Genomic DNA, 230,686 nt, shown 5'->3' on the forward strand with positions numbered 1-230,686 from the left:
CTACAGTCCCCGTCAGACTACAGGGCACCGATGGGCAGGTGCCCACCACCACCGGGGTGGTGTTGACGGCTGTACACCCACTGCCGTTGGTGATGGTCACACTGTAAGTGCCACTGTTGATCGCCGTGGCGTTAGCCAGCGTTGGATTCTGTTGGGTACTGCTGTAGCCATTGGGACCTTTCCACTGATAGGAAGTGCCTCCCGAAGCACTTAGCTGAATGCTGACGGCACTGCCACTGCACACCGTTTGCGAGGAAATCTGAGCCACCGGCAATCCTTGCACGATAACGTTCACAATAGCGGTGCCACTACAATTTGGCCCGGTCACAGTAAGTGTATAACTACCGTTATGCGTTAATTGAGCGTTGGAAATAACGGGATTCTGAAGGGAAGAGGTAAAGCTATTCGGTCCCTTCCAGCTATAGCTATTGAATCCACTGGTGGAGGTTAGACTTACCAGATCACCCACACAAACCGAAGCAGGTAATACCCCAGCAGTCGGATTACAGATACAGGCTTTGATCTCGACCGGCTGTGTAATGGTTTGATTGCTGCAACCATCCGCGCTAAATACCGCCAGCGTATAACTCCCTGTGTGGCTTAACTGCGCATTATTCACCACTATCAGTTGCCCGGTTTCGTAGAACCCGTTGGGGCCAGTCCAAATGTATTGATACGGTTGGGATGCTCCACTGACCGTAGCCGACAAGCTAAAGCTCCCGCCTATGCAGGCACTACTACTGACCGATGTCGCAATAAGTGGTTTGGGCAGAATTTTCAAACTGGTTATGGCCGTTCCTGAACACGTTGCGGCACCAGTGATGACCACGGTATAACTACCGGTATTGGCACTGGTAGCATTCGGAATGGTTGGGTTTTGCACTGAACTTGTAAATCCATTCGGCCCAAACCATTTGTAGATTGTTCCACCATCTGTTGCAGAAAGTGTAACCGTCCCTCCTTCACAAACCGGCGAGTTACAGGTTGCGATTGGTAGTGTGCCCACCAAGGCGGTTGTACTGGACAACGCCGTGCAGTTGTTGGCATCCGTTATTTTCACGGTGTACACGCCAGCATTTGCCGTTGTCGCTACGGGAATAATCTGGTTTTGACCGGTTTTACTAAATCCATTTGGGCCCGTCCAGGTATATAGATACGGTCCGGTGCCTCCCTGGGCAGTAGCATTCAAAGTCAAGGGACTGGCTTCGCAGGTTGGATTGGCCGTCGCATTAGCAATAATTTGACACGCAGGACCCGGGATAACTTCAATAGCACAACAGCCACCCACCGGGCAGCTTCCAAACATTCCAGAAAATGAATACGTACCAGGCGATTTTATAACTAATGTGCTGCCATTGGCAACCGCCTGATTGATCGGAAATTGATTCTGACCGTTTCGGGTCCATTCAACACTGGTTAACAGAATGGGGATCGTGACGGTGAACTCATCCCCCTCATACCACAAAAGTGGAACTGAAAAGCAGACCATCGCCAGGTCATCCTCCGCCAAATCATGGTTACCAGGAACCGAATTGGGATCTGTCCCTTGCATGGCCGTTACTTCTGCGGTATTAAACCAAACACCCCTTTCCAGAACTTTAGCCTTTAATTCCAATACAACGGAATCACCGGCAGCAATTGAACCAATGGTCCAGCCGCCCGTTGCGGGTGTAAATGCGTTAGCACCCTTCAATACGGTATGAGTAGAATATTGGGCACCAGCGGAAATTTCATCTTTCACGACAACTCCATTGGCGGCCGCATTGCCATCGTTGCCGACCACTACCGTGTACGAGACAATCTCATTCAGCGCGGGCTTGGAATTATTTATTTTCTTGTGAACGTACAGATTGGGATTTTGGGCAACCGCTATGGCGCCACTGCATACTACTAAAACCAGCGTTTGCCAAAACCGGCGGGATACTATACCTGCATTGGTTTTATATTGTTTAAGCAAGCAATCAATTGCCAGTGCGTAACCTTTTTTGACTTCCTTTGGAAGGTACGAATACCGCGAAGCAGCACTCCCCTGGACATTTAACCTATTCATAAAGGGATGTGGAGTCAATTGACACTTGTCAGCTTGCACTGGAGAGAGCGATGGAGTCGGTGTTAGTTGAATTACGCTAACATCCCCCCTACGGCTTTGGCTACGTGGATTTGTAGTCTGCCGAATTCTATATATACGCAAAGTAGATGTTTTTTTCATCTGATGACCTTTTAATTCTGTTCGACCTCTTTCACCAGCAAACAGTGTATACCTTATTTCAGACTTATCAATACGATAAAAGTCACTTCAATGCCGAAGGATTTGCGTCAAATACTAGCGCCATCCGGGTAACTGATACATTTTCAACCCACTTGGTCGGCTTTTGTCGTTCCGCTGCCTAATTCATTTGGGCTCGAGCTTGCGACGACAAGCGCAGCATTATTATTGTATACACAAACAATAGCTAAAATTATGCCACACGTTGCAGCCCATGAGAAACTAAAGGGGGCTAAACGCAAAAAACCCTGCCGCGGCAGGGTTTTTTGTATAAATCTTAATTTTAAATTAGAAATCGTAGCCTAATGTCAGGTAGGCAATGGGTTTTCCAACCACATTATTTTCGACCCCCCAGGCATAATCAAACTTAACGTAGTAGCCGAAGAGCATCGTCCGGGCTCCGGCTCCATAGCCCAGCAGGAAGGGGTTCTTAAAATTAGTTACAGTAGCCTGAAAAGGATCACCAGCGCCACCAACAACCTCCGTATTCAGGCTGTTCTGACGGCTAAATGGTCCTTTCCCCGCCCAGGCCGTTCCAATATCGCTAAAGGCGACTAACTGGAAGTTCCGGAGGAAATTGGAAGTGACCGGCCCGCGATGTAAAAACCGGATTACCGGCAACCGAAGTTCAGCATTTCCCAACATATAGCTGGTACCCGTCAGTTTACCCAAACGGAAGCCCCGCAGTGGAGCAGCCAGATCCAGGAAGAACACATCGCGATTGTCCCGATTGGGCGACAGCAGCAATGGATTGTTTGCTTTAGGATCTTTTATACCCTCCGAAATACCAATCCAGTTTTCCATCCCGCCCAATGTGCTCTTTTTGGGGGCCGGACCAGCCGAATGACTTCCTGAGAACCGCAGTGCCAGTGTTATATCGCGATGAATTTTCTGATAATGCCGCAAATCAAGGGAAATACGGTCAAAACTACCCGCACCCCGGCGAACGCCACTTTCAATCTTTTCGGTTAAACCAATGTAATTTTCATAGCGGATTTTGAAACGGGTTCCCTCAATCATGTTCATCCCGTTAAGGGTCGTGTTATCAAACACGTATTCCGCTTTGGCTCCGGTATAATCTGACGAACTGCCACCTACCTGGAGCAAATCCAGATACCGGGTTACGATATAAAAGGGCGCCACCGTAAACCGGCTGTTTACCGATATGGGATATGATGCCGAAACCGTTACTTTGTTAAACCGGTATTTCTGGTATTGGCCCGCATCGGAAAAAATGGTTTTCCGGTCAAACCGGGCACTGTAGTCAATCCGATTAACCAGTTTATGGTACTCGGTGAAGAGATCGCTGTTTTTCAGGTTCGTCGTAATAAACAAACCGGCCCGAATGATGTGATTCTCCAGCAAGTCATTCATCGTTAGCGACTGAAAATAACCAAAGCCCCGAATTGGGTCGATACGCCAGTCGGAACTGGCATCACTGGCTACAAACAAACCCTGGTACTTGTAAGGCCCCCGAATCGTAACATTCTCCCGGCGACGGGACCGTGGTAGCGCAACCGAAGCCGTTGTATTCAGAGTGCGCCGTTGCTTCACTTCAATCGACTTGGCCACATCACTATCGAACTGATAATTTTCCGTGTCGACTTCACCCGGTCCTAATTTCAACGAAGAAGCGGCAGTGGAATCAACAACCGGAGCCTGAGCCGAATTGGCCGAGCTGGTACTGGCGGTCGTCGGTTTGGTAGCGGCAATGGCTTTTGGTACTTCCTGAACCGCGGCCCGGCGCGTAAGTGGCAATTGGAGCGACTGACTCAAATTTACTCTCGAACGAAAGCCAATTACCTCGCTCCCATTTTTCAACTGGCTATACACCATGGCACCCGACGTTGGATTGAGGTCATACCGACGGATGTTCTGGGGAAAACCGGTAACAAATTCTCTCGATTTGGTTTCAACATCCAGACGGGCAAGGTTACGCACCCCGGTTGCATCGTCGAGGTAATAGACCGTGCTTTCAGTAGCCGCTACCGGTCGCATCGCTACACTGAGCGAGTCTGTCAACCGGCTCACTACTTCAACACGGGGCGACCCATCGTGCAGAAACAGGCTGAGTTGATTGCGGATGGATTTGTAATTTCCTTTATCGACACCCATTGAATCGATATGCCGGTTGGAAGAAAATACAATTTGCCGCGTGCGACCCACAAACTGCGGATACAAATCATCGTATAAATCATTCGTCAGTTGCTGTGCGGTGCCCCGGCCAATACTGAACAGATACAAATCATTCTGCCCCCGGCGGTCGGCGCTGAATACTACGCTCGCTCCATCGTCGGATGCATCCATATCGATCACCTGACCAACGCCCCGAACCACGATCCGCTGCTTCAGTTTTGGTTTCTTATCCAGATCACTGTATATATAGAGGTATGTCTGCCCTTTTTCTTCGGTCAATACCAGCAAATTATCACGTTGCCACGTAACTAATGGACTGGCTGGCTTCACAGGTGATTCGTCCTGTTTGTAGCCTCCTTTTCGAATTACATGCTTCTTTTGCGTCTGGGTATTGACAATCGTTACCTCAAATTTTCCCCTCCAGGCGGTTGCGTAGGCATAATGGCTTTGATCGGGGCTTAATTTCAGGCTGGTTAATTGGGAAGGTTCCTTCAGACTCGAAACCGTCAGCTGGAACGTGTCCTCCCCCGGTTTATAACCATCGATTACCGGTTTTGCCATCGACGCGTAATACTCCCGCCACTCGCGCAGGAACCGGGAGTAGGGAACGCCCAGCGTACTGGCAATGCTGTTCTGCTCGTTCCGAATGATTCGGGTAAGATTGAGGATGTTGGAAATATTATCTTTCCCGTAGCGTTCCGCAATGTAGTTCCAGATGGAATGGCCTACATACATGGCTTCATCACCGACCAGCGTAGATGGTTTACGGATGGGGCGCGTTAAAGCAACATCGCGCATGTAGTCGTCCAGTTCAACACTCCAGCCATCGGCAATGTACGAGGCAATACCCGGCATATACCATTCCGGCAATGAAAGCAGCAATGAGCTTTGCAGGGCGTCTTTCAAACTGCCGCCATACAACATATCATACACAAAAAGCAGCGAAACTTCCCGAATCAATTGCTTGCGGAAACTAATCTGGTCGCCCGTAAAAGCGAGTTCCAGCCGTGATTTTGCCAGACTAAGTTCTTTGTAATTCGTACCACTGGGCGCACTCAAACCGATGTTGCTCTGGGCGAGTTCCTGAGGAGAGTTGTAGATAAAGACTTTAATACGGTTATACGGCGTATAACCCAAAATCTCCGTGATCCGGTCAAAATCGGTTTCGGCATATTGCGCCGTCAGATTGGCAATCTGGTTCCCTTCCTGGTAAAAATAGATTTCAAAGTTGGAGGTTTTAATCACCTTCCAATCGAATTTCCGGTATTGGATGCGGTTTCTTCCAAACTGCTCCTGTGAAGGGTAATTCTGGGCTACCGCTCCACGCAGTACCAGCAACAATCCGGCTATACACAGTATAAATCGCTTACTCATAAATGACGCTACTTTTATGCTTTGTTTTAGGGCTACCGATCTGCCCGGTTTTACCAACCAGCGTGAAGCCTTATTCACCATTTTTTCCACTGTAATATAACGAAAAGCTACGCTCAATATTCACCTCCGGGTCTAATTCTTTCCGGCCTTCTAAAAAGTCGACGAATTGGCCGGCAAAAAACGGCGCCAGGGATACCCCCTTGGTACCCAATCCATTGAAAATTCCCACTGCCGGAAAAGCCGGATGAATTCCGATCAGGGGCCGCCGGTCTTTCGTTGCCGGACGGATACCGACCCGCTGCCCGACGATCTGGTAAGGTACCTTCAGCAATCCCTGTAACTTCTGTTCTAAAAACGCTTTTCCATCCTCTGTTGTTTGCCAGTCGATGTCGTGCCAGGTATAAGTAGCCCCGATCCGATAACGGTTTGATTCAACGGGCATTATGAACACTCCTTGATTAACGATATTGGTAACCGGATAATTGTTCATTGTAACATCCAATAACTGTCCTTTTACCGGATTGTAAGGTAACCAGTCAAATAGCGGATTTTGATTAGCGTGCGGTCCTTCGCAACAAATCAGGTGATGAAACGACTGTTCCCGCCACAAAACGCCTTCCGCCCTGATTTCAAGTTCGTTATAATTAAAATCAGCTTCGATGTATTGGTTGCTTTGCTGAAAAAAAGCCCGGATTGCGTTTAAAAAAACCGGTACGTCGACCCAACCGGACCGGGTTACTTCCAGTCCGCCATAGGGATTGTGTACATACGGCCGATATTGGTGATCATCAACCGTTTCAGCGATATACTGGCTAATGGACGAGTCGGCCGTTTGAGCCAGATAGGTGTTTTGTTCTTCAACCGAACGGTAAGGGCGGTAAATGTTGGTAAAATGCAGGAAATGAGCGTCTAATTCCTGCTCGACTTCGCCGTAAAAAGTCTTTAGAAAAGGAAATAACTGATCGGCTTTCCAAGTGCGAACGAGTTTCTTACCGGTCAGCGGATTGAAAATTCCCGCAGCAGCCAGCGAGGCCGAAGGGCGTTGGGGCGAATTGACCAGAAGGACCTTTTTACCACGTCGATGCAGCGTCCACGCCAATACAGAACCGGCAATCCCCTGTCCGACAATTAAATAATCGGCGGTCATGTATCCAGAGGTTTGAAGTGCCCTTTTCGGTGAAGTCTGGAAATTTTTTCGTCCGCCAGCTGAACCACCCATTCGATCTGTTCGTCGAGGGTTATGTAGGATGTATCCAGTTCAATGGCATCCTCGGCTTTGCGAAGCGGTCCTTCGCTCCGATGGCTGTCGATGTAATCTCTTTTTAACAGGTTTTCGAGGATCGTATCCAAGCCCACCATTTCGCCCCGTTGCAGCAACTCAATTTGCCGGCGTTGCGCCCGAATGGTCGGATCGGCCGTCATAAATATCTTCAACTCAGCGTCTGGAAATACCTTTGTTCCGATGTCCCGCCCGTCCATAACAACTCCCCGTCTGCGCCCCAGTTTCTGCTGCTGGGCCACCATCGCATACCGGACATCGGGAATCGCGCTCACCTCACTGACAATATTGGAAATGTACATTTTCCGAATTTCTTCCTCAATATTCAACCCATTCAAACAGGTCTCGTTGCGACCGGTTTTTGGATTAAAATTGAAGCTAATATGAACGAGCTGGAGTGCATCCTGAACGGCTTTGGGGTTGGTCAGGGCAACATGGTTCTGAAGAAAATACAAACTCACGGCCCGGTACATGGCACCCGTGTCGATATAGGCATACCCCATCCGGGCAGCAACCTGCTTGGCCGTCGTACTTTTTCCACAACTGGAATAGCCGTCGATGGCAATTACGATTTTTGGCATGAGTGCAAAGAAACAACTTTCCGGGGAACCCTACTGCTTTCCGGCCATGGAAATACTTCCCTGCCGGGCCACAAATTCTTCGCGGAGCAGGGCAAATATGTGTTCGTCGAGGTACTGATTATTTTTAATGGCGGCTTTTTTCAATATGGCTTCGGCCCGAAAACCGGCCTGCTCCAATACCCGCATCGATACCTTGTTGCCTTCCAACACACAACCAAACAAGCGGTTGACCTGAAAATTGACAAAAATATAATTGACCATTGCCGGCAGAACCTCGGTCATTATGCCCTGCCCCCAGTGGGCCTCCCCCAGCCAGTAACCGATCTCGGCGTTATGCCGGTAAATGTCTTCTTTGATGGTGAAACCGACGTTCCCAACCGCTTTTCCGCCAATATCGATCGCTAAATTGACCGGCTGCTGGTAGGAACGGTTCATCCGTATCCAGGAGCTGGCATCGCGTACGGTATAAGGATGTGGAAAAAAATCCCGGACACGGTCCCAGATCTTTCGGTTGTTGGCCTGCTCTGATAACGAAAATTCGTCGCCATCGCGCCATGACCGCAGAGTGCAGGTATCTAGATAAATGGTTGCCACGTTACTGCCCGTTTTTGGCCAATATACGGTTTTTACAACATGGCCTTTCACTTTTTGGTTATGAATTTTGCAACAACACTACCGAAAGGCTCCGGGCTCCGTGGGCACCAATGACCAAAGCCTGCTCAATATCAGCGGTTTTCGACGGTCCGGCAATGAAAACACCAAAGCCCGACTCGCCCACGTTCAGCCGCTCGTAGGCGTCGTGCATGTTCGGAACCAGATCGGCGGTATTCACTAGCAAAACCAGGTGCTGACAGATAAATGGCAAAACGCGATGGCCGGTTTGCTCCTCCGGCACCCAGATGGCCGAGTTCTCGGCCACTCCGAAAACACCCTGGATAATCGCCAGATCCACAGTTTCCAACTGGTGCGGATCAACGACGTCCCAGTCCGTGGTGGCCAGGTGGTTCAGAGCCGGAACTTTACTCACCACGCGGGGTAAGTCGCTGTAGGTTTGTCGGATATACGTCTCCGCTTCTTCATAATTGGCGACCAGAACCGGTGTTCCGCCAATGAAGCGAAGAATTTCCGAAAACTTGGCGACCAAATCCGGATAGTCGGACTGGAACGTGGCCGTCTCCGGCAAGGGCTGCAACTCGGGCTTGTTTTGCTTGACAGCAGAAAGAATTCGTTCGCGACTCGTCATTATTTCTTATCTCTATTCACGTACCACTCCCGGAAACTCTCCTTGGGTGGTTCCGGCATTTCACGTTGTTTAAACCACGGATTCAAGGGATTAGATACCGAAAATGGTACCAGCCGCATCATGGTCCGACCGGCTTTTCCGGAAAAACGAAACAGTTTCGGGCTCGATAACACGCTCGCCATCAGCTTCATACCCTGCTTTTTGGTAGTATCTACGTAGCCCTCGGCCACCAGAACCTGCCGCCATTTGTAAAGCTGATCGTGAATGTCAATCTTGACCGGACAGACGTTCGAACAGGAACCGCAAAGCGTTGAGGCAAAGGGCAAATCGGCATTTTTTCGCATGTCCAGATTCGGGGCCAGAATCGATCCGATTGGCCCGGCGACCGCATTGTGGTAGCTGTGACCGCCACTCCGGCGATACACCGGACAGGTGTTCATGCAGGCTCCGCACCGAATGCACTTGAGCGAATTCCGGAAATCCGGGCGCCCCAGTTGCGTGGTCCGGCCGTTGTCCACAATGATGATGTGCATCGTCTGGCCGGGCCGTGGCCGGTGGAAATGGCTCGAATACGTCGTAATGGGCTGACCGGTGGCACTGCGGGCCAGAAGCCGCAGAAAGACGCCGGTGTGCCGGGCTTTCGGAATGATTTTTTCGATGCCCATACTGGCGATGTGCACATCGGCCAGGTGCGCGCCCATATCGGCGTTGCCTTCGTTGGTGCAAACCACAAAACCGCCCGTTTCGGCAATGGCGAAATTGACACCGGTGAGGGCGGCCCGGCGGGTCAGGAATTTTTCGCGCAGGTGCTGACGAGCGGCTTCGGCCAGGTATTTCGGATCAGACGCTCCTTTTTCCGTTCCCAGGTGCTCGTGAAATAATTCCCCGATTTCTTCCTTTTTCTTGTGAATACAGGGCATCACAATATGACTGGGCGGTTCGCCAGCGAGCTGAACAACGCGTTCGCCCAAATCGGTATCGACCACATCGACGCCTTGTTCGATCAAAAAATCGTTCAGATGGCACTCTTCCGTCAGCATCGACTTGCTTTTGACCATCTGGGTTGCCCCGGTTTCGCGCAAAATCTGAAGTACGATCTCATTGTGCTCCCGACCATCGGCAGCCCAGTGAACTTTTACCCCATTCTTGATGGCATTCGCTTCAAATTCAAGGAGGTATTCGTCCAGATTAGATAAGGCATTGTGCTTGATCCGGGATGCGGCTTCACGCAGGGCTTCCCATTCCGGGATTTGAAAAACGGCTTTGTCCCGCTTCTCGCGGACAAACCAGAGGGTTTTATCGTGCCAGGTCGTACGGTCAACGTCCTCGGTAAATACTTCGGCGGCTTCGGAGTGATTCATCAGTTTAGAGGTCACGGGCTTTTATTCGAACGGGTTTGCCGTCCCGGGCAATGACCGTTCTTCGTCGTTTCGTTTTGCCTGTTCAATAACGCGCTGAACAGCCCGGCGCATACCATCCAGAAGCCTTTCCTTTTCCGGTATGGTTAAAATTTTACCTATTTGGGTTAATCTTCACCCAGATTTTTTATTAACAAATTAAGCGTCATCTCTACTACAGATTCAACATTTTGTTCAGGCAAATGGTTGATGCGATTCAACATTATTCTTCCAACTTCAATTTAGAGGGTGTTTAAAAAAAGCCGGAGGCCTTTTCTGTTACTAGTCAACAATACCTCCACTTAGCTTATCGCTCCGGAGGAGCGGCCTGAACGTGTTTTTAGCCCGCTCCTCCGGAGCTTGTGGACATTGGACGGCAGGAGGACTAGTAACAGACCGCCCTTCCAGGGCTTTCAGGATAATTCAAACCGGTTTTTAGTATTTACAAACTCCCGACAATTCAGTACTTCCGACAGAATGGTGTAAGCCGCCGTTGTTTTCCGGCCCCATTGCATCCTGCTACCCTATACAGATTTGACATCTGGTTTAATCCGTTTCTTCCAGTTGAAAGATCTCTTCTACGGTTTTCTCAAAGACCTGCGCCAGTTTCAACGCCAGAACCGTGGAAGGCACGTACCGACCGGTTTCAATCGAATTGATCGTTTGCCGACTGACCCCAATCTGCCCGGCCAGATCCGCCTGTGACAAATCCTTTTCAGCGCGTGCCACTTTAATACGGTTTTTCATAAGGCCATCAAAACCGTCCGTTCGTTCCGGCGAATGGCGAGCCGGAACCGAATGATGAACATGAGCAAAACCGTAAACATGTTATAAATCATGACATTCAGGAAAAGACCGCCGTGAACTAGGATGATCAGAGCGCCCAAAACGATATAATTCACATACACCGCCCATTGCAACGCTTCCAACCGCAACCGGCTAATCATTTCATCTTCTACTTTCTCTTTCGAAAAAGCCACAAACAGCAACCCGATGATGATGCCGATGGCGGCTAGTTCATCCGTTAAATTGAGGGTGTTATGGTGACTGGTCAGAAAACTGCCGCCATCCGTCATCCACCAGAAAAGCCGGTATAAAAATCCGGTATCCGCTTTTGGCGCATCCAATAAAATGGTCAAAAAATCAAGCCTGAATTCCTCGTACATTCCCGCCAGACCGAGGATGGCGGATGGAACAAATAAAATCCAGCCAATCAGCCGGTAACGATTCGGGAATAACCAGTGTGTTTTCATAGTTATATCAAATTAAGTTGACCAAATGTAAAACTAGCTTTACATATTGTCAAGATACGTATACAACTATTTTTTCAGCGGTTAGCCCTGATTCAGGATTTCAGCAATGTGCATTACTTTCACCGGCAGCTTGTTCCGACGCACAATGCCTTCCAGGTGCATCAGACACGACATGTCGCCACCGGTCAGAACTTCCGCGCCGTTGCGAATGTGATCCTCAACCCGGTCGATTCCCATTCGGGCCGAAACCGCTTCTTCGAACACACAAAACGTTCCGCCAAAACCGCAGCATTCGTCTTTTCGATCGAGGCTGATCAACTCCAGTTCATCGACCATGTTCAGGAGCTTTTCCGGTTTGGAATACGGAGCCGCCACCAGTTCCGACATCTGGGAAAGGTGCAGGCCGCGTTGTCCGTGGCAACTCTGGTGCAGACCCACTTTGTGCGGAAACCGGCCCGGCAACTGATCTACTTTCAGGACATCCGTCAAAAACTCGGTCAGCTCGTACATGTGGCTGCGAATTTGAACGGCATCTCCCTCGCGCTTGTCCGAATGCAGGTGTTGTTTAATGTGAAGCGCACAACTCCCTGATGGACAGACAATAGCATCGTAATTGTCGCCAAAATTATTGACAAACAATTCATTGCAATCGTGGGCCAGGTTCTCAAAACCCGAATTGGCCATCGGTTGTCCGCAACAGGTCTGGTTGAGCGGATACGTAACCGAACACCCCAGTTTTTCCAACAGTTGCAGCGTCGCAATGCCAACTTTTGGATAAAACTGGTCTACGTAGCACGGCAAGAAAAGGGCAACTTTCATCTTTTGTGAGTAGTTTACGTCAGGCCGTTCAACGATGGCAGCAGCGGTTCTTCACCCCTGACGACCACCCATTACCGCCCAATTTTTTGGGGCTTTCGGAAGCGATACGTTGCCAAAACCGGCAGATGGTCCGAAAATTTGGGCACATTCAAAACCCGGTATCGAACCAGTTCCAGTTCGCTTTGCTTCAGACTCAGGATATAATCGATCCGCGCTCCGGTGCCAACCAGCGTCGACGTATGCGAATCTTTTCCGGCATCCACCCAGCGTTCCATTAGCTTTTCAATTTCCGGATCATCGGGATCGGTGTTGAAATCACCGCACCAGAACACGGGCTGAATGCTGTTTTCCAGCGTCTTATCAATGAATGCCAATTGCAGGTTTCGGTTCAACGTCGATTGATGGTCGAGGTGTGAATTGCAAAACCGGACTGTTTTCTCATTTGGCAACTCAATATAGGCACACTGCAAAATCCGTTGTTCCGTTTTATCCGGATTTGGCAACATCATCTTCTGACTGGCAATGATAGGATACTTGGACAAGATAGCTGTCCCGTACTTACCTCCTTGAAAATCGATAGCTGCCCCATACAGCGGATACATCGACGTGAGCCGGGAAAGCTGGCCCAGATGATCCTGTTTCCGGCTTCGGGTTGTCACACTATCCACTTCCTGCAAGGCAATCACGTCGGGACTGTATTCCCGGATTAGCCGACCAATTTGAACAATGGTATTGTGTTCCAGTGCATTAGCGCCGTGATGGATGTTGTAGGTCAGCACGGTAAGGGTCGATTGCGCAGTTGCTTTCTGCAAAAATCCACCGAGCATCGCGGCAAGAAATACACAAATTCGCATACATTCGTACAGTTGGTTTTCGCCAAAAATACGCACAAATCCCGTTCCTGACAGCTTCCGGTCTGCCCTGGTGCTTTAAAGCTTGAAAATGTTATCCAGCAACATCCATTTTTCGCCCGGTTTTGCCATCGGCAGCGCCTGCTGGTACGTCCACATCAACGTCTCCCACTCCTGCACGTTCGGGTTGCTGGCATCCATTTCGGCCTTTTTTTCGAAAGAAAAAGAAGCGTCGGTTTCCATGATCATAAACAGACGGTTACCAATTCGGTAGATTTCCATTTCCGTAATTCCCGCCGACCGGATGCTCTCCTCAATTTCGGGCCGGAGTTTCTCGTGGTATTTCTCGTATTCGGCAATCAAAGCCGGATCATCTTTCAGGTCAAGGGCAAAACAGTGGCGCATAGTTTTAATTGTGAATGTGTGAATGAGTAATTGAGTGAATAGATCGAAGTTCGCGCTTTTTAATTCACTCAATCACTCATTCACACATTCACTCAATGATTTGAGGTTTATACCCCCGCCAGCCGTAATAGGCGACGACTAGAAAGCACAGGAGGGGGACGATGTAGGCTACTTTGATGTTGCTTTGGTCGGAAATGTAGCCCATCAAAACGGGAAATAGCGCGCCCCCCGCAATGGCCATCACGAGCAGGGACGAACCCAGTTCCGTATCCTCCTCCAGTTTGTTGATGCCCAGCGAAAAGATGGTGGCAAACATGATCGACTCGAAAAAGGGCACCGCAAAGATCGCCCAGACCGCAATCTGGGAGCGCATGGTCATGGCGACCAGTAACAGCAGCACACTGATCAGTGAATAGATCGTCAGCAGGCGGTTGGCGGGAATGAAACGCATGAGGTACGTTCCGATGAAACGACCAATGAGAAAGCCCAGCATCGCCCAACCCAGCCATTCAGCGGCCGTTTTTTCGGGTACATCGCTGGAAAATTTGGCAAACCGGATGAAAAAACTCGTGACGCAAACCTGGGCTCCCACGTAGAAAAACTGGGCAATAACACCCCACCGCAAATGCCGGTGCCGAAAAACACTCCCCAGCGTCGACGGCGCTTTCTTTTCACTTTCGCTGATGTCCGGCAATTTCGTAAACATAAACAATGCGGCCACCGCCAGAACAACGGCGCCAATCACCACATACGGCATTTTCACCTGATCGGCTTCGTATTGCAGATAGCTGTTGAGTTGCGCCGGCGACATTGCCGTAAATTCGGCCTCCGAGTGTTCAATACCGCTCAGGATCACCCGACCGCCCACGACCGGTGCCAGAAAAGCGCCCAGGCCGTTGAACGACTGGCTAAAATTCAGCCGTGTCGTAGCCGTGGCCGGATCACCCAGAATGGTTACGTAGGGATTCGCGGCCGTTTCCAGAAACGCACAACCCGACGCAATGATGAACAAAGCCGCCAGAAAAAAACCGTACATCCGCGTGTCGGCGGCCGGAACAAACAGGAAAGCACCCGCTGCGTACATCAGCAATCCGGCAATTATTCCGCGCTGGTAGCCGTATTTCTTCATCACATACCCCGCCGGAAGCGCCATAATAAAGTACCCCAGATAAACCGCCGAATCAATCAAAGCCGACTGTAAGTCAGTCAATTGGCAGGCTTTCTTGAGGTGGGGAATCAGAATGGGTTCCAGATTGTGGACAAACGCCCAGAGAAAAAACAAACTTGTCACCAGCGCAAACGCCAGCGTATACCCGCGCATTGAACCGGTGGTTTTGGCAGTAGTGGAAGTGGGAACGGATGCCATCGATGGTTTAGGAAGTTAAGGATTCAGGGGTGGGAATGGTGTCGACCGGCTAGGTCAGCGCACGGTCTAAATGCACGTATCCGCCGTCCACGTAGATCAGCTGGCCCGTCGTGTGGCTGGATTTGTCAGACAACAGAAACACCACCATGTTGGCAATTTCCTCCGGTGTCGTCATCCGTTTTTCCAGCGGTATTTTAGACACGATGCTGTCCAGTTTTTCCTGCGGATTGTCGAATGTTTTGATCCAGTTTTCGTACAAAGGCGTCCACGACTCGGCCACCACGACGGCATTCACCCGGATGCTGTACGGCAGCAATTCAACCGCCCATTCGCGCGTCAACGCATTGCGGCCTCCGTTGGCTGCGGCATAGGCCGAGGTGTTTCCCTGCCCGGTTTCAGCGGTTTTCGACGTGATGTTTACAATCGCGCCTTTGGATTCTTTCAAAGCGGGCAAAGCATGGTGCGCCATCAGGTAATAATGAACCATGTTTTTGTGCAGTGATTGCATAAACCGCTCGTAATCACCTTTTTCCAGCCCTACCCCATCGTTGACACCGGCATTATTGACTAATCCGTCGATGCGTCCGAACCGGGCCAGGGTTTGCTCAACGGCTTTTTTACATTCGTCAGGCTGCGTCAGCTCGGCGGCAATTTGAAACGCTTTTCCGCCGGTTGCCGTAATGGCGTCAACGGTTCGCTGGTTGTCGGCTTCGTTGCGCCCAATGATTACCGGCGTGGCTCCTTCGGCGGCCAGCACGGTCGAGATGCCCTCGCCAATGCCCTTTGCCCCGCCCGTAACGATGATTATTTTGTCTTGTAGGTTCAGGTTCATACAGGTACCCACGGACTTTAGTCCGTGAGTTTTTAAATTAGTGAATACTAAACGGGAACGCCCGCCGGTCCGTGGGTACTTACAACGAATAAAACTTCACCGCATTACCGCCAAACACCTTCTGGCGGACTTCCTCGCCCCACGGTTTTACGTAGTCTTCGACGATGGCTTTCATCTGTTCGTATTCCGCAGCGACCAGGCAAACGGGCCAGTCGGAGCCGAAAGCCAGACGGTCGGGGCCGAAATGTTCGAAAACGACATCGAGATACGGGCGAAAATCGTCCGGTTTCCAGGTTTGCCAATCGGCTTCCGTCACCATCCCCGACACCTTGCAGGACACGTTCGGATTCTTGGCAATTTCGGCCATATAATTCGACCAGGTGGTGATCTTCTGATCCCTGATATACGGTTTGGCCAGGTGATCGATGATGAACGGAACTTCCGGAATGGTGCGAACCAGATGCAGGGCGGCTTTCAGTTGACTGGGATAAATCAGGATGTCGTAAGTCCAGTCAAAAGCGGCCAATTGCCGGACACCGCGAATGAATTCCGGACGCATCATGAAATCGTCCGGTTCGCCCTGCACGACGTGCCGAAATCCTTTCAACTCTTCAAACTGCGAGAAAAACTCCAGCCGTTCGTACAGATTTTCCGCCCGCAGATCGACCCAGCCCACAACGCCTTTGATGAAGTCGTAGGCTTCGGATAGCTGTAGCAAAAACAGCGTTTCGGCTTCGGACTGATCCGCCTGAACGGCCACACAGCCATCGATGCCGTTCTGTTTCAAAACCGGTTCCAGGTCGGCGGGTAAAAAGTCCCGCCGAATCCGTTGCATGTCTTCCGTTATCCAACCATCCCGTTCCGGATCATAAAACCAGAAATGCTGGTGCGCATCGATTAACATCAGAGTTAAGAGTTAAAAATTAAAAGTAGTTTTAAACTGACGGCTTCTGAGCACTTATCTGAATTGCTGCTAAGATGCGAATAAGTTCCTCACAATCATTTAACATAGATCATGACATCTGATCGGTGAAATAATCAGTGGCATACAACAACCGAAGCCAATACCGAGTTTCTCCTGCTTCTTTGTAAGAAATACCCACTTTAGCACTAAACTCTTTCCTTGAATAACCTCCTGTGGCTTCTTCAAGATTTGCAGCGATCGAAATACCACTTTTTAGCAATTGTTCCGCAATCTTAGAAGGCACTTTATTCAGAATCAACTACTTATACAGGTTAACAATTCGTACGGCGAATGCGAATGCTTTCGTCTGAACAATACTGTCTTTCGGATCTGCCATTATGAGCCATACTTATAATTTTTAACCGCCCGGGCGGCCCCGTTTTAATTCTTAACTATAAGAAACGGCGGTTTGCTTTTGCGTTCCCAGGCCTTCGATTCCCAGTTCAACGACGTCGCCGGGTTTGAGAAACCGTTGCGGTTTGAGGCCCATGCCGACGCCGGATGGTGTTCCGGTCGAAATGACATCGCCGGGGAGCAGGGTCATGAACTGGCTGATGTAGCTGACGAGCGTTGGTACATCGAAAATCATGTCGTCGGTATTCGAATCCTGTAGTGATTCGCCGTTGACGCGCAGCCAGAGGCCCAGTTTATTCGGATTGGGCACCTCGTCTTTGGTCACCATAAACGGTCCCAGGGGGGCAAACGTATCGGCACTTTTGCCTTTTACCCACTGCCCACCGCGCTCGAGTTGAAACGCCCGCTCGCTGTAGTCGTTGTGAACGGCATAACCCGCGATGTAGTCGAAGGCGTCTTCTTTGGAAACGTACGTGGCTTTTTTACCGATAATGATTGCCAATTCCACCTCCCAGTCCGTTTTTTCGGACTTCTTCGGAATCATGACGTTGTCATCGGGTCCCACCAACGCCGTGGTCGACTTGAAAAAAAGAATGGGTTCGGCCGGAACCGGCGCGTTGGTTTCAGCGGCATGTTTGGCGTAGTTCAGTCCCACGCAGACAATCTTGGAAGGTCGTTTGATACAAGACGCCCGCCGAACACTTCCGGAAACACCCGGACAGCCTGAAGCGTTGGTTTCCAGCCAGGTAGCCAGTTTTTCCAGGCCGTTGGTCGCGAAGAAATTTTCGTCGTAATCTTGTCCGAAAGCGGATACATCCAGACTGGCACCCGAAGGCAGCATAACACCGGGGCGCTCGTTGTCCGGTGGGCCAAAGCGAAATAGTTTCATTATGAAGGGTTTACTTTTTGATACTAAAGGGAAAAACCGGGGAATTATAACGGTGGGCGCAAAAATAAAGCGTAAGCGCCGGATTGTAACAGTCGCGGTGAAATCTTATTCTAATAGGTACGCAAAAGATAAATTACGCCCTCCACGGCGTGCAGGAATACTGGATTGTCGACGTCGAACACGAAACCGTCGAACAGTATTTGCTCGACGGTAACGCGTTTGAGTTGTCTCAGAAATTAAAAGATGGCAGTCTGGAATCCGAGGTGATTAGCGGTTTTCGGGTGGCGATCAGAGAAATCTTCAGCCAACCCTGACCCGCTGGCTTACTGCCCCACGTCTTCCCGATTTTCCAGCTTCCAGTTGTTGTCGAAAAAACCGGCTTTCCGGACTCCTTTGATGCCGTCTTTCGCCATCTCCAGGCCGAAAATCATAAAATCCGGAAAACCGCTGCCGGCGGCAAAGTACTGATTGGCATCGGCGACTTTCAGGCCCGGCATTCCGGTTCCGGTTACCACGGCGACGGAAGCAACCGGGCTATCCGATCGGGGCCAGCTAAAATAGGCACTGATCTCGTCGCCGGTATACCGCTCATTTCCAATGGTTAACACATTTCGGCTCACCTGAATCGGGCAGTCCTTCAGCAATTTATTCCAGGCGTTGTTTGTGCTGGCATTTCCAAAAAGCACCACGCCCCGGTCGGCAAATTGACTGGGGTTGAATTCCTTATCCGCGATTATATCCACGGCTCCGTTGCCCCGGTAATACCAGGTTTCGGCGTCATACCGGGCTTTGTTGTAGGCCCATTCGTTTTCGGCCGCCGTTCCGGAAGTGCCATACACAAAAACCATCCGATGATTGAAAGGCTCTTTAAAGGTTCCATTTCGGTGGGCACCTTTTTGAGTTAGAGCCGGTTTGGTGCTGATTTCCCACGGGCCATTTTTAGCCACAAACAGCTTTTCAGCCGGATTTTTCACCTGATACAAAATCGTTTTTAAACTGTCCAGCGTAATCGCTACGGTTTCCCCCGCGGCAAAATCGGCCAGACTCAACGAAAGCAGGCCAACGTTTTCGGTTTTCCCGGAAATCGTTCTGGCTTTCTTGTCGCGTTTCAGCTGAAGGCGACTGTACTGCAACGGATGTTGCTGCTGCTCAACGGATACCCAACGCATCGTTGACGAAATGGCGGGATTTGCCGTCGTAAAGTCGATGACATTGACCGCGCTGTCGGCGGCAATGCGGTGCCATTTAAAATAGTCGAAAACCGGTTTCCAGTCGACGCTTTCATTTCCGTACCAATGCGAACCGCCGGGGTATTCGTAGTGCGTAAAATCGGGATGAAACGTACCGAGCAATTTGCGCATCTGGCGGGCATATTCCACCGAAACCGTGCGGTCGGCATCGCCGTGTAAAATGTAAACGCCCAGCGGTTTGTAGTTGCCCGCCAGCGCCAGAACGTTGCTGGGATTGCTGGTGCGCAGCAACATTTTTTCCAGCGCCGTGCCGCCTTCTTCCGGTATTTTTCCGTCGTGGGACCCATAACCGGCCAGCGTCGGATAGCCCGCGCAGGGCGCAATAGCGGCCCAATTACCAGGAAAAGTGGCCCCCAGATACCAGGTGCCGTGTCCGCCCATCGAGTGTCCGGTGAGGTAAATCCGCTGCGGATCGGGTTTGAACTGTTTTTTTGCAATGTCAAGGACTTCCAGCGCGTCCAGTCGTCCCCAGTCTTCCCAGTTAAATCCGCGGGGCCGCCGGTTGGTGGGTGCCACCAAAACGCCCCAGTCTTTCGGCTGATAGGCCCGCGCCTGCCCAATTGCTTCCACCCCGGCACCGTGTACGGACAAAAACAAAGCCGGAGCCTGTCCATCCGGTTTGGTTTGGGGTGCCACGCCAAAGTACTGAACACTGCCGTCGATGGCGCTGATGAACGTTTGACTGTAGTGTTCGCCCGGCCCGGCCACACTCAGGGTTACTTCTTTCTGATCGATAACCTTCCCGGATTGCAGCAAATCAAGCCCGACTTTTCCGTCTTCTTTGTTGGAAACGCCCGAGCCATCCATCCGAAATCCCACCTTGCGGGTTGTCATAGCCGGTACAACCGGCAAGTCGGTCGTGAGTTCTTTACCAGACAGGCGGGTTTTTAGTTTCAGGCCCGTTAACGCTTTTTGGGTCGTGTTGACCACTACCACCGCTCCCCATAGCGGCTCGGTCTGATGGCCCAAAACGACACTCGGCAAAGTCGGGTCTTCGATCTTTAGCGATACCGGTTTTTCCGGAAAAACCAGTTTGGCCGTCAATCCCTGGAAACGTGAAAACTGGGAAGTACGGAGGTAAATTTCGTTCGTCCCTTTCCGAAGCGCCACCGGAACGGCAAGCCAGCCAAGCGCATAAGGATCGCCCGCGTGAGGAGCGCCGTTGACATACACCATGTTATGGCCGGTTGCGTGCAGGACGGCTACCTGGTCGCGGTCGGCCTGATAGGTTAAATACAGGTAGCCGTTGTTGAACGAGCGGCCCCGGAATTTGCCTTCTTTATCCGGTGTCACGGCCTGCCAGCGCAGCGAATCGGTGGGGCTGGCCGTCAGTCCCTGTCCTTCGGCCGGTTTTTTCAAATCGCCACGGTATAAATGATACGCCAGCAGGTCGGTATACAAAGCTTCACGTCCGTATTGATGACAGGGGCCAATTGCCAGACCTTGAGGAAACGTATAAATTCCCTGCGCACGGGTATGGAAAACCGTAGCAAGGGCAACAAGCACACTAAAAAGAATCCGATTTTTCATTTGAAAAAAGTCTATGCGATACGACTACCCAATTTTAAAAACCCAAACCGGTTTCCCGGCCAGTTGCTGACGAAGCTTTTCCGGCACGCTTACTTCCATCGTATTTCCTACTTTTTTCCATTTCAACACCTGTTTCGTGCCCAAAATAGTCACGGTTTCTTTTGATACGGTAGACGTCAGGGGTAACGTAATGGCTGCGGGCAAAACCGTTTCGGTTTCCGTTGGCAAATATGAAGCATAGCGGGTTTTGCCGTTCGTTGTGAATGCCCACTGATTCTGGCGGTAGGGTGCCAGCGGTTTGGTTCCATAAATCGACTCGCCATTGACACTCATCCACGCCCCAATTTCGGCCAGCCGGGTATAGGCTTCTTCGTGCCATTCGCCGTCGGGACCGGGGGCGATGTTCAGCAACATGTTGCCATTTTTGGCGACAATATCGACCAGCATTTGAACCAGCTTACGGGCCGGTTTAAAGTTTTCTTTCGGAATATACGACCAGCTATCGCCCATGGTCAGACAGCTTTCCCACGGAATCGGCATGTAGTGATCGGGAATTTGCTGCTCGGGCGTTACATAATTTTCGAATTCGCCCGAAACCGTGCGGTCGACGACGAGCAAACCGGGCTGGTTTTGCCGGCCCATCCCCGCAATCCGGCCCATGTCGATGTCCTGGCTGTAGGGAATCGTCCGCTGCCAGCTTACCGTCGAGTCGATTGTGCTGGCCGGGCGCACCCAACCGCCGTCCAGCCACAGAATATCCACTTTCCCATAACCGGTCATCAACTCCTGAATCTGGTTGTATGAAAAGTCGCTGAACTTCTTCCAGAGCTCGGGGTATTTTTTAGGGTCGTAACTCACGTTGCGGTCTTTGGGCGGAAAATACGGCCACCAATAGGATTCGGTATTCCAGTCGGGTTTGGAAAAATAGGTTCCCACCATAAAGCCTTCGTGCCGAAATGCCCCCAGAATTTCTTTGGTGACGTTGCTGCGCGGATTCGACGCGAAGGGCGATTTGGTGCTGGTGATTTTGTAGTCGGTTTGCTTCGTATCGAACATGCAAAACCCGTCGTGGTGCTTGGTTGTAAAGATCATGTATTTCATCCCGGCGGCTTTGGCGGCTGTGGCCCAGCGCTCGGGGTTGAAGCGGGTCGGGTTGAACGTGGTTTGCAGATTTTCGTAGGCCTTTTTGTACCCATACCAATTGCCCGATTCCGGCCCGCGTCGCACACACCAGCCTTCGTCTTCCGGGCAAAGCGACCACGATTCGACCACGCCCCACTGGCTGTAGGTTCCCCAGTGCATGAGCAAGCCGAACTTGATATCCTGCCACTGGTTCAATTTCTTCTTAACCAAACTGTCTTTCGGCCAGACGTACTTACTGTGATTTTGTTCAGAATGCTGCTGGGCAAGAACCGGCCCGGAGGCCATGCAGGCAATTACAAATCCGATGAAGAGGTATTTCATTATGAATTAATTAGGTTGTATGAAAAAAGGTATTGACTAAAGCTGCCTGTTGGAAGACGCCAAAATTTATCCGGGCGCGAACGACTTTTGCAAAGCTAAAATGAATTTTCCGGCGAGGTACGGCATCAGGGCGGTTTTACCTGATGCCTTAACTGGCTTAGGGCTGTCAACGGATCGACCGGGCATCTCCGGGGGCAATTCTACCCTGCTCCCGTCTGATATCTCCGGTTTACCCATCGGTGCCAACCCCTGCATGGCTTTCAGAAGCCGGTTTTTGGACGCAAGGTCCAATGGTTACGCCATCGTTAAATTATTAATTGCCAAGGTCCAATTTTGGGCTCTGCAAAGGTAAAAATTAAAAAATTTTAAAAATAATCGCCTGCTCAATACATTTATTACCTAATAAAAACATTATTTTGACAAAAAATCCGAAATTAATTGCTGGTTCAATCCCCAATCACCTAATAACTTATTGCCATAACAATTAATCTGAACATTGCCTATGACGTAACCATGTACATCATCCTCTCCCAAGTACAAGTAATACTTTCCGATTTTAAGGCTTTGAGCATCTTTTCAGATGTATGGAGCTTGCTTTGCAAAATTTTCTTATCCTCAAACAATCAAAAATTATGAAAAGAAAGCAAGAAGTAAAATGTCCGTTATGGATAAAACTTACTTTTTATCAACTTGTCGTTTTTACGGCCTCCATTAGCGTATCGGTTGCCTCACCCACGATTTCAAAGAACAAGTTAAAACCTGGGGTAAGGTCCGAAGTCAATGCAAAATCAGTGACTGGTAAGGTAAGCGACAGCAAAGGAGAGGCAATTCCGGGCTCTACGGTCGTTTTAAAAGGAAGCGACGTGGGTACTACCACCGGAGCAGATGGCCGGTTTTCGATCCAGGTTCCGAATGATGCGTCCGTTTTGGTATTTTCATCAATCGGCTTTACGACGAAAGAGGTGACGGTGGGATCACAAAGTGTCATAAATGTGGTACTGGAAGCCTCCACTGCTCTTCTGGAAGAGGTAGTAGTAACGGCCCTGGGTGTACAGAGAGAAAAGAAAGCGCTGACCTACGCCACGCAGCAGATTGGGGGCGACGAATTGCGCCGGGCCCAAAACACCAACTTTGTGGATGCCCTTAATGGCAAGGCAGCGGGTATCGACATCAAAGTAAGTAGCTCCGGTGCCGGTGGTTCTACCAGAGCTGTCCTGCGGGGAAACAAATCGTTGCAGGGCTCTAGTGAGGCTCTTTATGTGATCGATGGTATTCCGATGGCCAATAACAAAGGCGGGCAACCCGGTTCGTATGGTGGAACCGACGGTGGAGATGGTCTTTCAGCCATTAACCCCGCCGATATCGAAAGCATCAGCATATTGAGAGGAGCCAATGCTTCGATTCTGTATGGTAGTCAGGGGGCTAATGGTGTCATCCTGATTACAACCAAAAAAGGCAAAGAAGGCAAAGTATCTGTTGACTTCAATTCCAGCGCGGTTGTCGAACGAGTATCCGGTCTTCCCAAATTTCAATACCGGTATGGAACCGTGGGTGGCGATTATAGCTGGACGCCTGTCGGTACAACGGTTGTTAAATCGGACAATTATCAGAAAGATTATATTAAAGATTTCTTTCAGACGGGTGCTACCTATAACAACACCTTGGGAATCACGGGCGGGAACGGAAAAACAAATGTTTATTTTTCCTACGCCAACATTTCTTCGAAGGGGGTATTACCAACAAACACCTACACGAAACATAACTTTTCGTTCCGGCAAAGTACCAAACTGCTAAAGGACAAGATTACCGTAAGTTCCGGTATAATCTTATCCTCTGAAGTGTCCAAAAACCGCCCGGGTGCGGGGTATTATAACAACCCCCTGACTGGTTTGTATCTATTCGCCAGAGATCGCGACTTCAATAGCTACAAAAATAATTACGCCGTGTTCAATCCCGACCGGAATATGGACAAAATGAACTGGTATTCGACGGAAGAGAAGCAAAACAATCCGTACTGGGAAATAAACAAAGACCCGAAACTGCAGACGAACAAACGCATCATTGCCAATGCAAAGCTCTCCTATGAGATCGCCGAGAATCTTAGATTTGAGGTAAGGGGTAACATTGATTATAACAATGTTTTGGACGATAAGCGCTACGCGGCCGGTGGTAACTCGGTCAGCGTTAGCCCGAACGGCACCTGGTCTTACAATAAGTACACCGATCAGTCCCTCTACACAGACGGTATTCTTACTTATACGAAGAACTTTGGCAATATCAGTTTGAATGCACTGGCCGGACTTAGCTATCAGAAAAACACCTTTTACGATGGACTGAGTGTGGGTAACGGTACGGTTGCGCTGCAATATCCCAACGTATTTACGTTTGCGAACATGCCCTATAACGTGATTTTCAGTAACGATGGACGTTATAGCAATACCATCAAGCAGGGGGCATTTGCCAACTTGTCTCTTGGGTTCAAGGACTTCCTGTTTTTGGATCTGGCGGGACGGAATGACTGGGCTTCTACCCTGGCGCTTACCGGTAACCAGTCTTATTTTTACCCTTCGGTTGGTGGATCTGCGGTCATTAGCCAGATGCTGAATTTACCTCAGGCCATTTCATTCCTAAAAGTAAGGGCTTCCTTCTCACAAACGGCGAACGAAGTACCTTACAATGTGGTCAATCCGCAGAACAGCATCGGTGGTGCCGGTGGGCCAACGGGCATCGGTGGTATCAACCGGAACACGCAGGTACCGTTTACCAACTTGAAGCCTGAAAAAATCGTAGCCAACGAGTACGGTATTGAAGCCAAGTTTTTGAAAGGACGTCTGGGCGCTGACTTTACGTTATACAACGGCGTGAGTACCAATCAGTTCCTTTCCCTGGCGGCACCTTCGGGATCGGGCTATACGACCTATTATGTGAATGCGGGAAAAATCACGAACAAAGGATTTGAGCTAACCTTGACTGCCGAGCCGTTCCGCACCAATCGTTTTAGCTGGAATACTTCGGTCAATGCGTCCCAGAACAAAAACAAGATTGTTGAATTGATTCCTTCGAATCCAACCTATCAGGTGGGTGGTGATAATGAAGGTTTTGCCTCGATCATCAAAGCAGGTGGTTCTTTCAACGATGTGTACATTTATAAGTTCAACCGCAATGATGCCGGACAGATCATTCTGGACAAAAATGGGGTTCCAACCAAAGCCGCTACGCAGACCATCGTAGGCAATGTGAATCCCAAGCTCATCCTGGGATGGACCAACAACCTGAGTTACGGCAACTTCTTCGCCAGTGCACTGGTTAACGGAAAATTCGGTGGCGTTGCCTTCTCTAAAACCGAGGCATTCCTGGATTCGTATGGCGTAAGTGAACGCAGCGCGGAGGCAAGAGATGCCGGTACGGTCGCCATAAACGCCGTGACACCCGAAGGGCTGGCGGTTACGTCTATTGCCCCATACACCTACTATTCGGCCATCGGTGACCGGAACAAGATCATGGAACCGTATGTGTTTTCAAGAACCAATGTCAGGTTAGGACAGTTTGTATTGGGCTATAACTTCAAATCCAAAGGTACAAACCCGATTTTCAAAGATGCCTCGGTGTCTTTCATTGGTCGGAATTTATTCTTCTTCTACAAAAAAGCACCTTTCGATCCTGAACAGGCGATGAGTACCAATAACTCCCTGCAATCCACGGACGTGTTTGGTATGCCATCCACCCGATCGTATGGATTAAACCTGAAGCTTTCATTCTAAAACATCAAAATCACTACCATGAAACGAATACTTATCGCACTGGTATCCCTGATTGCGTTCGCGGCCTGTACCGACGAGTTTGTCGAGATAAACCAGAACCCCAATCAAATTTCGGATGAGTTGCTCAAGCAGGATTTTAACCTCGTAGGCTCTCCTTTTTCCAACATGATCTTCAATTTGAACGGCCACCAGGTCGAAGAAGATCTCTGCTCTGACAACTGGATGGGGTACATGGGTACGCCTACCGATTTTGTTGGAAATGTGAATAACACAACCTACTATATACGCTGGAACTCCTTTTGGGGACGGGAATATGGCAGTGTCATGTCGCCAGCCAAACAGGTGATCAAACTGGCAGCCGACAACAAGCTGCCCCTGTTTGCTACCTGGGCAAAGTTGATCCGCATTTATGCGATGTCCAAATTGACCGCCGTACACGGGCCGATCATTTATTCTCAATACGGTACCACCGCGAACTCGATTCTGTACGACAAGGAAGCCGATCTGTATCCGCTTTTCTTTAAGCAACTCGACTCGATCCAGACCGATTTTGCTGCGAACAAAGCGTACACCGGGTTTAAGAAATTTGACCCCACAGCCTACGGTGGCGATATTAACAAGTGGATGAAAGTGGTCAATTCGTTGCGCCTGAGATTGGCGATGCGGATTTCAAAAGTGGATCCGGCAATGGCCAAAACCCAGGGAGAAAAAGCGTTGAGTGATGCGGGGGGGTTAATCACTTCCAATGCCGACAATTTCATCAACTCCTTGAACGGAAACAAGATACCGGTGGCTCAGATTTGTTATGAGTGGGATGATACCCGGATGGGCGCACCCATGGAATCTTTTTTGGTCGGCTTAAATGACGGCCGGATTTCCAAGTATTTTGCCCCCATCACGAATGCCGCCTTGTATGCCGATCACCCCACGGTGCCCTACAAAGGTATCCGGAACGGAGCTTACATTAAAGCAAAAGCCGATCGCGTCCCTTTCTCAAAAGTCAACGAGAGCTTCCAGACGGTTCAGACCCGGCGGAATATTACCGCATCGGAAGTGGCTTTTCTTAAAGCAGAAGCCGGACTTAGAGGCTGGGCCGGGGCTGGTGATCCAAAAGCCAACTACGAAGAGGGTATCAAGTTGTCCTTTGCCGATTGGGGTGCGGGTGGCGTCGACGCCTACCTGGCCGATAAAACCAGCAAGCCTGCTAATTATGTAGATCCACTGGACGCCCGTAATAATTTTACCGCCATTTCAACGGTAACCGTAGCCTGGAACGAGGGCGATTCGAACGAATTAAAACTGGAGAAGATCATTACCCAGAAATATATCAATACCTTCACCAATACGCTGGAAGCCTGGGTGGATTACAGAAGAACGGGCTACCCCAAAATTCCAGTCGCTGCCAAGAACGACAGTAATGCGGATTGGGGTGTTATTCCTGCCGGTGAATCGATCAAAAGAATGCCGTTTGTAAACGCAGAAAGAACCGGCAATACCGCTGCCGTGACTGATGCTGTGACCAAAATGGGAGCCGGGGCAAAAGATGATATTGCCACGCGCCTGTGGTGGGATACGGGTAAAGCATCGAACTTCTAAGATCAAAACTGACAATTCTTTTTTTGAAAATCGGGATGGCAACCAGCCATTCCGATTTTTTTATTTGGGGCATCTGGACAAACGAGTGTGCCGGAATCAGGCGAGCGATCACCGGTTTGGGACTGCGGTTCTCCCCCATCTGACGGATGAGCGGGCAATTTACGGTCGGGATGTGAACCCGGGAAAACGGGCAGCATAACCCCGCCGTTGAACCGCTGACTCTCCTCAAAACAAACTAGGAATAGTTTGTCTTTCAGCCGTATTTTGCATCCTGATCCCGTAAATAAACTTGCTAATGCCTTCTCTTAAAACCGGTCTGGTGATCTTCATAGCCCTCTGGGCCGCTTCGTTTTCTTTCGTTGACACAAAAACCGCTTCGGGCCATTTGGGCACTGCCGCAGCGAGCCGAATAGATTCCGTTACTGCCGGCCGGCAGTTAGCTTTGCAGTATTGCGGAAATTGCCACCTGTTTCCTGAACCGGCGTTGCTGGACAAAAAAACCTGGACCACGGGCGTCCTCCCGAATATGGCCCGGCGGCTGGGCATCAAGTTACCCGGACAGGATACGTTGAAACCGCTCTCTCCTGACGAAGAGAAAATCGTTCGTACTTTAGCTATTTACCCCGAAACCGCGCTGCTTTCCAGGGATGAGTGGGATGCAATCGTACGGTATTACGAAAGTACCGCGCCCGCAGAGCCGTTGCCGCAAAAACCGGGTCTGCCCGTAACCCCGAAACTTCCGGTTTTCCAGATTAGAGAACTTTCGTTTGGTGATAAACCGGTGCCGCAAACGACCTTGTTGAAGTACGACAAAAATACCGCCCAGCTTTATGTAGGCGACGCCCAGAATGCCCTGTATGTCCTCGACGGCCGGTTACAATCGGGCGACGGCACCCTGAAAGATACCTGGTGGATCGATACGCCACCGACCGATATTGACTTTCCTAAACATGCGGCTCCCCGGCTGCTCACCATCGGCATTTTCAGTCCGTCCGACCAGCAAGTGGGCCGGCTCATGACGCTCGAACGATCGGCCAAAGCCGGTTCTTCTCCTATCAATATCCGGGACTTGCCCCGACCCGTGCAGTTTGCCACCGGCGATTTGAACGGCGACGGAAAGGACGATGCGGTTATTTGCGGATTTGGCAACAACGCCGGAAAACTGTTCTGGTACGACGGTTTCGAGCCGACCAAAGAGCATGTGCTGAAGGCATTACCCGGCGCGCGAAGAGTTGAAATTGCCGATTTCAACCACGACCAAAAGCCCGACATCATGGTGTTGATGGCCCAGGCGCGGGAAGAAGTCGCCCTGTTTTACAACCTGGGCAATGGCAAATTCAGGGAGAAAACCGTGTTGCGTTTCGCCCCCGTGTTTGGGTCCAGCTATTTCGAACTCGCTGATTTTAACAAAGACGGTTTTCAGGATATTCTGCTGGCCAATGGCGACAATTGGGATTATTCGTCCGTCAACAAAAATTACCACGGGGTTCGGATTTATCTGAACGACCGCAAAGACAACTTCCGGGAAGCCTGGTTTTATCCGCTCTACGGGGCCAGCAAAGCCGTTGCCCGGGACTTCGACCGGGATGGCGATCTGGACATTGCCGCTACCTCTTTCTATTCCGATCTGGCCCAGCCCGAGCAGGGTTTTGTGTATTTGTCCAACGAGGGCCGGATGAACTTCAAACCATACAGCGCCCCGGAAGGCGCTCACGGAAAATGGCTCACGATGGAAGCCGCCGACTTTGATAAAGACGGCGATGTCGATCTAGTATTGGGTTCCTATTTCCACACCGTTGGCGAAATGACCCAGTTGATTTTTAAAGGAATTACGTCCTTTCCGCAATTGCTGGTGCTGGAAAATCAGGGGAAATAGGTGGCCCTATATCAACAAAAAGAGGCAGACCAGACGGTTTGCCTCTTTTTGTAACTATCAGTCAAAATACCTGATTTTATTTCAAGCCAGGGCTTATTTCACATCCCAGAACAGCTTGGTTTTCAGGTTATCCGTTGCTTTTATGGCCGCATAATTGGCGGCATTGTAGGTAATTTCATTGCCCGGAATCGTCCATTTCACCGGTGGCAAGGTCTGGTTGTTGGCGTTGTCAACCTGGAAACTCAGAACCGGCAGGTCCAAACGACGCAGATCGGCCCAGTTTTCGTAGGGCTGAACCACGTTGTAGTGCAACCATTTCTGGGTAGCGATCAGGTTCAGTTTCTGAGCGTTGGTGGTGGCTTTCGCCCAGTTTACACCATCACCCGCAAGGTAGGCAGCCACGGAAGCTGGCGTTGCCGCCGTCGGAATCGTCGAGCCCGTGATACCGGTGGCGTTGGTCAGCGACAGAATCTTGTTGTAGAATTCCACCGACTGCGAAATGGCCGTTTCGTAAGCGGTTTTGGCCGACGCATCGTTGCCCGTCCGCAGGTAATATTCCGCTTTGATCAGGTTCATCTGCGCAGCGTTAATAATCACACCGGGGAAAAACTGGTTGTGGCTCGTGGTATACCGGTTGTAAATCGCCAGTTGGCCCGCATTGTACTGAGCCGTTTGAACGGCTTCGCTCGCCAGAGGGTCGATGCCGATAAACTTACCGGCCGCATTTAGTCCCGGTTCAAACAGGATCGGCAAACGCGGGTCCTTGTTGGTATTCATGTGGTCGATCATCGCCTTGCCTGCCGTATTTCCGTACCAGCCGTCCGACGCCAAACCGCCCTGGAACCCTTTCGAGTTGATGTCGGTGTTGATGTCGAAAACGTTGATCTGGATGTTCTGCGCGTTGGTTTCCACAATCGGGAAGGTAGCGGCATTGCCCAGAATCTCGGCAATCTCGGTGTTGGAGCGCGTTTTCATGCTTTCCACATCCGACACGCGGTTGAGCATCCGCAACCGCAGCGAGTTGGCATAGCGTTTCCAGGCCGTAATATCGCCTTTGTTCAGGAAATCCTGCGTCTGAAACGATTTCTGATACCCGGCATTCAGCGTAATGGTGTTCAACTCGGTGGCAATCTTCTTCAGATCATCCAGCATAAAAGCATAAATTCCTTCAGCCGTATCGAATTTTGCCAGTGAGGCCGCATACTCTCCGCCGTTGGTGCTCAACTTTCCGGCTTCCGTGAACGGAATCGCGCCGTAAACATCCACCATCCGCTGCGTGTGGTCATAGACATAAATGGCAGCCGCCAGCATGAAAATTTTCCGGTCGGCCTGCTGATCAGCCGGTTTGGACGCATAAATCTTCTGCAGTTCACGGTACTGCGCAAGCATGTCGTAGTAGCTGAACCACACGTTTTCTACCCCCGCCGAACCCGGAACGTAAAGACCGGATTGGTTGAGCCGGCCAATCGCCTGAGTATACGGATTCATCGAGAGCCGCAGAGTCGTAAAATAGTGGGTGTAGCCCGGAAGCACATACTCCCGATTGGCATACAATACGCCGGTAAATTGTTTTTCAACGGTCGACTCGGCAATTTTGGCCGGATCGGGATAGGCTTCGGCAAACTCGGACTCCTTACAGGATACGGTTCCCAGCAAAAGCCCGGCTATAAAAAGTATGGCTATTTTTTTCATTTCAGAATTTCGTTAAGATTAGAAACTGGCGCGAAGCATGACACCCATGGTCCGGAACGATGGGTTGTTCCCGGCGTTGTTGATGTTGTCCGACCATCTGGTACTGGCGTTGGTCTGTTCAGCATCCAGGTCCTTGATGGTCCGGTAGAAGAAGAACAAGTTACGGCCAAATACCGACAGCGTCAGGTTCTGGGTTCCGATTCGGCGGGTCAGGTTAGCCGGAATCCGGTAGCCCAGGGAAATTTCCCGCATTTTGATGTAGGAGTTTTCTTTCACGAACAACTCATACCGGGCATTGCCGTATTGTGGTCCACCCCAGTTATAGGTCGCATTGTAATAAACCGCCTGCGAAACCACATTGGTATTGGCTTCCCCGTTGGCCAGTACACCCTGCATCAGCATTCCGTCGTTGTAAACCACCTCGCCTTTAGGTCCGGCAGCAGCCGCGGTCTGAATACCCTTGCCATTGGCATCGATGTAATAGCTGAGTCCACCGTGTTCTTTATCCATCGCGTTCAGGCTTTCCTTCGTCAAACCGCGGGAGGTCAACCAGTTGATCCCCGTCGGCATGATGTAACCGCCAAACCGGAAATCCGCTACCAGGTCCAGGCTAAATCCTTTGTAATTCACGGTGTTGATTAAACCACCCGTCAGTTTAGGCATGGCATTACCGGCCTTGATCCAGTTGACGCCATCCAGTTGATACAAACCGTTGGTGCCGACAACAGGCTGACCGTTGGCATCTTTCAGGATTCCGTGGACGTAAATATCACCCATCGGTTGACCCACTACGGAGCGCAATTGAGCCGCATTACCGTCATAATCCGCATGGATCAGTTCCGTCGAGCTATTGGCCAGTTTTTCAACCTTGTTGCTGTTTTTCGCCAGGTTCAACGTAATGTCCCAGTTCAAGCCATTGTAGCCCGTGCTTTTGATCGGCGTCGCGTTCAGGGCCAGTTCCAGACCCTGGTTGCGCAGCGTACCGATGTTGGCCAGAACCGACCGGGCACCCGAGCTGGCGGCAATCGTCAGCGGCAGAATCTGATCGACGATCTGGGCGTTGTAATACGACAGGTCAAATCCGATCCGGTCTCTCAGGAACCGGGCTTCCAGACCAAATTCAAATTCACGCTTCTGCTCGGGACGGATTTTGTCGTTCCCGTAGGAACTGCTGATCGTCGTGTAGAGTACCGAACTTCCGCCGGTTTGCTGCAGACTCAGGTTGCCCTGGTTGTAGGCGTTGTTGGCACTGTAGATCGGTGGGTAGTTCCCCACAATTCCGTACGATGCCCGCAGTTTTCCATAGCTAACCACCGTGGGTAGTTTCAGGAAGTCACTGAAAACCAGACCCGAGTTAATGGAAGGATACGTAAAGGCGTTGTTGCCGGTGATCAAGGTAGACGTCCGGTCTCTGCGGATGGTTCCTTCCACAAAGAAGAACCCTTTGTAATCAAAATTCAGGGTTCCCAGGTACGCATCCCGGACGTACCGCTCGCGGGTATTAATACCGCCAGCCGTATTTACCGAAGACGCAACGTCGAAGAAATTCTCCGTACTCAATCCGCCGTTGGTTGAACGGCCGACAAACGTATTCAACTGCTTGTTAGCTGTATACCCCGCCATGGCGGTCAGGCTCATGTCCTGATTCAGCTTTTGGGTATAGGTCAGCAGCAGGTCTCCGTAAACGTTGTTGTACAGCTTATTGGTCATGGAAAACGATCCCGAGTACCCAAAAGCCAGCGGAATAGAGCTCCGTTGTTTGTCTTCCAGCCGTTCCGACGTGATGTCGGTTCCGATCCGGCCGCGCAGCTTCAGGTTATCCAGAATGTCGTAGTGCTGCGTAACGGCCGCGATCACGCGGTTGCTATATTCATCGTACGTATTGGCCCGGGTGCTCCACACGTAATCCCCAATATCTGATTTGAAACCGTTCCGGATGATGTTCTCATTCGGCGTCAAACTCTGGTTGGTTCCGGTTACGAACTTGTAGCCCTGGCTGGTTTGGTACTTGTTGAAATACCAGTCGGCCGATTCGAAGCGGTTCATCATCCCCGTAAAGTTGTTGATCATGCGATCCACTTTGTAGGGGCGGTTGTGCGTGTATTGATTGATGTAGTTCACCATCAAATCTGTCCGGAACTTTTTGTTGAGGCTAAAGCTCGTGTTCAGGTTCATGATGTTCTTGCTATTCTTCGCATTGTAGCTGATCATTCCGTTGTCCTGCCGGGTGTAGGAAAACCGCAGGTTGGAATTATCCGTTGCCTTGGAAATCGACAGGTTGATGTTGGAACTGCTGGCGTTCTGGAACAAATCCGCGTAGCTGTTTTTGGAAGGCGAATACGGCCGGATCACGCCGTCGAATGCCATCACCGGTTGTCCGTCGAACTTGGGTCCGAAATTGACCGTGGCACCCAGCAATCCGCGGGTATCACCCTTGCCATCGCCATTGGTGTCGTAGGAGACAAATCCATTAGCGTCTTGTCCGCCATTCGCGTAGTTCAGCATGTAACCCGGACCCCGAACATCCTGATACCGGGGCAGATACGCAATTTTGTCGACGCTGTAACTGGCGTTAAAATCAACTCCCAGTCCTTTTTTCCCTTTTCCGGTTTTGGTCGTCACCAGCAAGACGCCGTTCACGGCTTCTGAACCGTAGAGGGCAGCCGCCGAAGCACCTTTCAAAATCGAGATGTTTTCAATATCGGCCGGGTTCAAATCCAGCAGACCGTTCCCGCGAATGCGCTGATCACCCCAATAATCCGTGTTCCGAACTTCACCGTTCCGAATCGGAATACCGTCCATCACGATCAAAGGCTGGGTATTGCCGGTAATGGAAGCAAAACCGCGCACACTGATGCTGACCGCGCTGGTGGCACCACCCGGCGTTGCGTTGATGACCACACCGGGCGCTTTTCCGTACAAGGCCGTAGCGAAGTTAGGAGAAGCGGTTTTAACCAAAGCGTCGTTCTTGACCACCGCCGTTGCATACCCCAGGGCCCGTTGCTCCTTGGCAACACCCAAGGCCGTAACGACCACTTCGTTGAGCATGGAGGCATCTTCTTCCAGCAAAACGTCCACCACGGAGCGGTTTGCGATGGCGACCTCTTTCGACTTATAGCCGATGAAGGAAAAAACCAGCGTTCCGTTTTTACTGGCGGAAACACTGTACTGGCCACTGGCATCCGAAGTGGTACCTGCGGATGTGCCTTTCACCACAATGGATACGCCCGGCAAAGGCTGACCATCGTTTGCCGTAACCTTGCCCGAAATCGTCTGAGCGAAGGCGGGTACACTTACTATCAGGCACGTGATAATAAGCATAAGTAGATTTTTTGCCATAGAAACAATAAGTGAAGTTGGTGTACGAGAAATTTAATACAAGATTAATAAATTATTTTAAAATATAACCGTACGATAAACAAAATATTACAAAACCCGTTAACCCATTTTTCAAGAATACACCGTAAACCTTTGGTAATGAACTATGAATAAAAATATTGCTGGCACAAACAATTTAAAAAATCACCCCATACACAAAGTATCTGAAGGAATTGCGGCTCGCTTCTAGCCTGATTTTTCGGCAATGGAATCAGTAAGTCAACTTCATCAGGCTACTATTTGCAGTCCCCGTTCACATGGATAAACCAAAAGAGGCAAGAAAGTCAGGCGAACTACCCGGAGGATAGCCGTGTCTCTTTCTTGCCTCTTTATTCTCCCTTCAATTATTCAATCGTACAAAACCGCCGTCGATGGGGTAATCGCACCCGGTATTGAAACCGGCTTCATCCGAACAGAGGTATAACGCCAGCGCGGCAATTTCCACCGGTTTTGCCATGCGGCCAATGGGTTGCGTAGCCGCCAGTTTGGCAAACATCTCGGCTTCTTTTCCGGGGTAGGTTTTAGCAATGAACCCATCCACAAACGGCGTATGGACCCGGGCGGGCGAAATGCAATTGCACCGGATATTGTGTTTTAGATAATCTTTTGCCACCGAAAGCGTCATCGATACCACCGCGCCTTTGGTCATCGAATAGGCAAACCGGTCCGGAATTCCGACGGTTGCGGCAATCGACGCCATGTTCAGCACAACACCCCCGCCGTTGGCTTTCAGGTGCGGTATTGTTGCATAGAGGCAATTGTAAGCGCCTTTGACATTGACCGTAAAAACCCGGTCGAAATCGGCTTCCGTGGTGGTTTCAACGGTTCCAATGTGCGAAATACCGGCGTTGTTCACCAGAATATTGATGGCTCCACCCGCGGCAATCCGGTCAATCACCTCGACAACCTGCGCCTGATTCGACACGTCGACGGCATGGGCGTGGGCCCGGCCCCCGCTGGTATTGATCTCCTCGGCCACCTGCCGGGCCAGATCCGCATTCAATTCCAGAATATGAACCAGCGCCCCCGCCTGCGCAAACGTCTGCGAGATGGCCAGCCCAATTCCGCTGGCGCCACCCGTGATGATGGCAACTTTATCGTTTAAGCTAAACATATGTTTTGATTGAGCGATTGAGCGATTAAGTAATTGAGTGAAAAAACACTGGATTTCCAGCCCTCTATTCACTCAATCACTCATTCACTCATTCAAAATTAATTTAAAGAGATACGCCCCGTTTCCAGGGAATGAAATCGTCCTGACCCAGTTGCTGGGCTTTGGTTTTAACTTCGCCACTGGCGAGCCGGATGACGTACTCGAGCAGTTCTTCGGCATTTTGCTCAATGGTTTCTTCACCCTCGATGATCGGGCCGCTGTCAAAATCAATAACATCCGGCATCCGGCGGAGCAGGGCGGTATTGGTCGAAATTTTAACCACGGGGCAAATCGGATTTCCCGTTGGCGTTCCCAGACCCGTCGTAAACAGGATGATGTTGGTGCCGGAACCGGCCATACCGGTGGTCGCTTCGACGTCATTGCCGGGCGTACACAACAGATTCAAACCGGGAACGGTGGCGGGTTCGGTATAATTCAGGACATCCGCAACGGGCGCAGTACCGCCTTTTTTGGCCGCCCCGGCCGATTTGATCGCATCCGTAATTAAACCGTCGCGGATGTTTCCCGGCGACGGATTCATGTCAAAACCGGAACCAACGGCTTCCGCTTTGGCCGAATAATCCTGCATGAGGTGGATGAATTTCAGCGCTTTCTCGTCCGAAACCGATCGGTTGATCAATTCCTGCTCCACCCCATTCAGTTCCGGAAACTCCGCCAGAACGGTTTTGGCACCGAGCGTAACCAGGATGTCGGACAGGTGACCGATGGCCGGATTGGCCGAAAGTCCCGAGAAACCATCCGAACCACCGCATTTTAAACCGATGGTCAAACTGCTGAGGGGCGCGGGTTTCCGTTCGAGCTTATTGGCTTCGATCAACCCCAGGAACGTTTCGCGAATGGCATTGGTCAGCATGGCGTATTCGGTGCCGTCCTGCTGTTCAAAAATCAGCATCGGTTTGTTGAATTTCGGGTTGCGTCTCCGAACTTCGTCAACCAGCATCGAGGTCTGCGTGTGCTGACAACCCAGGCTCAATACCGTGACACCGGCCACGTTGGGATTGTTGATAAAACCGGCAAACAGGCCGCACAGGGCTTCGGAATCCTGGCGCGTTCCTCCGCAACCCATTTCGTGGGTCAGAAATTTGATGCCGTCAATGTTACTAAACGGCCGTTTTACCTGGGGTTCATCGAGCGTCCGAACCATCGACGGGTCCAGAAACGCTTCCATTTTGTGAACCCGGTCAATTTCCCCGACTTTATACAGCTGGAGCATTTCGTGCACCTGCTCCCGGTAAATCTCCGACTGCGCGTATCCCAATTCCCGCTCGAACGCGTCTTTCAAAATCAGGATATTGCGGTTTTCACAAAAAACCAGCGGAACCACCAACCAGTAGTTAGCGGTTCCGACCATGCCGTCGGCCCGGTGGTAGCCCATGAACGTGCGGTTGTGCCAGGCCGACACATCGGGCTGATGCCAGGTATAGGGTTGTTTTTTCTCGATACCATACTGATCCGCATCGTGTTTCAGGTTGAATGTCGTAATCGGTTCGCCCCGTTTGATAGGTTGCGTGGCCTTTCCAACCAAAACGCCGTACATAATAACCGAGTCGCCGGTTTGCAGATCTTCGGTTACAAATTTATGCTTCACCCCAACGCCAATCGGCAGGTTGTAGGTTTGGCCCTCAAAATCAACCTGTTCGCCCGGCTGAAAATTCTGCAGAGCCACAATTACATTATCGGCGGGGTGTACTTTTAAAAGTTTATGCTGCATAGTTATGAGTGTAGGAATAACTTCCGCGGACGGATGAATCAGAATCCGGGTTTATTTCAAGAGACAAAAGTCTGTGAATTATCACTAATATTGAAATAAAAAAATCAAGATTCTTCCCTATTCATGCAAGTTTCCGGCAATCTCCTTAATCTTTTTGACCGCACCATCCGTTTCAGCCAGCTGACCATCGAGCAAGGCCGGATTCATCAAATCGACGAGTTAGGTCCCGAACGTCCCGCGGAACCGTATGTATTACCCGGTTTTGTGGATGCCCACGTCCACATTGAAAGCTCACTGCTCACACCCGCCCAGTTTGCCCGGCTGGCCGTGGTTCATGGCACGGTGGCGACGGTTTCGGACCCGCACGAAATCGGGAACGTCCTTGGAATCGCTGGTGTGGAATACATGATTACCGACGGGAAACGGGTCCCGTTTAAATTCTGCTTTGGTGCCCCCTCGTGCGTACCGGCCACCACCTTCGAAACGGCCGGAGCCGCCATTACCGTTCGCGATGTCCGCCGACTGTTGGGAATGAAAGAGATTGGGTATCTCGCCGAGATGATGAACTTCCCGGGCGTTCTGCATCAGGACCCGGACGTACTGGCTAAAATTGCGCTGGCCAGGGCGTTCAACAAGCCCATCGACGGACACGCCCCCGGTTTACGGGGCAACGATGCCCAACGCTACATCGATGCCGGAATGACCACTGATCACGAGTGTTTTACCTATGAGGAAGGGCTCGACAAAGTGCAGCGGGGCATGCATATTCTGATCCGCGAGGGAAGCGCGGCCAAGAATTTCGAGGCCCTGATTCCGCTGCTGAGTGACTTCCCCGAAAAAATCATGTTTTGTTCTGACGACAAACACCCCGACAGTTTGACCGGGGGCCATATCAATCAGCTGGTCAAACGGGCGCTGGCGCACGGACATGATCTGTTTAACGCCCTTCGGGCGGCTTGTCTGAATCCGGTATTGCATTACCGTCTGCCGGTGGGTTTGCTGCGGGAGGGCGATCCGGCCGACTTTATCGTCGTTGGCGATCTAACGGAATGGACGGTTCTTCAAACCTATATCAATGGCGATCTGGTGGCCGGGAACGGTATTTCGAAGCTGCCTGATTTGCGCAGTGAACACGTCAACCGGTTCGAGTGCGAGCCGAAAAAACCGGAGTATTTTGAAGTCGTTGCCGGTATTGCTGATCTGGATCAGCAGCCGGGGCACCTTCAAGTCATCGAAGCGCTTGACGGGCAATTGATTACGAACAATCTGTTGCTCCCTCCGACCATCGTAAACAACCGGGTCGTGGCCGATGTCGCACGGGATATCCTGAAAATAACCGTCGTCAACCGCTACCAGGATGCGGCCCCTGCGCTGGCCTTCATCAAAAATTTTGGGTTTAAAAAAGGCGCTATTGCCTCGTCTGTCGGCCATGATTCCCACAATATCATTGCCGTTGGCTGCGATGACGAAAGCATTTGCCAGGCGGTCAATCTGGTCATCGAAGCCCGTGGCGGTTTGAGCGCAGTTGCCAGTCCGGCGAATTACCATTTGCTTCCGCTTCCTATTGCCGGTTTGATGACCGATACGGACGGCTATGCGGTGGCTGAAAAGTATACCGCCATCGACCGGTTTGTGAAAGACCAATTGGGCAGCCCACTGGCTTCTCCATTCATGACCTTGTCTTTCATGGCCTTACTGGTGATTCCTTCCTTAAAACTGAGTGACCGCGGGTTGTTCGACGGCGAAAATTTCCGGTTTACATCACCCCTGACGCTCGTATAATACTAGCCGTATGCAAGCATAACAAAATAAAAATAATCCTATTTATACAAGTTTTTGTAAAAAAATGCGCCGACTTTTTTTATTACCAAGTTTTGTTAATAAGTTTACATTCTATACATAAGGTACTTTCTTTCGACCCATCCTAAACCATTATTATGCCTCGCTACCGCACCCCGTCCGGTATAGACGAAGAGCAACTCTGGGATCAGTTCCGGAGTGGCGATGAAGTAGCTTTTGCCCGGCTTTACAAAGAATATGTACAGGTGCTGTATCACTACTGCGCTCATTTCACCGCCGACCGGGCCCTCATCAAAGATTGTATTCATGACTTGTTTGTCGAATTGTGGAAACACCGGCAAACCATCGGTCAGACTACTTCGGTGCGGTTTTATCTGATGGCCTCCATCAAGCGAAAGCTGGTTCGCCATCTGAACGCCGAGATGAAATTTAGCAGTCAGGACGATGTTGAAAACGATCGGGAATGGTTACCCGGCTGTGCTCCGTCCTACGAATCGACGCTGATTTCGTTCGAAGAAGACGACCACGTCAACTCCTGCGTGGCGAAAGCCATTGAAAAACTTCCCCGCCGTCAGCGTGAGGCCGTTTATCTGCGGTATTATCAGAATCTGAGCAACGAAGAAATTTCGTCGCTGATGAAGATCAATATCCAGTCGGTCTACAACCTGATCTTCGGCGCATTGACGAATCTCAAAAAGTACATTTCGCCCGAAAAAGTGGTTCTGTAACGGACAGCGGCACCGCATCGGGGTTTTAACTATTGGTTGCCGTTTGAAGTTTAGCAGGTAAGGTTGTCTACCTTTGTAGCCTTACCCGATACATTTCAAACGGCAAATTCTCTATGAACCCCATTACCACGCCCCTACCCGAACGGATGCGCCCCCGCACCCTCGATGATGTCATTGGCCAGCGCAAACTGATCGGGCCGGGCAGTGCACTACGCCGGGCTGTCGAAGCCAACCGCATACCGTCCATGATTTTGTGGGGTCCGCCGGGCGTGGGCAAAACCACACTCGCCCAACTCATTGCGGAGGCCACCAAACGTCCCTTTTATAGCTTAAGTGCCGTTAGTTCAGGCGTTAAAGAGGTGCGTGACGTACTGAGCCGTCCCTCGGGGCTGTTTCCTCCAATTGTTTTCATCGACGAAATTCACCGCTTCAACAAAAACCAGCAGGACGCGCTGCTCGGGGCCGTCGAAAAAGGAACGATTACGCTCATTGGGGCGACTACCGAAAATCCATCGTTCGAGGTTAACTCGGCCTTGTTGTCGCGTTGTCAGGTATACGTTCTCGAATCGCTCGGCGTTGATGAGCTAAAACAACTCGTCGATAATGCCCTGCTGAAAGACAGTTATCTCAAAGAAAAACAGATTACGGTCGCATCCTACGATGCGCTGATGCGGCTTTCGGGGGGTGACGGCCGGAAGCTCCTGAACTTGCTGGAGTTGGTGGTTACATCCCGGCCTGACAATCAGGCGATGACCATCGACGATGAACTGGTGACAACCGTTGCCCAGCACCAGATTGCCCGGTACGACAAATCCGGCGAGCAGCACTATGACATCATCTCGGCGTTCATCAAATCCCTGCGCGGCAGTGATCCCAACGCGGCTTTGTACTGGATGGCCCGGATGCTCGTAGCGGGTGAAGACCCCGTATTCATTGCCCGGCGCATGCTGATTCTGGCGTCGGAAGACATCGGCAATGCCAACCCGACGGCCATCATCATGGCCACCAACGCCCTGCAGGCGGTTAAAGTCATCGGTTATCCGGAATGCCGGATTGTCTTGTCGCAGGTAGCGGTTTATCTGGCGACCTCACCCAAAAGCAACGCCAGTTATGTGGCCATCAACGAAGCATTGGCTTTGGCCGAACGGACTTCCGACCAACCCGTACCGCTGCACTTGCGGAATGCGCCCACAAAGCTGATGAAACAGATTGGGTATGGCAAAAACTACCAGTATGCGCACGATTTTGAGGGAAATTTTGTGCCCCAAAACTTTTTGCCTGACGAACTGAAAGGAACAAAATTGTATGAGCCGGGGCAGAATGCGCGTGAAAACGAAATTCGCAAGCAGTTGCAACGCTGGTGGGGTGATTGGTACGACTATTGAGTCAGCGAACGGCTGGATCGGCGAAAAAAAAGCGGTTCACGGCCGTTTTCAGCATTATAACTGTGAATGGAACGGAGCAGAACGATGAGGAGAACCACATCAAACAATTGCCAGGTTTGACGCGTAAATATTTCATCGACGATTCTTACGTTTACTTTAACGATACCAAATAAGGCCCAAAGCCATTTATAAAAATAACGCGGGTTGTCACTTTGGGCTTCCCGAATGAAAAGAAAGACAAATCCCAAACAAAAAACGACGCCGGCCACCTGGTAAATTTTGAAAGGCCAGACCGGACTTACAACGAAGAATATCAGTATGGCACTCATTCCAAAAATCAGCCATTCTCCAATCGTTGGCTTGCGGAGGAAGAGTCCCCAAACACGTTTCTTTTTCATTCTTCCAGTTGGTGAGATAAACGCCCACATTCTTTTTGAATGTAATAACATGAAATTGGAGCATATCAATCTACTATTTTAGCGAATGGAACTAAATGGTTACATCACTTTTGCCCTGAATGCGGGTTTAGGCAGAATTAAGCTCTCCTAATAGCGGCTTCCGCTGCCTCCACCGCCAAAGTCACCGCCCCCAAATTGCATCCCTCCCGGGGGTCCTAAATTCCCGGAAGCGGCCTGCGTGGTGGATATTATCCCGGCATTGCCTGCCAATTCGGTTGGCGAATCCTCATCGGGTCGATCGGTAAAACCATTTCTTGGTACACGCAGATAGCGAATCAGGTAACCGGCCCCCAAAATGAGCAGAAAACCATTGATTACCAGATAAGTTTCCAGCGAAAACATCGGATGAAAATAACGCCAGGTAGCCAGTGCCAGTCCCCATCCTATGGCGCTCATGATCAACAACGGTCGTTCTTTCTGCCGAAACCCCAGGTAAAACAACGCCATTGGAACAACCATCGTTAATGTCCAGAAAAAACCGGCCCACGCAATCTCGGGCGCTTCGGCTGGCCGCTTGTCCATCATCCAGAAATTCAGTTCGCGCACGGCAAAGTAGTTGCAACTGACCAGTAACAGACTCAGCGACAGCCATTCCAGCAAAACAAAATTGTCCCGCCAGTAGATCAGTTCGTCCCGGTTTTCAACCAATCGTGCCAGCGCATACAGTCCGGTCGACACGCCCATAAGCACAAACGGCAGGAGTTGTGTCCCAAATGAAAACTCCAGTATATAGTCAAAAATGGCCGTTACAAGCGTTCCGAATGCCGCCAGTGTCAGGAGCAAATCGCTGTAATACCAGACACCCAGCAGAACAATAGGCAGTATGATCAGACAATAGTGCCAGAGTGGCCAGTGATCCGGAAACATTCCAACGATGCCCACGGTTACCAGCGCAATGGCCGCGATAACCAGCGCATTGTCGGTGCCGGAGCGATAGTGCTTTCGGCTATTGATCAGGTGACCCGCCAGCAGGCCAACCGCAATGCCAAAACCGATATTGAAGAAATGATAAAAAGTCTCATTATCAAACAGTTTGGATAGTAGGGTGGCCAACAGAAAATAGCTTCCACTCACGGCTACGATTGAAAATACGAACAAACCGACTTCGATAAATCCGTTGGATTCATGAAATCCAACCGGAAACTTTTCGCGGATCTCCTGCATTTTCCCGTCGTCCAGCAAACCCTGCCGCTGCCAGCGTGCAACCTGTTCTAACAGGTATTTATTGCGAACCCAGGTCTCGTTATACGCTTTCATCCGTTCGTTCTTTTCTCGTTTCGATACAGCCCTCAGACTTTCCGGTGGGCCGATAAATAAGCGGTGATGCCAATACCGGTCACAATCCAGTACAGATAGGTAGCTTCGTCGCGCAGCTGTAAATAATGAAAAACCAGATAGGTTGCGCCAATATATCCGTAAAAGGTGCTCATCAACACAAAAAGAAACGAGTGTTCGCGTCGCGCATACCAGTCAAAACTGATACAAGCTACTGCCAGGGAAACGGCAAACACGGGGTGATATTCTTTAAAATTGAACAAGCCCGCAACCAGAGCGACCAGCACAAGATTGCCTGCGAAAGTCAATATGGTACTGGTGAAATGCGGTTTAATCCGTCGGCGGTCCAGAACCAGCGCAGCGACCACGAGTAAAATGCCCAGGGCCAAGGCCGAGAGCAGTACGTTCATGTCTTTCAGATTCCCTTTAAAGTAAAACTCCAACGGCCGGACCGTCACGCCAATCCACGATAGTAAGGCGGTTAGCCCCATGGCCAGCACACCCCGATGATCGAACAGGTAGGCGAGTGTCAGAAACAGGATGGCCGGCAGAAAAGTTACCAGACCATACCGGGTTCCGAAAATGGTATATTGATACTGAAGGTAGCCTTCCAGAGTCAGAAAAAGCAGGCAGCCCAGCAGCAGTGCATAATCGCCGAACGACGAACGGCTGTAGGAACGGTCCGTTGTAAAAGGGCCTTTATACCGGCTGGCAAAGGCAAAACAGGCGGCACACAGCACCGCCAAAGCCAAAATGAGCAGGTTATGACCGATCTGGTCGATGTATCGGTAGATGAGCCAACCGGTTCCCGTCGTAAACAACAGAATTCCGACATACAGCAACGATCGTAATTCCCAGTGTACTGAAAACAGTTTTTTATCTTCAACCGATTGGATAACAGCGCGTTGTTTCCCGTCGAGCAAGTGTTGATCAGCCAGTTCCTGCAATACCCTTTTCGGGGACATATTAGTCAAAAATAGTGTTACTGTTTATAACGGTAAAGATGTAGAAATGGATTGAAAAAAGAGCGGAAAGGAAAGTGCGCAAAAGCAATTGAAACTCCTTTTTCCCCTCTCCTACTGAAAAACTATGGCAACAAAACCGCAACCGGTTGAATTACCTCCGAAATATTACCTGGATTATTTCCGTTACCTGACCGGTTTTGTCGGTCGCCTGTATGGTCATTTACTAATTGAATCCGAACGGGAATTCATTCGTCGCTTTGAAGCGCTAACCGAGGATGCCCAGTGCCTGTATGTACGGTTTAGCAACCGCAGAGGCACTTTTTTTCGGGTTCAAAAATTGCAGTACAAGGAAATCGATGACCTGCCGGCAGCCGTGGGCGAACTACTCATCCACGGTTTTATCGAGCGGTTGAATCCACACCATGAGCTGCTGGGCGACGAAGTTCTGAACACGTTTACCAAACCCGAATTGCTGGAACTGCTGCCCCTGGAACCGGAAGAACTGAAACCGCTGGGCAAGGCGAAGAAAGAAAACATTGTGCGGTATAGTTTGCACGAACTGGATTTCGCACGGATCGTTGAAAGCCTGACCCGGTATGAGACGGTGGTGAAGCCCAATTTTGATGCCGAAGTGATGATGCTGAAATACCTCTTTTTTGGCAATCGTTCCGGCGATATGAGCGAGTTCGTGATCCGCGATTTGGGTATGGTAACTTTTGAACGGTATGACGAATCAAAGCTGACAGCCCGGTTTGCAAATCGCAAGGAAGTGGAAGACAAACTGTTGATTTCGCTCACCAATGAGGAATTTCACGAGTTGAGGGATTCGGTGACGCCACCCGAAGATGTGTTCAACTGGTTTATGAACTGGGATGAGTCCCGGCCTGAACTCAGCGAAATTGCCAAACCGGGGTATGCGAAACTGGTGGCGCACGTCGGCGGTTTTCTGGAACGGCAGAAAATGCCGGAACAGGCTATGCAGGTCTATAACCTGACCGACCGTGTTCCGGCCCGCGAACGACGCGCGCGCTTGTTGTTCCGATCGGGCCTGACGGAGGAAGCCCTGGCACTTTGCGATGAAATGGCGCTGAACCCACAGAACGCCGATGAGCGGTATTTTGCCAATGATTTTCGGGAGAAAATTCTGAGTGCAGGAGAGAAAAAACGCAGCCGGAAAGCAACTACCCGGTTTTTGTCGGATGCCGAAAGTGTCGGTATCCCGGCCATCTACCGGCACCACGTCGAAGCGGGGGTGATGAATCACTTTCTGGAAACCGGCTGGGATGCGGCTTTTACCGAAAATTATCCGTGGCGCGGGCTGTTTGGACTGGTCTTCTGGGACATCATTTACGACGCCAATGTGCAAGCCATCCACCATCCGCTGCAACGAACTCCGTCGGATTTCTACCTGCCCGATTTCTACGTAAAACGGGAAGATCTGTTAAAAAAACGCCTGGTAGAGTTGAAGACGCGCGAGGACTGGAAGAAACACATTGAAACGGTTTTCTTCGAAAAATACGGGATCACCAACGTGCTGGTCGACTGGAACGAGGAGCTGCTGAGTCTGAATCTTCAGATGGTCGATCTGCTGGAACCCGCGCAACTGGGGCTGGTTATGCTCGAAATATCGCGAAATCTGCGCGAAAACACGCGCGGTTTTCCGGATTTGCTCGTCTGGAACGAGCAGGGTGAGTATGAGTTCATTGAAGTAAAATCGCCCACCGATCACCTGGGCGCGCAGCAATTGCACTGGCTGGAGTTTTTCCAGCTCATTGGCGTCCGATCGCGGGTGTTACGGGTGATCTGGACCGCTTAGGAGTTAAATAGTTAAGAATGAAGAGTTAAGCGTTGGCTGACGCAAGTTGTTCTTCATTTTTAACTCTTCACTCTTAACTAATTAACTCTTCACTCCTTAACTCCTTCCAGCTCTTAGGAAAACCGGAAACCGCACTTCCCGTTCGTCGTTTCCCCACGCGGTTTTGAGCTGATCGGCCACCCACAAAACCGGATCATTTCCGTGCTGGCGGATGTATTTCTGCACACTCGACCAGGTTCGGAGGTAATTCAGGAAGCGATCCAGATCCCAGTTTCGCCGGATCGTGAAGTCCCGGTATTCGATCTGGTCGAATGGGAAGGGAATCCGGGCGTAGTGGTCTTCGACGTGTTTTCGGTTATCATCCCAGTAAGGACCGACGATGTTGTCGTAGAAATGGTAGAAAACCGGATCAGTTACCGGATCGATCTGCGCCATTCCATACCCCCATTCGGCCAGAATACCGCCCGGTTTTAACACCCGCCGGGCCTCCTGATGAAACGTATCGGTGTCGAACCAGTGCAAAGCCTGGGCGACGGTTATCAAATCAAAACAGTGGTCAGGAAAAGGCGTTTGCTCGGCGGGGCAAACCGTATACGTGATGTTGGGCTTCTGAACGGCTTGTTTCAGTTGCTGTTCACTGATGTCAGTGGCGGTTACGTCCTCAAAATAAGCCGATAACGCACTGGCAACCTGACCGTTGCCCGTAGCACAATCCCAGGCTGTCGTGCGGGTAGTCACCAGAGGTACCAGGAAATCATACAATTCGGAAGGATAATCGATGCGGTAGTGCGCATATAGATCTGCATGGCCTGAAAAGCGGTCGATGGTTGCCATTCGTACTGTTGTTTTGTTATTTTTGCCTAATTATCGTTCGTCTCGGTTAAACTTTAGACAAAGTACCGTGTCTAAACCAAGATATTTGTCGAAAAAGCCGGTAGAGTGTTGGCGTATATTAGCATTGCCGTATAACTTTGGTGGCCCAATAACGGTTGTTTATCTTAACTCATTAAGCTTTTAATCGAATTTACATGAAAAAAACGTTTGGAATGCTCATTGCGGTCGCACTGACCGCAGTTATTTTCGTCGGCAAGGCTCAAGCGCAGACCGTAATACCGGAGGATGTGAAAGCCTTACTTCAGAAAAATATCTGTCTGGCTTGTCATAACCCGGACACCCGTTTGGTTGGGCCCCCTTACAAAGAGGTTGCAAAGAAAAAATATACGGACGCGCAGATTGTTGAGCTGATTTATGAGCCAAAACCCGAACACTGGCCGGGTTATCCGCCGATGGCAGCGTTGAAAAACGTACCGAAAGACGAAGCGCTGAAGATTGCGGCCTGGATTAATTCATTGGATGGTGGTTCGAAAAAAGCACCCGCCAAAAAACCGGCTACCAAGAAGAAGGCGTAATAATTACTATCGTAAACAACGAAATCCCCGCTTTTGGCGGGGATTTCGTTGTTTACAGGGTTTTGTTTTCAGTTGCTTCGAGGACTATTTTAAGAGAAACGTCAGCGTAGTTTCCAGAAATATGGAAACCGGGTAGCTTTACCTGATCAAAACTAGCTTTGCCATTTGAGACCTACCGCTACTGCCCTTGTTTCCTTTCGTGGATTCGCAAAAAACGGGGCCTAAAACCCTTCATCGACCGGTGGCTCATTGTCACTGAAAATCCGCTGCCGGACGGCTTCGTATAACACGACCCCCGTAGCCACCGACACGTTCAGGGATTCGACCTGTCCCACCAGCGGAATGCGGGCGTGGTGGTCGGCCAGGCGCAGTAGCTCGTCCGAAATTCCGTCGTCTTCCGACCCCATGATGATGGCTGTCGGGCCCGACATGTCAATTTCGTAGAGGTAATTATCGGTTTTCTCAGTACAGGCAACGATTTTGATGCCCGACTCTTTCATGTATTTCAGGGTTTCTTCCAGATTGACTTCGCGGCAAACCGGCAAATGACTCAAGGCGCCCGACGAGGTTTTCATGGCATCGGAGTTGATCAGGGCCGCGCCCCGCGCCGGAATGACAATACCCTGAGCACCAGCGCATTCGGCCGTCCGGGCAATGGCACCAAAGTTACGTACATCCGTGATCCGGTCGAGCACCAGCAAGAGGGGCACCTGTCCTTTTTCGTAGACACCAACGATCACATTCGAGAGTTTGGCGTAAAAAATCGACGACACGAAGCAGATCGCCCCCTGGTGGTTTTTCCGCGTAATCCGCTCCAGTTTTTCAACCGGTACCCGCTGAATGGTTACACGCCGTTCAAAAGCGAGTTGCTGAATCTCGGGAAAACTGCCTTCTTTGACCAGATAAAGCCGGTCGATGTCTTTCCCCGAACGCAGAATTTCGGTGACCGACTGAATGCCAAACACCATCTCATCGCTGGCGTACTGTTTGGGCTTTTTAGTATGATACGTGTTTACTCGCGAATTGCTCCGGTTCTCCATGCTTCGACTACGGGATACCAGACGGGTTGATATTCGACATATCGCACCAGTTCATAGTGATCCTCAACAAATTGATTAGGTTTTCGATTAAAGGTAAAATTAATTTCCGACACATTGGCCCGCTGGTTATACACCCACACTTCCCGATCGCGGCTACGCTGAACGCGATCGGGTGGCCCCAGCACGATGTAGATCATGCCTTTGTCGGTTTTCCAGCCTTCTTTGTAGGTGGTAAAAAGCCGGTTTGCTTCCTCTACCCGTCCGTAATAGGCCCGAATTGCCCCTTTTGCCAGATTTTGATCACCGGCCATCAAGGTCAGCCAATACCGGTCGAGCGCCTTTTTGAAATCCGCAGCGGTATTCAGGCTGTTGATTTCGGTGCTGGTACTAACGTACATAATGGGCTTGATCAGTTTTTCGGGCCGGGTTAGTTTCGGAAACCGATGATCGGCTACCACCAGACCCAGCCCATAGGCATCGGCGGTATCTTCCAAAAAATAATACAGTCCTTCTTCGGGCAGCGAAAACGGCTGATTCGTCATAACCGTCATGGCCGTATCGACACCCAGGACTTTGGGGGCCGGGCGTGGTGTGGTGTTCATCGGCGACTGGGCCGGATCGAAATCGTGCCGATACCGGTACAGATGCAGCGATTTTGAAACCGCACCTTCAACATCCCGAATGATAATGGTGTCACCGGCATTCACAAAGTGCTGTTGTTGAGGCAGTTTTGATTTGGGATTGAAAAGAGCAAAGCGATCACTCAGTTTGACGGCCTTAAACCGGATGGGCAGATCGTTCAATACTTTCCGCCCGCTACTGATCTCGGTAACTTCGGCCAGCATAACCCCATTGATCGCGTTGGCGGGCTTTTTGACGTCAAAAAATATCGTCAATACATCCCCGGCTTCGGGAGACGTCTCCCGGACAACCGACTCGGCGGTGAGCGGAACGTTTCCGTAGGCTAACCGCTCCCGGCTGTTATAATCCGGATAAACAACGTAGTTGAGCATAAACCGGGATGTAAAGTCTTCCACCGTGGCCGGTTCGTTGCCTTTCCGAACCATCAGGTTCATATACACCCTGACCGTAGAAGAATCTTTTCCCAGAAAGCGTCCTTTCGTAGACACCACCCGCCAGCCAGCCGGCGTTGGCTGAGCCGCCGGTTGCGAAGGCGCCGGAGCTGACCGGGGAGCCGATTGGTCGGCAGTTCGCTCGGTTTGTCTGGACTTTATTTCGGCTTGTTTGCTGCGCTTCCCGGAAGCGCAGGCACCCAGTAAAGCCGCACAGAGTAAGATAATTGCTATTCTCATACTGATAGAATTCTGTTCTCAATTAAAACGAACAAAACGCTCAATCCCGTCAATTCCAATTCGTTTTTTCAAAGCTTCTACAAATGAAGTAACTTTACCGAAAAAGAACTATGATGAAAGTGATTATTATGGGGGCCATGATCGATACATTACTAGTTACCAACCGGTTGAGGAAGGATATAATTCATTCAGGCTTCTAATATTCTTTTCACCGTAACCATCGTTCAGGGAACAATATGTATAAAACGACTGAAATTACCTCTGCCGAAATTGCATCCGACAATCCTGTTCATCAGCGGTTGTTGTTTCCGTATGTCGAAGCCGCCAAACTGGTCCGTGGCAAGGTGCTGGAAATCGGATGCGGCTGGGGACGCGGACTCGAACTGCTCACGCAGACGGCGGATCAGTATACAGGTATCGATAAAAACGATGAATTGATTCAATCACTTCGTCAGGAATATCCCCAGGCTACCTTTATTCAGGCCAACATTCCACCGTTGAGTGGTTTGGCCGACAATAGCTTCGATTTCATTGTTACGTTTCAGGTAATCGAACACATTCAGAATGACGATCTATTTGTGAAGGAAGCCTTTCGGGTGCTGAAACCCGGCGGAACGCTGCTGCTGACGACGGTCAATCGTCTGTTTTCGTTAACCCGCAATCCGTGGCATGTGCGGGAATATACGGCGGACGAATTAAAGAAATTGCTGTTGCGGTATTTTCCAAAGGTCGACACGCGGGGTATTCATGGCAACGGAAAAGTGATGGCGTATTACGAGCAGAACAAGAAATCCGTTGAACGAATCACACGGTATGACGTTCTGAATCTGCAACACCGGCTGCCCCGCTGGATGCTTCAGGTACCGTATGATTTACTCAACCGACTGAACCGGAACAAGCTGCTGGAGCAGGACGGCCTGGCCGCCGAAATTCAGCATACGGATTACGTAGTGACCAATACGCCCGCCGAAAGTCTGGACTTCTTTTATCTGGCGAAGAAATAATCCGGTTTTATTCCCGCTTACTACCGACCAGCCCGTCTTGTTTTACTCCGGAGGAGTACCCTGTTAATAGCCAAACAGGGCCAGCAAAACCGATTTTTGGCTATTAACAGGGTACTCCTCCGGAGTAAAACAAAACTGGTATTTGGTGGATCGTGGCAAAACCAGGGCAGAGATCTCACTCCTTACCCGCCCGGTTGGCCTGCTTGATGGCCTGTCCAATTTCATCCCACTGCTCCGACGTGACATCTTCCAGGTGATTGAATTCACCAGCCGATAACACCTCCCCCCCGTCGATGGTGATGCATGCGCCGGTGACGTAAGCCGAATAATCGGACAATAAATAAGCGGCAACGTTGGCCAGTTCCTGGTGCTCGCCCACGCGTTTGAGCGGAATGCGACTGATGGGGTCCATCATCTTGACCAGCGGCTCGGGAAAAAGGCGGTCCCAGGCGCCTTTGGTAGGAAAAGGGCCGGGCGCAATAGCATTCAGCCGAATACCGTATTTCGCCCACTCGGCGGCCAGTGATTTAACCAGAATCAGAGCTCCTCCTTTTGCCACTGCCGACGGCACGACGTAACCAGAACCCGTTGTGGCATAAGTGGTTGAGATATTTAAAACCGTACCCGGAATCTTGTTTTCGATCCAGTATTTACCCACTGCCAGCGTGAAGTAATACGTTCCCCGCAACACAATATCGACCACTACATCGAAGGCTTTATACGATAGTCGCTCGGTCGGACTGATAAAATTTCCCGCCGAGTTATTCAGAAGCGCGTCAATCCGACCGAAACGTTCGACGGTTTGGGCAATGACCAGCTCAATTTCCTGCGGATTGCGGACGTCACAGGCCAGTGGCAGGACCTGACCGCCGGTTTCGTTCATCAGCTCGGCAGCTGCGGCTTCCAGCACCGGCAATTTACGGCTGCAAATCACGATATGGGCGCCCAGTTGCAAAAAATACCGGGCCATCGATTTCCCGAGCCCCGTGCCGCCACCGGTAACAATAATTGTTTTATCTTTCAACGCGCCTTCGCGAAGCATGCCTTCCGCTTTTATCATAACAAGTCGATCTTTTTTAGTCCAGAGTTGTGGTTAAGGTACAAAGTTGCATTATTACGCTACAAACCATACACCTTCACCCGAAACTATTCATTAATTTCGTATCTAAATCACATTCCTATGCATCCGGAAACACTCGCGATTTATCAAAGCCGTATAGCCGACGCAAACGCCGGGGCTGTTGCTCCGCCCCTATCGCTCAGCACCACCTTTGAACGCGATGCTGACGGAACCTTCCCGCACGGACACATTTACGGACGCACCAGTAATCCGAATCGGGATGCCCTCGAAGCGGCTCTTGCCCAACTCGAAGGCGGCTTTGCCGGTCTGGCATTCAGTTCAGGACAAGCCGCAACGATGACGCTGCTGCTGGCCTTGCGGCCGGGCGATCACGTCATTCTCGGTGATGATGCGTATCACGGAACACCGGCTTTGCTCGAAGAGCTTTTTCACCCGTGGGGGCTGACGTATACCCGGGTCGATTTTACGGACCTGGAAGCAATTCGTAGTTCCATTCACGAAAACACGCGCCTGATCTGGATCGAGACGCCCTCCAATCCGCTGCTTAAAATTGCGGATATTCAGGCTATTGCAGACATGGCGCATCAAGCCGGGGCGTGGTGTGCCTGTGATAACACCTGGGCGACACCGATTTTGCAACGCCCTCTCGATCTGGGCTGCGATGTGGTAATGCATTCGACCACCAAGTACATCGGAGGCCACAGTGATGTGCTGAGTGGAGCGTTGATTTTTAAAGAAGACGGTGATTTTTACCAGCAGGTTCGGCGGTATCAAACCCTGGGTGGTGCCGTTGCGGCCCCGTTCGATTGCTGGATGCTGTTGCGGGGTATTAAAACCCTCACAACCCGGATCAGGGCGCAGTCGGCGACGGCTTTAAAACTGGCGGAATTTCTGAACCAGCACCCGGCGGTTGAAGCCGTCCACTATCCGGGACTGGAAAACCACCCGGGCCACGCCATTGCGCAGCAACAGATGGCGATGTTCGGGGCCATGTTGTCCGTTCAAATCCGCGGAAGAGCGGAAGCGGCCAGGGCAGTTGCAGGACGGGTACAGCTTTTCATCCGCGCAACGAGCCTCGGCGGAATCGAGAGCCTGATCGAACACCGGGCGTCCGTAGAAGGCCCCAACTCCACTACACCGCAAAACCTGCTGCGAATTTCGGTGGGTCTGGAACACGCGGACGATTTAATAGCCGATTTAGAGCAGGCCTTATCGCCAGCCAGCCATTAAATCACGACCAGGCGGTTTTTCAGCTGCGTCAAACTTTCACTAAGCGCCCAAAGCTGCGTGGCATTGTACTTACTTTGAGCGGCTGCGCTGGGCGTTTTGGGTTTGCATTTCGCAAAATACAAGCCCGTAACTTTTTCTACCTCCGGCGAGGAAGCCAGGTAAATACTGGTTTCGGCTCCTTTTTCCGGGCTGATGAAGAAGGGGCGCATCAGGTTAAATACAAATCCCTGAAGATTGCTATAATTCTGCCCGAAGTTGGTTTTAACAACGCCCGGGTGCAGGCAATTCGAGGTAATGCCGTCGTCGGCCAGACGGTCGGCTAGCTCTTTGGAAAACAAAATATTACAGAGTTTGGAGGCCCCGTAGGCTTTCATGCCGTCGTACTTCCGGGGTTTGGCCAGTTCATCCATTTTAAAACCGCCATCCCAGCGATGCGCTTCTGAAGACACCGTTACAATCCGCGCATTCGTGCCTTTTCGGAGCAGGTTTAGCAGCATATTGGTCAGCAGAAAAGGTCCGAGGTGGTTGGTGGCAAAGCTCAATTCAATGCCTTCGGGCGAATACTGTTCCTTTTCAATGTATAACCCGGCATTATTCACCAGCACATCGAGCCGGTCGTAGCGGTCGGTGATTTCGCGGGCCGCCTGAAGTACCGACGACTGGCTGGCGATATCGCACCAGACCAGATCGACATGACCCGTTTTGCTGACACTTTTGATCTCCTGACGAACGGGCCGGGCTTTTTCCAGGTTGCGGGCCAGCATGATGATATCAAAACCTTTTTTGGCTAATTCTAAAGCCGTTATTCGACCAATTCCGGAATTGGCGCCCGTAATGAGGCAAGTGCGCGATGGATTCATACGATTCGTTTATTAAACCGTAACGATCTGAGGAAGGGAGAAGTTTTGAAAGAGTGCCGGAGACCAGGCAATACTAACGCGTGAACGCTGAATAATGAAACCGTCGTTCTTCGCTACGCAGCGTTCACGATTCTTAAGGATTATTTCACGGCTTCCTGCTCACGCTTGAATAATTCAACCAGCGTATCGACCACGTAGTCCACTTCTTCCACGGTATTGTATTTGCTGAATGAAAACCGGATGGCGCCCCGGTCGGGATCATTGTGGGGAAGCGCCGACAGAACGTGGGAGCCGAGGTTGGAGCCGCTGGTGCAGGCGCTGCCGCCCGAAGCCGAAATTCCGGCGATATCCAGGTTAAACAACAGCATATCGCTCATTTCGGAAGAAGGCAGACTCACGTTCAAAACCGTATACAAACTAGCGGGAAGGCTGGCCGAAAGCCCATTGAACGAAACGCCTTCGAGCCGTTCGCGGAGTTGGTCGATCATCCGGCTTTTCAAACTTTCGATATACCGGCGGTGGCTTTCCATTTCGGTGTAAGCAATTTCCAGCGCTTTGGCCAGCCCCACAATACCGTACACGTTTTCCGTTCCCCCGCGCATGTTGCGCTCCTGTGAACCGCCGTGAATAAACGGGTGAATGGGGCCTCGTCCGGATTTGGTATTGGCGTTTACATACAGAAAACCAACCCCCTTCGGACCGTGAAATTTGTGAGCAGACCCAACGATGAAATCGACCGGAAGTTTTTGTAAATCATGGCGATAGTGGCCCATCGTCTGCACTGTATCGGAATGAAACACGGCTTTGTATTCCCGACACAGTGTACCGACGGTTTCCAGATCGAGGAGGTTACCGATTTCATTGTTGCCGTGCATCAGCGACACGAGCGTGTTCGGATTAGCGCGGAGTAATTCGGCCAGATGGGCCAGATCGATGCGGCCATTTTCGTCGACATCAACCAGGCTCAACTTTACAATACCGTGTTTATCAAGATGTTCCAGCGTATGAAGAACAGCATGGTGTTCGAGCGGAGACGTGATGGCGTGCGTCAGTCCGTAGGTTTCGATGGAACTACGGATGGCGGTATTATCAGCTTCGGTGCCGCCGGATGTGAAGAAGATTTCCGCCGGAGACGTATTGAGCAGCGTGGCCACGGTTTTCCGGGCCCGCTCGATGGCCGTACGAACTTTTCGTCCGTGCGAATGAATCGAAGAAGGATTTCCGAATTCCTCGGTCATCAGAGGAAGCATGGCTTCCAGCACCTCCGGGTCGAGTCGGGTGGTGGCTGCATTGTCAAAGTAAGCGCGCATGAGATGTCGTGTAATACCCGGCAAAGGTACTAAATTATCAATCGACACGCCCGGTTTGTTCCCTTCGTGCTGATTATAACTTGGCCGCAATCACCTCTTTAATGTCCGAAATGATTTTATTGGCTAAATAATCCGCCGTCGAAAGCGTGTCCGACTCGGAGTAAATCCGGATGATGGGTTCGGTATTGGACTTCCGCAGATGAACCCATTCTTTATCGAATTCGATCTTCACACCGTCGATGGTATTGATCGGATTTCTGGCGTATTTGGTCTTGATCCGATCCAGAACCGCGTCGACGTCGATGTCGGGGGTTAGTTCAATTTTATTTTTGGAGATGTAATAGTTGGGGTAGGTCCGGCGCAACATGGATACGGATTTGCCAAATTTGGCCAGGTGCGTCAGGAACAGAGCAATGCCAACCAGCGCATCGCGGCCCAGGTGCAAATCCGGATAAATAATACCGCCGTTGCCTTCGCCACCGATCACCGCATCGACTTTCTTCATCATTTCTACGACATTGACTTCACCCACGGCGGAAGCCGAATGTTTACCACCGTATTTCTGGGTGACATCGCGCAGGGCCACCGTCGACGACAGATTCGAAACCGTATTGCCCGGTTTTTCGTCGGCAGCCCGGTTTTTCAGAACGTAATCGGCAACGGCCACCAGCGTATATTCTTCACCAAAGGGCGAGCCGTCTTCACAGATCAGCGCCAGTCGGTCGACATCCGGATCAACCACGATGCCCAGGTCGTATTCATTTTTCTCGATTTCGACAATGATATCACGCAGATTTTCGGGTAGCGGTTCCGGGTTGTGCGCAAACTGGCCCGTCGGTTCGCAATGCAACCGATGAATCGATTCTACGCCCAGGGCTTCCAGCAGCATCGGCACAACAATCCCGCCGGTTGAGTTCACGGCATCGACGATCAGTTTAAATTTCCGGGCGGCAATGGCTTCTTTATCGACCAGCGGCAGAGCCAGAATGGCGTCAATGTGTTTTTGCAGCCAGGAATCGTCCGTTCGATAACTTCCCAGCTTCTTCACCTCAACAAAATCAAACGATTCCGACTCGGCCAGAGCCAGCACGTCGGCGCCGTTTTCTTCGGAAATAAATTCACCTTTTTCGTTCAGTAACTTGAGCGCATTCCACTGGATCGGGTTGTGACTGGCCGTCAGGATAATACCACCAGCTGCTTTCTCGCCCACGACGGCCAGTTCAACCGTCGGCGTAGTCGATAAACCCAGATCAATCACGCTCAGCCCCACGCCCTGCAACGTGGCGGCCACTAATTTTGAAACCATTTCGCCCGACAACCGGCCGTCCCGTCCGATCACGATCGTGCGATTATCGGGATGCCGTTGCCGAATCCATTGTCCATAGGCGGCCGCAAACTTCACTACATCCAAGGGTGTAAGGCCATCGCCACTACGCCCACCAATTGTTCCGCGAATACCGGAAATCGACTTAATTAATGCCACGTTGAAAAAATTAAAATACGGGATGGCTTGACTGTCAGGCCGTTCTGGTTATTAACCGGTGAAGATGAGTAGACCGCTGATCGTGCTGACCACCTGGTTACCCCGTTCAACTGGTAAAAACCGGTTCACCCATTTGAAGCCATTGAAACAAATATAGTTCCTTTTTTCTATCCGCTCCCTATTCGCTTCCGGTTATCGAAAGCGTTACAGTCATCGCCGAACGGGCTTGCCCCCGAAATGTTCCGGCCAGGGGTGCCAGCCGATCATGAAAAAAAGAAGCACCCAGAAAAATGTGATTGTTGACCACAACGGTGCCTTCCGTGGGGTCGAAACCGCGCCAGCCCGCACCGGGCAGGTAAACCTCCGCCCAGGCATGGAGTTCGTGTTCCTGCTGCGGATCACCGTAGAGATAACCACTCACAAACCGGGCGGCCAGGCCAAGGCTCCGGCATGCCGCAATGTACAAAACCGCATAATCGCGGCACGATCCTTTGCGTGAAATCAGGGTCAGTTCGGCCGAGGTTGCCGGACCAACATCCCGCGTTTCGTACACGTAATTGTTGCAAATCGTCGTACAGAGATGCGACAGAAAAGGGACGGTTTGCCATTTGGCTTCCGACGCAATCTGACGGGCATATTGCTCGACGAGCGTCGTTACCGCGGTGCGTTCCAGATACGGTTCCAGCAGTTTGCGGTCGGCGTCGGAATAATTGAACGGTATTCGCTGGGTTTCAAAGGGGAACAGAAAAAAATCGTAAGCATTGTAGAGGGCCGACTCAATTTCCATTTCGGCCCGAACCACCAGCGACTCGGTTTGGCTGGTAAAATAGATAACCTGCTGCGTGTTGCCTTCGATGTCGACATTGCTGACCAGCTTACTGGGCTGTGGGTCAATTTGCAGCACATAGTCGTTCAATCGTTGGTGCGGATAAATTTTGGGGTATAAATACAGCGTGTGCGGGTCCAGAGATACCGCTGCTGAATAGTCATACCGGAGTTCATGCTTGACCCGAAGTTTCATTGATGCGTGGAGAAGTTTAACTCAAGTGACTTTTCGAATTTAAAGTATTTTGTTAAATATGGGATTCATCCAGGCCGTGGGCAGTTTGCGGACGGAATTGTTCAGTAAAGCGCTCCACTGGTTGGACACGCCCTCCATGTCATCCTTTTCAAGTCGGTGCTCGATCAGGTGAAAGCTATCTTTTGAATAGACCACCACATCGAGTGGATAATCAACGTCGTTGGCGCTGACCCGGGTGGCGTCGAAAGCCAGAAAACCCATTTTCAGGGCGTCCTGCAAGGAGGATTCGTACGTCAGATTCCGATACAACAGCGGTTTTCCATAGCCCGAATTGCCAATGATTTTAAACGGCGAACCCTGGTCGACCTCCACCCAGTTTCCCTCCGGATAGAGCAGAAAGAGTTTGTGTTCCTCATCTTCTTCCAGTTGGCCGCCCACAATGGCGTTGAGGTTAAAGTGCATGCCTGCGGCTTCCAGGGCGGCTTTATCCTCAATGGCCACCCGCCTGACCTGCTCGCCAAATGCGTTAACGGCTTTGTACAACTTGTTGAACGAACGGTCCTTCTCGCCAATCACTTCCCTGAAATAGGTAATGGCTTTGTCGCGAACGGAGCGTAAACCGGAGGTCATGATGAACAGGGAATGATTTTCCAGTTCGTGAACCGAAATCTTACGATTACTCGAAACTTCGGAGCCGGAAGTAAGCCGGGTGTCGGCAATGGCGACTAAGCCGGAGGCAACTTTGATACCTAAACAATACGTCATTGAATCAGTAAACTACAAGCTATGGCGAATGGCAAATATACACGTTTCCGAAATTTGCCCCCCGATTTATACCGGTTTTTGCAAAAACAACTCATTTTTGTTTCGACGGTGTCATGAATCGAAGAAAAAATTGACACTCTACTTAAAATTAGTACACTATAAAAAAGGGTTTGTTACTTGCAGAGTCGATTGAATACCGGGTTATTTACCAACCGGCAGGTACCGAAACATTCCCCTTAAAACGAGTTGAAGTATGAAAAAAGAATCGCTCACCGACGCGCCCAAGTATCGGTTCTGGAAGCAGCAAGCCGAAACCAACGGTCTGGAAATCAACAACATTGAAGAGTTCTACGTCCGCAGACGCCACAATGGCGAGGTGCTTTTTGCGATGCTGGAAGTGGACGCCAACACGCCGGAGGGCGACAAAATACCGCCCGCGCTGTTTCTGAAGGGCCACGCGGCTTCGGTGCTGGTTTGCCTGATCGATCAGGAAACGAAAGAAAAATACGTGGTTCTGGTGCGGCAACGGCGGATTTGCGACGGCTCCCACACCTACGAGCATCCGGCGGGCATGGTCGATGCGGATGATGATCCGGTGGAAGTGGCCGCCCGGGAAGTGGGCGAAGAAATCGGGCTGACCGTGAAACCGGCCGAATTGACCAAGCTCAACAACCGGCTTTGGTTTCCCAGCACCGGCACCAGCGACGAAGCCATGCATTATTTTTTTGTCGAACGCGAACTGCCGCGCGCCCAGATCATGGATTTTCACCACAAAGACAGGGGCGTTGCCTCCGAATTTGAGCGCATCACGACTGCTGTTACTACCCTTCCGGAAGCGCATAAACTGATTACGAACGTCAACGGGCTGTTAATTCACTTTCTTTATCTGCAGGCGGTGGGTGATTATGAAACCATGAAGTTGCTGTAAGTGAGGGAGAAAGCCGAAAAATAAATATAAAAAGTGCGGTATCGGAAACCTGATCAAGAAAAAAGAAAAAGCCGGGCTTGTGAAAAAGGGGTAACAATCACTATATTTGCAACCCGAAACGGGCAACACGCCCGCGAATGGACCCGTAGTTCAATGGATAGAATTTCGGTTTCCGGTACCGAAGATAGGGGTTCGAATCCCTTCGGGTTCACGAAATGCCTTCTACAGCAATGTAGAGGGCATTTTCATTTATCGGGGTCAAGTTTGGGGTCAACCTTGGGCAATTTGTCCCAGGCATTCTTTACAACCCGCACTTTATCTTCACCCCGAATCGTGCGGTAAATCATGGTGGTCGAGATCGATCCGTGCCCCATTAAGTCAGCCACGTCGGTAATATCTACTTTTAGTTCGAGCATGAGCATGGCGAACGTGTGGCGGCCAGAGTGTGACGAAAGTTTTTCCCAAAGCTCGTATTCCTCGTCGAATCGCTGGCCCGATCGGTAGACGACTTTAACGAACTTCCGATTTAAACCGGCCCGGCGGGAAAAGTCTTTAATAGCTTCATTATAATTCTGCTGGGCTATCAATGGCAAGTGGCCATCATATTTGTTGAGGATCGCCAGCGCGCGCTCTGACATCGGCAATAAATTGGATTTTCGGCCCTTCTCCTGAACGATGCGAAGTACCTGCGTAATTTCCTCATCGTCGTTCATCAGCTCTTTTAGATTACTAGGTCGGACATGCTCCAGATCTCCCCAGCGAAGGCCGCAGTAGCATTGAAAGAGAAAGACGTCGCGCTGCCGTTCGAGCCCTGGCGGTAACTGGACATTTTGCAACTGGACAATTTCGGTCCATTTCAAAGCCTCCCGCTGGTTCAGTGGCCGGTAAGATGGGAAATCTTCAAAATCATTCGGAACCTGAATCCCGCACTTTCTGGCGTACTTCATTACGCATCTGATTTTCTTCAACGGGTTGAAGGCACTTTCGTCCGTCACACCAGTCGCCTGCATGTACTGAACGAATTTAAGCGCAAAGGGCAGCGTGATGTCCTTAAAATCAGCATCGGGGGCAAACTTCATTAAATGGTCCAAAACCGGTTTGAATGCCCGCAGGTAGCCATCTGATTTCAAACCCTTGTGATCGATCGCAAAGCGTGGCCAGAACTCGTACAATGTAGTTGTCCTTACCGGTTCGGGTTCCGGATCAGGCTCCTCCACAGGTGCCGGCTTCGGAGCCAGGTTCAACTCATCGATACGGATTCTCTCAATTTCAGCCTGCACCTGGGCCTCAGTGGGGATGCCGACGAACGCATCGAAAAAATCGTGCAGGCAATCGGAGTACGTATCGAGTATCCGGTTTACCTTCCGGTTTTTTGTCTGGAGCTTTTTGCGGTCCTTTTTCTTGCCGGTCGTCGGATCTTTAATCGATTCCGTCAGTTCGATGGTATCGTCAGGCTTCACAACCTGACCCGATGAAAAACGTATTTTACGTTGATTCCAGCAGACACGGAAATGAATCTGGCAAAAGCCCTCCTGATCCATCCGGTCACGCCGGATGTAGCGGGTAATTTCCATAATTCATAGTTTTATAATCGGCCGTCGATAATGCGTTCTATTTTCCAGATATTACGAATCTCCGATCGGGGCACGGATAGTTTGCCACCATCCGGGTTATCGCTGTGTAAAACGAGTAATTCGTTATCCATTAGCGTATTGTCCTTGATGCGCTTAATAACGAACTGGTCGCCAAACTCAACCCCGAAAATGCCGCTGCTCTGATAGTCCCAGGTAGAGGGATCAAGCCGGTAAGCCAATACTTTGTACCCGGCCTCCAGACGTGGCTCCATGCTATCCCCGTCGACGACGACAACCATATATTTACTGGTCTCCTCAGCACGTCTCTTTACATCAACAATCCGGGCCAATCGCTCCAGATATTCTTTCGGAACGTCGACGCGCTCCTCCTGCCCCTGCCCTTCATGGTAACTGGTAAAGTTAAACCCTGCTCTAAATTTTACCGGGAGTAACATCAACGAAATGTAATCATCTGGCGACTCCTGGGGTGAATAATACGGCTTCATGGATGGCCCAACGAAGCGGCTTGAATCTGGGTTATCGGTCGATGGTGCTCCAACAATTTGTTCGTAAGAAACTCCTAATGCATCAGTAATGCTATTCCAGGTTCGGTCTTGTAGCTTCTCGTTTTGGATGTACATGGTCACTGTGGCTTTGTTTTTATTAATCATTCTCGCTAGTTCAGTCTGCTTTATATTTCGCTCATCCAAATATTTCTTCAAAGCCTGCCCTTCGTGCACCGGGCCGGTGTTGGTTGCGGTGGCAGCACCTGGGCGCTCACCTGCCGGGAGCCAGTCGTATCGGCCCGTATACTTGCCGATCCGGTACATGGTTGCCTTGGTGATCGTCTGACGGCCATTCAGCATTTTATTCAGAAAAGGGTTATCGAGCCCGACCATCGCGGCAAAGGTCTGTTGATTTCCGTCGGCCAGGGTAACAATCAATTTATTGATGAAGTCGCGCCAGGCAGCCTGCTCACGCTGATAATCGTGGGGGTTGGGTACATTACGAACGATCGACGATGCAGCGATCGTAACGGACTCAGGAAGGTCTATAGAGTTGTCCAGCCATTTCTCCGGTGGCCATCCGGTTAACGTAAATAGGTTTGTCAATACGTCCGCTTTGGGGGTTGCTTGGCCTGATTCGATTCGTTTCAAGGTAGGTGGCGTAGTGCCTAACAGAGTAGCTAATTGATTCATTGACGTGACGGGTCCGCGTTGTCTAAGTTCAGAGATTTTTTGTCCAATATTCACGGCTTTGTCAATCGTTTATAATTTTTAAACTTTTTACGCCGTGTAGCACGAAGTTTATAAAAATATCTTATACTTTTACGAAACCGATGCTGAACGGTTCAATAATTTAATAAACGGTTTATAAATCTGTTTAAAAAAAATGGTCACTGAAGAAAAAACAATACAGCCGGTGCCGGTTTCCGGTCCCGGTTTTCAACGCATGATCGCGGAAATTGACCGGTATGGACGCCGGAATGTAGCGGCACATGCCGGGCTATCGTACCAGACCGTTTGTAATTACATCTGGAGCCAACCTACCTCATTAACAACGCGTTCGGATATTGCAAAGGGATTGTTTGCAGCCGCCAAAGCCGACCTGCTGAAGAAAAAAGGAGAGCTACTGGAAGGCGTTGAAACGTTGCAGTCCTTAGTCGATGCAATCCGGGAAGAATTAGGAGAAGATTTTTTAAAAGAATTACAAACCAATGAGCTGCCAACGGTAAAAGTTCAAGAACTCAGTTCGCAGGAGTAAGGAATTTGTTTGATATTTTTTTATAATGTTGCTTGTAAGTTGTTTATAAAGTATTAACTTTGAAACAACAAACAAACATTTTGACACTATGAAAACCTTAACGATTTACCAAATGCTCGCAGCCGAACAAGTTACCGAATTGGATAACTACCTGCAAGCTACGGTATACGGAGCGAATTGCGAAGTACACGACATTCTGCCGGATGGTACGGTACGGGTCAACATCTCTTACGAAGGCCGGTACCTGACGAGTGAAACTGAACTGGTGACAATCGAAAGTAAACTCGATTGGACCGTTGATCAGGTCGCTCAAGCCGTTCAGGCCGAAGTAGACGCCATCACGGAGGGAGTCGCTGAACCCCTCGAGTATTAATCACCGGGCCGGGAGCCCGGCCTTTCTTTTACTCATTATGCCTACGATTGAACAGGAACTGGCCGAGATCAAGAAACTAACCAAGCTCTCGGCTGTACGGCAAAAACTACTTTTTGATGTCGAGGACGTAGCCTTTTTAACTGGCTTCTCTGAAGAAACCGTTTACCGCTGGATTCGCACCGGTCGGGCGGTGGGCAAAAAGACGGTTTACCTGAAACCTGCCCAAGGGATCGCCGATCGAGGGCACCGCATTTTCCCCGATGAACTAGAATTTTTCCTTTCTCACTTCCCGCCAGCGCGGGCCTAACTCCTTTCACTCATGTCTTTCAAAACGTTATTTCCCGACAATGCAGACGGGATTACCCAACTGCGCGTTCTCAACGCCTGCGTCGCTGCGGCTTCTGCTGAACTGACGATCTGGCAGGGTATGGCGAAGATCGAAAGCGTTACCGATCGCCGGATCAAGTTCAGCATCGATCAGGTTTACGCCCTTCTATCCGGTCTCTACATTTCTACGATTCTCTACACGTTGCAGGAACTGGAAGAAGATTATGGATTCATCACCGGTGCCAGTGAAGGCTTTGAATTTTTGCGGCTTACCCCGAAGCTGTTTAAAATGAGTCAACCACTTCCCGCCCTTGACGCCTTAGCCGCATGAAGTACGCCCGGCTCGTGTGCCGATTCTCCCAGTGGGTGGATCGGCACGATTCCAAAGTCCTCATTTTCTATTTCGTCACCCTATTTATTTTCCTGCTATGCATGCGGAAGTAAGACCAGACCAGACCCGCCGTGCGGGTTTCAACGCCGGGATCGACCGGGCTATTCAAATCCTCGCTCAGCGAAAAATCGGATTGTATAACGGTGGCCGGACGCTCGTCGGGCTTGAGATTGAAATGTCGATCAAAGAACTCAAAGAAGCCAAACTGCCATGAAAGAAGCTGTATACAAAGCCCTGCTCGTCGCCCTGGTGGGTCTAACAATCTTCATTGTCCTGATCTGCCTTACCCTCCACCTGGAGGCTTACCGTACCCACCGAACCCAGGATCTGCCGATGTGGACTGTGCTGCTGTTTCTGGCAGTCGGTGCGCTTATCGTGTGGCCACATTTCAAACGTGACTAAATGGATTTCACAACGATTTACCACCCGGTCCGGAAGCAGTTCGGATTAAGCTGTAACGAGTACTGTGTTGCCGATATGATCTTCTGGCTCTCCAGTAATCCGGAGGCTCCCGTACCGGGGTGGTGCAATGCTTCGAATGGCTACCTGGCCGAGCACATGGTACTCACCAGGCAGTCGATAATTACGATTACGCAGAAGTTGGAATCGCTGGGGCTGATCGAAAAAAACGGGGATTTGAAACGTACTTCTAAGATCTGGTATAAGGCTGTAACAGGGTGTAAAGAAAGTTTACAGGGTGTAAAGAAAGTTGACACCCCTACCCTGTCAAGAAAGTTTACACCCTGTCAAAAAAGTTTACAGGAAGGTGTAAAGAAACTTGACACAGATATATATATAGATATACAAAAAGAAGAAGTAGTAGACGTAGTAGTTGAAACGGGCGAAGTGAAAATTGAACCGCTCGAAACAAAAACGACAGCAATCCCCCCCGTTGCGGCCACCCCCCCAGACGATCTGATCGAAGTACTGACCCAGCACGAACAAAATCTGAAAAACAATTCAGAGTTCGTTCGCGGCACCGCCAGAGCACTTGGCGTAAAAACTGCCGATGGCCAGTACGATATCGAAAGAATCAGGACGCTTATCGGTCGATTCTTCGCCGAGCAAATCGTTGCCGAAAACCAACGGGCACGTGTCTGGAGCGAAGCTAAACGGCACTGCTACTCCTGGATCAGGATTCAAATCGAAAAACAACCTAGTCCCAATGAACGATCTAATCAAAGCCGGTTCGAGCCTTCCGGCAAAGCAAACCCCCGCCCTGCCAAACGGCTTGCAATTGTCACCGACGAGCAACTCCTTGCTCGAATGCAGGAACGGGAAAAAGGTGGCTGAAGCGACCGTTAGCGAGCTTAATAAACTAATCGGTGGCATTGTCGCCCTGCTCGGTATTAAGATCACCGATGAGGACGTGGCTGCGCACGAAGATACAGTGATCACCGTGATCGGCTGGATCAAACGTCGTTACGCCACCTGGACACTCGATGAAATCCGACTGGCCTACGAACTGGCGGTTGACCGGAAGCTCGACGTCGAACCGTTCAGGGCCATAGATCCGAATTATTTCAGTGATGTGATGGCGGCATTTGGTCGGTTTCGGGCCAACGACGATGCACTCCAGCGCGTATACCGGAATCAGTTACTGATTTCCGATCGGCCCGAACCAACCCCGGAACAGATCAACGCATTCATGGAGTCGGAACTTCAAAATGCCATCAATCAGGTTTGGGCGGGTGAGGAATATCCGGATCTGGGAAACGGCCTTTATGACTGGCTGGACAAAAAAGGACGGATTCCTTTCACCCCGGCCCAGAAATGGGCCTACGTCGAACAGGCTGAACCGCTCGTCCGGGCGAAGATTGCTGCCGAAGTCGCCACCGCTCCGGATCAGTGGAGCCAGCGCAATCTGAAGGCGCTGCTTAACGCCAGCATTCAGAATAATACCGACCTGGCCAGCCGGGTCCGCTCCTACGCCAAATACCTGGCACTTAACGATTATCTCAAAACGCTGTAATCATGCAACAACCAAACCTGTTTCACAACACGTCCGACCTGACCGGTCAGGACCTGAAGGAAGTAACCGCACAGGCCCAGAGCCAAACGCAGGCGGTTTTAAACTTTTTCAAAAAGTACCCTGGCATGTTGTTCATGCCCAGCGAGGTGCATCAAAAAATGGTCAACCTGAAGCTGATCAACTGGCGGACGCCGATCCAGTCGATTCGCCGGGCACTGACGTATCTGACCCGCCGTGGTGACCTGATCAAGACCCCGCGCAAAAAAGCAGGCTCGTTCGGTGCCCGGCATCCGGAGTACTGCTGGACGCTTAACCAACCTGCCCAATGATTGATCCCCCATTTTTAACCCGTGCCGCAGCGGATAAAATTCTCAACAAACGCCCGGTAAAACGTAAACCGGTATCTCAGGAATCCGGCCTTCAGATCGCCTGCGTGCGATGGTTTCGAATGCAATACCGGGACTATTCAAAGCTCCTGTTTGCCATCCCCAACGGAGGTCACAGAAACAAGGCTGTAGCCACTAAACTCAAAGCTGAAGGTGTTCTGGCGGGTGTGCCTGATCTACTGTTAGCGGTGCCGTCTGGACGCTTCTGTGGCCTGTTCATCGAGATGAAGGTCCGCTATCAGGATGGATCAAAGAACTACGCCAGCCCCGAACAAAAAGAAGTAATGGCTGGCCTTCACAAGCAAGGGTACCAGGTGGCCACCTGCTACGACCTGACCGAGTTTATCCTAACCATCAACGAGTATTTAATCCCCTGATCCCATGTGGCACATTAGCACCATCGAATACGGCATTACCGACGAGAAGGGTAATTACAAGGCCGTCAGTGAGAAGTTCCTCCAGTATGGCGTCACTTACGGCGATGTTGAAGCGCAGCTCGTCGACATGCTCAGAGGCCGGGTAGGAACCTGGGAAACTCCAGCCATCACCCGGTTCAAGAAACGGCCCGAGGTGATCTTCAACAGCAGCCAGAACCCGATCTATAAAGTCAAGGCTGAGTATGATTCCGGTGATGATAAAAAGCAATCGGTCGTCCTGTTCGTGCCTGCCGAAAGTATCGCTGACGCCGAAGCCCAGGTACGCTACTACTACCGGACGGCCTTGACCGATTACACGCCTGTTGAAGCGACCCGGACCAAACTAAAAGGGATTTACGACCCTAAAAATGAGATCTGGGTAGGTGATTTCAGGAACCGGATGGAAGCCCTGAAGGATGCCGGTAAGACCACCGCCCCCGCCAAAAAGAAGGTGAAGGAACCGACATTATTCGATAATTAATTCACGCTTAACTACAAACAAACATGCCAGAAGAATTTGGAAACGGATCACCACTTGGGCCAGGCAAGGTAATGTTAGTCTTTGAAAATGGGGAACCCGAGGATCCCATTGAAACGAAGGTCTATTGCAACCTGACCGGCATCCGATCGCTAGCCGATGATTACCTCGAAGAGGCCATATTAGAGGCCTTCCGCAAACACAGTTACAAACTCACAGACTTAATCAATAACCTTTAATTCCATGACGCATTCATTGATCGTACCATCCGGCCTGCTCCGGAAAGCCCTCCAGTACATCGGCGGAGTAGTTGCCAAAAACCCAATCGTCCCCGTTCTCGAAAATGCCAAAGTTGAGGTGGACGGACGCAATATGAAGCTGACCGGCTCGAACCTGTTTATGATTTTATCGACCACGATCGAAGTCGAGGCCTCCGGTGAATTTATTTTTTTAATGCCGTTGAAGAAAATGAATGATCTGCTGGCGTTGCTCCCGGAGCAACCGCTGACCATTTCGACGAATGAGTTTTTCGGCATCAACATTTCTGCCGAAAGTGGCAAGTACAAGCTCTCCGGTGAGAACCCGATTGACTTCCCGAAAACGCCACCGATCGCAGCGATGGATTGCCGGGTGCTGGATTCTACGGATCGGGAGGTGTTGGTCAACTCGATCGAAAATTCGCTTTATGCGGTTAATACGGATGATTTACGACCAGCTATGTGTACGGTTTGCCTGCGACTTCGGCACGATGGTATTGTAATTTGTTCCACCAACGGCCACCAGTTGAGCCACACGTCGCTTTGGGCGCTGGATGCCCTCTCGGTCGATAAACAGACCGACGTACTGCTGCATCGTCAGTTTGCTAATATCCTGGTTAAACTTCACAAGGAAGCCGAGGAAAACGAACCTCTGCACTTCTCCTTCAACCAGAACCGGATCGAAGCCCGGATTGGGAACAGGACGGCATCGGCAAAAGTCGTAGACGAACGGTTCCCGGACTTTGAAAATGCGATTCCAAAGAATAACCCGATCGTAGTTAAGTTAGACCGTAAACGGCTGATGGGTACCCTGCGCCGGATTCTTTTGATGGCCAACCAGGCGACTCACCAGGTGCGGCTTGATTTTGGATCGCTCTCGAATCTGACGGTTTCAGCGCAGGATCTGGACTATAGCAACGAAGGCAGCGAGGAGATAAAAGTAGAGGAGTATGAGGGCGAGGCAATTAGTATCGGGTTCAATGCTAAGATGCTGGTAGAATGTCTGGATCATGCCACCAGTGACACAATCAGCCTGGAACTGTCGGCACCTAACCGGGCCATGCTCGGCTACGATGAGGATCGGGATCACTTCTTTCTTCAAATGCCAACCATGCTCGCAACCTACGCTTAACCCATCAACCCCACCCACCGGGTCAAAGGTGGGCACCCTTTTTATGAAGCTAAAATATTTCACTCCGGAAGACTTTAAGAAAACCAAAAGCTCGGTTCGTCGGCCGACGTTCACAATTACTAAAAACGCCTTGCTGGTACTGAATAAAGAACTGGTCGCCCAATTGAAAGTAGTCGAGGGCGACACGGTCATCCTCGGCCAGGACGAGAAATTGCAGAAAGACTGGTTTATCGGCAAGTCAGAGGTTGGTTTTAAACTGAAGAAGACAACCGGCGATGCATTAGGGTTCAGTTGTAAGGAATTTGCGGAGTTGCTCCGCGGTCAATTTCCCAAAATCCCCCCTCCAATTCGCGTGCCAGTTAGCCCCCATCAGACCGAAAATGAGGGAAATATTATCTATGCCTTATTAACAAAAGCCAATGACTAAAATTTCAAAGACCAAAGCAAAAATCGACATCTACGATACTGGTCGAGTGTTTTTCGAGAATACTACTTTAACTACGATGCAGATCCTGACCGCGCTCGATGTGTTGCGCGAAGCCATGCGTCAGACACTCGTCGGGAAGGAAACCGAGCCTACTCCGGAGCTGGCCAAACGGATGGGCGAGCATACCTTGAAAGGCCGTTATGAATTTTACGCTGTAGCCAAAACCGAACCAATCAATGAGGAATCTTCTGCTGATCCCGCTTCTCCTACTGATTCTGTCGGGTTGCCTGACGGAAAAGAGAATACGCCGGAATGCCCACCAGTTGACGGACACGACCTACGTGACGAAGACGGTAACGGTAACGATTCCGAAAGATTCAGCGATCGTCCGGACGGTGACGGACACGACGCGGATCTTCCTGACGGAGCGTCAGGGCCGGGCAACGGTGACGCTGATCAGGACGCCAACCGAAACCTCGGCGAAGGCGGTTTGTGATACAATCATCCGGGAGGTCAGGGTAACGGTGCCCTGTCCTCCCGAGCTTCAGATCGGAGTCAATGCATGGTGGCGTGTGGCGGCTCTGGTGCTGGGTGGCCTGCTGATCATCTCAGGGATGTCGCTGGCAATGTTTGTGGCTGGTGCCAGGTACGCCCAGCGGAACCCGAAAAAATAGTAAAACAATCCCGGTCAATCAACTACCATTTCCCGCACCTTGAATAATTGACCGGGTTGTTTTCCTCAAGTGAGAATCAGGAAGTTGCAAAAAGTCACAATCTTTTTAATCCACGTTTTATGAACAGCAGCTTTTGGACAATTGCAATGGTGGACACTTAACCGGGCTATAGGAGCAAAATACACAGCAATCACCCTGTTTCGGTTTCAGAACCACTTGACAATTGGTGCACTGATAAAAATACATACAAGCATCTTCTGGCATAGTTTCGATCTTCTGGAAATCACATTCGGGACAAGTGAGAGTTGCTTCTGTGACAATGGCCATGTTTAATAAAAATGATTTGTTAATGCAAAATTACAAGTTTCCGAATGAGAACAACTCACATTCTAAAAACATGGATCGTTCCTTTTTCCGAAGTATGGAATGATAGAAAACGGTTTGAAATCCGCGTTAACGACCGGGATTTTAAAACTGATGATTACCTGACGCTGGTTGAATATGACCGTCAATGGGAGCAAACGACCGGCAGAATGATCCAGGCGAAAGTCACCTGTATCTATGGTGCAGGTGAATGGGGTATACCAGAAAATACCGTCGTAATGGGAATTGATATTCTGTCAAAATCAGACAAGATAGACCGTAAATAAATCGTCCACTTTATGAACTCAACCAATGACCAAATGCTGTCGACGAAAATGGCTGTTTTCTGGCTGGTCCATTTTGTTATCATCGCCATTATCATCTACTACTTTTAGACCCCTCCAAAATGGATAAAATATTCAACCTCGATTATCAGTATAGCCTCTACCTGGAACGGATCGCGCTGAAGGAGGAACAAATGTCACCGGTCCAGCGGATCGAAACGAAGCGCGCTTTTATGGGTGCAATAGGTCAGATTCTGCTTTTGTTCCGGGATGACATTCCTGCCCTTCCGGATGACCAGGCCGTCGCCGTTATGGAAGACCTGTTCCAACAAACCCTTGATTTTTGGGCTAATGCCGTTTGGAAATACAAATTAGGGAACGATAACTAAACTACCCATGAACATCGATCACCTTATTGACCTGGGCCGACTTCATCCAGGTTACGCCAACACGATACAGGAGCTCGAACGGTTGAAAACCAAAACCGACGACTCTGGCGCCATTGGCCTGCTTCAGATTTTTATCGACGGAATGATGAGGCAGGGCGATCCGGACGTACAGCCGCTTGAAGCCGACCCGCTGCTGAAGCCGATCGGTGCCGATCGGGGAATTGTCCGGACGGATCAGCATGGCAATACCCTGCACAAAAAAATAGACTTTGTCATGGTACATGGTTTTCCTACCTCGGTCTGGGTCACCAACAGTTTTCACCATCGGATGAAGTTCCTGCTCGATGGCCGGATCGCCGTCACGTACATGGGAGCGGTTCAACCGCTGTGCTTGCGGATGGATATTCAGGAGATGGGAATTAACATTAATGAAACCTAACAGAAAGACCCGGCCAGTATAACCAGCCGGGTCTTTTACAAACAAACATAATTGACGCTTTGAAGGCGTCGCTGGGCAAATATAGCGGATCGGCTCGGGATTACTTCCGGGCCTGGTCTTTTATCATCTGTTTAATTTCAGCAAAACCCTGATGCATATCTTTCTTCATATCCGCAAATTGTTGCGTAATCTGCTGAAGCTGCAAATTGAAAAGTTTCTCATTCATGGCTTGAGTCGATTTAACCTGATCCATTTCAATAGATAACTTATCCAGTCTCATTTTGTTGTCGGCTACATCCTTCCGTAAAGCGGCCTCGATGTCATCAGCATCTTTGAAATCCTTGCCGAACGTGCGATCATACGCCACTTTGAACACAAACCCAATGAATCCTACTATTCCCGCCCAGAGCAGGCTCAATAACGCCTTGTCAATTCCCATTTCCCTAAATCAGAATATTATTTCGAGTAGCTGCTTTGATATCGCGCCGATCGCGGAATGTAATTTTTAAACTTGGGGCTTTTTGTCCAGAATCTTTTGTTCCCGTTCCGGTAACGAGTCCCAGTTAACGGCCAGCTTTGAAACCAAAGCCGCTCCCGCTGACATCGCCCCAATAAACTTGATGAGGGAATTAAGCCAGGCTGGAACCACCACCTGATAAATGGTCAGCTCATTGACGAACTCGACGAAAGCCGGGTAAGCCAGTGACGCCATAACGCCCAGCGTAAGGAAAAACCGGAAAAGTTTTCGGAAAAAACGCGGTGACTCGGCCCGGAGCCGGATCGTGACCACCGTTAAAAATAATTTGATGCGGTTAAAAAGTGCTTTCATGGTTTTACAATAAATCGGGTGCAACTTCTTTGAGCCAGGCACGCACGTCGAACGACGGACAGGCCTTGGTAACGCCGGGAAAATCACGGTGGCCCTGAATTTTGGCATTTTTATACCGCGTTTTGAGGCTGTGCAGCAGGCAAAGTATCGACTCTTTCTGTCCGGCCGTCCGGGTGTCTTTCGGAAACCCTTTGCCGTCAATGCCGCCGATATACGACAGGTGAACCGAGTGGCTGTTATAGCCCTTTACGCCGTTTGAAACCTCTGATTCGGGCAACAAAGGGACAATCTCACCACCCTTTTTAATCAGGTAATGATAGCCAGGCGATTTCCAGCCGAGAACTTGCCGCCAATAGCGCAGAATTGCCTCAGGAGACGCGTTCGGCTGTGTGGCGGTACAATGAACAACTATATAGTCAATGCGTCTCATGGGCGGAAATACGAGTTATCGGTTCGCTGCGCTTTCCGGAGCCGTGGCCTGACTGCCGACCGTGCCGGCACGCACGTTTCCGGTGCCTTTAACTTTGCAACCTTCCGGGCATAGCGTTCGGCCTTGCCGCGGTACTTGATACTGATCTGGGTTAGTTGCCGACTTTCGATCTGCGTGCTGTAATCGTTGTTTTTGCTGACCAGTCCGGTCTGGGTCACCGTGACATTGCCATCGACCACGAAACTCGACCACGCGGCAAATACCAGAAATGGAATCACGACCTTTTTCAAGTCTTCCAGCCCGGCGTTGCCGGTACCACTGGCCTGCAGGTAGGTTCTCAACTCCCCTACTTTTGTCTCCCCGAGCAGATCCGTCAACCAGTCGTCGACGATGTCCAAAACGATGGGGCCCAGCTTTTCAGTTGCGTCAAAACTGGCGGGTAAACCGCCCGGCAATCGGTTGCTAAAATCAGCCTGCGTTAACCACGGTGCCATCCTGAAAGTAGTTTAGGTTTTCGATTGAGAAATCCTGAAAAGGTACCGGTTCGTGCCAGTGCTCGAAGATCTTCCGAATTAGGTTTGAAATCTTGCGCTGAGCGCGATTCGACTTGCCCTGCATCAGCTGGGCCGCAAACCGGTATTCCTCAGCAGAAAACATGAGACCGCCCTGACGCCGGATGTTTACGAGCTCATTGGCCACGAAGAAGGCCCTTGCAATTTTGGTTGGTACCCGGTCATTGGTCGAATTATACCGGTTCGCCAGATCCGCGCCGGTTGTCGGCACAAATTTGGCCGCTTCGAGTTCTTCCTTATTTTTCGAGGTGTAGACCATGACCGAGGCCGCATTGTCCGCACCCTGATGCTTCTCGATTTGACTGACCAGGTCGCCGTCGGTTTCGCCGTCGCCATCTTCATCGTCGTCATCGCCTGCTTCTTCACTCTCAAGGGCAAAGAAGATCCCGGAAACATCGAACCCAGAGGTAGCATTTTTGTAATCGTGAACTGATAATTTCCGCTCCGTCTGCATGTCCAGGACGCACCGGTACCAATCCGGGATAATGTAATAGGTACCCCGGCGACGGCCGATCGGCAGGTAGATCAATTGTCCGAAATACTTATCGATGCCACCGGCGACCGCCATTTGATCGAGCACTACTTCGGGTCGTGGGTCAAACAAGTTGAGTTTGGTAAACTTGTCTTTTTTGTTCTTGTGGAGCGTTGAGTCGAGGTACGGGAAGATCCCGCCAAAGGTGATGTTATTGAGGTCGTCCGGCACCCCCAGACGCACCATTTCGGCGGGTATGGGTTTGATGCTGGCAATCTTCCCCAGACCATTGTAGCCAACGTGCATCGCCAGTACTTTCAAAGCACCACAATCGAAGGCTACTTCGGACAAGACATCATCGAGTGTCTGGCCTTGCCGATTGACGACGAAGTTTGCCAGGTTCTCATCCATGAAGCCGTTGCCTTCGATAAACTCCGCGATCACGTCGAGGCAGGCACCGGCGGTAACTGATTCGTCAGCAATTTCCAGCAACTTCTGGGGGAACAGATTGGCGTCCCCAAATGAAAGAAACCCCGCCACTTTCGCTTTAGTGACGGGGACTTGTTTATTAAAAATCGCTCTGCCGACCTTCATGTTTACTCAGTTGCCGTGGTGTCTTTGTTTTCGTCGTCCGTTTTAGAATCCGCGGGTGGAACGATCGGTTTGGTTGACCGGGCCGCTGACGTTCTGGGGGCCGCTGCGGGTTTGGCTGGAGGTGTAACTTTGGCCGTTGCAGGTTTGGCCGGACCTACATATTCCGGGTTTTCGATAATCGATTTGCCCAGCATCGAAGGATTATCCTTCAAAATTTTTTCAGCAACCGCATCGGTGAAAACTTTCACATATTCAGACTCGTCGCCTTCGTTGATGTAATGGATGTTGGTGCCACGCATTACGATCGTGTCATTGTCTGCAATTAAGTACTTACGAACTTTAGCCATAACGGGCATTTGATTTTGTTTAAGATGTATTCGAAGAATCATTTGAACATCACTCCAGAAGGAGTCGCAACGCGTACAGCGCCCGGTGTCGGTCGTTTCCGTTATCCGGAAATATTCCTGCTTCAGCCGCTCCCGGTTCTCGGTGGAGATGTGGCCAGTACCGTACCACTGGCCGACAAGCTCCTGCAATTCGCTTAACTCCATTATGCGTCAGCTGCGGCAATCGTTGCCATGTAGGTGTCTGTATCTTCGACAGAGGACGTTTTATGGATGATCGTGTACGGAAGGGCATCTTCATCGTTGGCGATCAATTCCAGCACGATAGCTCCTTTCGTCGCTTCGTCGCTGGTATCGCCAGACAGGTTATTGACCTTGAATCCGCCATTAAAACCGTAGCCTTCCCATTTTGCCCCCTTCCCTTTTTTCTTGGCAGCGATGGCCACGTCGTTCCGACTGCACATGGCTTCAACCAGCCGCTTGATGGCCGGGCTGTCATCGAAGAAGATCAGCCGGAAACCGTGTGAAATTGAAAAACCGTAATCGCCGGAACTACCGTTGAGGGTGGCCTGGTTAGAGAAACCGGCTCCTTCGATCACAAAGGTTTTTTCGCCCGATTTCAGGTTAATTGCCGTGACCACATTCGTTTCTGTTGAATCGAACGTGAAGTTGTCCAGCTGGTCATCCAACATGAACACCTGAACCCGCGTCGTCAACCCCCGCGCCAGTTTCCGGTTACAGTTCGTTTTGGCGTTCCGGGTAATCTTGGTTAAACAAAGCATAAAATAGGTGTGGATAGAAGTTTGTAAGGGCCGGTTCAGGTTGGTACCATTCCCGGCCCGATCTGTGGGTCATGCCTTAGTACATCGCTACCATGTACTCCTCCACGGCGATCTGCACGTCCAGTTTGTACATGAACTCGAAGTAGTATTTGCGGTCTTTTTTCTCGTACCAGTACTGCATCTGCACCGGGTTTGAGGTGTCGGTATCGACCGCGATTTGAAGGTTTTCCTTCACCGTCAGAAAGAGCCGGTTTGGCCGATCCAGTGCACCGGAAATCAGGAAATCAGTTTCAACGTAATCGTCGACGACATCCAGGATAATCAAGGGAATGCCCCGGTACGTCAGCGTTTCAACGCCATCGATCAATTGCTTGCGGGCCGATTCCAGTTTGTCGTTAGCCTCCAGGTAATCCTCGTAATTCGAGTAAATTGAACGGGTGACGTAGAAAACTTTCTGACGCTTATCGGTCGAGCGGAGCAATGGTTTTTGCTTTCCAAACGCCGTGCGCATCAACGTTACGGATTCCCCGGCAGCCAGGGCCTGGGCCGATACAGTGGTCTGGGCATTTTTGGCAATCGCGGCATACGGGATCAGGGAAGCGCCAACGCCGTCGACGATCTTCTTCATGAAACCGTCCAACTGGTCGTAGTTCTTCACATCGCCAGCCCCACCGGTCAATTCACCGGAGGTAATCGTTTTCTTGGACAGCCACGCCATCCGCATCAAATCCCGGTAAGCGGCTGGCACCAAAATATCCAGCAGGTAACCTTCGACGACCGTGCCTTCAATGTTGGCAACGTCTGAACCGGCCTTCAACTGGGATTCTTCCAGCTGACCGTTTAATTCCGTCCAGCAAAATTCGAGACGGCCTTCCACATCCTGCGGGTCCCAAACCTTCTGGGTACGCGGAATAGATTTTGCCGTTGAGCTCGGGTCACAACCCTGGCTCTTAACGGTGATTTTGTTAATTGGGGTCAGGAAGTAAACTTTTTCCTTAACCTTCAGCCCGGTTTTAACTCTGAAGAAAAAATCCTCAAGCAAGCCATATTCAATGGCTGGCTTAAGAATCTGCTTCATCGCTTCTGTACCGTTATACTCCTGGCCAGTAGTTGCAATCATGGTGTGGATATAGATTAGTGACTCGTGAAAACTCTACTTGTTGTGCTGATTACTTCCCTTCAGTCCGGCGCTTCTTCCAGTCGATTTCTTCCCGCTCGCTGAGCATATCGGCCCGATCGCCTTTCGATTTTTTCTCACCGCGCACGGTGTTCGTGGCGGTTTCCGGCTCTTTGCTGACCTTCATTCCCAACGCCTTTTGCATGCTGGCCAGGACGGGAACTGTCCGGGCTTTGAAGTCATTGTAATCGTTCTCGATCCCCTTCAACCGGGTGACTTCATTGCGCAGGTTCGTGATTTCCTCAGCCGTGGCGGTCTCTTCAGCTGGAGGTGTTTTATCGCCGGAATTGACCGGTTCGGTGCTGGTCGTCTCGCCATTCTCCGTGGTGACGATATTGGAGATTACCCCGGCAAGAACTGTGATCGTCTGGCCATCGGCGGTTTTGTAATCGCCGTCCGGAGCCACAGAGCCGTCCGCTTTCAGCGTGACCTTGTCGCCAATGGCCGCAGCATCACCCGTGGTATCAATGATGATAACCGAACCGTCCTGCAGGGCCACGTCCATGTTTTTGATTTTGGCTGTACCATCTGCGATGCCCAGAACGGACATGATGGCCGCAGCAAGCATTGTTACTTTGCTCATTACGATAGTTTTAGAATTGGTTGGAATTGCTGGAGAAGATTGCTGAGCAACGGGACCACGGTCTTTGCGCTCCGGACGACCGTATTTTTGCATCGCAAAAACCGGTTTCGGTTTCCGGTTTTTGTTGGAAGTCTGAGTAACTGATTGGTAGATCCCCGTTGCAAACCCATTGGTTACGGCTTCGTCGGCCGTCATGTAGGTTCCTTCACCAGAAGAAGCCGCCATCATTTCGGCAAGTACGGACTCTTCCTTATTGGTCCGTTCGACGTAAAATTTCAGCGCCTTTGACTCTGCCTTGACCAAATCGTCGACATAGCCTTCCAGATCGAACTTGTTTCCGCCGATGTAATTATCGTAGGGATCAAAAGCTGGAAGATGGATCATTAACTCTGAATTAGGCGAGATCAGCCGCTCGGTCCCGCAGAGGAATAAGCAGGTTGCCATTGAGTAGCAACAGCCTACCACGACGGTTTTGATGGGTTTTCCCAGTGAAAGCAGATAGTCGACAATTTTCCAACCCTCCTCCATCTGACCACCATACGAATCGATCATGATCACGATCTCGTCGATGTCACCAGCAGCATTGATCTGATTTTGGATGCTCGTTAGCGAAATACCGTAGCCGTCGTAGTAATAATAATTGTCGGGGTAGATGTCGCCTTTTGCAGTAATTGTGAGTACAGTCGCCAAAGTGCTTAACTTTTTTGTGGAAAGTTGCACACGACTGAACTTTATACAAAAGAATTTATATTTTTACAACAACATACAATACCATCTTTCCCATCTCCCAAAATGCCGACTGCTTTCGAGCGAACCTTAAACCGGGTAAAATCTGGAGAAACCGTTACTTTCGCCGTTGCTGCGGAATACAAAAGCTGGAGGAAGTATTATGAGAATGCGACTCCGGAGGAAAGAAAGCAGATCAGTCAGGAACGGAAGAAATTTCATTATAATAAGCCAGGCACGTTATTGAACGAACAGGTGGCGGAAGAAACCGCATCAATCCGATTGACTATGCCGGTATCGAGGAAGGCCCGTATTCAATCATATTGTGTAACCAATAACATGAGCATGAGCCGGTACATTAATAGTCTGATCATTCAAGATCAGGCGGAACGATAACACAACCAGATAGGGGCACCGGATTGAGCGAGCAGGTACGTAACTGAACCGCCTGAAGGTGCCCCGCCAGACTTTTCACTTACCTTTAAAATCATGATTACCAAGGAGCAACTCATTAATAGTTTTGGCAGGCCGGTCACTATTACGCAGGGCGAGGCAGTAATCAGTGGCAGGATCTACCCACTGTCAGGCCTTCAGATCGAAGGGTACCTCAGCAGTAACTCAGAAGAGGCTTACATTCAGGTGGACGGAGAGGACCCCACAAGGCCGAAAACGTTTCCACTGGCAGCAATTGAATTTGTGTAAAGGTTAAGGGTTTAGGAATAGGTATAAGTCCGGATCATTGGTCCGGACTTATTTTTTTACAGGTCCTTTATCCTCGAATACATCGGCTCAGGAGTATCTTTTACATCATAAAAAACGGCTGCTCCTACGGCTCCGTCCAGATAGAGCGCATCCTTTTCGGTTTCCCAGGCTGCGGTCCGCTTTTTCACATAGGTGGGCTGGCCAAATTTGGCCACGAAGCGTTTATAAATAACAGTATAGACCGCGGTGTCTTGTTGAAAATTGGTAAACCTTGCGCCTACCAGCCTTCCGCCCGGAACTTTATACTCCACATTCCCTCGAACGGTTTCAAACGTCACATCGTCATACTTCATTTTATCTCCCTCTGTCCGGGTTGGACCAAACCGGAGCCGATACTGGATGGTATCGGCTGGCGTACCGATGACAAAGTTGTTGAAGCTCAATGCTACTGGCTTGCTCGAATCATTTGCCTTTTCTTTTTGCTGGCAGGCCGCCACAGTCAGGAGTCCGATCACTAAGAGTAATGTAGTTTTCATGAATTTTTGAATAAAGGTTTGCGTCAAACTACGAAAAACGCGCGGGAATTTTAAAATGCGATCAGAGTAACGGTGCAGGTGCTACCAGGACGGTAATTATTTAGCTTGTTGAGGTAATAATAACCGTCGGATATTTCCAGATCACCGACCCGAACACCTTTCAACCGAATCGGTACGTTTGGATTCAGGGTGGCAATATCGACCGGTCGCAAATGCACCGATACCGTCAGGACCCGAGGCCGTTTGAGAACCCGTTTTAGGCCACCAAAGTATCGACTGATCAGCGATGCTTCCGATTGCTGACCCGGTACCGGATCAAAAGCCAATGAAAAGCCGTTTTCTTCGGTCTGGATCGCCTGCATGCGCCGGGCAAACCAGCAGCCGGTCAACGTCACGGTAGCGGCCACCACATTCCCACTACTGTTGAGCACTTTGGTCTGGACTTCAAAGGTTTTCGAAGGTTCCACCAAGACAATACGCGGACTCGTGGACTTTTTATTGATCTGGAGGTTGTCTCCCGTACCGGAAACCGTTCGGGTTTCGATCAGCAACGGAAATCCGTAGTTGTTGACCTGCCGGGTTGACTCCATCGTGGCCGAAAAAGGCAACTCAAACAAAGGAACGTCAGTCGCTGCGGCTGTGCGGTCGCACCCGATCACGCCATTGCCATAGCCTTTGTCAACACCGTCCTGCTCCCGGTACTTGAGAAAATTCCGACGTCCGTAGGGATCAATTTTATAGTCGACGCCTGGCTCGACAGACTCCTCCAGACGGCTCGACCAGTCCTGGGCATTAGCCCGGTTGTTGGTTAGGTCAGTTAAGCTGACCAGTTCCACGGTTCGACGCTGGTTGTCGATGTGATACCAGCCCTCCAGTTGAAAGGCGATTGACTTTAACAACTCGCTACAGGTCAGATCGGGCAGGTTCTGCGCTACCGGCCAAAAATCACCGGTGTGTACGGTTGGATCAGGAATAAAGCTGGCATAGATTGAATCGGGATCATTCAAAATGAATCCCTGCCACTGGGCGAACGTGGTCCGCTTCTGAACAATCAGCCTTATCTTAAGCGTATCGCCTTTTTTGACCAGTATTTCCGTGTCCAGCGTCAGAATATCATTTTTATTAGCAATCAAATTATACCCAGCACCTTTGGACCAATACGCCTGTTCGACGAATGATCCGTTTTTCTCCAATTGCAGCTTTACTTCGACCGTTCCAAAGTCGATTTTAATGTTGAACTGCTGAACAGCTACAACATTAATTCGCATCGTTGAATCGGCCACGTAGCTATAGGTAGCCGTGTTGAAATTATTGGCCTTACCGTCCTTCCAGCCTTCCAGTTCACGGTTATCTACTGTCAAAGGTTGAATCCGATTCAGCTTTCCCCCAAACATCACGGTCGGTGCCGCAGTGGCCACCGTTACCCGAGCCGTTCGGGCATCTGCCCAGTCCTGATCGCGGGACTTGGGTTCTTCTTCGACAAACGGAAACGTTGCTTGCTTGAGTAATGGATCATTCAACCAACTGCCTGCAGGTTTGTAACCGGCTTCCTGCAAAATTTGCCCTACCACTGTCGTTAGAAACGTAGCCGGAAACAAAGTATCCTGAGGGATGATCCCATCGCTGACGGTTCCGTAGTCGATGATCGGATAACAGATCCCCTCGGTGGCACCAGCTCTGGCGCTAATCTCGTCAATTGTCCAGGGATGATCCAGATAACTCAGATCCAGATCCCGAATGCTTTTGTCGGCCAGGCTATCGAACAAACCCCGGTGCTCTTCATAAATGACCACCTTCCATCCGGCCTGAAATCCCTGCAACTCGGCCCGGCCCTGAAAAATAATCTCATCGCATTCTACCAGCCTGGCTCCGATGAGCGTGTATGGATATACTCCGCCAGCGTCCAACTGCTCAGCGTTACCCAGAAGGCGCTGAATAGCCAGGGAGTTCGGCAGTTGAAACTGATTCGTATAACTCAATTCCAGGGTGTCCGGCGACGTCAGATCATTGCCCTGCATCGTTAAGGCATAGTCGACCTCGGCGACCCATTGCCAACCAGCTGGCCCCAGAAAGTAGATACCGTCTTCCATTTTTTACTTAAAGTTTAGAACGTACTTCAACCCGACGTACTTCGGCTGACCTACTGTGAATATCGGTGACCGCCACCACCGGTGCAGGCATCCGGGCGATCACCCGCGTAAATACTGCTTCCAGTGTCGCCGAATCATTTTGCAACACGCCACCGTAATTGAACCGAGGGACGCCGGTCGAGTTGCTGGCTCCGGGAAAGGGACGTCCACCACCTTTTACGTTCATAGCAGACAGTTCGTTGTAATTTTCGCGGGTGGCTTTGGCAGTGAGCACCGATTCGCCGTCACTGATCAGCGCCGGAATGCTGTCCGACGTTCCGGTTCCCGGCCCGGTAATAAAGGCACCTTTCTTATCGGAAACATACCCACCCTGGGCAAACTTCTGGGAACTGATAAATGCCTGCTGTGCCAACCCTTGCAGGATAATCAGACCTGCCAGTACCGGCCCAATGATCGGCCCTGCCGTGTACGCTTTCGTTGCCGCCACGGCCGTATTGATCGCAGCCTCCGCGCGGGCGATGGCCTTCTTTTTCTTGTTGGCCTTTTCCTCCAACTGATCACGTTTTTTCTGAAAACCTTCCTCCAGTTTGCCTCGCAGTTCAGCATTGGCCCCGGCAGATTTTAAGGCGGCTTTCTCCCGTTGTTCCAGCATCTGGAGCGCCAATTGGTTCTGGCCTTCGAAAATCGTGGTCAACGTTGACGCAGCAATCTGGGCACCGGCGACGATACCTTCGAATGTTGTCATCGCAAACGCTTCACGCTGATTGGCAATCTCCCGGTTTGCCTTATCTTCAATCGCCTTGGCTTCAGCAGCCGTCAGTTTTTTCTGGGCAATTTCCTGCCGGGCCGATTCCTTAATGCCAGCGATCCGGGCTTCGAGTTCGGCCTTGCTTCCTTTTTTTGCAGTAGCGATCCGGGAATCGATAAGCGCCAAGTTGCCCCGATCGGCAATCTCCTGCAACTCGGAGGAACGCTTGGTTAATTCTACTTTGGCGGCTTTGGTTAGCTTCTCATCCTCCTTCAGTAAACGCGCGTTCAGGTTCTGGTGTACCGTTATAATTTTGGCGTTATCCAGAGCGAGGTAGTGCAAACGGGTTTCAGCCAGGTCCACATCGGCGGCTAGTTGAGCCGCTTTGTACTGGGCCGATCCTTTTTTCAGGCCGAACAACTCCACGGCCAGTTTAGTCTGAATGACCTTCTCCGCCAGCGCGACCCGGTCTTTACCGGAGAGCCGGGCGATCTGAAGTTCCGCTTCAGCTTCTTTCTCTGCAAATTCCAGAGCACCCTTTCGTAATTCCTTTTGTTTATTCACATTCTGTTCGGCCCGCTCCTGTTCCTGTTTCAACAACGCCGATCGTCGGTTTTGAACCGTTTGAAGTGTGGCCAGGGTTTCCCGTTCGGCATTGATCACAGCCGCTTTCTTTTCCTCAATCTCCTTCCGGTCCGCATCCTGGTTGGCCGTATTTGCCGCTTTCCGTTTGAGCAGGGCGGCCAGTTCGTTGCGTTCGATCGTTAACCGTTGCTCTGCCAATTTCTTTTCTGCAGCACCGGCAGTATCGAGCAGAGCCAGGCGTTCGCGTAGCGTTTTTGATTGATCCTTAGTGGCCAGTGTTGCCAGATCCACCAGTTTCGCCACCTGCGCTTCCTGCGAAATCATACCGTCGCGCTGATCCTCCAGATCCTGCATCGTTTTTGTATACTCGACGGCGGCTTTTCCGGCATTGACCATGTTCGTGGTAACCCCATCGAGTGAATGCTTCATCTGATCAAGCCGGTCAGGAATATTTTTGATGGCTCCCAAAAATCCCTTTTCGCCAAAATCATCGATGATGTCGAATACGGCCCCGCCTACTTTGGAGATCCCGGCGAATAGTTCATCCAGAGCCGCCGAGAACGCTGCCGTCGCCTGCTCCACTTTATCCATTCCATCGTCAAACTTAGTCAGGTATGTGATCAGTCCCGAGATTAGGGTGATGATCAAACCGATGCCCATTGCCTTCAGGGAAAGCCCAAACGCGAGGGAAGCTTTCTCCGCACCTTTCGCGCCCTCGATCGACAGTTTTAATCCTTTGGCATAGTCGAGTGCTCCGGATGCAGCACTTTTGAGTTGACCCACGCCACCCCGAATGGAGGAAAAAAAGGAGTCGTTTCCGGTAATGGCCCGTTCGATTCCACCAGCATAATCGCCAACGTTATCGCGAAAATTCCCCACCGACCCACTGGCTTCTTTCACTTCATCGGTCATATCCTTGATCGATTTCTGAAGCACACCACCGATCTGGGCATTATTGCGCTCCTCCCTCGACAGGGCATTCCACTGCGCGGTCTGAACGGAAATAGCCGCCCGGAGTTGGTCGACGCTCCCGACAGCCGTTTGATTGGCTTTATCGGTCTGCGCCAAGGCCCGATGGTTCGAATTGATTTCTTTGGTGACGGCACCACTTTCGCGCGTGATCCGCGTCAGTGATTTTGCGTACTGTTCAGCCGAAATACCGCCCTCCTTAAATTCTTTCTTAACGCGGTCCTTTTCAGACCGAAGCTCTTCCAGTTTCTGACGAAGATCAACAATCCGCTTTTCGGTGGCCGCTTCATCGAGCTTGACTTCGACGAGAATTTCGTCGCCTTGTTCCTGTGCCATGATGGTGTGAATTAGGCGCGTTGTGAACGACGCGCCGGTAAAGTAATGCGGCCCTCCAGTCTACCGAGCCGGTTGGCATCTTTCCAGACCGGGAAGGAGCCCGTTGGAACTTCCACCGGTATCTTGTGAGTAACATCCTGGTCATCGTGAACCAACACAAAAACGGCGACTGACTCGAAAACCGTGGCGATCGCTTCGGCCTGCCATTTTTTCAGGTGCCGCGTCCGGATCGTCAGAACCTCCGCCGATTCCTTCTGGGTGTAACGGGTAAGCCCGGCCTGCCGGAAGGAGCCCAGCGCGCGTACCTCCTTTTCCGAATCGGCAAAGGCTTCAAAAAGCCAACCGGCCCAGCCGGTTGGGCTGAGCCAGTACAAATACACACCAGGCTTTCGGCAGGCTGTTTCGGAAGGCGTTACTTCATCGAGAACCAATCCGAAGGTGTGATCGAACGACAGATCGAATACTTTCATTAGTACATTTTAGAAATAACGATTTGCTTGATTCCCCCAATTCGGGAAGAGGTACCGACGGCTTTGTAAAAGCCAAAGCCCAGCGCATACGGCCCGGAGGGAAACGTAATCCCGGCCACGCCGGTGGTGTAGGTACCGCTTACGTTGCTACCATCCAGCGCCCAGGGCCAGTCGTCGGTATCGCTGAGAATGGACGTTTCGGGCTTCAGGTAAAACTTTGCCGTCGTTCCGTCATATTCAATCCGGAGCCGGTAGCTGGACCCGGCCGTGGCAGTCGTTCCGGTTATTGCCGTACCCTGGGTAGCACTGGAGATAACTGACCGGCCCTGAAAAGCGGAGGTTTGAACGTTCCAGCCGATGTAATTCCCTGCGTTACCCAATTGCTTTGTAAAGCCCATATAGGCTTGATACGTATTGGTCCCATCGCTGAAGGTTGGAATAACAATGACCATTTCGATCGCCAGTTTGACCGAGGATCCGGGCGTATAGTAATTCTGATCAGTACCCAGAAACGAGGAGCCTGTTGCCGAGGTTCCGGTGGTTATGCCCAGGTAGCCGATCGGTGTTTCAGCCGTAAAGTTCAGGCCCGCCCCGGAGCCTGAACTGACATTGGTCAGCGGCCCTGTACCCAGCGCCAGCATATTGCTGGCATAAATCACCTGTTCGTAATACGCCCGTTTGGTGGTAGGATTGACCAGGGTAAAGGTTGGGTTCGCCGTCACCCCATCCGGATTGGTGATCACCAGACCCGGCGAAGCCGAAGACAGCGATCGGGGAACTGTCACGCCGGAACTCGTCCGAACCGCAATACCATTCCCGCCCGGATCGGCCAGGCCACCGCCACCACCGGTAACGGAGAGCGAGAGGACGCCGGTCGCATCGTTGTAGGTTTTCGATACCCCGGTACCGGCCACGATCAAATCATTCACCCGGTCGTCGACGGCCTCGTTGAAGTCGGTCACGTCGGTCGAAACGTGCGTATGGGTCGCATTGGCTTTGCCTGCCAGTGAGGTTGCTAATCCTGATACCGCTGATTGGGGAATATTGGATAACGTGTTATTGTTGGCATCGATCGTTTTGTTCAGCAGGATTTCGGCACCCGATCGGGTGGCCAGCGTTCCCGAAGTTGGGAGCGTCACATTCGTAGAAGCCCCGACGGTCAGGGTCGTATTGAACGCTCCGGACGTGGTCAGGTTGCCGCCCAGCGTGATGGTCTTCCCGGAGTTGTTGACGCCGGTCCCGCCGTACTGGGCAGCGATCGCCGTGCCCTGCCAGGTACCCGAGCCAATCGTCCCGACATTGGTGATCGATGTCTGCCCGGCGTAATTGGGCGAAATATCAATCTGCGGGTTCGCGGTAACACCGTCCGGATTGGTAATGCTGATTCGATCGGTTACTCCGTCCAGCGACCGGGCCACCGTACTATTCAGGGCATTCCGGGCAAGTAGGCCATTCCCGCCCGGATCGGATAGCCCTCCGCCACCACCGGAAGGTGTAGCCCATTGACCATCCCCGCGAAGGTACGTGCTGGAACTGGCGGTTCCGGTGGCCGTAATCTGGCTGACCGGATGGGAGTGCGTCGTCGGTGTGCGGCTGTCGGAGAGCCGGGAATCATCCCCCCGAACCAGAGCCGTGGTACTGCTGACACCGGAAGCCGTTACCGGCAACCGGGCGATATCGAACGTGCCGGCAGTGATGGCGCTGGCGCTGTGCGTATGCGTAGCCAGGGCAAATTCATTCAGGGATTTGACCCAGGCCCACCAGTTGAACAGCTTTAGGCGGGAAACGAATTTGCCGTCCTCGATGACGCCGGAAGAGGAACTGATCTGCGTTTCTGCATCACTGGCCCCGGTGCCCGTCAGCTTCGTATTGATCGCGGCCTGGGCGCTGGTCGATATCGGTTTGCTCAGATCGGACGTATTGTCGACGTTGCCTAACCCGACGTCGGTTTTGGTCAGGACCACCGCACCGGTCCGACCGGCCACTGAAAGAACATTCCCCGATGTGAGGCCCGTAATCTTGTTGGCCGGGATCATGGCCGAGGTATCCCGTTTTGCGCCCAGCTTAATGGCCAGCGAATCCAGTTTTTGCTGATACGTCGTGGTAAACTTGACCGGCGTCAGGCCCAGACCACCCTGCGCCCTCATTGCTGAATCGAACCGGGAAGCGGGCGTTTTCCCCTGCCCAAAGGAGATATGCGTTACCAGCAACGCGAAATAGAACAATAGCTTTTTCATGGTGTGGATTTAAATTAAGGTGACTTCATTGAGACCGAAAGCAGGCCGGTAGAGGTAAAGCCGTCCGGTCGGTTCGATTTCGATAAATTTCCGGGAGCCGCTGGCCAGCGTGTTCGCTTCCGTCAGGCTCTGAACGACGAAGTAGCGAATGGCCCCCGCGCTGGGGGCACCCGGATCGCCGATGAAATCAACGATCTCCAGTGTGGCCGGATCGACCCGAACAACAAACGATTCGGGATAAATCGAACCGGTATCATAGGTTTCGTCGCCCTCGGCAAAGGTGGGCCGCTGACGAATGGTTAAATAGGTATACGTCAGCGAAACCTGCCCGACTTCCCCCGCCCGGTACTGTCGGAGAACAAACGTCTGAGCGTTGGTGGCCCCGAGCGGTCCGATCGTCAGGACGCTGGCGGGTTTGGGTACCAGCAGTTGTAAATAGTCGTGATCAGCGCCGACTATCGAGACTGGCAGTGGGGCGGTTTCAGGCCCGACCCCCTGATCAGAGCTGGCCACCATCGCCAGCCCCCAGGAGCGCAAATCGATCGGGTCGCCATTCAGCCATTCATACCGGTACATCAGCCACAACTGATCCGTGACAATCCGATCAGCCAGCAATTTGAGAACTTTGGGTGCAGATATTTCCATTTTGTTAAGCAGCCATTGGCCACGGACTTTCGTTGAGGATGATGTTAGTCGGGAATCCGGTATAGGTGCCGCTGAAAATACCGGTCTTATTCCGGTCGCCTTCGCTGTACCAGTTCAAAGTTTTGGTGTTGTAGATCGTCACCAGATCCGAGCCGATGAGGTTCAGTTTCTTGACCTGTTTAATGATTTCGTAAAACAGTCTCAGATCCCCGAACAAGCCCACGTCACCATTGCCCCGCATGTACTTCTCAATCATACGGACCACATCCATATGGGTGTACTGGCCCGGTATGCCGTAGCCTCTGCGCCACAGTTGCAGCACGTAATCCCACAGCGAGCCGTCGGCATCGGTAATGTGCCACGGCTTGAGACCCCGGCCCACGTCAGCACCCAGTTCCCAGTCGTCAGCATACGTCAGGTTGGCTTTCACCGCGTCGGCCGTCGATGCGATCGAGGCCACTTCTGTCGTACCATTCACCACGGCCTGATTGCCCCGGAAGGTGCCTGCTTCGAAAATGACCGGCACGCCCGGACAGATGGGCCGAACGATGTCCTCGAATATTTTCTGATCCTCACGGACCCGCTTCGAGCGGAACTCGTACCAGGCCTGCGGTAAACCTGAGCCTTTCATGACGTTCCAGAAACTCTCCCAGGACGACCGGCTGGGGTATGGTGGCACCAGCTGGGCATCGGTTAAATTCTGGTTGCCCAAAAGATTGCGAACCCCCGCCAGCGTTCCTCCGCCTAGCAAATACAGCCAGGTTTTGAAGGCAGCCAGTTCAGCAGGTTCATAGCCGCCGAAGGTTGCCGAGGACAGTTCACCTACATTTGAGTTATAGCCGCCTTCGCCGGTATGGGTCCCTCCGCGCGATAGGGTCCAGATTGGGCCCCGCGCTTTTAGCTTCGTCAACACGTCGACCACCACGTCGTCATAAAACCGGCGCTTGGGCGTGTTGCTGTTCCAGTTGGTCGTGTTCCCGTTGGCCTTGAAAGCGTAATACCCGTCGTTCTGGTTTTTGGAAGGCGTCAGGTATTCATTGTTGTAGGTGCCATCATGGTACATTTCCGCTTTGGAAGTGTTCATGTAGCTCGGCAGGTCGTTGATCTCGAAAGCCTCAAAAAATGCCACCGCAAATTTCTTCTTCTTGACATTGACGACCCAGTCGTAAAAGTCCAGGTAGTTCTGCTGGCCGGTCGGATTTCGCCAGTGTTTCTCAAAAAAAGACATCTTGACCCCCGACATGCCCAGATCAAACGCCCCGCCCACTTCATCTTTCAGATTGACCAGCACGGTCGGGTCCGACCAGTTGATGGCGTGTTTGACGCCGAACAATTCCCGCTGGCGCACACTAAACGTTGGCGGTACATTCAGGCTATCATAGACCGCTTTCCAGCCATTGGCCACCTTTTGATAGCCACCGGTGTTCAGGTGGGTTCCGTCCGGATCGAGATCTCCGGTGGTCAGCGAAGCCGCGATGTTGACGAACTCCAGCACTCTGCCGGTGGTTTTTCGCGAAGCCACAATGCTGGGAATGGCCGCATTGTAGGTATTTACCCGACCGTTCGCCGTTCCATCCGCGCGGGGAGGAATGGTCGACACCAACAGTTTCACGTTGGGCTTTGCCGCGTAAATGGTATCGATGAGTGATCCCAGCCGCGCCGGTGCATTGGCCAGGTCGACGTTTCCGTTGATGTCGTTGGTCCCGATCATCAGCTGGATATATTCCGGGTCTTTGGCCGTGATCCAGCCGGTAACACCCGCCTTGATCTGATCGATCGTATACCCGGCGTGGCCTTCGTGATACGGATCTTCCGCCGTTCCGAAACCCATCGAACCCACAAACGTATGGCTGATGCTTGCATTCGCCAACAGGTTGTGAAAGGCGATCCGGGACCGCGGATCACCGGTAAGACTATCACCCAGTTGCATGAACCGGGTTCCGACCGGCACCGGCGTCGGATCGGTACCACCGCCAGTTGATGAACCCGAAATCGGCAGATCCTTCGTGGTATCCCCAAATGTCGCAGCTGGCGTGAAGGAGATCACCTGAATCGCTGAGGTTCCTTTTTCACGAATTTTCAGCCGGTGCAGGGTGGGCGAAATGCCGGTACCGCCAGTCGGTTCGAAACGACGGTTGATGCTGGTACCGGCTGGGGTGTTGGTCAGGTAGGCATTGGAAACCAGATCGTACCAGGTATTCGTTGACCAGGGTCCCGAGCCGGGCGACGAACCAAAACTGGAACCGGTCTCGGTGGCGCCATTGTCAGCCTCCAGCCAAACCTCATAATTTTTTCCGGAAACCTTCGGCTCAAAGTAAACGCTGAACGCTTTATTGTTCGGGTCGTATTTGTAGACGCCTTTGCTCACGAGCAGTTCTGCCGTCCAGATCGGGAAGAATGGACCGGACCCGGTATCGTGGGGAGGGTACCCCACGGGCACGGTCACGCGTAAAACGTTCGTGGTACCCACTCTGCGGAGTTCCAGCGTTCGGACCGTATTACTAACCGGTGTGCGGTTGTAATCGAGTTCAACGTACAGCGTGGCTCCCGAAATGACCGACAGGCCAGCGCCGTTGGAAACGCTCATTTCCCGCCAGTCATTCGAGTCAATCCACTTCCATTCAACACCACCGGCTGATGAGGCCTGAACGTATAGGTTGAAGAAACCCAAAACATCTTCGTTGACGCCAATGGTGATCTCCCGCCAGTCTACCTGCAGGAAATAATCAGCCGCGGTCGCCCCAATTGTGAAGGCCCCGGACTGAACGATATTCGTACCAATGATCCGCACGTCGTAGCGATAACTTCCTTCCCCGGCCACCGTATTGTAGGAGCGTTGGTAGGTGCTGTTACCGAAAACCAGACCGCCAGCCGCGTAACCCGTGGTTGACCAGCCGGTCCCCTGGATCTGGGTGATGGCAATCTCAACGGGAGCCGTGGCCACGGCCGTAATGATCGGTTTGCCATTCGGGTCGAGCGCATGGGTAATCGACGTAATCGAACCGGTGGTCGGGGTATCCCCTCCGCTCTTTTCGTACAATACCTGAGCATCGATGTTGCCGGATGGGATCGTCACGGCAAATGACCGGGTCGGGCCGTTCTCAAATTCCTGAAACGTGAGCGTGTAATTGCCAGGCTGAACGTTTGAAAAACCGCCCTGACCGGAGAAGGCATTGACGAGTTTGTTGTGCGGCTTGGAAAAATTGTCGATCGATCCGTTGACCATCGTCACAAAACCCTGACCGCCATACGTAAACCCAACACCCTCCAGATTGACCCGCATCGGCCCGGAATCGGTCACCAGCGCGCCGATGGTAAACACCCGGTACGGGCTGAAATAATCGTACTTGATCTGGGCATTGAGCAGGCTTTCGAGCGTTCCCAACCGCTGAACCCGCAATTTAAAGGAGGTCGTCGTCGAAGCGCCATTCGAATCCGTAGCCGTCAGGACGAGCGGGTATTCTTTGGAGGTAGCCACCGAGCCGCCCTCCCAGGGAGCCGGGCTGATGTTAAAAACGCCATTGGGCAGACTCATCCAACTGGGCAATGCAAAACCGCCCTCCAGCGAAAGCGATAACGTAATGGCGTCGCCGTCCACGTCGGAGGCATAGGATTTTAGATCCCTACTCAGCGACTGACCTTCCGTAATGACAATGTCACCCACGGTGGCCAGTACGGGCGGGTGATTGATAACCGGAAAGTCGCCAAAACCCAGAATCTCGTTGAAGGAAATGGCACCGGTATCGGGCCGCTGGATGGCAATCATGTCGCCCCGCAAGCCCGACACGTCGAGATAGAACGGACTGGTGGTACCGACCAGAGGCCGCGCGGTTACCTTCGTTCGGTTGATGTTCGTCTGAAAGCTGCCCGGTGCCTGGAAGATGTTTTCCCCGATGAAGACATACGCGCCGACCAGCGTTTCGGGAGCATTCGAATAAATTAACACCCGATCCCAGCGTGCGGTCTGCCCGTTCTGGCTGATCCCTAATGCGCCGACGATCGGCTGCAACTCTTCCAGCGTCGTGAACGTATTTTCCAGGTTAAGGTCATTGACGTTTTCCAGCACGCCCACGGCTCCCGAGGAGGCCCAGGCTCCCCGCCCGGTCAGCAGGTTGACCTGCGCCGGGTATATCCGTTCGGCCTGGCTGGGTGAGCTTAATTCAAAGCCGACCTGAACATTTCCCGTTCCGACCTTTTGCTCGACCCGAACGGTATACGCGCCATCGCTGACGATGGAAGTATACTCATACGTATTGTTGCCGACTTTGACCATGTCGGCAAAAGCGGCATTGAGAAATCCGGAGCCGTTGGTACCGACTTTGATACGCAGGCCCTCGGGACCGCCTTCCCCTTTGAGCGTCCATTTCAGACTGGAGCCGTTACGCTGAAAGGACAGTTCGTCGATGTAGCGCGAAATGGCTGCATTCTGACCGGTGAAATTGACGGCGATACTGGAGCGGGTGCCTTGGGGTGAAATCCCGGTGACGGTCACCACGTAATTCCCGCTCAACGTTCCGGTACCGGAAATGGTCCGTGTGGCCGAATTGAAGGTCAGCCCTGCGGGCAGGTCTTTCACTTCATACGTTTCGACATTTGACCAGGGCAGAAGCGTATAGCTGAACGGTGTCCCGACGGTAAAGGTCTGGGCCGGAATGCCGCCCGTGGGTGGGGTGGGCAGTTGGGAGCCGCCCGATCCGCCGTTGAGCAGATCGATCGGGACGAGGATTTCCCGCCAGACGCCATTAGTTCGGGCCAGGCCGGGAACGTGTGTGGCGGTCCCCTCGGCAAACTTTTTGCGACTGATCGTTCCAGCTATCAGATCCCGATCGGAGTCATTCCCGCGTTTGAGCGTTGCGTCCAAACCGCCGTTGCCAAACAATAAGTCCAGCATATACAAAAGCAAGGCAGGCCCGACGTAGGCGTTGATGTCGTCTTTCTCCGGGATTGTCTGATCCTGCAGGTAATCGAAATCCTCTGCATCCGCCCGGCGAACAATACCTTTCGTGGTTTTATCCGCATCCGGAACCGAGCCGCCATTCCCATTATTGGCGAGTCGATCCCGGATGTATTGAAAGAGTGCCGGACCGGCAACCGGCAGATCGGGACCATCTTCGACGATCAGATCCGGATTGGTGATCAGTTTCCCTTCCCACAACTGGGGATGAGATAACGGAGTTTGTGCGGCCTGGGTTGCCGCAATCGCCTTGTAGAGGATGCCGCCATAAATAACCCACCGACCAGCCTGATACGGCGAGGCTGGATCGTATTCCAGGACAGTAGATTCCAGCAGGTCAACCATCCAGCCGCCGACCCGTTCGGCAGTATTGAGGCCGGAACGGAACTCCTCGCGGATCTGGTTGGCACCCTGCTTTAAAGCTGAAGTACTTTTTTTCATATGGTGTGGATCGGAAAATTTATTGGTAGCGGATTAGAAGCGTTTCGGAAACGTCTCCGGCAGAATTGAAGAACCGGAGTTTGGAATAGGCGACGCCATCAATGTCAGGCGTTCGCAGCCTGACGCGGACGACCCGGCCCGATGAGAAAAGACCGTCCGGAACGGGTGGGTTGTAGACGTTGACCCAATAGTTTTGCCGATCGAAATCCATCCGCCACATTTCCAGCCCGGCCACCTCTACCGGCAGCCAGATCATTACGTCGGCGTAATAGCCCCGGAAAACCGTTACCTCCTGAAAGGGCGTGATCCATTTAGCCAGCGTGTTTTTATTGGTATAGTCCGACAAATCATTGACCGGCCCAGGCGGGTAGATGTTGGCGAAGGACAATTCAACCGGTTCCAGATCCGTCGGATAGGTACCGTCGTCGGTGATGGCCGAAAAATTCAGCGTGACTGTATCGGAGAAATCCGGGTCGATGATCATCGCCTGGTTGTCGGGTACCAGATTAGGTCGGGGAAGCAGTTGCACCCGGTTGCGCACGGGAATAATGGCCTCGCCGGTCACCGGATCGACCGGGCTTTCGGCAATTACTTCGCGCCCGCCCTGGGAGATGGTGGTTTGAATCAGTTGCCACTGGGTGGCGTCCGGTTCCGGAGCCGTGACCACCACGCGAACCGGTGCTAGCGGGGAGAGGTAATCCGCTGAAGGTGTTTCAATCGTGTAGCCCGACAGATCCGTGATTTGCTCCGGATGTAACACAAAGATGCCGGTACCGGTGAATGTCCCGAGCGTTTGAACGGTAGTCCGTTGGAAGCCCGGTGCCGTCGCTTCAATGGTATAGGTGCCAGCCGGTACGGCGTTGGGAGCCTTTAACCGCACAAGCTTTCCGAAGCTATCGGTTACAGCCGTAGACTGGCCTAAGAAGCTCTGGGTAATGTCCGCATTGGCGGGATCGAGCACACGAATCCGGGCACCTTCAAACGCCTGTCCGTTGGGTCGAACGACTAATACGCTAAAAAGTATGAGGTTAGTCAGTGGCATTAGTTATTGAATAATTGTTGACGGATGGACTGGATAAGAATGGGCCGGACAGTCGTTTTTAGAAGACCAGTCACCTTTCCGGGTTCCAAGGGATCGCTTAAAACGCGACCGTCGTTGTGGGGATTAGGGACCTTTATCCCTTCCCGATGGATCTTCTTAGCAAGGGCGTATTCGTTGATCGATATGCCTTTATCTTTCGCCCACTGGCGCAAGGCTTCGACCAGCGTTGGACTTCCGTGAGCCGTGCCGGGCTGGGTTGGTCCCCGACCTTTGGCCTGAAAGCGCCAGAGTCCCGAGCCGTGAACCTGAAGGCTGGCAATCGAGCCGCTGCGCTGGACCAGTTGCCGCAGGCTCCGAGCGGATCGGCCTGACGCATACATGCCACGCCGTTTCTGGCTGGCCTGAATGTTGCCGATCAGCGTTTCGCCGAGTTGCTCCAGTCCCTTGTCGATCCCTATAAGCATAAAGTATCCTCGTCAACTTTGACCGAACCATAGAGCCGAATCCCATCAAGCGGGTTATCCGTTGCCTTCATTTTCACGCCTTCCTCAAACCGCAAAGCGGTGACGGCTTCAATCCCTTCCGTCTCCTCCAGTCGGTTCAGGATTTGGTACATGACCTGTTTCATTACCATGAGCCGAGCCTTGTGCGTTAGCGGCAAATCGGCCAGATCAGACCGCATCATGATCCAGAGTCGGAGGTCGTAGTTTGGGGAATAGGCACCCTGGGCGTCCTTGCTCAGGGTGCCGGATAGATAGCCTTCGTGAAAGAGGAGCTTATCGGTTTTTGAAGCCAGTTTGTCAGCTTGGATGTTGAGGTCAGAAACCGCACCGTAACAAAATGGTAGACCGAGAGAAGCAGCAATCGTTTCGAGTAATTCAAGCATACTCGAAAATTAGGCTACTGCGGATTCAGGGACCGGGCTTGGAAGCGTTGGAGATGGGAAAGATAGATATGTTTCTTTGCCTGAGCCGCTAATGCAAACTGCGCATTCGCATAGATCAGGTAGCGGACCTCCATGAGCGGGATGCCAAATATGTCCCTCAGGCTCTCAGCCGCATAAAACGTAAAGTACGATTCCAGATCCTCGGTAAGCGTCTGAGCGGTTTCGGCGTCGGCGTCGTTACTTGTCTGAATCTTATCTTGCCAGTACTGGGTGGAGCGGTCCAGATCCGCAAAAAAAAAGCGGCCAGTGAAAGGGCCACGGTAGACGGCAGGTCATTGAGGAGTGGATACAGGCCCTCAGCCTGGCTAATATCTTTGTAACGTTTTCTGGTAATGGCCGAAGCCAGGCACACCCCCAGCAATGGCAATGCTCCGGTAATGAAGTTCACCGGCTTCTCTTCGGTTTCAAGGTTAACCAGTTCATCGGTCAGGTCCCAACGCTGGCCAGTAGTCAATAAATCCACATCGCCCGGAACATCGATAATCCGGCCATCGGGCAGAGTAACGGTTTTTGGTATAGGCAGTAAATCGAACTCCGGAATATCGGTCAGGAACCGAAGCGAAGGTATCAATTGCTCGACCAGATCCGGAATGGGGAGTTCACGAAAGGCCGACTCGTCGAGACCAGATAGCAGGCAAATAATTTCCCGGTCGGTTAACTCTTCGGTCAGGATACGGAGGGCCTGCGCCAGCGTTACTTCGTGCCAGGCTGATGGCAATTGAAACCGCAGCGTGTGTGCTTTGATATGGTACATTAAGTCAGTGCCGGTTTACTATACTTGATCGATTTTACTTTACCCTTTCCGACGATCTTGCCGTCACGCCCGGCCTCGCCGTACCGGGTTGCATCCATGTAGTGGTCATGTTTTTCGACAACCGAATCGGTCGGGTTCTTGTCGGCATCCAGTGCCCAGCGGTACTCCTGATATTCAAAAGCAAAATCCTCGTCGGTTTCGACATAATGCACCACGCAGGCTTTCAGGTTTTTGATGCCCACATTCCGGGAGCCTTTGCCCTTGGCAGCACCTTTGGCGTTGATGCCGTACTTTTTCAGTTGATCGATGGACTTCGGTTCGTCGCTATCACAGAAGAACTCCCAGGATCCGCAACCCAACTCCTTCAAGCGTTTCGCCAGCGCTTCATCGTCGAGCTCCGTTTCGTAAATCAGTGGCTTGATGTAGCGATTGTTTCCTTTCCGCTTGATACCCACCGCAGCAACCGGATCGTTTGAGTAACCGAAATCCAAGCCGCCATACGGAGTTGCGTCGATCTCGTCCCATTCCTTCGCCGTGATCGGTTTCCAGCCTGAATAAACCCGACCTTTGGCACCTTCACTGATCAGACCCCGAACGGTCGTCCAGTAGTACTCTGGCTGCTTAACCCTATAGCCCTCGAAGTTTTGAATCGTGGTCGGGTTCAGGTTGGTACTGTTGTAATGATAGGTACTGAAGATCGACAGGAAGCCGGGCAACTGTTTCGGTTTGGCAACATAATACCCCTTCTGCTTCGATTCCGTCAGATTGTACCACCCCTTCATTATCCAGTGGTTTTTCTTCGGCGGGTTGAAGATCCGGAAGATCCGAATCGGCGACTTGGTAGTACGTAAGGAGTCATCCAACTGCATAAATTCCAGTTCCTCGACCTCCTCGCACTCTTCAATAAACACATGGGTAGCCCCGGCTAGTGATTTGAGTTTAGCGGTGCGGCCTTTGTCGGATTTCCTGAACCCCTTCGGCTTGAGCATATTCCCGGTCGGGCGGTGGATCGCCGTCATGGTGGCATCGCTAATGTAATAATCCTGCTCATCGATCAGGCCCTTTTCTACCTGGTCGTCGAAGCGGTCGCGGAAGTCCTGCCAGAGTGATTCCCGAATATCCTTGTAGGTGGCGCGCATGAAGTAACCCCGGAAGTAGGCCGCTTGCCCCAGAAGCGCCAGGGCCATTTCAGTGGCAAAGTGCGACCCGCCCCGGCCCCGGCCTCCCCAGAGGTCAATGTACCGGATTTCCGGGCCGATCTCCAGTACCGGCGCAAAGACAGGGTTACAACTGAACATTAATCGTCGTCGGGATCGGGGATCGGTAAGCCGCCAGAATTATCCTTCACTACCCAGGTCTTGCCAGATTCAGCAGTAAGGAGCGGATTATCTTTCTGGCCGCCGAGGTTGATCGGTTGCGGTACGCGGCCTTCGGTGCGGTTCAAAACTTCCTTGATCGCCTTCAAATCACCGTTCAGGGCCAGTTGCAAGAGCCGGGCTGCAATAGCCTGGTTAATCGTTTGGCGGTCGCCCGTGGAGAGCTTCGAGGACGACTTCTTAACGGTGCCCTCTACATCGGTTTTGATAATCGTAAACTCGATGTCGCTGGCGTTACCGAACTCTTTCAGGAAAGTAGTGATGTGACCGACCGGGCGACCGCCAGGGTTGCCGGATTGTCCGGGCTGGAACTTGGTATCGTCGTTCGGGAAGGGCATAATGAAACCTGTTATTCACCTGTTTTCAGGTGCGGATTGCTGGCCCGACGCATCCGTTCGGAAAACGGCACTCGCCGTTTGTTTGTGACCAGTGACAGCGGCTTGTGCTTTCCCGCGTGGCCTGCCTTGATCCGGTCGCGCGCGGCCTGATCTTCGGGACTCAATTTTGGTTCTCTCATCATTTTTAAAGTTAGAGCGATAGGGTCGACTCGAACGCCATCTCCGGACTGGAAGCCCGGCGCACTGCCGTTGTGCTACTATCGCGGGTGGTAATTATTCTACTACTTGCCAATCTTCAGCCAGCATATCAGTTTGAGAGGCCAGCCAGCCGTTGACAACTTCACCAGTTGCAGACCACATACATAGATAGGGCAGGAATTGAATATCCCGGTTTTGACTTACCAGAAACTCTTTTACGTCTTCCGGCAAAGACTTCACCCTCGGAATGAAGTCTTTGGCGAGAATGTCTCCGGGTCGCTGAAAAATAAACATACCCTTACCATTCCAGCCGGATCGGGCTACACATTTGCCATCTTTCAGGAAATCAAGTGCTTGTGAGAAACTGAACATATAATTGTTTTAAAAGTGGCTATTCCTTCCGGTCACGTACCGGCACCGATTCCCCTTTGTACATCCCGGCCCCGACGTCGTCGATGGCGGTGAAGGGAAGTACTGGCACTGTGAGCTTGCTAGACCTATCAATCAAATAGATATACCTTAATTGAAAGCCTTCCAAAAACTTAGCTCCTACGTTGAAATAAGACTTTAAACTGGCCGATCCGTCGTAAACGATCTTATACTTTTCCCGAAGTTTCTGAGCAGCCGGCTCGTTTCCGTTGGCGGTTAGCGTCGTGATGGCCACGCGTTCACCCTCCGGAAATTCAAGAATAGATGAGTTCTTACTAATGCCGGTGAGAACGAAACCGGAGGCCCGGTAGATTGTGCCGTCTCCGCACTGGGTACCATCGGCGAAGCTGATTACCCATTTGATGTGCGGGCATTCCCTCCGGATCAACCGCAGACAAACGGCGATGCAACGGCTTTCGGAGTTGCGAGGTAAGAAGTTGTCGAAAGCCATCCGGTTCAGTTCGACGAACTCATTCCAACCGGTACCGGAAACCAACCCGATCAACTTCGATTTGTCCATACTCGGCCCAAAGGATAAGACACCATGCAGCCGGTTGTCGTAGAAGCAACCAAAATGCAGCTGGGAATTATTGACAACCTTCCCAGAATAGTGGTGCCGACGAACGAAGGCGTTTGCGCTTTTGCTGTCGATGGCCTTCACCCAGATCTTTTTTACGTCGATGTCAGCCATTGAGTTTAGCGAGGTATTGATCGACGATAAACGCCAGGGCGTTGCCGTTGCTGTTCTCGTTGCCGGTACCGTCAAAGTCGTTGGTCTTTTTCACCAGCTTGATCGCCGACTCGACCCGCTTTGCCTGATCGTCGGTCAGGATGAAGGTCATTTGCTTGAACTCCTTTTCTCCACTCGGCAGGCTGATTTTCTTTTCTTCCGGCTCAATGGAATCGAAACCCCATTCGTTCAGATCGACGTCGAAGTCAGCCGCGATATCGTCTACGACGTCGGCGTCAAAAGAAAGATTAACCTGGCTAACTTTATTATCGGCCAGTGCCATTTCCCGGCCCCGCTTGCTGTCCAGATCCAGATCAGTCCGCTTGACGGCGATAATGGTCTTACCATCGGATTCCACGATCTGAACATTTTCAAGACCGAGAGCCGCTGCGGTTTCCAGCGTTTTATTTCCGGCAATGACCCGATTGTTTTTGTCCAGGAGGATAGAACGACCCGCACCCAACTTCTGCAATGACTTCTGTAAAAGATGACCGCCGTACTCGGTGCCGACGTTAGCGTTCCGGTCATCAGGTATCAAATCGGAGATCTTGGCTCGCTTCACGTATTATTGTAAAAAGTTGAATTTGCACAAATATATGTAAAGGAAGTTTATAATTTTTATAATACTATTTGTAAGTTGTTTATAAAGTATTAACTTTACATAACAAACAAACATGATTTCCACTATGAAAAGTCAAGTAATGAAACTAGCCGCTCTCCTGCGTAAAGCCGGATCGAGCCTGTCAGATGCTGTGCGCCGGGCATGGGAAACCATTAAGCTCCGGGCGAAACTGGCGAAGACAGATGAAAAGGGTATGTGGATCAAATTTAAAAAGGCCGACGGCACGATCCGGGAAGCGCTGGCCACGCGGAACATTGCAGTGATACCGACCGAGCACCGGCCCAAGTCGGGCGACGTCGCTGGCTCGATTGGTATCACCATTACCTATTTCGATATTCTCTGCGACGGCTGGCGGTCGTTCCGGGCTGATCGGTTAATCTTCTCCTAACCCTTAAACGATCTGCACTGATGAAATTCATTAAGCTAAACATTGGGAAGGAGGAACGAATGATCAACCTAACCCACGTTCAGGAGATTTTGCCGGAAAACAAACCGGAAGGCGTAAAGGCTCGGGTAGTATACACCTCTGGCGAAATACTGCCTGTCGAGGATTCGTTCAGCCACATCCACTACCTGCTTCATCTTAATCACCTCATTACAAAATAGCTCACCGGCCCGGCTTCGGTCGGGCCACATCCTTCCATAAATATGTCAACTATTAAAGAACGGGTTGAAAAGGCGTTACCTCTTGCAAAAAAATACGTAGAGGCTGAACTCCGAATTACCGCAATTGATCAGGAGCGGTCTGCTATGAGTCGGCCTCGGAATGTATTTACTACCCTCGATGAAATTGAGATGGCCGAAAAGAAACAGTTGGAATTTGACGCTATCGACGCTGCCTTGAAAAACGAAAGAGATCAACTGAAAGAGTTCATCTCAATTCAGGAATCGTGGCGTGAGGGGAGCCTTTCGCGCATGCTAAACGGTAGCCTTGATGAAACAGAATTTGAGGTCATCGTAACGGCTGGTGAAGTAAAGTATAATGTGGCTTACGCCGATGACGGACTGTACTTCTATGAAATTACTTCTTTGGCAAATGACCAAACGGAGGTGAAACTGCAGGTAAAACGTCCATCACGATCATCCTTGACGTGGGGAGCCCGGAAAGGCTGTGAAGCTCTGGAGCAGGCTAAGGAAGCTTACGAAGCCATGTGGGGCCACAATTCCTGGACATCTGCCGAAATCATTGCTTTAGCGCAGGTGATTGAAACCGCCCATCTCGAAAGTGCAGTCGCTGCCTGCGCGCCAGCCTAAGCTCTTCTTTTCATGGACTTTATTTTCAATAAACATGGTGTCTGTCTCAATCCCGAGACGGCTTTCGACTGGAAAGACAAAAGTCGAGACTATTACTGTATCGAAGTTGCCCAGCGGCCCGATGGACGTTGGTGCGCAGGTAGTCACGTCTGGTGCGGATCTGGCGGAGGTGGTGGCTCTGCCAATCTTAGAGGAGAAGGGTATGCCACCCGAGTCGAAGCCGTTGTTGCCGAAGCCAATCAATTACTTGAACGGCTTCGGCGTGAAGTCACCCGGAATAACGAAAACCCGGCTCCCTACCGAAGAATGATCAAGAAGCTTGAAAGTCAATTAAATCAATTCCTCACGCCCCAACTTTCTCTATTCTGAATTTTCACTTTTAATTTTCTATAACCATGTCCGAAGTACAATCTAGTCTCAAGCCTTACGAATTTCTTACCGAAGACGGTGAAGTAAAGAACAAGTTCAAGTACAAGCCCGGTACGCCAAAACAATACCGGTTCGATGGCCGGTCGGGTAAGTTCAACCTCGACGGCGAAACCGACATCGGTAAAAAGCTGACCATTACGCCGATCGCGTTCCGGCATTTCCACGATCATTTGTTTGGCCGGAAGGATAAAGACGGCCTGAACCGAGTCGATGAATGGTTCGAGGTGTTCTTCATCGATGCGAAGAATTGCGTTTCGTCGGTGATGTTCAACAACACCAGCGTCGGGCAAATTAAAAAGGTGGCCGATCCGCTTTTCTACGACGATAAGACGCTGCTCGACGTAACGCTGACGATTACCCAGGAAGAGAAGTCCGGGCCGTCCGGTAAATACTTTGCTGCAAAGTTCGAAGCTGAAGAAGCCGATCGCGAACTGGTGGCGATCTACCGAGCCTATTGCAATGACTTCCCGGTTTTCCGGCTCGATACGCTGACGAAGAACGCCGTTTACGTTGAAACCAGCGATTCGTACTTCCTGCCCGATCATCTCAAGTCGGTCATGGTATCAATCTCCGATGCTCCGGAAATGCACCAGTTACCAGCCTTTGGCTACACTGACGAACCGCGCGACGGTGCCGAGTAATTAATCTACCACCCGCCCGGCTGCTGACAAAGTGGCCGGGCTTTTCTCTGCCTTATGAAACATGAACCGTGCTGGCGATCGCACCGGCGCAACACGATCGGCAACGATATCGGCCTGATCATCGGCTACACTATCATTCTTTTTCGATCCATTAAAAATCTCATCAAATGACTGAACACGATTACCGAACGACCCGAGCCTATTCGGTTTCCGATCTGAATGAACTTGACCGATTAATGAAAGGGGAATTACCCTGGGCGACATACTGGCATGCGCGTTATTACGGTATGCCGTACCATATCACCGATCCGAAGATCCTGAGGTTTGGCAGTACCTTGCATCAAATGGCACTGGAGCCGGATAAGCCAGTAGTCGACGAATGGCATAACGTCGATGAATGGGAAAGACTGTATCGGATGGAAAAGCAGCTTACGCCTTACATTGACCAGGTCTTTATTAAATATCCGTGTGAAGTAGAGTTGAGCAGCACTTGCCCGATCACTGGACTACTAATAAAGGGGAAAGTTGACTGCCTTACAGACGAGGCCGTGGTTGACATTAAAACTACTTCCTGTATGAAGTCAGAAAGCTTCTATGCTACATTTGAAAAATACGGTTACTGGCGCCAGGCAGCATTTTATCTTCACCTTACCAACCTTGAACGGTTTATGTTTCTTGGTATCGGGAAGAAGCAGCCGCATCCTGTTTTTGAATTGGTAGCTAATCTCAACGGCATCGCAATTCAATCCGGCATGAAGCAGGTGCAGGCACTGTTGAAACGTGCGAAGCTGGAGGCCGAGAAGCCCGACGGCTGGCTTCCGAGCAGTTGGTTCAGAAAGGACTTGACCCCAGCCGGAATTGAATAAGGCTTGGGGTCAAATTTGAGACACTACCTGACACGCCCAGCGGCTTTAATAGACTAGTTGAAACCCGGAGTAAGGTTGAATTTTAATGGTTTTCCGGGCTTCCTGTCTCAATAGCGGTTTAAGAAGTCTCCAATTGTCAAAACCTAGTATCATGCGAGTACCTTCGGGTTCACGAAAAGTTGTAAAAACCGCCAAATTTCACTGATTTGGCGGTTTTTCTGTTTCAAAATGGTTTCAAAATCATCGTAACTAGCCCGTTTTTACCCTTACGTTTCAACACGGTTTCAAAATTTCAAGTCCTATTCCAGCAAACTGACCATTGCCGATCGGGTAAAAAATGATGGAACTGCCGCCCTCTTTTTCCAGATCCTGATCAATCGGAAGAAAACTACGTTACCAACCGGGCTTTACTGGCTGGCCCATTTATTCGATAAGGAAACCCGTGAGTTGCTGCCAGCATCCAAGGATAGAGATGATCAAAAGGCCCACCAGGATTATAAAGCGGATCAATGGAAAGATTCATGATGCTTTCAGGTGATACCGGCTGGCTGAACAGAAATTGCCTATTGAATTATTTGAGCGAGAGCTGGCTAATTTCTATTCCCGTTAGAACTTCCTTTTGTTCTGGCAACAAACCGTCGAGGATAATTGTGAGAGGGACTGATCAAAAAAGACTCCTGGAAATAACACCGGTCGAGGTAAGCTGCAGCAAGGCAGATTTGGATAGAGAAAGATATTGACAACCCGGCTCTGTAAGCCGGGTTTTGTTTTTCTGAAGTTTCTTTAATTGCTCAGGGCTAAAACTGGAGCAAGTTCAAGTTTATTGAACACGCTCATTGAGGGCCTCATGGCTCTTGTTAATTACTTCTTTAATGATTTCGTCAAGATCCATGGCCGACTTAAGTAGATAGGACAGAGCGGTTTGCCTGGTATTTTCATCATTTTCCGGATCGTTCAGCAACGGTATCAATCCTAATATTCCTGCGAGAGGAGCCCGTACCAGATGAGCCTGGGTCCAGGCGATTTCCCTCAGCCGCACGTTATGCGCTTCAATAGCCTTCGTATAAGCCACCTTTTCCGTGATATCCTGCATGGCCCCGATCATTTTCACAGGCTGGCCGGTACGTTCATTAAAAATCAGAAAGCCTCTGTCCAGCACATATTTGTACGTATCGTCTGCACACCGGAAGCGATACTCACTGGTCCATCGGGGAATTTTATAACTCACATTATGAGCAACCGTCTGTTCGACCCTTTTTATATCTTCCGGATGAACACGATCATGCCACCATTGGTAATCATGCTCAACCTCCTTATAGCCGAATACCGCTTTTATTCCATGATTCCACAAAACTCGGTTTGATACCATGTCCAGGTCCCAGATCGAATCGCTGGTTGCCTTCGATACGGCGTTAAACCGGTCCAGATGTTCTTTGATTTTTAATTCGTTTTCTACTCGATCGGTGACGATCCGGGAGTTGCAAACGATACCACTGATTGCCTCATCATCCCTCATGTCGGTGATAACCGTCTCGACCCAGTGTATTCTCCCCTGTTTATCAACATACCTGAAGGGAGCAACAGCTAGCTGTTTTTTGTTATTCAACAATTTGAATTGTTGAATAACAAAACCTCTGTCAGCTTTATGAATGTAGTTGAATGCATTATACCCGATAAACTCTTCCAGTGCAATTCCCAGCAGACGCTCTATGTTAGGGCCTACGTATTTACAATAACCATCCATCTCAATGATCGCAATAAGATCCGACCCTTCCTGTATCAGCGTTTTGAAACGTCGTTCACTTTCAATGAGTGCCTGTTCGGACTTTTTTAACTCGGTTACATCAGTTGCCACTACAATTCTGGCCTTTTTTTCTCCAAACCGGATGGAGTTCCCCCTGATGTGGACCTGGATAACTTCACCTGACTTCTTCAGATGGCGTACTTCAGATGTGTGAACCAACCGGGGTCTGACCTCATTCCGGATGGTATTGACTAAAAGCTCCGAATCTTCCCTCGGCCGGATATCAAGGATGGACATGCCTATAAATTCCTTTTTGGTATATCCGTAATGCGCCATGGCGGACTCATTCACGTCCAGGAACCTCAAAGAGTTCAGATCATAAACCCACATGGGCAGAGGACTCAGTTGGAACAGATCACTGTACGTATCTTTAAGTGACCCGAGCTCCGCTTCAGCTATTTTTCGCACGGAAACATCGCGAAGAACGCCGATCATTCGCGTAGCCCGGCCCTGTTCATCCCGGATAATATACCCGTTTTCTTCTACATAGGCATAGATACCGTCCGCCCTTTTAAACCGGTAACCGGCTGTCCAATTAGTCGTTAGAGGGTTAGCCAACGTCTTTTTCAAACTACTCTTTAAGGCCGAAATTTCCTCAGGATGTACCATCGCGGCCCATTTCTCAATAGTGAACCTATCTTCGGCGGTGTATCCGAACAAGCGAAAGAACGCTTCCCCCCAATGGATGTGGTCGACGTCGATATCCCAATCATAGATTGCATCGTCCGTTGCTTTATTTACATAATAATACCGCTCGTTACTTCGCTGAAGTTCATGTTCAATCTGTTTGCGTTGATTGAGCTCCAGCGCAATTTTAACGGCGTTTTCTTCCAGTTTCTTTTCGGTCTCAAACAAGGCGGTTACGTCTGTTGAGCTTTGGACGATATAGTGGATGGTTCCTTCTTCATCCAGTAAAGGATACGTTTCTATATTCCAGTAACGCCCATACCCATTGCTTTTAGCAGCCGGTACATCATACCGGTGATTCCGGATCAGGCAAGGGGTTTTATCATGCAAAACTTGTTCGAACGCCCGGTGAATAGTTAGCGTCCTGCTACCATCATCATCCTCGTTGATGGGGAATGCGTCAAAGAAAGGTCGGCCGACTAAAGCGGAAGGAAGGGTATCAATGGCCGATAAAAACGCACGATTTACCGCTGCGATCGTGTAGCCCGGTTTGTCCGGCCTCAGGATAACACACGGCGTAGGGATCGAATTATAAAGTAAGGCAATCTCAGTTAAGCTCAACATAATTTAACGGCCTTTCAAGGTGCTGGTGCGATCGAAGTCCGCAATCCCGACGAGTGTTGTATGATCTACCCAACTTTTTCTATTTTACAACGGATCTGTCTTTTGGACATCATTGTCATTCAGCAGTTCGGTCAATTGCTGCCTGGATAGCGGTTTAGTCAGATACCCTTTCAGTTCCATATACGTCTGGGACTTTAACACGTCGGCTTGGTCCATAGATGAACTAACCATATAAATAATGGGCTGATACCCAGTGGCCCCCAGCAGTTTAAAGTGGTCTAAAAACTGCCAGCCATTCAAGATGGGCATATTAATATCAAGCAGAATTAATTCCGGCAGTACATGGAGATGAGTTCGATTTGTCTGGATAAAATCCAGCGCATCCTGCCCATCATTGAAGCTAAAAAGTTCATGACCGACCACTATTTTTTCAATCAGTTTGCAGGTCAAAAACTGAAAAACGGGATCGTCATCCACGACAGCAATCTTCATACCCTGTTCGATTTATCATTTGATACCCATTAACAAGCATGTCTTACCAAGCGTAGAGCTTTCCTTCCTGGAAAATTCCTGAATAGATCAAAAAACATACCATTTAAGGAGCGAACGGGTCATAAGGCGGTCAACCGCTTTTACCTCCGGAAGTTGATTGTAAGAAAGAGTTAGCCGCTATTCTGAAACTGGCTTCCCGAATCATTCAAACTCCTTACCATTGACAACAATCATCTGGATGAGAAAACCTACTAGAGTAAGGTTCAGATGGAGTTCGATCACCAAGACCATTAGGTACTTTCTGGATTTCAGTACAAAGTACTAAAATTCAACCATTTACTCAGATAATTACCCAAACAGGTTCATGCTTTGCTGAATAAAGGAGCAATAAATTAGCCACTAATAGCGCTTCCAGAAACATGTGATTATACGGTATGCCGTTTGGTACGAATCCTGGACTGGTTCTAGCGGTGTATTTCATTGAGACAGTGGTATGACCCATTAAAGGCTCGTTTTTGTCTCGAATGAAGGTTGGATCATGCTTATTTTAATAGATACCCTTGTATGTCTGTAAACGGACTTATTGGCCCAAAACGAATAAGCAGCCTCTGAAGCCCCTACCAGCTTGTGGCACGGGTTTTTCAAAGGCTGCTTACTACTTACTACTCTACCTACGGTTAGGCGACTACCGTCTCAAGCTGTTTGACCAGTTGAATTTCACTGTTAACCTTTACTTCTTCACTTAGGGCTAAACCGCCTGTTTCCAGTACGCCATTGAAGGTAATACCCCAATCGCTGCGGTTAATTTTTCCGCTAACGGTAAAGCCCGCCCGAACGCCACCCCAGGGGTCTTTCGTCACGCCACTGTACTCAACCGTTAATTTGACCGGTTTGGTAAGGCCTTTCATCGTTAAATCCCCATAGACGGTGAAGGTATCATCGGATAGCTTCTCAACTTTGGTCGATTGGAAGCTTAATTGGGGATAGGTTTCGGCTTCGAAAAAATCGGAGTTACGCAGGTGGTGGTCGCGTTGCTCATTGTTGGTATGAATCGAAGCAATCTCGGCAGTAACCCGTATTTGAGCGGTGCTAAAGTCGTCATCCTGGGTTTTAACCTCTACCTGAAACTGTTGGAAAGAACCCGAGATATTACTGATCATTAAATGTTTGATCTTGAACCCTAATTCGCTGTGCGTGGGGTCAAGGACCCATCTTGTAGTTGACATATGATTAAAAAGTATTGATTTTTGATTACTAAGAACAGGTGAAGGCCCTGCAGCAAGCCGAGCCATTTTCAATGAAGAAACCGGGGCGGGCCTTACCACAGAATCCGTTGCGAAGCCTCAACGGTTGTGATGTGGTGTAATTTGCCCTGTCGGTATTCCTGGTAGAGCCGTCGAATGTCCTCTTGTGTATCGCCAATGAAGGGACCATGCGACACGATGGCATCCCCTTGCGGTTCGCCGGCGTAGAGAATGACCCGGGCTCCGGTTTCACCGCTTGTGAGCTTGAGTTCGCTCAGGGTCTCCTCGGCGTGTCTATCCAGCCAACCCACTTGATCCCGATGAATCTCTGTGGCTTCGTCACCCAGCTGCAGACTTCCCTCCAGGACGTACAGGAAAGTGGTAAAGGATGCCGGAATGTGCTGCACGGTAGTCGTGCCGGGCTGCAAGTGGATATCCGCAAGAATAAGGGGTGTATAATTCCGAATGGGTGACGTTATACCCGCCAGGGAACCGCTGTAGACCTTTATAGTTGTTCCGTTATAGGTGATGGTTGGTACCCTTTCCAGAGGTAAATCCTGTACGCGAGGCTTAGCCCACCGATCTTTTTTGGGTAAATTCAGCCATAATTGCAACAGGCGCATCGACGCTTTCCCTTCGATGGTTTCGGTATGGATGATCCCACTACCCGCCGTCATGAGCTGTAGATCACCACCCTTCATGCGGTGAGCCCCGTCGCCCATGCTGCCTTCCAAGAGCAGGGATACGGTTTCAAATCCGGCATGCGGATGCGGACCACCCACGGGCAGTTCCTCTTGCTTGTTGAGTCGGTCATCCATCAACACAATAAACGGATCACTTTCGGTGAAATCGACCTGAATAACCGGTCTGGCCAAATGACCAGGCCCCAAAAACCCCTGTTGAGTAGGAGGAGTATCTATTTTGACGAGTTTTCTATGAAGATTCATGCTCCTGCTTTGTTAATACGCCGGAAAATTTTGCTTATCATTGATGATGCAAATTTACGCTTTATACTATACTTTTGTAAGTACTATACTATAGTATAGCCCTATACTCGGGTATAGTGAGTATTACAAAGCTGTTATCCAGGCAAGCATGACCTTTCTATAAATGGAAACTACCGATCTAAAGCACCAGGAGTGCATCAGTACATTGCGGCCTATCCGAGATGCGTTGGACGTATTGAATGGGAAATGGAAGCTACCTATTATTGTGGCCCTAACCTTCGGGGAAAAGCGGTTTGGCGAAATTTCCAGAGAAGTCCATGGGATTACTGACCGAATGCTGTCCAAAGAGTTACGAGATATGGAGGTAAACGGCTTAGTAAAACGAAAGGTGTACGATACCTATCCCGTCAAAGTCACGTACATTTTAACACCGCATAGTCAAACCCTTGGCGGAGTCATTGAATCACTGCGTAACTGGGGTGAGTTACACCGAAAAAAAATCCTCTCGGGTGAAGTGTGAACGAAAGGTGTAGAGTAGCCAACCACTTTCTGCTCCTTATGGCCAGTCTTTTCCAGGGTCTGTAGAGTGGGCCGGGGCCAGTGGTTCCGGATTTGATGCCGGTGTTGGGTAGTGTGCAACCGGGCTGATCCGGTTAAAACGAGTGTGCTGGGGAGGCTTCAACAGGTGATTATTTAGTCCATTCGGGAAGTCGGCCGAAGAATTAACCAACTCTTCCCTGGCATTCAGTTACCGGGGTGGTCCCGACAAAATCACTGAAATCCGGACCTGTCCTCAATTGCAGGAAAACTCCACAATGGCTCCCCGAAAGGAAATATCTCCGCATTTACAGGTATACTTTCCACCCGGGCAATTCATGGATCGGGTGTCATAAAATCCGGTCGGCCCCGAATTGTCGAAAAGTTGACAGGAGCAGGTTACCAGTTGGGCCGGTTGATGATCCTGAATAGTACACGACCAGGGCAAACCGGAGACTAGTACGAGTAATGCAAAAGAGATGACTTTTCGGAATAGTGTTTTCATCGGAATAAAAAGGTTTATATCCTTCAATAAGCTTGATTTCATTTACAGAGTCCCCGGCAAGTGCTTGCCGGGGACTGCTCTCTTTAGAGAGCGTCAAGAAGCAGAGCGGTTTCAGCTTCGTCGATCGTCTTCAGGCCGCGCAGGAACGCATCCGGGGTGAGCGAAATGCTGCTGATGCCTTCCTGCGTCAGGAACCGGGCAAAAGCCGGGTTGTCACTGGGCCCCTGTCCGCAAATGCCCACGGGTCGGCCAACCCGATGAGCCTGCCGGAGCAACATTTTAATCAATTCCCGGACCGTCGGGTTGTTTTCGTCAAAAAGCCCCTGCACCATCGATGAATCCCGATCTACGCCCAACGCCAGTTGGGTCAAATCGTTGGAACCGATGGAAAAACCGTCGAACAGCTCGGCAAAGGCCTCCGCCTGGAGAATGTTACTGGGTATTTCAGCCATGACATACACTTCCAGCCCATTTTCGTGCCGGGTCAGACCAAAGTTTTCCATAACCGCCAGCACCCGCTTCCCTTCTTCGACAGTCCGGCAAAACGGAATCATCAGTTTGACGTTGGTAAAACCCATCTGATTGCGTACCCGGCGCATGGCCTCGCATTCCAGCCGGAAACCGTCGATATACTTAGGGTCGTAGTAGCGACTGGCTCCGCGCCAGCCTAGCATCGGATTCTCTTCAGCGGGCTCAAAATCGCGGCCGCCTAGCAGGTTGGCGTATTCGTTGGTTTTGAAATCACTCATCCGGACAATGACCGGGCGCGGGTAGAAACTGGCCGCCACCATCGCCACCGACTGAGCCAGTTTATCCACAAAATACTCCTTCTTGTTGGCGTATAAATGCGTGAGCTGGCTAATTTCCTCCCGAACGGATTCATCTTTCACCGCTTCGAAATTTGCCAACGCCATGGGATGGATGCCAATGGCATTGGCGATAATAAACTCCAGCCGCATCAGGCCCACGCCGTCGCTGGGCAATTGCGATAACCGCAAAGCCTGCGAAGGATCTCCCAGAATGAGCTGGCAGTTGGTGCGGGGTTTGGGCAGGTCCGTCAGATTGATTTCTGCTTTGGTAAACGGAAGGATTCCTTCATAAATGAATCCTTCCTGCGCGTCCAGGCAGGAAACCGTAATGGTGGCGCCATCTTGAATGACTTGTGTGCCGTTATTGGTGCCGACTACGGCTAAGGCCCCCACCTCCCGGGCCACAATGGCTGCGTGGCTGGTTCGCCCGCCCCGGTTGGTCACAATGGCGGAGACTTTCTTGAGAATCGGGTCCCAATCGGGCGTGGTGATGTCCGTGACCAGAATATCCGATGCCCCAATGGATGCGGGAACGTCTTTGGGCGAAGCCACCACCCGGGCCGTTCCGCTAACGATTCGCTGGCCGATCCCCTGGCCCCGCGTCAGAATTTTCCCGGCTACGGGCAGCCGATAGTCCGTCAATTGCAGCTTCGATGCGCCCAGATTGGTCATGGGCCGGGCCTGCACAATGTAGAGCTGTTGATCGAGGCTGTCCTTGGCCCATTCAATATCCATCGGTTTTCGGTAATGCTCTTCGATCAATAAAGCCCAACTGGCCAACAGGTTCACTTCCGTATCGGTCAGGATCAGTTGTTGCTGCCGTTCCCGGGGAGTAACCGTATTGCGGGTTAGCTTCCCCTCTTCCAATGAGTCTCCGTAGATCATCGTAACGGATTTATCGCCAACCTTTCGGCTGACAACGGCGTTGGACCGCTGGCCGATCGAGGGTTTAAAAACGTAAAATTCGTCGGGGTTGACCGTGCCCAGAACGACGTTTTCTCCCAGTCCCCAGCTGCCCGTAATCAGCATCAAATTTTCGTGTCCCGTATCCGGGTCCACCGTAAAACAGACCCCCGACGAAGCCTGGTCGGAGCGTACCATTTTCTGAACCCCTACCGACAGAGCCACTTTCAAATGATCGAATCCGTTGTCGTGGCGGTATTTGATCGCCCGGTCCGTGAAGAGCGAAGCATAACAGGCCCGACAAGCCTCTACCAGTTGATCTTCCGTCTGGATGTTGAGAAACGATTCGTGCTGTCCGGCAAAACTGGCGCTAACCAGATCTTCGGCGGTGGCACTGCTGCGAACCGCCACCTGAATTGCCTCCGGATAATGCTGCTGTAAATCGGTGAATGACTTCTGGAGCGCTTCCGTTAGGTGCGGTGGAAAGCTTGCCTTTTGAATGAGTTCCCGAATTTGCTTTCCGATGGAAGCCAGGTTGGAAAAGGTTTGTGTATCTAATTCATCAATCAGTTTCTGAATAGGCGCGCGAAGTTGATTAAACTGAAGAAATTCACCGTACGCATCGGTGGTTAAGGCAAACCCGTCCGGAATGCGGACGCCGTAAAACCGCAACCCGTTAAACATTTCGCCCAGCGAAGCATTTTTGCCCCCAACCCGGGCAATCATTCCATTGTTAATCTGACTGAACGGAAGGACCCACGTTTTCATGTCTGTTTGGTTTAAGATCGGACGGCAAGCTAGGGGCCGACGGTTCGTTACACCATGATGGCAATCATTTAATACGCTGATACTCATCACATAGACACAGGTTGATTGGTCAGAATCAGCTCATAACATCCCACGGGAGGTTTTCGCCACTTCGAAGCCGCCCGACTGACAATAATCAACCGGTTTCATGGGATCAGTCATATAGAAAGACGTGGTTTCCCGCTTGTTTTGGGGCATCAAGAAAAACCTAGTTCACCATGAAAACGATTCTGGTTCCCACGGATCTTAGCTCCATAACGACGTATGCCCTTGATGTAGCCGTCGGTCTGGCTCGTACGCACCAGGCTGACGTTATTCTTTTACACACCGTGCTCTATCAGCTGATGCCTCAACCAGCCGTTGATTACACGCCGGAAGTGTCGGCGCTATCGGCGGAGTTTTATAAGGAAACCGTAAAAGAAGCGGAAGAAAGCCTGCGGAAACTGGCGGCTAATCCGAAGTACGCGGGTGTTTCCATTAAAACAAAATTGGGCAGTAGCATCGACGGTTTGGTCCGAACCATCAACGAGCAGCCCGCCGACCTGATCGTCCTGGCTTCCAAAGGAACGTCCGGTTTGATGGAATGGCTGGAAGGTTCTACCGCCGAGCTGATCGTACGGCACGCCCACTGTGCCGTGCTGGTGGTTAAAAAACCGATCGAACACTTTCAACCCCAGTCCATTATTTGCGGAATCGACGTGGACGATAAGCTAAAGGAACGTCATCCGTACCCTTTCCAGTTGACGGATCAGGGTTTGCAGCAGTTTGTTTATGTGCTGACGCCCACCGACCCTCGTCAACCTGACGGCATCCGGGAATGGATGGATGAATTTGCATTGGCAAAAGGGATTGCTCATTACCAGTTTACAATCTGGCGCGACCAAACGATTCCGCAAGGAATATTGAACTATGCGGATGAAGTAAAGGCTGATCTGATCGTTCTTTACACGCATGGCCATAAAGGACTGCGGCATCTGCTTCAGGGGAGTGTAGCCGAAGATGTCCTGAACCACGCCAACGTACCCGTTTTAATTATGCGGGCTTAAACCTATTGAAAGCCAAGATTAACATTCGTATGGAAAAGGACTTACAAGGAAAAGTGGCGCTGGTGACCGGAGCCGCTTCGGGTATTGGTGAAGCCATCGCGTTGCTGTATGGTCAGCACGGCGCCAGTGTCATGCTCTCCGATGTGAACGAAGAAAGAGGTCAACACGTCACCGATCAAGTGGTGGCTGAAGGGGGTATCGCCCGGTTTTTCAAAGCCGACGTCGGTGACCCCAGGCAGTGTCAGCAACTCATTGAGGAAACCGTCTCTGCATTTGGCGGCCTGGACATGGCGTGTAACAATGCCGGGATTGGGGGCGAGTTGAACCTTACGGGCGATTATTCGCTGGAAGGCTGGCAGAAAATTATTAACATCAATCTTAACAGCGTCTTTTATTGCCTGAAGTACGAACTGGAAGCCATGCTGAACCAAAACCGCCCCGGGTCAATCATCAACATGGCTTCCATTCTGGGGCAGGTCGGAACGGCGATGTCGCCGGGATATGTGGCGGCCAAACACGGCGTGGTGGGGTTGACCCAGACGGCGGCTATTGAATATGCGCCGAAAGGGATTCGCATCAATGCCGTCGGACCGGCTTACATCGATACCCCCCTGTTAGGCGTATTACCGCAGGATGTCAAAGCGATGCTGGTTGGCCTTCATCCCATCGGTCGGCTGGGCCGGGCCGAAGAAGTGGCCGAGCTGGTCATCTGGCTCTCGTCGGAAAAAGCCTCGTTCGTGACGGGTTCGTATTATCCCATTGACGGGGGCTATTTGGCCCGGTAACTGGACCGGGTACGAAAAAAGGTTTGATCGTGCGTATGAACAAGGTATTTTAGCGTCGACTACCGTAACGGAATGGGCAGTTAATTGGGGCAAAAACTCAATTCAAGTGCTCATTTTTTTTGTGCAACATTCCCAACCAGTAACAAAATCACCATGATCATTACCCTGACTCTGAATCCCGCGGTTGATATCAGCACAACGGTTGACCACCTGGTTCCGGAACAGAAACTGCGGTGCGCAGCGGCCCGCTACGATCCGGGCGGAGGGGGTATCAACGTTTCCCGGGCCATTCACCGGCTGGGTGGAGAATCACTGGCGGTATTTCCAACCGGTGGAGCAACCGGTTCGTTGCTGGAAAACCTGGTAGCCGGGCAACAAATTGATTTTCAGACCGTCCCGATGGCGGGTTGGACGCGGCAGAGTATTGTCGTGCTGGAAACCGCAACCCGACAACAATTTCGCTTTGGGTTGCCGGGACCTGCCTGGTCGGTTGCGGAGGGCGAACTTTTTCTGGACGCGTTACGGGCTTTTTCGGCTCCCCTTGATTATGTCGTCCTCAGCGGCAGTATGCCCCCCGGTCTTCCCGTGGATTACGGTGCCGCAATCGCCCGAATCGTCAAGCGCCAGGGTGCTCGGTTGATTCTTGATACCTCCGGCGAACCCTTGCGGATGGCCGTTCAGGAAGGCGCGTTTTTGCTTAAACCTAATTTGGGCGAATTAGCCTCCCTGGTGGGGGTTGACAAACTGGAGCTGGACGAAGTGGAGGAAGCGGCCCGGTCGGTCATCCGTCGGAGCTGGTGTGAAGTGGTGGTCGTTTCGTTGGGTCCGGCGGGAGCCCTGCTGGTAGCCGGAAGCGGCAATACCGATCAGTATGCGTGTTTTCGGGTTCCGGCTCCCACGGTTAAAAAGCAAAGTACGGTGGGAGCTGGTGACAGCATGGTCGGCGGGATGGTATACGCCCTATCGCAGGGCAAATCATACGAAGATATGCTGCGGCTCGGCGTGGCCTGTGGTACGGCAGCCACGATGAATCCCGGCACCGAATTGTTTCATCCCGACGATGTGGAACGACTGCTGACCTGGATCAATCAATCCGGAAAGAAGGGCTTTTTACCCGCTCCCGACGGGATAAATTAGCGGGTTTCAGAATTACCAGGATACCAATTCCCCATAGGGTTACCAGCATTCCCACTGAATTCATCACGCCGGGCCGATTTAAGTCGGCCATGAAAGCAATATCCATTGAAGCATGAAAAAGAGCGCAAACCAGTACACTTCCCCGGCTACTGTTAAAAAGCCAGGTGAACAGAATCGACCCTGTTAAGAGACTCATAAGCCAACCGCCAATCCCGGCTATATCCATCGTGTAATACCCGGATCGGACATAAAAAAATAACGGCCAGTGCCAGATCGCCCAGCCTGCCGTTAAAATCAGGGACGACAGGAGAGCAGAATACCGTTGTTGTAAGCGGGGTAAGGCAAATCCGCGCCAACCGGTTTCTTCACCAAAACCAACCACGAAAACGGTTAGGGCAATATATTGGTAAGGCAAAAGGCTGGAAAGCTCCCGGGAATGCCAGAGGCCGCTCCAGTTAACGATTTCAAGAGCGCCTTCGGTGTTTATCCAAACGGCAAAAAAAAGAATCAGAAAGGGGAAAAAGGGCAAAAACAGCCAGTAAAAAACGGGCCGGCGGGGCACAAGCAAGTTTCTTAAAAGAGTTGGTAAGCTGGCTTTCGGGTCCTCTATCTTACTCCAGAAAATCGCCGAGATCAGGGGGCCTACCAAGCCCGCATAATGCAGAAAAGCGGACGTTTTCCAGAATACAGGGAAAAAAGGAAGAAAGTAGGGCGACCAGCACAACCAGGAAATGGCATAAGCGGTCAGAAAGAACAGGAGTAGATTTTTCATGGAGATTATCGTTTTACGCCTGTCAATCGGGCTGTCCTGCCATTCATTTTAGCGGTTTTATTAACTCTAAAAAAAGCAATTTTCAGGATGTCGGCCGTGATGGTATAAAGCACCAGAATACCACCCAGAGCCAGTACTTGTTGCGAATGGGCGATTGAAAAACCCAGCATCTGGGCCAGGGGCGAAACCGGCAGATACACCGTAATCAGAATCGAAACCAGTCCCGTTATGACCAGCCAGTTGCCCGGCTTGCTTTGGAAAAACGATTTCCGGGTGCGGATGATGAACAGAATGATGATTTCCGTCAGGGCCGATTCCAGAAACCAGCCGGTTTGAAAGGCGGAGCCCGAAAGATGAAAATAATAATAGAACACATAGAAAGTAAGGAAATCGAACAGCGAACTGTGAAGGCCAAAAACGATCATAAAATTTTGGATCATTTTCAGGTCCCATTTCCGGGGAGTGGTCAGTTGATCCCCATCCACCTGATCCGATGCAATGGTCAAAAAAGGCAGATCGGTGAGCAGATTGGTCAGCAGAATTTGCTTGGGGAGCATCGGCAGAAAAGGCAGCAGCAGGGAAGCACCGGCCACGCTGAACATATTGCCGAAAGTGGCACCGGTGGTGATGAAAATATACTTCATGGAATTTACGAACGACTTGCGTCCTTCTTCAATGCCATCGGCCAGCACCGACAAATCTTTTTCCAGCAACACAAAATCGGCGGCTTCCTGCGCCACATCCACGGCATTGCTGGTCGATATGCCCACATCAGCGGCATGAATAGCCGCCACATCGTTGATACCGTCGCCGATGTAGGCCACGGTGGCATTCGATTTTTGCAATGCGATGATAATGCGTTCTTTCTGATGCGGTTCGATTTCGGCAAACACATCCGTTTGCCGAACTTGCACGATAAGCGCTTCCGGACTGAGCTGATCCATTTCTTCCCCCGTCAGAATGACCGGCTGAGCAATGTCGATCAACTGGGCCGTATGCAAAGCGACGTACCGATTATCGCCGGTAATGATCTTCACCTGGATGTGCAGGTGCCGAAGTCGTTCGATGGAGGTCAGGGAACTTTCCTTCAGCGGATCTTCCAGCAGGATGAAGCCCAGAAAAATCATTTGCTGTTCATCGTCGCGGGTTATCTTATCAGCGGTCATGGGTTTGTAAGCCAGTCCCAACACCCGGTAACCGCTTTGACAGTAGGCCGCAAACCGGCTTTCAATCGCTTGACGGATCGCCACGGTAATGGGTTCGGTCTGCCCGGACGGCGATTCCACCGAACTACAGACCGCCAGCAGGTTGCTCAGGGCGCCTTTGGTAATAAAAAACCGCTGTTCCCCTTTTTGAACCGCGATGCTCAGCCGTTTGCGAATGAAATCATACGGGATTTCGTCCCGCTTTTCGTAGCCCTCGGCGGTTAGGTTTAGGGCACCGATGGCCTGATCGATGGGATTCGAAAAGCCCTGTTGAAAGGTCGCATTCAGGAAAGCGTATACCGGTATTCGTTCGTCGGCCTGGCCCTGCCAGTTCACCATCGCTTTGACCGTAGCCGTGCCTTCGGTAATGGTCCCGGTTTTATCCGTACACAATACGGTCACTTCCCCAAAATTGAAGATGGAGGACAGCTTTTTAACGATTACTTTTTTCTTCAGCATGCGCCGGGCTCCCGCCGACATGGCAAACGTCATGATGGCGGGCAGAAGTTCGGGGGCCATGCCGATGGCGAGCGCCAGCGAAAACAGGATCGAATCGAAAACCGGCTTTTTAAAATACAGGTTGGCCATCAGAATCACCAGCGACAGCAGGACCGTAATGCGCAGGAGAAAGTAACCGAAGTGTTTGATGCCTTTCTCAAAAGCGGTTTCCGGAGTTTGGGCCAGGCTGTGGGTCAACTGACCGAACACGGTTTGGCGGCCCGTTTGCACCACCAGCGCGTATGCACGACCACTGACGACGTTGGTTCCCTGCCACAGACAATTCGTTTTCTGGTGGAGTGGTGCCGTATCCGGGACGGTGCCAACCATTTTCTCGACCGGATACGATTCGCCGGTCAATGAGCTTTCGTTCACGTGCAGTTCATTGCTTTCCAGAATTCGGCAATCAGCCGGAATGATATCGCCCGCATCCAACACCAGCACATCGCCCGGCACCACCTCCGGCGTAACCACCTGCTCTTCTTTTCCATCACGCAAAACGGTATGCTTCAGGGCGATCATGGACCGCAATTTTTCAATGGCCCGTCCGGCATTGCGTTCCTGCCAAAAGCCTAAAAGTCCGGTGGTCAGCAGGATAAAAAGAATGATCAGGGTATCGGAGGTTTCTCCCAACATGGCCGACAACACCACGGCTACAACCAGCAGCAGGATCAGCGGATTGGTAAACTGCCGGATGAACAGTTTCAACTCCCGTTGAAAGCGGCTTTCCGTGCGCCCTAGCTGGCGTTGCTCCTCAATACGCTGGGCGGCCACCGCGCTGTCCAGACCGGTTGAAGTGGTTTGAAATTGAGCCAGTAATTGGTCCAAGGGCAATGAGGAGAAAGCCTGGCCTTCCATAAAAAAGAGTTATAAGACCGTTGGGTCCGTATGTCTGAACATCCAAAAGTAGTGCTGGAAATGGCGAATCAGGTTGATACCTATCATGCCTTTAGACAATTATTGTCATTCCGTTAAACGACTGATCAATACTACATTAGTAGTAAGTTCTTCATTTTCAACCCATTTTATCAGACCACAATGGCTACGCTTCGATTCCTGTTCGTCTGTATTCTCGGACTTCATGGCTTGATTCACCTGATGGGTTTTGTCAGAGCCTGGTTTTTGACGAAAATGGATCTCATCACGGCAACAACGACCATTCCACGATCAACCACGGAGACGAAAGCCGTCGGCCTTCTCTGGTTGCTCACGAGTCTGCTCTTTCTGGCGGCCGTTGGTGTATTTTTAGCCGGCATGGCCCGGTGGTGGCTGGTCGCTTTCGGCGCGGTCTTTGTTTCCCAACTCCTGATCCTGCTCTATTGGCAGGACGCTAAAGCGGGCACGTTGGCTAACCTCCTGATCTTGGCCATTAGCCTCCTGGCGTATGCGGATTGGAATTTCACCGCCAACGTAAAAGCCGAAATCCATAACCTGATGGCCGAAGCCGGTGACGAAAAGCCGTCGGTCATTACGGCTCGGCAAGTAGCCGAAATGCCGTCAATTGTTCAAAAATGGCTTACGCATGCGCAGGTCATTGGGAAAGAACGCATTCAAACCGCTCATCTGACGCAACAAGGCCAGATGCGCACGAAAGTGAACGGCGGTTGGATGCCCGTTGAAGCCCAGCAGTATTTTACCACGAATCAGCCCGGTTTTATCTGGCACGCCCGAATCAAAGCCGCTCCGCTGGTCTATCTGGCCGGTCGGGATAAGTATGAACAGGGGCACGGCCATATGCTGATCAAGGCAATGTCTTTCTGGCCCATCGCTAATACGAGCGGAAACGAAATCGATCAGGGAACGATGCTGCGGTATTTGGGCGAAATGGTCTGGTTTCCAACGGCGGCTCTCAGCCCCTACATCCACTGGGAACAACTTGGGGCAACCACCGCCCGGGCAACCATGAGTTACGGAAAAACGATCGCATCCGGTGTTTTTACATTCACGCCTGATGGCGATGTGATTCGTTACGTCGCTCAGCGCTACGGCGAATTTGAGGGAACCTACCGGCAGGAAACCTGGTCGATTACCCTCAGTAACCACCAGGCATTGGCCGGTATTCGGATTCCCGTGCAGGCAGCGGTAACCTGGCAATTGAAAACCGGTGATTTCACCTGGTATACGGTAACGATAACGGAAATAAACTATAACGACCGGAGTGACCGGGTCCGGATTACCGCCAGACCAATACCGGCTTCCCAGCCCATGGCAAGTGCCCCGCTCAACGAACAGTCGCTTCAAGTAAGGAATCCGGCTGGTTCATGAACGGGTTCGGTGGTTTTTCTCGGCCCGGTCCCGAATACCGCGCAGCATTTTCCACTCCATGATAAAATGAGCGGGTTCGGTGACCATTCGCCAGATCACAAAGTTGGCAACTGTTGGCGGGTAATACATGCGGTATACGGTCAACAGCCGGGTCGATCCATCGGGCTGTGGAACCAGATAAAACAACCAGCTATTCTGGAATTCCTGGTTAGCTCCGGTGTAAAAAAGCAAATGCCGGTTTTCCTGAATGGCCACCAATCGTGGACCACCCATTGGCCCCAGTAACAGGGTATCGCCTAGCCGGATGTGCTGATACCGGGGCAATATCCGATCGGCACTATGAACGTTTAACCCCAGTAGATTTTCCAGTCCGTCGTAACTGTAGAGCCCGGCTTTTCGAATCCCCAGCTGCTTCAGCCAGGGCATAATGGCCGAAGCCGGTGCCCGGATCGTGATCGCACGGATGTTGCTATACGTTAGCGACTGGAGTAACGAATCGCCGGGGTAAACGGCGTTCCATTCCCGGTCTGTCGTTCCCCAGCGTTTGAAAAACAGGTTCAGACCAATCAGGTAAAAAAGGTAGACGAAAAGACCGATCAGACCCACGGTCTTGAGGATGCGCACTGCCATAGGAAAGACGGACCGGGCCAATCGGGTGGAGTCATTTCGTTTTTAAAACTACCGTTCTCCAACGGTGCTAAAGGTATATCCCAGGGTGAAATCACCCGCTCCTTCCACGTTTCCCCGAAAAATCCGGCTACCCAGCGACAGGTTGAGGTAAAAATTACGGCGATAGGTTCGTTGAAAACCCCACAGCGCTTCGACGCCAAAGCCACTTCCGTTACCAATGGGTACGTGTTCCGATTCGTTTTTGGCCACGGCGGGTAGTTTGTAGCGGGTTTTAACGCTGAGGTAATTGCCGGAATTATACCGGATGCTTTTCCCTTTTTCCAGGCGTCGATCCAGGTTATAGAAATACCGGGTGCCAACCGACAGATCGGGGTTCGCCGTACTGGAAGCGTAATAGGTCGTTTTGTCGGGAGACGTTTCCACTTCTTTAGTTCTGGTATACGTTGTTACCCGTGCTTCCGAAACGAGTGTAACCCGATTTCCCAGTCGCGTTTCATTCAGAATACCGGGTTCCAGAAAAGCCGCCCGCCAGACGGATTTTACCAACAATGGCTGTTCTGCAGACTGTCCAAAGGCCAAAAGGGGCATCAGCAGGAGGGCAATCAACGCGGTTTTCATGGTGGTATACCTGGTTTAGTTCATACACCAAAAATTGGATTTTCCCTTTCAATGAACAATGATCGAGGTTGGAAAACAGCCTGATCGTAATCAGCTATTACGGCAATGATGAAGGCAGGAAGTTAATGAAGCAGGTGGTTTCGAAACCGTTTTTGATGGGACGTGAGCAGCAGCAGAGACGTTACATCAAGCGTTAACAAAGCGCCACCTTGCAGCATAATGGATTTGCCAAATCCGTGAAAAACGGCTTGATTTTCTCCGCTGGCTTGCTGATGGAGCAGCAGACCCGTCGCCAGATAAGCCAGGTCAAGGCCCACATTAATGAGAAGCAGGCGCTTGAATTGGGTACTCTTTTGAGCGACTGATTGCGATGAGAAGGGCAGTTTTGGATGACGGACTTTATACCACATAGAACCGCCGACGAGCAGGTTAATGCTGCCCCAGGCCGCATTCATGTGGTGAAACTGGTGGGCTTCTCCCTGACTAAAAAACATGGCCGTACCGCCCACCACCAGATTGGTGGCGGCCCAGGCACTTAATACCCTGGCATGGGTAAGTTCGTGCCGAAACAAATAATCCCGTTCTCGTTTACTGGTTGCTGAATCACCCGCGACAGGCTGAGCCTTGGCAATTATCGCCAGCAGGAGACCGGCGATAAAAGTGAGTACCTTTGACATCGTTCCGCTTTTCGATCAATCCGTTATTAACCGTTCAGACTGACTCGTCAGCAGGTCTTTATCCACCATGCCGACGTGCCGCCAGAGTTCGATTCCCTGCCGAATCAGGATGAAAGCGGGTGTTTGAGTAATGTCAAAGCTCCGAAAAACGTCCGCCTGAGTGGATTCCTCGATCTTTAGAATCCGCACCTGATCCCCCATATGCTGCTGCAACGAATCGGCCAGTGATCGCACCTCTGCCCGTTGTGACCGTTCAATTTGCTCGGGCGGCATGAAGATCAACAAGACCTCAGACCGGGTCTGAAGCGGTTTTAGGTGTGAATCTTTGAGTTTAATCCAACTGATGTTTGCCATTATCTTAAAAACAAAGATTTAATTTTTCTTTTTATTGGGTAAAAATGGAGGTTTCGCGAATCAATTGCCTTGATATTAGTTAGGAGTTATTCTGATAGTTAGCAGGATTCAACGCAGTCGTGTTCTGGAATACAGTTTATACACAGGAAGTGTTAAGCGGGCATTCGGTTGAGGAAGCCGATTTTGAGCACCGGTCCCCGCCAAGGGGTGAAATTCCGGAAAGCGACGTTATCCGGACAACCTCCCTTCGCTGCAAATAACGGGCTGTTCCCTGCAAACCGTTTCCGGGTAGCAGGGAACAGTCTATTTTTGTTTGTTTTTATCGTTATTTTGCGGGTCAAAACACTTTATAATAGCATGTTAGCGGGCCGGTATGCATTCGTCCGGATTCTGACCGGCTGGTTTTTTCTCAGCCTGCTCTACGGTTTTCAGCAATACCTGCTGTATTCGCTGGACGGGATCAACTGCGGTTTTTGGGAAAGCCTCTTCAGTCAGGTTCCTAACTTTTTGCTCTGGAGCGTCTACGGCCTGCTGATTCGGCGGCTCGATGAACGGTTTCCGTTGGTACAAACGCCGGTTCCGAGGTTAATGGCCATCCACGGCCTGACGGCTACGGCCATTGCTTCCCTGCACATTCTGGCCTTGGGGACATCCCGGTGGCTTTTGGTGGCCTGCTGCAACTCCGAAAGCTGGCGGCACAGCCTGACTGCTTATTCGCGTGCCTGGTTCTTTTTTCAGTACGTTCTGTACGGAACGATCCTGCTGGTACTGAATGGGTTACGGTGGTATCGGCAGTTTCACGAGGAGCGGACCCAAGCCCTGCTGCTCGAAAAGCAGTTGACGGAAGCCGAACTGCACATTCTGAAAATGCAGCTCAATCCGCACTTTCTGTTCAACGCCCTCAATACCGTCAGCATGCTGATTCGGGTGAAACAACCGGAGCAGGCCACGCAAACCCTGGCGTCGCTCGGTCATTTGCTGCGGGAGTATCTCAAAACCCGTTCGACCCAACTGGTTCCGCTGGTTCATGAACTGACCAATGTGCAGCGCTATCTCGCTATCGAACGCATCCGGTTTCAACACCGGTTTACCTATTCGGTGGATGTGGAGAAGAATCTGGAGGACGCCCTGGTGCCCGATTTGCTGTTGCAGCCGCTGGTCGAAAACGCGATTCGGCACGGTTTTAACCAACCGATGACCACGTGTCATCTTGACCTTCGGATTTCCCGGCAGGCCGACCAGCTCCTGATGACGGTGCAGGATGACGGCATCGGTTTTGATCCAACGACGATCAAAGCGGGCATTGGCCTGACGAACACCCGACAGCGACTCGCTAAAATTTACGGCGAAACGGCCACCTTCCGGGTTGAAAGCGAACCCGGTAAAGGTACGGTTCTCCATTTGACGATTCCCTTTCAAACCGTAAAAGAACATGAACAGCCGGAAGCCTTTGAAAGTGTGCATCATTGACGATGAACCGCTGGCCCGCGAGGGGCTTTGCTGGTTGGTTGGCCAGGAGCCGGATGTCGAAGTGCACGGTTCTTTTGCCACTGGAAATGAGGCCGTTGACCAGCTACGACTATTCAGACCCGACCTGTTGTTTCTAGACGTACAAATGCCCCAGCTGAACGGATTTGAGGTCCTGCGGGAACTCGTCGAGGTCCACCAGCCCGTCGTTATTTTCGTCACGGCCCACGAAATGTATTCCCTGCAAGCCTTTCGGGTGAAGGCATTCGATTACCTGCTCAAGCCCTTCTCCGACGACGATTTGCGGACCACGCTAAACCGGGCCCGCCAATATGTGCAAGGCTTGCAAGCTTTGCGGGAAAAGTCGGAAACGTTTCTGACGACGCTCGTCGCCAAAACCAAACGCGGTACCGAACAGATTCCGGTTTGTCAGATCGAGTCCATCACGTCCTACGATTACTACACCTGCGTTGTCGCGGGTTCGCAGAAATACCTGCTTCGCCAGTCGATGAACGAGTTGGAGAAACAGTTGAATCCATCGGAGTTTGTGCGCATACACCGGACGGCGATCGTGCCCATCCGGCTGATCCAGTCGTTTACGTCGGACCAGGCCGCCACGTTTTCCGGCGCGTGCTTTCCGGTCAGTCGGGCGGGTTTAGCCCGGCTGAAAGCCCGGTTATTGCGGTAAAATCGTCGATCCGGTTGGTTATGGCCGGTGTGGCTGACCACTCAAAAATAGGCGTTGCATTAAGCTTTAAGCACCTCGTCGAGCGCAAATGGCAGTTTCCGGATGCGCCGGCCGGTCAGGTTGAACACCGCGTTGGTTAACGCGGGTGCAATGGGTGGCAGGGCGGTTTCGCCCACGCCCGTTGGCTGGCCGGTCGTGCCGATCACAAACACCTCGATTGCGGGTATTTCAGCGATGCGCAAGACCGGATAATCATGAAAATTACTTTGCTCTACCCGGCCTTTCTGTAGGGTTATTCCTTTTTTGATAGCCGCGGTCAGTCCCATGATGATATTTCCTTCGGTTTGCGCCCGGACATTATCCGGGTTGATCGCCAACCCGCAATCGATGACCGAAAATACGCTTTCGATGGTGATTGAACCGGCTTTCCGGGCTACCACACAGACGTGCGCGCAGTAACTATCGGCAAACCGGGTGATGGCCATTCCCCGTCCTTTTCCCGGTGGCAGCGGTTTATGCCAGCCCGATTTTTCGGCCAGTAAGGTCAACACCTGCTGGGCGCGCTGATCATCCGCCAGGAGCCCCGCACGGAACAGCAACGGATCTTTTCCGGCAGCCACGGCCAGTTCGTCGACAAACGATTCATACGCAAAAGTGATGTTGGAACCATAAACGGCCCGCCACCAGACAATCGGAATCCGGGATTTGGCCAACTGAAAGCTATATTTCGAATGGGGGAAATGGTATATCCCATCGCCCCGCGCCCAATCGTCGGCCTGCGTTTCCAGAAGTCCGCCCTCAAAACCGGATTGATGCCGAATGGAGGCCGTGGCCACTTTGTGTTGGAAGGCAATGACCTCACCGGCCAAATTCAACCCGGCTTTCAACGTATTCACTACTCCGGGCCGAAACGGTCCCTGCTGCAGATCGTCCTCCCGCGTCCAGATTACCTTGACCGGCGCGTTTACCTGTTTTGACAGACAAACCGCTTCCAGCAGGTAGTCGTAATAGGCTTTTCGGCCAAAAGCTCCACCCGAAAAAAGGACGTTCACTTTTACGTTTTCCGGAGGAATTTGCAGGTACGCAGCAATTTCTTTCACGGCCCAATCCGCGGCCTGGACGGGAGCCCAGACGTCACAACGATCGCCCTGAACGTGAGCCACGGCATTTTCGGGTTCCATCGGTGCGTGAGCCAGAAAAGGGGTTTCATACTGCGCTTCCAGCTGGCGCGGAGCCGTTGCCAGCGTCGTCTCAAAATCACCCTCCTGTTTGTACACCACACCCTCCGATTTTGAAAGCTCGTAAAGACCGTTGAAATAGTCGGTGGTGCTTTCGGTGAAAGAATCCGCATCCTTCCACGTCACGGTCAGGGCTTTGCGTCCCTGCAGGGCGGTAGCATACGAATCAGCCAGCACCGCAACCGCAGCCGGGCGGGCGTGGAGCAGGGGCCGCTCCGCAATCACTACATGGCGGACTCCCTTGATCCGCAACGCGTTGGTCGCATCCAGGCTTTCGACGGTGCCATAAATGGTTGGCGCGTGTTCAATGGCAGTGTATAACATTCCCGGCACGGTGGCGTCGATGCCAAAAATAGCTTTTCCCGTCACTTTGGGCCGAACGTCGGGTCGGTGAGTTGCTTTCCCGATCAGGGTAAAATCCTCTTTTTTTTTCAGCTTTGGGTTCGTCGGGATTTCCAGTTTGGCCGCATCCTTCACCAATTCACCGTAGGTGAAAGGTCGCAACCCCGGTTTTGTTCGGCAACGAACGGTCCCTTCCCGGGCATCGCAATCCGTCAGGGGCACTTGCCAGCGTTGGGCGGCCACCGTCAACAGCATCTCTTTGGCGGCTGCTCCGGCTTTCCGCATTGGCTCCCAGGCCGAACTGACGCTGCTGCTGCCGCCCGACAATTGGGAACCGTATTGCTGGCTACCATCCGAAAACCGAATTGTTACCTGATCGAGTCGCACCTCCAGCTCTTCGGCTAGTAGCAGGGCAATCGCCTGATAGGTACCCTGGCCCATTTCCGGATGCGGATTGATCAACATGATTTTTCCGGTTTGGTCAATGCGGATAAAAACCGTCAGCTCGGTGGAATCCCCATTGACCAAGCGTGGCCTTTTACCGGGTTCTTTTGCCCTTTTCTGGGCGGTGCCCAACAGCGAAAAACCGAGCATAAGGGCCACCCCCGAGGATAGGGTTTGTTTGACGAAGACCCGGCGATTGGTTAGTTTATGAATGCTATTCATGGTTCATGCCTGGTTTAAATCAATCGGCAACCGTCGAATCCGCTTCCCGGTAGCGGCAAACAGGGCGTTGCAAAGGGCCGGGATGGCGGGTGGTAGTCCCATTTCGCCCAGCCCCATCGGATGCGCATCGCTCGGAACAAAGTGAACGTCGATGTGGGCCGGAGCGTCATTAATGCGCATCAGGCGGTATTCGTCAAAATTGCTTTCCCGCACCCGGCCGTTCTCCACGTGAATGGCGCCATTCATCGCGGTGCTAAAACCATCCAGAATACCGCCTTCAATCTGGGCCGTAGCTCCACTGTGATTGATAACCCGTCCACAATCGACCGCAGCAACGACCTTCAGGATTTGATAGGTAGTGGGCGTTGGCCGGGTAATCGTCACCACTTCGGCGCAATAGGTTCCGAACGTGTAATGAGAGGCAAAACCGCGATAATGGCCTTGAGGAGAGGGTTGGTACCAGCCGGATTTTTGGGCAACGAGTTCAATAACGGCCCGCATCCGGGCGGTGCTGAACACCTTATTCCCGTAGGTATTCTGGGCAAACAACCGATCCGTATTCCCCAACAAGTCAAGCTGCAAGTCAACCGGATTTTTGTGGGCCACTGTAGCCAGCTCATCCAGAAACGATTGCAGGTAAAAAGCCGTCACGTTATGGCCCGGCCCGCGCCAGGCACCGTTGGGGATTTTGGTGTTTACCCAAACCGTTTCGGCGCGAAAGTTGGCGATCAGGCCCGCCGGAAAACTATCCGGCCAGAAATACCCGGCGGTTTTGGAATGCCAGGCCACCAGCCGGTTCGTGGCATCAAAACCGGCTTTCAGCCGGCATTGGCCGTATAGGTTATAGAAATCGTGCTGGAAATCATCTTCGCGGGTCCAGATTACCTGCACCGGTTTGCCCACCTGCCTGGACAGAGCAATCGCTTCAACCGCATAATCGGCCTCCAGCCGCCGACCAAAGCCCCCGCCGGCCCGGCTCATCTGGACGGCTATTTTTTCCGCCGGAAGGCCGGTCATTTCCACGGCCCGCTCCTGCACCGCTTTGGGAACTTGCGTGGGGCCAGCCAGGTCGGCCCGATCGGACCGTACATCGGCGCAGTAATTCATGGGTTCCATCGTGGCATGGGCCCAATAGGGAACCTCATAAACGGCCTCATGAAGGCCAACACAAGCCGTAAAGGCCTGATCGACATCGCCTTCGTTGCGTATCGGCGCACCGGAAACCGTATGGAGGAGGTCATTCGCTTTTTGCCGAATGGTCTGGTCCGATTCCTGTTCGCCACCCTGAAAGTCCCATTCAACAGACAATGCTTCCCGGCCTTTCAGGGCGGCCCAGGTCGTTCTGGCGATAACGGCGACCCCCTGAAGGGCAGGCTGGGACGCTACCGCCGGTAGCTGCACAACCTGAATGACACCGTCGATCCGGAGCGCAGCGGTGGCGTCAAACCGTTTTACTTTCCCCTGAAAAACCGGACACCGCGCAATGACCGCAACCAGCGCGCCTTTCGGCCGGCTATCCAGGCCAAAAACGGCCGCTCCCGTTACAATTTTGCGGTTTTCAACCCCGGAAACGGCCGTCCCAATCAAGCGAAAATCTTTCGGGTCTTTCAAACGCGGAAACTCCGGCGTAATCACCTGGGAGATGGTATCATCGACCAGTTCCGCATACGTGTAGGCCTGCGTCGTTCCTCGTCGGTACACGGCTCCTTTCCGGGTAAAACAATCGCTCAGCGGAACACTCCACCGTTTAGAAGCCGCTTCCAGGAATATTTCCCGGGCTACGGCACCCGCTTTTCGGAGCAATTCATAATTTGTTTTAATCGCCCCGCTGCCCGCGGCAACCTGCTCGCCAAACCGGCTATCCAGAACCGCTTGCTGAACGTCGATTTGCGACCAGTCTACGTCCAGTTCTTCGGCAATCAGCATGGGTAATGCTGTCATCACGCCCTGGCCAATTTCCGGATTTTTAGCCAGAATGATAATTTTTCCGGTATTGGTAAACTTTAAATAAACATTCGGTTCAAAATTCTTTTCATCAACGACTGCGCCCGCATTGGCGAACGGAATACCGATGAGCAAGCCAATACCGGCCAGACTACTGACGGTCAGGAACCTCCGCCGATTCATCGAACCAGCCCGACCGGTCGTCAAGGCATGGGAAGCGCCATCGTTGGGGTGAGCTTTAGGGCGCGATTTCATATTTTCCCGGTTTTCTGAGCCGCCAGTTTGATGGCCTTCCTAATCCGGACATATGTACCACAACGACAAAGATTTCCGGCCATAGCCGCATCGATATCGTCATCCGTCGGATTTTTCTTTTTAGCCAGCAGTCCAGCTGCCGCCATAATTTGTCCACTCTGGCAGTAGCCGCATTGGGGCACATCTATATCTATCCAGGCTTGCTGAACCGGGTGAGTCCCCGTGGCCGAAAGCCCTTCAATGGTCGTAATTTTCGATTTCCCAACGGTCGAAACCGGAGTCAGGCAGGACCGGATCGGTTGGCCATTCTGGTGGACGGTGCAGGCACCACACAAGCCTTTTCCACAGCCGTATTTAGTGCCGGTCAGTCCGAGCTCATCCCGCAGGACCCATAGCAGGGGCGTATTCGCGTCTGTCTCAACGGAATAGGATTGGTTATTAACCAGTAAAGTGAACGAAGCCATTCGCAAACGGAGGTAATAAATCGTTAGATTTTATTGGAAAGCCAAGTTCACCAGGTTATGCTGACATCAAAAGAATTCTTCAGCGAAGGCACTCATTTGTGCAGGGAAAGGGCCTACGAACAGGGATCGGGTTCATCCCGTTCCTTATCCTCCCCGAAGTTGGCGGTTCACCGCGGTTTCATCCAGCCTACACCCAACTACAAGATGATGGTTATATCTGATTTCAGTCGTACCGGTCAACTGGGGAGGACAGAGGAGCACTTTTGGGGTTCCAAACGTTTGTAAAGTGTATTACGCGGAAGTCGCCTTACACACATGAGGCCAACCTGTTTCGGACAACCCCATTTTTGAACAGACATTTTGACCCCTAAAGAAACACGTTGTATACCTTGCCAATGAGTAAAGTCAAAAAGCCATGAATTGTTGGTGAAGCGCCATTTTGGGGTCCGATCCAATTTTTTTTCAATATCTTTTGTATTTGACAGAAAAAGACGAGATTTACTCAAACCCGGTGCGGTGGCTCAGGACCTCGATTTCGATCCTCAACGAACTGGAAGCTGGAACTTTTATCAATGAGATCGGCCGTGGCATTTCTGAGGCTATGGCACGGGCCACCTCGCTTTTACACCCCGGGTGCCACCGTAGAAAAGCGGGAATTAGGCCGGTGGGAAAATCACTACCACCAGACTACCGCCGGGCGTCTCCGCGGATTCCGTGACCGGTGAACCATCAACCCTAAAACCCGTGCTTGCTCGTGTTAGCTGAAGGCAGAAAATAATCCTTGATCCACCCGTTGGTAATAGAATTTCTGCCCGGACGAAGCGGGGTCAATAATCCCTGAAAATGACTGGAAGTTAGAAAACAACCAGACTGCCTATCGATGCCTACTTACTGACTTAACCCATATGCTAAAGAAACAGACCGAATCAGCAACCGGAGAGGCAACTTCAAATCAATTCACGCAAACCAAGAAATTGACCCCACTCCTGACCCGACGTGAAATGCTCGGAGTAACCGGTATGGCTGGTTTGGCGGCTTTGACGGGCGTTGCAACCGGTGCGGTTCCGCAAGCTGCGCAGGAAAGGCCCCGAATTGCCTGTATAGTCACCTATTGGGGTGCTACCAGATCCCACGCGGACTGGATTATCACCAAGCTCCTGGACGGTTATTGGTGGCAAGGTGCCCACACGCCTTCGCGGGTAGACGTGGTATCGGTCTATATCCACCAGTTTGAAACGAGCTTACTGGGGCAAAAAATATGCAAATCCAAAAACATTCCGATCTTTAAAACGGTCGGTGAAGCCGTTACCCTGGGAGGGAAAGAACTTGCGGTGGATGGCGTGGTCATCGTCGGAGAACACGGGGAATACCCCACCAATCTCAAAGGGCAGTGGATGTTGCCCCGCTGGTGGCTCTACCAGCAGGTTATCCGGGTGTTTGAGCAGAGCAAGCGCTCGGTTCCGGTTTTTAATGACAAGCACCTTTCCATTAGTTGGGACGAAGCCAAGTGGATGTTTGATAAATCGCGTGAGCTGAACTTTCCCTTAACCGGCGGGTCCTCCATACCAACCTACTTCCGGAAGCCCGAAATAGAGCTCGCCGTCGATACGCCCATCAAGGCATCCGTCGTGGTCGGCGGGGCGTCTGACGAGGGGGCCTTATTCCATTGCGTCGACGTATTACAAGCGTTTGTGGAACGCCGTAGAGGGGGCGAAACCGGTATTAAGGCGGTGCAATGCATCCGGGGGCCTGAAACCTGGAAATGGACCGAGCGAAATCCCTGGGCCGGCAACCTGCTCGAATCCGTACGAACACGGTTTGAACTGAAACCGGGCCACTTTGAGGAAATCGCCAAACCGAATGTATGTATCGTCGACTATACTGATGGGACAAAGGCGGCCATCTATTCCGGTCAGGGTGTGGGCTGGACGTATGCCGGCGAAATAGACGGGCAAAAAGACCCGGCGATCATCTCGATGCTTGACTGGCCCGGCCCCTTCTCGCAGTACCATGCTTCCAACTCCCAGCCCCACTGGATTACCGAGATGATGGTGACCCGGAAAGAACCTTTCCATGCGGAGAGGCTGCTTCTGTCCACCGGAATTGTGGCCTACAACATGGAATCAAACTGGGAGAACGGTCGTTACTCGGCGGTCGGACGGCGGATCGAGACGCCTTTCATGAACATGGCCTACCGTTCGACCCGGGGACCACAATTCAGCAAGGGCGAGCGGCCGCCGAACGTTCCTTATAAACGGGGTTTTGCCGAATAGACCCTGGGCGTACCTTTGGCGCAGTAAACGAATACTTCATTATCCTTCAACGAATGAAACGCAGAGACGTTCTTAAAAGCTTAACCCTGCTTCCGGCCATCGGAAGTGCTCTTCCAGTAAAGTCCCCGGTATCCGATCCTGCCGCTGAACCCACGCCTGTTTTGACGCCCGGGCCCAAGCCGATGCCTGACCTGCATCGCCAGGCGTTTGTCATGGACGGGCATACGCATGTGATGAGCCGCGAACTGGTGTTGAAAACCGATATCGGCCAGCGCTATCCGGATGGAACCGTTGATCTGCCCAGGGCGAAAGAAGGCGGGTTGGACGCTATATTTTTCTCGGTTTATACGCCCGAAAACTATTATCCCGGCCGGTTCGAGACCAAGAATACATTCCGCGTGGTCAACCTGGCGCTGGACCAGATCAAGAAGAATCATGCCATAATCGAGCTGGCGCTCACGGCTTCTGACATTGAACGGATCAATAAAAAAGGCAAGATGGCGGCTTTCCTCGATTTAGAAGGCGGTTATGACCTTTACGGCGATCTTGACCTGCTGCGCGCCCTTTACAAGCTGGGCCTGCGCTCGATGCAGCTGACCGCTCACAGTACGACCAACGCTTTTATCGATGCCTGCAACGATGTTTATACGTGGGGTGGCATTAACGATCACGGAAAAGCGGTGATCAAAGAAATGAACCGGCTCGGCATGGTCATCAATGTAGCGCATGCCTCCAACGACGCTATTATTCAGTCGGCAGCCGCCAGCCGTCACCCGGTAATTTATAGTCACGGCGGCTTTTTCAAGATCGTTGATCATCCCCGCTGTATTTCTGATGAAGCAGCCAAAGCCATTGCGGCAAAAGGGGGCGTTATCGGTGTTCATTTCGGGAGCCTTTTCAACAATCCGGCCTATTGGGCGTGGCAGAAACCGAACAATCCGATCAAGGTGCAGCCGAATCCTCAGCCTAAAACACCGCGGATCCTGATGTCTCAGGTTACGACCAAAACCATCGAAGACATAGACAAGGAATTTGCAAGGGAGCTTCCATTTACCTTCAACGAAACCATCCCGGATCAATACTGGATGCATGTCGATCAGCTGGCGAAGGTGATCGACTACGGGGTGAAACTGGTGGGCGAGGACCACATCGCTCTGGGCTCTGATTTAGATGGCGGTCCAGAACTACCCCGCGAAATCAAGGACATCAGTGACTATCCACAGATCACCCTGGCTATGCAAAAACTGGGGTACAGTGATCAGCGAATCCGAAAAATCCTTGGCCTAAACTGGCTCCGCGTCATTCGCCAGGTAACGGAATAGCAGGGAATGAATACCAACCAGAGGACCCCGGTTAGCGGCATTCAGCCGCTAACCGGGGATTTTCTAATACTTCACTACCTTTTTTCTGACCACCTGTGCCCCGATCTTTACCTCGACCACATACAGCCCGCTCGGCAGGGTTCGCAGATCCAGGCTTCGTTCAAACCCGTCGTCGGTTTTCTGGAATTGCTGTTTGAGCACCTCCATTCCGGCCACGTTCCGAACCGACAGCGTGGTGAGCCCCCGCAACGTATTTCGGAAGGTAAGCGTGGTCAATCCGTCGCTGGGGTTGGGTGATACCGTCAACACCTGATCCGGTAAAGTAGTTGGAACTCCGGTGACCGTACCAGGCCGCACGAAGATCCGGGCGGTGGCGGTTGTATTGCACAAGTCCAGACCCGAGCCGGTTACGGTATACGAAGTCGTTTGCGTGGGACGGGCAATGACCTGCGCGCCCAGCGTACTGCTCAGGTTCGGACCTGCCCAACTGAAAATACTGGCTCCGCGGGCGTTGAGCGTCACGGCTTCTCCCGGACCCACAAACTGCGCGGATGTGGTCACCTGAACGGAAGGCTTCAAACCCACCCGCGCCGTAATGTCATGGGCCACGTTAAGTCCCAGGCTATCCGCGTACCGAGCCCAGTCCCCCCGCGAATTCTGTTTCCAAGCCGTGGCAAACACCGATTCACCATTTTTAGTGGTCACCAAAGCAACCGTATCTCCGGCGGCATAAGTAAGTTCGACGCCGACATGATAGCCCAGGCCACTCAGGGGCACATTCCGGTCGAAAGTGATGCTGGTCGAACGGTTATTGGCCACATCGTCCAGAATCGTCCTCAGCGGCACTTCTTTCGATTCGAGCACCGCGCCTGGCCCATTCTGAAAGCCCCGGGCGTTCCAGACTGTAATGGTTACAATGGATTCCGTTTCCGCTCCTTTAGCGGCTTTTGCGACCCCAAACCGCAGGATTGCGCCACTTAAGTTAGTATAACCCAGTTCATTATCGAACAATTCCGATATCGCCTTTGTCCGAAGGCTGTTATGCCCGGCTACATAGCCTTTCCCACCGGGTTGCGGCAAAACGGTCCGGGTGCCATTGAAATTGGTCTGATCACTACACAAACCGCTATTCAACACTTCAATGTATTGTTCCCGAACCACTGGTTCCGAAGTCCCGGCAGGATTGGCGGCAGTGAGGGTCACTTTGAATTTACCCGGCTGGCTGTAGGTTACCGTGGGGTTTTGTTCGGAAGATGTAGCCGGCGTTCCACCTTCGAAGGTCCACTCCCAGCGTGTTGGGAAGTTCGATGAAAGGTCCGTAAACCGCACGGTGGACCCCAATAGAACGCGCTGGCGATCGGACCGGAAGTTTGCAACCGGCTTACCGGCTACGTTCGTACCACAAAGGTTATTTCTAACAAGGTTAGCCCGGCGTGGACTCAATTCCATCACTGCGCGGATGCGGGTTTTCTGATCCTGCGTAAAAATATTGAAACAGGCATCGTCGGAATAATCCATGTAGTTTTCCACCATGTTGGTAGTCCCGCAGCTCACCCGTCCTTTTTGACAGCCCCGGCTTTCGGATGCCTGCGGAGGAGTATCACCGCAAAAATCATCCCCACACGTCGCATCACCCCAGATATGGCGCAATCCTAGCCAGTGGCCGGTTTCGTGAGTCAACGTACGGCCTAAGTTATTGGGAGCCCGCAAAACCGGGAAGTTTCCTTTTTCTGCATTGCCGAAAGCCCAGTAATTCACCACCACTCCGTCCGTACTGGCCGGGCCGGCCGAAGGAATACCGGGCAGATTGGAGCTGCTCGGGAACTGCGCATAGGCAACCACAATTCCGCCCCCGACCGGTTCATTCAAATCCACCACCCAAATGTTGAAGTATTTTTCCGGATCCCAGAATGAACTGGGCTTGAGTACACCGTCGACATCGCTGCGCGACCAGTTGGCCCGGTTACCATTAATCCGATCGATTCCGCGCTCGGCTAGCGTCCCACCCTGCGGATTGACAGCCGCCAGACAGAATTCAATTTCAATATCGGCCCCGACAGGGTTGTTATTAAAGCCTCGTGTTCCGGCTTTCCGGCGAAAATCTTCATTGAGTGTTTCAAGCTGCGATTGCACCTGTGCGGCACTGATGTTGCGGCCCGTTCCGACGGCTTCCCCATTGTGTACGACGTGCACGACAATCGGAATTGTCAGCAACGTAGCGGCTAAACGTCCCGTGCTTTGCAGTTTCTTAAGGCGTACAATCTGTTCCTGAATCGATTTCTCAAATTCATTCAACGACCCCAGTTCCGGATAACGGGCTCGAAGAGCACTGTCCATTTGCATGGTGGCGCATTTTTCGGCGCTTGGCCGATCCGCTATTTTTTGCCAGTCGGCGATTTGCTGAGATACCCCCCGGCTAAAGGTCAGAAACAATAACGAGACAGAAAGAAGTAACCGTTGACGCATAAAGAATAATAAGAACTGGAGAGTACGAATCACGCATTCATCAACTGGTCCTCAGACGATTCCGAAAAATCCATGGTTGCGGCCCGTAATCCTTCCTTCATTTAGTGTTTGAATTAAAGGTAAACCGGTAGCTGACATCGATCGGGTCCGTATAAACCTTATCGTAATAAAGTTCGACCGTCATGGTGTTTTCTGTTAGACTTTTGATCGTGTAAGGCAATACAGCCAATTCATAAACCGGAATGACAAACTCGAGCGTAGCGTTGGAATTGATCAGCGACCAGCTGTCTTCAATCAGCGGATCGGTTTCCGAATTAGCACACTTGGTAGCACCGTTGTTATATTCGAATTTACGTCCTTCACCGGCATAAAAAACGTATTGATCATCTGCTCTACAGGGATCGATTGAGTTTTGAATCGGTATGACCCCTGACTTTTGTCCCAGGTCAATTACCTGAAATGACACCAACCGCCAGGCTTTCTTATCAATTCCGGTGAGCAACTGGCTATAAGTTGTTGGTTTGGGTTCCAGTTTTTCAGAGCAGCCCGAGAAAAGCCCCATCAAACCCATTGCTAAAACCAGAAATCGGGAGAATGCTTTCATAAGACTTATTGGGGAGTAAAGGTAAATGGGAATGTAACCAAGATGGTGGTGTCTTTACCAGCCTGTGTTCTGAAAAGCGCTTTCCAGCGCAGATTGAGCGAAATCTGGCGGTTTTGCGGATTCCAGGAACCGGAACCGGAGAGCGTATCTCCACCGAGTTCGGCACTCGACTGGGGCAGAATGGTTAGCGAATTATCCAGGTTGTCGACAAAAGTAAACGTTGGTTTGCTCGCCGTAAACCCAAAAATATCTTCCAGACCGATATTCCAGTTGGCAATTGTATACGTTTTACAATCAAGGCTGGAGATATCAATGTTGGCTCTGGAAGCCGTTGCCGGTGTAATCTGTAAAAGATTTACATAGGCTCCATTCTGGCGAGCACCGGTATAACTGCCGCTAAACAGACAGTCATCCTGAATGGTAAAGGTCATCGTTTTTCCAATAATGCCTTCTTTTCCGAGACCAACCTGCAACGAATTAGGCGTTACTCCGGTTAAGGTCAGAACTACCGTCTGCGATTCCAGAATGTTATTGGCGTTATTAATCAGCTTCAGTTTAATTTCGCCAAAACTCTGTTTAGCGGGAATTGTAACCGTCCCTTTGGTGGTTTGAAAGACATAATCCTTGCCTTCGCGGGCCGTACCACTAACGGTATAATTGATGGTAACCGGCTGGTCTATTTGGGGTCCGGCGTTATGAACCCGAATGGTAATCGGCTGGTTGTAACTTTCTTTGTACGTCAGCGTCGTGTCCGTAAACCGCACAAAATAAGGCCCCTCAAAAGTTCGGTCGATATCGCCTTTCTCACAAGCTACCACCACCCAGACCAGTAGCAAAGCGGTTAGGCAAGTCAATATGTATGTGTACTTTCTCATCTTTGTCAAAATACGTCCTACGGTGGCGCTTCAACCAACGTTTACTTGTTAACGCTTAGTTCTGTACTCTCAATACCCCGGATTCTGGGCACCTTTCAGGGCGGGGTTCCGCTGGATCTCAGTTTGTGGAACCGGCCAGCGCTCATACCGCGCATTCCAGTTAGGCGAAAACGCCGACATAACGGCTTGCGCCCGTCCGGTACGAACCAGATCGTACCAGCGGTGGCCTTCAAAAGCCAGTTCATACTGGCGCTCACGCTCGACGGTCGCCAGGATATCGGCCTGGTTGGTAGCCGATACATTAGCCGCTTTAGCCCGGGCCCGCAACACATTGATATCGCTCACCGCGCCGTTAGCCCCCGCCAGTTTACCCTGCTGAGCCCGGGCTTCGGCCCGGATCAGGTACATTTCAGCCAGTCGGAAAACCACTACATTAGAATTACCGTCTGTTGCCGTACCATACTTGCGCACGGTCCAGCCATTGTCGTTTCCACGCTGCTTGGTAGCGTCAAAGGATATCGTTGCCAACCGGTCTTTCGATTCAGCCGAGGCCAGCGCCTGAATCAATTGTTCGGAGGGAATCATTTCCCGGCGGGTCACCAACAGGTTATTCAATAGTGGGCTATTGGCATCGTTTTGGGTATACCCCATTTCAAATATGGACTCTTTCGGAAAGTTATTAAAGACAATCGTCTTGAAATCCGGCTCCAGTGTATAGACTTTCGAATCGATGACCTGACTTGCAAACTGCTCGGCCTGAACCCAGTTTTTCTGATACAGATAATACCGGGCAAGAGCCGCCCGTACTGTATTTTGGTTTGCATATGCAGCTCCTTCCGTTTGATCAGTAGTCAGATTAGTGAGCGCATACTGGAAATCTTCAAGCACCGACGCCAGAATATCTGCTTTGGCCGCTCGGGGAATATTCCGGTTGGTAACCTGATCGGTTGTGGTCACTTTTGGAATGTCACCGTACGTGTTGGCTCCATAAAAATTGGCCAGTCCACGGAGAAAATGGGCTTCCCCCAGCAGTTGCTTCTTCGCAGCAGGTTGCACCCCCGCCAGGTCCGGCAGCCGTTCCAGAATAAAATTAGCCACATAAACCGTGTTATAAATGTAGCCCCACATTGCCGAGACGTCGCCGTTGGTCGTGGTGATCTGTTTGGTACCAAATTCACGATAATCGCCAAAAGTGCCATTGTAGCGGACGTAGTCGCTCATGAAATCTCCGGCAACCACGGTATACTGGGTAATGGCACGGAAAGAAGAGTAGAGACCAACCCGAACGGCCGGTACATCCTGGGCCCTTTTCAACACCAGATCATCGATCCGCAAATCGCGTGGAGGTGGTTCCAGCACTTCCTTGCAGGAGCTAAGACTGAGGATCGACAGCAGAAAAATATAGATCAGAAAGCGAGTCATGATTGAATGCGATGAATGTAAAAAATGGATCAAAACGTAACTGAAAGCCCCACCATGCCTGTTTTTACCTGTGGCAGCGTGTTGAGTTCAATGCCCTGTGCGGACGTAGAACCATCCAGGGTACTCACCTCCGGATCAGAACCGCTATATTGGGTCAGCGTCCAGATGTTGGTGGCCGAAACATAGACTCGCGCACTGGTAACCTTGATGCGATTGACCCACTTTTTATTTACGTTATAACCAAAAGTAACGTTTTTCAAACGCAGGTAAGAACCATCTTCCACAAACCGGCTGCTGTGGTAGTTGTTGTAGGTGTTTTCGAATTCGTAACGGGGAATACTGGTAATATCACCGGGTTTTTGCCACCGTTTCAACGCATCCTTGCTTTGGTTGAAATCCAGGGAAGCGCCGGTATTGACCGTGCTGGTCTTGGTGAGGTTGAGAACTTTATTGCCATACGAGAACTGAAAGAAAACACTCAGGTCAAACCCTTTCCAGGAAAGACGGTTGGTCATCCCGCCAAAAAGCTTGGCTTGGGCGTTACCAATCACCTGAGCATCATCGGGTGTAATCCGGCCATCCTGGTTTTTGTCTTCATATATGGCATCACCCGTTGCCGGATCTACGCCCAGGAATTTCAACCCCCAGAAGGTTCCAAGCGGCTGACCCGGCAGAATAATATTGGTAGAGGTAGCTCCGGAAGCTTCATAGCCCCGATACAAAGGCTCGGGCGTATCCAGTTCAACTACTTTATTCACGTTATGCGACAAGTTCAGATCTGTACTCCACCGAAAGCCTTTATCCATATTGATCGTTGAAAAGGATAACTCGGCTCCTTTGTTGGATACTTTGCCAATATTACCCTGAACTGCTCCAAAACCGGTGGTCAGCGGAATTGGCTGGGCAAACAGTAGTTTATCCGTCAGGTTGCTGTAGGCATCGACACTGAAAGTCAGGCGACCGTTGAAGAAGGAAGCGTCCAGACCAACGTTGGCCTCCCGCGTGCGTTCCCACTGCAGCAACGGATTGGCCACGGAAGAAGGCCCCAAACCAGACGATCCGCTGTAGGTTGTGGCTCCCCAGGTACCTAGAAACTGAAAATTACCGATTCGTTCATTCCCCGTATATCCAAAACTAGCCCGAAGTTTTAGATCGCTCAAATCGCGAAAGTTTTTCATAAATTCTTCACTGGAGATCCGCCAGGCGGCCGACGCCGACGGGAAGAAACCAAACCGGCGCTCACGCCCGAACCGCGACGAGCCATCGTACCGCGAAGTCAATGTGAACAGATAGCGTTCTTTAAAATCATACCGGGCTTCACCAAAGAATGACAGCAACCCACTGTTGGCCAAGCTCGAACTTCCCTGATCTACCACGCCCGCTGAACTGATGTAGGTAAAGTCATCGCTGGTGAACAAGCGGCCCTGCACAAAACTACTGCGGTCCGTCCGGTTGATCAATTCATGGCCTAGCATCACATTCAGTCGGTGCTTTTCATTAAACAAAGCACTGTAGGTCAACGTATTGGTATTGATAAAGGTAGCGGCTACCGAAGCGGTGTACACACCCAGCCCCTGCCCACCAACACCTTCACTGATACCACCGGCCCACGTTGTGGTCGGAAAATAATCATCGTCAATTACGCTGTTGTAGTCGATGCTGGCCTTGGACCGGAAGCGCAGGTTATCGAGCAATTCATACTCGGCATAAATACCGCCCAACACCTTGACCGAGATAACATTCTGACGGGGAAATAAAGCTTCACCAACCGGGTTGTAGTTGCGTTGCGAATAATTGGGATCACCGGGAACGAGAAGTTGGCCGAGTTCATTATAGGGTGAAAAGAAGGGCAGGCTATTAACGGCACCAGAATAAACACCATTGAGTGAATTATCGCCCAGAACGCGTTTATTCATAGCCCTCGCCAGTGTAAGGTTGGTTCCAAAAGACAGTTTTGAATTGGCTTTGTGGTCCAGGTTCAGCGTCCCACTCATCCGCTGAAAACTATTGGCAATCAGTACACCCTGTTCATCGCGGTAGTTTCCACTCAGATAAAACCGGGTGCGTTCATTTCCTCCAGTGGCCGAAACCTGGTATTGTTGATAAAGCCCCCGTCGGGTTACCGCGTCGACCCAATCGGTATTAATGGCATCCGTCACCCCTTTGATCAAACCGAATTTATCCGGATCCTGGCCCGCATTTACCAACGCTTCACGTTGCAGGTCCAGCAATTCCGTCGAATTCAATAACCTTGGTTTGCGAATGATTTCGGTCATGCCCCGCTGCACTTCCGCAGTAATGGTCGTTTTCTCATTGTTCTTTCCACGTTTAGTCGTAATAAGAACCACACCATTGGCGGCCCGCGAGCCGTAAATCGCTTTGGCCGAAGCGTCTTTCAAAATCTGAATCGACTCAATATCATTTGGATTCAACAAAGCAAAAGCGTTGTCATTTTGCCCCCCGGTTCCAACGGACGAAAGGCCACCGTCTTCCACCGGCACCCCATCGACAATAAAGAGCGGACGGTTGCTGGCCGAAATGGAGGTACTCCCACGAACCCGTACCGAGATTCCCCCACCCGGTGTCCCGGACGACTGCGTCACCAGAACGCCCGCAGCCTGCCCCTGCAGAGCCTGATCGAAACTAGTTACCGGAAGTTCTTTGAATTTATCGGAGGTCACGGAAACCATCGACCCGGTGATGTCTTTCTTTTGGACTGAATTATACCCCGTTACCACCACCTGGGCCAGTTCATTCACGGCTTCGGCCATCTTGACGTTGATAACCGACCGTTTATTGACCGGTATATCCTGAGAAATAAGCGCGATGGACGAAAATGTCAGGATGTTTTTGTCATCAGGAACGTTGATGCTGTAATTTCCATCCGAGTCAGTGCTGACGCCAATGGTGGTTCCTTTCACAACGACGTTGACACCGGGCAGCGTCGATCCGTCCTGGGTTGCGGTTACCCGGCCCGTTACCCGGCGGGTTTGCCCAAATGCCAGACTGCCTGACAGAAGTATGAGTATCAACCAACAACTTAATAAAGTAAAACGTTTTCTCATGTACGGCTACTTGATGTTAAACTGAACTTCCCGGCAGGAATCCGATCTTCTTCCTCTTATAAAAAGTCCAATATACTTAATTTTCAAAATAATAAACGTTCAAGTATTGTTAATCAATGTATACCAAATAAAAAATAATGTAACATATACAAGGACGCAATTTTCCAACGGAGTGTTGTGGTTCTGCCAATTAAAAACGCCGAACCCATCGGCCCGGCGTTTTTAGTTGGTGTATTCCTGAAATGGCAAATCTCAAATGATACCTGTTAAACGTACAAGTGGCAACCCTTGATGAATCCTTTTGCCGTTTCCTTCATCGGTCGACAGGTAACGTTCTTTTTTAATACCCCTGATTTTGAACCAGCAGGCTGTTGGCGTCAATTTCCCGTTTTGGAATGGGCAACACCAGTTTCGGATCGTTCCAGTTGAGGTCTCCCGTTTTGCCTTTCGTGCGCTTGATATCGTGAAGCCGAACCCCTTCGAAGGCCAGCTCCTGCTGGCGTTCTTTCAAAACATCGACCAGCGTTAGCGCAGCAATCGGCGCCACGCCCGCCCGTGTGCGAACGGCGTTCAGGTCATCGGCCGGTTTTGCTCCGGTGGCCGACGAAAGCCGCAGGTTGCATTCCGCGCGGGTCAGCAGCATTTCCGAAAATCGGATCACCGGAATGTTGGCGTAAAAATCGGCCCATTTACCCGTATAATACCGCGTTCCGGCCCCTTTGACCCCGATGTAAAACAAATCCGTCCGACGCGTATCTTTCGGATCGTAGGATTCTACGAAGGTGTTCAGGATCTGAATATCACCCCGGCCCACGGCCGATCCTCCCGCCGGAATACTGGCATACAAGGTCGTTAAACCGTCGTTGCTGGTACCCGGGTTATTTTGGGTGTTTTCCTGAATCTCAAAAATACTTTCTGCGGTATTCCGGTTTCTGAACACCGAGGTCACGGTCGGGTTCAACTGGTAATTACCCGAGGCAATTACCTGATTGGCCGCAGCCAGGGCTTTGGCATAATCCGATTGTTGCAGATAAACCCGCGACAGAAAAGCCAGCGCCGAGAATTTAGTAGCCCGTAAATCGTTTTCTTCCGGCATCAGCGTCGATGCTTTGGTCAGGTCGTCGATGACCTGCGTATACACCTGGGCAACCGTATTACGAGCCTTGGTTTCGGCCGCCTGCTCCTGCGTCAGCGTTGCCCGCAAGATCAGCGGAACACCCGCCTGGTCATTGGCGGCCGTTGCGCCCCAGGGCAGTGCATACAAACGAACCAGTTCGAAATACATGATTCCGCGCAGGAAACGGGCTTCGCCCTCAATGGCCGCCTTTTGGTCGGCATTCTGCACTTTGTCGAGTGCGCCCAGAATGTTATTGGCGACATTGATCACCTGATAGGCCGTAATCCAGGTCCGTTGTGCTTCGGCGTTGGTGGCCAGCATCTGCCGGTTGACCACCTCCCGGTAGCTCGCAAACGTGCCTCTCCAGGCCACGTAATTGTCGGGAGCCAGCAGGTCCGGCAACAGCAGCAGGTTGGTTCCGTACAGTTCGCCGTCGGCCAGTCCACCACCCGTACCGCTAAAAATTCCATAGGCACCGATCAGGGCACTTTCAATGTCCTGGGCCGATGACAAAGCCGTAGCGGCATCGACCGACTGACGGGGTTCAAGGTCCAGCTTACTGTCGCAGGCCGTGAGGCCAATCGCCAGCGCCAGACTGAAGGATATGATTGTTTTTTTCATCTTCAAGTGTTGATTAAAATCCGAGATTCACGCCAAACGTAAACGTTTTTGCCTGCGGTGGCGTATAGAAATCATGCCCTAACGCGATGTTGGCCGTCTGGTTGGTCGAGTTGACGTATTGCGTGTTTACCTCCGGATCATAGCCGGTGTATTTCGTAAACGTGAACAGGTTCAAGCCCGAAACGTAGACGCGAGCCGTCTGGATGAAGGCTTTCTTCAGAAACGCACTTGGCAGGTTATACCCGAGCGTGGCGGTTTTTACCCGCAGGAATGAACCGTCCTGGACCCAGCGGGACGAAATGCTGGTTCCGTTTGCAGCGCCAAATTCAGCCCGTGGCACATCCGTCACATCACCCGGTTTTTGCCAGCGTTTCAACTGATCCTTGGTCTGGTTATCGAAATAATCAGCATTCACCGACTGGTAAATACCCGCCACGTTGAAGAGGTCGTTTCCGTACACAAACTGCAACAGCACGCTCAGATCGAATCCTTTGTAGGAAAAATTATTATTGAAACCGCCCGTAAAATCCGGGTTTGGATTCCCAACAAACAGCTCCGGTGCCGAAGCATAGTCGCTGGTCGGTTTGCCATCCGGTCCTTCATACAGGGCATCGCCATTGGCCGGATCGACACCAACGTATTTTTTGCCGTAGAAAATCCCCAGCGGTTTTCCTTCCGTAACGTAGCTCAGGAAGCGGGAATTGGCCCGGATCGGCGACACGTTCAGTTTCGTTACCTTGTTGCGGTTGAACGAGATGTTGAAGTTGGTCGACCAGCGGAACGCGCCTACCAGATTTTGGGACGTAATGCTGAATTCAACACCCCGGTTGCGCAAACTACCGATGTTGCGGGCAATGGTCGAAAACCCGTTGATAGCCGGTTGCGGCACATTCAGCAACAGATCGTCGGTATCCTTGTTGTAGAAATCAAGTTGTCCGTTCACCCGGTTGTTGCGGAAACCGAACTCCAGACCTAGATCGAACTGCGTTGAACGCTCCCAGCGCAAAGCGGCATTGGCCACCTGCGAAGGACGAATACCGACCTGATCGGCGTAGTTGATCGTTCCGTACAGACCGCGCGAATCGAAGTTGCCGATTTCCGAGTTTCCGGTTACGCCATAACTGGCCCGCAGTTTTAAAAGGCTCAGAACCGGAAGGGCTTCTTTGATAAAAGGCTCATCGTTCAGAATCCAGCCAACGGAAACGGACGGGAAGAAACCATAGCGGTTGTCGGCTCCAAAACGTGACGACCCGTCGATCCGACCCGTCAGACCCACCAGATACCGGTCTTTAAACTTGTAATTCGCCCGGGCCAGGTAGGAAAGTATGCTAAAACCGGTTTCGGTCGAACTGGCATCGGTTTTCTGGCTGGCACTGGCTAGTTCCTGAAATTTGTCGTTCGGAAAATTCCGGGCCGTCGCCGACACGGTCTGCACGTTTTGTTCCTGATACGTCATCCCGGCCAGCACATCAATGGAATGGTCTGTCCCGATATTTTTCTGGTATTGCAACGTGTTATTCGTCGTCCAGTTGTTGACGCGCGTCATGGCCTGATAGCCGTAACCGGTCGGAGCGCCGTCTTCCGTAACCCGTCCCTGGTAAATTTCTTCCTGCAAATTCAGGATGTCGAAACCGTATTCGCTCCGGAATGACAAGCCGGGCACAATCTGGTACTGACCAAACAGATTCCCGAACGTACGGAACGTGCGGGCGTAATTGGATGCGTTAGTCAGTTCGACCAGGTTGTTGTAATACAGCGTCTGGCGGTTGTAGCCGGTCGGGTCATTGGGATTATAAATGGCCTGAAGGGGCGGCAGTGCGTTCAGCTGAATCGGGTTTGAGAAGGCATTATCGCCCGCTACTTTCTTGTTATTGATGGTCGAGAAAGCAATGCTGGCTCCAACACTCAACTTTTTGCTTACGGTATGGTCGAGATTCAACCGCATGTTGTTCCGCCGAAACGTATTGCCGACGATAAAACCGATCTGTTTGTTGGTGGAACCGCTCAAACTGAAACGGGTTTTTTCGTTTCCACCATTGATCCCAAAGTTAGCCTGATTGACCGATCCCTGACGGAAAGCCGCACCCGCCCAGTCGCTGTTGAGTCCGGAGTTTTGATCGATACCGTAGCCCGGAAAACCGTCGCTCGGATCGTTGGGATCAATACCGGCGTTGGTGAGTGATTCCGAGAACAGTTCCTTGTATTCGGCTCCGTTCAGAAATTCCCGCTTGCGGGTGGCGTTGGTGATGCCCGTGTAATACCCAAGCTGAATATTGGTCCGACCGGCTTTGCCCCGTTTGGTCGTGATCAGCACTACCCCGTTGCTGGCCCGTGATCCGTAGATTGCCGATGCCGATGCATCTTTCAGAATTTCGATGGATTCGATGTCGTTGGGATCGATGTCGGCCAGCGGACTGAACAGTTCGGTATCGGTCGTATTGACATCCTGCGAGGTAATCGGAATACCGTCCAGCACATACAACGGTTCGTTCCCGGCCGAGATAGAAGCCGCTCCGCGAACGCGGATTTGCAGGGCAGAACCCAATTTGCCACTTCCCTGCGTAATCTGAACGCCCGGTGTGCGGCCTTGCAGGGCGGTTTCGAACGTCTGAACCGGCAGTTTGGCAATTTCGTCACCCCGCACCGTCAGTTGCGATCCGGTCAGATCCCGACGCTGCTGCGTGCCGTATCCCACCACCACCACTTCGTTCAGGGCACGCGTATCATTGACCAGTTTAACGTCGATGGTACTGCGGTTGCCAATTTCAGTCTCCTGCGTTGTGGTTCCAATAAAACTAAAAACCAGCGTTCCTCCCGAATTGGGGACGCTCAGCGTATAATTGCCACCGGCATCCGTTTGCGTTCCCCGGCTCGTTCCCTTCAACTGAATGGAAACACCCGGCAAAGCCGATCCGTCGTCAGCTGAGGTAACTTTTCCGGTTACCTGCCGATCCTGCGCTTTAGCCGAAGCCCATACGAGTAGGGTTAGCAGACAGCTAAGCAGTAATGATCTTCTCATACAAATAGGTTTGGTTTGTTGAAAAAAGAAAAAATAGACAAAATCACCCATTTAAGGGTAATAATCTAATCGCAATTTAATGCAAAACGGGTGATTATGTGAATTCAGGGTTAAAAATATGTACGCTCGCTTCCTGATTGTCAGACATTTCTAAAAAAACCGTCTCGTAAAAAAACCGGTGATTTGTCCCGTAACCTTTTCAGAAACAAGGCATTAATTACGTATTTATATTCATTTTGTTGCCTACCTACCACCGTCTCTTTAGGCAGGTTACTACCTGATGCCGAACGGATTAGGTATGTATGCTCCTTAGGTTCTGTTGGCGGTTTATTTAAAAATTCCAATAAAATAATTCCCTTATCCAAACCCCATTCGATGGGTCGTCAGTGTCGGCGACGGCCTACCTCGCCATCACCCCCTTTCTGGCCGGACATCTCACGGGCCGCTTCAACGAACCCCTGGCCTGGTGACTTCAACGGTTTACGTTGCCTCATTCAAACCGCAGGACCTTCCTTTCAAATAACTTCAGAAGCGGTTGGCATAAACCCCGTTTCGGCCGGTGGCTGCGCAGCGTAAGTTCGCCGTCAAATCCATTCGACGCACGCTCTGGTTAGGCGCATTCGTTCGGAACACGGTGCCAAAATGAATCAACCAAAACAGGGCGCGGACGGCTTTCATTTTTTCCTTTTTAAATAACCACTACCAACAACGATGAACACCCTATTCAAAAAAACAAAAAACAACACTTTACTGGCTTTCGCATTCGCGGGATTAGTGCTCGGCGGAGGTTGCTCAAAATCAGGGGGCGACCCTGATCCCGCCAAACCCACAGCCGGTTATCTGTCGGGCCGCGTCACCGACGCTCAGGGAAAACCATTGCCGGGTGCAACCATTTTTGCCGACAACACGATGTTTTACAATGACAACATCCTGGCAACCAGCGATGCCAACGGAAATTACCGGATGCAAACGCCCAACGGCAGCTGGCAGGCATCGGCCCAAATCCGACGAACATACAACGGCAAGAGTTATAAGCTCGACCTGGAACCCGACAACATCGATGCCTTCTCCGGCAACGACGGTGCCGTGCGTAATTTTCAGTGGAAACTTTCGGGCGAAAAACCCGACAATCCGGGTGCTTTTTACGGCGGGTCGGTGGACGTCACCAACGAGATCGGAAAAGGTCCCTATGATGCTGAAAATATTGCGTTCACCTTCACACCGGTGGGCCCGCTCATCGACGGATCGACCGGAAAGCCCGTTGTCTATCAGTATGATACTGATTACAACCGGATTCCGGATGTGCCGATTGGCCGGTATAAAATCACGGCGGTATATAAACCAACCGGCGCGAAATTACAGGTCCGAAACCGCGTAGACGGCACCTATACCGCCGATGGATCGGCCACAATGGATTTTTATGGTGAAATTCCGCACTGGTCCTGCAACAACTGCATGTTCATTGAATACAGAGAGCCTTAGGCCGTTGGTTTTGGGCTTTTGAAAACACGGGTCTGACGGGAAATTCCGGCTTAGGCCCGTGTTTTTTAACGTTGGAATGCGCATTGGCACGAGGGATTTGAGTGGTAAACCCCATCGTCAGTGGTGCACGAGCGATCGGTTTTCAGGGTTGACATTCGTGGTTGACAGGCTGGGCTGGCAGGGAAAAACCAGGGTCACAATCGTGCTGCCGCCTTCGGGTTGTTCAATGTCGAAATGAGCCGCATCGCCATACGCCTGACGGAGCCGCAAACGGGTATTATTCAGCCCGATACCGCCCTCGGAGCGGCCTTTCCGGCGGTGTCCCAGGCCATTATCAAAAACGCAGATCCGAATTTCGCCGGATCGACGGCGAGTGCTGATGCGAATCAGGGCGTCGGTGGTCAGCCCGGAAATCCCGTGCGTAACCGCATTTTCGACCAGCGGCTGGAGCAGCAATTGCGGAACCGGGCAAATCTCGGTGTCGGGGTCAATATCGTACTCAATCCGGAGCCGGTCCTGAAAACGAATCTGCTGAATGGCCAGATACTGCTGCGTCAGGTTTAACTCCTGCCGCAAGGTCAGGAAGTTGGAATCCTGATGTGCCAGCACCCCCCGCAACAGATCACTCAGCGTGGTCACCATGTCGATGGCTTTCCGGGTGTCATTTTGCAGCATCAGACTCACAATGGCGTGGTGCGTATTGAACAGAAAATGCGGGTTTAACTGCATCTTCAGCGCCTGGAGCTGGGCACCGGCCAACTGCGTTTTCAACTGTTCGTTGTTCAGTTCATACGTCAGATTTTGTTCTTTAAGGATCTGATACTGATACACATGCACCAGAACGCAATACGCAATCACAACCAGCAGGTAAGTAATAACCGTCAGTGAATAGGCATACAGAAACCAGAGCAGAATCGTCGCCGGCGCCATCCAGTGCCCGGTTTCCAGCGCGTGTAGCGGTCTGACGCAGACGTAGGAAACTGCCGCCACCAGGAGGCCAAATACCGACGAAACCAGCGTATGGCCGAGGAGAGCCCTCCCCCATCGGCCACCCCGCTCCGACAGTGGAAAATGAAACGTTTGCGTCGCGTAAATGATGAATGGTGAAAATCCAAACCACATCAGGTACGTAATCAGCCACTGCAACGATTCCGAGAGATACATCTTCTGCGTGCTGTTGAGCAGCCACATGAGCGTATTCTGAATGTAGGAAACCACCGCCAGCGTTGCCCAGAAAATAGCCGCATAGCGCCAGAACTGGCGGCTGGTTATCGGAATATTCGCTTGTTTTAAAAGTTTGTTGATGAAGCGCGCCATACTGGATAAAGGGCAAAACGATGAATGAAGGTAGACGAATGAACAGGTGGAACCGATCTTTTTTACCTAAACCGGTTGAATGACTATGTAAATTGCACTTTTTACGGTTTTATCGACGTCAGCGGTCTAGTTCATCCGGCGTTGTTCCTCTTCGGAAACCGTCCGCCGATTCCCCGCCCCTTTCAGTTCCCGGTTTCCAAAATGATACGTAAACGTCAGGCGGGCAACCCGGGTTTCGCCGTAGGTGGCAAAGCGGAAATCCATCTGCTGAAACTGAACCGTACCCCGGAATCGCTGCGTCTGAAACAGGTCACTCCAGTTGAAGCGCAAGGTGGCTTTTTTCTGCCAGAGCGTTTTCTGAAATCCGACGCTGATCTGACCAAACGCCCGCATTTTGTTCTGGCTGTAGACGTACGGCGAATTATAGGAGGCTGCCAGTTCGGCGGTGATGCCGTGGGCAAAAACAAACGCATGATTGCTGGTCAGGTTGGTCGACCACCAGGTGTAATTCAGCGGACTCCCGCCCAATTCGGCGCGGTATTGATTGTACGACACGCTGGCGGTATGGCGCGACGACCACCAGCGCGTCAACCGAAGGGGCGTACTCAGACTGAGTCCCAGGTTCGTTTGTCTGGCCAGGTTGGTAAACGTAATCCGGGTCGCACCGGTCGTGTCGTTCTGCTCGTTGATGTCGACAATCACATCCCGGGTTTTCGTATAGTTGAACGTAACTGTCGTTTCATCCTGGTAACTGTAGCCGAGTTGGAAAGCGTCAGCATACTGCGGTTTGAGGTACGGATTGCCCTGCTGATAGGCATATGGACTGAAAATCCGGATAAAGGGGTTGAGGTACTGGTAATCGGGCCGGTCGATCCGGCGGCTGAACGAATACTGGAACTGGTGTTTTTCGCCCACCGACCGGGTCAGCGACACCGTCGGAAACAGATTCAGGTAGGATCGCTCAACGGTCTGGCGGGCCGTCACCGACTGCGCTTCGGTGCGGGTTTGTTCCAGACGCAGGCCGAGTTGAAGGGTCCAGCGGGTCCAATTCCGCCGACCCGTCAGATACCCCGCGTGAATGATCTCCCGGTATTCGAACTGGTTGGTCCGGTTCGTATCGAGTTGCCAGGGAACCGTTTGTTCTTCTTCCGCGCGTTTGGTTTCAAACCGCAAATCGTTCTTAAGCGTTACATAACTGCTTTTCCAGCCCATTTCCAGCGTGGTTCGCCGGTCGAACGGATGCGTATAATCGGCTTTGGCGGCCCGGATCAGGGCTTTCGATACGGTATTGAGCCGCTGAAAATCCCGGGGGCCGGTTTCCGTTCCCTGCGCATTCCGGTAGCGGGTCGAAAAAAGCTCGGTCGGCCGGAATGCCGCATCGGAATAATCCATATCCAGCAGCAATTCGCGCCCCTGGCCACCCCGGCTCGTGGTGTCGAACCGATGCCGGAAATTCAGGTTGGCCGCCAGCCGGTCAACAGTCCGTTTGTTGTCATTCTCCGTTCTTTCAGAAGAAGTCAGCGTTCCGGACTGGTAGAGATCGCTGCCGGTTCCGCCCTGCGATCGGTTGCCCACCTTCATTCCGTTCAGCAGGAAACCGACGGTAGAATGCCGGTTGGGTGCAAAGTCGGCACCGAGCCGGAACGTATGGCTCGCGTTCTGAATCGGTCGATAAGTCTCCTGCCGAATCAATAGCGGCTTTCCATCCGGTGTCAGTCGCCGGTCGATAGTGGCCACCGACCAATAGTTTCGGTGGTCGTAGGTGTAGTTGCCAAACCAGCTCCACCGGCCCGTCCGGGCGTTTAGGGTCAACGCCGTGTTGTATTTCAGAAACCGGCCCTGACCAAGCCCGGCGGTCAGATTGCCGTTGAGCGGCTGGCTCGACTTGTTGCGTTTCAGGCGGATGTTGATCAACCCCGCGGTTCCGGCGGCATCGTAACGGGCCGGTGGGTTGGTGATGAGTTCGATGGTTTCGACGGTATTGCTGGGTGTATTCCGCAGCAGATCCATCACTTGTCCCGTTGACAAATACGTCGGCTTACCGTCGATCATCACCAGCACATTATCGCGTCCTTTCAAACTAATGCGCTCCGACTGGGCATCCACCACCACTCCGGGCGCTTTTTCCAACACTTCGAGCGCCGTACCGCCACTAGCCACCAGGCTGTTTTCGACGTTCAAAACCGTTTTATCAAGTTGCTGTTCGATAAATGGCTTCTGCGCTTTCACGGTCACATCGGCCAGTTGCCGGCCTTCCTGCCGTACCACCAAACCCGGCAGTTGGTAGCTCCACTGCCCTTCTCCAATTGCAAATACTTCCGAGTAGGTTTTCCGGAAACCCACGCCCGAGGTGACTACCCGGTAGTTTCCGGATGGAATAACCTCAAATTCGTAGGCGCCCTGGCTATTGCTCACGGCTCCTTTCACCAGGGTCGAGTCCGAGGCTTTGAGCAACAACAGAGTCATCTTTTCAACCGGTTTTCCGAGGGAGTCGCGTACCAGGCCCGACACCCCTCCCAAATTTGGAGGCTGGGCGGATAGAAAGCCGGGGACAAGCAGAATCGTCAGGATCCGTAAAATTTTATTCATATCGGGTGATTGCGGGAAAGGTTACATAAGCTGAACGCCAAGGACTTCGTGCGCCAACTGCCAGGCACCCTGCCGCTTACGCCAGATGCGCAAATAGCCGTTTCGGATCTGGCCAATGGTCGCATAGCCATAGGTAAAGCCGAAATCGCCCGAAGAGGCTGTCATCACCTGCACCAGTTGAAAATCGATTTTCTGATTGGAAGAAGCAGCCTTTTCCCTGGCGACGGTTCCGGTATAAACCGGATTCCCTTCCCGCAGCAGCCGAACTGAGTCACTGGCCGGTAATACCGCTTGATAGGCCCCGCGCAAACTTTGCGAATGGGCCAACCGGATGAACTCCGTTTCGGCCTGCCGCAACTCCCGCCCGGTTTTCGTCGTATCCAGAACCGTGTTCGTTTTGACACCAAACTGACCCGGCATTTGCAGCGCGGCCACCGGCTGATCGGGCTTCGCATGCGTACACCCAAAATCGATCAACGCCTTCCAGTCGCCCGCTGCCGTTTTGTGCCAGACGCTGGTGAACTGACCGTACGATACGGGGTCTTCATCCATCGTTCGGGGACGAAATTCGAAAGGGCCGGTTGTAAAGCCCATCGTTCCCGATGCCGAAATCTCGGCGTAATTGGGTCGCCAGGTTAACCGGCCGGAACTGGGTGGCAGTCGTTGGTACGTAGACTTGCCGGGCAGGAAGCGGTTTTTTATAAAAATCACCGATTGCTCATCCAGGTTTTCGACGAAAGCATCACGAATTCCCCGGTCGAGAGCCATTTGGGCAAAACCTAGTTCAGCCGCTACCAGGGCTTCATAATCGGCCTGAACGGTGGCCGAAGTCCAGGGAAACGGGGGCGTTCCCAGACAGATCAGCAGAAGTCCGAGGGTTAAAAATACCGGCATACAGCGTGGGATGAAGTAGTCGAAGATCGTTTTACAGCGAAAACTAAGTCTTCCCGGCGCTTCATCCCACGCTTTATTGGCCCAACTGAGGGAATTGGTATCTGAACTGAATAAGATCGTATTTGAAACGAAACCAGCGACTCTCCCTTTACAGGGCGGATTCCAAAGTCTTGATCAGTTGGGGTTTGATGGTCTGCGTATACTGATAGCCTATCCGGAAGAGGTCCCGGGCGCGTCGCCAGTCAAAGACGTCGAAACGGCTGAGTTCGGGCGGTTCGATGAGCAGGTTGCATTGCGCCAGTCGCTCCCGGGTTTTGCTGCGAACGGCCAGAATCAGGCTGCGTTCCAGCACGCCCTTGATGGAAGTTATCGGTTTTTGCGTCGTAAACGGATTGCAATGGACGCCCACGATAAAATCCACTTTGTCCTGAATCACTTCAACCGGCATGTTGTTCAAAACCGCCCCGTCGACGTATTGCCGTTTGTTGATCCAGTAGGGTTCAAAAATACCCGGTAATGAGCAGGAGGCCAGAATGGGCCGGACGAGTTCGCCGGTATCGAATACGGTCAGTTCGCCCGCCGACAAGTCCGTTGCCACCACGTGCATCGGAATTTGCAGGGCTTCGAAGCGGTCGTGCGGCAGATATTGACGGTATAACGCTTCCGCCTTGTCGAGCCGCAGCAACCCCATCCGGGTGAAAGCGGGCCGAACATGCCGGTAAAATGGCGTTGTTTCAATGATTTTCAGGATTTCGTCGGGCGTGTAACCGTTGGCAAACAAGGCCCCGGCAATGGCTCCGGCACTCGTACCCGCAATCTGGTCGAATAAAAATCCTTGTTCCAATAAGCCCTTCAACACACCCAGGTGCGCAATTCCGCGCGCTCCTCCCCCGGAAAGTACCAAACCAATTTTCATCGTTCAGGTCGCTATAAACTCACGTCTTCTTTTCTCTTATAGTAACGCAGCCAGCGGCCCTTTATCACGAATCCGGATGCCTTTTTCTGTCATTTCAACCGTAGCGGCTTCCACAACCGGATCGTGTTCAAAGACCAGAATCCAGTTTTCAACGGCGGCCTGTTGCAACACCCTGGTTTTTTCTTCCATGGTGAGCAGCGGGCGAACATCATAGCTCATGATCCAGGGTAAAGGAATGTGGGCCGACGACGGAATCAAATCCGCCACATAAGCCACCGTCCGATCACCCACCCGCAAGATCGGCAGCGTCATTTTTTCGGTATGTCCATCGACCTGCAACAGCTCGATGCCGGGAAACGGGAAATCGGTTTTGTCTAAAAACTGCAATTGGCCACTCTGCTGAAGCGGTTCGATGTTCTCTTTCAAAAAAGAAGCTTTTTCGCGGGGATTCGGGTTGGTTGCCCACTGCCAGTGTTCACTGTGGCTCCAGTAGGTTGCCGACGCAAAAGTGGGCACGAAACGCTCCGATGCCCGGCAAACGGCCCCGCCCACATGGTCGAAATGCAGGTGCGTCAGCAACACATCCGTGATATCGTTTTCAGAATACCCCGCCTGCTGGATGGATGTCACCAGTGACGCATCCCCGTGCGGCTCATAATGGCTAAAAAACCGGGCATCCTGTTTGTCTCCCAAGCCCGTGTCGACCAGGAGCAGTTGGTTTCCTTCCTCCACCAGCAGGCAGCGCATGGCCCAGGTGCAGAGGTTGCGCTCATCGGCCGGATTTTGTTTACTCCAGAGCGTCTTTGGTACCACACCAAACATGGCCCCGCCATCTAATTTAAAAAAACCGGTATCGATCGTTTGTACAGTCATAGCAGGTTCGAAACTAACCACAAAAGTGAATAATCAGACTTTTAATAACCCAATTAAATCAATATTTTAGTTGTAAATCAAATAAATGATCATCTTGAAATTCTAAAAAAAAGTCATTTATACTCATTTTAAAGTAGATTTGACTTGCATTTATCAGACAGACTTATTAATTTTAGGCGTTGATTTGATACTTAACGTGTATGAACATAATCATTCTCCCTGCTATACTGCTCTTACCGAGACAGTACTGACACTACGGTTTCTAGTGTTTCAAATCCGAGAATCCATACACATACGAAGTACGGTCAAACGTGTGATACAGTACACACGTTGAGGGAATTCAAAATCCTCAAAACTGACAGTGTTTTAAAATATACAAGATAAGTAAGATTTCGCTTGCAAATAAGTGATCAACCGGAAAGTCCGGTATAGATGTTTCATTTTACTGTTTCCGGTTTTACCGACCCAGTGGTATGAAATGGTTATACTGATCTTTTTTGAGCCTTACTCCTAACCGGGTAAGGTAGGTAGGACAGAGAAAAATGGTAGTAAAAATCCTCGAAAATTCGGGGATTTTTCTTTTTACAGACTAGTCACCGGTTGGGTTTTCGGCGGTGGTGGCTGGCTCGACATCCAGAGTGATGGTGTCGCCAACCTGCCATTTTAGCGCCTTATGCGGCCTATTTACGGTTATAGTCGCATCGTTTAGCCAAATTTGCACCTGTACCCGATTGGCTTTTACATCAATTCCGGTTATCAAACCGCTTACTTGCTGGCGTGATGCAGAATCAGGCTCCGATTTCTTTTCCCTGAAAGACGCCTTTCCCTCCTTCAATTCAATGAACTGATCGGCGACCCGTTGAATCTCCTCCTGATGGTGACTCACCAGAACCGTGGTTGTGCCAAACTGTCGATGCAAACGCAGGAGTTCGATCAACAGTTGATCACGCGTTTCACGGTCCAGCGCCGAAAAAGGTTCATCCAGTAATAACACCTGCGGGCGACGCGCCAGCGCCCGGATTAAAGCAACCCGCTGACGTTGTCCACCCGAAAGAGTGGCGGGTTTTCGATCGGCTAAATTCGTCAATCCAACCCGTTCCAGCAGTTCATCCACGATGGGATCCCGGCGGTTTTCGGCCGCGAATTCCACGTTTTGTCGGACACTCATATTGGGAAAAAGTGCAGCATCCTGAAAAACCATTCCGACTTTTCGCTGCTGTGTTGCCAGATTGATCCGGTGTTCCGTATCGAGCCAGGTTCGTTCGCCAACCCGCACAATTCCTTTCTCCGGCATTGTCAAGCCTGCCAAAATTCGGAGAAGTGTGGTCTTCCCCGACCCGGAAGGACCACAGAGGCCGGTCAGGCTGCCAATTTTCAGGCTAACCGCTACCTCGAGCGGGGCCGGACCGCTGGCAAACAACAGGTTCATTCGGGCTTGCAGATGGAGCATGGTATCAAAAGATCACCCACCTTTTATTGATGGCATAAACAGACAGCAAAATGGCGAAGGAGACGACCAGTAACAACAGCGCATAAGCGTTGGCGGCTCCGTAATTCAACAATTCGACTTCATCATAAATAGCCACGGAAGCCACGCGGGTTTGACCGGGGAGGTTGCCGCCAATCATCAACACCAGCCCGAATTCTCCGATCGTATGCGCAAATGAAAGCACCACACCCGTTAACAACGACGGTTTTATATTGGGCAGCAAGACCCGGAAAAAAGTTTCCCGGTGCGATTTCCCCAACGTATACGATGCTTCCCGCAACGATGCGGGCAGGTTTTCCAAACCGGCCTGAACGGAATGGACCATAAAGGGCAAACTGTAAAAAATGGAAGCAATTACCAGACCTTCGAACGTGAATAATAACCGCAGATCGAACCAGGAAAGTAGTTTTTTTCCCAGAAAACCGGTCGGGCTAAACGCCAATAGAAAATAAAACCCCAATACGGACGGCGGCAATACCAGTGGTAAACTGATGATGGCTTCAACAACCGGCTTGAATCGAAACCGGGTAAAGGCCAGCCAGCCAGCGAGTGGAATACCGACGAACAGCAGCAGCAAGGTCGTTAGAGTTGCCAGCCGAAAGGTCAGTAACAGCGGTTGCCAGTCGAAATCGGTCATTGGCGGGAAGGCAGCTGGTAGCCATACTGCCGGAAAATAGCCTGACCTTCCGGCGAAAATAAATAATCATAGAATTTCTGCGAACCCGCTCTGGCTTTCTTGAGCAAAATAACCCCCTGGGCGATGGGCTTTGCGCCTTTTATAGCCACCCAGCGGCCTTTCTCCCGTACGGAAGGTTCTAAAACAACCGATTTGGCCGTAAAAGCCGCATCGACCGCGCCCGAAACCAGGTATTGATTGATTTGTGAAATACTTTCGCCATACACAATTTTGGATTGCAGGTGAGTCAGCAGGTTTTGGCTCGTCAGCACATCCACCGCCACAGCACCGTACGGGGCGGTTTTGGGATTGGCAACCGCAATCTTCGCTATCCGCTGATCGGTCAAGACGGTCAATCCCCGGGCAGGGTCGATGTCGGCACGGGTCCAAAGCACCAGTAAACCGTAGGCATAAATCCGGGGTTTACGCTGCGCCAGCCCCGCCTGAAATATCGCTTCAGGGTAGGCCATATCGGCCGACAGAAAAACGTCGAATGGCGCTCCGTGCTGAATCTGGGCCGTTAGCTTCCCCGACGAGTTGACGATGGGCTCGATTTGCAGGCCGGTTTTCTTTTCAAACCCGGCTTTCAATTTTTCCATTACGAACTGGGCATTGGCGGCAACGGCCACCCGGATTTGCTGGGCAGAAGCCGGGAAGGTAGAAACCAGCAAAACCAGCGTAAGCCAATGGCGCATAAGAACTCGTTATAGTTGAGCAAATATAACGAGTTCTTGAAAATATGGCGTATAATGTGTAGTATTGATTCCAGTGCAGGCAGTAAAAACAAACGGTTTCTTTATTTTGGCAATGAACACGTAATCGGGATTGGTACCCCATCCTAAAAGCTAGTAGCCGCCAGTTGGACCGCCGATGGGTTTTCGCATAACTGCCCTCGGCAGTGCGGTAGTGGATAATAATGTAGTGAATCTGGCGGAATTGTTTCGTGAGGAAGATACAGATTATTAAAGATTATTCTTCAGAAAAGTAATCATTATCTATTCTTTTTATTTCATAAATTTGTTGAACTGAAACTCCGAGGTTATAATCAATCATTAACTGAGCTAACTCTACGCCATTAATTAGAACAATCTTTGTTTCATTGCGTGGTACATAATCAGAGGCTTCTTTTGTAAAAGAAGAAGTTGTGATAAAAATCCCCTTTTTTGCTCCCTGCCCTGCCAATGCACCAATAAACTTGTGTATTTCCGGACGGCCAACAACATTACCAGTCTTCCAGCGTTTTGCCTGAATATAAATAATATCTAAACCTAATTTATCTTCTTTTATTGTTCCATCGATTCCTTCGTCACCGCTTTTACCAATTGCTTTCCCTGCATCTTTTATTGATCCTCCATATCCCATTCTAACCAAAAGTTCGACAACAAGTTTTTCAAAAAAAACCGGAGGCAGGCTCACAACTTTATCTAACAAATCCTGTGCGAGTGACTTCCTGATACTGAAATAAGCACTTTCAAGAGTCTCTTCAGGAGTTTGTTGAGCAACCGAAATTAATTCAGTTGCTTGCTCATCATTATCCTGTTTTTTTGCAGACTGGAACTCTAAAAATTCTGGATATTGTTTAAGGAATGCAATATTAATTGTTGGCGGATTTTGTTTTAAAACATTTTTACCCCGATCAGTTAATTTTATAATTCCACGTTTTGGCGAGTCTAATAATCCCGATTTCTTTAAATAAGTTTTTGCCCATCCAGCTCTATTACCAAATAAAAATGCCTGACCACTAGGCAACAACTCCGCCCGCTCTTCATCGGATAGCTGAAAGATAACACTTAGTCTTTCTACAACATCATTGAATTTATGCTCTTTTCCATCCGCCACATATTTTAGCAATGGTAACATTATACTTTGGTAATCAGGAATAGGCATAATAGAAAAAGTATTGAATTAGCGATTGATAAAAGTACTAGAATCGCCACAAATAAACTACATTTTGATCGATCGAAAGTCAACTTCCCGGATTAAACCGGGCCGCATCGATAATCGACCACAGGTGAATCAACCAGCCGAGTAAAAAAAACCAGAGGACACCAGCCAGCACAAACTGGATGATCGCCATCAGCAGCCGCCCCTGCAGCAACTGCCCTAAACCCGGAATGAAGAAACTACAAAGGGCTGCCAATACATTGCCGCCCGATCCCTGACCTGCCATTGTTTTGAGCGTTTAAAGGTAAATCACCACCGAAAGGTAGTGGTATGAAGAATCGCTCCATTTGGATTATGACAAACGGTGATTCCTGTCTTTTAAACTGTCAAAACCGGGGTCGGGTTTTAAAAAATCCTCATCCGTTTTATCCCGGCAACCTCGCTACCAACGCAATGCGGTGACAAAAACAGAAGAAAACCGGCAAGGTCAAAAAAGACCTTGCCGGTTTCGGATTGGTTTCAAACCAGACTTTATAATCCCAACAGTTTCTTATTAAAGTCTTCATCCGCTCCGGTTCCGGCGAAATCGTCGAACGCGCGTTCGGTTACGCGAATGATGTGGCTTTCAATAAACGGTGCGCCTTCGGCCGCGCCCTGTTCGGGGTGTTTGATGGCACATTCCCACTCCAGTACGGCCCAGCCGTCGTAGTCATACTGCGACAGTTTGCTGAAAATACCGGAGAAATCGACCTGCCCGTCGCCCAGCGAACGGAACCGGCCGGCCCGTTCGACCCAGCCCTGGTAGCCGCCATAAACGCCCTGCTTGCCCGTCGGATTGAACTCGGCATCCTTGACATGGAAAGCAAAAATCCGGTCGTGGTAGAAGTCGATAAATTGCAGGTAATCAAGCTGTTGCAGCAGGAAGTGGCTCGGATCGTAGTTGATACCTGCGCGGGGGTGGCCGTCGACATAATCGAGGAACGTCTCGAACGTGATGCCGTCGTGCAGGTCTTCGCCGGGGTGCAGTTCATAGCCCACGTTCACGCCCGCTTCATCGAACGCATCCAGAATGGGCTTCCACCGGTTTCCCAGTTCCTGAAAAGCCGTGGTGACCAGACCCGCCGGACGTTGTGGCCACGGATAAACGAACGGCCACAACAGCGCCCCCGAAAACGTCACGTGGGACGTCAGCCCGAGGTTCTGGCTGGCTTTGGCCGCCCACTTCAACTGCTGAACCGCCCACGCTTGTTGTTCTTTCGGTTTGCCCGCCAGCTCGGCCGGACCAAACCCGTCGAACATCGAACCATAAGCCGGATGAACCGCAACCAGTTGACCCTGAAGGTGGGTTGACAGTTCCGTAATTTCGACGCCGATTTCGTTCAGTTTGCCTTTCAGCTCATCACAATACGTGGTGCTTTCGGCGGCTTGTTTGAGATCGATCATCCGCGGGTCCCAGGTCGGAATCTGGATGCCTTTGTAACCTAAATCCGCCATGTATCTGGCAATCGACTCCAGAGAATTGAAGGGTTCGGTATCGCCCAGAAACTGCGCCAGAAAAACGGCAGGGCCTTTGATGGTTTTCATAGTTTTTAAAGAGCGAAAGAGTGAAAGAGCGAAAGAGTGAAGGAGTGACCTGGCTAAAGCCTTGCACTCTTCCGCTCTTTCACTCTTTCCTTCTTTAATTCAGTCGCTCACTGTTTTGCGTGATTTTGACAAAATTTTAAGGAGTTGGCAACCTTCGTCAGTTAATTCGATTAAACGATGTTCGGGTACGATTTCCGTCAGGCTAAGGGTTTCAAGCCAAAAGAGCGACTCATCCAACTCTTCAATCGAAATGCTGAGTTTAGCGTAATACTCTTTTTGACTTCGGCTCCGCCTGACGGCCCGAAAGTTCGCAGCCGCTGAGGAGGAAGAGCGAAGGAGTTGACGACCAAAATGTTGGGCGTCAAACTCATTCGGTAAAGAGCGACAAACCTTGACACAACGGAGCATAAACATCTTCAAACGCCGTTCAAGATCGTCCAGAAATTGCCCCTTCGTGTAATTGCTATAATCAACCCATGGTTCATTCAGCAAATCATCCGGCACGAATTCGTCCATCGCTCTTTCGCTCATTATCTCTTTCGCTCTTTAGTATTTACACCTCAACCCAGCCTTGCTTTTTGTTCGATTCCAGGATTTTTTCGCAAATCAGGAGTTCGCGGTAACCGTCGGCGAAGGTGGGGAACGTTGGGTTTTCGGGTTGTTTTCCGGCGGCAATGGCTTCGTAAACTTCCCGGAACATCTGCTTGGAGGTGTCCGGAAACCCTTCGTTGTGACCTCCGGGGAACGAAATCACCGACCGGGCTTCGGAATACATTAGCGACGGATCGCGCATCAGGCTTTCGTTGTAGCCATCCCGGTTTCCAATCCACATTTCGTTCGGGGCTTCGGAGTTCCAGGCAAACGTTTTCTTCGACCCGGCAATCTCCAGTTTCATCTGGTTTTTGCGACCTGCCGATACCTGCGAAACCGTAATGACGCCTTTGTTGCCGTTGTCGAACCGCAGCAACACGTTGGCGTGGTCTTCGGTATTGATGGGCACATCGGCGTAATCTTCCGGTTGCAACATCTTGCCCGAATACGTTTCAACGGCTTTGAGCGGTTTTTTGCGGGTTTTGTGAATGGTGTTGAAATCGGCCAGCACGGCCACGGTTTTCAAACCGGTGATGTATTCCAGAATGTCCATCAGGTGGGAACCGATGTCGGCAATGGCCCGCGAGTCGCCCGACTTATCGGGTTCGAGCCGCCAGTTGTAGTCGGTGTTATAAAACAGCCAGTCCTGCAAATACGAACCAATCACCGAATAAACTTCACCCAAATCGCCTTTCTCCCGCATCACCCGCATCTGACGAGCCAGCGGATAATACCGCAAATTGAAGTGAACGGCATTCACCAGACCCGATTGGGCGGCCAGTTCCACCAGTTCCTCGGCTTCTTTGAGGTCTTTGGCCAGCGGTTTTTCGCAAATGACGTGCTTACCGGCTTCCAGAGCGGCTTTCGATTGCGAGTAATGGAGGAAATTGGGCGTACAGATGTGGATACTCTGGATGTCGTCCTGTTTGAGCAGTTCGTCAAAGGTGTAGGAACGGGCAATGCCCAGCGAGTCGGCTTTCTGTTTGGCCAGTTCAGCCGTAACTTCGCAAAGAGCAGCTACTTCGACGTTCGGAAGCCGACGCAGGGCTTCAATGTGAGCCGGACCGATAAAGCCCGTACCAACTACACCAACTTTGATTTTTTCCATTTTTGAGAGTTAAAGTATGTTCTTTGGTTTAAAAAGGGAGGTTGTTACACAGAGTTGATCAGAGAAAATCTGAGGTAATCAAAGTTTCTCTGGTTACCTCAGATTTTCTCTGATCAACTCTGTGTAACAACATTTTCAGTCTCTTATTCCACAAATTTCGTCCACTTCTCGCTGGACTGGTTCGACTGGAGCACGGTTTCGATGAAGGCCAGTCCGCGGATGCCGTCTTCGGCCGATGGGAAGTCGGCGTATAGAGGGTCAGGTTCCTTGCCTTCCATGACGCTCCGGAGCGTGACGGCAAAATTGCGGTACAGGTTGGCAAACGCTTCGAAGAACCCTTCGGGGTGGCCCGACGGAACCCGGATGTGGGCTTTGGCGGCTGCCGACAGTTCACCCACGGCCGGGCGGAAAATCCGTTGACCTTCCTGCGTTCGGTAAATCAGCGTATTCGGCTCCATCTGCCGCCATTCCAGCCCGCCGAGTTCGCCGTAAATCCGGATATTGAGCGCATTTTCCTCGCCGTTGGCAATCTGGCTGGCGTGCAAAACGCCTTTGACACCGTCTTCAAAATGCAGCAGCACGTTACCGTCGTCATCCAGTTTGCGCCCCTCGACAAAAATGGTCAGATCGGCACACAACTCGGTGATTTTCAAACCCGTGATGTATTCAGCCAGGTTCTCGGCGTGGGTTCCGATGTCGCCCATACAACCAGCCGCGCCCGATTGTGCCGGGTCGGTCCGCCAGATGGCCTGTTTATAGGAAGTGGCTTCTTCGAGTTTCGAAAGCCAGCCCTGCGGATATTCCACCACCACTTTGCGGAGTTTGCCCAGTTTACCGCTCCGCACCATTTCCCGGGCCTCTTTCACCATCGGATATCCGGTATAATTATGCGTCAGGCAGAACAGTTTGCCGGTTTCTTTCACGATGCGGGCGAGTTCTTTCGCTTCCGCTAAATTGAGGGTCATCGGTTTATCGCATACCACGTGAAAACCGTTTTCGAGGGCCAGTTTAGCCGGGGGAAAGTGCATGTGATTCGGCGTCACAATCGACACAAAATCCATCCGCTCGCCTTCCGGCAATTCCTTTTCTTTCAAAATCATTTCTTCAAAACTGCCGTAAACACGCTCGTCGGGCAAATAAAGAGCGTATCCGGTGGCTTTTGATTTTTCCGGATTGGAGCTAAAAGCCCCGCAGACCAGTTCGATTTCGCCGTCGAAAACAGCGGCCCGGCGGTGGACGGCCCCAATGAAGGCTTCGAGGCTTCCGCCAATCATGCCCATCCGAATCTTTCTGTGCGCCATAATATAGTTCTACTGAAGGTTTGGTTTGATTTGTTGATTTCTACCTGATTATTTTGGGTTTACAAAAGGTGAAGGTTTGGAAAATCAGTTCCTACTAATCCACCCTCCAAAAATCTAAAATATAAAATCAGAGAATTTAGCCGGGAAATTAGCACGTTTACTTATTTTTCGGAAATTTTGTATATTTCCATTCAATAAAACTTAGCTTTAACCACAAATTTTTCAACTAAACCCCTACAATACACTTATGGCGACACTCACGGCGACTATGCCTGTCAACCAAAGCCGACTTTTCAATGCCAGTTGTTTTGCACTTATTACCACGGCCTTTTCCTTCAGTATCCGGGCCGGTATTCTGCCCCAATTAGGTACTGAATTTGGGTTGTCGGCAACGCAGTTAGGCGTTATCAATTCCATGTTCTTTTTTGGCTTTCCCATTTCAATGATCATCGGCGGTCTGGTCTATCACTCCGTTGGCCCCAAAATCATTATGATGGTTGCCGTTATTGCCCACACGCTGGGTATTTTGCTGACCATTTATTCGGGTGGATACGTGGGTTTGCTGGTCTCAACCTTCTTTATCGGGTTTGGCAACGGTTGTACGGAAGCCGCCTGTAACCCGATGATCGCGGACATGTATACCGGTTCGAAAATGAACAAAATGCTGAGCCGGTTTCACATGTGGTTTCCCGGTGGAATCGTACTGGGCAGCTTGATATCCAAATTCATGACGGATGCCGGCCAACCGTGGCAGGCGCAAATCTGGGTCATCATGATCCCGACGGTCATTTACGCCTTTCTGTATTTTGGACAGGCTTTTCCACAACCACGCGTTGAAGGCGTTACGTCACTGGGCAAAAACTTCGCAGCCATGCTGACGCCCTTATATATTTTTATCTTCTGCTGCATGGCTCTGACGGCCATCACCGAATTTGGTCCGCAGCAGTGGGTTGGTTTAATTATGGCCAAGAGTGGTGCCAGCCCGATGCTGATTCTGGCGCTGGTGACGGGTCTGATGGCGATCGGCCGGTTTTTCGCAGGACCCATCGTCCATAAATTCGACCAAACCGGGGTGTTACTGGGTTCAGCGGTATTCGCCACCATTGGGATCTATTTGTTCAGCACCCAAACGGGAACTTCGGCTTACATTGCCGCCGTATTCTTCGCCATTGGTGTTTGCTACTTCTGGCCAACCATGATCGGTTTTGTGGCCGAAAACATTCCGCTGAGCGGAGCACTCGGTATGTCCATCGTGGGCGGTGTCGGTATGTTGTCAACGTCTATTTTCCAAACCATCATCGGTGGCTGGATTGACGAAGAACGGGCCGAAAAATCCGCAGCAGGCCTGAGCGGAGATGCCCTGGAATTAGCCGCCGGGCAAGCTACGCTGGTCAAAATGACCACCTTCCCGATCATTCTCATTGTGGCTTTCACCGTTCTATGGTTCATTATGCGCAACCGGAAACCCGGACATGGTAATGAAGCACTGGCTAATCAGCAACCTCAGTTATAAGTAAAAAATAGTCGGCCTGACAGCTGTTAGCAGGCCGACTATTTTTTTTGGTAGTTTTTAGAGAAAAATTGGCATTATTTATCAAATATTTTTATTTTTGACTTATCGATAAGTATGTATTGCCCGTAACCAAGTATTTTCCCTAAACAGACATTGCCAATGAGTCACTTAACCCAAACCCGTGAATGGCCTTCCCTGAAATTATCGCGCTGGCAAGTTGTTCAGTTGTCGGTTCTTTCACTCCTGATTGCAGCAATGTCTTTATGGAGATTTCAGTATGAGCAAGTGTTACCTAAAATCACCCCGGCCCAAATCATGATGGAAGATCATGCGTCCTGGAATGATCAGTCATTTGCCAAAACCACTTTACCAAACCCTTCTATCCTTAAATCACAACTCTAATTTTTTTGATTTGATCGTAACTTTACTACCTATCTCTATCTTGTACGACCCGATGACCCGCCATTTCGGCGGGTTATTTTTTTGCTCCTGTCTAAACCCATACGAAGTTAACCGGTGTCCAAATCTCCACTGACGCAGACCACCAAATCCGCGGTCGACAACAAATGCGGGAAGAATTAAACGCCGGTTTTAAGACAACCTGGTCAGCCCTTCCGGCCTGCGTATTCCGGTGCATCAGAGCTGGTAGCCGGGCCGCAAGACCTCTTTTTTTGGGAGCGGTTTCATCATTTTCTTCTTACCTTAGCGGCCCAACGATCCAATCGACTACCATCCATTAACCTTGACCTCATCTTTATGGAGAAGAAAATCCGCCGGGAAGACGCCCTCGAATACCACGCAAAAGGACGTCCTGGTAAAATTGAAGTAATTCCCACCAAAGAATACAGTACTCAACGTGACCTTTCTCTTGCTTACTCACCGGGCGTTGCCGAACCCTGTCTGGCCATCGCCGAAAACATCGAAGACGTCTATAAATACACCGCCAAAGGAAACCTGGTAGCGGTTATCAGCAACGGCAGTGCGGTATTAGGTCTGGGCGACATTGGCCCCGAAGCTGGCAAACCCGTTATGGAAGGCAAAGGACTGCTGTTCAAGATTTACGCCGACATCGATGTATTTGATATTGAACTGAATACGAAAAATGTGGACGAGTTTGTCCGCACCGTCAAAATTCTCGAACCGACGTTCGGCGGGGTCAATCTGGAGGACATCAAAGCCCCGGAATGTTTCGAGATCGAGGAGCGGCTCAAAAAAGAGCTGAACATTCCGGTCATGCACGACGACCAGCACGGAACGGCCATCATCTCGGCTGCTGCGTTGCTGAATGCGCTCGAAATTATTGGTAAAAAAATCGAAGACGTCAAAATTGTCGTCAACGGAGCAGGAGCGTCGGCCATTTCCTGCTCAAAGTTATACATTGCGCTGGGTGCGAAAGTCGAAAACTTCGTCATGTGCGACAGCAAAGGCGTTATTCGTTCGGATCGCAGCGACCTCGATGAACGCAAAAGCCTGTTTGTGACGACCCGGAATCTATACACGCTCCAGGAAGCGATGGTGGATGCCGACGTCTTTATCGGACTGTCGAAAGGCAATGTCGTTACGCAGGACATGGTGCGCTCGATGGCGAAGGACGCGATCGTTTTTGCCATGGCGAACCCCACGCCCGAAATTTCGTACCCCGAAGCGGTGGAAGCCCGCCCGGATATCATCATGGCGACGGGGCGTTCCGACTATCCCAACCAGGTCAACAACGTGCTGGGTTTTCCGTTCATTTTTCGGGGCGCGCTGGACGTTCGGGCCACGGAAATCAACGAAGCCATGAAACTGGCCGCCGTTCACGCGCTGGCCGATCTGGCGAAAAAATCCGTTCCCGATCTGGTCAATCTGGCCTACGGCGAATCGAATCTGATGTTTGGCCGCAAGTATATCATTCCCAAACCGGTCGATCCGCGTTTGCTGACTACCGTGGCACCCGCCGTGGCCCAGGCCGCGATGGATTCTGGCGTTGCCAAGCACCCGATAACGGATTGGGAAGCCTACGAACACCAACTGGCCCACCGCCTGGGTCAGGATAATCAGATTTCACGCGTCATTCTGAACAAAGCCAAATCGAATCCGAAGCGGGTGGTTTTTGCAGATGCCGAAAACCTGAAAGTACTGAAAGCCGCCCAACAGGTTCGGGATGAAGGCATTGCGTTCCCGATCCTGCTCGGTGAAGTCAGCCGGATTCGTACGCTGATTACGGAAAACAACCTGGATTTAGGGAACGTACCGATTCTGGACCCCCGCGCCCCGGAGCAGGATGAATTGATCCAGAAGTTCAGCGAACTGTATTACGAGAAACGGAAACGCAAGGGCATCAACGCGACAGAAGCGAAAAAGCAGATGTATTACCGGAATTATTTCGGGGTTATGATGGTGGAAGCCGGTGAAGCCGACGCCGTTATTTCGGGCCTGACGCGCAATTATCCCGACACGATTCGTCCGGCTTTGCAGGTGATTGGCAAGGAAGCCGGGGTGAAAAAAGTAGCCGGCATGTATATTCTGCTGACCAAACGCGGGCCACTGTTTTTCTCCGATACGACGGTCAACTTCAACCCGACCGTTGAGGAAATTGTCGAAATTACGGAACTGACCGCCAAAGCCGTCGAACGGTTCAACATCAAACCCCGGATTGCGCTCGTTTCCTATTCCAACTTCGGGAGTGCCAAAGGCGAAGACGCGCTGAAAATGAACCAGGCCGTCGAAATCCTGCAACGCAAACACCCGGAACTGATCGTCGACGGTGAAATTCAGGCCCACCTGGCGTTCAATACCGACCTGCTGAAACTGAATCATCCGTTCAGTAAACTGGTGGAAGAAGGTGCCAACACGCTGATTTTTCCGAATTTGTCAGCTTCCAACATCGCCTACAACCTCATGACGGAATCCGCCGGTTTCGACGCCATCGGCCCCATTCTACTGGGTCTGCGCAAACCGGTTCATGTGCTGCAACTCGGCAGTTCCGAACGCGAAATCGTCAACATGGTCGCCATCGCGGTGGTCGAAGCACAGGGAAAATGAGTTTTAAAGAATGATGAGTTATGAATGATGAATGTCCTGATTTAGCCATTCATCGTTCATCATTCATAACTCATCATTCTTTTTCTTGCCATTCCTTCCGCATCCTTTTATACTCCGGGTCTTCGCGGGCCTGGAGGTATTTTTCGCGGAAGATGGCGGCACTTTCGGCTTTGACCGGATCGGCATCGAGTGGTAACTGATCCCGGCCGTGGCTTCCGCTGCGGCCTTTTTTGTCGTCGGGAACCGGGCCGTCGTATTTCTGGCCGGTTCGGTGGTTGGCATACCGCCGGGAACGCGTCACGCCCATTTGCAGGAATTTCCGGGCCATGTCCATGCCGACAAAATCGCCGTTTTTTTTGTAGTCGAGAAATAACTGAAAAATCTTCTCCGACGACTCGCGGGCAATCTCCGGGGTCTTAAACCGCCAATGGGGCAGAATTTCCGATTTATACGGCTCCACGAGCAGAACGCCCTGTTCGCCTTTCCCAACCTGATACAGCTCGGGTTGCTCGCGCAGATTTAACTCTTTGTAATTCAGGCTGTAGTCGAATTTCTTTTGCTCGCTTTTCATAAGATCGGAACAGGTTTTGAATAAACTCATTCCGCCGGTTTTGGTTTGTTCACTTCGGCCGACATTGCCCCTCTCCCGAACGGATCTAACCTTTTTTCTCCATCTTGTAATATTTCCAGGCTTCCCGCGACTAATACCGTGAAAGCCTCAAAATGCAGTCTGTGATGGAAAAAGAATTTGTCAGCCTGCTGAACCAGCACCCCGGTATTCTCTACAAAGTCTGTTCGCTGTACTGCCAGGAACCGGACGACCGGAAGGACCTTTTTCAGGAGATTGTTTTGCAACTCTGGAAGGCCTATCCGGCCTTCAAAAGCGAATCGGCGGTGACGACCTGGATGTACCGGATCGCGCTGAATACCGCCATTTCCAATTACCGCAAAAAGGTCGGAAAACCGCAAGCGGTTTCTTTCTCAGAACTGGAATTTCAGATTCCTGATTTAAAGGATGACGCGCCGGATGAAGAACTCAGCCTGCTTTACGCATCCATCGAACAGCTTTCACCCGTCGAAAAAGCCGTCATCACCCTGTATCTAGACGACAACAGTTACGACGAAATGGCGGCCATTCTTGGTATTTCCAAATCCAATGTGGGCGTCAAGCTAAACCGCATCAAAACGAAATTAGAAAGAATAATCAAATCGACAACCCGTTAACAATCAGCCTTATGAACCTGGATGAATTAAAATCGACCTGGAAAGCCTACGACGAGAAGATCCTGGTTAGCCAGAAATTGAGCGAACAACTGGTGTTCCTGATGATAAAAGACCGCTCGAAAGGCACCCTCGCCAGAATGGAACGGAACCTGAAACTGGCAGGTTTCATCATGACCGCCGTCGTATTCTTCTTCACTGCGGCCATCGCCGGTAATGCCTTCGATTATACAAGCTGGTATTTTTACATTCCGTCCGTCCTGTATATTGTTTTGGCCCTTGTTGCGTTGGTGATAGTTATCAAAAATGTCCGTAATCTGAGTCACGTTGATCTCAGTCGGCAGAACTTATACGACAGCCTGAAAACCGTTCTTCGGTGGCACGAAAAAGCCCAGGCTGCCTTGTCGAGAGTCTGGCTGCTGTGCATGCTGTCCGGTTTTCTGTTTGGGGTTTCCATGGTGGCCCGGAACGTTGAAGCGTATGGAACCACGAAGGTTATTCTGCTGCTGGGAGGACAAACCGCGGTTATTCTTTTGCTTTATGCAGCCGCCCGGTGGCTATTCCATGCCTTTGAAGATACCCACGGCAACGAATTAAGGGAAAGTCTTCAGGAAATGGAGCAGCTTAAAACCGGAATGTAACCATCTGCCTCCCGCTCGTCCGGCCTGTTGTCCGTTCAAACCAGTGATTAAATCCGTGAATTGGGCTTACCCCAAAATACAGGGGGTCTATCCTTCAAAAACCGCCATTCATCGAATAGTGGGTTCAAAGTCTTTTTCCTGACGTAAATTTGTGTCGTTCTTTTCAGGTAAGAAGTACAATCCGTTCATCCATTTAACCTACCACCTGAAGGTCTGATTTTGCCGTTCTACATTTTAAAGAGCACTTCGATCCGGCCAGCTGTCTTATGGAATGAACTTACCAATATCTTTGTATAATTCTATTTAACCATCCAAATCTGACTTCCAACACACTATTATATCAAAATTATGAAAAAGTTTATACTTTTTAGTATTATTTTATGCTCCACACTTTCGTTTGCCCAGCCGCCCGCGGGTAATCCTCAGGGTGGTGCTCGCCCGGCACCGGTTATCCCCGGAACGGTCAATCCGGATGCGCCCCGTGGGAACGGCAAAATCTCGGGAACCCTGATCGACTCAACAACCAGTAAACCCGTCGAATTTGCGACCATCGCTTTGTTAAGCGTACAAACCGGCAAACCCATCGACGGAACGACCAGCGATGAAAAAGGAAAATTTTCGTTAACCAAACTCCTGCCGGGCGAATACCGGTTGCAGGTTTCTTTTCTGGGTTACAGAAACAAGGAAACCGGTAAGTTAAAAATTGAGCGCGGTACCGACATCAATGTCGGAAATGTGATGCTCGCTCCGGATGTGAAAACGTTGCAGGAAGTGAACGTGGTTGGCCAAACGCAAATCGTCGAGGAGAAAGTTGACCGGCTGGTTTACAACGCCGAAAAAGACATTACCAACAAAGGCGGAGACGCGTCGGAAGTGATGCGAAAAGTCCCGATGCTGTCGGTCGATCTCGACGGAAACGTGACCTTGCGCGGGAGCAGCAACGTCCGGGTTTTGATCAATAACAAACCGTCAACGATTGTGGCCGCCAGTGTGGCCGATGCGCTGAAACAGATTCCGGCGGATATGATCAAGTCGGTGGAAGTCATTACGTCACCGTCGGCGAAATACGATGCGGAAGGGTCGGCCGGTATTATCAACATCATTACCAAGAAAAACACCTTGCAGGGATTGACCCTGAACATGGATGCGGGCGTCGGCAACCGGGGTTCCAACCTCGGCCTGAACGGGAATTACCGCGCCGGAAAAATGGGCTTCTCACTGGGCGGTTTTGGCCGAGCCAATTATAACATCAAAGGCGGTTTTGAAAACACGCAACGGAGCTTTTTCGAAGGGGTGACGACCGAAACCCGCCAGATGGCCGACACAAAGAATCAGTTTATTTTCGGGAATTACCAACTGGGCTTCGACTACGATCTGGCTAAAAATCAAAGCATTACGGCTTCGTTGCGGTATGGCGCACAAAACGGGAAAACGTCGCAGAACCTGTCAACCGTTTTCTTTCCGGGAGGCTTACTTCCGCAACAAGCATCACGGCGGGACGTCGATATCAAGAACCTGTCGGGAACCGTCGATTTGAACGTCGATTATACGAGAACGTTCAAAAAACCGCAGCAAGAGTTCAGCATTCTGACCCAGTTCAGCCGCAATAACCGGACAAATGATTACGAAGCCGATCTGTTTGGCAGTTCGTCGACCCTAACCGGCCGCGACCGCAACGACAACCTGAGTTACAACCAGGAATCGACCATCCAGATTGATTACCAGACGCCCGTAAAAGCCAACCAACTGGTTGAATTTGGTGGAAAAGGCATCTTCCGGCAGGTTGACAGTGATTATAAGTATTTTCTTTCTACCGGTCCGACCGGCGAATACAGTCAGAATCCGAACCGCCCCAACAACGGTCTGGATTACGACCAGAACGTAGCTGCCACCTATTTTTCGTACACCTACACGTCGAAAACCAAGTACACGATCAAGGCCGGTGCACGGTATGAATACACGATGATCAACGCCAATTTCCGCTCGGAAACGCCGGGCCAGTCGATCGACATTCCGAGTTACGGCAATCTGGTTCCGAGTATCAACATTTCAAAATCACTGAAAGGTGGTAAAACGGTAAAGATTGCGTACAACCGGCGGTTACAGCGGCCCGGTATCCAGTTCCTGAATCCGAACATCAATGCGGCTAACCCGCAAAACATCACCTTCGGAAACCCGTATCTGGCCCCGGAATTGACCGACAATGTCGAACTCAGCACGAGTGCCTACATCAAGAAAACGTACCTGAACGTCTCGCTGTTTGCCCGCCGGACGGACAACTCCATCGAGAGCGTTCGGACCACGAGTCAGGATGGGGTCATCACGACGACATACCAGAATATCGGACATAAAGAAAATTACGGTGCCAACGTATTTGGTAACATCAGCCTTTTCACAAAATGGCAGATTGGCGGTGGCGCCGACGCTTATTACTCCTACATCACCAACAACAGCCCCACGCCATCGCTCAACGCGAGCAACTCCGGGGTGGTGGTAACGGGCCGGATGTTTACGAGCCTGGCGCTCAAAAAAGGCTGGGGTGTCCAGGGATTTGGTTTCGTTCAGGGACGGAGCGTTCAATTGCAAGGCTATCAAACCGGTTTTGCGTTCTATAGTCTGGGCGTTAAAAAGGACATTAAAGACGCCAAAGGACAGACGAAAGGCAGTTTGGGTTTGGCGGGCGAAAACTTCCTGACCAATCCGTTCAAAATGCGGACGGAACTCAGCTCGCCCACGTTCCAGCAGAGCAACATCAACTACTTCTATAACCGGGGGATTCGCTTGACCTTCAGCTACCGGATTGGTAAAATGAGTTTCGACCAACCCAAACGCCCGAAAAAATCCGTCAACAACGACGACGTAAAAGGGGGCGGTGACGGCGGTGGTCAGCCACAATCCGGCGGAGCTGCGAAACAGTAAGAGTTAAGAGTTAACAAGTCGTCTGAGCTAGGGGCAAGCCCTGGAAGGGCGGTCTGTTGATAGAAAATAGAACAATCAAATACCGTTAGCTCCGGAGAAGCGGTCTGGGAAACATCCTCAGGCCGCCCCTCCGGAGCTAATCGCTTAAGGACTCTCTGGCAACTAGTAACAGCAAACCCCTCCGGGGTTAATTCAAACACTTTCTAAAAATTAATCCGTCAGCCATTCGTGCGGGCGACCAACTGTTAACCGCATGGGCGTCGGACAGACGATGCCGCCCCCTCTCAACTCTTAACCACACGGGGGTGTCGGCCGGCCGATACCGCCCGTCTTAACCCTAAACTCTTAATTCTTAACTACAACATGGCTGCGCCGAAAACGCCGGCGCTGTCGCCCAGTTTGGGTTTCAGGAAATTGGTGCTGAGCCGGCCTTCGTTGAAGACGTATTTTTTGGCCCGTTCAACGCCTTCGGTATACAGCAGATCGATGTTGCCAACGCCCCCGCCCAGGACAATGGCATCCGGATCGAGAACGTTGATAATGACTGAAATAGCCCTTCCGAAGTTTTCCAAAAGCCGGTCGATGGTTTGTGTCGCATAGGGATCGATACCGGCCTGATGGCGCTCGACAATCTCTTTCATCTTGCGGCTTTCTCCACTCACATCCTTGTAGTACCGCTGCAGCGCCGGGCCCGAGAAAACCTGCTCGTTGCAGCCCCGTTTGCCGCAATAGCACGGATACCCGTTTTCTTCCAGGATAATATGGCCCCATTCGCCACCGATGCCCTGCAGGCCGTTCTGCACAAAGGGCTGGCCGTCTTTCCCGCGAAAAACCACCCCGCCACCGACGCCTGTACCCATAATGACGCCGAAAACCGCCCGGAAATCCGGCACAATCTCCGGCACCGCACCCAGGGTTGCCTCGGCCAGGGCGAAGCAGTTGGCATCATTGGCAATGCTCACCGGAACGCCGAGCACCTTCGCCAGTTCCTGCGGCAGTGGCATCCCGTTCAGGCAGGTGGTGTTGGAGCCCTTCATGACTTGCCGGGCGGGATCGAATGTGCCGGGGGTGCCAAATCCGATGTGGTCGGGCTGGTAACCGGTTTCGGCCTTTAGCTGGTTGACAAGGCTGGTAATCTGATTGACAATATGTTGATAGCCCTTTTCAGCTTCGGTATCGATGCGTTTCCGAATTACAACGGCGTCGGGCGAAGGGGCTGATAACACAACGCCTTCAATTTTGGTACCGCCCAGATCAATACCCCAATACGTTTTCATGCCAGGATTTAGAAATAAATGTTCCGCGAATTACGATTTTTTGCCGAAAACCTCCCAATTTAAAAAAATTAAAGTTCGGCCTGGTGCGGCAGGCAGGGCCGCATTCAAAGACCGTTAAAGCAATCTTTTCTCCGAATTCTTCTCCTTCTTGAATCCGTACCGGGAGAAACGTGTTGAGGTAAACGACGTTATTTCCATCCTTGATCCTGATTGATATGAGTACTCTTTCAACCTACGATGCGATTATTGTCGGCGGAGGTCCGGCGGGAAGTACCTGCGCTTCCATCCTGGTACGTTCCGGCTTGCGTACGCTCATCCTCGACAGTGCCCATTTCCCGCGCGTCAAACTCTGCGCAGGCTGGCTTTCGGCACCGGTTTGGGACGTGCTCGGCCTGTCTCCCACCGAATATACTCCTGGGCTCTGGGCGTGGAACCAGGTTCACATCAACTTCCGGGGCAAGAAATACACCGTAAAATCGAACGGCTATTTTGTGCGCCGGTATGAATTTGATGATTTTCTCCTGCGACGGAGCAATGCCGAGATTCTGGAAGGGTATTTTGTCAGACAGATCGAACGGGATTCCGAAGGCTATTGGGTGCTCAACAACCAATTTCGGGCGAAGTATCTGGTTGGTGCCGGTGGCAGCCATTGCCCGGTCGCCCGCGCTTTATTTCCCAAACCCGACAACCAGCCCTGCGGAACCCAGGAGCGGGAATTCGAGGGAATCCCGGAGGACATTGCAGCTTCGCGCGCCGGGGCGGATGGCGAACCGGAAATCCTGCTGCACGACGACATGAAGGGGTATTCCTGGAATATTCCCAAGGGCTCCTGGCTGAACGTCGGCACCGGCACGACGGTGGCCCGGGAAGTCGTGCCAGCCTGGAACAAAGCCCGGGCGTTTTTCGAGGGCGTCACGGGAAGGCGGGCCACCATTCCGGTTTCAGCCCGCCCCATGCTGGAAAAAATGAAGGGACACGGTTATCTCGCTTTCCACCCCAATCGACTGCGGACCTGTCAGCACGACAACGCCTTTCTGGTCGGTGATGCGCTGGGACTGGCGCAACCGATGACGGGCGAAGGCATTTTGCCCGCCCTGCTCTCGGGAAAAATCTGCGGGATGGCTATTGCCGAAGGAGCACCCGAAACCTACAGTGAACGGCTGCGAAATCATCCGGTTATTAGCGACTACCGAATCCTGTATTCGTTTCAACAACTGGTAAAAAAAATCCTTCAGGGCCGAAGCTCGAAAAAACAGCCTGCATCAAGCCTTTCCGACCGGCTTTTTGTGCGCGTCTTCGCCTATCTGTTTTCGGGTAAAAGCATACCGGGCAGCCGCATTTTCGCAGCCATGAGGACGTAGCCGATAGAAGGCTCCTGCCCTAACGGTTGTTCATCCGGTTGAACTGTTCATCCAGTTCCTGACGGGAAGCCTTCCGGTTTTTCTCCGAAGTACCGTAACCGATTTCCAGATCGCCCTGCTCCAGCCGGTGCATCACCGCATCGGCAAATTCGTCGACCGGTACGCCGAACGTGTGCAATCCCGGCCCGCCCAAATCCGTATTCACGGCGGGTGGTATCACCTCAATCACCCGGATGCTGGTGGTCGCCAGCTGGTGCCGCAGCGATTGGGTAAAGGAGTGCAGGGCGGCTTTCGTAGCACAATAGACCGGCACCATCGCCAGCGGGGCAAACGCCAGGCCCGACGAAACGGTGATAAACGCCGAATTGGCCTGCCGACTCAGATCGGGGATCAGCAAAACGGTCAGATGAATGGGCGCTTCCAGATTGATGGCGATTTCCTGCTGGTAAGTACTCCAATCTTTGGGTGGCTGCGTCAATGACAACCGCTGCTGAATTCCGGCATTGTGAACCACCACATTGAGCGTGGGGAATTCGCTGCGCAACCGGTCAACCAGCGCCAGTCGCTCCGATTCCTGAGCCAGATCGCCAACGTGATAGTGTAAACCCGGGTGCTTTTGCTGCGCTTCCCGAAGCTTGTCCTCGTTGCGTCCGCAAATGATCACCTCGCTGCCCGCCGTCAGAAAACGTTCGGCCAGGGCCAAACCAATACCGGATGCTCCGCCGGTAACTAATACCGTATTCTTTGATAAGTTCATAGCATTGATGGAATTTAAATTGATTTTCAGCGCAAAATAACCGTTCTCCCCGTTGAATTTGTCTGCCGGGTTTTGGCGGTTTTGGCGTCACGAACACCCAAGATACAACTTCGCCTACACCGACGTACTCCCGGCGGTTTGAATCGTTGGTTAACAGCACCATACTTATTTTGCGGGAAAAAAAATTGCTTTTGCAAAGGAGAAACCCGCCACTAATTCATCTTTATTCAGGCGCAATCTTTTCTTTAGTTCCGAACGCTTAACAATTGAATTATCAGCAGAAAACAGGCAAAAAAGCGATCAAATCATTAAATTATTTTGTTATAAAACAGATCCCTATCCGTACAATTACCTCGCATAACCAACCCGATACAGGTTGTTCCCGTTATGGAATTGGGAGGCTCGATGGGAGGTTTGCCAACGGGCTCGAAAATTTATCGTTACCCAACAGATACTCATGAAAAAGCACATTCAACTTGAACTGACTGAAGCTGAAGCTCAGATGCTGGCCTTCCTGTTGCATACGGCCACGGATCAGTTTCACGCCAGTAAAGTTCTCCGGGAACGGGCCAAAATCAGTTTAAAGGACTTAAGAACGGCCGAAACCGTGAGGAGGAAATTAACGCACGTGAAATAACCTCGATACCGAAGAGTTTGGCCCGCCGGAACGGCCCCGGCGGGTTTTTCTTTGTCCTCCACTGACCAGGCGATGAACAGAACGCGGCTGGTTCTAATTTTTACGGAAAACCACCAATTCGGGCGGGTCAATTACTACTTTTGGCAGTCTAAACAAGCCGTATGGGCGCACGACGCAGCCGCAAGCCCCTTCCAATTTTCTCAAAATCCCCAACCATCCCTACAAACAGCGATTTAAAAATGGCCTGGTACGAAAACTTTTTTAATGGGCTGGTGCAGGAAGCCTGGAAAGCCGCCCAAACCGAAGAGCAAACCGAACTGGAATGCGACTTTCTGAATGATGTGCTGGAATTGCAACCCGGTCAGCGGGTGCTCGACATCTTTTGCGGACACGGCCGACACGCGCTCGAACTCGCCCGGCTGGGGTATGCCGTAACCGGTGTCGATATTTCAACCGAATCCATCCTGGAGGTGCAGAAGGTGGCCAAACGCGAAAAATTACCCGTAGAAGCGATTGCCGGCGACTTTCTGGCCCTGGATCTGGAAGGCGGTTTTCAGGCTGCGTATTGTTTTGGTAACAGTTTCAGCTTCTTTCCGCACGATCAGATGCTGCTTTTTCTGCAAAAAATTGCGGACCAGCTCCCGACTGGTGGCCGGTTTGCGGCCGAAACCGCCATGATTGCCGAGAGTGTGCTGCCCGATTTTCAGGAACGAAGCTGGATGCAGGCCGGTGATATTACGTTCCTGATGGAGAATAACTATGATGCGCGCCAGAGCTGCATCAATGCCCAGCTGACGTATTTGCGAAACGGTCAGTCGGTTCAGCGTCAGGCCCGTCACTACGTTTACACGATCGCCGAATTGCACCGTCTGTTCGAGAAAGCCGGTCTGACTATCACCGAACAGTTTGGCAACCTGGATGGCTCGGAATTTTTACTGGGTGACGACCGGCTGCTGCTGGTCGCCCAAAAAATGGAATGAATCGAATTGACGCTGAATTGGTTCAGGTTCGCGAACGAGTAATCAGATTATTTATTGCAATTTTTGAATTTTTGAAAGAATAATTGGTGGTAAGTTAGACGGTTTGGCGACTTATGTGTAGTTTAACGGCGACTTAACACTGTTAACTTGACGTAACTGGATGGAGACACTTGAGCGCAAGCAACGTAGCCGGGAGCAAACCCGCTCCGGAATTGTTTTGACCGCTAAAGACATTGCTCGCCGTGAAGGATGGCAAGCTGTGTCGATCCGCAAGATTGCCGACGCCATTGATTATAGTGCGCCGATTGTTTACGAATACTTCGATAGTAAAGATATTCTGCTGGATGAAATCCGGAATGAAGGGTTTCACCACTTACGACTTGAGTACGAACGCATCAAGAAAGTATACCGCGATCCGGAGAAACGGTTGTTCGAAATGTCGATTGTGCAGTGGCAATTTGCCATGGCGCAACCCGAAATTTACGAGGTCATGTATAATCTGAATGGCGCTTACTGTGTGCTTCCGGTCCGCGATTCCGTCGAGGTGGAAGCCATCAGTACCATCATCCGGGAAATTATATTCACCTTCATTCCCAAGTCGCAGGAAAGTATTCAGAAGCTCTATTTTGAGTGGTGGTCGCTATCGCACGGTATGATTACGCTCGCCATGATGCTTCGCGAACGCCAGCCTTTGGAACAATCGGAGCAGGTTTACCGCGACTCCATCCGCCGGTTTGTCCGCGGACTGCGGTAATCTATCCGGTATTGGTACGACTGAACGATAAAGGTCTGATTGGTTTTACCGGTCGGTCTTCATCGTTCAGTCTTTTCAAGATTCTAGCCCAAAGCCGGAACATGCGTTTGTTTTTGACCTTTTCGTTCGTTTTCTCCTTTCTCGTAGCTCCGGCTCAATCTTCGAAAACCGCTCTTTTCATAATAGCCGGTAAACTGTACGATTCCGAAAAAAACGTATTTCTGAAAAATCAGGAGATCATCATCCAGGACGGCCTGATCGTGGCCGTTGGAAGTGCCCTGAAAAAGCCAAAAGGAATCCGGGTGATTGACTTGAGTACAAGCACGGTGACGCCCGGTTTAATCGATGCGCATACGCATTTATTGTTCAATCAGAAAATAAGCCGGGATGGTATGGAACTCGCGTCGAAAGTCCCCGCCGACGAGCGAATCAAGCGGGGACTGGACTTTGCGAAAGAAACCTTGCTGGCCGGTATTACCACGGTTCGGGATGTGGGTAACTCCGGGCAATTCCTGGATATCCAGTTAAAAAAACGGCTCGGTATGGGAAAAACAGCGGGATCACGGATGTACGTTTCCGGCCCGATTCTGAGCCCTCCGGGTGGCCAGTTCGGTCGGCTTTACCCGGCGGACAGTTTTCTGATCAATCAGGAATACCGGGTCATCAAAGGGGCTGAAGATGCGAAATCAGCTGTTCTGGAACACATCAAGCGCGGGGTCGACGTGATAAAAGTCTGCATGAATACCGACAACCGGGTTCTGGCTCCCGACGAAATTAAAGCCATTGTTCAAACGGCCCATCAGAATAAAATTCCGGTAACCGCTCATGCGACGTATGACGAATCGGCGCGGGATGCGGTTTTGGCCGGGGTCGACGGCATCGAACACGGTTACTCGCTTTCCGACAGTACACTGTCACTCATGGCGAAACACGGTACGTATCTGGTTCCGACGGATGTCTCCCGTGAACAGGGAAAAATACGGGTTGCCGCCGTTGGCATGAAAGGCAAGGAAGGCGATGAGTATTTAAACAGCGCACTCACCGGTTTTCACGACCGGCTCAACCGAGCCCTAAAAAAAGGCGTTCTCATTGTAGCCGGTTCGGATTATTACAACGACATTCCGGGCATTCAGCGTGGACAAGGGTCTGCCGACGTGTTACGATCATACTACGAAGCCGGGATTCCGGCCCCAACCGTTATTCAGTTTGCAACCTACAACGCGGCCAGGGCGCTGGGGGTTTCGGATCAAATCGGGTGCCTAAAAAAAGGAATGAAAGCGGATCTGGCCGTATTCAGAGGTGACCTGGAAACTAATTTTCCAACCGTATTCTCCGAGGTTGAAATGGTGATAAAAGAGGGCACCCTTTTCCAATCCCATTAACCCGTTAACAAGGTCATTCCCTTTTTTCTTTCACCGACTTGAGAAAAGCTGCTAATTCGCTGACCAGCTGCGGGTTTTCCCCGGCGACATTCCTGGTTTCCCCCAAATCCGTCCTCAAATCGTAAAGCTGCGGCAGCGGATTATTTCCCAGCTCGGTGTTGGTTGCCTTTTGCACCGCCGGTCCGTTGCTGGGTTCGATGTATTTCCAGTGGCCTTTAACGAGTGAAAGGGTGTTGTTGAGTGCGTGTTCAATGACATAATCCCGCCCATTTTTGTCTTTTCCCAGCAACGCATCGAGCGTATTGAAACTGTCAGTAGCTTCCCCCTCTCCCACTGTCTGACCGGTCAGAACCGCCAGCGACTTGAGCAAATCCACCTGACTCAACAGGGCATCCGACGTTCCAGCCTTCACTTTTCCGGGCCAGCGAACGATGAAAGGCACGCGGGTTCCGGCATCGAACGCGCTGTATTTACCACCCCGCAATGGCCCCGCCGGTTTATGACCGCCCAGCTTTTCCACCGCATAATCCTTGTATCCATCGTCCACTACCGGCCCGTTGTCGCTGCTGATTATCACCACCGTATTGTCTTTCAGGCCCAACCGATCCACGGTTTTCATAACTTCACCCACGCAGTAATCCAGTTGCAAAATGGCGTCACCGCGCGGTCCCATACCGCTTTTGCCCACAAAACGCGAATGAGGCATACGCGGTACGTGGATATCGTGGGTCGAGAAATAGAGGAAAAACGGGTTTTCCTGATGGGTTTCGATGAATTGGTTTACTTTCCCGGTCAACACATCGGCCATTTCCTCATCCACCCACCGCGCCGACTTCCCTCCGCTCATGTACCCAATCCGGCTAACGCCGTTAATAATAGTCTGATCGTGGCCGTGCGAATACATCATTTTCAACAGGTCCGGATTCGCCTTGCCGGTGGGTTCGGTTCCGATCGGGTCTTTGTAGCTCACCTGAACGGGATCGCTGGAATCCAGGCCCACAATGCGGTGGTTTTCCACGTAAACGCAGGGCACCCGGTCGCCGGTTGCCGGTAGCAGAAACGAGTAGGTAAAACCGATTTCCAAGGGGCCCGGTTTGATGTCGCTATTCCAGTCGGGCCCGCCTTTTGGCCCTAAACCCAGATGCCATTTGCCGACCACGCCGGTTTTGTAGCCCGCCCGTTGCAGCATTCCGGGCAGCGTAATGCGATTGGTCGGAATCAGCAAAGCCGCATCGCCGGGGGCAATTCCGGTTCCGGATTTTCGCCAGGCATACTGGCCCGTCAGCAGCGAATACCGCGACGGGGTACACGTTGCCGATGTGGCGTGGGCGTTCGTAAACCGCAACCCTTCGGCCGCAACCCGGTCGATATTCGGCGTTTTTACCTTCGTTGCGCCATAACAACTCACGTCACCGTAGCCCAGATCGTCGGCATAAATCAGCACGATATTGGGTTTCTGCTGAGCCTGAGCAACCAGCGACGATAGGATGAGAACACTACAAATCAATAAAAAAATTCTACTTTTCATAGGACCAGAATTGCTGTTCTCTTCGATGGACACGGCAAAATAGTGGCGGTCAAAGTAGGGAATTCCCGGTTTTAATACAATGCTTTTCGTTTGGTCAGCGGAAATTCCGGGTTTTCGGTTCGGGTTTCGTTCATCAATGTTTTGATTTTTGCCACCAGGTTGGGGTGCTTGTCAGCCAGATTGGTCGTTTCTGCGGTATCGTCGTGAAGGTTATAGAGTTCAAAAGGTTTTTCGTAAAACCGGATTCCTTTCCACGGACCCATGACAACGGCCTGCACCGGTCCTTCCCGTTCGTTGATTTCCCAGTACAGATAGTCGTGTTTTTTTTGTTTTTTTGATTTTCCCAACAGCTCCGGCAGGTAAGAAATACCGTCGATGTTAGCCGTTGGTTTAATACCGGCCACTTCGCAGGCCGTGGGCAGAAAATCCCAGAACGCACACGGGTGGCCGGACACACTGCCGGCCTTTATTTTACCCGGCCAGCGGGCTACAAAAGGCACCCGAATCCCGCCCTCGTACAATTGCAGTTTTCCGCCCCGAAACGGACCATTGCTGTCGAAAAAGCCGTTGTCAAAACCGGGGCCATTGTCACTCGTAAAAATAACCAGCGTATTTTCGTCCAGATCCTGTTTTTTCAGTTCGGCCATAAGTTGTCCGACGTACCGATCCAGGCGCGAAACCATCCCGGCATACGCGAGATTCCCATCCAGATCATGGTGATAATGAGCCACCTGCATAGGTCGTTTGGGCCAACCCAGGTTCAGGTACGCCCGTTTGGAATCGTCCGGTACGGTCAGCTCATTGTGCGGCAGGGTAAACGGCAGATACAGAAAAAACGGCTCTTTTGTATGTTCCTGAATAAACGTAAGCGCCTGACTGGCAAAGGAATCATTGGAATACGTGCCGATTTTTTTCGCGCAGTCATTTTCCGGAAGCAGCACTTTTTCATTGTTTTGCCAGATGTATTCCGGGTAGTAATGGTGCGCTTCGCGGTGGGTTCTGAACCCGTAAAAAGAGTCGAAACCCTGGGCCAGCGCATTCCCCGTCGTACCCCCTTCATCCAGCCCCCACTTGCCGATTATACCGGTCTTGTAACCCGCGCGTCTCAGCTCTTCGGCCACCGTCACATCCGCCGGGATCAGATCGGCCGGTTTGCCGTTCAGGCTCCACTCCGAGAGTTCGCGCACGGTGGCGTGGGCGGTATGAATGCCCGTCAGCAAAGCCGCCCGCGATGGTCCGCAAACGGAAGTTCCGGCATACTGCTGCCGAAAATTCATACCTTCCGCAGCCAGCCGGTCGAGGTTAGGGGTTTTAATTTTGGTCTGACCATTGAACCCGACGTCACCATACCCCAAATCATCGGCAACGATTAGGATGATGTTCGGTTTCTGCCCGGCGCTTTTTTCCGTTGGCCTGAAAGAACTAAAAACCCCCAGCGCTAAACTCATCCCAAAAGCTGCTAACACAAAGATTTTCAACTGTTTCATACTACTTGAAATAAGACGCTTTGGAGGAAGAAGAGACGTTTTGTAACGGTTTCAGAGCCATTCCGGCTTCGATGGCGAGGTCGGCTTCTATAATATCGGCTCCGCTTTCGATGATACCGAGGTAGCCCTTCGTCAGTTCTCCAGCGGTTTTAATCTCGCCTTTTGTATACTGACGATCGTAGTTACGCGAACTGCCGACCATGCACATAGCGCCCCGTTTATGAATTTCCCGGAACAATTCCGGTTCTTTGCCCAGGGTGTGGCTTACGAAAACGACCACGTTCTGCCAGGGGACACCCGTTTTGTCGAACTCCCGGACTTTTTCCAGTGTTCCCAGCATCACTTCCATGAGGATGTTTTTATTCAGCCGGTAGCATTTGATCGCATCCTCGTTGGTGTAGGCCATGACAATCGCGCTGGCTTCGGCGTGGTGTTCCTCAATTTTCCGAACGCGGGCTTCCATCGGAACGTCCTTCATGTCCAGCACCAGGATTGTTTTGCCTTTGGCCCATTCCAGCGCTTCGTCGAGCGTGGGCATGGTGTAGGGCGTTGTGTTCCCGTCGGTATCTTTCAATTTCAGACTTTTCAGTTCTTTCAATGTGTAGTCCGAGACTTTACCACGGCCGGTGCTGGTACGGTCGAGCGTGGCGTCGTGCATCAGTACGATGGCGCTGTCCTTGGTATAATGCGGATCGATTTCCAGCATGGCATGCACCTGCCTGAGCGTATTTTCAAACGTCGTCAGGCAGTTTTCCGGAAAGCCTTTCCGCGGACCACCCCGGTGAGCGCTAACGAACGGAAGCCGGTCGGGCGAATAGGCAAAGAAGCCTTTCAAATCCGCGCCGTTTTTGGTCTGTATTGTATGAAAACCGGGTGCCGGATCGATCCGGCGAAAACCGCCCAAACCGGCGGCAAGGAGCAGGATTAGGAAAAAAAGTGAATAGTTCATGGAATGATTTTATACGGATGAAAGAAGCTGGAGAAAAAGGTGAGACGCCAAACTGCCGCATCTTCTCTTTTTAAAGCTATTTAATTTAAAGACCGAACGCGGATCAAACGGAGGGAACCGATCAAAATGGGGCGTATTCCTTCCGCTTAATCCGTGTTCCCACCCTACCCTTCAATAGCCCGGATTCTGAACGATTTTCGGGTTCTGGTCGATCACCGCCTGGGGAATTGGCATCAGGTAATTCTTGGCCGGGTCAAATTTAATGGTGCCGCCCCCGACGTTCACCACCTCATAGGTAAGTGCTCCGTTGACCGTTGAAATTTTCATGGCCCGCAACGGTTTACTGAACACGTTGGGCGCAATCCGCCATCGCCACAGATCGAACAGCCGTTTCCCTTCGAACGCCAGTTCGACCCGGCGTTCCCGGCGAATACGCTGGCGCATCTGCTCCTGGCTCAGACCCGCGGGCAGGTTTGGCAGTCCGGCACGGGTCCGGATTTTGTTCATCGCGTCGTATACGGCCGCATCCGGTCCCGACAGCTCATTTTTTGCTTCAGCTAAGTTCAAAAGCACCTCCGCGTAGCGGAAAACGATGGAATTTGAGCCCCCCGTAAAGTTATTCAGGTTATCCCGGCTGGGCATTACCGCCGGGTCCAGCATCTTTTTCAGGAAATACCCCGTCCGGTTTTTACCACCCGCTCCGGAGGCATCGAATACATTGTTGTTGTTGGCGATGCCCAAACGGGTGTAAATCACCTGCCCGCCAATCCAGGGGGTTCCGTCGTACAGGATCGAGGCATAAAACCGCTTGTCCCGATTTACATACGGATTCCGGGGGTCATACTGCGCCGAGCCTTCGGCGGCTGTTTTGCCATCCAGAAATTCGTAGTCATCCACCAGATCCTGCGTCGGATTGACACTGCCCCAACCCAGACCGTTGTTGAGCATGGTAACTCCCCAGTAGGTATCCCGGGCGTGTCCTTTGATATTGGGTGCGTATTGCACATCAAAAATAACTTCTTTGTTGTTCTCATTGGCCGAATAAAACAACCCACCATAATCCGCAAATAACTCATAAACAGCCAATTGCATGATTTGCTGGTTGGTGGCAACTGCATCAGCCCATTTACCGGCGTACAGCTCCAGTTCACCTTTCAGCGCGAGAGCGGCTCCTTTCGTCGCTCTTCCCAAATCGACGGCGGCAACGGTAGGGGGTAAATCGGCGGCTGCTTTCGTGCACTCTTCCTGAATAAAGCTGACGCATTCGGCGTAGGTGTTTCGCGGATAATTGATATCCGCTTCGGCGTTCCGGTTCAAAACGTTGGTGATCAGAGGAACCCCGCCGTACAAATTGACCAGCGATGTGTAGTAATACGCCCGTAGAAAGCGGGCCTGTGCCAGCATCGACTTTTTAGTCGCATCATCAAAGGAAGAAGCGGCCACTTTTTCGAGAAACAGATTACACTTGCGGATGTTGGCGTACATCTTGCTCCACTGCGGCCCAAAAATCTGGGCATTCGGGCCATACGTGTTATTGGCAAAAAGCGTGTAAGACGGAATTCCCGCCAGGTTTCCATTCACCGAATTATCCGAATAATTGTCGAGAGGATCGTTGCTGACTTCGGTGGGAACGTTGGTAAAGACCGACGACCAGGGACCCGGGTTCAGGGCGTTGTATATGTCGTTTAAGAACAGACTGGCGTTCTGGGGTGTGCTCCAGACCGTTTCGTTGGTCAACTGATCGGTGGGCATCACCTCGACGGATTGGTCGCTGCACGATAGGCAACTGAATAGGGCGACGAAAGAAATGAATAGTTTTCTCATGAGAATGTTACCGTTTGAGCAGGTATTAAAAACCGATCGTTAAACCGACCGTATACACTTTTTGCTGGAAATAATACCGCGCCCGGTTGCTGGCCAGTTCAGGATCGAGGAAGGGCACCTTCGAGAACGTCAGCAAGTTCTGGCCGGAAACATACACCCGCAGCGTTTGGACTTTGAGTTTGCCGAGTACCGACGCCGGAAACTGATAGCCAAAATCAAGGGTTTTCAGCCGCAGATAGCTCCCGTCCCGAATCCAGAACGAGGACACCTGGCTGTTGTTGGTCGTTGGCGAGGGGGCCACCCGCGGATAAGCGGCATCCGGATTTTCGGGCGTCCAGTAATCCAGTTGTTCCCGAAATACTTTGGCTCCGTTGAAAAACGGCAGCTGCGCTTCATTTTCCAGCAGCAGCGAACTCATGGCGGCTCCCTGCCAGAGAATATTCAGATTGAACCCTTTCCAGCTCAGGTTGGTCGTTAACCCCAGAATCATTTGCGGCTCCAGCGGTTTGCCAATATAAACCTCGTCGTTGCCGTCGATTTTTCCGTCCTGATTGATGTCCTCATATTTGATATCGCCCGGTTTGAGCGCCCCAAACTGAGTGGCCGATGCCTTGATTTCTTCTTCTGACTGGAAAAATCCCAGTGCCCGGTAGCCAAACCGCGAATTGTAGGCCCGACCCGTCCGGCGCCGGTTGGGATTATTGAAGGTGGAGGCATTCTCAAACGTCTGAATTAATTGGTTCGCGGCATACGTGAAATTAAAAGTAGCGTCCAGCTTCAAACCACCCCCGAAGGTCTGGCGGGTATTAATCGACAGATCGACGCCCCGGTTGCTCATCTCGCCCGCGTTGACCTGTGAAATACCGATACCGTATTCAACCGGGACCGTTTGGGCGGGCGAAACCAGCATGTTGGACCGACGTTCGTGGAAATAATCCGCTTCCAGATTCAACCGGCCGTTCCACAGCGACGCTTCCAGACCGATGTCGAACTTTTTAGCGGTTTCCCAGGTGATATCCGGATTGGCTTCATTCCGCTCAAAAACGCCCTGGGTCTGGTAATACTGGGTTCCGCCGAACACATAGCTATTGGCCAGCCCGTAGGTACTCAGGTATTGAAAAGGACTCCCGGCCAGATTACCGGATTTACCGTATGAAGCCCTGATTTTCAGATTGTTTACCCAAAGCACCCGGTCTTTGAAGAATCTTTCTTCCGACAGCCGCCAGCCTAAAGAAGCCGCCGGAAAAAAAGCAAACCGTCTTCCGGGCGCAAAATAGTAATGCCCGTCATACCGCCCGGCCAGTTCAACCAGGTACTTTTCGGCATAATTATACGTGGCCCGGCCCACAAAACCGACTTGTTTGCTGGAGCTGGCCGAGCCCGAATTATCATAATTGGTTTTGTTGGTACTACCCGTCGAAAGCTGGTCCAGATAGACCGAATAATTCAGGCGGGATGCGGCAAAGTCATCCGTCTGACCATTTCGCTGCTCAACGACGCCCAGCACATTCACCGCGTGCTGACCAAACGTATTCGCATACGTGAGATATCCCTGGAGAGTTGTTTTCGGGCTTTGACTGAATGCCTGGGCCAACTGGGGTGCGCCCACGCCCCCTTTGGTGGTGACAAACTGGTTCTGCGCATTCAGAGCGTAATACGTAAAGGGAATTTGCCAGATTTTGGAAAAGGAATAGTTTTTATCGTAAGCGGCCACGCCCTTGAGGGCTAAACCCGGTACAAAAGGCAGTTTCTGTTCAATGGTTAACTGGGTAAACAGCATGTTACTGGTCTGATTGTTATAACCACTTTCGTAAAGGGATGGCAATAACTCATTTCCCGGCAACCCATTGCTGAACGACAACTGATTGACCAGCAAAGGCGGGTTTTTGGTGACCGACGTAAAAAGTCCGGTTCCGCTCGACGATCCCGGATTTTTGGTAGTTTCCAACGTGCCTTTGACATCCAGCGAAACCGTGGTGGTCGGCGTGGCATTCACATCGATATTGGTAGCCAGGTTGACCCGGGAAAAATTGATGGTTTTAACCGCTCCTTCCTGGTACATATACCGTAACGAACTGAAAAACCGCACTTTATCCGATCCCCCGGCCAGAGTCAGGTCGTGGTTCGTGATGGGAGCCTGAAAGTTGATCACCTCCTTAACCCAGTCATGATTGGGATAATGATCCGGGTCGGAACCATCCCGGTATTTCTGCAATTGTTCGTCGGTATAGGTGGCCGGCAACCCGGCATTTTTATTGGCGGTATTGAGTAAGGACGCAAACTCGTAGGAATTGAGGTAGTCGGGATACCGGGTTGGCCGCTGCATACCGACCCAACCGGTGTAGGTCAGGGACACCTTGCCGGATTTGCCGCGTTTGGTCGTCACCAGAATCACCCCATTGGCACCGGCTAATCCGTAGGGAGCCACGGCTGCGGCATCTTTCAGCACCGTGATGCTTTCTATTTCGTTGGGGTTCAATTGCGAAAACGGACGGGGAATACCGTCGACGATCGTCAGCGCCCCATTTTGCGACCCGGTGGTTCCCAAACCCCGAACCCGCAGCGTGGAGGCATCTTTGCCCGGCTCCCCGCTCCCCTGAAACGACAAAACCCCGGATACACGCCCGCTGATGCTGTTGTTGATGTTGGCAACCGGGGCGGCTTTTAGTTCATCGCCTTTCACCGTCGAAACCGCAGCCGTAGTCGATGTTTTCCGTTGGGTGCCGTAGCCCACCACCACCACTTCACTCAGGGCCTTGATGTCGGGCTTCAACGAAATGGTGAAACTGGCGCTGTTGCCCAGAACCACTTCCTGCGATTCGTAGCCTACAAAACTGAAAACCAGCGCCCGATCCGTGTCCTCGACGCGCAGAGAAAAGCGGCCGTTGCCGTCGGTCGCCGTACCTCGGGTCGTCCCTTTCACGATGACGGTGACGCCCGGAATGGACTGCTTATTTTCGGCATCCGTTACCGTACCGGTTATCGTGCGGGCCGCAACCTCCGGCGCGTCGGTTTTGGCCGACCCATCCAGCAGCCCGGTTTCCGGGGCTTTGTCCAGCAGAATTTGTTTGCCTTTCACCTCATAAATGACATTCAGCGGTTTGAGCAAACTGGTGAGCACTTCGGCCAGCGATTGGTTCGTCACTTTCAGCGATACTTTGCGACGGGCCGGAACCACCTGGGGGCTATACATAAACCGCACATCGGCCTGCTTTTCAAGCAGCCGCAACACCGTCTTCACTTCCTGCTCATCGGCCTGAAGCGAGATTTTTCGATTTAGCAATTCCTGGGCAACCACATCTCCCGCATAGGTAATACCGGCCAGGGCCGTTATCAGCAGGAGTTGAATGAAACTGACACGCATGATTTGACAGGTCAAAGGGTGTCTGCGTATTCTTTTTTTCATACTTTTGACTGTTTGGTTAGTTTTCAACTGGCAAAACAATCCCGCCCTCTCCCAAAAGAGGTGTACAACATCGGCGGGTACTTTCTGAGCCGGTAGTGGGACGAGCACTACCGGCTCTCTCTTTGCATTCTACTTACATCCTTTTGAATAAATAACTATTTGTGTATCAATTACTTCGTAAGAGGCATGAATGGTTTGGCACAGCATATCAAGTTTTTCAAACAAGGTTTCATTGGTGAGTGTCGCCGTAATCTGGCAGTGTTTCAGGACTTCCTCGTCATACACAATCTCGATCCCATAGGCCTTGCTCAAGGCCTGAAAAATTCGGCTTGCCGGTGTTTCAGTATAGCTAATTTCGGGATGGCTGGCCGATGGCTGAAGCGGCATGGGTTGTTCAATGAGGGACTTAGCCAATCGGTCACCGGCTTTCGACAGTGCCACCTGCTGATTAGGCGTTAATACCACGCCCTCCGGTTTTTCCAGTTTTTTACGCACGTCGCTCGTTCGGAAAACGGAAACTTTACCAGTTTTGACGATCACCCGGTTCTCCTGGGTTATGGCATCCGCTTTGATCCAGAAACTGGTGCCCAGAACCCGGGTTACCAATTTCTCCGTAATGACCAGAAAGGGCCGGGACGGATTGCGCGTGACTTCAAAAAAAGCATCGCCTTTCAGGTAAGTCCGGCGTTCGGTTTCAGTAAAGGCATTAGCGTATTCCAGGCGTGCAGCGGGAGACAGGGTAACCCTGCTCCCATCCGGCAACGACACCGGCAGGGCCTGCCGAGATGTGTTTGTTACCATAATCCGGTCTTTTTGGGAAGACATGGAAAGCCCGGCCCTGGATTGAGTACGGTTCTGGTAGAGAAAAAAGGCCCCGCCCACGCCGATCAGCACAAAAATGGCAGCGGCCATCCGGCCCCAGTTCCACCCGGACATGAGCCGAACAGTCGGCGTTGGGTTTTGCCGGATTTTGGCCCAGGTTTCCTGAATAGCTTCGTTAATCTCACTTTTGGAGGGTTGCTGGTGTGGCATTTCCAACGCCCTGAGCAAGGTGCGGGCCTCATCGACCGTGGCTTGTTTTTCCGGATGCAGTTGCACCCACTCATTCCAGAAAGCCTCGGATTGCTGCGTCGGATTTAAGATCCAGTCGCGAAACCAGTCGTCTTTCAGGAATTCCTCAACCGTATAGAACGCATAGTTGAACATCGGAACGTGGTGCTTTTATTCAGAGATACCGCAACACGAATCGACATACCCCTTATTTTGAAAAAATCCGGTATTTTTTGGAAAGGCTGATTTAAGCAATCAAAAAACTGATCAGGGTGAGGGTCAGGTCGAAGGGAATAACCTGGCGAAGGGTGTGCAACGCCTTTTGCAAGAGGTTGGAAACGGATTGGCGCGAAATGGCCATCACGGCGGCAATTTCCTCCCGGTCGAGGTTCTGGTAATATTTCAGATAAATAATTTCACGCTGCCGGCGGGGGAGTTCGTTCAGGTAGCGGGACACCTGCTGCGACTGTCGGACGATGCTTTCCCGTTCGATCAGAATGAGTTCCGGCGAGGGTTCAAAGTAAAAATCACCTTCCGTTGCCGAATCGGGAATGGGTAATCGATACGGTTTAGACAAGCTGCGGACCAATCGTCGGCGCAGAGACGTCAATAAATACGCCTTAACCGAATTGGGCTGCGGCAGCCGGTGGCGATTCATCCAGAGATCGATAAACAATTCCTGAATACAATCTTTGACTACTTCCTTATTCTTGCTGTATTTACTGCCATAATTCGTCAATGCCGCATAGAAACGTTCCATTACTTTCTGAAAAGCGGCCTCATCATCTGCCAGAAAGGCTTTCCATTCCTGCCCATCCGTGGCAAGGGTTGGCATGTAAACCTGTTTCACAGTCGTAGCGGATCGTTAAGGATGCATAGTTAGGCAATTCGGTTTACAAAAAATAGTCGCTTGCCGAATGGTAAAACAATCTTAACAACGGTCTTCTACTCATGAAGGCAAACCGACCTCAAAGCGCCCATTCACCGACAGATTCGCCCGGTTTACCTATAAAATTCTCGCCGATGCAACGAAATGGCCTTTTCCAACGATATAAGAAGTAGAAGCCGTTAAACTCACCAATAGCCGTATGGAACGCAAAGAATTTTTGAGAAGAACTTTTTCCGCTCTGGGTATCGCGGCCATTTCTCCAATGGTAAATGCCTGTGGAACAGCCGATACCGTTGAACCCGAAACAACCGCCGGAACGGGTACGACGACGGGCACCGGAAGTTGCACCGAAACCTCCGACGAAACGGAAGGTCCTTTTCCGACCAAAACACCGACCAGTCTGGTGGCGAAAGATATTACGTCGGACCGGCAGGGAAACAAATTGACTATTAAGATTACCGTGCAAAACAAAAACAACAGTTGCGCCGGTTTGGCGGGCGCGCTGGTCGACATCTGGCACTGCGACGCGGCCGGTAATTACTCCGAATACGGCGGCACCGGGATGCAGTCGACCAACTACCAGAGTGTTCATTTCCTGCGGGGACGCCAGACGTCCGATGCCAATGGGCTGGTTACGTTTACCAGTATTTACCCCGGCTGGTATGGTGGTCGTGCTCCGCATATCCACGTCCACGTTTACAGTTCGAGCGGCAAATCGCTGAAAATTTCCCAGATTGCGTTTCCGGAAGACATCAGCAAGGTGGTTTATGCGCAGGGCGTTTATGCCAGTCACGGGCAGGCGGATACCAGCAACGCCCGCGACAATGTATTCAGCGATGGTGTAACGACGAATATGTCCATCGTAACCGGAAGTCCGTCGGCCGGGTATGAATTAACCTGGGCCATTGTGGTCGCTGCTTAACCGATGATGACCCAGACTGAAGCCCAGATGTACCTTTCCGATCAGCGCGGTTGTACGCAATCCGCTGACTACCGGAGTTTTCACACCTTCAATTTTGGTGCGTATCAACAGGAAAGCCGCCAGCCATTTGGTGCCTTGACGGTCTTCAATGATGATACCTTATTGGCCGGAAAAAGCCATACCCTGGCGGTTGATGAACCCACCGAAATCATCCTGATTCCCGTTGTAGGCGGTATTGAACTGGTGGATGGGCTCGGAGAAAGCGTATTTCTGGGTGCGGGTGAGGTGTTTCAGTTTACGGTTTATCCGGGGCAGGCCTACCAGTTTGCCAATCCGTTCGATTCCGAAGCGGTGAATTATTTACAAATCGGTATCCGGGCCGCTGCGGCCGGTCTGGAGGGTTCGGCCAGTTTTCCCATAACCGCTTTTAGTCTGGAATCCCGCAATCGGTTAGTGGCCTTGTTTTGCTCGTCAGACCGTCATAGTCTGGGTGTGATCGGGAAATATGGCGGTCGGCAGAAAGGCGGCTATAGACTTCGCTGTCCCCAAAACCGGGCTTTTGTGTTTGTGATCGAAGGTGCTTTTGAAGTCGAAGACCGCCTGCTTCATGCCCGCGATGGCCTGGCGTTGTGGAATCTGGACGAACTGGAGTTTGAAGCCCTGTCCACCGATGCCATTATTCTGGTTATGGAAGCCTAAAATTCAGGCTTCCTGATGGGCGACAAAACACCATCAGGAAGCCTGAATCCAGCGAACGAATGCTGTTCAATTCCCTATTTACCAACTTCTGACTCCTGTAATTCGCTTTCAATCAGGCCCGTCAGCACGTGTTTTGTGGTCAGACCAAGCTGGCGGTTTACCAGCTCTCCATCTTTAAAAACCAGAATCGTCGGCATATTCCGGACTTTGTAGCGGGTGGTCACCACCGGGTTCATTTCCACATCGACCGTGGCCACTGTGGCCGTACCGGCAAAGTCGGCGGCTAGTTCATGGATAATGGGTTCCAGTCTTCGGCACGGCCCGCACCATTCCGCGCTAAAATCGACGAGAAGGACACCCGGTTTGGCAAGTAATTCGTCCCAGTTCTGATCGGTCGCATAAACCGCCTTTGTATGTTCAGTGGTCATCGTTTTTGATGGTTGATTTCCTATTGATTCCGGTAATCCATCAAAAATCACCCGTTTTCTAAAAATTTCCTATCCGTTCTCCGAAGCGCGCTTCAACTGCTGAATACACTTGTATTTCTGGTTGATGGCAGTGTGCCGGTTTTTCCAGCCCATCGTCACCATCAGGTGGTCCATCGGTTCGTGCGAGAAATAAATTGATTTGATAACGCGCTGGCAATGACCCGTAATCCGCGCCATCCAGGCGTTTAGCCGTTCATGCTGGACCTCTTCCGGGGAAGGATCGGTGGAAACAAAATCGACCGAATCATGCAGTAAAATCAATTGATCTTCACTGATGGTCACCAGCTTCTCATCCCGCAGTTTTTTAAGCCAAAGATTCCGGGCAATCGAAAACAGGAATGTTTTCAAGGTTGATGTGAGCCGAAAATCCGGGGCGGTTATTTTCTGGTAGATCAGCAGGACCGACTCCTGAAAAATATCTTCGGCGTCGCCCTCGTTGCCCTTATTTCGCTGTACAAACCGGGCAATGGAGGGGTAATACTTTTTATAAACCCATTCATAGGCCGACGTATCGCCGGTACGGAGCAACTCAATCAGGCTATCATCACAAATGCAGTTCATGGCAAATTTCCTATAGCCATTCATACCGCGGATGCATCCCTAATCACCCGCTCCCCTAAACTTTTTTTGCAGAACGATTAAGATTCTTCCGCCAGTGACCGGACTTCGATCTGACTGGTGTGGTAAACCAGCGAATACGGTTCGATACTTTGGGTTAGCCAGACGTTGCCACCAATGATCGAATCATGCCCCACCACCGTCCGGCCCCCGAGAATTGTTGCGTTGGCATAAATGATAACGTTGTCCTCAATGGTTGGATGCCGCTTCCGCGATGCCATCGATTTGGCCACGTTCGTCGCACCCAGCGTAACGCCCTGGTATATTTTGACATTACTGCCGATAACCGCCGTCTCACCAATGACAACGCCCGTACCGTGATCGACAAAAAACGAAGAACCAATTTTGGCATTGGGATGAATGTCGATTCCCGTGTGGCCGTGGGCGTATTCGGTCATCATCCGGGGTAGCAGGGGAACTTCAAGTTCCGTCAGCACGTGCGCTATGCGGTAAACCGCAATGGTGTAGAATCCCGGATAAATTGCAATAACCTCCTCGACGCCAACTGCCGCCGGATCGAATACCGAAATCGCGTGAGCGTCCAGCAAAAGGGCTTCGTAGGTGTCCGGTAAACGGTCAAAAAACTGCTCACACGTCAAGTCCTTGTCGGCTGACAAATGCTCTTCCAGCGGTTTCAACAAACACGTAAGCTGTCGGTTCAAATCCCGGTAAGTATCGGCGGTATTTAAGGTAAATGACCGGCAATCCTGGGTAATTGGAAATAGAAAACGAATCAGATTATCGATAAAGCGGCCCACATCCGGTTTGGAAGGAAGGCGGTATCGAAAGCTGGCATTTTGCGTTTCCATCCGTTCAAAGAAGTGTTGCTGTTCGGCAGGAGTCATGGCGGAGTGGTTCAGTATAGTCTACGGATAGAATCAATTCGATAGAGTAATGACAGTTCAGCACAAAAAAAATCCCTCTTCCGAAGGGTAACCGACTTAAAACCAACTGTGTATCTCCTGCCCCGATTTTGAGGAATGACAACAACAACGGGTAATTAGCCTAGAAACGAACGCGAACAACAATTAACCAGCTAATGCGTTGAAAAAGAAACAAAAACAAGGCCAAAAAGTTCGCTTATACCCTTTGGATACGATCTTGCTATGACGAAAGTAAAGAACTTCATCAATACATCGATGACTTATATAAAAAAAACGGCTGTAACTCTCCTGGGTTCACTCACTGCAACGGTGGCGTTTGCCTTTATGGTATCGCTGGCCTGTCAGCCCCGTGAAACCGAAAAAGAGCAGGCCACTGAAAATCCGGGTACCACCGCGCCCCCTGTTCAGCTTGAGAATGCGTTTCCAGGCTTGAAGTTCAGTCAGCCGGTTGAGTTTACCCACGCCGGGGATGGCACCAACCGCGTTTTCGTGATTGAGCAGGAAGGGCGGATTCGGGTATTTGAAAACAATTCCTCCGTTAAAAGTGCCGCTACGTATCTCGATATTGTCAATAAAGTGGCTTCGGGCGGAGAGATGGGCTTGCTGGGACTTGCGTTCCACCCCGATTTCAAGCAAAATGGTTATTTTTTCGTCAACTATACGAAAAACAATCCCCGCGAAACCGTCATTGCGCGGTATAAAGCGACGCCCGGTGCTGATCGGGTCGACCCGGCTACCGAAACCGTTCTGCTAAAATTTGGTCAGCCTTATTCCAATCACAACGGCGGAAAAATGGCGTTCGGGCCGGACGGTTTTCTATACTTTTCGGCGGGCGACGGCGGCAGTGGTGGCGATCCCCAGAATAACGGGCAGAATCTGAAGACTTTTCTGGGTAAAATCATTCGCATCGACGTCAATAAAACCGATAAAGGAAACTACGGTATTCCGGCCGATAACCCATTTGTTGGCAATGCGAATGCCATTCCCGAAATCTACGCCTACGGCCTTCGAAATCCCTGGCGTTTTAGTTTTGATAAACAAACCGGCCAACTCTGGGTGGGTGACGTTGGGCAGAACAGGCTGGAAGAGGTCGATATCATTCAGAAAGGCGGTAATTACGGATGGCGACTGAAAGAAGGGCAAGACTGTTTTGATCCCAAAAACGATTGTAATCAGGGTAAATTGATCGACCCCATTCATCAGTATCCGCGGGGCGATGGCATTTCGATCACGGGTGGTGTGGTATACCGGGGCAATAATCTGCCGGATCTGAAAGGCAAATACATCTACGCGGATTACGGAACCGGTAACGTTTGGGCGTTGAGTTTTGAGGGTACGAAGAAAACCGGCAATCAATTGTTGACGAAAAGCGGACCGGTTTCCGCCTTTGGTGAAGACGCCAAACAGGAACTGTACCTGCTCGATTACAGCGACGGAACCATAAAGCGGTTTGCCGCCAAATAAAACGTAGGTTAGTTTGAACGAGAACTGACGAAACCGGTATACATCTGGCAATGAATGCTTGCCAGATGTATACCGGTTTATTACTTTTCTTACCTTTCAGATGAGCTCATCATCCAGCGGAATCCACTGGCAATGAGCAGCCCTAAAGCAGAACCGGCAGTACCCCACAAAACATCGGACCAACTGAAATACCGGTGCGAAAGCGTAAGCTGACCAACTTCGGCGATGAGCGCAACGGCTGTCAGACCCAGCAAAGATACAAACCACCAGGGCCACGGCTTTCTTACCCTGACGAGTAAAACTCCCATCAATACGCCCAGGAAAACAAAGGGCACGGCGGTTCTGATGTTTTCATTTTCTTTTACGTCGGCCCAACGCGCAACCCAATCCGGCAAAAACCAGACTAGCTCCATTTTAGGACTGGGTACCCAACTTAAGTAGAATACCAGCGCAATGCCCAGTATCATCAGGAGGAAAACAATTCGCATAGGCGGGTAATACTACGTAATATGTATGAACGGGCTGCTGCCTTTCTTCTTTTAACCGACAGAAAAACCGCTGCCTGGCTGTGGGCTGATTTCCCGATAAAATTAAACTTCAAAATGCACATTGGAACCATACACCCATACAGCATGGCCTACCTTCTTGGAAAGTTTATATAATTTTCTAAAATCATTCAGCCTACTTTTATAAGCCCGTCAAAATTACCCCACTGTCCGGTGGTCCCGGAACCGCAAAGCCATCTGACTTGTACGCGGGTCGATTGCTAACCGTTTACAGGCAGATTCCGTACCAGTTCTATCTTTTTTGTCGTATTTTCTGTAGATTGGTACCAAGAACACCAAACCAGCACCATGTATACGACTACGATCCACACGCCGGTTGGACTGGCAGTCATCAGCGGCAACGAAGACGGAATTACGAGTGTTCGGTGCACCCACGAGCCCGTAATCGATTCTCCTTTTGTTCCTGCGGTATTACACAAATGTGCGCGTCAACTGGAAGAGTATTTTCTGAATCGCCGTCGGTCGTTTGATATTCCGCTTCATCCGCAGGGCACCCCTTTTCAACGGTCGGTCTGGCAAATGCTGGCCGAAGTTCCGTACGGAAAAACGATGTCGTATATGGAATTGACCCGGCGTTTGGGCGACGAAAAAGCCATTCGGGCGGTGGCCGCAGCCAACGGAAAAAATCCGATCTGGATCATTATTCCCTGCCATCGCATTATTGGTTCTAATGGTGATCTGACCGGTTATGCGGGTGGTCTGGGTCGTAAAAAGTGGCTGCTCGAACACGAACAGGTGGCCAACGGTCAGTTGACTTTATTTTAATAAAGCGTTTGCGAGTGAAAGTACTGAATAGCTTACTGTTCCTGCTGTTACTGACGAGTCTATCCGGCTGTTTTTTCCGCAAGTGGCGGATGAGTGACCGGCAGATTCAGGCCCACTTTGCCAACCGGGCCGTTAAACCAACTTTTTTTACCATCGAAAACGACAGCCTGAAACTGTTCGTTGCCAGCGTCGGTTCGGATACCTTGCCGCCCCTGCTGCTCATTCACGGTGCGCCTGGCTCCTGGTATGGTTATTTGAAAATGATCGACGACAGTGCTCTGTACTCCCGGTTTCACATTTTGTCGGTCGACCGGCCCGGCTATGGCAAATCGCGAAAAAACCGCAAAGCCGTTACGTCCATCACAAAACAGGCTCAGTGGATTGCCCACGCTTTGAATTTAAACCATTCCGGAAAACCGGCGGTGGTGCTCGGACGTTCGTATGGCGCTCCCGTAGCCGCCCGTCTGGCCATTCTGTATCCCAGTCGGGTCAAACACCTCTTCCTGGTTTCGTCCCCCCTCGACCCGGATAAAGAGAAATTTTTCTGGTTCTCGAAATGGGGTAAAATGGCTCCGGTCAAGTTATTTATGGATCGGCACATCAATCTGGCAACGGCCGAAAAATACACGCACGTGGCCGAACTACGCCAGCTTGAACCTTTGTGGCCGACACTGCAGGTGCCGGTAACGCTGATGCAGGGCGGCAAGGACTGGCTGGTTGATCCGTCGAATCTGGATTTTGCAAAAAAGGTCCTAGCCGGCAAACCGGCAGAGTTCATTTTTCTGCCCGAAGCGGGCCATCTGATTACTAATTCTCATCCGGAATTAGTCAAAACCTTACTACTGAATTCGTGCAGATGCGATTAATCGGGGTTTCTATTTTATTAACAACCAGATTAGAGACGCAATTAATCGCGTCTCTGCGGTCATTGCCATTATTCAAATGATCAACCTCGAAACCATTCAGGCGGCCCATGACCGCATCCGGTCGCACATCCACCGTACGCCCATCTTGACTAACCGAACCATCAATGAACGGAGTGGCGTCGAGATTTATTTTAAACCGGAGAACTTCCAGAAAATTGGCGCTTTTAAGGCCCGGGGTGGCTTAAATGCCATCCTGCAACTGTCGGAACAGGAACGCTATTATGGCCGTAGCCTGGGCCCCGTCACGACGCATTCGTCCGGTAACCACGCCCAGGCCGTCGCCTTTGCCGCCCGGCAGGTTGGCACGAAAGCCTACATCGTGATGCCGCGAACGGCTCCACAGGTTAAGAAGGATGCGGTTTTGGGCTACGGTGCCGAAGTGATCGAATGCGAGCCCACGCTCGAAGCCCGCGAAGCCGGGGTGCAGGAAATCATCGAGCAAACCGGGGCGGTTTTGATTCACCCCTTCGATGATGACCGGGTGATTGCCGGACAGGCAACAGCCGCTAAAGAACTCATCGAAGATGTTGATTTTGACTTATTTTTCGATGTCATCATGGCTCCGGTCGGGGGCGGTGGCCTGCTCAGCGGAACGGCCCTGGCGACGCACTACCTGAGTCCCCGAACGAAGGTCATCGCTGCCGAACCGGAAGGCGCTGCCGATGCCGTGTTGTCGTTCAAAAGTGGAAAGGTTGAAAAAGCACCCTACATTAAAACCATCGCCGATGGCCTGATGACCAGCCTCAGCGAACGAACGCTCGGCTACATTCGGGAACATGTGACGGACATTCTGACGGTTTCGGATGCGGAAATTATTGCGGCCATGCGGTTGATCTGGGAACGGATGAAAATCATCATCGAACCCTCGTGTGCCGTTCCACTGGCGGCTTTACTGAAAAATAAAGACCAGTTTGCCGGACAAAAAGTTGGAATCATTCTGACCGGCGGAAACGTCGATCTGGGAAAATTGCCGTTTTAATCAACTTCGGAATAAAGCCTGAACTAATCATTATCGTCATCAACAACGAAAATAAGCCGGTTTTCTAACGTCCTGATCAGGTTCGGTTTTCGTTGCGCTTAGATTGACTGATTTGTAACAAGATAGCCGATCCTCTAAGCGGATCGGCTACTCCTTTTCTACCTAAAACGCTACTAAAAATTATCAGCAAACTCACCTGATTTACCCTACAGAGTAACCAGCCGTTCTTTCCGTTTGACCTGCTGCCGACACCATTGGAGCAGTTGTAAACGTTCGGCAGGAGACAACCACCGCAGAAGCTTCCGTAATTCTTTTCGAAAAAGGCGCCCGTCAAAATCGACTTTTTTCAGGACGCACTGACTATATTCAAACCAGGACATAGCAAATTGGGTTAGGATTTCCACAAATATGGGATGCCCTGGTTAAAGGCGGCTTAGACCAGGATTAAAAAAAAATTAGAATTTGTCTTCCAAAGAAATAGCCGGTTCCCAGGAAGTAACCGGCTATCGAAATCACCTGAAATTAGCAATTTACGCTCGATAAAAGAGGTGAGACCAGCGAGTAAAGACCGGGAATTAACGCTGTTTTATAAGTCTTTACCCGCTGGTCTCACCTCTCTTGTCTCACCCCTCTAATCAAGCCACAAAATAGGTCCGCCTACATTAGAAATCGCTTAGAGCGGTCTTAGAAAATTGTTAATTCTACCCTTCCAAAACCTGCGGTTCCCGGCGCCAGGGTTTCACCTCGACTTCGGATTTGCGGTAAAAATACCGGTAGAGTATCGGAAAAATCAGGAGCGTCAGGATCGTGGCCGTGATCAGACCACCAATGACGACAATGGCGAGCGGTTTTTGGGTTTCGGAACCAATTCCGGTTGAAACTGCCGCTGGCAGCAGACCGATGGCCGCCATGAGGGCCGTCATAACCACCGGCCGAATCCGGCTTCGGATGCCCTGGCGAATGGCCTCGTCGAGCGGTTGCCGGTCGGCGCGGTTCTGGTTGAAAACCGACACCAGAATGACGCCGTTCTGCACACAAATCCCGAACAGGGCAATGAAGCCCACCCCCGCCGAAATCCCGAAGTTGATGCCCGTCACGTGCAGGGCCAGAATACCGCCCATCAACGCAAAAGGCACATTCAGCAACACCAGACCGGCATCTTTCGGGTTGCCAAAGGTGATGAACAGAATAACAAAAATGGCGGCCAGACTCAGCGGAACCACCTGGCCGAGCCGCTGCGTGGCCCGCACCTGGTTCTCAAATTCGCCCGTCCAGTTGATGGAGTAGCCTTTGGGCAGTTTCTTCAATTTCTGGTCGACTTTCCGCTGGGCTTCCGCAATGGTGCTCCCCAGATCGCGCTCCCGAACCGAAAATTTGACCCCGATAAACCGCTTGTTCAGGTCGCGGTAAATAAACGCCGGGCCGGTGGTTTTGTGCAGCGTCGCAATTTCGCTGAGCGGTATTTTACTGCCGTGCATGGTCGGAACCATCAGCCGCATGATGTCATCTTCGGTTTTGCGGTAATTCTCGGCATAGCGCAACCGGATGTCGAATCGTCGCTCGCCCTCGTAAAGAATCGATGCGGTTTTTCCGCCAATAGCCATTTCAATTACCGCCTGCGCATCGGCGGTCGACACCCCGTAGAGAGCCATTTTGTGGTCGTGAAACAACACACTGATTTCGGGTTGGCCGATGTTGCGCAGAATACCGACATCCTTAATACCGGGAACATCCTTGATGGCGTCGATTACTTCATTGGCCAATCCGTTGAGTTGATTTAAATCTTCCCCGAAAATCTTGACGGCATTGGACGCGTTCATCCCGGCCACGGCTTCGGCCACGTTGTCGATGATGGGCTGGGAATAATTGTAGTTAATCCCCTGGAACTGTTTGAGTTTGCCATCCATTTCCTCGATCAGGTCATCGGTGGAAATGTTGCGTTTCCAGTCGTCTTTGGGCTTCAGGTTGACCTGCATTTGGACGTAGTAAAAACCCGACGGATCGGTGCCGTCATTGGAGCGGCCGGTTTGCGACAACACGCCGTTGACTTCCGGAAATTCCATCAGTTTTTTTCGCAAAACGCGCACCATTTTAGTCGTTTCGCTCAGTGACGAACTCATGGGCAGTTTGGCTTCTACCCACAACGCGCCTTCGTTGAGCTGCGGCAAAAATTCCGTTCCGAGCAGGGTGGCGGAGAAAAACGTAAGTCCCAGGCAGGCCGTAGCCAGCAAAAAACTGAATCGCTTGCGAGCATAACACCATTCAAATCCTGCCGAAACGGTATTGGTGAAAAACCGGACGATGAAGTTATTCTTCTCCCGAACATTCTTCCGAAGCAAAATGGAACACAAAACCGGCACCAGCGTCAGCGTAAACAACAACGCTCCCAGCAAGGCAAATCCGAGGGTCCAGGCCAGCGGAGAGAACATTTTCCCCTCCACTTTCTGAAAAGAGAAAATGGGCAGCAAGGCCGTAATGATGATCAGTTTGGAGAAAAATACCGCTTTGCCCAACTCGCCCCCGGTTTTCTTGATCAGGCCGAGTTTACTCATGCGGTTGAAACTTTCCATGCCTTTTTTATGCGCCAGATGGTCGAGGGTAACAAAAATCCCTTCCACCATCACCACGGCCCCGTCGATGATAATCCCGAAATCGACTGCGCCCATCGACAGCAGGTTGGCCGACATGCCCCGCAACCGCAGACACATAAACGCAAACAGCAACGCCAGCGGAATAATGATCGAAACGATAACGGTGGTTCGCCAGTCGGCCATGAACACAAAGACGATGACCGTTACCAGAATAATGCCCTCGGTCAGATTGTGCATGACCGTGTGTGTACAGAACGTGATGAGGTTATCGCGGTCATAGAAGGTTACCATTTTCGTGTCCGACGGCAGAATCCGCGTGTTCAGTTCCTCGATTTTGTCCTTCACCCGCTTCAGGATTTCGCTGGGATTCTCCCCTTTCCGCATCACCACGATTCCCTCCACCACGTCGTCATTGCCGTTCAAACCCACCTGACCCACCCGTGGCAGACTCGATTCCGCGACTTCGGCGACGTTTTGGACCAAAACCGGGTTGCCGTTCAGTTCCTCAATAATGATGTTTTCAATATCGGCAACCGAGGTCAGTAGCCCCACACCCCGAACGACATACGCCTGGCCATTGCGCTCGATGACATCGCCCCCAACGTTGATGTTACTCCGCGTGATGGCCTGATAAACTTCCAAAGGCGTCAGGTCGTATTTCGTCAGTTGGGTAGGATTCACCCGGATTTCGTAGATTTTTTCCTGACCGCCAAACGCCACGACATCGGCCACACCGGGAACGCTCCGTAACTGACGGTCGATCACCCAGTTATGCAAGGTCAGAAGCTCACGGCTGTCGCGGGTTTTGCTTTCGAGCGTGAAGCGGAAAATTTCGCCCGTCGGGCCATACGGCGGCTGTACATCCGGCTCCACGGTTTCGGGAAGTGTAACCGTACGAAGCTGATTATTCACCTGTTGTCGCGCAAAGAAATCCTCGACGTCGTCTTCAAAAATGATTTTGATCACCGACAACCCGAACATCGTGATGGAACGAACGTTCGTTTTTCGCTGCACGGAATTCATGGCCACTTCGATGGGCACGGTGACAAACCGCTCCACTTCCTCGGCACTCCGGCCGTTCCATTCCGTGACGACGATAATCTGGGTATTGGTGACGTCGGGAAAGGCTTCGAGTGGCGTATTCAGGTAGCTCACCACACCGGCAATGATGAGGCCTGTGGTCATGAAAAAGATAAAAAACCGGTTTTTGAGCGAAAACCCGACAATATTTCGAATGAATTTATTCATAGTTTCAATGAGGGATTGAGGGATTGAGTGAATGAGTGAGTGAGCGGTTGAGTAAACCGCTGGCTTGGTGGTTATTGCTCACAGCCCCAGCGACTCGTCAAACCTTTACTCAATCACTCATTCGCTCAATCACTCATTAGTCGTTTAGTGCGTCGTAAACCAGCAGTTGATTCTTGGAAATCACCTTTTCACCCGTCTTCAGACCGGCGCTGATGTAGGCAATATCACCCAGAAATTTATGGACGTGAACCTCCCGCGTATCGATGTCGGACCGGCTCCGGAAAACCATAACGTAGTATTTCGAATTGTCGAAAATAACCGCATTGGAAGGCACGGTTGCCATTTGTGCCCCTTCGTCAAACCGCAGTGACACCGTTGCGTGCATCTCGGGTTTGAGTTTCATGGCTTCGTTTTTCAGCCGGATGCGGATGGTCATGGCCTTGGTTCCGGGATCGAGCACGCTGAAGATTTTGTCGACTTGCCCCTTAAATTGCAGATCAGGGTAACTCAGGGTCTGAACGCTGGCGGGCATTCCGGCTTTGACGCGGCCAATGTCGCTTTCGTTGACGTTGGCCAGTACCCACACGTCGCTGATCTGGCCAACGGTAAATAAATTGTCGGCATTATCGGAACGCAGCTGCATGTCCCGGTTGACGTTTTTCTCAATCACAAATCCGTCGATGGGAGCCCGAACCACATACGTCGGGGTTTTGCCCAGGCCATAAATCTGAAAAATTTCTTTCACCCGGCTGAGTTCAGCCTGGGCGGTTTCAACGTCTTTTTTGGCCGCAACCACTTCGCGCTGGGAGTTTAGCTTGCTCTCAAAAAGGTCTTCTGCGACACTCAGGTTTTTCTGAGCCAGCAGCAGATCCGACTGAGCCTGAATCATTTGCCGTTCAAAATCCGCTACTTCGCCCGACCGTATTACGGCCAGTTGCTGGCCTTTCTTCACAAAATCGCCCAGTTCCACATCCACTTCTTCCACCACCCCGCCCACGAGCGGAAACACTTTGATCACCTTGTTTTCATCGGCGGCCACTTTCCCCACCAGCGTCAGTTCACTCCGAACCGGCTGATTCAATACCGTGTCCAGCTGGATGCGATGCATCATCGTATCCGACATCATAAATGCTTTGGCTTCTTCTACTTCCACCTTCTGATGGCAGGCGGTTGCCAGCCCGAGTGTCCCCAGCAGAATACCGCTAACGAGTTTTTTCATTCTGATTTTAGTTAAATAATTCCTCACCAACCACATAATTCAGTTCTTCATACGCACTGATTCGGTCGGCTTTGAGTCGGTTCAATTCGCGGGTACTTTCGTTATAGGTTTCGATCAGGTCGATAAACTCCAGCAGGGAGATGTTGCGTTTCTGGAAATTGGCGAATAAGCCCTGGTTCAACAGCTCGAATTGATCCGAAAACCGCGACTCGACCGACTGAACCGTCCGTTCTACTTCCTGCACTTTTTGCAAGGCGGCAATGACTTCATTGCCGACCTGCACGGCTTTCTGATTCTGAATCTGTTTCTGGTAGTCGATCTGGCTCCGGGCGGCTTTGATGGCACCCTGATTGCGGTTCAGGAACGGTAGATCCATGCTTACCGAAACGCCGAGGTAGTTGGGAACGTAGCTCCCCGCCTGGTCGTAGGTGCCGCCAACCCGCAGATCCGGCACGGCCAACGCTTTTTGCAAGTTGTAATTGAGTTCCGACTGACGGGTTAACGACTGGTTGGCCAGCACGTCGGGCCGGTGGCGCAGCGCCCGATTCCGGAGGGAGTCAACCGGCTGATTCGGGAACCGGTACTGTTGCAGCTGGACTTCATTGACCACCGGCAGAATGGGCTGATCGACAGACAGTAAAGTTCGCAAAAATTGCTGATTTTCGGTCTGACGAAGCCGGATTTCCAGCCGGTCGTTGTTGAGTTGGAACAGCAGCGCCTTCAGCCGCAGCAGTTCCCGCAGCGACACGTTATTCTTGTCGTATTGCTGCTCAAAAGCCGTTACGGTTCCCTGCAAAGTCGCGATCTGGCGGTCGTACCGGGCCAGGGTTTCCTGCTGAAAATAGAGGTCGAAAAACCGGCTGCGGAGTTCGAAACGGAGCGAACGGAGCAGGTCGGCAAACTCGTAGTCGTTGAGTCGGGCGGATTCCTGCGCCAGGGCGACGCGCTTGTTGCGCTTGCCCGCCGTGTAGAGGAGTTGCTGAACAGAAATGATTTTCTGACCCTGCCGACCGGCGTCCAGTACCCGGTGCTGCTCCGTATTGTAAGCACTCAGTTCAAGCGAAACCGTCGGGTTGTCGTATAAACTGGCCTGAATAATCTGGGCCTGACCGGCTTCGATCCGAAACCGCCCCGCCAGCAGCAATAAGTTATTTTTGATAAAAAGGCTATCCGCCTGACGTCGGCTAAGCCGTAGCGAATCCTGGGCCTGACCACTGGTGGAAAGCAGGCAACTCAACGTAAAAACGAGTAATAGACGCATTAAAAAAGGTTAGCACATTTCGAAATGCAAGATTGGCCAAAAGAAGTTAGAAGACCGTTAAAAGCGTATTAGAAAGAAGTTAAATAGCTGTTAAAAAAAACTTAGAAGTGCTTTTAACGTATTGTTTCTTATCGCTATTCTGCTGGATATGAAGAATATAGCTAACTTCTGGGCGTAAAAACCAAAACAGGACACTTCGAAACCACTTTACAGATGGGCGATTTGCATCGTAAACTGGCTGCCTTCGTTCAACCGGCTTTCTACGGTAATGTGGCCCTGATGCAATTCGAGAATCCGCTGGCAAATGGAGAGGCCAATGCCAAAACCTTCGTAACCGACCGCATTGGCCGTGCGGTAAAAGGGTTCAAAAATGAGCTCCATTTCTTCGGGAGTCATCCCAATTCCTTCGTCACGCACGCTTACCCAACACGAGGTGGCGTTGGTTCCGATCCGGACGTGGGCCGTCTGATTGCCGGAATATTTACAGGCGTTATCCATCAGGTTTAGTAAAACCCGTTTCAACAATTCTTCATTGCCCGCCACCGTCGTTTCTTTCTCCGACTCGGGCAAATTAGCATAGTCAAATTCAATGTGATAACCGGGTTTAGCACTCAGAAGCTCATCCCGCGCCTGCAAAACGACCTCTTCCATCTGAACCGGCGCCAGCGGCATCCGGCTTATGTTTTCGAGGGTGCGGGCCAGAAATAACAAGCTGTTTGTCAGAGCAATAAGCCGGTCGGTGTCCGACAGCAGGTTCGTCAGGATGCTTTCGTACTCGGCGGGTTTCAGCGGTCGCAGCAAACCCAGTTGAATCTCGGATTTGAGGGCCGCCAGGGGCGTCCGGAGTTCATGGGAAGCGTGGGAAACAAAGCTGCGCTGTTGCTCGAAGGCCTGTTCGAGCCGGCCTAAAACCGCGTTAAAATTAACCGCCAGCTGATCAATTTCGTCCCGGCGGTCGCCCTCGTCGAGCCGCTGGCGAAGATTCCGGGCCGTAATGGTCGAAACCTGGGAATTGATTTCATCGATGGGTTGCAGCGATTGTCCGGCGAAGAAAATTCCCAGCCCGATGGTCAGGCCAATACCGCCCACCAGGCCCCAGATGAGGGTGGTACGCAGGTTTTTCTGTTTACTCCGCCCCCACCGATCATAGGCCGACGCCAGCACCACCAGTTTTCGCCCGCCTTCCTGGTATAAAATACCGGCCAGTTGATTATCGTCGCTCCAGGTTTCCACCTCCTTCAGTTGCCTGACTTCGTCGAGCAAGTTCCGCTGGTAATGAATAATGTGATCGTCGACGCTGGCATAGATCAGGCGGTTTCGCTCATCGAATACCAGCACTTTTTCATCATACAGGGCGGTTAACGTATTCCGGTCAATAATCTTAAGCAGGTTGTGGTCGACCTCCTTCACCTGAATCAAAAACCGGGCGGTGGTGAGTGCTTTACTTTTCAGCCGATCGTAAAAATCCTCGCGGCTATAGGTAGCCGTCGTAACATAAATAATAACTGAAAAAATGAGTAAGATCGTGGCTACGATGAGCGAAAACTGGAGCGCGATCCGATTCCTGATCTTCATTTGCTTACTCCACTTTTAAAATATAACCCATTCCGGCACGGGTATGAATCAGTTTTGGCTCAAAATCCCGATCAATTTTCTTGCGTAAGTAGTTGATATACACTTCAACCACATTAGTACCGGGATCAAAATTGAGGCTCCAGACTTTCTCGGCCAGATCCATTTTGGAAACCACCCGCCCCCGGTTGCGAACCAGGTATTCGAGGAGCGCAAATTCCCGGGCCGTCAGATCGATCGGTGTGTTGTCGCGCCTGACCTGCTTGGTCGAACTGTTTACTTCCAGGTTGGCGATGCGCAGTACTTCATCGGCCACCCGTTTGTCGAGCAAATCCACGCGCCGGAAACAGGCCGCAATCCGGGCATTCAACTCCCTGAAATCGAAGGGTTTCACGAGGTAATCGTCGGCCCCGCGTTCCAGCCCTTCCACTTTATCCTCAATTTCGCCCAGGGCCGTCAACATAATAATGGGCAAATGCGGTTTTTCGGCCCGAACATTCCGGCAAATTTCATACCCGTTCAGCCCCGGCAGATTGATGTCCAGAATGACCAGATCGAACGGTTGCCGCAGCGCCAGATCCCGGCCATTGTAGCCTTCATAAGCCACCTCGGTCTGGTACCCTTCTTCCATCAACCCCCGGCTGATGTTCTGGGCAATCCGGCGGTCATCTTCAACGATCAAAATGGTTTTCATACGGCTTCGAAATCAGAACGGTTACCAAACTAACGTCACAAACCGCCCATGCGGTTCTTGAAATTAGAATTCTAAGGGTATTCTAATCTGGTTTTGAACCGTTTCGGCTCCCCGCAGTGAGCAGGAGATCACCGTTTTATCCGCAGCTGAAGTTTGTTCACTCGGCTGCCAATTCGAAGAAGATAATACAACCAGCCTAACAATACAACGGCAACGACAACCGTAACCACCCAGATTTTACCGTCTTCCCGCAACGCTTTCGTTAGTAAATCAATCAGCTGATACATGGCTACTCGTGTGATTAATGGGGTAATTCAGTTGGAAATGCAGCGGTTTTTTGGGCTTCTTCGGACTCATCCAGTTTGTTTTCCAGGCGACGTAACCGGATCCGGAGCTGGGTAATCCAGAACCCTAACAGGGTAAATCCGACAAAAGCAGGCCGGATGATCATTTTTATTGAATGGTCGGAATCGTACGAATTGAAACCCGGATTTCCCCCGTTCCCGGGATGCAGGGAATCGGTTAATCGGGGCAGAATCAGAATGAGGGGAATAAAGACGGCGAAGGCAAAGATGTTATAAACCGCCGAGATTCGCGCCCGGCGCAGTTCGTCATCAAACGAGCTGCGCAAGATGAAATAAGCCAGATACATCAGCATACTGACGGCCACCCCGTTGGTTTTCGGATCATTGGGCCACAGCGCGCCCCAGGCAAAAAAGGCCCAAACCGATCCGGTAATACAGCCTAACACGCCAAATAAAATGGCCGTATTGGCCAGTTCAACCGCTATCAGGTCATCCCCGAGATGACCTTTCAGGAGGTAACGGACTGAAAAAATGGCCGACGACAGGAGCATAACCATCATGGCAATCCACAACGGCGGATGGAAGAATGTATTCCGGATCGACTCGTGCAAAATGGGCAATCTCGGAACCGGACTCATGAGACCTGCCAGAAAAACGTACGCTAAAAGAAGTACAGTCACCGCTTTCCACCAATTTTTTCGCATGAGTTTAAGGGTCGTTAGGATGAGTTAGCCCCGCTGTGCCTGTAAACGGCGACGCGTTTTTCAGCATTTTTTTTACACCAAAGCCGCTTTTTTCAACATCCCCCGCAACGTCTGCAAATCGGTCTGCATGGCCTGATAGACCTTCTCGCGTGGAATCGTAATGTCCCGTTTACCCTGATCGGCTCCCCCCAACGGGTATTCGAGGTGCAGGGAAATCGGAACACGAACGTTCAATTGTTTCAGGAGAGCGAAATAAGCCGGAAAATCGACCATGCCCTGTCCGAGAGGAACGCTCTCGGCTTTCCATTTTCCGTTCACTTTTTTCCAGACCACATCCTTGATGGCGATAAACCGGATATGGGGAGCTATCATCCGCAAGCCCGTCGACCACGACGTGCCGCCCTCCACGGTTGCGTGACGAATGTCGTACTGAGACCCCATCGCGGGATTGTTAACCTCCTGAAGCACCGTGGCCAGATCCCAGGTGGCCGAGCCGAAGTTGGTTCCGGCATGGTTTTGATATGCCCCGACGACATTCAGTTGCTGGTTGAGTTTGCCCAACTCGCCGAATTGCCGCTTGAAATGCTCAAGGGATTCCCTAATGGGTTGTCCGGCCGGATAGGGCACCCAGCCGGTGCGGTAATACCGAATTCCCTGTTTGCTGGCGGTTTCCAGAAGCGTACGGGCCGGCTCATCCGCCTTCGTAACCGCCGTGGTGATCGTGGGCACGCTCAGGTTCTTCTTTTTCAGAATTTCGACGGCTTTTGGCAAATCGGTGCGAACGTTGGCCGGTTCGACGTGTCCCTCGGGCCGCACCGTCAGATCGACGCCATCAAATCCGAGGTCGGACGCCACGGCCGCCAGTTCATTGTAATTCAGAAAATGCAGGAGTTTGGAAAAAATATGAATACTGAAGGGGGCGGCATCGACCGCCGGTTGTGGAAAAGCCATCGTTTCGGCGACCGGGCCAACCAGACCGGTTGCCAGTAGCCCTTTTAATAAGTCACGTCGTGGAAGCAGGGAAGACATAGCGTTTCGGAATGAGTTAAGTCGATAAGAAATTTTGCGGAAGTATCTACTCAATATCTGCCTTATTCGCTACCTTACAGCCACTTACCGTAAAACCGCTTCCTCTTTTTTTATGAATTCTATTCTGTCTTCCTACGACTTGTGGACCGTTCTGGGTACCATGTTACTGGCTGGTATCATTGGCGGTTTGGTTAATTGCTACCTCCCGACCGCTGCTGAAGAATCGCCAAAAATCTGGTGGAAATGTGTTCTGATGGGGCTGGGGGCTTCGCTGATCGTGCCGGTTTTTCTGTTTCTCACCCAGAGCAAGATTCTGGACGAACTGGTAAAAGTAATTCCCGAAAATGCCCCCGGTGCTTCTGCGAACCCGGCGATTTCGGCAGCCATTAGCCTGAAAGTGCAGAATTACCTGGTTTTTTTCAGCTTTTGCACCATCGCAGCCATCTCATCGACCCGGTTTATTACCTCGGTAAGCGATCGGTTGATGGCCGAACTCAAAAAAGAAGTGAAGGAAACCAAACAGGAGGTACGGGAAACGAAAGAAGACGTGAAAGCAACCCGGCAGAAAGTAAAGGAAACCGACCAGAAAGTGGAGGAAACGCAACGGAAAGCACTCACCAACCGCGCGACGTTGCAGGCCGTCAAGAAAAAGATCGAAGAAAACTCGGTGGCCCGAAAGACTGCCGGAACCACCACCGAATCGGCTCAGGTGTCGCGCGGAGCGGTGACGCGCGGACCGTCACCCGTTCCGTCGGCGACGACCCTCGATACCGACGATCCGCAGAAAGGAAAGTGGGGCGGAAAAGCCGTCAGTAATTTCAAGCGGTTACAGGCGACGGTCACCCCCATTGATGAGGACGAAGACTGGTTTACGATTCGGATGGAAGTAATTTCGACCGATCCTGACCATCATCCGTTGACGGGCAAGGTCATCTTTCACCTGCACGACACGTTTGTTCCGGCGGATCAGGAAGTCATTGCGAACAATAACCGGGCGGTTTTGGAAGAAACCGGCTGGGGGGCTTTTACGATTGGGGCCGAAACGGAGGATGGAACGGAACTGGAACTGGATTTGGCGGACCCGACGGCGGCACCGGATGTCCCGGCATCGTTTCGAAGCCGATAGCCGGACTGATTTTCAGCACCTTACCACTACAAATCTTAGCTTTTATTAGAGCAAAAGCTATTTGATCTGCCTGGATTTTATGAATACCAGAATCAGCATTCCCACTGCCGGGAGCGTTAAACCACCCGCGATAAAAGCCTGACGTTCAGTACTGAATTGGGTAGTTACCCCTGAATACAGCGTGATCAGGATGGCAAATCCCAGCAAGCCGATTAAAATATTTAGCGTTTTCATAGCTCGTGCCTTCTAAAGTAATCGTATCGTCTTTTACTTTAGATGCCGAACCGGTCATTTTGTCACCTGAAAGTGAATAAAAATTTAATAGATTGAAATTGGTTGCGTAGCGAACCGGGAAAGGCAGTTTATGTCGAACCGTAATTTCTCATGTTGCCAGGAAGATCAGTCCAAAAGTTATTGGTGTGCCGGAACCGGTGTGTCTGGCTTTAAGTCGACGTTGTGATAAACAACGATTTTCCAATCGCCTGCTTGCTTCTGAAGAACTTGTAGTAGCCGGGTATGTAAGCGTCCTTTAGAGTCGACGTGTATTGCTTTTGGTGAACCATTTTTTGAAAAACCTGTAATCCAAGTAAGTGTTTCGACAATGGCAACATCCTTGCTGAGAAACCGAAAGGATACTACATCCTGCTGCAAAACCGTTTTGGCAAACATACCCTTGAATATCTCCACATGCCTTTCTAAAAACTGTTGATGCCCAGTAAAAAACATGCCCCGTATATTGGTAAACGTTCCATTCTCAGCGAAATGTTTGGAGTAGGTTTGCGCATCTCCGCCATTCCAAGAACTTACTTCTTCTTGAAGGATGGTTTGAATGGCCAGTGAATCTGGGTTTTGCTGCGCTTTCGTTGGGGTCGCGAAAAGCATGACTAGACTTGTCACGGTAATAATGAGTAAATGTTTCATAGTTGTGATATTTTAAAGTAAGAAATGTTGGTTTGCGAATAGCATATGACTTGCCGATTGCCACACTTTTAATGCAAAATACGCACTTCGAATCTTACATACTGCTGTATTTTTCAAGCCTGCCTGCGGGGCATTTTCCCTGTCGCTGGTACGCTGCCCCGCAAACCAAACCTGCCTAACCGGGGCGGTTGGCTTGTCGACTGTAACCCAATCCTACCTGTCAAAGTTAACAAAATCAGGCGGTTGAAGTGTCGACCGAAACCCGGCCAACGAGCAAAAAAGCTTAACCTCTGGGACGCACTACCTGTCGCGCGAGACACCAATTGCGGCTATATTTGCACCGCCACACCAAGCCTCTGAGCTGATGGTGTAAAAGCAAATTGACTGAACAATCGTACCCAAACCTTACACCCCCTGCCTGTTGGGCTGCAAACCATCCGTCAGGACGTGCATCTTGTCACACAAGACCCTGAATTAGCATTACAACATTGAACTTGTTAGTGATTATTCCTCCCTTTCAGTTGGTATTACTTGCCTTTTTTATTTCTAAATCGTCATTCGTGCGATTCATTAAATCCTGACAAACCGCCCCTAATTCCCGTACAATGGCATCAAACTGAGATAATATTTGAGTAGCTTCAAGCCAGCCGATGGACTGAATCGCTTGAAGTTGAACCAGCATATCTTTATCGCGATGTCCGATAGCTGTATGTCTGACTGATTTTATAGTATTCTCTCGTGCTGCTTTGAACTCGTTCATCTTTTTAGCGATAGCTTGTATTCTTTGCTTACAAACTTCAGCATCGGAAAATTGACTAACTGCTTCACGTAGAGGTTTCCCCAAAAGTTGCAAAAAGTCATTCATGCTCTCGTAAATCAGCAAATAAGCCTGCCGTGCATATAACTTTCTTTGCCAATCTTTTTCGGCAAACATGAGGTCTCTGCCAATGATTTTCAAGTCGTAAGAAACCAAGTTTAGATATCCTGAAATATTCCAAACGACGCTTGCGGATGTGAAGCTATTGAAATTGGCGTGTTCCAATCCGCCGACGATGACAGATAAGGTTTTTTCTTGAGTGTCGAAATTATTGTTTAAATCTGTCTCCAATTCCTTTCGGCTCTGTTTAATTTTTTGTGCAAGGAAAATTTCTGTCAACCTGTCGTCAGTCATTTATTTCCTGTTAAAAAGTTGAATTGTCACACGAAACCCGCCTACCTCACTTTACTTATACAACCGGGGCGTTTCTCGTGCCAACCGAAGTTGACTAACGAACCCAAAGTCTGTCTGTCAGGCCATACCCCTGTCGACCGAAAGCCGACCACTACGTTATTTCTTTAACCCGCGCCCAACAACCACGTGTTTTGATGACGACCGCAGGGGGCATTTACACACACGGACGGTTGAGCTGTCGGCCTGACTTGGCGACCCGCTTCCTGTCGCCTATGCGTGGAGCGGACCGTAACAAATGTCATCTGCTGCTCCATAAACGCGAACTCATTATCACAAAAAATGAGTAGAATCTAACCAGTGGTATACAGCCCCAGTAGAACAACCAACTTGGTAATATCCATTAGGAGGCAGAGGAGAAACAGTGTATTGTTGTGGGTTATTATTCAGAGTGTACCAAACTTCAATTGCTTTTGTTGGATGTTTATTAATAATTCGGTCAAAACCAGCTGTGCATACAATATTTTGTGGTGGATTATTGCGTATTACATCAAGATAATCTTTAGCTGGAATGACAGGAGGTAGTGGAGGAGTGGGAGTTGGTGGAGGAGTGGGGGGCGGTGTAGGTGTAGGAGCCGGCGGTGTAGGATGAGGTATAGGCAAGGGAACAGGAGGAGGAAGAGGAGGTACTGGCCCTGGACCGGGGTCACCAGAGAAGGCACGCCATGAAGAAATGGTATCATTTCGGATACCGACGGCCTCAACCCAAGGATATTGACCTACACTTAAGCGCACGGGCCCCCAATCCTCCGATTGATAATTAGCTGCACCATAGAACTCGAACGTTCCTCGTTCAATGATGAAAGAGGAAATTTTATCGTTCCAGTCACTGCCTAACGCTAATGCTGCTTGAGAGAATGTACGCCTTGCGCCCTTAAAATCTCTATCAGTAAATACAGTGATTTTAGGAGCTTCTAAAAGCTCTTCTGAGTTGTTCTGTGAGTCCAGTAAGGGAGTATCTGTCTTTTTCATGAACTTGTTAAAAGAATGAGAATGACTAGTGAGGGTGTTTGTATTGTTGCCGGGGAGCCAGACTTTAGAGCTTAAATCTCAACTTGCCAGGCGTTTGCTGTCGCCCAGAAGCGGAAATTTGAACCATTTTTTAGACGAGCACCCAACAAGCTATTTATTATACGCAACTCCGCTTAATACCAAACTACTCAAAATCAGCAAAATGATATTGATCATATTGAGTAAAAACCCTAGGTTGTCAAGTGAATCTTTTTTCAGTACAATCATAGAAAATATGCCCAAGCTTTGCAACACCAATGGCTAAAAAAGTTACTGTTAGTCAACACATTGAGCGGATTTGGGATAGTAAAGATTTCTCCAACTATTTCTTTGGTCACGATAAGTGTTTATACCGCTTCTACACCAGTGGCCAAGTCAAATGCAACAGGCGAGTGGTTATCGGCACCACCCAGGACTACGTAATCAAACGAAAGTTCTACAGCCTTTCCCAGCTACGACGTTACTCCGGCGACACGCACCTACAACCCATCCAGCGGACTTTTGAGTGTGCCGATCTTCTCAGCCGTCACATGCGTATTGCGTATCGTGGTCAGAATGCTTTCGTGGCCCAGCAACTTCTGGATGTACCGAATGTTCATACCGGCTTCCAGCAGATGCGTGGCAAACCAATGACGCAACGTATGAATACCACCGCGTTTCCGGATGCTGGCAAAACGATACTTTAAGTTTGTCTATTCTTTATAATGCGTTTGTTTTCAACCATTGCTTACCAGATTCATCACATTGATTACAATACGACGAAGAGAAGGCAAATTGGTCACTCCAAATGCCCCAACCACCACCCAACTCTCTCTAAAAATCGGTATGTTTGTCTTCCTTAAATTCCGTTGGCTGTTATGCTTATTTTGCGCCGAATTGGGCTGGTTTTGCTCGTTTTATTTATCCTGCTGAACATCGTGTCGGCGTTCCAGGCGTCCCGTTTTACGTATTTCTACAATAACCCAGAGAAAACGCCGGCCCGGAAAGCCGAAGACTATTCGACCGGCGAAAAAATTGAAGCAGCTTTTTTTGGTCTAAAACTGAAGAAATCCGTCGTCAGCGAGTACCCATCCATCCCCTACGAAACCATCCGGCTCACGAACGAATACAAACAGAAGCTGGAAGGGTGGTACATTCCTGCCGAAAATGCCAAAGGCACCGTGATTCTCTGCCACGGACACGCATCGAACAAGTCAAAAATTATTTGCGAAACGGAATACTTCCACGCGTTGGGCTACAACACGCTATCGTTCGATTTCCGGGCACACGGCAATTCCGAAGGCAATATCTGTACCATCGGCTTTCGGGAAACCAATGATCTGAAAGCCGCTTATGATTTTGTGGCGAAGGGAAAAGAAAAAAACATTATCCTCTGGGGCGTGTCGATGGGCGCGGCTACGATCCTGAAAGCCATTCCCGAACACGGCTTGAAACCGGCTCAGGTCATTCTGGAATGTCCGTTTGCTTCGCTCTACGATGCCATTCAGGGCCGCCTGCGTTCCATGCACATTCCGGCGCATCCGATGTCGGAACTGCTCGCGCTCTGGGGCGGTATGCAGCGTAGCATGTGGGTGTTTGGCTACCGGCCATCTCTATACGCCAAACAGCTCACTATGCCGGTTTTGCTGAGCTGGGGCGCGAAAGATCCCCGGGTCCTGCGGCACGAAACCGATGCCATTTTTGAAAATCTGGGCACTTCCCGCAAGAAACTGGTCGTTTTTGAGAACTCGGCCCACCAGTCGTACTGTATCAACGAAAAAGCTAAATGGCAGGAAGCTATTACCGGTTTTTTGCAAGCCAGCCCAAAACCGACCAGTAAACCGGTTGCCGAACTTCACGCTCAAACCGTTCATTTTTAGGCACTCTAAACTTCCCTTCCCTATGAAAACAAGCCTGCTTTTCGCCCTTACCTTCGCGGCTTCAACGGTGGTTTTTGCCGCAAGAAAACCGGATTTTCGGATCAAAACCGTTATTCAGGCCGACTCCACGGATTTAAAGGCGTATGCCGGAACGTATACGTTCGCGCAAAACGACAATTTCAAGCAAGTGACCATCACCGTTGAAAATGGCGAGTTGTACGGTGCCGTCGATGCGTATCCCAAAAATAAATTGCTGAAACAGGCCACCGCCGATACGTTCAAATCGACGAGTGAATACGGCTCTGTATTTACATTTATCCGCGATGCGGCAACCAAAGCGGTGACGGGATTTAAACTACAGATCATGGGCAATGAAGTGACCGCAAAGAAAGAGTAAGGATTAAAACAAACGCGTTATTCAGCCGGTTGATAGAGGATTGTGTTTAAATTCTGCTCAACAATGAAAAAACGGTTTGTTCTTATTGCACACGTATTGATAAGCATCGGGCTTCTGACAGCCTGTAATCAAAGCAAGAAAACGGAGGGCGAAGACTCCAACGCTGCGACAACGGAAGAAACCGCATCGCCGACAGCCGCGGATCTGCCCGCTCCGTCCGAATCGGCCACCCATTATAGCAATATTGTGGGCTGGAAAGACGGGCAGACGCCCAAAGCACCCGACGGTTTTGTGGTCACTGAATTCGCCCGTGATCTGGAGCATCCGCGCCGAACCTACGTGCTGCCCAATGGCGACGTACTGGTGGTTGAATCCCAAACCGAAAAGAAAGGCGTTGTGAAGAAGGTCGCTGCTGCGGTCAGTGGTCAGGCCAAAGCCGGAGCCGTCGGCGAAAGTGCCAACCGCATTACGCTCCTGCGGGATGCCAACAAAGACGGAAAACCGGAACTCCGGGAGGTCTTTCTGGAGGGCCTCAACCAGCCGTTCGGGGTGGTACTGGTTGGCAATACCTTGTATGTTGCCAATACGGACGGCGTGCTGAAATTTCCGTACCAATCCGGCCAAACCAAAATAACCGCCAAAGGTACCTCGATCCTGACGCTGCCCGCGGGCGGTTATAACAACCACTGGACACGCAACCTGCTTGCCAATGCCGATGGTTCCAAGATCTACATTTCGGTGGGTTCGGGTAGCAACGTGGCAGAACACGGAATACAGAATGAGGTGCGCCGGGCGAATATTCTCGAAATTAATCCCGACGGCACCGGCGAGCGAATCTTTGCCAGCGGACTCCGCAATCCGGTCGGCATGGATTGGGCACCGGGCACAAAAACGCTCTGGGCGGCTGTCAATGAGCGCGACGAACTGGGCGACGAACTCGTTCCTGACTACATCACCAGCGTAAAAGAAGGCGCTTTTTACGGCTGGCCCTACGCCTATTTCGGCCAGCACGAAGACCCCCGCCGAAAAGGTGAACGGCCCGATCTGGTCAAGAAAACCATCGTCCCCGATGTGCCCGTCGGCTCCCATACGGCTTCGCTGGGACTGGCTTTTTACGATAAAGATGCGTTTCCCGAAAAATACCGCAATGGCGCTTTCGTGGGTCAGCATGGCTCCTGGAACCGGTCGGCCTTTTCCGGCTATAAAGTTATTTTTGTTCCTTTTCAAAACGGAAAACCCAGCGGAAAACCGGAAGATTTCCTGACGGGTTTCATTGTCAATGATACCGACGTAAGCGGTCGCCCGGTTGGCTTGTCGGTCATGCCCGACGGTTCGCTGCTCGTGTCCGACGATGCAGGAAACCGGGTTTGGCAGGTCAGTGCAAAACGTTAATTTCGTGTTGCCACGATTGGATACCGTGGCAACACGTTTAGGCCCCAGTTCATTATCCTGATTGACAGGAAAGTTGCAACAGACCGCCTGATCCGGTAATCGTTCCGGATCTCTGCTCGGTTGCAGCCCTGCTTTTTGTACCATTTTCCGGTATTTTTTCCAGTTGGGACAATACCACTACAAATTGGTACAATTACGGGCGTCTTTTGTGGTTGTCCCGGTTACCTTTGTCGCATCACACGATAATCCGTACCGGACAAACCACTCGACTTGTACAGCATGAGCTTCCAGAACAAAGTAACCATCATTACCGGTGCTACAACCGGTATCGGAAAAGCGACCCGCGAATTACTGACCGGGCAGGGTGCCATCGTTTACAACCTCGATGTTCAAAAACCGGGCGACGATGATCGGGCGGGGGAGTTTATTTACTGCGATGTCCGCAAAAAGTCGGACATCGTTCAGGCCTACCAAACCGTTATGAACCGGGAAGGCAAAATTGACATGCTGTTTGCCAATGCAGGCATCCACCTGTTTGCCTCGATGGAGCAAACTTCCGATGAACAACTCGAAGACCTGATTGCCATCAACATTAAAGGCACCTTTTTTACGGTTCGGGAAGTGCTGCCTTACATGAAAGCGCAACGTAAAGGCAGCATCGTATTAATGGGATCCGATCAGACTTTTGTCGGGAAAGGCAGCAGTTCGGTGTATGGAATGACCAAAGGCGCAACCGGCCAGCTGACCAAAAGCACCGCCATCGACTACGCCCCGTATAACATTCGGGTCAACTGCGTCTGCCCCGGAACCATCGACACGCCCTTGCTTCATAAAGCCGTCACGCATTTTGCGTCTGTCAATGCCGTCGAAGAAGCGGGTGTTTATGAGTCCCTGGACACGATTCAACCGTTGGGGCGGATTGGAAAACCGGAAGAAATTGCCCGTGTAGTTGCCTTTTTGCTGTCGGACGAAAACTCCTTCATGACGGGTAGCCTGGTGAGTTCGGATGGCGGGTATGTTTGTCAATAGCCTCGAGATTTTCAGATACGGTATGAAATCGACAAATTCTGTTTACCGCAACGAACCCGTTTCCAGAAAGGAAATGCTTCGCATTCTGGCAGTTACCGGTGCGACGCTGGCAACCGGCGGGTTGTCGGCTTTTTCATCTCCTGTTCAAACCACCATGCTCAACCGTCTTATTCCTTCCACTAAAGAAAAGCTTCCGGTTGTCGGAATCGGAACCTGGCAGACGTTCGATGTGTCCGGAACAGCGGCCCATTCCGAACTCCTCCAAACGCTCAAAGCGGTTCATACTGCCGGGGGCAAACTGATCGATTCGTCGCCCATGTACGGGCGTTCGGAGGAGGTGGTGGGCACGCTAACGGCGGAATCCGGTCTGCAAAACCAGTTTTTTTACGCCACCAAAGTCTGGACGCGGGGGCGCGAAGCCGGTATTCAGCAAATGGAAGATTCCATGCGGAAAATGAAACGGTCGTCGATCGATCTGATGCAGATTCATAATCTGGTGGATTGGAAAACGCACCTCGAAACGCTGAAAGCCTGGAAAGCGGCCGGTAAAATCCGCTACATCGGCATCACGCATTACACCGATTCCATGCACGATGAGCTTGTTGAGATTATCTCGAAAGTCCCGCTCGATTTTGTTCAGTTCAACTACTCGATTCTGGCCCGGAACGCCGAGAAAAAGCTGCTGCCAGCCGCTCAGGACCGGGGTGTCGCCACGATCATCAACCAGCCGTTTGCCGAAGGGCGATTGTTTTCGCTCGTAAAAGGCAAAGCAGTACCGGCCTGGGCCAACGAAAATGACATGACCAGCTGGGCGCAGTTTTTCCTGAAATTTATCCTCTCCCACCCCGCCGTCACCTGCGTCATTCCCGGTACCAGTGATCCCCGCCATGCTGCCGACAACATGCTGGCCGGTCATGGTCGCCTGCCGGATGCGGCTTTGCGCGAGAAAATGGCCGGATTGATCCGGACTCTGTAACGTACCCACGGACTTTAGTCCGTGAGATTCTTAAATTTCCGGAATATCACCCTTGATCAGGACTTCGCGGACAAAAGTCCGGGGTCCGTTGTCCGAGCATGGACAAAATCTGTACGATTCCGGACAAGCAAACTTTCTAAAAACCGCCCGTTTCATCTCCAAAAGCCATTTTTTCTTTCTGGCACTCTATTTGTTTTGCAAAATTACAACTAATCGTACGACTGGCGTAAGACCATGCGAAGATCCTTTCTGGGAGAATTTGAAGAAATCGTTCTGCTGGTGGTGGCCGCTTGCCCGGAGGAGGCTTATGGAGTTACCATCTGGGAGGACGTTCAGCAGCAAACCGGGCGATCCATCACCATGAGTGCCGTTCATGCTACCTTGTACCGGCTGGAGGAAAAAGGCTTTCTTTCATCGCTCCTGGGTGGCGCAACCGCCGAACGGGGTGGACGGCGCAAGCGGTATTTTGCGCTGACGGATGCCGGTGTGCGGGCGTTGCAGGATATTCAGGAGGTCCGTAGCCGGTTGTGGCAGGCCATTCCTCCGGGAAAGTTTCAACTGATACGTTAAGAATGACTGCATGAAAACGACTCCACCCCGCTGGGCCGACCGGCTTTTGGAAACCTTCGTGGCCCCTCATCTGCTGGAGGATGTGCAGGGCGATTTGCACGAAGTGTTTTATAAACAGATCGAGACGGACGGACTTTTCAGCGCCCGCCGTGAATTCGTGTGGGCGGTATTGAATTATCTGAACCCCTTTTTTTTGAAGCGAAAACCGCAGCCGAATGCTTTCCCTGAACAGTCAAACCCAACAAATACGAGCATGATCCGTAATTACTTTAAAATTGCTTTTCGCAATCTGGTTCGCAACAAAACCTACGCCAGTATCAACGTCTCGGGGCTGGCCCTCGGGATGACCTGCGGGATTCTGATTTTTCTGCTGGTCAATTACCACCTGCATTTTGATAATTTTCACCCCAATTCCGACCGGATTTACCGCTTCGTGACGGAGCAACACCGCGAAACAACCAGTTATACCTACAGCGTTCCCAACCCGTTCGGCAAAGCATTCCGCAACGATTATACCTTTGGTGAGAAGGTAGCCCGGGTTGCCACTGCCGACGATGTGGTCCTGACGATTAAGAAGGGCCGGGAAATCCGAAAGTTCAAGGAGGGTGAAACCGTGGCTTTTGCCGAAACCGACTTTTTCGACATTTTCAATTTTCCGCTGCTCCAGGGCAACCTGAAAACGGCATTAAGCGAACCAAATACTGCCATTCTGACGCAGAAAATGGCAAGAAAGTTTTTTGGCGATGCCGATCCGATCAACCAAACGTTTCGACTGGACAACAAAATAGAGTTCAAAGTAACGGGGGTGTTAAAGGATTTACCCATCAATACCGACCGCAAAACCGAAGTTTATCTGTCGTACAACACCCTGAAACAATACAACGAATGGATGGCCAGCGACGATTCGTGGGGTGGCATCCGGAGTTCTATGCAGTGTTTTGTCCGGCTCCGGCCCGGTATTTCGCCCGCGGAGGTTGAACAGGTACTCCCCGCCTACGTGAAGAAATACCGCCCTACCAACAAAAACGTCCACCATTACAAGTTGCAACCCCTGGACGATATTCACTTCAACGCCCGCTATGGTGGCGTCATCACCAAAACCAATTTGTGGGTATTGGGCTGCATTGGCCTCTTTCTGATCTTCACTGCCTGCGTCAACTTCATCAACCTGGCCACGGCCCAGGCCCTGAAACGTTCCAAGGAAGTGGGTGTTCGGAAAGTGCTGGGCAGTTTTCGCGGTCAACTTTTCTGGCAGTTCATTGCCGAAACCGGATTGATAACGGCCCTGGCCATTGTGCTGGCCTGCGCGGTATCCGGGTTACTGCTGCCTTTCCTGAACGACTGGTTTAAGGTCCAGATCGCCATCAATCCCATTGCAAACTGGCAACTTCTGCTGTTCCTTCCATTGCTGGCTCTGGTCGTCACGTTCTTTGCCGGCTCCTATCCGGGGCTCATTCTGGCCGGTTTTCAACCGGTAACGGCCCTGAAAGGGAAAATTTCGCAGCAAAACATCGGGGGATTCAATACCCGCCGAATGCTGATTGTGGGACAGTTTGCGATTTCACAGGTGCTCATTATTGGCATGATCGTCATTACCGATCAGATGCGGTATTCGACGCAATCCGATCTGGGATTCAATAAAGAAGCCGTTGTCATGCTGCCCGTCGCAACGGAGTCGAGCGTGCTAACGATGAAAACGTTGAAAGATCAATTTTCCCAGATTCCCGGCGTTCAAACCGTATCGGTTTGCCAGGCGGCCCCGGCTTCGAACGAAAATGTGTGGAATACATCCCCGAAATACGACAACCGGGCCGAAGATGAAGCCTTTAGTGTAAGCGTAAAAGCCGCTGACGATCAGTACGTTCCCATGTTCGAATTGAAAATGGTGGCTGGCCGAAACCTCTTTCCGGCCGATTCGGCGAAGGAGTTTCTGGTTAACGAAACGTTTACCAAAAAGCTGGGGCTGAAATCGCCGGGTGAAGTGATCGGAAAAATCCTCAGTTTAAACGACGGCAACACCAAAGGGGCGATTGTCGGGGTAGTTGGCGATTTCCACGACCGCTCCTTCCACGATGACATCAACGCCGTTTGTATCGCGTCAGCGCCTGATTTATACGGGCGTTACGCCGTTAAAATTAACATGGCGACCGTAAAATCCACGCTCGCGGCTCTGGAACGAACCTGGAGTGCCATGCATCCGAACCAGGTGTATGACTATCAGTTTCTGGACGAACAGATCGGAAATTTTTACGAAACCGAAGAGCTTATGCTCAAATTGATTCAGTCCTTTGCCGCCATCGCAATTTTTATCGGTTGTCTGGGCTTATACGGTCTGGTTTCGTTTATGGCGGCCCAGAAGACCAAGGAAATCGGCATTCGGAAAGTGCTGGGCAGCAGCATCGGAGCGATTCTGTGGATTTTTGTCAAGGAGTTTTCGCGCCTGATTCTGATTGCCTTCATCGTAGCGGCTCCAATTGCCTACTACGCGATGAGCAGCTGGCTCAAAAACTTCACTTTCCGCGTCGATTTGGGAGTAGGTATCTTTGCCTCCGCCATCGTGGGCACGTTTCTGATTGCGTTTATCACCGTCGGTTTCAAATCCATCAAAGCCGCCCTGATGAATCCAATAAAAGCACTCCGCACGGAGTAGATGTCCGTTCCAATCTTCCGGGGTTGCCAACGCGCCAGATTACGTTTAAACCGGTTGTAGATCCGGTAGCTAAGGCCGATAGCCGATCCGTGCCCCGCCTTCGAGGGGATTTACGGATCGGCTATCGGCTATTTTTCAGGTAGATTTGGCGGTTTTCCCATGAAACTACCTGATAAACAAAACAGGTACTACTACGCTGTTTACGAATACGTTATCTGCCTACTTTTGAGGAGTTAACCAACAAAAAAACAGCTTATGAAAACCCTTCAGTATTTTTGCATCATGATCGTTTGTTGTGTTGTATTCTGTTCCTGTAAGACAACGTATATTCTAAGATCGACCTTTGAAAGTGATGCCATTAATGCCCTTCCCAACAAGACCTTGCCGGGTGATCCCAGTGGAGACGCCCTCGAATACAGTTCGCAGCTGGAACCCCGGCTGAAGGTGGTGTCACTGGCCGGAAAGAAGTCGCTTCAATTCAGCCAGTCAACCGCACCCGGTCTTACGGCTTTCAACCAATGGATTACTTTCAGGGGAGTTTCCACTGATTTTACGCAGACGGTCTGGTATTACTATACAGCCACGCAGAAGAGCGCCACTGGCGGTTATGTACTGGTGGAGGTGGCCGATGGCTCGGCGGGGATCATTGCCCGGTTAACCATTAACGCCAATGGCGAGGTGTCATTGTTACGCAATTTAACCACGCAGGAGCAGGAGGTCATCGGAACCATTCCCGAAGGCGTATCGCATACCGTGATTTTTACGGTCAACATGGCTGCCAGCAAATACAACGTAACCATCCTGAAAAGCGCCGGTGAAACCATCACGGCAACGGACAGAACCGTCGTATTGGGTAAGGGAGTAGCCTACGCCAACCCGGCGCGGCCAACCCTGAATTTCCGGTATGAGAACGGCGAAACCAATGCCCGGCAATATAGCATCGACGAGGTCACGATTTCCCGGGAAAAGCCTAAAATGTAGGTTAGGTTTGGCTACCATTCCAGCGTCAGCGAAACCGGACGCCCTCATTTTAACAACAAAACCGGCCTTAAAGCCGGTTTTGTTGTTCTTAAACTTCTTCTTCGTGTAATTCTTCGCTTTTGCGCCTGACCGGTTTTTCGGGTTCCGGCAGTGGCTGGAGCGGATGATCTTCGTAGGCCGAATTGTCGACGGCTTTAAAGCGCGACATGAACGAATACATGGCCGGAATGACAAAGAGCGTCAGCGCCAGGGAAAACATGATACCGCCCACAATTACAACCCCGAGCGGGATACGGCTTTTGGCAGCCGCCCCAAGTCCCATGGCGATTGGTAAGGCTCCAAAAGCCGTTACCAGACTGGTCATCAGAATCGGCCGGAGACGCAGCGCCGAAGCTTCGATGGCGGCTTCTACTTTGTTCAGCCCTTCTTTTCGTTTCTCGTTGGCGAATTCCACGATCAGAATCCCGTTTTTCGTCACCAGGCCAACCAGCATGATGATGCCAATCTGCGAGAAAATATTGAGCGTCTGATTAAACATCCAGAGTGACACAATGGCACCGGCAATGGCCAGCGGAACGGTCAGCATAATGATAAACGGATCGGTAAAGCTTTCAAACTGAGCGGCCAGAATCAGGTAAATCAAGACCAGCGCCAACACGAAAGCAAACATCGTATTCGATGAACCCTCGGCATAATCCCGCGATGAACCGGCCAGGGCCGTCTGGAACGTGTCGTCGAGGGTACGGGCAGCAATGGCCTGCATGGCTTCCACACCGTCGCCAATGGTTTTGCCCGGAGCCAGACCCGCCGATACGGTTGCCGCTTTAAACCGGTTGTAGTGGTACACCTGGGGCGGACTGGATACTTCGGCAAACTTCACCAGGTTATCCAACTGAACCAGATCACCCACATTGTTGCGGACGTAGAAAGACGCCAGATCGACGGGTTCATCACGATCATCGCGCGATACCTGACCGATCACCTGATACTGTTTTCCGTTCATGAGGAAATACGCCAGACGCCGGTTGCTCAAAGCCAGTTGAAGCGTCTGGGCCACATCCTGAACCGACACCCCCAGGCTCGTGGCTTTCTCCCGATCGATGGTGATGTTCAGTTCCGGCTTATTGAATTTCAAGTCGACATCAAAACCCTGAAAAGTCGGATCCTTCTGGACCTCATCCATAAACTTCGGCAGGTTCTTCTGTAATTTCTCAAAACTCAGGTTCTGAATCACAAACTGCACCGGCAGACCACCGCCACCGCCACCACCACCGCGTCCCACCTGAATGGTTTGCTCCTGCGTGGCATTCATCCGCGCTTCGCTGAAGTTCTTTAAATTTTTGCTCAGGTAATCGGTAATGTCCTGCTGCGACCGTTTCCGGTCTTTGGAATCGACCAGGTTGAGGGCTACGAAACCCGAATTGACGGCACCAGCGCCCGAATTACCGGGTGCAATCACGCTGAAGGTAAAATTGATTTCCGGAATCGAGTCCAGTACAAACTGATTGACACGATCCGAAATCCGGCTCATGGCTTCATAACTCGTTCCTTCCGGTGCGGTAATCGGAATCCGGACGCGGCCCCGGTCTTCCAGCGGTGCCAACTCGGATTTCAGCGTCGACCCAATTCCGAAAATCAGGGCGATACAGACGGCCACCAGACCAAAGGCCCAGCGACGGCGACCCATAAAAGAAGTCAGTGCAGAGCGGTACGAATCATCCAGCCACTGGTAGAAAGGTTCGGTTTTCCGGTAAAACCACGACCCTTTTCCGTGGTCTTTGCTCACCAGCTTTACGCTCAGAACGGGCGTCAGCGTCAGGGATACAAAAGCGGAAATCAAGACCGAACTGGCCACAACCACCCCAAACTCCCGGAAAAGCCGCCCGGTAAATCCCTGCAGAAAGATCACCGGCAGAAACACAATGGCCAGGGTGGCGGAGGTTGATATAACGGCAAAGAAAATCTCTTCCGAGCCTTCTTTGGCCGCGCGCTTCAACTCCATACCGCCTTCAATTTTCTTGAATATATTCTCCGTTACCACAATCCCGTCATCCACCACCAGACCCGTTGCCAGAACGATCCCGAGCAGGGTTAAGACGTTGATACTAAAGCCGGAAATGTACATCACGAAAAAGGTACCGATCAGCGATACCGGAATATCGATCAGTGGCCGGATGGAAATCAGCCAGTCGCGGAAGAAGAGATAAATCACAATGACCACCAGCACGAATGCCAGAATAATGGTCTCGCCCACTTCCTCAATCGACTTCCGGATGAAAATGGTCCGGTCGATTCCGTTCCGAATTTTAATATCGGGCGGCAAATCCCGCTTGATATCTTCCAACCGTTTGTTAAACTCATCCGCAATGGCTACGTAGTTGGCGCCGGGCTGAGGAATCATGACCAGAATGGCGCCCGAAGCGTTGTTCTGTTTGGCCGCCGACTCTTCGTTTTCCGGCCCCAATACCGCATAGCCCACGTCTTTGAAACGAACGATCTGATTGGCCGTCTGGCGAAGAATGAGGTTGTTAAAATCTTCCTCGGTGGTCAATCGGCCCGCGGCTTTAACGGTTAATTCCGTATTGTTTCCGTAGATTTTTCCACCCGGCAACTCCACGTTCTGGCGGGTCAACGCATCCTGAATATCCTGAGCGGTCAGGCGGTAGGCCGAAAGTTTGCTGGGGTCGATCCAAAGCCGCATGGCGGGGCGTTTCAGACCAAAGATCATCACCTGACTCACCCCCGGTATGGTTTGCAGGCGTTCCTGCAACACGTTCTCGGCATAATCCGACAACTCCATCGGATTGCGGGTCGTGCTCTGAATCGGCATGAAAATGATCGGATCGGAGTTGGCATCGGCCTTGCTCACCACCGGTGGTGCATCGATGTCCTGCGGAAGCTGTCGTTGCGCCTGAGCTACTTTATCACGAACGTCGTTGGCGGCCCGTTCCAGGTCGGCTCCGAGTTCAAACTCAATGGTGATGTTGCTGCTCCCGAGGGCGCTGTTCGACGAAATCGTCCGAATTCCTTCAATACTATTGAGGGATTTTTCAATCGGTTCCGTAATCTGCGATTCAATGATTTCGGGGTTGGCACCGACGTAGCTGGTCCGAACCGAAATAATCGGCGGATCGATGGCCGGGTACTCGCGAACGCCCAAAAATGTAAAGCCGATGACACCAAACAGAATGATGACGATCGACATAACCATGGCGAAAACGGGTCGCCGAAGGCTTAAAGAAGGTAAACTCATAGGATTAGCTCGTTATTACATACTTGCACTGTTACCGGCCCCGGCCCCTTTTTCGGCCTGACTTTGTCCTGTCAACTTATCAACCTTCGTAATTTTAACCGGCGAGTCGGGGCGTAGAAAGATCAGACCGGTTGTCGCAACGGTATCACCCTGCTGCAACCCCTGGGTAACTTCAACCACACTGGCATTCCGTAATCCAATTTTAACATCTTTGAAAACCGCCTTTCCGTTTTCAATAACAACGACCTGGCTCCCACGGGTTTGCGGAATAACCGACTGGGTTGGTACCACCAGCGCCCGCGAGTTGTTGATGACCAGACTTACCTTGGCAAACGTGCCGGGGCGCAAGTTGGACGAGTTATTATTCACACGCGCCCGAATGCGCAAATTCCGGGTTGCTTCCTCCACGCCCGGCTCGATGGCGTATACCGATCCGTTGAACGTTTTATCCAATCCGTCGATCTGAAATGAAATAACGCTTCCAATTTTTACGGAAGGACTGTATTTCTCCGGAACCGAAAAATCGAGCTTCATGGAATTGGTTTGCTGTAATCTGGCAATCAACGTATTAGGACTCACCACCGCACCCAGACTCACGTTCCGTAAACCAATGGTTCCAGAAAAAGGTGCCCGGATTTCGGTTCGGCGCAGAGCGGCCTTCGTCACCTCAATGTCAGCCAGCGTTCCTTTCAGATTCGTAACGATTACATCATATTCCTGTTGACTAATACCACCGCGCTCCAGCAATTGTTTATTCCGTTCTTCAATTCGGCGGTTATTTTCTTCCAGTGATCTTAATTTCAGCAATTGTGCCTGTAAATCACCGTCGTATAATTTCACCAAAAGGGTCCCCTGACTCACCGAGCGCCCTTCCTGAATGTTCAGTTGAACGATCCGGCCTGAAATTTCGGGGTAAATATCCACTTGCTCAGCGGCAATCAGAGAGCCCGTTGCCACCACTTCATCCTTCAGGTTCTGGGAAGTAACCACGAAAACATTGATCGAAGTTGGCCCACTATTTCCCTTGCCGCCCGCCTGTCCGGCAGGAGCACCTCCCCGACCGCCACCGCCAGATCCGCCCGGTTGCTTTTTGTAAAATTTGTTGTAATAAATGATGCCTCCTAAAACCAGCACCACCAATACTATCGCAATCCACCTTTTCACAGAAATAAATTGTTGAATCGGACGCGGCATTGCGCCCATTGAGAAAGTAACATCAAACTGCGAGCTTACTGTCGGAATCTGATTTTTCAGCTAACTTAGCACCGAAATTACTCCATTACAACAAGCCATGACAGTTGAAGAATACATTAATCGACAAACACCCGAAATTCATCGCCTATTAGACCAAATACGTCGATTAATCTTTGATGCCTCTCCAAAAGTTCAGGAAAAAATTAGCTGGGGCGTGCCTTTTTATTTTCATAAAGGACATCTGTGCTACCTAAATCCCCTCCGAAGTCCGGAAGTCGCCGTTGATATTTGCTTCCTGAGAGGCTACGAACTGGCCAATGAACAGGGCGCACTTGAAGGCCGGGGACGCCGAACCGTCAAGTCATTGATTGTCCAGGCCGATCAGGTAAATGAAGACCTGATCCGGGAATTGTTGCAGGAAGCGATTTTACTCAACGAAACCTCGAAGGAAAAACCGGCTATTTTTCATAAAAAACGCGGTTAAGACCGGTTGATCCGGTTCGTCATCAAAAAAGCACCGCAGATCTACGGTGCTTTTCTGAATCGGGGCCGCTTCGCCCAGTCCGGAATCCCTGCCGTTCATCCATGGCCAGTTCAAAGTTCCTTAACTACGGGCGCTACTCCGCATTTTGCAGACCCCGCCGAATGGCTTCCTCGACCGGATTGTAGCCTCCTTCCGAGCCCTCAATGTTGAGTTCGTTTCTGGTAAAATCAGCGACGGCCGGGTTACTGGCTGAGCCTTCCCGGTTCAACTCATTTCGGATAAACAATGGCGGCTGCGCTAAAAATCGGGGTTCTTTGCCGTGGTGGGGCTGGGCAGCATGAACCAGAAAAGGGTGGCACAGATAAACCGTACCGGCCTTGCCCGTTGCCATCGTCACGTCTCTGTTTGGCAACCCCGCCAGTTGCTGGGCCATTTCCATGAATGAAAGACCGGCTTCACCGGCCGGTTTCAATAGCCGCGCCACGTCCCGATGCGATCCTACGGAAATTCTGGTCGGGGCGTCTTGTTCACCACAATCCGAAAAAAGGAACAACATAAGCAAAGCCCGGCCTCTCGACCGTACATTGATCCGCCACTCCCAATAGTTGGACGGATCACTGCCCGGAAAACCGGCGTCTACGTGCCAGCCCGTATCGCCCGTATCTTCTTTTGACGGAAAACGAACCGGAAAAGTGCCCAGACTCCTACAGGGAATCCACCTTCCCCGACCAACCAGCTGGTCAAAAGCCCGATGGAGAAGGGCCGTATTGGCGGCCTGCACAAAAGGCTCCTGCGAATACATGCCCAGCCGGATCACCGGTTTAGTCCAGGTTGCAGAATCATCCGGATCACAATCCAGATCTTTCCAAAGAATGTTTCGTACTTCCCGGGCAATTTCTGAGGAAAAAGCATTATCGATGCGAACAAAACCATCCCGGATAAACTCGTCGATTTGTTTTTGATTCAAAACGTCTTTCATAAGTGGTAGTCAAACCAATTGAATGTGAGGATCTTCTGAAGAATCGTGCGGATGCGGGCGAACCAGCCAGCGCACCCGGAAAAGTGCAAAGCCAAGTAGCCCGGCGCAGAAAAACCGGCTCCGGCCTTGATTCAGCGCGTAATCTGACGATAAAGACAATAGGGAAACGGGCCTCCAAAAAGGCAGGATGTCAGAGCGACATTCGAAAGGAGTCTTACAGCGTTGGTGCCATTCTCATGGGGGCAAATTTCTGTCAAAATTTCAACTTTCCCAAGAAATGGAACGATAAAGCGGTTTTCGGTTACCGGCCACACAGCTTGCGGTAATCACACCATTCGCAGATCTTTTTATCACTGGTTTTTTGAAAAGGCTGGGTAGGATCGAACAAATCGGCAATAATTTTCCGGAGATGCCCTTCCGTTTGGCTCACGAACTCTTCCGGCGTTCCCAAATACAGCTTGTTTTCCATAAAACCGCCTTCCAGGTTTCGGAACGAATAAAAACCGGCGACAACTTTGGTCGTTGTGCCATCGATCCATTCATTGCCAAACTGCAATCCCTTGTTTTGCAGCATCTTTTTATAGACCAGATACTGGTAAAGCCACAACTGGCGCGCCTTGTCTTTCTGCGCATCGCTCAACAGGAGTTCCATCGTTCTGACGTCCGCATCCCGGGCTTCGATCTTCCCGGTTTTGTAGTCGGCTACCCGAATCAACATCGAACCGTCCGGCTGGCGAATCCGCTCGACCCGGTCGATTTTCCCGGCAATCCGGATGCGTAACGGCCCCATAGACGTTTCGACCTCCAGTTCGGTATCCCACTCCTCTTCCGTTTGCAAAACCTCCAGCGTAGTCCCGTATCGTTCGATCTGCAAGCTGTTGAAACGCACCATCAGGTCTTCGGCAACCCGGTACAACAAGCGGTTCATGCCCGACTCCGTGACCCGATTGACAAACGTTTCTTCGTATTTTATCTTCAGCTTTTCAATCACCAGCTCGGTCGTTACCACCTCCCCGATCATTCGGTGTTCCTGGTCGAGAGCCTCCAGGGTGTTGTGAATCCACTGGCCAAATTCGGCCGCATCCATGTCGTCGCTGACTTCGTCATCTTCCGGCATGTTGATCACCCGGCTGAAGTAATATTTGAGCGAGCAGCTCATGAAATTATTCAGCGACGTCGGATATATCCCGCCGAACACCCGGTTTTTTGACGGATTGAATTTACCCATCAAATCGTTCCGCAGCTTGGCCAGAATAGCCTCGCTTTTCGGAATTTCGAGCGTATCGAACGGCAGGAGTGCGGTCTTTTTATCAGCCGCCTGTCCAAAGCGCACGGTAGGGTAACTAATGGTCACCCGGCCGCCGGAAGCCGGAACCAGTTCGTGTTCAATCTGACGTATTAACCGGCTTTTTTCGCCCTTGCTCGTGCCGTAGGCGTCGGCCGACGTTACGTACAGCAGCGAAACCTGTTTCGCCCGTTGCAGCAGCCGGTAGAAGTGGTACGACATAACCGACTCCTGATCCTGATAAGTCGGTAGTCCCACTTCGACGCAGGCATCGAACGGAATGAGCGAATTGAGTTTTCTCGATTGCGGCAGAATGCCTTCATTCACCGACAGAATAATCAGGTGATCGAAGTCCAGCGCCCGGGTTTCGAGCATTCCCATCACCTGCAGGGCGCTGCCCCCTTCGCTTTCGAAGGGGATGCTGGTCTGGCGAATCAGTTCATACAAGAATTGCTTTAAACTCTTGATGGTCACCAGTTCATTCCGTTGTTCGCGTTCGAGCGTCGTTTCCAGTTGCCGCAGCAGGTTCTGAAATAAATACAGGTATTCGGTTTCGATCGCGTCCTGCTGGCGGGTATATACTTCTTTCAGAACGTCGATCAAGGCATAAAACTGACGAATAACGACCAACGGTTTGTCATCGGGCCAACGGCGAAACAGCACCTGAAACAGCGGATCGTTTTCCCCCATCGCTAGCAACTGTTTTTCGTCCAGATAAACGAGGTTGTCAGTTGTAATGGTCGCAATCGTTTTCTGAATAATCCGGGGTGAAGCGGCACTGGATGTCGATAAACCCGTTTGCTCATACTGCCGGATAAAGGGATGATTCAGCACTTTGACGACGTGCCGGTGATTGAATTTCGGGATAAAAACCGTGCCGCTACCGTCTTTTTTCTGAAAAGCGGCCACCGTTCGCTGCATTTCGAACAAGGCATCGATGAGCGTAAACAGGTTCGAATTCTGCAACGAAAGCCCCATCGTCACGTTCAGTTCCGTCACCGAACCGCCGAGCGAATACAATACCGGCAGCAACAACGTTTCGTCGCCCAGAATCAACGCCGTCGTGTCCGTATCCGGCTCTGAACCAGCCCGTTGCTGGTAGATTTGACTGGCTACTTTGGCCTGCATACTGGCGTTGGGTACGCCAATGACCTGAATGTGTTTGGGTGAGTCGG

At 51.2% G+C, this 230,686-nt stretch carries 204 protein-coding genes and 2 tRNA genes (1 of these 206 cut by a window edge); 73 read left to right on the forward strand and 133 right to left on the reverse strand.

Annotated features, from left to right (window positions below; all coding sequences use genetic code 11):
• The 17 genes from EHT87_RS13890 to EHT87_RS13975 form a co-directional block, all read right to left on the reverse strand.
• Positions 1 to 2,050 (reverse strand): DUF11 domain-containing protein (locus EHT87_RS13890; RefSeq protein ID WP_221622021.1); only part of this gene is annotated, 2,050 nt, incomplete at its 3' end.
• Between the two features lie 504 nt (positions 2,051 to 2,554).
• Positions 2,555 to 5,776, reverse strand: a complete 3,222-nt coding sequence (locus EHT87_RS13895; protein ID WP_124907265.1) for a hypothetical protein — start codon at positions 5,774 to 5,776, stop codon at positions 2,555 to 2,557.
• Between the two features lie 70 nt (positions 5,777 to 5,846).
• Positions 5,847 to 6,923 (reverse strand): NAD(P)/FAD-dependent oxidoreductase, encoded by a 1,077-nt coding sequence (locus EHT87_RS13900; protein ID WP_124907266.1) that lies wholly within the window; start codon positions 6,921 to 6,923, stop codon positions 5,847 to 5,849.
• Positions 6,920 to 7,636, reverse strand: coding sequence for a (d)CMP kinase (gene cmk, locus EHT87_RS13905; protein WP_124907267.1), 717 nt, complete (start codon positions 7,634 to 7,636; stop codon positions 6,920 to 6,922). The genes EHT87_RS13900 and cmk overlap by 4 nt, the downstream gene beginning before the upstream one ends.
• Positions 7,637 to 7,666: 30 nt before the next feature.
• Positions 7,667 to 8,230: a GNAT family N-acetyltransferase gene (locus EHT87_RS13910; RefSeq protein ID WP_124907268.1), complete on the reverse strand. Its 564-nt coding sequence runs from the start codon at positions 8,228 to 8,230 to the stop codon at positions 7,667 to 7,669.
• A gap of 58 nt (positions 8,231 to 8,288) precedes the next feature.
• Positions 8,289 to 8,879 (reverse strand): LutC/YkgG family protein, encoded by a 591-nt coding sequence (locus EHT87_RS13915; protein ID WP_124907269.1) that lies wholly within the window; start codon positions 8,877 to 8,879, stop codon positions 8,289 to 8,291.
• Positions 8,879 to 10,240, reverse strand: coding sequence for a lactate utilization protein B (locus EHT87_RS13920; protein WP_124907270.1), 1,362 nt, complete (start codon positions 10,238 to 10,240; stop codon positions 8,879 to 8,881). The genes EHT87_RS13915 and EHT87_RS13920 overlap by 1 nt, the downstream gene beginning before the upstream one ends.
• A 582-nt stretch (positions 10,241 to 10,822) precedes the next feature.
• Positions 10,823 to 11,005 carry a helix-turn-helix transcriptional regulator gene (locus EHT87_RS13930; protein WP_262707752.1) on the reverse strand — a complete coding sequence of 61 codons (183 nt, stop codon included), beginning with the start codon at positions 11,003 to 11,005 and terminating at the stop codon, positions 10,823 to 10,825.
• 14 nt (positions 11,006 to 11,019) lie between these two features.
• The gene (locus tag EHT87_RS13935) at positions 11,020 to 11,529 is read right to left on the reverse strand and encodes a hypothetical protein (RefSeq protein WP_124907272.1); all 510 of its coding nucleotides are present in this window, start codon (positions 11,527 to 11,529) and stop codon (positions 11,020 to 11,022) included.
• Between the two features lie 81 nt (positions 11,530 to 11,610).
• A complete protein-coding gene (locus EHT87_RS13940) occupies positions 11,611 to 12,348 on the reverse strand; it encodes a (Fe-S)-binding protein (protein ID WP_124907273.1) in 738 nt (245 codons plus the stop codon).
• Positions 12,349 to 12,419: 71 nt separating this feature from the next.
• Positions 12,420 to 13,202 carry an endonuclease/exonuclease/phosphatase family protein gene (locus EHT87_RS13945; protein WP_124907274.1) on the reverse strand — a complete coding sequence of 261 codons (783 nt, stop codon included), beginning with the start codon at positions 13,200 to 13,202 and terminating at the stop codon, positions 12,420 to 12,422.
• A gap of 75 nt (positions 13,203 to 13,277) precedes the next feature.
• Entirely contained in the window at positions 13,278 to 13,604 is a 327-nt protein-coding gene (locus EHT87_RS13950; RefSeq protein WP_124907275.1) for an L-rhamnose mutarotase, read from the reverse strand.
• Between the two features lie 88 nt (positions 13,605 to 13,692).
• Positions 13,693 to 14,970, reverse strand: a complete 1,278-nt coding sequence (gene fucP, locus EHT87_RS13955; RefSeq protein WP_124907276.1) for an L-fucose:H+ symporter permease — start codon at positions 14,968 to 14,970, stop codon at positions 13,693 to 13,695.
• A gap of 49 nt (positions 14,971 to 15,019) precedes the next feature.
• On the reverse strand, positions 15,020 to 15,802 hold the full coding sequence (locus EHT87_RS13960) for an L-fucose dehydrogenase (RefSeq protein ID WP_124907277.1): 783 nt from the start codon (positions 15,800 to 15,802) through the stop codon (positions 15,020 to 15,022).
• 79 nt (positions 15,803 to 15,881) lie between these two features.
• The gene (locus EHT87_RS13965; RefSeq protein WP_124907278.1) at positions 15,882 to 16,706 is read right to left on the reverse strand and encodes an amidohydrolase family protein; all 825 of its coding nucleotides are present in this window, start codon (positions 16,704 to 16,706) and stop codon (positions 15,882 to 15,884) included.
• Between the two features lie 109 nt (positions 16,707 to 16,815).
• Complete coding sequence (locus EHT87_RS31590; RefSeq protein ID WP_229321087.1) at positions 16,816 to 17,025, reverse strand: four helix bundle protein; 210 nt, start codon at positions 17,023 to 17,025, stop codon at positions 16,816 to 16,818.
• 129 nt (positions 17,026 to 17,154) lie between these two features.
• On the reverse strand, positions 17,155 to 18,009 hold the full coding sequence (locus EHT87_RS13975; protein WP_124907279.1) for a fumarylacetoacetate hydrolase family protein: 855 nt from the start codon (positions 18,007 to 18,009) through the stop codon (positions 17,155 to 17,157).
• Between the two features lie 128 nt (positions 18,010 to 18,137).
• Between EHT87_RS13975 and EHT87_RS13980 the strand changes: the two genes are divergently transcribed.
• Entirely contained in the window at positions 18,138 to 18,323 is a 186-nt protein-coding gene (locus EHT87_RS13980) for a Uma2 family endonuclease (protein WP_262707755.1), read from the forward strand.
• Between the two features lie 9 nt (positions 18,324 to 18,332).
• Here EHT87_RS13980 and EHT87_RS13985 read toward each other — a convergent pair whose 3' ends face one another.
• The gene (locus tag EHT87_RS13985; protein ID WP_124907281.1) at positions 18,333 to 20,789 is read right to left on the reverse strand and encodes a carboxylesterase family protein; all 2,457 of its coding nucleotides are present in this window, start codon (positions 20,787 to 20,789) and stop codon (positions 18,333 to 18,335) included.
• A gap of 24 nt (positions 20,790 to 20,813) precedes the next feature.
• Positions 20,814 to 22,253: an alpha-L-fucosidase gene (locus EHT87_RS13990; RefSeq protein WP_124907282.1), complete on the reverse strand. Its 1,440-nt coding sequence runs from the start codon at positions 22,251 to 22,253 to the stop codon at positions 20,814 to 20,816.
• Positions 22,254 to 23,044: 791 nt separating this feature from the next.
• Between EHT87_RS13990 and EHT87_RS13995 the strand changes: the two genes are divergently transcribed.
• The 3 genes from EHT87_RS13995 (at position 23,045) to EHT87_RS14005 (ending at position 29,486) form a co-directional block, all read left to right on the forward strand.
• Positions 23,045 to 26,014, forward strand: a complete 2,970-nt coding sequence (locus tag EHT87_RS13995; protein ID WP_229321089.1) for a SusC/RagA family TonB-linked outer membrane protein — start codon at positions 23,045 to 23,047, stop codon at positions 26,012 to 26,014.
• A gap of 18 nt (positions 26,015 to 26,032) precedes the next feature.
• Positions 26,033 to 27,610, forward strand: a complete 1,578-nt coding sequence (locus EHT87_RS14000; protein ID WP_124907284.1) for a SusD/RagB family nutrient-binding outer membrane lipoprotein — start codon at positions 26,033 to 26,035, stop codon at positions 27,608 to 27,610.
• A gap of 295 nt (positions 27,611 to 27,905) precedes the next feature.
• Positions 27,906 to 29,486, forward strand: a complete 1,581-nt coding sequence (locus EHT87_RS14005; protein WP_124907285.1) for an FG-GAP repeat domain-containing protein — start codon at positions 27,906 to 27,908, stop codon at positions 29,484 to 29,486.
• 93 nt (positions 29,487 to 29,579) lie between these two features.
• Here EHT87_RS14005 and EHT87_RS14010 read toward each other — a convergent pair whose 3' ends face one another.
• The 4 genes from EHT87_RS14010 to EHT87_RS14025 all read right to left on the reverse strand — a co-directional run bounded on the left by EHT87_RS14010 (position 29,580) and on the right by EHT87_RS14025 (position 37,441).
• The gene (locus tag EHT87_RS14010) at positions 29,580 to 31,178 is read right to left on the reverse strand and encodes a SusD/RagB family nutrient-binding outer membrane lipoprotein (protein WP_124907286.1); all 1,599 of its coding nucleotides are present in this window, start codon (positions 31,176 to 31,178) and stop codon (positions 29,580 to 29,582) included.
• 18 nt (positions 31,179 to 31,196) lie between these two features.
• Complete coding sequence (locus EHT87_RS14015; RefSeq protein WP_124907287.1) at positions 31,197 to 34,517, reverse strand: SusC/RagA family TonB-linked outer membrane protein; 3,321 nt, start codon at positions 34,515 to 34,517, stop codon at positions 31,197 to 31,199.
• Positions 34,518 to 34,896: 379 nt separating this feature from the next.
• Positions 34,897 to 35,670: an SDR family NAD(P)-dependent oxidoreductase gene (locus tag EHT87_RS14020; protein ID WP_124907288.1), complete on the reverse strand. Its 774-nt coding sequence runs from the start codon at positions 35,668 to 35,670 to the stop codon at positions 34,897 to 34,899.
• Positions 35,671 to 35,773: 103 nt separating this feature from the next.
• Positions 35,774 to 37,441, reverse strand: a complete 1,668-nt coding sequence (locus tag EHT87_RS14025; protein WP_124907289.1) for a UxaA family hydrolase — start codon at positions 37,439 to 37,441, stop codon at positions 35,774 to 35,776.
• Between the two features lie 123 nt (positions 37,442 to 37,564).
• Here EHT87_RS14025 and ade point away from each other — a divergent pair, with 123 nt between their 5' ends.
• The 3 genes from ade to EHT87_RS14040 all read left to right on the forward strand — a co-directional run bounded on the left by ade (position 37,565) and on the right by EHT87_RS14040 (position 41,354).
• The gene (gene ade, locus EHT87_RS14030; protein ID WP_124907290.1) at positions 37,565 to 39,223 is read left to right on the forward strand and encodes an adenine deaminase; all 1,659 of its coding nucleotides are present in this window, start codon (positions 37,565 to 37,567) and stop codon (positions 39,221 to 39,223) included.
• Between the two features lie 155 nt (positions 39,224 to 39,378).
• Positions 39,379 to 39,969 carry an RNA polymerase sigma factor gene (locus EHT87_RS14035; RefSeq protein ID WP_124907291.1) on the forward strand — a complete coding sequence of 197 codons (591 nt, stop codon included), beginning with the start codon at positions 39,379 to 39,381 and terminating at the stop codon, positions 39,967 to 39,969.
• Between the two features lie 113 nt (positions 39,970 to 40,082).
• Positions 40,083 to 41,354 carry a replication-associated recombination protein A gene (locus EHT87_RS14040; protein ID WP_124907292.1) on the forward strand — a complete coding sequence of 424 codons (1,272 nt, stop codon included), beginning with the start codon at positions 40,083 to 40,085 and terminating at the stop codon, positions 41,352 to 41,354.
• Here EHT87_RS14040 and EHT87_RS14045 read toward each other — a convergent pair.
• The 3 genes from EHT87_RS14045 to EHT87_RS14055 all read right to left on the reverse strand — a co-directional run bounded on the left by EHT87_RS14045 (position 41,348) and on the right by EHT87_RS14055 (position 44,052).
• Positions 41,348 to 41,782 (reverse strand): hypothetical protein, encoded by a 435-nt coding sequence (locus tag EHT87_RS14045; RefSeq protein WP_124907293.1) that lies wholly within the window; start codon positions 41,780 to 41,782, stop codon positions 41,348 to 41,350. The two genes, EHT87_RS14040 and EHT87_RS14045, sit on opposite strands and share 7 nt — an antisense overlap.
• Positions 41,783 to 41,899: 117 nt before the next feature.
• A complete protein-coding gene (locus tag EHT87_RS14050) occupies positions 41,900 to 43,069 on the reverse strand; it encodes a hypothetical protein (RefSeq protein WP_124907294.1) in 1,170 nt (389 codons plus the stop codon).
• 32 nt (positions 43,070 to 43,101) lie between these two features.
• Complete coding sequence (locus tag EHT87_RS14055; protein ID WP_124907295.1) at positions 43,102 to 44,052, reverse strand: DUF2157 domain-containing protein; 951 nt, start codon at positions 44,050 to 44,052, stop codon at positions 43,102 to 43,104.
• A gap of 124 nt (positions 44,053 to 44,176) precedes the next feature.
• Between EHT87_RS14055 and EHT87_RS14060 the strand changes: the two genes are divergently transcribed.
• Positions 44,177 to 45,868 (forward strand): VRR-NUC domain-containing protein, encoded by a 1,692-nt coding sequence (locus tag EHT87_RS14060; protein WP_124907296.1) that lies wholly within the window; start codon positions 44,177 to 44,179, stop codon positions 45,866 to 45,868.
• Between the two features lie 96 nt (positions 45,869 to 45,964).
• Here EHT87_RS14060 and EHT87_RS14065 read toward each other — a convergent pair whose 3' ends face one another.
• Positions 45,965 to 46,702 carry a class I SAM-dependent methyltransferase gene (locus tag EHT87_RS14065; RefSeq protein ID WP_124907297.1) on the reverse strand — a complete coding sequence of 246 codons (738 nt, stop codon included), beginning with the start codon at positions 46,700 to 46,702 and terminating at the stop codon, positions 45,965 to 45,967.
• A 194-nt stretch (positions 46,703 to 46,896) separates the two neighbouring features.
• Here EHT87_RS14065 and EHT87_RS14070 point away from each other — a divergent pair, with 194 nt between their 5' ends.
• Positions 46,897 to 47,277 carry a c-type cytochrome gene (locus EHT87_RS14070; RefSeq protein WP_124907298.1) on the forward strand — a complete coding sequence of 127 codons (381 nt, stop codon included), beginning with the start codon at positions 46,897 to 46,899 and terminating at the stop codon, positions 47,275 to 47,277.
• Between the two features lie 221 nt (positions 47,278 to 47,498).
• On the opposite strand, the gene rlmB is transcribed toward EHT87_RS14070, so the two are convergent.
• A complete protein-coding gene (gene rlmB, locus EHT87_RS14075) occupies positions 47,499 to 48,317 on the reverse strand; it encodes a 23S rRNA (guanosine(2251)-2'-O)-methyltransferase RlmB (RefSeq protein WP_124907299.1) in 819 nt (272 codons plus the stop codon).
• Positions 48,290 to 49,630, reverse strand: coding sequence for a GWxTD domain-containing protein (locus EHT87_RS14080; protein WP_124907300.1), 1,341 nt, complete (start codon positions 49,628 to 49,630; stop codon positions 48,290 to 48,292). Before EHT87_RS14080 ends, rlmB begins: the two co-directional genes overlap by 28 nt.
• 236 nt (positions 49,631 to 49,866) lie before the next feature.
• Here EHT87_RS14080 and EHT87_RS14085 point away from each other — a divergent pair, with 236 nt between their 5' ends.
• Positions 49,867 to 50,634, forward strand: coding sequence for a class I SAM-dependent methyltransferase (locus EHT87_RS14085; RefSeq protein WP_124907301.1), 768 nt, complete (start codon positions 49,867 to 49,869; stop codon positions 50,632 to 50,634).
• Between the two features lie 175 nt (positions 50,635 to 50,809).
• On the opposite strand, the gene EHT87_RS14090 is transcribed toward EHT87_RS14085, so the two are convergent.
• Positions 50,810 to 51,694: an SDR family oxidoreductase gene (locus EHT87_RS14090; RefSeq protein WP_229321091.1), complete on the reverse strand. Its 885-nt coding sequence runs from the start codon at positions 51,692 to 51,694 to the stop codon at positions 50,810 to 50,812.
• Positions 51,695 to 51,814: 120 nt separating this feature from the next.
• On the opposite strand from EHT87_RS14090, the gene EHT87_RS14095 reads away from it, so the two are divergent.
• Positions 51,815 to 52,945: a trans-sulfuration enzyme family protein gene (locus tag EHT87_RS14095; RefSeq protein WP_124907302.1), complete on the forward strand. Its 1,131-nt coding sequence runs from the start codon at positions 51,815 to 51,817 to the stop codon at positions 52,943 to 52,945.
• On the opposite strand, the gene EHT87_RS14100 is transcribed toward EHT87_RS14095, so the two are convergent.
• The 5 genes from EHT87_RS14100 to EHT87_RS14120 form a co-directional block, all read right to left on the reverse strand.
• The gene (locus tag EHT87_RS14100; protein WP_124907303.1) at positions 52,942 to 53,805 is read right to left on the reverse strand and encodes an SDR family oxidoreductase; all 864 of its coding nucleotides are present in this window, start codon (positions 53,803 to 53,805) and stop codon (positions 52,942 to 52,944) included. The genes EHT87_RS14095 and EHT87_RS14100 overlap by 4 nt on opposite strands.
• Before the next feature lie 140 nt (positions 53,806 to 53,945).
• On the reverse strand, positions 53,946 to 55,115 hold the full coding sequence (locus EHT87_RS14105; RefSeq protein WP_124907304.1) for a cysteine desulfurase family protein: 1,170 nt from the start codon (positions 55,113 to 55,115) through the stop codon (positions 53,946 to 53,948).
• 73 nt (positions 55,116 to 55,188) lie between these two features.
• Positions 55,189 to 56,598, reverse strand: coding sequence for a phosphoglucosamine mutase (gene glmM / locus EHT87_RS14110; protein WP_124907305.1), 1,410 nt, complete (start codon positions 56,596 to 56,598; stop codon positions 55,189 to 55,191).
• A gap of 178 nt (positions 56,599 to 56,776) precedes the next feature.
• Positions 56,777 to 57,619: a transglutaminase family protein gene (locus EHT87_RS14115; RefSeq protein ID WP_124907306.1), complete on the reverse strand. Its 843-nt coding sequence runs from the start codon at positions 57,617 to 57,619 to the stop codon at positions 56,777 to 56,779.
• Positions 57,620 to 57,658: 39 nt separating this feature from the next.
• Entirely contained in the window at positions 57,659 to 58,384 is a 726-nt protein-coding gene (locus EHT87_RS14120) for a proteasome-type protease (RefSeq protein WP_124907307.1), read from the reverse strand.
• A 253-nt stretch (positions 58,385 to 58,637) separates the two neighbouring features.
• On the opposite strand from EHT87_RS14120, the gene EHT87_RS14125 reads away from it, so the two are divergent.
• The gene (locus EHT87_RS14125; RefSeq protein ID WP_124907308.1) at positions 58,638 to 59,312 is read left to right on the forward strand and encodes an NUDIX hydrolase; all 675 of its coding nucleotides are present in this window, start codon (positions 58,638 to 58,640) and stop codon (positions 59,310 to 59,312) included.
• 139 nt (positions 59,313 to 59,451) lie between these two features.
• A tRNA-Arg gene (locus EHT87_RS14130) sits at positions 59,452 to 59,523 on the forward strand.
• 34 nt (positions 59,524 to 59,557) lie between these two features.
• Here the strand turns inward: EHT87_RS14130 and EHT87_RS14135 are convergent.
• Together EHT87_RS14135 and EHT87_RS14140 are read right to left on the reverse strand one after the other, a co-directional pair.
• Positions 59,558 to 60,886, reverse strand: a complete 1,329-nt coding sequence (locus EHT87_RS14135) for a site-specific integrase (protein WP_124907309.1) — start codon at positions 60,884 to 60,886, stop codon at positions 59,558 to 59,560.
• An 11-nt stretch (positions 60,887 to 60,897) separates the two neighbouring features.
• Entirely contained in the window at positions 60,898 to 62,085 is a 1,188-nt protein-coding gene (locus tag EHT87_RS14140; protein ID WP_124907310.1) for a helix-turn-helix domain-containing protein, read from the reverse strand.
• Positions 62,086 to 62,278: 193 nt separating this feature from the next.
• Between EHT87_RS14140 and EHT87_RS14145 the strand changes: the two genes are divergently transcribed.
• The 14 genes from EHT87_RS14145 (at position 62,279) to EHT87_RS14210 (ending at position 69,483) form a co-directional block, all read left to right on the forward strand.
• Complete coding sequence (locus tag EHT87_RS14145) at positions 62,279 to 62,650, forward strand: hypothetical protein (RefSeq protein ID WP_124907311.1); 372 nt, start codon at positions 62,279 to 62,281, stop codon at positions 62,648 to 62,650.
• 88 nt (positions 62,651 to 62,738) lie between these two features.
• Positions 62,739 to 63,023 carry a hypothetical protein gene (locus EHT87_RS14150; protein WP_124907312.1) on the forward strand — a complete coding sequence of 95 codons (285 nt, stop codon included), beginning with the start codon at positions 62,739 to 62,741 and terminating at the stop codon, positions 63,021 to 63,023.
• A 37-nt stretch (positions 63,024 to 63,060) separates the two neighbouring features.
• A complete protein-coding gene (locus tag EHT87_RS14155; RefSeq protein WP_124907313.1) occupies positions 63,061 to 63,330 on the forward strand; it encodes a MerR family transcriptional regulator in 270 nt (89 codons plus the stop codon).
• Between the two features lie 12 nt (positions 63,331 to 63,342).
• A complete protein-coding gene (locus EHT87_RS14160) occupies positions 63,343 to 63,681 on the forward strand; it encodes a hypothetical protein (protein ID WP_124907314.1) in 339 nt (112 codons plus the stop codon).
• A 97-nt stretch (positions 63,682 to 63,778) separates the two neighbouring features.
• Entirely contained in the window at positions 63,779 to 63,955 is a 177-nt protein-coding gene (locus tag EHT87_RS31275) for a hypothetical protein (RefSeq protein ID WP_185716223.1), read from the forward strand.
• Complete coding sequence (locus tag EHT87_RS14165) at positions 63,952 to 64,143, forward strand: hypothetical protein (protein WP_124907315.1); 192 nt, start codon at positions 63,952 to 63,954, stop codon at positions 64,141 to 64,143. The genes EHT87_RS31275 and EHT87_RS14165 overlap by 4 nt, the downstream gene beginning before the upstream one ends.
• A complete protein-coding gene (locus EHT87_RS14170; RefSeq protein ID WP_124907316.1) occupies positions 64,144 to 65,034 on the forward strand; it encodes a helix-turn-helix domain-containing protein in 891 nt (296 codons plus the stop codon).
• Positions 65,027 to 65,713 (forward strand): hypothetical protein, encoded by a 687-nt coding sequence (locus EHT87_RS14175; RefSeq protein WP_124907317.1) that lies wholly within the window; start codon positions 65,027 to 65,029, stop codon positions 65,711 to 65,713. Before EHT87_RS14170 ends, EHT87_RS14175 begins: the two co-directional genes overlap by 8 nt.
• 2 nt (positions 65,714 to 65,715) lie before the next feature.
• Positions 65,716 to 66,042, forward strand: coding sequence for a hypothetical protein (locus tag EHT87_RS14180; RefSeq protein ID WP_124907318.1), 327 nt, complete (start codon positions 65,716 to 65,718; stop codon positions 66,040 to 66,042).
• Positions 66,039 to 66,476: a VRR-NUC domain-containing protein gene (locus EHT87_RS14185; protein WP_124907319.1), complete on the forward strand. Its 438-nt coding sequence runs from the start codon at positions 66,039 to 66,041 to the stop codon at positions 66,474 to 66,476. Before EHT87_RS14180 ends, EHT87_RS14185 begins: the two co-directional genes overlap by 4 nt.
• A 4-nt stretch (positions 66,477 to 66,480) precedes the next feature.
• Positions 66,481 to 66,996: a DUF4494 family protein gene (locus EHT87_RS14190; RefSeq protein ID WP_124907320.1), complete on the forward strand. Its 516-nt coding sequence runs from the start codon at positions 66,481 to 66,483 to the stop codon at positions 66,994 to 66,996.
• 240 nt (positions 66,997 to 67,236) lie between these two features.
• The gene (gene dnaN / locus EHT87_RS14200; RefSeq protein ID WP_124907322.1) at positions 67,237 to 68,382 is read left to right on the forward strand and encodes a DNA polymerase III subunit beta; all 1,146 of its coding nucleotides are present in this window, start codon (positions 67,237 to 67,239) and stop codon (positions 68,380 to 68,382) included.
• A 43-nt stretch (positions 68,383 to 68,425) separates the two neighbouring features.
• Positions 68,426 to 68,809, forward strand: a complete 384-nt coding sequence (locus EHT87_RS14205) for a hypothetical protein (RefSeq protein WP_148096031.1) — start codon at positions 68,426 to 68,428, stop codon at positions 68,807 to 68,809.
• A gap of 236 nt (positions 68,810 to 69,045) precedes the next feature.
• Complete coding sequence (locus EHT87_RS14210) at positions 69,046 to 69,483, forward strand: hypothetical protein (protein ID WP_124907324.1); 438 nt, start codon at positions 69,046 to 69,048, stop codon at positions 69,481 to 69,483.
• A 117-nt stretch (positions 69,484 to 69,600) separates the two neighbouring features.
• On the opposite strand, the gene EHT87_RS31595 is transcribed toward EHT87_RS14210, so the two are convergent.
• Complete coding sequence (locus tag EHT87_RS31595; RefSeq protein WP_124907325.1) at positions 69,601 to 69,810, reverse strand: GDCCVxC domain-containing (seleno)protein; 210 nt, start codon at positions 69,808 to 69,810, stop codon at positions 69,601 to 69,603.
• Positions 69,811 to 69,854: 44 nt separating this feature from the next.
• Here EHT87_RS31595 and EHT87_RS14220 point away from each other — a divergent pair, with 44 nt between their 5' ends.
• From EHT87_RS14220 to EHT87_RS14230, 3 genes are all read left to right on the forward strand, one after another.
• Entirely contained in the window at positions 69,855 to 70,133 is a 279-nt protein-coding gene (locus EHT87_RS14220) for a DUF3850 domain-containing protein (RefSeq protein ID WP_124907326.1), read from the forward strand.
• Between the two features lie 119 nt (positions 70,134 to 70,252).
• The gene (locus tag EHT87_RS14225) at positions 70,253 to 70,519 is read left to right on the forward strand and encodes a hypothetical protein (RefSeq protein ID WP_124907327.1); all 267 of its coding nucleotides are present in this window, start codon (positions 70,253 to 70,255) and stop codon (positions 70,517 to 70,519) included.
• 7 nt (positions 70,520 to 70,526) lie between these two features.
• Positions 70,527 to 70,958 (forward strand): hypothetical protein, encoded by a 432-nt coding sequence (locus tag EHT87_RS14230; RefSeq protein WP_124907328.1) that lies wholly within the window; start codon positions 70,527 to 70,529, stop codon positions 70,956 to 70,958.
• A gap of 100 nt (positions 70,959 to 71,058) precedes the next feature.
• On the opposite strand, the gene EHT87_RS14235 is transcribed toward EHT87_RS14230, so the two are convergent.
• The 27 genes from EHT87_RS14235 to EHT87_RS14365 all read right to left on the reverse strand — a co-directional run bounded on the left by EHT87_RS14235 (position 71,059) and on the right by EHT87_RS14365 (position 98,555).
• Positions 71,059 to 71,397, reverse strand: a complete 339-nt coding sequence (locus EHT87_RS14235) for a hypothetical protein (RefSeq protein ID WP_124907329.1) — start codon at positions 71,395 to 71,397, stop codon at positions 71,059 to 71,061.
• Between the two features lie 66 nt (positions 71,398 to 71,463).
• Complete coding sequence (locus EHT87_RS14240; protein ID WP_124907330.1) at positions 71,464 to 71,787, reverse strand: hypothetical protein; 324 nt, start codon at positions 71,785 to 71,787, stop codon at positions 71,464 to 71,466.
• A gap of 4 nt (positions 71,788 to 71,791) precedes the next feature.
• Entirely contained in the window at positions 71,792 to 72,217 is a 426-nt protein-coding gene (locus tag EHT87_RS14245) for an N-acetylmuramoyl-L-alanine amidase (protein WP_124907331.1), read from the reverse strand.
• Positions 72,214 to 72,711 (reverse strand): DUF6712 family protein, encoded by a 498-nt coding sequence (locus EHT87_RS14250; RefSeq protein ID WP_124907332.1) that lies wholly within the window; start codon positions 72,709 to 72,711, stop codon positions 72,214 to 72,216. The genes EHT87_RS14245 and EHT87_RS14250 overlap by 4 nt, the downstream gene beginning before the upstream one ends.
• Entirely contained in the window at positions 72,686 to 73,855 is a 1,170-nt protein-coding gene (locus EHT87_RS14255; RefSeq protein ID WP_124907333.1) for a hypothetical protein, read from the reverse strand. The genes EHT87_RS14250 and EHT87_RS14255 overlap by 26 nt, the downstream gene beginning before the upstream one ends.
• 2 nt (positions 73,856 to 73,857) lie before the next feature.
• A complete protein-coding gene (locus EHT87_RS14260) occupies positions 73,858 to 74,406 on the reverse strand; it encodes a hypothetical protein (RefSeq protein WP_124907334.1) in 549 nt (182 codons plus the stop codon).
• Positions 74,406 to 74,981: a hypothetical protein gene (locus EHT87_RS14265; RefSeq protein ID WP_124907335.1), complete on the reverse strand. Its 576-nt coding sequence runs from the start codon at positions 74,979 to 74,981 to the stop codon at positions 74,406 to 74,408. The genes EHT87_RS14260 and EHT87_RS14265 overlap by 1 nt, the downstream gene beginning before the upstream one ends.
• A 76-nt stretch (positions 74,982 to 75,057) precedes the next feature.
• Positions 75,058 to 76,101, reverse strand: coding sequence for a hypothetical protein (locus tag EHT87_RS14270; RefSeq protein WP_124907336.1), 1,044 nt, complete (start codon positions 76,099 to 76,101; stop codon positions 75,058 to 75,060).
• 49 nt (positions 76,102 to 76,150) lie between these two features.
• A complete protein-coding gene (locus tag EHT87_RS14275; protein WP_124907337.1) occupies positions 76,151 to 77,431 on the reverse strand; it encodes a Clp protease ClpP in 1,281 nt (426 codons plus the stop codon).
• A gap of 794 nt (positions 77,432 to 78,225) precedes the next feature.
• Positions 78,226 to 78,705, reverse strand: coding sequence for a hypothetical protein (locus EHT87_RS14285; protein WP_124907339.1), 480 nt, complete (start codon positions 78,703 to 78,705; stop codon positions 78,226 to 78,228).
• A 50-nt stretch (positions 78,706 to 78,755) separates the two neighbouring features.
• Positions 78,756 to 80,795 carry a hypothetical protein gene (locus EHT87_RS14290; RefSeq protein WP_124907340.1) on the reverse strand — a complete coding sequence of 680 codons (2,040 nt, stop codon included), beginning with the start codon at positions 80,793 to 80,795 and terminating at the stop codon, positions 78,756 to 78,758.
• Positions 80,796 to 80,802: 7 nt separating this feature from the next.
• Positions 80,803 to 83,433 carry a coiled-coil domain-containing protein gene (locus EHT87_RS14295; protein ID WP_124907341.1) on the reverse strand — a complete coding sequence of 877 codons (2,631 nt, stop codon included), beginning with the start codon at positions 83,431 to 83,433 and terminating at the stop codon, positions 80,803 to 80,805.
• Positions 83,434 to 83,444: 11 nt separating this feature from the next.
• Entirely contained in the window at positions 83,445 to 83,903 is a 459-nt protein-coding gene (locus tag EHT87_RS14300) for a hypothetical protein (RefSeq protein ID WP_124907342.1), read from the reverse strand.
• Entirely contained in the window at positions 83,903 to 86,140 is a 2,238-nt protein-coding gene (locus EHT87_RS14305) for a hypothetical protein (protein WP_124907343.1), read from the reverse strand. Before EHT87_RS14305 ends, EHT87_RS14300 begins: the two co-directional genes overlap by 1 nt.
• 9 nt (positions 86,141 to 86,149) lie before the next feature.
• The gene (locus EHT87_RS14310; protein WP_124907344.1) at positions 86,150 to 86,785 is read right to left on the reverse strand and encodes a hypothetical protein; all 636 of its coding nucleotides are present in this window, start codon (positions 86,783 to 86,785) and stop codon (positions 86,150 to 86,152) included.
• A 4-nt stretch (positions 86,786 to 86,789) separates the two neighbouring features.
• Positions 86,790 to 92,180, reverse strand: coding sequence for a putative Ig domain-containing protein (locus EHT87_RS14315; RefSeq protein ID WP_124907345.1), 5,391 nt, complete (start codon positions 92,178 to 92,180; stop codon positions 86,790 to 86,792).
• Positions 92,181 to 92,199: 19 nt separating this feature from the next.
• Positions 92,200 to 93,222 carry a carboxypeptidase-like regulatory domain-containing protein gene (locus EHT87_RS14320; protein WP_124907346.1) on the reverse strand — a complete coding sequence of 341 codons (1,023 nt, stop codon included), beginning with the start codon at positions 93,220 to 93,222 and terminating at the stop codon, positions 92,200 to 92,202.
• Positions 93,222 to 93,686 (reverse strand): hypothetical protein, encoded by a 465-nt coding sequence (locus EHT87_RS14325; protein WP_124907347.1) that lies wholly within the window; start codon positions 93,684 to 93,686, stop codon positions 93,222 to 93,224. The genes EHT87_RS14320 and EHT87_RS14325 overlap by 1 nt, the downstream gene beginning before the upstream one ends.
• Complete coding sequence (locus tag EHT87_RS14330; RefSeq protein ID WP_124907348.1) at positions 93,677 to 94,108, reverse strand: hypothetical protein; 432 nt, start codon at positions 94,106 to 94,108, stop codon at positions 93,677 to 93,679. Before EHT87_RS14330 ends, EHT87_RS14325 begins: the two co-directional genes overlap by 10 nt.
• A 157-nt stretch (positions 94,109 to 94,265) precedes the next feature.
• Positions 94,266 to 94,922 (reverse strand): hypothetical protein, encoded by a 657-nt coding sequence (locus EHT87_RS14335; protein WP_124907349.1) that lies wholly within the window; start codon positions 94,920 to 94,922, stop codon positions 94,266 to 94,268.
• Positions 94,922 to 96,220: a PBSX family phage terminase large subunit gene (locus EHT87_RS14340; RefSeq protein ID WP_124907350.1), complete on the reverse strand. Its 1,299-nt coding sequence runs from the start codon at positions 96,218 to 96,220 to the stop codon at positions 94,922 to 94,924. Before EHT87_RS14340 ends, EHT87_RS14335 begins: the two co-directional genes overlap by 1 nt.
• Complete coding sequence (locus EHT87_RS14345; RefSeq protein ID WP_124907351.1) at positions 96,220 to 96,636, reverse strand: DUF5681 domain-containing protein; 417 nt, start codon at positions 96,634 to 96,636, stop codon at positions 96,220 to 96,222. Before EHT87_RS14345 ends, EHT87_RS14340 begins: the two co-directional genes overlap by 1 nt.
• Positions 96,637 to 96,647: 11 nt before the next feature.
• Positions 96,648 to 96,818, reverse strand: a complete 171-nt coding sequence (locus EHT87_RS31280; protein WP_185716224.1) for a hypothetical protein — start codon at positions 96,816 to 96,818, stop codon at positions 96,648 to 96,650.
• Between the two features lie 12 nt (positions 96,819 to 96,830).
• Positions 96,831 to 96,900 (reverse strand) — tRNA-Gly (locus EHT87_RS14350).
• A 9-nt stretch (positions 96,901 to 96,909) separates the two neighbouring features.
• Entirely contained in the window at positions 96,910 to 97,206 is a 297-nt protein-coding gene (locus EHT87_RS14355; protein WP_124907352.1) for a DUF2829 domain-containing protein, read from the reverse strand.
• Between the two features lie 19 nt (positions 97,207 to 97,225).
• Positions 97,226 to 97,954, reverse strand: coding sequence for a Mom family adenine methylcarbamoylation protein (locus EHT87_RS14360; RefSeq protein WP_124907353.1), 729 nt, complete (start codon positions 97,952 to 97,954; stop codon positions 97,226 to 97,228).
• On the reverse strand, positions 97,947 to 98,555 hold the full coding sequence (locus EHT87_RS14365; RefSeq protein WP_124907354.1) for a ParB N-terminal domain-containing protein: 609 nt from the start codon (positions 98,553 to 98,555) through the stop codon (positions 97,947 to 97,949). The genes EHT87_RS14360 and EHT87_RS14365 overlap by 8 nt, the downstream gene beginning before the upstream one ends.
• Before the next feature lie 124 nt (positions 98,556 to 98,679).
• On the opposite strand from EHT87_RS14365, the gene EHT87_RS14370 reads away from it, so the two are divergent.
• The 6 genes from EHT87_RS14370 to EHT87_RS14395 all read left to right on the forward strand — a co-directional run bounded on the left by EHT87_RS14370 (position 98,680) and on the right by EHT87_RS14395 (position 101,805).
• Positions 98,680 to 99,003 carry an SH3 beta-barrel fold-containing protein gene (locus EHT87_RS14370; RefSeq protein WP_185716225.1) on the forward strand — a complete coding sequence of 108 codons (324 nt, stop codon included), beginning with the start codon at positions 98,680 to 98,682 and terminating at the stop codon, positions 99,001 to 99,003.
• Positions 99,004 to 99,023: 20 nt separating this feature from the next.
• Complete coding sequence (locus EHT87_RS14375) at positions 99,024 to 99,221, forward strand: hypothetical protein (RefSeq protein WP_124907356.1); 198 nt, start codon at positions 99,024 to 99,026, stop codon at positions 99,219 to 99,221.
• Between the two features lie 42 nt (positions 99,222 to 99,263).
• Positions 99,264 to 99,869, forward strand: coding sequence for a hypothetical protein (locus EHT87_RS14380; protein ID WP_124907357.1), 606 nt, complete (start codon positions 99,264 to 99,266; stop codon positions 99,867 to 99,869).
• Between the two features lie 12 nt (positions 99,870 to 99,881).
• Complete coding sequence (locus EHT87_RS14385; RefSeq protein WP_124907358.1) at positions 99,882 to 100,238, forward strand: hypothetical protein; 357 nt, start codon at positions 99,882 to 99,884, stop codon at positions 100,236 to 100,238.
• A 26-nt stretch (positions 100,239 to 100,264) separates the two neighbouring features.
• Positions 100,265 to 100,939: a hypothetical protein gene (locus tag EHT87_RS14390; protein ID WP_124907359.1), complete on the forward strand. Its 675-nt coding sequence runs from the start codon at positions 100,265 to 100,267 to the stop codon at positions 100,937 to 100,939.
• Between the two features lie 167 nt (positions 100,940 to 101,106).
• A complete protein-coding gene (locus EHT87_RS14395) occupies positions 101,107 to 101,805 on the forward strand; it encodes a PD-(D/E)XK nuclease-like domain-containing protein (protein ID WP_124907360.1) in 699 nt (232 codons plus the stop codon).
• An 820-nt stretch (positions 101,806 to 102,625) separates the two neighbouring features.
• Here the strand turns inward: EHT87_RS14395 and EHT87_RS14405 are convergent.
• The 4 genes from EHT87_RS14405 to EHT87_RS14420 all read right to left on the reverse strand — a co-directional run bounded on the left by EHT87_RS14405 (position 102,626) and on the right by EHT87_RS14420 (position 107,543).
• On the reverse strand, positions 102,626 to 104,860 hold the full coding sequence (locus EHT87_RS14405) for a PAS domain-containing protein (RefSeq protein ID WP_124907361.1): 2,235 nt from the start codon (positions 104,858 to 104,860) through the stop codon (positions 102,626 to 102,628).
• 84 nt (positions 104,861 to 104,944) lie between these two features.
• Complete coding sequence (locus EHT87_RS14410) at positions 104,945 to 105,352, reverse strand: response regulator (protein ID WP_124907362.1); 408 nt, start codon at positions 105,350 to 105,352, stop codon at positions 104,945 to 104,947.
• Positions 105,353 to 106,029: 677 nt separating this feature from the next.
• Complete coding sequence (locus EHT87_RS14415; protein WP_124908125.1) at positions 106,030 to 106,578, reverse strand: YceI family protein; 549 nt, start codon at positions 106,576 to 106,578, stop codon at positions 106,030 to 106,032.
• A gap of 92 nt (positions 106,579 to 106,670) precedes the next feature.
• Positions 106,671 to 107,543, reverse strand: coding sequence for a pirin family protein (locus tag EHT87_RS14420; RefSeq protein WP_124907363.1), 873 nt, complete (start codon positions 107,541 to 107,543; stop codon positions 106,671 to 106,673).
• A 163-nt stretch (positions 107,544 to 107,706) separates the two neighbouring features.
• Here EHT87_RS14420 and EHT87_RS14425 point away from each other — a divergent pair, with 163 nt between their 5' ends.
• A complete protein-coding gene (locus tag EHT87_RS14425) occupies positions 107,707 to 108,063 on the forward strand; it encodes a winged helix-turn-helix transcriptional regulator (protein WP_124907364.1) in 357 nt (118 codons plus the stop codon).
• 273 nt (positions 108,064 to 108,336) lie between these two features.
• On the opposite strand, the gene EHT87_RS14430 is transcribed toward EHT87_RS14425, so the two are convergent.
• Both EHT87_RS14430 and ppsA read right to left on the reverse strand, forming a co-directional pair.
• Positions 108,337 to 108,585 carry a hypothetical protein gene (locus tag EHT87_RS14430; RefSeq protein ID WP_124907365.1) on the reverse strand — a complete coding sequence of 83 codons (249 nt, stop codon included), beginning with the start codon at positions 108,583 to 108,585 and terminating at the stop codon, positions 108,337 to 108,339.
• A gap of 83 nt (positions 108,586 to 108,668) precedes the next feature.
• Positions 108,669 to 111,065, reverse strand: a complete 2,397-nt coding sequence (gene ppsA / locus EHT87_RS14435; protein WP_124907366.1) for a phosphoenolpyruvate synthase — start codon at positions 111,063 to 111,065, stop codon at positions 108,669 to 108,671.
• Between the two features lie 257 nt (positions 111,066 to 111,322).
• Between ppsA and EHT87_RS14440 the strand changes: the two genes are divergently transcribed.
• From EHT87_RS14440 to EHT87_RS14450, 3 genes are all read left to right on the forward strand, one after another.
• On the forward strand, positions 111,323 to 112,150 hold the full coding sequence (locus EHT87_RS14440) for a universal stress protein (protein ID WP_124907367.1): 828 nt from the start codon (positions 111,323 to 111,325) through the stop codon (positions 112,148 to 112,150).
• A gap of 29 nt (positions 112,151 to 112,179) precedes the next feature.
• Positions 112,180 to 112,935 (forward strand): SDR family NAD(P)-dependent oxidoreductase, encoded by a 756-nt coding sequence (locus EHT87_RS14445; protein ID WP_124907368.1) that lies wholly within the window; start codon positions 112,180 to 112,182, stop codon positions 112,933 to 112,935.
• A gap of 153 nt (positions 112,936 to 113,088) precedes the next feature.
• A complete protein-coding gene (locus EHT87_RS14450; RefSeq protein ID WP_124907369.1) occupies positions 113,089 to 114,072 on the forward strand; it encodes a 1-phosphofructokinase family hexose kinase in 984 nt (327 codons plus the stop codon).
• On the opposite strand, the gene EHT87_RS14455 is transcribed toward EHT87_RS14450, so the two are convergent.
• Positions 114,020 to 114,844 (reverse strand): CPBP family intramembrane glutamic endopeptidase, encoded by an 825-nt coding sequence (locus EHT87_RS14455; RefSeq protein ID WP_124907370.1) that lies wholly within the window; start codon positions 114,842 to 114,844, stop codon positions 114,020 to 114,022. The two genes, EHT87_RS14450 and EHT87_RS14455, sit on opposite strands and share 53 nt — an antisense overlap.
• A 5-nt stretch (positions 114,845 to 114,849) precedes the next feature.
• Positions 114,850 to 117,375, reverse strand: a complete 2,526-nt coding sequence (gene mgtA / locus EHT87_RS14460; protein WP_221622022.1) for a magnesium-translocating P-type ATPase — start codon at positions 117,373 to 117,375, stop codon at positions 114,850 to 114,852.
• Positions 117,376 to 117,585: 210 nt separating this feature from the next.
• On the opposite strand from mgtA, the gene EHT87_RS14465 reads away from it, so the two are divergent.
• Complete coding sequence (locus EHT87_RS14465) at positions 117,586 to 118,812, forward strand: DUF6544 family protein (RefSeq protein WP_185716226.1); 1,227 nt, start codon at positions 117,586 to 117,588, stop codon at positions 118,810 to 118,812.
• On the opposite strand, the gene EHT87_RS14470 is transcribed toward EHT87_RS14465, so the two are convergent.
• The 4 genes from EHT87_RS14470 to EHT87_RS14485 form a co-directional block, all read right to left on the reverse strand.
• Positions 118,807 to 119,442: a hypothetical protein gene (locus tag EHT87_RS14470; RefSeq protein WP_124907372.1), complete on the reverse strand. Its 636-nt coding sequence runs from the start codon at positions 119,440 to 119,442 to the stop codon at positions 118,807 to 118,809. The two genes, EHT87_RS14465 and EHT87_RS14470, sit on opposite strands and share 6 nt — an antisense overlap.
• A 48-nt stretch (positions 119,443 to 119,490) precedes the next feature.
• Positions 119,491 to 120,060 carry a hypothetical protein gene (locus tag EHT87_RS14475; protein WP_124907373.1) on the reverse strand — a complete coding sequence of 190 codons (570 nt, stop codon included), beginning with the start codon at positions 120,058 to 120,060 and terminating at the stop codon, positions 119,491 to 119,493.
• Positions 120,061 to 120,182: 122 nt separating this feature from the next.
• Positions 120,183 to 120,737, reverse strand: coding sequence for a DUF6992 family protein (locus tag EHT87_RS14480; protein ID WP_124907374.1), 555 nt, complete (start codon positions 120,735 to 120,737; stop codon positions 120,183 to 120,185).
• 15 nt (positions 120,738 to 120,752) lie between these two features.
• The gene (locus tag EHT87_RS14485; protein ID WP_124907375.1) at positions 120,753 to 121,091 is read right to left on the reverse strand and encodes a thioredoxin family protein; all 339 of its coding nucleotides are present in this window, start codon (positions 121,089 to 121,091) and stop codon (positions 120,753 to 120,755) included.
• Between the two features lie 309 nt (positions 121,092 to 121,400).
• On the opposite strand from EHT87_RS14485, the gene EHT87_RS14490 reads away from it, so the two are divergent.
• Together EHT87_RS14490 and EHT87_RS14495 are read left to right on the forward strand one after the other, a co-directional pair.
• On the forward strand, positions 121,401 to 122,561 hold the full coding sequence (locus tag EHT87_RS14490) for a sensor histidine kinase (RefSeq protein ID WP_221622023.1): 1,161 nt from the start codon (positions 121,401 to 121,403) through the stop codon (positions 122,559 to 122,561).
• On the forward strand, positions 122,524 to 123,246 hold the full coding sequence (locus tag EHT87_RS14495) for a LytR/AlgR family response regulator transcription factor (protein WP_124907377.1): 723 nt from the start codon (positions 122,524 to 122,526) through the stop codon (positions 123,244 to 123,246). Before EHT87_RS14490 ends, EHT87_RS14495 begins: the two co-directional genes overlap by 38 nt.
• Before the next feature lie 59 nt (positions 123,247 to 123,305).
• On the opposite strand, the gene EHT87_RS14500 is transcribed toward EHT87_RS14495, so the two are convergent.
• The 3 genes from EHT87_RS14500 to EHT87_RS14510 are packed head-to-tail and all read right to left on the reverse strand — an operon-like array spanning position 123,306 to position 128,155.
• On the reverse strand, positions 123,306 to 125,492 hold the full coding sequence (locus EHT87_RS14500; protein ID WP_124907378.1) for a xanthine dehydrogenase family protein molybdopterin-binding subunit: 2,187 nt from the start codon (positions 125,490 to 125,492) through the stop codon (positions 123,306 to 123,308).
• Between the two features lie 3 nt (positions 125,493 to 125,495).
• Positions 125,496 to 127,691 (reverse strand): xanthine dehydrogenase family protein molybdopterin-binding subunit, encoded by a 2,196-nt coding sequence (locus EHT87_RS14505; protein WP_124907379.1) that lies wholly within the window; start codon positions 127,689 to 127,691, stop codon positions 125,496 to 125,498.
• Positions 127,688 to 128,155 carry a (2Fe-2S)-binding protein gene (locus EHT87_RS14510; protein ID WP_124907380.1) on the reverse strand — a complete coding sequence of 156 codons (468 nt, stop codon included), beginning with the start codon at positions 128,153 to 128,155 and terminating at the stop codon, positions 127,688 to 127,690. The genes EHT87_RS14505 and EHT87_RS14510 overlap by 4 nt, the downstream gene beginning before the upstream one ends.
• Before the next feature lie 974 nt (positions 128,156 to 129,129).
• Between EHT87_RS14510 and EHT87_RS14520 the strand changes: the two genes are divergently transcribed.
• Entirely contained in the window at positions 129,130 to 130,428 is a 1,299-nt protein-coding gene (locus EHT87_RS14520; RefSeq protein ID WP_229321095.1) for a hypothetical protein, read from the forward strand.
• 182 nt (positions 130,429 to 130,610) lie between these two features.
• Positions 130,611 to 131,750 (forward strand): dipeptidase, encoded by a 1,140-nt coding sequence (locus tag EHT87_RS14525; RefSeq protein ID WP_229321097.1) that lies wholly within the window; start codon positions 130,611 to 130,613, stop codon positions 131,748 to 131,750.
• Positions 131,751 to 131,813: 63 nt separating this feature from the next.
• On the opposite strand, the gene EHT87_RS14530 is transcribed toward EHT87_RS14525, so the two are convergent.
• The 7 genes from EHT87_RS14530 to EHT87_RS14560 all read right to left on the reverse strand — a co-directional run bounded on the left by EHT87_RS14530 (position 131,814) and on the right by EHT87_RS14560 (position 144,939).
• Complete coding sequence (locus EHT87_RS14530; protein ID WP_229321099.1) at positions 131,814 to 134,087, reverse strand: M43 family zinc metalloprotease; 2,274 nt, start codon at positions 134,085 to 134,087, stop codon at positions 131,814 to 131,816.
• A gap of 226 nt (positions 134,088 to 134,313) precedes the next feature.
• Positions 134,314 to 134,820 carry a hypothetical protein gene (locus EHT87_RS14535; RefSeq protein ID WP_124907383.1) on the reverse strand — a complete coding sequence of 169 codons (507 nt, stop codon included), beginning with the start codon at positions 134,818 to 134,820 and terminating at the stop codon, positions 134,314 to 134,316.
• Positions 134,821 to 134,825: 5 nt separating this feature from the next.
• Positions 134,826 to 135,695: a Calx-beta domain-containing protein gene (locus tag EHT87_RS14540; RefSeq protein WP_124907384.1), complete on the reverse strand. Its 870-nt coding sequence runs from the start codon at positions 135,693 to 135,695 to the stop codon at positions 134,826 to 134,828.
• A 69-nt stretch (positions 135,696 to 135,764) separates the two neighbouring features.
• A complete protein-coding gene (locus EHT87_RS14545) occupies positions 135,765 to 137,117 on the reverse strand; it encodes a RagB/SusD family nutrient uptake outer membrane protein (protein ID WP_124907385.1) in 1,353 nt (450 codons plus the stop codon).
• A 29-nt stretch (positions 137,118 to 137,146) separates the two neighbouring features.
• Positions 137,147 to 140,149: a SusC/RagA family TonB-linked outer membrane protein gene (locus EHT87_RS14550; protein ID WP_229321101.1), complete on the reverse strand. Its 3,003-nt coding sequence runs from the start codon at positions 140,147 to 140,149 to the stop codon at positions 137,147 to 137,149.
• A gap of 373 nt (positions 140,150 to 140,522) precedes the next feature.
• Positions 140,523 to 141,920 carry a RagB/SusD family nutrient uptake outer membrane protein gene (locus EHT87_RS14555; protein ID WP_124907387.1) on the reverse strand — a complete coding sequence of 466 codons (1,398 nt, stop codon included), beginning with the start codon at positions 141,918 to 141,920 and terminating at the stop codon, positions 140,523 to 140,525.
• A gap of 13 nt (positions 141,921 to 141,933) precedes the next feature.
• A complete protein-coding gene (locus EHT87_RS14560) occupies positions 141,934 to 144,939 on the reverse strand; it encodes a SusC/RagA family TonB-linked outer membrane protein (RefSeq protein ID WP_124907388.1) in 3,006 nt (1,001 codons plus the stop codon).
• A gap of 711 nt (positions 144,940 to 145,650) precedes the next feature.
• Here EHT87_RS14560 and EHT87_RS14565 point away from each other — a divergent pair.
• Complete coding sequence (locus tag EHT87_RS14565; protein WP_124907389.1) at positions 145,651 to 146,421, forward strand: carboxypeptidase-like regulatory domain-containing protein; 771 nt, start codon at positions 145,651 to 145,653, stop codon at positions 146,419 to 146,421.
• 117 nt (positions 146,422 to 146,538) lie between these two features.
• On the opposite strand, the gene EHT87_RS14570 is transcribed toward EHT87_RS14565, so the two are convergent.
• The 14 genes from EHT87_RS14570 to EHT87_RS14635 form a co-directional block, all read right to left on the reverse strand.
• Positions 146,539 to 147,738 (reverse strand): sensor histidine kinase, encoded by a 1,200-nt coding sequence (locus EHT87_RS14570; protein ID WP_124907390.1) that lies wholly within the window; start codon positions 147,736 to 147,738, stop codon positions 146,539 to 146,541.
• 126 nt (positions 147,739 to 147,864) lie between these two features.
• Positions 147,865 to 150,327, reverse strand: a complete 2,463-nt coding sequence (locus tag EHT87_RS14575) for a TonB-dependent receptor (RefSeq protein ID WP_124907391.1) — start codon at positions 150,325 to 150,327, stop codon at positions 147,865 to 147,867.
• 21 nt (positions 150,328 to 150,348) lie between these two features.
• Entirely contained in the window at positions 150,349 to 151,221 is an 873-nt protein-coding gene (locus tag EHT87_RS14580) for a Cif family virulence factor (protein ID WP_124907392.1), read from the reverse strand.
• Between the two features lie 148 nt (positions 151,222 to 151,369).
• On the reverse strand, positions 151,370 to 152,137 hold the full coding sequence (locus tag EHT87_RS14585; RefSeq protein WP_124907393.1) for a patatin-like phospholipase family protein: 768 nt from the start codon (positions 152,135 to 152,137) through the stop codon (positions 151,370 to 151,372).
• Between the two features lie 36 nt (positions 152,138 to 152,173).
• Positions 152,174 to 153,010 (reverse strand): MBL fold metallo-hydrolase, encoded by an 837-nt coding sequence (locus tag EHT87_RS14590; RefSeq protein WP_124907394.1) that lies wholly within the window; start codon positions 153,008 to 153,010, stop codon positions 152,174 to 152,176.
• A 589-nt stretch (positions 153,011 to 153,599) separates the two neighbouring features.
• Complete coding sequence (locus EHT87_RS14595; RefSeq protein WP_124907395.1) at positions 153,600 to 154,460, reverse strand: sulfate/molybdate ABC transporter ATP-binding protein; 861 nt, start codon at positions 154,458 to 154,460, stop codon at positions 153,600 to 153,602.
• Positions 154,461 to 154,464: 4 nt separating this feature from the next.
• The gene (gene modB / locus EHT87_RS14600; RefSeq protein WP_124907396.1) at positions 154,465 to 155,136 is read right to left on the reverse strand and encodes a molybdate ABC transporter permease subunit; all 672 of its coding nucleotides are present in this window, start codon (positions 155,134 to 155,136) and stop codon (positions 154,465 to 154,467) included.
• Entirely contained in the window at positions 155,133 to 155,870 is a 738-nt protein-coding gene (modA, locus tag EHT87_RS14605) for a molybdate ABC transporter substrate-binding protein (protein ID WP_124907397.1), read from the reverse strand. The genes modB and modA overlap by 4 nt, the downstream gene beginning before the upstream one ends.
• 274 nt (positions 155,871 to 156,144) lie before the next feature.
• Positions 156,145 to 157,062: a restriction endonuclease gene (locus tag EHT87_RS14610; protein WP_124907398.1), complete on the reverse strand. Its 918-nt coding sequence runs from the start codon at positions 157,060 to 157,062 to the stop codon at positions 156,145 to 156,147.
• A gap of 79 nt (positions 157,063 to 157,141) precedes the next feature.
• Positions 157,142 to 157,345, reverse strand: a complete 204-nt coding sequence (locus EHT87_RS14615; protein ID WP_124907399.1) for a hypothetical protein — start codon at positions 157,343 to 157,345, stop codon at positions 157,142 to 157,144.
• 245 nt (positions 157,346 to 157,590) lie between these two features.
• Positions 157,591 to 158,643, reverse strand: coding sequence for a sugar phosphate isomerase/epimerase family protein (locus tag EHT87_RS14620; RefSeq protein ID WP_124907400.1), 1,053 nt, complete (start codon positions 158,641 to 158,643; stop codon positions 157,591 to 157,593).
• A gap of 99 nt (positions 158,644 to 158,742) precedes the next feature.
• Positions 158,743 to 159,174 (reverse strand): four helix bundle protein, encoded by a 432-nt coding sequence (locus EHT87_RS14625; RefSeq protein ID WP_124907401.1) that lies wholly within the window; start codon positions 159,172 to 159,174, stop codon positions 158,743 to 158,745.
• A gap of 22 nt (positions 159,175 to 159,196) precedes the next feature.
• Entirely contained in the window at positions 159,197 to 160,342 is a 1,146-nt protein-coding gene (locus EHT87_RS14630; protein ID WP_124907402.1) for a Gfo/Idh/MocA family protein, read from the reverse strand.
• Between the two features lie 143 nt (positions 160,343 to 160,485).
• Entirely contained in the window at positions 160,486 to 161,622 is a 1,137-nt protein-coding gene (locus EHT87_RS14635) for a Gfo/Idh/MocA family protein (protein WP_124908127.1), read from the reverse strand.
• A 268-nt stretch (positions 161,623 to 161,890) separates the two neighbouring features.
• On the opposite strand from EHT87_RS14635, the gene EHT87_RS14640 reads away from it, so the two are divergent.
• The 3 genes from EHT87_RS14640 to EHT87_RS14650 all read left to right on the forward strand — a co-directional run bounded on the left by EHT87_RS14640 (position 161,891) and on the right by EHT87_RS14650 (position 166,180).
• On the forward strand, positions 161,891 to 163,156 hold the full coding sequence (locus tag EHT87_RS14640; RefSeq protein ID WP_229321103.1) for an MFS transporter: 1,266 nt from the start codon (positions 161,891 to 161,893) through the stop codon (positions 163,154 to 163,156).
• Positions 163,157 to 163,315: 159 nt separating this feature from the next.
• Positions 163,316 to 163,558 carry a hypothetical protein gene (locus tag EHT87_RS14645; RefSeq protein WP_124907403.1) on the forward strand — a complete coding sequence of 81 codons (243 nt, stop codon included), beginning with the start codon at positions 163,316 to 163,318 and terminating at the stop codon, positions 163,556 to 163,558.
• A 354-nt stretch (positions 163,559 to 163,912) separates the two neighbouring features.
• On the forward strand, positions 163,913 to 166,180 hold the full coding sequence (locus tag EHT87_RS14650) for an NADP-dependent malic enzyme (RefSeq protein ID WP_124907404.1): 2,268 nt from the start codon (positions 163,913 to 163,915) through the stop codon (positions 166,178 to 166,180).
• Between the two features lie 73 nt (positions 166,181 to 166,253).
• Here the strand turns inward: EHT87_RS14650 and EHT87_RS14655 are convergent, their stop codons facing one another.
• Positions 166,254 to 166,751 (reverse strand): DUF4385 domain-containing protein, encoded by a 498-nt coding sequence (locus EHT87_RS14655; protein ID WP_124907405.1) that lies wholly within the window; start codon positions 166,749 to 166,751, stop codon positions 166,254 to 166,256.
• A 164-nt stretch (positions 166,752 to 166,915) separates the two neighbouring features.
• On the opposite strand from EHT87_RS14655, the gene EHT87_RS14660 reads away from it, so the two are divergent.
• From EHT87_RS14660 to EHT87_RS14670, 3 genes are all read left to right on the forward strand, one after another.
• Positions 166,916 to 167,404, forward strand: coding sequence for an RNA polymerase sigma factor (locus tag EHT87_RS14660; RefSeq protein WP_124907406.1), 489 nt, complete (start codon positions 166,916 to 166,918; stop codon positions 167,402 to 167,404).
• An 11-nt stretch (positions 167,405 to 167,415) separates the two neighbouring features.
• Entirely contained in the window at positions 167,416 to 168,042 is a 627-nt protein-coding gene (locus EHT87_RS14665; RefSeq protein WP_124907407.1) for a hypothetical protein, read from the forward strand.
• A 348-nt stretch (positions 168,043 to 168,390) separates the two neighbouring features.
• Positions 168,391 to 170,961, forward strand: a complete 2,571-nt coding sequence (locus EHT87_RS14670; protein WP_124907408.1) for a TonB-dependent receptor — start codon at positions 168,391 to 168,393, stop codon at positions 170,959 to 170,961.
• Between the two features lie 356 nt (positions 170,962 to 171,317).
• Here the strand turns inward: EHT87_RS14670 and EHT87_RS14675 are convergent, their stop codons facing one another.
• Positions 171,318 to 172,238 (reverse strand): ROK family protein, encoded by a 921-nt coding sequence (locus tag EHT87_RS14675; RefSeq protein ID WP_124907409.1) that lies wholly within the window; start codon positions 172,236 to 172,238, stop codon positions 171,318 to 171,320.
• A gap of 215 nt (positions 172,239 to 172,453) precedes the next feature.
• Here EHT87_RS14675 and EHT87_RS14680 point away from each other — a divergent pair, with 215 nt between their 5' ends.
• On the forward strand, positions 172,454 to 173,599 hold the full coding sequence (locus EHT87_RS14680) for an NAD(P)-binding protein (protein ID WP_124907410.1): 1,146 nt from the start codon (positions 172,454 to 172,456) through the stop codon (positions 173,597 to 173,599).
• Between the two features lie 19 nt (positions 173,600 to 173,618).
• On the opposite strand, the gene EHT87_RS14685 is transcribed toward EHT87_RS14680, so the two are convergent.
• Complete coding sequence (locus tag EHT87_RS14685) at positions 173,619 to 174,356, reverse strand: SDR family oxidoreductase (RefSeq protein ID WP_124907411.1); 738 nt, start codon at positions 174,354 to 174,356, stop codon at positions 173,619 to 173,621.
• 457 nt (positions 174,357 to 174,813) lie between these two features.
• Here EHT87_RS14685 and EHT87_RS14690 point away from each other — a divergent pair, with 457 nt between their 5' ends.
• The 4 genes from EHT87_RS14690 (at position 174,814) to EHT87_RS14705 (ending at position 178,109) form a co-directional block, all read left to right on the forward strand.
• A complete protein-coding gene (locus EHT87_RS14690; RefSeq protein ID WP_124907412.1) occupies positions 174,814 to 174,993 on the forward strand; it encodes a hypothetical protein in 180 nt (59 codons plus the stop codon).
• A 239-nt stretch (positions 174,994 to 175,232) separates the two neighbouring features.
• Positions 175,233 to 175,973 carry an SAM-dependent methyltransferase gene (locus EHT87_RS14695; RefSeq protein ID WP_124907413.1) on the forward strand — a complete coding sequence of 247 codons (741 nt, stop codon included), beginning with the start codon at positions 175,233 to 175,235 and terminating at the stop codon, positions 175,971 to 175,973.
• A gap of 160 nt (positions 175,974 to 176,133) precedes the next feature.
• Positions 176,134 to 176,727, forward strand: a complete 594-nt coding sequence (locus EHT87_RS14700; RefSeq protein WP_124907414.1) for a TetR/AcrR family transcriptional regulator — start codon at positions 176,134 to 176,136, stop codon at positions 176,725 to 176,727.
• Positions 176,728 to 176,828: 101 nt separating this feature from the next.
• Complete coding sequence (locus EHT87_RS14705; RefSeq protein WP_124907415.1) at positions 176,829 to 178,109, forward strand: amidohydrolase family protein; 1,281 nt, start codon at positions 176,829 to 176,831, stop codon at positions 178,107 to 178,109.
• A gap of 13 nt (positions 178,110 to 178,122) precedes the next feature.
• Here EHT87_RS14705 and EHT87_RS14710 read toward each other — a convergent pair whose 3' ends face one another.
• The 7 genes from EHT87_RS14710 to EHT87_RS14740 all read right to left on the reverse strand — a co-directional run bounded on the left by EHT87_RS14710 (position 178,123) and on the right by EHT87_RS14740 (position 189,188).
• Positions 178,123 to 179,637, reverse strand: coding sequence for a sulfatase family protein (locus EHT87_RS14710; RefSeq protein WP_124907416.1), 1,515 nt, complete (start codon positions 179,635 to 179,637; stop codon positions 178,123 to 178,125).
• 71 nt (positions 179,638 to 179,708) lie between these two features.
• Complete coding sequence (locus EHT87_RS14715) at positions 179,709 to 181,124, reverse strand: arylsulfatase (protein WP_229321105.1); 1,416 nt, start codon at positions 181,122 to 181,124, stop codon at positions 179,709 to 179,711.
• Between the two features lies 1 nt (position 181,125).
• Positions 181,126 to 182,073, reverse strand: coding sequence for a glycerophosphodiester phosphodiesterase family protein (locus EHT87_RS14720; RefSeq protein WP_124907417.1), 948 nt, complete (start codon positions 182,071 to 182,073; stop codon positions 181,126 to 181,128).
• A gap of 171 nt (positions 182,074 to 182,244) precedes the next feature.
• Positions 182,245 to 183,897 carry a RagB/SusD family nutrient uptake outer membrane protein gene (locus tag EHT87_RS14725; RefSeq protein ID WP_124907418.1) on the reverse strand — a complete coding sequence of 551 codons (1,653 nt, stop codon included), beginning with the start codon at positions 183,895 to 183,897 and terminating at the stop codon, positions 182,245 to 182,247.
• A 25-nt stretch (positions 183,898 to 183,922) separates the two neighbouring features.
• Entirely contained in the window at positions 183,923 to 187,261 is a 3,339-nt protein-coding gene (locus EHT87_RS14730; RefSeq protein WP_185716228.1) for a TonB-dependent receptor, read from the reverse strand.
• Between the two features lie 171 nt (positions 187,262 to 187,432).
• On the reverse strand, positions 187,433 to 188,509 hold the full coding sequence (locus EHT87_RS14735; protein ID WP_124907420.1) for a FecR family protein: 1,077 nt from the start codon (positions 188,507 to 188,509) through the stop codon (positions 187,433 to 187,435).
• Positions 188,510 to 188,600: 91 nt separating this feature from the next.
• A complete protein-coding gene (locus EHT87_RS14740; RefSeq protein WP_221622024.1) occupies positions 188,601 to 189,188 on the reverse strand; it encodes an RNA polymerase sigma factor in 588 nt (195 codons plus the stop codon).
• Positions 189,189 to 189,441: 253 nt separating this feature from the next.
• Here EHT87_RS14740 and EHT87_RS14745 point away from each other — a divergent pair, with 253 nt between their 5' ends.
• Positions 189,442 to 190,164, forward strand: a complete 723-nt coding sequence (locus EHT87_RS14745; protein WP_124907422.1) for a dioxygenase family protein — start codon at positions 189,442 to 189,444, stop codon at positions 190,162 to 190,164.
• Between the two features lie 3 nt (positions 190,165 to 190,167).
• Positions 190,168 to 190,863, forward strand: coding sequence for a pirin family protein (locus tag EHT87_RS14750; RefSeq protein ID WP_124907423.1), 696 nt, complete (start codon positions 190,168 to 190,170; stop codon positions 190,861 to 190,863).
• Positions 190,864 to 190,937: 74 nt separating this feature from the next.
• Here EHT87_RS14750 and EHT87_RS14755 read toward each other — a convergent pair whose 3' ends face one another.
• From EHT87_RS14755 to EHT87_RS14765, 3 genes are all read right to left on the reverse strand, one after another.
• Entirely contained in the window at positions 190,938 to 191,291 is a 354-nt protein-coding gene (locus EHT87_RS14755; RefSeq protein ID WP_124907424.1) for a thioredoxin family protein, read from the reverse strand.
• Positions 191,292 to 191,360: 69 nt separating this feature from the next.
• Positions 191,361 to 191,912 (reverse strand): RNA polymerase sigma factor, encoded by a 552-nt coding sequence (locus tag EHT87_RS14760; RefSeq protein ID WP_185716229.1) that lies wholly within the window; start codon positions 191,910 to 191,912, stop codon positions 191,361 to 191,363.
• A gap of 77 nt (positions 191,913 to 191,989) precedes the next feature.
• The gene (locus EHT87_RS14765; protein WP_124907426.1) at positions 191,990 to 192,814 is read right to left on the reverse strand and encodes a serine O-acetyltransferase; all 825 of its coding nucleotides are present in this window, start codon (positions 192,812 to 192,814) and stop codon (positions 191,990 to 191,992) included.
• 261 nt (positions 192,815 to 193,075) lie between these two features.
• On the opposite strand from EHT87_RS14765, the gene EHT87_RS14770 reads away from it, so the two are divergent.
• Positions 193,076 to 194,317 (forward strand): PQQ-dependent sugar dehydrogenase, encoded by a 1,242-nt coding sequence (locus EHT87_RS14770; RefSeq protein ID WP_229321108.1) that lies wholly within the window; start codon positions 193,076 to 193,078, stop codon positions 194,315 to 194,317.
• Positions 194,318 to 194,406: 89 nt separating this feature from the next.
• Here the strand turns inward: EHT87_RS14770 and EHT87_RS14775 are convergent, their stop codons facing one another.
• Positions 194,407 to 194,805, reverse strand: coding sequence for a VanZ family protein (locus tag EHT87_RS14775; protein WP_124907428.1), 399 nt, complete (start codon positions 194,803 to 194,805; stop codon positions 194,407 to 194,409).
• Between the two features lie 366 nt (positions 194,806 to 195,171).
• On the opposite strand from EHT87_RS14775, the gene EHT87_RS14780 reads away from it, so the two are divergent.
• The 3 genes from EHT87_RS14780 to EHT87_RS14790 all read left to right on the forward strand — a co-directional run bounded on the left by EHT87_RS14780 (position 195,172) and on the right by EHT87_RS14790 (position 197,553).
• Positions 195,172 to 195,648 (forward strand): methylated-DNA--[protein]-cysteine S-methyltransferase, encoded by a 477-nt coding sequence (locus EHT87_RS14780; RefSeq protein WP_124907429.1) that lies wholly within the window; start codon positions 195,172 to 195,174, stop codon positions 195,646 to 195,648.
• Positions 195,649 to 195,662: 14 nt separating this feature from the next.
• Positions 195,663 to 196,514 carry an alpha/beta fold hydrolase gene (locus tag EHT87_RS14785; RefSeq protein ID WP_229321110.1) on the forward strand — a complete coding sequence of 284 codons (852 nt, stop codon included), beginning with the start codon at positions 195,663 to 195,665 and terminating at the stop codon, positions 196,512 to 196,514.
• Between the two features lie 76 nt (positions 196,515 to 196,590).
• Positions 196,591 to 197,553, forward strand: coding sequence for a threonine ammonia-lyase (locus tag EHT87_RS14790; RefSeq protein WP_124907430.1), 963 nt, complete (start codon positions 196,591 to 196,593; stop codon positions 197,551 to 197,553).
• 206 nt (positions 197,554 to 197,759) lie between these two features.
• Here EHT87_RS14790 and EHT87_RS31290 read toward each other — a convergent pair whose 3' ends face one another.
• From EHT87_RS31290 to EHT87_RS14825, 9 genes are all read right to left on the reverse strand, one after another.
• Positions 197,760 to 197,933, reverse strand: coding sequence for a hypothetical protein (locus EHT87_RS31290; protein ID WP_185716230.1), 174 nt, complete (start codon positions 197,931 to 197,933; stop codon positions 197,760 to 197,762).
• A 321-nt stretch (positions 197,934 to 198,254) separates the two neighbouring features.
• Positions 198,255 to 201,392: an efflux RND transporter permease subunit gene (locus EHT87_RS14795; RefSeq protein ID WP_124907431.1), complete on the reverse strand. Its 3,138-nt coding sequence runs from the start codon at positions 201,390 to 201,392 to the stop codon at positions 198,255 to 198,257.
• Between the two features lie 136 nt (positions 201,393 to 201,528).
• A complete protein-coding gene (locus EHT87_RS14800; RefSeq protein WP_124907432.1) occupies positions 201,529 to 202,611 on the reverse strand; it encodes an efflux RND transporter periplasmic adaptor subunit in 1,083 nt (360 codons plus the stop codon).
• A 7-nt stretch (positions 202,612 to 202,618) separates the two neighbouring features.
• Positions 202,619 to 203,872, reverse strand: coding sequence for a TolC family protein (locus EHT87_RS14805; RefSeq protein ID WP_124907433.1), 1,254 nt, complete (start codon positions 203,870 to 203,872; stop codon positions 202,619 to 202,621).
• Between the two features lie 207 nt (positions 203,873 to 204,079).
• Positions 204,080 to 205,447, reverse strand: a complete 1,368-nt coding sequence (locus EHT87_RS14810; protein ID WP_124907434.1) for a sensor histidine kinase — start codon at positions 205,445 to 205,447, stop codon at positions 204,080 to 204,082.
• Between the two features lie 4 nt (positions 205,448 to 205,451).
• Positions 205,452 to 206,138 (reverse strand): response regulator transcription factor, encoded by a 687-nt coding sequence (locus tag EHT87_RS14815; protein ID WP_124907435.1) that lies wholly within the window; start codon positions 206,136 to 206,138, stop codon positions 205,452 to 205,454.
• 128 nt (positions 206,139 to 206,266) lie between these two features.
• Positions 206,267 to 206,425, reverse strand: coding sequence for a CcmD family protein (locus EHT87_RS31750; protein WP_185716282.1), 159 nt, complete (start codon positions 206,423 to 206,425; stop codon positions 206,267 to 206,269).
• A 14-nt stretch (positions 206,426 to 206,439) separates the two neighbouring features.
• Entirely contained in the window at positions 206,440 to 207,147 is a 708-nt protein-coding gene (gene ccsA / locus EHT87_RS14820; protein ID WP_124907436.1) for a cytochrome c biogenesis protein, read from the reverse strand.
• A gap of 72 nt (positions 207,148 to 207,219) precedes the next feature.
• Positions 207,220 to 208,176, reverse strand: a complete 957-nt coding sequence (locus tag EHT87_RS14825; RefSeq protein ID WP_124907437.1) for a sugar phosphate isomerase/epimerase family protein — start codon at positions 208,174 to 208,176, stop codon at positions 207,220 to 207,222.
• Positions 208,177 to 208,288: 112 nt separating this feature from the next.
• Here EHT87_RS14825 and EHT87_RS31300 point away from each other — a divergent pair, with 112 nt between their 5' ends.
• Positions 208,289 to 209,302, forward strand: coding sequence for a YEATS-associated helix-containing protein (locus tag EHT87_RS31300; RefSeq protein WP_185716231.1), 1,014 nt, complete (start codon positions 208,289 to 208,291; stop codon positions 209,300 to 209,302).
• A 57-nt stretch (positions 209,303 to 209,359) separates the two neighbouring features.
• On the opposite strand, the gene EHT87_RS31305 is transcribed toward EHT87_RS31300, so the two are convergent.
• The 5 genes from EHT87_RS31305 to EHT87_RS14855 form a co-directional block, all read right to left on the reverse strand.
• Positions 209,360 to 209,536 (reverse strand): hypothetical protein, encoded by a 177-nt coding sequence (locus EHT87_RS31305; protein ID WP_185716232.1) that lies wholly within the window; start codon positions 209,534 to 209,536, stop codon positions 209,360 to 209,362.
• Positions 209,537 to 209,713: 177 nt separating this feature from the next.
• Complete coding sequence (locus EHT87_RS14835) at positions 209,714 to 210,223, reverse strand: SgcJ/EcaC family oxidoreductase (protein WP_124907438.1); 510 nt, start codon at positions 210,221 to 210,223, stop codon at positions 209,714 to 209,716.
• Positions 210,224 to 210,740: 517 nt separating this feature from the next.
• A complete protein-coding gene (locus tag EHT87_RS14840) occupies positions 210,741 to 211,394 on the reverse strand; it encodes a hypothetical protein (protein WP_124907439.1) in 654 nt (217 codons plus the stop codon).
• 330 nt (positions 211,395 to 211,724) lie between these two features.
• The gene (locus EHT87_RS14845) at positions 211,725 to 212,423 is read right to left on the reverse strand and encodes a beta/gamma crystallin-related protein (RefSeq protein ID WP_124907440.1); all 699 of its coding nucleotides are present in this window, start codon (positions 212,421 to 212,423) and stop codon (positions 211,725 to 211,727) included.
• A gap of 518 nt (positions 212,424 to 212,941) precedes the next feature.
• Positions 212,942 to 213,127, reverse strand: a complete 186-nt coding sequence (locus EHT87_RS14855) for a tyrosine-type recombinase/integrase (protein WP_310587562.1) — start codon at positions 213,125 to 213,127, stop codon at positions 212,942 to 212,944.
• 192 nt (positions 213,128 to 213,319) lie between these two features.
• Here EHT87_RS14855 and EHT87_RS14860 point away from each other — a divergent pair, with 192 nt between their 5' ends.
• The 8 genes from EHT87_RS14860 (at position 213,320) to EHT87_RS14895 (ending at position 222,316) form a co-directional block, all read left to right on the forward strand.
• Complete coding sequence (locus EHT87_RS14860) at positions 213,320 to 214,321, forward strand: alpha/beta hydrolase (protein WP_124907441.1); 1,002 nt, start codon at positions 213,320 to 213,322, stop codon at positions 214,319 to 214,321.
• A 22-nt stretch (positions 214,322 to 214,343) separates the two neighbouring features.
• Entirely contained in the window at positions 214,344 to 214,718 is a 375-nt protein-coding gene (locus EHT87_RS31310) for a DUF3471 domain-containing protein (RefSeq protein ID WP_185716233.1), read from the forward strand.
• Between the two features lie 63 nt (positions 214,719 to 214,781).
• Positions 214,782 to 216,110 carry a PQQ-dependent sugar dehydrogenase gene (locus tag EHT87_RS14870; RefSeq protein WP_124907443.1) on the forward strand — a complete coding sequence of 443 codons (1,329 nt, stop codon included), beginning with the start codon at positions 214,782 to 214,784 and terminating at the stop codon, positions 216,108 to 216,110.
• Between the two features lie 279 nt (positions 216,111 to 216,389).
• Positions 216,390 to 217,139 carry an SDR family NAD(P)-dependent oxidoreductase gene (locus EHT87_RS14875; protein WP_124907444.1) on the forward strand — a complete coding sequence of 250 codons (750 nt, stop codon included), beginning with the start codon at positions 216,390 to 216,392 and terminating at the stop codon, positions 217,137 to 217,139.
• A 22-nt stretch (positions 217,140 to 217,161) separates the two neighbouring features.
• Positions 217,162 to 218,115 (forward strand): aldo/keto reductase, encoded by a 954-nt coding sequence (locus tag EHT87_RS14880; protein ID WP_229321111.1) that lies wholly within the window; start codon positions 217,162 to 217,164, stop codon positions 218,113 to 218,115.
• Between the two features lie 234 nt (positions 218,116 to 218,349).
• Positions 218,350 to 218,685: a PadR family transcriptional regulator gene (locus EHT87_RS14885; protein WP_124907445.1), complete on the forward strand. Its 336-nt coding sequence runs from the start codon at positions 218,350 to 218,352 to the stop codon at positions 218,683 to 218,685.
• Between the two features lie 10 nt (positions 218,686 to 218,695).
• Positions 218,696 to 221,335 carry an ABC transporter permease gene (locus EHT87_RS14890; protein WP_221622025.1) on the forward strand — a complete coding sequence of 880 codons (2,640 nt, stop codon included), beginning with the start codon at positions 218,696 to 218,698 and terminating at the stop codon, positions 221,333 to 221,335.
• A gap of 255 nt (positions 221,336 to 221,590) precedes the next feature.
• Positions 221,591 to 222,316 carry a hypothetical protein gene (locus tag EHT87_RS14895; RefSeq protein WP_124907446.1) on the forward strand — a complete coding sequence of 242 codons (726 nt, stop codon included), beginning with the start codon at positions 221,591 to 221,593 and terminating at the stop codon, positions 222,314 to 222,316.
• An 88-nt stretch (positions 222,317 to 222,404) separates the two neighbouring features.
• On the opposite strand, the gene EHT87_RS14900 is transcribed toward EHT87_RS14895, so the two are convergent.
• A complete protein-coding gene (locus EHT87_RS14900) occupies positions 222,405 to 225,569 on the reverse strand; it encodes an efflux RND transporter permease subunit (RefSeq protein ID WP_124907447.1) in 3,165 nt (1,054 codons plus the stop codon).
• Positions 225,570 to 225,584: 15 nt separating this feature from the next.
• Positions 225,585 to 226,733: an efflux RND transporter periplasmic adaptor subunit gene (locus tag EHT87_RS14905; protein ID WP_124907448.1), complete on the reverse strand. Its 1,149-nt coding sequence runs from the start codon at positions 226,731 to 226,733 to the stop codon at positions 225,585 to 225,587.
• A gap of 127 nt (positions 226,734 to 226,860) precedes the next feature.
• Between EHT87_RS14905 and EHT87_RS14910 the strand changes: the two genes are divergently transcribed.
• Positions 226,861 to 227,247 carry a DUF1801 domain-containing protein gene (locus tag EHT87_RS14910; RefSeq protein ID WP_124907449.1) on the forward strand — a complete coding sequence of 129 codons (387 nt, stop codon included), beginning with the start codon at positions 226,861 to 226,863 and terminating at the stop codon, positions 227,245 to 227,247.
• 133 nt (positions 227,248 to 227,380) lie between these two features.
• Here the strand turns inward: EHT87_RS14910 and EHT87_RS14915 are convergent, their stop codons facing one another.
• Complete coding sequence (locus EHT87_RS14915) at positions 227,381 to 228,226, reverse strand: phytanoyl-CoA dioxygenase family protein (RefSeq protein ID WP_124907450.1); 846 nt, start codon at positions 228,224 to 228,226, stop codon at positions 227,381 to 227,383.
• A 301-nt stretch (positions 228,227 to 228,527) separates the two neighbouring features.
• A protein-coding gene (locus EHT87_RS14920; RefSeq protein ID WP_124907451.1) for a PD-(D/E)XK nuclease family protein crosses the window boundary here: on the reverse strand, positions 228,528 to 230,686 show its 3' portion. The gene runs 799 nt beyond the window's last position; 2,159 of the gene's 2,958 nt are visible here — the last part of the coding sequence; its start codon lies beyond the right edge, outside the window; its stop codon occupies positions 228,528 to 228,530.

Origin of the sequence: Larkinella knui, from assembly GCF_003858645.1 — a bacterium.
Taxonomy (GTDB): domain Bacteria; phylum Bacteroidota; class Bacteroidia; order Cytophagales; family Spirosomataceae; genus Larkinella; species Larkinella knui.

Bases quoted from the DNA above. Each gene is read 5' to 3' on its own strand.
- EHT87_RS13895 (WP_124907265.1), bottom strand. From the start codon at position 5,776: ATGAGTAAGCGATTTATACTGTGTATAGCCGGATTGTTGCTGGTACTG.
- EHT87_RS13900 (WP_124907266.1), bottom strand. From the start codon at position 6,923: ATGACCGCCGATTATTTAATTGTCGGACAGGGGATTGCCGGTTCTGTA.
- cmk (WP_124907267.1), bottom strand. From the start codon at position 7,636: ATGCCAAAAATCGTAATTGCCATCGACGGCTATTCCAGTTGTGGAAAA.
- EHT87_RS13915 (WP_124907269.1), bottom strand. From the start codon at position 8,879: ATGACGAGTCGCGAACGAATTCTTTCTGCTGTCAAGCAAAACAAGCCC.
- EHT87_RS13920 (WP_124907270.1), bottom strand. From the start codon at position 10,240: ATGAATCACTCCGAAGCCGCCGAAGTATTTACCGAGGACGTTGACCGT.
- EHT87_RS13935 (WP_124907272.1), bottom strand. From the start codon at position 11,529: ATGAAAACACACTGGTTATTCCCGAATCGTTACCGGCTGATTGGCTGG.
- EHT87_RS13940 (WP_124907273.1), bottom strand. From the start codon at position 12,348: ATGAAAGTTGCCCTTTTCTTGCCGTGCTACGTAGACCAGTTTTATCCA.
- EHT87_RS13945 (WP_124907274.1), bottom strand. From the start codon at position 13,202: ATGCGAATTTGTGTATTTCTTGCCGCGATGCTCGGTGGATTTTTGCAG.
- EHT87_RS13950 (WP_124907275.1), bottom strand. From the start codon at position 13,604: ATGCGCCACTGTTTTGCCCTTGACCTGAAAGATGATCCGGCTTTGATT.
- fucP (WP_124907276.1), bottom strand. From the start codon at position 14,970: ATGGCATCCGTTCCCACTTCCACTACTGCCAAAACCACCGGTTCAATG.
- EHT87_RS13960 (WP_124907277.1), bottom strand. From the start codon at position 15,802: ATGAACCTGAACCTACAAGACAAAATAATCATCGTTACGGGCGGGGCA.
- EHT87_RS13965 (WP_124907278.1), bottom strand. From the start codon at position 16,706: ATGTTAATCGATGCGCACCAGCATTTCTGGTTTTATGATCCGGAACGG.
- EHT87_RS13975 (WP_124907279.1), bottom strand. From the start codon at position 18,009: ATGAAACTATTTCGCTTTGGCCCACCGGACAACGAGCGCCCCGGTGTT.
- EHT87_RS13985 (WP_124907281.1), bottom strand. From the start codon at position 20,789: ATGAAAAATCGGATTCTTTTTAGTGTGCTTGTTGCCCTTGCTACGGTT.
- EHT87_RS13990 (WP_124907282.1), bottom strand. From the start codon at position 22,253: ATGAAATACCTCTTCATCGGATTTGTAATTGCCTGCATGGCCTCCGGG.
- EHT87_RS14000 (WP_124907284.1), top strand. From the start codon at position 26,033: ATGAAACGAATACTTATCGCACTGGTATCCCTGATTGCGTTCGCGGCC.
- EHT87_RS14005 (WP_124907285.1), top strand. From the start codon at position 27,906: ATGCCTTCTCTTAAAACCGGTCTGGTGATCTTCATAGCCCTCTGGGCC.
- EHT87_RS14010 (WP_124907286.1), bottom strand. From the start codon at position 31,178: ATGAAAAAAATAGCCATACTTTTTATAGCCGGGCTTTTGCTGGGAACC.
- EHT87_RS14015 (WP_124907287.1), bottom strand. From the start codon at position 34,517: ATGGCAAAAAATCTACTTATGCTTATTATCACGTGCCTGATAGTAAGT.
- EHT87_RS14020 (WP_124907288.1), bottom strand. From the start codon at position 35,670: ATGTTTAGCTTAAACGATAAAGTTGCCATCATCACGGGTGGCGCCAGC.
- EHT87_RS14025 (WP_124907289.1), bottom strand. From the start codon at position 37,441: ATGCAGCATAAACTTTTAAAAGTACACCCCGCCGATAATGTAATTGTG.
- ade (WP_124907290.1), top strand. From the start codon at position 37,565: ATGCAAGTTTCCGGCAATCTCCTTAATCTTTTTGACCGCACCATCCGT.
- EHT87_RS14035 (WP_124907291.1), top strand. From the start codon at position 39,379: ATGCCTCGCTACCGCACCCCGTCCGGTATAGACGAAGAGCAACTCTGG.
- EHT87_RS14040 (WP_124907292.1), top strand. From the start codon at position 40,083: ATGAACCCCATTACCACGCCCCTACCCGAACGGATGCGCCCCCGCACC.
- EHT87_RS14045 (WP_124907293.1), bottom strand. From the start codon at position 41,782: ATGTGGGCGTTTATCTCACCAACTGGAAGAATGAAAAAGAAACGTGTT.
- EHT87_RS14050 (WP_124907294.1), bottom strand. From the start codon at position 43,069: ATGAAAGCGTATAACGAGACCTGGGTTCGCAATAAATACCTGTTAGAA.
- EHT87_RS14055 (WP_124907295.1), bottom strand. From the start codon at position 44,052: ATGTCCCCGAAAAGGGTATTGCAGGAACTGGCTGATCAACACTTGCTC.
- EHT87_RS14060 (WP_124907296.1), top strand. From the start codon at position 44,177: ATGGCAACAAAACCGCAACCGGTTGAATTACCTCCGAAATATTACCTG.
- EHT87_RS14065 (WP_124907297.1), bottom strand. From the start codon at position 46,702: ATGGCAACCATCGACCGCTTTTCAGGCCATGCAGATCTATATGCGCAC.
- EHT87_RS14070 (WP_124907298.1), top strand. From the start codon at position 46,897: ATGAAAAAAACGTTTGGAATGCTCATTGCGGTCGCACTGACCGCAGTT.
- rlmB (WP_124907299.1), bottom strand. From the start codon at position 48,317: ATGGAGAACCGGAGCAATTCGCGAGTAAACACGTATCATACTAAAAAG.
- EHT87_RS14080 (WP_124907300.1), bottom strand. From the start codon at position 49,630: ATGAGAATAGCAATTATCTTACTCTGTGCGGCTTTACTGGGTGCCTGC.
- EHT87_RS14085 (WP_124907301.1), top strand. From the start codon at position 49,867: ATGTATAAAACGACTGAAATTACCTCTGCCGAAATTGCATCCGACAAT.
- EHT87_RS14090 (WP_229321091.1), bottom strand. From the start codon at position 51,694: ATGATAAAAGCGGAAGGCATGCTTCGCGAAGGCGCGTTGAAAGATAAA.
- EHT87_RS14095 (WP_124907302.1), top strand. From the start codon at position 51,815: ATGCATCCGGAAACACTCGCGATTTATCAAAGCCGTATAGCCGACGCA.
- EHT87_RS14100 (WP_124907303.1), bottom strand. From the start codon at position 53,805: ATGAATCCATCGCGCACTTGCCTCATTACGGGCGCCAATTCCGGAATT.
- EHT87_RS14105 (WP_124907304.1), bottom strand. From the start codon at position 55,115: ATGCGCGCTTACTTTGACAATGCAGCCACCACCCGACTCGACCCGGAG.
- EHT87_RS14115 (WP_124907306.1), bottom strand. From the start codon at position 57,619: ATGAAACTTCGGGTCAAGCATGAACTCCGGTATGACTATTCAGCAGCG.
- EHT87_RS14120 (WP_124907307.1), bottom strand. From the start codon at position 58,384: ATGACGTATTGTTTAGGTATCAAAGTTGCCTCCGGCTTAGTCGCCATT.
- EHT87_RS14125 (WP_124907308.1), top strand. From the start codon at position 58,638: ATGAAAAAAGAATCGCTCACCGACGCGCCCAAGTATCGGTTCTGGAAG.
- EHT87_RS14135 (WP_124907309.1), bottom strand. From the start codon at position 60,886: ATGGAAATTACCCGCTACATCCGGCGTGACCGGATGGATCAGGAGGGC.
- EHT87_RS14140 (WP_124907310.1), bottom strand. From the start codon at position 62,085: ATGAATCAATTAGCTACTCTGTTAGGCACTACGCCACCTACCTTGAAA.
- EHT87_RS14145 (WP_124907311.1), top strand. From the start codon at position 62,279: ATGGTCACTGAAGAAAAAACAATACAGCCGGTGCCGGTTTCCGGTCCC.
- EHT87_RS14150 (WP_124907312.1), top strand. From the start codon at position 62,739: ATGAAAACCTTAACGATTTACCAAATGCTCGCAGCCGAACAAGTTACC.
- EHT87_RS14155 (WP_124907313.1), top strand. From the start codon at position 63,061: ATGCCTACGATTGAACAGGAACTGGCCGAGATCAAGAAACTAACCAAG.
- EHT87_RS14160 (WP_124907314.1), top strand. From the start codon at position 63,343: ATGTCTTTCAAAACGTTATTTCCCGACAATGCAGACGGGATTACCCAA.
- EHT87_RS31275 (WP_185716223.1), top strand. From the start codon at position 63,779: ATGCATGCGGAAGTAAGACCAGACCAGACCCGCCGTGCGGGTTTCAAC.
- EHT87_RS14165 (WP_124907315.1), top strand. From the start codon at position 63,952: ATGAAAGAAGCTGTATACAAAGCCCTGCTCGTCGCCCTGGTGGGTCTA.
- EHT87_RS14170 (WP_124907316.1), top strand. From the start codon at position 64,144: ATGGATTTCACAACGATTTACCACCCGGTCCGGAAGCAGTTCGGATTA.
- EHT87_RS14180 (WP_124907318.1), top strand. From the start codon at position 65,716: ATGCAACAACCAAACCTGTTTCACAACACGTCCGACCTGACCGGTCAG.
- EHT87_RS14185 (WP_124907319.1), top strand. From the start codon at position 66,039: ATGATTGATCCCCCATTTTTAACCCGTGCCGCAGCGGATAAAATTCTC.
- EHT87_RS14190 (WP_124907320.1), top strand. From the start codon at position 66,481: ATGTGGCACATTAGCACCATCGAATACGGCATTACCGACGAGAAGGGT.
- dnaN (WP_124907322.1), top strand. From the start codon at position 67,237: ATGACGCATTCATTGATCGTACCATCCGGCCTGCTCCGGAAAGCCCTC.
- EHT87_RS14205 (WP_148096031.1), top strand. From the start codon at position 68,426: ATGAAGCTAAAATATTTCACTCCGGAAGACTTTAAGAAAACCAAAAGC.
- EHT87_RS14210 (WP_124907324.1), top strand. From the start codon at position 69,046: ATGAGGAATCTTCTGCTGATCCCGCTTCTCCTACTGATTCTGTCGGGT.
- EHT87_RS31595 (WP_124907325.1), bottom strand. From the start codon at position 69,810: ATGGCCATTGTCACAGAAGCAACTCTCACTTGTCCCGAATGTGATTTC.
- EHT87_RS14220 (WP_124907326.1), top strand. From the start codon at position 69,855: ATGAGAACAACTCACATTCTAAAAACATGGATCGTTCCTTTTTCCGAA.
- EHT87_RS14225 (WP_124907327.1), top strand. From the start codon at position 70,253: ATGGATAAAATATTCAACCTCGATTATCAGTATAGCCTCTACCTGGAA.
- EHT87_RS14230 (WP_124907328.1), top strand. From the start codon at position 70,527: ATGAACATCGATCACCTTATTGACCTGGGCCGACTTCATCCAGGTTAC.
- EHT87_RS14235 (WP_124907329.1), bottom strand. From the start codon at position 71,397: ATGGGAATTGACAAGGCGTTATTGAGCCTGCTCTGGGCGGGAATAGTA.
- EHT87_RS14240 (WP_124907330.1), bottom strand. From the start codon at position 71,787: ATGAAAGCACTTTTTAACCGCATCAAATTATTTTTAACGGTGGTCACG.
- EHT87_RS14245 (WP_124907331.1), bottom strand. From the start codon at position 72,217: ATGAGACGCATTGACTATATAGTTGTTCATTGTACCGCCACACAGCCG.
- EHT87_RS14250 (WP_124907332.1), bottom strand. From the start codon at position 72,711: ATGGCACCGTGGTTAACGCAGGCTGATTTTAGCAACCGATTGCCGGGC.
- EHT87_RS14255 (WP_124907333.1), bottom strand. From the start codon at position 73,855: ATGAAGGTCGGCAGAGCGATTTTTAATAAACAAGTCCCCGTCACTAAA.
- EHT87_RS14260 (WP_124907334.1), bottom strand. From the start codon at position 74,406: ATGGAGTTAAGCGAATTGCAGGAGCTTGTCGGCCAGTGGTACGGTACT.
- EHT87_RS14265 (WP_124907335.1), bottom strand. From the start codon at position 74,981: ATGCTTTGTTTAACCAAGATTACCCGGAACGCCAAAACGAACTGTAAC.
- EHT87_RS14270 (WP_124907336.1), bottom strand. From the start codon at position 76,101: ATGATTGCAACTACTGGCCAGGAGTATAACGGTACAGAAGCGATGAAG.
- EHT87_RS14285 (WP_124907339.1), bottom strand. From the start codon at position 78,705: ATGAAAACTACATTACTCTTAGTGATCGGACTCCTGACTGTGGCGGCC.
- EHT87_RS14290 (WP_124907340.1), bottom strand. From the start codon at position 80,795: ATGGAAGACGGTATCTACTTTCTGGGGCCAGCTGGTTGGCAATGGGTC.
- EHT87_RS14295 (WP_124907341.1), bottom strand. From the start codon at position 83,433: ATGGCACAGGAACAAGGCGACGAAATTCTCGTCGAAGTCAAGCTCGAT.
- EHT87_RS14300 (WP_124907342.1), bottom strand. From the start codon at position 83,903: ATGAAAGTATTCGATCTGTCGTTCGATCACACCTTCGGATTGGTTCTC.
- EHT87_RS14305 (WP_124907343.1), bottom strand. From the start codon at position 86,140: ATGAAAAAGCTATTGTTCTATTTCGCGTTGCTGGTAACGCATATCTCC.
- EHT87_RS14310 (WP_124907344.1), bottom strand. From the start codon at position 86,785: ATGGAAATATCTGCACCCAAAGTTCTCAAATTGCTGGCTGATCGGATT.
- EHT87_RS14315 (WP_124907345.1), bottom strand. From the start codon at position 92,180: ATGAAAAAAAGTACTTCAGCTTTAAAGCAGGGTGCCAACCAGATCCGC.
- EHT87_RS14320 (WP_124907346.1), bottom strand. From the start codon at position 93,222: ATGCCACTGACTAACCTCATACTTTTTAGCGTATTAGTCGTTCGACCC.
- EHT87_RS14325 (WP_124907347.1), bottom strand. From the start codon at position 93,686: ATGCTTATAGGGATCGACAAGGGACTGGAGCAACTCGGCGAAACGCTG.
- EHT87_RS14330 (WP_124907348.1), bottom strand. From the start codon at position 94,108: ATGCTTGAATTACTCGAAACGATTGCTGCTTCTCTCGGTCTACCATTT.
- EHT87_RS14335 (WP_124907349.1), bottom strand. From the start codon at position 94,922: ATGTACCATATCAAAGCACACACGCTGCGGTTTCAATTGCCATCAGCC.
- EHT87_RS14340 (WP_124907350.1), bottom strand. From the start codon at position 96,220: ATGTTCAGTTGTAACCCTGTCTTTGCGCCGGTACTGGAGATCGGCCCG.
- EHT87_RS14345 (WP_124907351.1), bottom strand. From the start codon at position 96,636: ATGCCCTTCCCGAACGACGATACCAAGTTCCAGCCCGGACAATCCGGC.
- EHT87_RS31280 (WP_185716224.1), bottom strand. From the start codon at position 96,818: ATGATGAGAGAACCAAAATTGAGTCCCGAAGATCAGGCCGCGCGCGAC.
- EHT87_RS14355 (WP_124907352.1), bottom strand. From the start codon at position 97,206: ATGTTCAGTTTCTCACAAGCACTTGATTTCCTGAAAGATGGCAAATGT.
- EHT87_RS14360 (WP_124907353.1), bottom strand. From the start codon at position 97,954: ATGGCTGACATCGACGTAAAAAAGATCTGGGTGAAGGCCATCGACAGC.
- EHT87_RS14370 (WP_185716225.1), top strand. From the start codon at position 98,680: ATGAAAAGTCAAGTAATGAAACTAGCCGCTCTCCTGCGTAAAGCCGGA.
- EHT87_RS14375 (WP_124907356.1), top strand. From the start codon at position 99,024: ATGAAATTCATTAAGCTAAACATTGGGAAGGAGGAACGAATGATCAAC.
- EHT87_RS14380 (WP_124907357.1), top strand. From the start codon at position 99,264: ATGTCAACTATTAAAGAACGGGTTGAAAAGGCGTTACCTCTTGCAAAA.
- EHT87_RS14385 (WP_124907358.1), top strand. From the start codon at position 99,882: ATGGACTTTATTTTCAATAAACATGGTGTCTGTCTCAATCCCGAGACG.
- EHT87_RS14390 (WP_124907359.1), top strand. From the start codon at position 100,265: ATGTCCGAAGTACAATCTAGTCTCAAGCCTTACGAATTTCTTACCGAA.
- EHT87_RS14395 (WP_124907360.1), top strand. From the start codon at position 101,107: ATGACTGAACACGATTACCGAACGACCCGAGCCTATTCGGTTTCCGAT.
- EHT87_RS14405 (WP_124907361.1), bottom strand. From the start codon at position 104,860: ATGTTGAGCTTAACTGAGATTGCCTTACTTTATAATTCGATCCCTACG.
- EHT87_RS14410 (WP_124907362.1), bottom strand. From the start codon at position 105,352: ATGAAGATTGCTGTCGTGGATGACGATCCCGTTTTTCAGTTTTTGACC.
- EHT87_RS14415 (WP_124908125.1), bottom strand. From the start codon at position 106,578: ATGTCAACTACAAGATGGGTCCTTGACCCCACGCACAGCGAATTAGGG.
- EHT87_RS14420 (WP_124907363.1), bottom strand. From the start codon at position 107,543: ATGAATCTTCATAGAAAACTCGTCAAAATAGATACTCCTCCTACTCAA.
- EHT87_RS14425 (WP_124907364.1), top strand. From the start codon at position 107,707: ATGGAAACTACCGATCTAAAGCACCAGGAGTGCATCAGTACATTGCGG.
- EHT87_RS14430 (WP_124907365.1), bottom strand. From the start codon at position 108,585: ATGAAAACACTATTCCGAAAAGTCATCTCTTTTGCATTACTCGTACTA.
- ppsA (WP_124907366.1), bottom strand. From the start codon at position 111,065: ATGAAAACGTGGGTCCTTCCGTTCAGTCAGATTAACAATGGAATGATT.
- EHT87_RS14440 (WP_124907367.1), top strand. From the start codon at position 111,323: ATGAAAACGATTCTGGTTCCCACGGATCTTAGCTCCATAACGACGTAT.
- EHT87_RS14445 (WP_124907368.1), top strand. From the start codon at position 112,180: ATGGAAAAGGACTTACAAGGAAAAGTGGCGCTGGTGACCGGAGCCGCT.
- EHT87_RS14450 (WP_124907369.1), top strand. From the start codon at position 113,089: ATGATCATTACCCTGACTCTGAATCCCGCGGTTGATATCAGCACAACG.
- EHT87_RS14455 (WP_124907370.1), bottom strand. From the start codon at position 114,844: ATGAAAAATCTACTCCTGTTCTTTCTGACCGCTTATGCCATTTCCTGG.
- EHT87_RS14465 (WP_185716226.1), top strand. From the start codon at position 117,586: ATGGCTACGCTTCGATTCCTGTTCGTCTGTATTCTCGGACTTCATGGC.
- EHT87_RS14470 (WP_124907372.1), bottom strand. From the start codon at position 119,442: ATGGCAGTGCGCATCCTCAAGACCGTGGGTCTGATCGGTCTTTTCGTC.
- EHT87_RS14475 (WP_124907373.1), bottom strand. From the start codon at position 120,060: ATGAAAACCGCGTTGATTGCCCTCCTGCTGATGCCCCTTTTGGCCTTT.
- EHT87_RS14480 (WP_124907374.1), bottom strand. From the start codon at position 120,737: ATGTCAAAGGTACTCACTTTTATCGCCGGTCTCCTGCTGGCGATAATT.
- EHT87_RS14485 (WP_124907375.1), bottom strand. From the start codon at position 121,091: ATGGCAAACATCAGTTGGATTAAACTCAAAGATTCACACCTAAAACCG.
- EHT87_RS14495 (WP_124907377.1), top strand. From the start codon at position 122,524: ATGAACAGCCGGAAGCCTTTGAAAGTGTGCATCATTGACGATGAACCG.
- EHT87_RS14500 (WP_124907378.1), bottom strand. From the start codon at position 125,492: ATGAATAGCATTCATAAACTAACCAATCGCCGGGTCTTCGTCAAACAA.
- EHT87_RS14505 (WP_124907379.1), bottom strand. From the start codon at position 127,691: ATGAAATCGCGCCCTAAAGCTCACCCCAACGATGGCGCTTCCCATGCC.
- EHT87_RS14510 (WP_124907380.1), bottom strand. From the start codon at position 128,155: ATGGCTTCGTTCACTTTACTGGTTAATAACCAATCCTATTCCGTTGAG.
- EHT87_RS14525 (WP_229321097.1), top strand. From the start codon at position 130,611: ATGCCTGACCTGCATCGCCAGGCGTTTGTCATGGACGGGCATACGCAT.
- EHT87_RS14530 (WP_229321099.1), bottom strand. From the start codon at position 134,087: ATGGACAGTGCTCTTCGAGCCCGTTATCCGGAACTGGGGTCGTTGAAT.
- EHT87_RS14535 (WP_124907383.1), bottom strand. From the start codon at position 134,820: ATGAAAGCATTCTCCCGATTTCTGGTTTTAGCAATGGGTTTGATGGGG.
- EHT87_RS14540 (WP_124907384.1), bottom strand. From the start codon at position 135,695: ATGAGAAAGTACACATACATATTGACTTGCCTAACCGCTTTGCTACTG.
- EHT87_RS14545 (WP_124907385.1), bottom strand. From the start codon at position 137,117: ATGACTCGCTTTCTGATCTATATTTTTCTGCTGTCGATCCTCAGTCTT.
- EHT87_RS14555 (WP_124907387.1), bottom strand. From the start codon at position 141,920: ATGAAAAAAACAATCATATCCTTCAGTCTGGCGCTGGCGATTGGCCTC.
- EHT87_RS14560 (WP_124907388.1), bottom strand. From the start codon at position 144,939: ATGAGAAGATCATTACTGCTTAGCTGTCTGCTAACCCTACTCGTATGG.
- EHT87_RS14565 (WP_124907389.1), top strand. From the start codon at position 145,651: ATGAACACCCTATTCAAAAAAACAAAAAACAACACTTTACTGGCTTTC.
- EHT87_RS14570 (WP_124907390.1), bottom strand. From the start codon at position 147,738: ATGGCGCGCTTCATCAACAAACTTTTAAAACAAGCGAATATTCCGATA.
- EHT87_RS14575 (WP_124907391.1), bottom strand. From the start codon at position 150,327: ATGAATAAAATTTTACGGATCCTGACGATTCTGCTTGTCCCCGGCTTT.
- EHT87_RS14580 (WP_124907392.1), bottom strand. From the start codon at position 151,221: ATGCCGGTATTTTTAACCCTCGGACTTCTGCTGATCTGTCTGGGAACG.
- EHT87_RS14585 (WP_124907393.1), bottom strand. From the start codon at position 152,137: ATGAAAATTGGTTTGGTACTTTCCGGGGGAGGAGCGCGCGGAATTGCG.
- EHT87_RS14590 (WP_124907394.1), bottom strand. From the start codon at position 153,010: ATGACTGTACAAACGATCGATACCGGTTTTTTTAAATTAGATGGCGGG.
- EHT87_RS14595 (WP_124907395.1), bottom strand. From the start codon at position 154,460: ATGCTCCATCTGCAAGCCCGAATGAACCTGTTGTTTGCCAGCGGTCCG.
- modB (WP_124907396.1), bottom strand. From the start codon at position 155,136: ATGACCGATTTCGACTGGCAACCGCTGTTACTGACCTTTCGGCTGGCA.
- modA (WP_124907397.1), bottom strand. From the start codon at position 155,870: ATGCGCCATTGGCTTACGCTGGTTTTGCTGGTTTCTACCTTCCCGGCT.
- EHT87_RS14610 (WP_124907398.1), bottom strand. From the start codon at position 157,062: ATGCCTATTCCTGATTACCAAAGTATAATGTTACCATTGCTAAAATAT.
- EHT87_RS14615 (WP_124907399.1), bottom strand. From the start codon at position 157,345: ATGGCAGGTCAGGGATCGGGCGGCAATGTATTGGCAGCCCTTTGTAGT.
- EHT87_RS14620 (WP_124907400.1), bottom strand. From the start codon at position 158,643: ATGAAAACCATCAAAGGCCCTGCCGTTTTTCTGGCGCAGTTTCTGGGC.
- EHT87_RS14625 (WP_124907401.1), bottom strand. From the start codon at position 159,174: ATGAGCGAAAGAGCGATGGACGAATTCGTGCCGGATGATTTGCTGAAT.
- EHT87_RS14630 (WP_124907402.1), bottom strand. From the start codon at position 160,342: ATGGAAAAAATCAAAGTTGGTGTAGTTGGTACGGGCTTTATCGGTCCG.
- EHT87_RS14635 (WP_124908127.1), bottom strand. From the start codon at position 161,622: ATGGGCATGATTGGCGGAAGCCTCGAAGCCTTCATTGGGGCCGTCCAC.
- EHT87_RS14640 (WP_229321103.1), top strand. From the start codon at position 161,891: ATGGCGACACTCACGGCGACTATGCCTGTCAACCAAAGCCGACTTTTC.
- EHT87_RS14645 (WP_124907403.1), top strand. From the start codon at position 163,316: ATGAGTCACTTAACCCAAACCCGTGAATGGCCTTCCCTGAAATTATCG.
- EHT87_RS14650 (WP_124907404.1), top strand. From the start codon at position 163,913: ATGGAGAAGAAAATCCGCCGGGAAGACGCCCTCGAATACCACGCAAAA.
- EHT87_RS14655 (WP_124907405.1), bottom strand. From the start codon at position 166,751: ATGAAAAGCGAGCAAAAGAAATTCGACTACAGCCTGAATTACAAAGAG.
- EHT87_RS14660 (WP_124907406.1), top strand. From the start codon at position 166,916: ATGGAAAAAGAATTTGTCAGCCTGCTGAACCAGCACCCCGGTATTCTC.
- EHT87_RS14665 (WP_124907407.1), top strand. From the start codon at position 167,416: ATGAACCTGGATGAATTAAAATCGACCTGGAAAGCCTACGACGAGAAG.
- EHT87_RS14670 (WP_124907408.1), top strand. From the start codon at position 168,391: ATGAAAAAGTTTATACTTTTTAGTATTATTTTATGCTCCACACTTTCG.
- EHT87_RS14675 (WP_124907409.1), bottom strand. From the start codon at position 172,238: ATGAAAACGTATTGGGGTATTGATCTGGGCGGTACCAAAATTGAAGGC.
- EHT87_RS14680 (WP_124907410.1), top strand. From the start codon at position 172,454: ATGAGTACTCTTTCAACCTACGATGCGATTATTGTCGGCGGAGGTCCG.
- EHT87_RS14685 (WP_124907411.1), bottom strand. From the start codon at position 174,356: ATGAACTTATCAAAGAATACGGTATTAGTTACCGGCGGAGCATCCGGT.
- EHT87_RS14690 (WP_124907412.1), top strand. From the start codon at position 174,814: ATGAAAAAGCACATTCAACTTGAACTGACTGAAGCTGAAGCTCAGATG.
- EHT87_RS14695 (WP_124907413.1), top strand. From the start codon at position 175,233: ATGGCCTGGTACGAAAACTTTTTTAATGGGCTGGTGCAGGAAGCCTGG.
- EHT87_RS14700 (WP_124907414.1), top strand. From the start codon at position 176,134: ATGGAGACACTTGAGCGCAAGCAACGTAGCCGGGAGCAAACCCGCTCC.
- EHT87_RS14705 (WP_124907415.1), top strand. From the start codon at position 176,829: ATGCGTTTGTTTTTGACCTTTTCGTTCGTTTTCTCCTTTCTCGTAGCT.
- EHT87_RS14710 (WP_124907416.1), bottom strand. From the start codon at position 179,637: ATGAAAAGTAGAATTTTTTTATTGATTTGTAGTGTTCTCATCCTATCG.
- EHT87_RS14715 (WP_229321105.1), bottom strand. From the start codon at position 181,124: ATGAAACAGTTGAAAATCTTTGTGTTAGCAGCTTTTGGGATGAGTTTA.
- EHT87_RS14720 (WP_124907417.1), bottom strand. From the start codon at position 182,073: ATGAACTATTCACTTTTTTTCCTAATCCTGCTCCTTGCCGCCGGTTTG.
- EHT87_RS14725 (WP_124907418.1), bottom strand. From the start codon at position 183,897: ATGAGAAAACTATTCATTTCTTTCGTCGCCCTATTCAGTTGCCTATCG.
- EHT87_RS14730 (WP_185716228.1), bottom strand. From the start codon at position 187,261: ATGCGTGTCAGTTTCATTCAACTCCTGCTGATAACGGCCCTGGCCGGT.
- EHT87_RS14735 (WP_124907420.1), bottom strand. From the start codon at position 188,509: ATGTTCAACTATGCGTTCTATACGGTTGAGGAATTCCTGAAAGACGAC.
- EHT87_RS14740 (WP_221622024.1), bottom strand. From the start codon at position 189,188: ATGCCAACCCTTGCCACGGATGGGCAGGAATGGAAAGCCTTTCTGGCA.
- EHT87_RS14745 (WP_124907422.1), top strand. From the start codon at position 189,442: ATGGAACGCAAAGAATTTTTGAGAAGAACTTTTTCCGCTCTGGGTATC.
- EHT87_RS14750 (WP_124907423.1), top strand. From the start codon at position 190,168: ATGATGACCCAGACTGAAGCCCAGATGTACCTTTCCGATCAGCGCGGT.
- EHT87_RS14755 (WP_124907424.1), bottom strand. From the start codon at position 191,291: ATGACCACTGAACATACAAAGGCGGTTTATGCGACCGATCAGAACTGG.
- EHT87_RS14760 (WP_185716229.1), bottom strand. From the start codon at position 191,912: ATGAACTGCATTTGTGATGATAGCCTGATTGAGTTGCTCCGTACCGGC.
- EHT87_RS14765 (WP_124907426.1), bottom strand. From the start codon at position 192,814: ATGACTCCTGCCGAACAGCAACACTTCTTTGAACGGATGGAAACGCAA.
- EHT87_RS14770 (WP_229321108.1), top strand. From the start codon at position 193,076: ATGACGAAAGTAAAGAACTTCATCAATACATCGATGACTTATATAAAA.
- EHT87_RS14775 (WP_124907428.1), bottom strand. From the start codon at position 194,805: ATGCGAATTGTTTTCCTCCTGATGATACTGGGCATTGCGCTGGTATTC.
- EHT87_RS14780 (WP_124907429.1), top strand. From the start codon at position 195,172: ATGTATACGACTACGATCCACACGCCGGTTGGACTGGCAGTCATCAGC.
- EHT87_RS14790 (WP_124907430.1), top strand. From the start codon at position 196,591: ATGATCAACCTCGAAACCATTCAGGCGGCCCATGACCGCATCCGGTCG.
- EHT87_RS31290 (WP_185716230.1), bottom strand. From the start codon at position 197,933: ATGTCCTGGTTTGAATATAGTCAGTGCGTCCTGAAAAAAGTCGATTTT.
- EHT87_RS14795 (WP_124907431.1), bottom strand. From the start codon at position 201,392: ATGAATAAATTCATTCGAAATATTGTCGGGTTTTCGCTCAAAAACCGG.
- EHT87_RS14800 (WP_124907432.1), bottom strand. From the start codon at position 202,611: ATGAAAAAACTCGTTAGCGGTATTCTGCTGGGGACACTCGGGCTGGCA.
- EHT87_RS14805 (WP_124907433.1), bottom strand. From the start codon at position 203,872: ATGCGTCTATTACTCGTTTTTACGTTGAGTTGCCTGCTTTCCACCAGT.
- EHT87_RS14810 (WP_124907434.1), bottom strand. From the start codon at position 205,447: ATGAAGATCAGGAATCGGATCGCGCTCCAGTTTTCGCTCATCGTAGCC.
- EHT87_RS14815 (WP_124907435.1), bottom strand. From the start codon at position 206,138: ATGAAAACCATTTTGATCGTTGAAGATGACCGCCGGATTGCCCAGAAC.
- EHT87_RS31750 (WP_185716282.1), bottom strand. From the start codon at position 206,425: ATGTATCAGCTGATTGATTTACTAACGAAAGCGTTGCGGGAAGACGGT.
- ccsA (WP_124907436.1), bottom strand. From the start codon at position 207,147: ATGCGAAAAAATTGGTGGAAAGCGGTGACTGTACTTCTTTTAGCGTAC.
- EHT87_RS14825 (WP_124907437.1), bottom strand. From the start codon at position 208,176: ATGTCTTCCCTGCTTCCACGACGTGACTTATTAAAAGGGCTACTGGCA.
- EHT87_RS31300 (WP_185716231.1), top strand. From the start codon at position 208,289: ATGAATTCTATTCTGTCTTCCTACGACTTGTGGACCGTTCTGGGTACC.
- EHT87_RS31305 (WP_185716232.1), bottom strand. From the start codon at position 209,536: ATGAAAACGCTAAATATTTTAATCGGCTTGCTGGGATTTGCCATCCTG.
- EHT87_RS14835 (WP_124907438.1), bottom strand. From the start codon at position 210,223: ATGAAACATTTACTCATTATTACCGTGACAAGTCTAGTCATGCTTTTC.
- EHT87_RS14840 (WP_124907439.1), bottom strand. From the start codon at position 211,394: ATGACTGACGACAGGTTGACAGAAATTTTCCTTGCACAAAAAATTAAA.
- EHT87_RS14845 (WP_124907440.1), bottom strand. From the start codon at position 212,423: ATGAAAAAGACAGATACTCCCTTACTGGACTCACAGAACAACTCAGAA.
- EHT87_RS14860 (WP_124907441.1), top strand. From the start codon at position 213,320: ATGCTTATTTTGCGCCGAATTGGGCTGGTTTTGCTCGTTTTATTTATC.
- EHT87_RS31310 (WP_185716233.1), top strand. From the start codon at position 214,344: ATGAAAACAAGCCTGCTTTTCGCCCTTACCTTCGCGGCTTCAACGGTG.
- EHT87_RS14870 (WP_124907443.1), top strand. From the start codon at position 214,782: ATGAAAAAACGGTTTGTTCTTATTGCACACGTATTGATAAGCATCGGG.
- EHT87_RS14875 (WP_124907444.1), top strand. From the start codon at position 216,390: ATGAGCTTCCAGAACAAAGTAACCATCATTACCGGTGCTACAACCGGT.
- EHT87_RS14880 (WP_229321111.1), top strand. From the start codon at position 217,162: ATGAAATCGACAAATTCTGTTTACCGCAACGAACCCGTTTCCAGAAAG.
- EHT87_RS14885 (WP_124907445.1), top strand. From the start codon at position 218,350: ATGCGAAGATCCTTTCTGGGAGAATTTGAAGAAATCGTTCTGCTGGTG.
- EHT87_RS14890 (WP_221622025.1), top strand. From the start codon at position 218,696: ATGAAAACGACTCCACCCCGCTGGGCCGACCGGCTTTTGGAAACCTTC.
- EHT87_RS14895 (WP_124907446.1), top strand. From the start codon at position 221,591: ATGAAAACCCTTCAGTATTTTTGCATCATGATCGTTTGTTGTGTTGTA.
- EHT87_RS14900 (WP_124907447.1), bottom strand. From the start codon at position 225,569: ATGAGTTTACCTTCTTTAAGCCTTCGGCGACCCGTTTTCGCCATGGTT.
- EHT87_RS14910 (WP_124907449.1), top strand. From the start codon at position 226,861: ATGACAGTTGAAGAATACATTAATCGACAAACACCCGAAATTCATCGC.
- EHT87_RS14915 (WP_124907450.1), bottom strand. From the start codon at position 228,226: ATGAAAGACGTTTTGAATCAAAAACAAATCGACGAGTTTATCCGGGAT.